207 protein-coding genes (2 of these 207 only partly in view) are annotated in these 230686 nt (G+C 65.2%); 94 read left to right on the top strand and 113 right to left on the bottom strand.

Annotation, left to right across the window (positions count from 1 at the left end):
* Positions 1-328 carry the end of a PEP-CTERM sorting domain-containing protein gene (locus tag ML540_RS12350; RefSeq protein ID WP_243361497.1) on the top strand. 437 nt of this gene lie to the left of the window's left edge, so the window shows 328 of its 765 coding nt (coding positions 438-765); its start codon lies off the left edge, out of view; the stop codon is at positions 326-328.
* A 164-nt stretch (positions 329-492) separates the two neighbouring features.
* Here the strand turns inward: ML540_RS12350 and ML540_RS12345 are convergent, their stop codons facing one another.
* From ML540_RS12345 to ML540_RS12325, 5 genes are all read right to left on the bottom strand, one after another.
* Complete coding sequence (locus ML540_RS12345; protein ID WP_243361495.1) at positions 493-2517, bottom strand: ThiF family adenylyltransferase; 2025 nt, start codon at positions 2515-2517, stop codon at positions 493-495.
* Positions 2518-2520: 3 nt separating this feature from the next.
* A complete protein-coding gene (locus ML540_RS12340; RefSeq protein ID WP_243361493.1) occupies positions 2521-3327 on the bottom strand; it encodes an N-acyl amino acid synthase FeeM domain-containing protein in 807 nt (268 codons plus the stop codon).
* Between the two features lie 189 nt (positions 3328-3516).
* Positions 3517-4887, bottom strand: a complete 1371-nt coding sequence (locus ML540_RS12335; RefSeq protein ID WP_243361491.1) for a sigma-54 interaction domain-containing protein — start codon at positions 4885-4887, stop codon at positions 3517-3519.
* 253 nt (positions 4888-5140) lie between these two features.
* Positions 5141-5629: a PilZ domain-containing protein gene (locus tag ML540_RS17835; protein ID WP_279343427.1), complete on the bottom strand. Its 489-nt coding sequence runs from the start codon at positions 5627-5629 to the stop codon at positions 5141-5143.
* A 168-nt stretch (positions 5630-5797) separates the two neighbouring features.
* Complete coding sequence (locus ML540_RS12325) at positions 5798-6364, bottom strand: hypothetical protein (RefSeq protein WP_243361487.1); 567 nt, start codon at positions 6362-6364, stop codon at positions 5798-5800.
* A 694-nt stretch (positions 6365-7058) separates the two neighbouring features.
* Between ML540_RS12325 and ML540_RS12320 the strand changes: the two genes are divergently transcribed.
* Positions 7059-8111 carry a patatin-like phospholipase family protein gene (locus ML540_RS12320; RefSeq protein WP_243361485.1) on the top strand — a complete coding sequence of 351 codons (1053 nt, stop codon included), beginning with the start codon at positions 7059-7061 and terminating at the stop codon, positions 8109-8111.
* An 85-nt stretch (positions 8112-8196) separates the two neighbouring features.
* Here ML540_RS12320 and ML540_RS12315 read toward each other — a convergent pair whose 3' ends face one another.
* Both ML540_RS12315 and ML540_RS12310 read right to left on the bottom strand, forming a co-directional pair.
* The gene (locus ML540_RS12315; RefSeq protein WP_341482657.1) at positions 8197-9039 is read right to left on the bottom strand and encodes a response regulator; all 843 of its coding nucleotides are present in this window, start codon (positions 9037-9039) and stop codon (positions 8197-8199) included.
* A gap of 249 nt (positions 9040-9288) precedes the next feature.
* Positions 9289-10470, bottom strand: a complete 1182-nt coding sequence (locus ML540_RS12310; protein ID WP_243361480.1) for a TOBE domain-containing protein — start codon at positions 10468-10470, stop codon at positions 9289-9291.
* A 158-nt stretch (positions 10471-10628) separates the two neighbouring features.
* Here ML540_RS12310 and ML540_RS12305 point away from each other — a divergent pair, with 158 nt between their 5' ends.
* The 3 genes from ML540_RS12305 (at position 10629) to ML540_RS12295 (ending at position 12755) form a co-directional block, all read left to right on the top strand.
* Entirely contained in the window at positions 10629-10907 is a 279-nt protein-coding gene (locus tag ML540_RS12305) for a hypothetical protein (protein ID WP_243361478.1), read from the top strand.
* A gap of 85 nt (positions 10908-10992) precedes the next feature.
* Positions 10993-11763 (top strand): molybdate ABC transporter substrate-binding protein, encoded by a 771-nt coding sequence (gene modA, locus ML540_RS12300; RefSeq protein WP_243361477.1) that lies wholly within the window; start codon positions 10993-10995, stop codon positions 11761-11763.
* Between the two features lie 545 nt (positions 11764-12308).
* Complete coding sequence (locus ML540_RS12295) at positions 12309-12755, top strand: hypothetical protein (protein WP_243361474.1); 447 nt, start codon at positions 12309-12311, stop codon at positions 12753-12755.
* Between the two features lie 205 nt (positions 12756-12960).
* On the opposite strand, the gene pruA is transcribed toward ML540_RS12295, so the two are convergent.
* The 18 genes from pruA to ML540_RS12205 form a co-directional block, all read right to left on the bottom strand.
* On the bottom strand, positions 12961-15975 hold the full coding sequence (gene pruA, locus ML540_RS12290; RefSeq protein ID WP_423747892.1) for an L-glutamate gamma-semialdehyde dehydrogenase: 3015 nt from the start codon (positions 15973-15975) through the stop codon (positions 12961-12963).
* A gap of 1 nt (position 15976) precedes the next feature.
* The gene (locus tag ML540_RS12285) at positions 15977-16447 is read right to left on the bottom strand and encodes an Lrp/AsnC family transcriptional regulator (protein ID WP_243361473.1); all 471 of its coding nucleotides are present in this window, start codon (positions 16445-16447) and stop codon (positions 15977-15979) included.
* Positions 16448-16844: 397 nt separating this feature from the next.
* Positions 16845-17825: an iron-sulfur cluster assembly scaffold protein gene (locus tag ML540_RS12280; RefSeq protein WP_243361471.1), complete on the bottom strand. Its 981-nt coding sequence runs from the start codon at positions 17823-17825 to the stop codon at positions 16845-16847.
* 120 nt (positions 17826-17945) lie between these two features.
* A complete protein-coding gene (locus ML540_RS12275; RefSeq protein WP_243361469.1) occupies positions 17946-18545 on the bottom strand; it encodes a 4Fe-4S dicluster domain-containing protein in 600 nt (199 codons plus the stop codon).
* A complete protein-coding gene (gene hypA / locus ML540_RS12270) occupies positions 18529-18906 on the bottom strand; it encodes a hydrogenase maturation nickel metallochaperone HypA (RefSeq protein WP_243361466.1) in 378 nt (125 codons plus the stop codon). Before hypA ends, ML540_RS12275 begins: the two co-directional genes overlap by 17 nt.
* A gap of 178 nt (positions 18907-19084) precedes the next feature.
* On the bottom strand, positions 19085-20170 hold the full coding sequence (locus ML540_RS12265) for a hydrogenase large subunit (protein WP_243361464.1): 1086 nt from the start codon (positions 20168-20170) through the stop codon (positions 19085-19087).
* Positions 20170-20724 carry an NADH-quinone oxidoreductase subunit C gene (locus ML540_RS12260; RefSeq protein WP_243361462.1) on the bottom strand — a complete coding sequence of 185 codons (555 nt, stop codon included), beginning with the start codon at positions 20722-20724 and terminating at the stop codon, positions 20170-20172. Before ML540_RS12260 ends, ML540_RS12265 begins: the two co-directional genes overlap by 1 nt.
* Positions 20721-21248, bottom strand: coding sequence for a 4Fe-4S binding protein (locus ML540_RS12255; protein ID WP_243361460.1), 528 nt, complete (start codon positions 21246-21248; stop codon positions 20721-20723). Before ML540_RS12255 ends, ML540_RS12260 begins: the two co-directional genes overlap by 4 nt.
* The gene (locus ML540_RS12250) at positions 21233-21688 is read right to left on the bottom strand and encodes an NADH-quinone oxidoreductase subunit B family protein (protein WP_243361458.1); all 456 of its coding nucleotides are present in this window, start codon (positions 21686-21688) and stop codon (positions 21233-21235) included. The genes ML540_RS12255 and ML540_RS12250 overlap by 16 nt, the downstream gene beginning before the upstream one ends.
* Before the next feature lie 10 nt (positions 21689-21698).
* Positions 21699-22658, bottom strand: coding sequence for a respiratory chain complex I subunit 1 family protein (locus tag ML540_RS12245; protein WP_243361457.1), 960 nt, complete (start codon positions 22656-22658; stop codon positions 21699-21701).
* A complete protein-coding gene (locus ML540_RS12240; protein WP_243361455.1) occupies positions 22651-26352 on the bottom strand; it encodes a proton-conducting transporter transmembrane domain-containing protein in 3702 nt (1233 codons plus the stop codon). Before ML540_RS12240 ends, ML540_RS12245 begins: the two co-directional genes overlap by 8 nt.
* Positions 26353-26451: 99 nt before the next feature.
* Entirely contained in the window at positions 26452-27123 is a 672-nt protein-coding gene (locus ML540_RS12235) for a Crp/Fnr family transcriptional regulator (protein ID WP_279343400.1), read from the bottom strand.
* Positions 27124-27667: 544 nt separating this feature from the next.
* The gene (locus ML540_RS12230; RefSeq protein WP_243361451.1) at positions 27668-28144 is read right to left on the bottom strand and encodes an acyl-CoA thioesterase; all 477 of its coding nucleotides are present in this window, start codon (positions 28142-28144) and stop codon (positions 27668-27670) included.
* 141 nt (positions 28145-28285) lie between these two features.
* A complete protein-coding gene (locus tag ML540_RS12225; protein WP_243361449.1) occupies positions 28286-28831 on the bottom strand; it encodes a 2-oxoacid:acceptor oxidoreductase family protein in 546 nt (181 codons plus the stop codon).
* Between the two features lie 13 nt (positions 28832-28844).
* A complete protein-coding gene (locus tag ML540_RS12220) occupies positions 28845-29666 on the bottom strand; it encodes a 2-oxoacid:ferredoxin oxidoreductase subunit beta (RefSeq protein ID WP_243361448.1) in 822 nt (273 codons plus the stop codon).
* 2 nt (positions 29667-29668) lie between these two features.
* Positions 29669-30817 carry a 2-oxoacid:acceptor oxidoreductase subunit alpha gene (locus ML540_RS12215; protein ID WP_243361446.1) on the bottom strand — a complete coding sequence of 383 codons (1149 nt, stop codon included), beginning with the start codon at positions 30815-30817 and terminating at the stop codon, positions 29669-29671.
* Between the two features lie 55 nt (positions 30818-30872).
* Complete coding sequence (locus ML540_RS12210) at positions 30873-31166, bottom strand: 4Fe-4S dicluster domain-containing protein (RefSeq protein ID WP_243361443.1); 294 nt, start codon at positions 31164-31166, stop codon at positions 30873-30875.
* Positions 31167-31196: 30 nt separating this feature from the next.
* On the bottom strand, positions 31197-32681 hold the full coding sequence (locus ML540_RS12205) for a DASS family sodium-coupled anion symporter (RefSeq protein ID WP_243361441.1): 1485 nt from the start codon (positions 32679-32681) through the stop codon (positions 31197-31199).
* A gap of 192 nt (positions 32682-32873) precedes the next feature.
* Here ML540_RS12205 and ML540_RS12200 point away from each other — a divergent pair, with 192 nt between their 5' ends.
* A complete protein-coding gene (locus ML540_RS12200; RefSeq protein WP_243361439.1) occupies positions 32874-35348 on the top strand; it encodes a glycogen/starch/alpha-glucan phosphorylase in 2475 nt (824 codons plus the stop codon).
* A gap of 102 nt (positions 35349-35450) precedes the next feature.
* Here the strand turns inward: ML540_RS12200 and ML540_RS12195 are convergent, their stop codons facing one another.
* The 12 genes from ML540_RS12195 to ML540_RS12140 all read right to left on the bottom strand — a co-directional run bounded on the left by ML540_RS12195 (position 35451) and on the right by ML540_RS12140 (position 49891).
* Positions 35451-36866: an NADH-quinone oxidoreductase subunit N gene (locus ML540_RS12195; RefSeq protein ID WP_243361437.1), complete on the bottom strand. Its 1416-nt coding sequence runs from the start codon at positions 36864-36866 to the stop codon at positions 35451-35453.
* A 10-nt stretch (positions 36867-36876) separates the two neighbouring features.
* The gene (locus ML540_RS12190) at positions 36877-38322 is read right to left on the bottom strand and encodes a complex I subunit 4 family protein (RefSeq protein WP_243361436.1); all 1446 of its coding nucleotides are present in this window, start codon (positions 38320-38322) and stop codon (positions 36877-36879) included.
* 4 nt (positions 38323-38326) lie between these two features.
* Positions 38327-40210: an NADH-quinone oxidoreductase subunit L gene (nuoL, locus tag ML540_RS12185; RefSeq protein WP_243361433.1), complete on the bottom strand. Its 1884-nt coding sequence runs from the start codon at positions 40208-40210 to the stop codon at positions 38327-38329.
* A gap of 3 nt (positions 40211-40213) precedes the next feature.
* A complete protein-coding gene (gene nuoK / locus ML540_RS12180) occupies positions 40214-40519 on the bottom strand; it encodes an NADH-quinone oxidoreductase subunit NuoK (RefSeq protein ID WP_243361431.1) in 306 nt (101 codons plus the stop codon).
* On the bottom strand, positions 40516-41052 hold the full coding sequence (locus tag ML540_RS12175) for an NADH-quinone oxidoreductase subunit J family protein (protein ID WP_243361428.1): 537 nt from the start codon (positions 41050-41052) through the stop codon (positions 40516-40518). Before ML540_RS12175 ends, nuoK begins: the two co-directional genes overlap by 4 nt.
* Before the next feature lie 109 nt (positions 41053-41161).
* Entirely contained in the window at positions 41162-41716 is a 555-nt protein-coding gene (gene nuoI, locus ML540_RS12170) for an NADH-quinone oxidoreductase subunit NuoI (protein WP_243361426.1), read from the bottom strand.
* 13 nt (positions 41717-41729) lie between these two features.
* Entirely contained in the window at positions 41730-42725 is a 996-nt protein-coding gene (gene nuoH, locus ML540_RS12165; protein ID WP_243361424.1) for an NADH-quinone oxidoreductase subunit NuoH, read from the bottom strand.
* Positions 42722-45214, bottom strand: coding sequence for an NADH-quinone oxidoreductase subunit NuoG (gene nuoG / locus ML540_RS12160; RefSeq protein ID WP_243361421.1), 2493 nt, complete (start codon positions 45212-45214; stop codon positions 42722-42724). The genes nuoH and nuoG overlap by 4 nt, the downstream gene beginning before the upstream one ends.
* A complete protein-coding gene (locus tag ML540_RS12155) occupies positions 45202-46596 on the bottom strand; it encodes a complex I 51 kDa subunit family protein (RefSeq protein ID WP_243361420.1) in 1395 nt (464 codons plus the stop codon). Before ML540_RS12155 ends, nuoG begins: the two co-directional genes overlap by 13 nt.
* A 3-nt stretch (positions 46597-46599) precedes the next feature.
* Positions 46600-47094, bottom strand: coding sequence for an NADH-quinone oxidoreductase subunit NuoE (nuoE, locus tag ML540_RS12150; RefSeq protein ID WP_243361417.1), 495 nt, complete (start codon positions 47092-47094; stop codon positions 46600-46602).
* A gap of 14 nt (positions 47095-47108) precedes the next feature.
* On the bottom strand, positions 47109-49502 hold the full coding sequence (locus tag ML540_RS12145; protein WP_341482656.1) for an NADH-quinone oxidoreductase subunit B/C/D: 2394 nt from the start codon (positions 49500-49502) through the stop codon (positions 47109-47111).
* On the bottom strand, positions 49478-49891 hold the full coding sequence (locus tag ML540_RS12140; protein WP_243361415.1) for an NADH-quinone oxidoreductase subunit A: 414 nt from the start codon (positions 49889-49891) through the stop codon (positions 49478-49480). Before ML540_RS12140 ends, ML540_RS12145 begins: the two co-directional genes overlap by 25 nt.
* 473 nt (positions 49892-50364) lie before the next feature.
* Here ML540_RS12140 and sqr point away from each other — a divergent pair, with 473 nt between their 5' ends.
* The 5 genes from sqr (at position 50365) to ML540_RS12115 (ending at position 57072) form a co-directional block, all read left to right on the top strand.
* Positions 50365-51603, top strand: a complete 1239-nt coding sequence (gene sqr / locus ML540_RS12135; protein WP_243361412.1) for a type III sulfide quinone reductase, selenoprotein subtype — start codon at positions 50365-50367, stop codon at positions 51601-51603.
* An 11-nt stretch (positions 51604-51614) separates the two neighbouring features.
* Positions 51615-52262, top strand: a complete 648-nt coding sequence (locus tag ML540_RS12130) for a helical membrane plugin domain-containing protein (RefSeq protein ID WP_243361411.1) — start codon at positions 51615-51617, stop codon at positions 52260-52262.
* 38 nt (positions 52263-52300) lie between these two features.
* A complete protein-coding gene (locus tag ML540_RS12125) occupies positions 52301-52657 on the top strand; it encodes a response regulator (RefSeq protein WP_243361409.1) in 357 nt (118 codons plus the stop codon).
* A 186-nt stretch (positions 52658-52843) separates the two neighbouring features.
* Positions 52844-54760, top strand: a complete 1917-nt coding sequence (locus tag ML540_RS12120; protein WP_243361406.1) for a hybrid sensor histidine kinase/response regulator — start codon at positions 52844-52846, stop codon at positions 54758-54760.
* A complete protein-coding gene (locus ML540_RS12115; RefSeq protein ID WP_243361404.1) occupies positions 54757-57072 on the top strand; it encodes a PAS domain S-box protein in 2316 nt (771 codons plus the stop codon). Before ML540_RS12120 ends, ML540_RS12115 begins: the two co-directional genes overlap by 4 nt.
* A 124-nt stretch (positions 57073-57196) precedes the next feature.
* Here ML540_RS12115 and ML540_RS12110 read toward each other — a convergent pair whose 3' ends face one another.
* The 4 genes from ML540_RS12110 to ML540_RS12095 all read right to left on the bottom strand — a co-directional run bounded on the left by ML540_RS12110 (position 57197) and on the right by ML540_RS12095 (position 62878).
* Positions 57197-57604, bottom strand: a complete 408-nt coding sequence (locus tag ML540_RS12110; protein WP_243361402.1) for a VOC family protein — start codon at positions 57602-57604, stop codon at positions 57197-57199.
* 287 nt (positions 57605-57891) lie between these two features.
* Positions 57892-59862 (bottom strand): ATP-binding protein, encoded by a 1971-nt coding sequence (locus ML540_RS12105; RefSeq protein WP_243361400.1) that lies wholly within the window; start codon positions 59860-59862, stop codon positions 57892-57894.
* Between the two features lie 65 nt (positions 59863-59927).
* A complete protein-coding gene (locus ML540_RS12100; protein ID WP_243361398.1) occupies positions 59928-61343 on the bottom strand; it encodes a sigma-54-dependent transcriptional regulator in 1416 nt (471 codons plus the stop codon).
* The gene (locus ML540_RS12095) at positions 61340-62878 is read right to left on the bottom strand and encodes a PAS domain-containing sensor histidine kinase (RefSeq protein WP_243361396.1); all 1539 of its coding nucleotides are present in this window, start codon (positions 62876-62878) and stop codon (positions 61340-61342) included. Before ML540_RS12095 ends, ML540_RS12100 begins: the two co-directional genes overlap by 4 nt.
* Before the next feature lie 216 nt (positions 62879-63094).
* On the opposite strand from ML540_RS12095, the gene ML540_RS12090 reads away from it, so the two are divergent.
* From ML540_RS12090 to ML540_RS12075, 4 genes are all read left to right on the top strand, one after another.
* Complete coding sequence (locus ML540_RS12090; protein ID WP_243361393.1) at positions 63095-63766, top strand: DUF47 domain-containing protein; 672 nt, start codon at positions 63095-63097, stop codon at positions 63764-63766.
* 309 nt (positions 63767-64075) lie between these two features.
* A complete protein-coding gene (locus ML540_RS12085) occupies positions 64076-65302 on the top strand; it encodes an efflux RND transporter periplasmic adaptor subunit (RefSeq protein WP_243361390.1) in 1227 nt (408 codons plus the stop codon).
* 15 nt (positions 65303-65317) lie between these two features.
* Complete coding sequence (locus ML540_RS12080) at positions 65318-68443, top strand: efflux RND transporter permease subunit (RefSeq protein WP_243361388.1); 3126 nt, start codon at positions 65318-65320, stop codon at positions 68441-68443.
* Positions 68440-68901 carry a MarR family winged helix-turn-helix transcriptional regulator gene (locus ML540_RS12075; protein ID WP_243361386.1) on the top strand — a complete coding sequence of 154 codons (462 nt, stop codon included), beginning with the start codon at positions 68440-68442 and terminating at the stop codon, positions 68899-68901. Before ML540_RS12080 ends, ML540_RS12075 begins: the two co-directional genes overlap by 4 nt.
* An 84-nt stretch (positions 68902-68985) precedes the next feature.
* On the opposite strand, the gene ML540_RS12070 is transcribed toward ML540_RS12075, so the two are convergent.
* From ML540_RS12070 to ML540_RS12060, 3 genes are read right to left on the bottom strand one after another with little or no spacing between them, the layout of a single operon-like run.
* A complete protein-coding gene (locus tag ML540_RS12070; RefSeq protein ID WP_243361383.1) occupies positions 68986-69996 on the bottom strand; it encodes an inorganic phosphate transporter in 1011 nt (336 codons plus the stop codon).
* Positions 69989-70627, bottom strand: a complete 639-nt coding sequence (locus tag ML540_RS12065) for a DUF47 domain-containing protein (RefSeq protein WP_243361382.1) — start codon at positions 70625-70627, stop codon at positions 69989-69991. Before ML540_RS12065 ends, ML540_RS12070 begins: the two co-directional genes overlap by 8 nt.
* Positions 70628-70661: 34 nt before the next feature.
* Entirely contained in the window at positions 70662-71984 is a 1323-nt protein-coding gene (locus tag ML540_RS12060) for a histidine kinase dimerization/phospho-acceptor domain-containing protein (RefSeq protein WP_243361380.1), read from the bottom strand.
* 378 nt (positions 71985-72362) lie between these two features.
* On the opposite strand from ML540_RS12060, the gene ML540_RS12055 reads away from it, so the two are divergent.
* Positions 72363-73796: a putative sulfate exporter family transporter gene (locus ML540_RS12055; RefSeq protein ID WP_243361378.1), complete on the top strand. Its 1434-nt coding sequence runs from the start codon at positions 72363-72365 to the stop codon at positions 73794-73796.
* Between the two features lie 36 nt (positions 73797-73832).
* Complete coding sequence (locus ML540_RS12050; protein ID WP_243361376.1) at positions 73833-74003, top strand: hypothetical protein; 171 nt, start codon at positions 73833-73835, stop codon at positions 74001-74003.
* A 52-nt stretch (positions 74004-74055) separates the two neighbouring features.
* On the opposite strand, the gene ML540_RS12045 is transcribed toward ML540_RS12050, so the two are convergent.
* Positions 74056-75471, bottom strand: a complete 1416-nt coding sequence (locus ML540_RS12045) for a lipopolysaccharide biosynthesis protein (protein ID WP_243361374.1) — start codon at positions 75469-75471, stop codon at positions 74056-74058.
* 77 nt (positions 75472-75548) lie between these two features.
* Between ML540_RS12045 and ML540_RS12040 the strand changes: the two genes are divergently transcribed.
* A complete protein-coding gene (locus tag ML540_RS12040; protein WP_243361372.1) occupies positions 75549-76634 on the top strand; it encodes a glycosyltransferase in 1086 nt (361 codons plus the stop codon).
* Positions 76635-76845: 211 nt separating this feature from the next.
* Here ML540_RS12040 and ML540_RS12035 read toward each other — a convergent pair whose 3' ends face one another.
* Complete coding sequence (locus ML540_RS12035) at positions 76846-78063, bottom strand: glycosyltransferase family 4 protein (protein WP_243361370.1); 1218 nt, start codon at positions 78061-78063, stop codon at positions 76846-76848.
* Between the two features lie 102 nt (positions 78064-78165).
* Between ML540_RS12035 and ML540_RS12030 the strand changes: the two genes are divergently transcribed.
* A complete protein-coding gene (locus ML540_RS12030; protein ID WP_243361368.1) occupies positions 78166-79023 on the top strand; it encodes a deoxyribonuclease IV in 858 nt (285 codons plus the stop codon).
* Between the two features lie 66 nt (positions 79024-79089).
* On the opposite strand, the gene ML540_RS12025 is transcribed toward ML540_RS12030, so the two are convergent.
* Entirely contained in the window at positions 79090-80283 is a 1194-nt protein-coding gene (locus ML540_RS12025) for a glycosyltransferase family 4 protein (protein ID WP_243361366.1), read from the bottom strand.
* Complete coding sequence (murJ, locus tag ML540_RS12020) at positions 80280-81878, bottom strand: murein biosynthesis integral membrane protein MurJ (protein WP_243361364.1); 1599 nt, start codon at positions 81876-81878, stop codon at positions 80280-80282. The genes ML540_RS12025 and murJ (ML540_RS12020) overlap by 4 nt, the downstream gene beginning before the upstream one ends.
* Positions 81879-81930: 52 nt before the next feature.
* On the opposite strand from murJ (ML540_RS12020), the gene ML540_RS12015 reads away from it, so the two are divergent.
* The 12 genes from ML540_RS12015 (at position 81931) to ML540_RS11960 (ending at position 95491) form a co-directional block, all read left to right on the top strand.
* Positions 81931-82227, top strand: coding sequence for a hypothetical protein (locus ML540_RS12015; protein WP_243361361.1), 297 nt, complete (start codon positions 81931-81933; stop codon positions 82225-82227).
* Positions 82228-82334: 107 nt separating this feature from the next.
* On the top strand, positions 82335-83075 hold the full coding sequence (locus ML540_RS12010) for a polysaccharide biosynthesis/export family protein (protein WP_243361747.1): 741 nt from the start codon (positions 82335-82337) through the stop codon (positions 83073-83075).
* Between the two features lie 3 nt (positions 83076-83078).
* Positions 83079-85406 (top strand): GumC family protein, encoded by a 2328-nt coding sequence (locus ML540_RS12005; protein ID WP_243361358.1) that lies wholly within the window; start codon positions 83079-83081, stop codon positions 85404-85406.
* Positions 85407-85445: 39 nt separating this feature from the next.
* Positions 85446-86888, top strand: a complete 1443-nt coding sequence (locus tag ML540_RS12000; RefSeq protein ID WP_243361356.1) for a sugar transferase — start codon at positions 85446-85448, stop codon at positions 86886-86888.
* A gap of 3 nt (positions 86889-86891) precedes the next feature.
* Positions 86892-87773 (top strand): glycosyltransferase family 2 protein, encoded by an 882-nt coding sequence (locus tag ML540_RS11995; protein ID WP_243361354.1) that lies wholly within the window; start codon positions 86892-86894, stop codon positions 87771-87773.
* Positions 87774-87812: 39 nt separating this feature from the next.
* On the top strand, positions 87813-89240 hold the full coding sequence (locus ML540_RS11990; protein ID WP_243361352.1) for an O-antigen ligase family protein: 1428 nt from the start codon (positions 87813-87815) through the stop codon (positions 89238-89240).
* Positions 89237-90346, top strand: a complete 1110-nt coding sequence (locus ML540_RS11985) for an NAD-dependent epimerase/dehydratase family protein (protein ID WP_243361350.1) — start codon at positions 89237-89239, stop codon at positions 90344-90346. Before ML540_RS11990 ends, ML540_RS11985 begins: the two co-directional genes overlap by 4 nt.
* A gap of 66 nt (positions 90347-90412) precedes the next feature.
* A complete protein-coding gene (locus tag ML540_RS11980) occupies positions 90413-91300 on the top strand; it encodes a glycosyltransferase family 2 protein (RefSeq protein WP_243361348.1) in 888 nt (295 codons plus the stop codon).
* A gap of 8 nt (positions 91301-91308) precedes the next feature.
* Complete coding sequence (locus ML540_RS11975) at positions 91309-92472, top strand: glycosyltransferase (RefSeq protein WP_243361346.1); 1164 nt, start codon at positions 91309-91311, stop codon at positions 92470-92472.
* Positions 92463-93404 carry a glycosyltransferase gene (locus ML540_RS11970; RefSeq protein ID WP_243361344.1) on the top strand — a complete coding sequence of 314 codons (942 nt, stop codon included), beginning with the start codon at positions 92463-92465 and terminating at the stop codon, positions 93402-93404. Before ML540_RS11975 ends, ML540_RS11970 begins: the two co-directional genes overlap by 10 nt.
* Complete coding sequence (locus ML540_RS11965; protein ID WP_243361342.1) at positions 93401-94426, top strand: GH39 family glycosyl hydrolase; 1026 nt, start codon at positions 93401-93403, stop codon at positions 94424-94426. The genes ML540_RS11970 and ML540_RS11965 overlap by 4 nt, the downstream gene beginning before the upstream one ends.
* Before the next feature lie 6 nt (positions 94427-94432).
* The gene (locus tag ML540_RS11960; RefSeq protein WP_243361340.1) at positions 94433-95491 is read left to right on the top strand and encodes an AMIN domain-containing protein; all 1059 of its coding nucleotides are present in this window, start codon (positions 94433-94435) and stop codon (positions 95489-95491) included.
* 134 nt (positions 95492-95625) lie between these two features.
* Here the strand turns inward: ML540_RS11960 and ML540_RS11955 are convergent, their stop codons facing one another.
* From ML540_RS11955 to rpmH, 7 genes are all read right to left on the bottom strand, one after another.
* Entirely contained in the window at positions 95626-96096 is a 471-nt protein-coding gene (locus ML540_RS11955) for a hypothetical protein (RefSeq protein WP_243361338.1), read from the bottom strand.
* A gap of 155 nt (positions 96097-96251) precedes the next feature.
* Entirely contained in the window at positions 96252-96569 is a 318-nt protein-coding gene (locus ML540_RS11950; protein WP_243361335.1) for a DMT family transporter, read from the bottom strand.
* A gap of 229 nt (positions 96570-96798) precedes the next feature.
* The gene (locus tag ML540_RS11945) at positions 96799-97986 is read right to left on the bottom strand and encodes a Jag family protein (protein WP_243361334.1); all 1188 of its coding nucleotides are present in this window, start codon (positions 97984-97986) and stop codon (positions 96799-96801) included.
* A 9-nt stretch (positions 97987-97995) separates the two neighbouring features.
* Positions 97996-99609: a membrane protein insertase YidC gene (gene yidC / locus ML540_RS11940; RefSeq protein WP_243361331.1), complete on the bottom strand. Its 1614-nt coding sequence runs from the start codon at positions 99607-99609 to the stop codon at positions 97996-97998.
* A gap of 10 nt (positions 99610-99619) precedes the next feature.
* Positions 99620-99886 carry a membrane protein insertion efficiency factor YidD gene (yidD, locus tag ML540_RS11935; protein ID WP_243361744.1) on the bottom strand — a complete coding sequence of 89 codons (267 nt, stop codon included), beginning with the start codon at positions 99884-99886 and terminating at the stop codon, positions 99620-99622.
* 73 nt (positions 99887-99959) lie between these two features.
* On the bottom strand, positions 99960-100316 hold the full coding sequence (rnpA, locus tag ML540_RS11930; RefSeq protein ID WP_243361742.1) for a ribonuclease P protein component: 357 nt from the start codon (positions 100314-100316) through the stop codon (positions 99960-99962).
* Between the two features lie 20 nt (positions 100317-100336).
* Positions 100337-100471: a 50S ribosomal protein L34 gene (gene rpmH / locus ML540_RS11925; RefSeq protein ID WP_243361329.1), complete on the bottom strand. Its 135-nt coding sequence runs from the start codon at positions 100469-100471 to the stop codon at positions 100337-100339.
* A 169-nt stretch (positions 100472-100640) separates the two neighbouring features.
* Here rpmH and ML540_RS11920 point away from each other — a divergent pair, with 169 nt between their 5' ends.
* Together ML540_RS11920 and ML540_RS11915 are read left to right on the top strand one after the other, a co-directional pair.
* The gene (locus ML540_RS11920; RefSeq protein WP_243361327.1) at positions 100641-101294 is read left to right on the top strand and encodes a lactate utilization protein; all 654 of its coding nucleotides are present in this window, start codon (positions 100641-100643) and stop codon (positions 101292-101294) included.
* Positions 101295-101355: 61 nt separating this feature from the next.
* On the top strand, positions 101356-101931 hold the full coding sequence (locus ML540_RS11915) for a flavodoxin family protein (RefSeq protein ID WP_243361325.1): 576 nt from the start codon (positions 101356-101358) through the stop codon (positions 101929-101931).
* Positions 101932-102132: 201 nt separating this feature from the next.
* Here ML540_RS11915 and ML540_RS11910 read toward each other — a convergent pair whose 3' ends face one another.
* The 7 genes from ML540_RS11910 to ML540_RS11880 all read right to left on the bottom strand — a co-directional run bounded on the left by ML540_RS11910 (position 102133) and on the right by ML540_RS11880 (position 108390).
* Positions 102133-103110, bottom strand: a complete 978-nt coding sequence (locus ML540_RS11910; RefSeq protein ID WP_243361322.1) for an alpha/beta hydrolase — start codon at positions 103108-103110, stop codon at positions 102133-102135.
* A gap of 104 nt (positions 103111-103214) precedes the next feature.
* On the bottom strand, positions 103215-103721 hold the full coding sequence (gene pal, locus ML540_RS11905) for a peptidoglycan-associated lipoprotein Pal (RefSeq protein ID WP_243361320.1): 507 nt from the start codon (positions 103719-103721) through the stop codon (positions 103215-103217).
* 179 nt (positions 103722-103900) lie between these two features.
* On the bottom strand, positions 103901-105226 hold the full coding sequence (locus ML540_RS11900) for a TolB family protein (RefSeq protein ID WP_243361318.1): 1326 nt from the start codon (positions 105224-105226) through the stop codon (positions 103901-103903).
* Positions 105227-105228: 2 nt separating this feature from the next.
* The gene (gene tolA / locus ML540_RS11895) at positions 105229-106380 is read right to left on the bottom strand and encodes a cell envelope integrity protein TolA (RefSeq protein WP_243361315.1); all 1152 of its coding nucleotides are present in this window, start codon (positions 106378-106380) and stop codon (positions 105229-105231) included.
* A 37-nt stretch (positions 106381-106417) separates the two neighbouring features.
* A complete protein-coding gene (gene tolR, locus ML540_RS11890; protein WP_243361313.1) occupies positions 106418-106864 on the bottom strand; it encodes a protein TolR in 447 nt (148 codons plus the stop codon).
* A 1-nt stretch (position 106865) separates the two neighbouring features.
* A complete protein-coding gene (locus tag ML540_RS11885; RefSeq protein ID WP_243361311.1) occupies positions 106866-107618 on the bottom strand; it encodes a MotA/TolQ/ExbB proton channel family protein in 753 nt (250 codons plus the stop codon).
* A 19-nt stretch (positions 107619-107637) separates the two neighbouring features.
* On the bottom strand, positions 107638-108390 hold the full coding sequence (locus tag ML540_RS11880) for an SIR2 family NAD-dependent protein deacylase (protein ID WP_243361309.1): 753 nt from the start codon (positions 108388-108390) through the stop codon (positions 107638-107640).
* Between the two features lie 227 nt (positions 108391-108617).
* Between ML540_RS11880 and ML540_RS11875 the strand changes: the two genes are divergently transcribed.
* The gene (locus ML540_RS11875) at positions 108618-109055 is read left to right on the top strand and encodes an arsenate reductase ArsC (RefSeq protein WP_243361307.1); all 438 of its coding nucleotides are present in this window, start codon (positions 108618-108620) and stop codon (positions 109053-109055) included.
* A gap of 79 nt (positions 109056-109134) precedes the next feature.
* Here ML540_RS11875 and ML540_RS11870 read toward each other — a convergent pair whose 3' ends face one another.
* Positions 109135-110040, bottom strand: a complete 906-nt coding sequence (locus ML540_RS11870) for a tRNA (adenine-N1)-methyltransferase (protein ID WP_243361304.1) — start codon at positions 110038-110040, stop codon at positions 109135-109137.
* 83 nt (positions 110041-110123) lie between these two features.
* On the opposite strand from ML540_RS11870, the gene ML540_RS11865 reads away from it, so the two are divergent.
* From ML540_RS11865 to ML540_RS11830, 8 genes are all read left to right on the top strand, one after another.
* Positions 110124-111110, top strand: a complete 987-nt coding sequence (locus ML540_RS11865; protein ID WP_243361302.1) for a radical SAM protein — start codon at positions 110124-110126, stop codon at positions 111108-111110.
* 175 nt (positions 111111-111285) lie between these two features.
* Positions 111286-112743: an Rne/Rng family ribonuclease gene (locus ML540_RS11860; RefSeq protein WP_243361300.1), complete on the top strand. Its 1458-nt coding sequence runs from the start codon at positions 111286-111288 to the stop codon at positions 112741-112743.
* A 58-nt stretch (positions 112744-112801) separates the two neighbouring features.
* Positions 112802-113359 (top strand): epoxyqueuosine reductase QueH, encoded by a 558-nt coding sequence (locus ML540_RS11855; protein ID WP_243361299.1) that lies wholly within the window; start codon positions 112802-112804, stop codon positions 113357-113359.
* 123 nt (positions 113360-113482) lie between these two features.
* Positions 113483-115273, top strand: a complete 1791-nt coding sequence (locus tag ML540_RS11850; protein ID WP_243361297.1) for a GGDEF domain-containing protein — start codon at positions 113483-113485, stop codon at positions 115271-115273.
* A gap of 132 nt (positions 115274-115405) precedes the next feature.
* A complete protein-coding gene (gene hemW / locus ML540_RS11845; RefSeq protein WP_243361738.1) occupies positions 115406-116545 on the top strand; it encodes a radical SAM family heme chaperone HemW in 1140 nt (379 codons plus the stop codon).
* Positions 116546-116668: 123 nt separating this feature from the next.
* Positions 116669-117130, top strand: a complete 462-nt coding sequence (locus tag ML540_RS11840) for a hypothetical protein (RefSeq protein WP_243361295.1) — start codon at positions 116669-116671, stop codon at positions 117128-117130.
* Between the two features lie 227 nt (positions 117131-117357).
* Positions 117358-117849: a hypothetical protein gene (locus ML540_RS11835; RefSeq protein ID WP_243361294.1), complete on the top strand. Its 492-nt coding sequence runs from the start codon at positions 117358-117360 to the stop codon at positions 117847-117849.
* 105 nt (positions 117850-117954) lie between these two features.
* Positions 117955-120171, top strand: coding sequence for an ATP-binding protein (locus ML540_RS11830; RefSeq protein WP_243361292.1), 2217 nt, complete (start codon positions 117955-117957; stop codon positions 120169-120171).
* A 29-nt stretch (positions 120172-120200) separates the two neighbouring features.
* On the opposite strand, the gene ML540_RS11825 is transcribed toward ML540_RS11830, so the two are convergent.
* Both ML540_RS11825 and ML540_RS11820 read right to left on the bottom strand, forming a co-directional pair.
* Positions 120201-120485, bottom strand: a complete 285-nt coding sequence (locus ML540_RS11825; protein ID WP_243361290.1) for a sll1863 family stress response protein — start codon at positions 120483-120485, stop codon at positions 120201-120203.
* A 95-nt stretch (positions 120486-120580) separates the two neighbouring features.
* The gene (locus tag ML540_RS11820) at positions 120581-121975 is read right to left on the bottom strand and encodes a sigma-54 interaction domain-containing protein (protein WP_243361288.1); all 1395 of its coding nucleotides are present in this window, start codon (positions 121973-121975) and stop codon (positions 120581-120583) included.
* A gap of 92 nt (positions 121976-122067) precedes the next feature.
* Here ML540_RS11820 and ML540_RS11815 point away from each other — a divergent pair, with 92 nt between their 5' ends.
* From ML540_RS11815 to ML540_RS11805, 3 genes are read left to right on the top strand one after another with little or no spacing between them, the layout of a single operon-like run.
* Entirely contained in the window at positions 122068-123078 is a 1011-nt protein-coding gene (locus ML540_RS11815) for a 4Fe-4S dicluster domain-containing protein (RefSeq protein WP_341482654.1), read from the top strand.
* Positions 123065-123493, top strand: a complete 429-nt coding sequence (locus ML540_RS11810; RefSeq protein WP_243361285.1) for a hypothetical protein — start codon at positions 123065-123067, stop codon at positions 123491-123493. The genes ML540_RS11815 and ML540_RS11810 overlap by 14 nt, the downstream gene beginning before the upstream one ends.
* Positions 123494-123525: 32 nt before the next feature.
* The gene (locus ML540_RS11805; protein WP_243361283.1) at positions 123526-123984 is read left to right on the top strand and encodes a DsrE/DsrF/DrsH-like family protein; all 459 of its coding nucleotides are present in this window, start codon (positions 123526-123528) and stop codon (positions 123982-123984) included.
* A gap of 66 nt (positions 123985-124050) precedes the next feature.
* Here the strand turns inward: ML540_RS11805 and cfa are convergent, their stop codons facing one another.
* From cfa to ML540_RS11790, 3 genes are all read right to left on the bottom strand, one after another.
* Complete coding sequence (gene cfa / locus ML540_RS11800) at positions 124051-125208, bottom strand: cyclopropane fatty acyl phospholipid synthase (protein WP_279343399.1); 1158 nt, start codon at positions 125206-125208, stop codon at positions 124051-124053.
* A 320-nt stretch (positions 125209-125528) separates the two neighbouring features.
* Positions 125529-126053, bottom strand: coding sequence for a hypothetical protein (locus tag ML540_RS11795; RefSeq protein WP_243361280.1), 525 nt, complete (start codon positions 126051-126053; stop codon positions 125529-125531).
* Between the two features lie 12 nt (positions 126054-126065).
* A complete protein-coding gene (locus ML540_RS11790; protein ID WP_243361278.1) occupies positions 126066-126686 on the bottom strand; it encodes a recombination-associated protein RdgC in 621 nt (206 codons plus the stop codon).
* 161 nt (positions 126687-126847) lie between these two features.
* On the opposite strand from ML540_RS11790, the gene ML540_RS11785 reads away from it, so the two are divergent.
* Together ML540_RS11785 and ML540_RS11780 are read left to right on the top strand one after the other, a co-directional pair.
* Complete coding sequence (locus ML540_RS11785) at positions 126848-127051, top strand: hypothetical protein (RefSeq protein WP_243361276.1); 204 nt, start codon at positions 126848-126850, stop codon at positions 127049-127051.
* A gap of 168 nt (positions 127052-127219) precedes the next feature.
* The gene (locus ML540_RS11780) at positions 127220-128557 is read left to right on the top strand and encodes an ATP-dependent 6-phosphofructokinase (protein ID WP_243361274.1); all 1338 of its coding nucleotides are present in this window, start codon (positions 127220-127222) and stop codon (positions 128555-128557) included.
* 68 nt (positions 128558-128625) lie between these two features.
* Here the strand turns inward: ML540_RS11780 and ML540_RS11775 are convergent, their stop codons facing one another.
* Positions 128626-130494, bottom strand: coding sequence for a glycosyltransferase family 39 protein (locus ML540_RS11775; protein ID WP_243361272.1), 1869 nt, complete (start codon positions 130492-130494; stop codon positions 128626-128628).
* Between ML540_RS11775 and ML540_RS11770 the strand changes: the two genes are divergently transcribed.
* Positions 130475-130984 carry a hypothetical protein gene (locus tag ML540_RS11770; RefSeq protein WP_243361271.1) on the top strand — a complete coding sequence of 170 codons (510 nt, stop codon included), beginning with the start codon at positions 130475-130477 and terminating at the stop codon, positions 130982-130984. The genes ML540_RS11775 and ML540_RS11770 overlap by 20 nt on opposite strands.
* On the opposite strand, the gene aroL is transcribed toward ML540_RS11770, so the two are convergent.
* The gene (aroL, locus tag ML540_RS11765) at positions 130965-131495 is read right to left on the bottom strand and encodes a shikimate kinase AroL (RefSeq protein WP_243361268.1); all 531 of its coding nucleotides are present in this window, start codon (positions 131493-131495) and stop codon (positions 130965-130967) included. The two genes, ML540_RS11770 and aroL, sit on opposite strands and share 20 nt — an antisense overlap.
* Positions 131496-131608: 113 nt before the next feature.
* On the opposite strand from aroL, the gene ML540_RS11760 reads away from it, so the two are divergent.
* The gene (locus ML540_RS11760) at positions 131609-132508 is read left to right on the top strand and encodes an RNA methyltransferase (RefSeq protein ID WP_243361266.1); all 900 of its coding nucleotides are present in this window, start codon (positions 131609-131611) and stop codon (positions 132506-132508) included.
* Positions 132509-132583: 75 nt separating this feature from the next.
* Here ML540_RS11760 and ML540_RS11755 read toward each other — a convergent pair whose 3' ends face one another.
* Positions 132584-133762, bottom strand: coding sequence for a class II aldolase/adducin family protein (locus ML540_RS11755; protein WP_243361264.1), 1179 nt, complete (start codon positions 133760-133762; stop codon positions 132584-132586).
* Positions 133759-135531: an aldehyde ferredoxin oxidoreductase family protein gene (locus ML540_RS11750; RefSeq protein ID WP_243361262.1), complete on the bottom strand. Its 1773-nt coding sequence runs from the start codon at positions 135529-135531 to the stop codon at positions 133759-133761. The genes ML540_RS11755 and ML540_RS11750 overlap by 4 nt, the downstream gene beginning before the upstream one ends.
* A gap of 85 nt (positions 135532-135616) precedes the next feature.
* On the opposite strand from ML540_RS11750, the gene ML540_RS11745 reads away from it, so the two are divergent.
* Entirely contained in the window at positions 135617-136429 is an 813-nt protein-coding gene (locus ML540_RS11745) for a hypothetical protein (RefSeq protein WP_243361260.1), read from the top strand.
* A gap of 199 nt (positions 136430-136628) precedes the next feature.
* On the top strand, positions 136629-137807 hold the full coding sequence (locus ML540_RS11740; RefSeq protein ID WP_243361257.1) for a response regulator: 1179 nt from the start codon (positions 136629-136631) through the stop codon (positions 137805-137807).
* Positions 137808-138004: 197 nt separating this feature from the next.
* Here ML540_RS11740 and ML540_RS11735 read toward each other — a convergent pair whose 3' ends face one another.
* Positions 138005-139297 (bottom strand): efflux RND transporter periplasmic adaptor subunit, encoded by a 1293-nt coding sequence (locus ML540_RS11735; RefSeq protein ID WP_243361255.1) that lies wholly within the window; start codon positions 139295-139297, stop codon positions 138005-138007.
* 2 nt (positions 139298-139299) lie between these two features.
* Entirely contained in the window at positions 139300-140667 is a 1368-nt protein-coding gene (locus ML540_RS11730; protein ID WP_243361253.1) for a phosphomannomutase/phosphoglucomutase, read from the bottom strand.
* Positions 140668-140700: 33 nt separating this feature from the next.
* Between ML540_RS11730 and hflK the strand changes: the two genes are divergently transcribed.
* The 7 genes from hflK (at position 140701) to ML540_RS11695 (ending at position 147754) form a co-directional block, all read left to right on the top strand.
* Positions 140701-141771: an FtsH protease activity modulator HflK gene (hflK, locus tag ML540_RS11725; protein WP_243361250.1), complete on the top strand. Its 1071-nt coding sequence runs from the start codon at positions 140701-140703 to the stop codon at positions 141769-141771.
* Between the two features lie 2 nt (positions 141772-141773).
* Positions 141774-142619 (top strand): protease modulator HflC, encoded by an 846-nt coding sequence (gene hflC / locus ML540_RS11720; protein WP_423747891.1) that lies wholly within the window; start codon positions 141774-141776, stop codon positions 142617-142619.
* Between the two features lie 357 nt (positions 142620-142976).
* Positions 142977-143300: a hypothetical protein gene (locus tag ML540_RS11715; RefSeq protein WP_243361249.1), complete on the top strand. Its 324-nt coding sequence runs from the start codon at positions 142977-142979 to the stop codon at positions 143298-143300.
* A gap of 134 nt (positions 143301-143434) precedes the next feature.
* A complete protein-coding gene (secF, locus tag ML540_RS11710; RefSeq protein ID WP_243361247.1) occupies positions 143435-144523 on the top strand; it encodes a protein translocase subunit SecF in 1089 nt (362 codons plus the stop codon).
* The gene (gene tatC, locus ML540_RS11705; protein ID WP_243361245.1) at positions 144520-145704 is read left to right on the top strand and encodes a twin-arginine translocase subunit TatC; all 1185 of its coding nucleotides are present in this window, start codon (positions 144520-144522) and stop codon (positions 145702-145704) included. The genes secF and tatC overlap by 4 nt, the downstream gene beginning before the upstream one ends.
* 129 nt (positions 145705-145833) lie before the next feature.
* Positions 145834-146508 (top strand): ABC transporter ATP-binding protein, encoded by a 675-nt coding sequence (locus tag ML540_RS11700; RefSeq protein WP_279343398.1) that lies wholly within the window; start codon positions 145834-145836, stop codon positions 146506-146508.
* Entirely contained in the window at positions 146465-147754 is a 1290-nt protein-coding gene (locus ML540_RS11695) for an ABC transporter permease (RefSeq protein ID WP_423747890.1), read from the top strand. The genes ML540_RS11700 and ML540_RS11695 overlap by 44 nt, the downstream gene beginning before the upstream one ends.
* A 58-nt stretch (positions 147755-147812) precedes the next feature.
* On the opposite strand, the gene ML540_RS11690 is transcribed toward ML540_RS11695, so the two are convergent.
* From ML540_RS11690 to ML540_RS11680, 3 genes are all read right to left on the bottom strand, one after another.
* Positions 147813-148448, bottom strand: a complete 636-nt coding sequence (locus ML540_RS11690; RefSeq protein WP_243361243.1) for a class I SAM-dependent methyltransferase — start codon at positions 148446-148448, stop codon at positions 147813-147815.
* Between the two features lie 3 nt (positions 148449-148451).
* Positions 148452-149678, bottom strand: a complete 1227-nt coding sequence (locus ML540_RS11685) for a BtaA family protein (protein ID WP_243361240.1) — start codon at positions 149676-149678, stop codon at positions 148452-148454.
* Between the two features lie 143 nt (positions 149679-149821).
* On the bottom strand, positions 149822-150193 hold the full coding sequence (locus ML540_RS11680) for a hypothetical protein (RefSeq protein ID WP_243361238.1): 372 nt from the start codon (positions 150191-150193) through the stop codon (positions 149822-149824).
* A gap of 106 nt (positions 150194-150299) precedes the next feature.
* On the opposite strand from ML540_RS11680, the gene ML540_RS11675 reads away from it, so the two are divergent.
* The 4 genes from ML540_RS11675 (at position 150300) to ML540_RS11660 (ending at position 156178) form a co-directional block, all read left to right on the top strand.
* Positions 150300-151790 carry a DUF1800 domain-containing protein gene (locus ML540_RS11675; RefSeq protein WP_243361236.1) on the top strand — a complete coding sequence of 497 codons (1491 nt, stop codon included), beginning with the start codon at positions 150300-150302 and terminating at the stop codon, positions 151788-151790.
* Positions 151791-151927: 137 nt separating this feature from the next.
* Entirely contained in the window at positions 151928-154417 is a 2490-nt protein-coding gene (locus tag ML540_RS11670) for a PAS domain-containing protein (protein ID WP_243361233.1), read from the top strand.
* 8 nt (positions 154418-154425) lie between these two features.
* The gene (locus ML540_RS11665; protein ID WP_243361231.1) at positions 154426-155643 is read left to right on the top strand and encodes a DUF1501 domain-containing protein; all 1218 of its coding nucleotides are present in this window, start codon (positions 154426-154428) and stop codon (positions 155641-155643) included.
* A 103-nt stretch (positions 155644-155746) separates the two neighbouring features.
* Positions 155747-156178: a hypothetical protein gene (locus tag ML540_RS11660; protein WP_243361229.1), complete on the top strand. Its 432-nt coding sequence runs from the start codon at positions 155747-155749 to the stop codon at positions 156176-156178.
* 260 nt (positions 156179-156438) lie between these two features.
* Here ML540_RS11660 and ML540_RS11655 read toward each other — a convergent pair whose 3' ends face one another.
* The 3 genes from ML540_RS11655 to ML540_RS11645 are packed head-to-tail and all read right to left on the bottom strand — an operon-like array spanning position 156439 to position 160281.
* A complete protein-coding gene (locus tag ML540_RS11655) occupies positions 156439-157209 on the bottom strand; it encodes a tRNA1(Val) (adenine(37)-N6)-methyltransferase (protein WP_243361226.1) in 771 nt (256 codons plus the stop codon).
* A 7-nt stretch (positions 157210-157216) separates the two neighbouring features.
* Positions 157217-158758 (bottom strand): murein biosynthesis integral membrane protein MurJ, encoded by a 1542-nt coding sequence (gene murJ, locus ML540_RS11650; protein ID WP_243361728.1) that lies wholly within the window; start codon positions 158756-158758, stop codon positions 157217-157219.
* 50 nt (positions 158759-158808) lie between these two features.
* Positions 158809-160281 carry a mechanosensitive ion channel family protein gene (locus ML540_RS11645; protein WP_243361224.1) on the bottom strand — a complete coding sequence of 491 codons (1473 nt, stop codon included), beginning with the start codon at positions 160279-160281 and terminating at the stop codon, positions 158809-158811.
* An 80-nt stretch (positions 160282-160361) separates the two neighbouring features.
* Between ML540_RS11645 and ML540_RS11640 the strand changes: the two genes are divergently transcribed.
* From ML540_RS11640 to ML540_RS11630, 3 genes are all read left to right on the top strand, one after another.
* Complete coding sequence (locus ML540_RS11640) at positions 160362-161204, top strand: TatD family hydrolase (protein ID WP_243361222.1); 843 nt, start codon at positions 160362-160364, stop codon at positions 161202-161204.
* A gap of 135 nt (positions 161205-161339) precedes the next feature.
* Complete coding sequence (locus ML540_RS11635) at positions 161340-162293, top strand: metallophosphoesterase family protein (RefSeq protein ID WP_243361219.1); 954 nt, start codon at positions 161340-161342, stop codon at positions 162291-162293.
* A 47-nt stretch (positions 162294-162340) separates the two neighbouring features.
* Positions 162341-162814: an EVE domain-containing protein gene (locus tag ML540_RS11630; protein WP_243361726.1), complete on the top strand. Its 474-nt coding sequence runs from the start codon at positions 162341-162343 to the stop codon at positions 162812-162814.
* Between the two features lie 13 nt (positions 162815-162827).
* On the opposite strand, the gene ML540_RS17965 is transcribed toward ML540_RS11630, so the two are convergent.
* From ML540_RS17965 to ML540_RS11545, 17 genes are all read right to left on the bottom strand, one after another.
* A complete protein-coding gene (locus tag ML540_RS17965) occupies positions 162828-163139 on the bottom strand; it encodes a DUF4911 domain-containing protein (protein WP_243361217.1) in 312 nt (103 codons plus the stop codon).
* A gap of 52 nt (positions 163140-163191) precedes the next feature.
* Entirely contained in the window at positions 163192-164292 is a 1101-nt protein-coding gene (locus tag ML540_RS11620) for a M24 family metallopeptidase (RefSeq protein ID WP_341482653.1), read from the bottom strand.
* 8 nt (positions 164293-164300) lie between these two features.
* Positions 164301-165671 (bottom strand): protoporphyrinogen/coproporphyrinogen oxidase, encoded by a 1371-nt coding sequence (locus tag ML540_RS11615; RefSeq protein WP_243361215.1) that lies wholly within the window; start codon positions 165669-165671, stop codon positions 164301-164303.
* A 123-nt stretch (positions 165672-165794) separates the two neighbouring features.
* A complete protein-coding gene (locus tag ML540_RS11610; RefSeq protein ID WP_243361213.1) occupies positions 165795-166598 on the bottom strand; it encodes a response regulator in 804 nt (267 codons plus the stop codon).
* 132 nt (positions 166599-166730) lie between these two features.
* Positions 166731-168017 (bottom strand): Nramp family divalent metal transporter, encoded by a 1287-nt coding sequence (locus ML540_RS11605; protein ID WP_243361212.1) that lies wholly within the window; start codon positions 168015-168017, stop codon positions 166731-166733.
* Between the two features lie 9 nt (positions 168018-168026).
* A complete protein-coding gene (locus tag ML540_RS11600) occupies positions 168027-169307 on the bottom strand; it encodes a magnesium transporter (protein ID WP_243361211.1) in 1281 nt (426 codons plus the stop codon).
* Positions 169308-169438: 131 nt separating this feature from the next.
* Complete coding sequence (locus ML540_RS11595; protein WP_243361210.1) at positions 169439-170152, bottom strand: NUDIX hydrolase; 714 nt, start codon at positions 170150-170152, stop codon at positions 169439-169441.
* Positions 170143-171000, bottom strand: a complete 858-nt coding sequence (locus ML540_RS11590; protein ID WP_243361209.1) for a DMT family transporter — start codon at positions 170998-171000, stop codon at positions 170143-170145. Before ML540_RS11590 ends, ML540_RS11595 begins: the two co-directional genes overlap by 10 nt.
* Positions 171001-171151: 151 nt before the next feature.
* Positions 171152-171736, bottom strand: coding sequence for a hypothetical protein (locus ML540_RS11585; RefSeq protein ID WP_243361208.1), 585 nt, complete (start codon positions 171734-171736; stop codon positions 171152-171154).
* Between the two features lie 68 nt (positions 171737-171804).
* Complete coding sequence (locus ML540_RS11580) at positions 171805-172689, bottom strand: DMT family transporter (RefSeq protein ID WP_243361207.1); 885 nt, start codon at positions 172687-172689, stop codon at positions 171805-171807.
* A 78-nt stretch (positions 172690-172767) separates the two neighbouring features.
* On the bottom strand, positions 172768-173607 hold the full coding sequence (locus tag ML540_RS11575; RefSeq protein WP_243361206.1) for a DMT family transporter: 840 nt from the start codon (positions 173605-173607) through the stop codon (positions 172768-172770).
* A 132-nt stretch (positions 173608-173739) separates the two neighbouring features.
* Positions 173740-174459: an ABC transporter ATP-binding protein gene (locus ML540_RS11570; RefSeq protein ID WP_243361205.1), complete on the bottom strand. Its 720-nt coding sequence runs from the start codon at positions 174457-174459 to the stop codon at positions 173740-173742.
* Entirely contained in the window at positions 174456-175664 is a 1209-nt protein-coding gene (locus ML540_RS11565) for an ABC transporter permease subunit (protein WP_243361204.1), read from the bottom strand. Before ML540_RS11565 ends, ML540_RS11570 begins: the two co-directional genes overlap by 4 nt.
* Complete coding sequence (locus ML540_RS11560; protein WP_243361203.1) at positions 175648-176559, bottom strand: branched-chain amino acid ABC transporter permease; 912 nt, start codon at positions 176557-176559, stop codon at positions 175648-175650. The genes ML540_RS11565 and ML540_RS11560 overlap by 17 nt, the downstream gene beginning before the upstream one ends.
* Before the next feature lie 144 nt (positions 176560-176703).
* Positions 176704-177051, bottom strand: a complete 348-nt coding sequence (locus ML540_RS11555) for a DMT family protein (RefSeq protein ID WP_243361202.1) — start codon at positions 177049-177051, stop codon at positions 176704-176706.
* A gap of 144 nt (positions 177052-177195) precedes the next feature.
* Positions 177196-178323, bottom strand: coding sequence for a branched-chain amino acid ABC transporter substrate-binding protein (locus tag ML540_RS11550; RefSeq protein WP_243361201.1), 1128 nt, complete (start codon positions 178321-178323; stop codon positions 177196-177198).
* A 67-nt stretch (positions 178324-178390) separates the two neighbouring features.
* Complete coding sequence (locus tag ML540_RS11545; protein WP_243361200.1) at positions 178391-179152, bottom strand: ABC transporter ATP-binding protein; 762 nt, start codon at positions 179150-179152, stop codon at positions 178391-178393.
* Between the two features lie 423 nt (positions 179153-179575).
* Here ML540_RS11545 and ML540_RS11540 point away from each other — a divergent pair, with 423 nt between their 5' ends.
* Entirely contained in the window at positions 179576-180226 is a 651-nt protein-coding gene (locus ML540_RS11540; protein WP_243361199.1) for a hypothetical protein, read from the top strand.
* 94 nt (positions 180227-180320) lie between these two features.
* On the opposite strand, the gene ML540_RS11535 is transcribed toward ML540_RS11540, so the two are convergent.
* From ML540_RS11535 to ML540_RS11515, 5 genes are all read right to left on the bottom strand, one after another.
* Complete coding sequence (locus tag ML540_RS11535; RefSeq protein ID WP_243361198.1) at positions 180321-181421, bottom strand: glycosyltransferase family 4 protein; 1101 nt, start codon at positions 181419-181421, stop codon at positions 180321-180323.
* A gap of 6 nt (positions 181422-181427) precedes the next feature.
* Positions 181428-181928, bottom strand: a complete 501-nt coding sequence (locus ML540_RS11530) for a GNAT family N-acetyltransferase (RefSeq protein WP_341482652.1) — start codon at positions 181926-181928, stop codon at positions 181428-181430.
* Between the two features lie 106 nt (positions 181929-182034).
* Positions 182035-182607: a hypothetical protein gene (locus ML540_RS11525; RefSeq protein WP_243361196.1), complete on the bottom strand. Its 573-nt coding sequence runs from the start codon at positions 182605-182607 to the stop codon at positions 182035-182037.
* 13 nt (positions 182608-182620) lie between these two features.
* The gene (locus ML540_RS11520) at positions 182621-183475 is read right to left on the bottom strand and encodes a glycosyltransferase family 2 protein (protein WP_243361195.1); all 855 of its coding nucleotides are present in this window, start codon (positions 183473-183475) and stop codon (positions 182621-182623) included.
* Between the two features lie 4 nt (positions 183476-183479).
* Entirely contained in the window at positions 183480-184628 is a 1149-nt protein-coding gene (locus ML540_RS11515) for a glycosyltransferase family 4 protein (RefSeq protein ID WP_243361194.1), read from the bottom strand.
* A 57-nt stretch (positions 184629-184685) separates the two neighbouring features.
* Here ML540_RS11515 and ML540_RS11510 point away from each other — a divergent pair, with 57 nt between their 5' ends.
* The 8 genes from ML540_RS11510 (at position 184686) to ML540_RS11475 (ending at position 194354) form a co-directional block, all read left to right on the top strand.
* A complete protein-coding gene (locus tag ML540_RS11510) occupies positions 184686-185561 on the top strand; it encodes an ABC transporter permease (protein ID WP_243361193.1) in 876 nt (291 codons plus the stop codon).
* Positions 185551-186984, top strand: a complete 1434-nt coding sequence (locus tag ML540_RS11505) for an ABC transporter ATP-binding protein (RefSeq protein ID WP_243361190.1) — start codon at positions 185551-185553, stop codon at positions 186982-186984. The genes ML540_RS11510 and ML540_RS11505 overlap by 11 nt, the downstream gene beginning before the upstream one ends.
* Positions 186981-188645 carry a glycosyltransferase family 4 protein gene (locus tag ML540_RS11500; protein ID WP_243361188.1) on the top strand — a complete coding sequence of 555 codons (1665 nt, stop codon included), beginning with the start codon at positions 186981-186983 and terminating at the stop codon, positions 188643-188645. Before ML540_RS11505 ends, ML540_RS11500 begins: the two co-directional genes overlap by 4 nt.
* Positions 188639-189490, top strand: coding sequence for a glycosyltransferase family 2 protein (locus tag ML540_RS11495; protein ID WP_243361186.1), 852 nt, complete (start codon positions 188639-188641; stop codon positions 189488-189490). The genes ML540_RS11500 and ML540_RS11495 overlap by 7 nt, the downstream gene beginning before the upstream one ends.
* 3 nt (positions 189491-189493) lie before the next feature.
* Positions 189494-190636, top strand: a complete 1143-nt coding sequence (locus tag ML540_RS11490) for a glycosyltransferase family 4 protein (protein ID WP_243361184.1) — start codon at positions 189494-189496, stop codon at positions 190634-190636.
* A gap of 130 nt (positions 190637-190766) precedes the next feature.
* Positions 190767-191114 (top strand): hypothetical protein, encoded by a 348-nt coding sequence (locus ML540_RS11485; protein WP_243361181.1) that lies wholly within the window; start codon positions 190767-190769, stop codon positions 191112-191114.
* A 115-nt stretch (positions 191115-191229) separates the two neighbouring features.
* On the top strand, positions 191230-193878 hold the full coding sequence (locus tag ML540_RS11480) for a TIGR03960 family B12-binding radical SAM protein (protein ID WP_243361179.1): 2649 nt from the start codon (positions 191230-191232) through the stop codon (positions 193876-193878).
* A gap of 212 nt (positions 193879-194090) precedes the next feature.
* Positions 194091-194354 (top strand): hypothetical protein, encoded by a 264-nt coding sequence (locus ML540_RS11475; RefSeq protein WP_243361177.1) that lies wholly within the window; start codon positions 194091-194093, stop codon positions 194352-194354.
* A 32-nt stretch (positions 194355-194386) separates the two neighbouring features.
* Here the strand turns inward: ML540_RS11475 and ML540_RS11470 are convergent, their stop codons facing one another.
* Both ML540_RS11470 and ML540_RS11465 read right to left on the bottom strand, forming a co-directional pair.
* The gene (locus tag ML540_RS11470; RefSeq protein WP_243361175.1) at positions 194387-195133 is read right to left on the bottom strand and encodes a substrate-binding periplasmic protein; all 747 of its coding nucleotides are present in this window, start codon (positions 195131-195133) and stop codon (positions 194387-194389) included.
* Between the two features lie 4 nt (positions 195134-195137).
* The gene (locus tag ML540_RS11465; protein WP_243361173.1) at positions 195138-197291 is read right to left on the bottom strand and encodes a PAS domain-containing sensor histidine kinase; all 2154 of its coding nucleotides are present in this window, start codon (positions 197289-197291) and stop codon (positions 195138-195140) included.
* 15 nt (positions 197292-197306) lie between these two features.
* On the opposite strand from ML540_RS11465, the gene ML540_RS11460 reads away from it, so the two are divergent.
* From ML540_RS11460 to ML540_RS11450, 3 genes are all read left to right on the top strand, one after another.
* Positions 197307-197510, top strand: a complete 204-nt coding sequence (locus ML540_RS11460) for a hypothetical protein (RefSeq protein ID WP_243361171.1) — start codon at positions 197307-197309, stop codon at positions 197508-197510.
* A gap of 255 nt (positions 197511-197765) precedes the next feature.
* Positions 197766-199115, top strand: a complete 1350-nt coding sequence (locus ML540_RS11455) for an ABC transporter substrate-binding protein (protein WP_243361169.1) — start codon at positions 197766-197768, stop codon at positions 199113-199115.
* Positions 199116-199307: 192 nt separating this feature from the next.
* Positions 199308-202112 (top strand): M16 family metallopeptidase, encoded by a 2805-nt coding sequence (locus tag ML540_RS11450; RefSeq protein WP_243361167.1) that lies wholly within the window; start codon positions 199308-199310, stop codon positions 202110-202112.
* Between the two features lie 54 nt (positions 202113-202166).
* On the opposite strand, the gene ML540_RS11445 is transcribed toward ML540_RS11450, so the two are convergent.
* Positions 202167-203168: a YbgA family protein gene (locus ML540_RS11445; RefSeq protein ID WP_243361165.1), complete on the bottom strand. Its 1002-nt coding sequence runs from the start codon at positions 203166-203168 to the stop codon at positions 202167-202169.
* A 490-nt stretch (positions 203169-203658) separates the two neighbouring features.
* Between ML540_RS11445 and ML540_RS11440 the strand changes: the two genes are divergently transcribed.
* Positions 203659-204114 carry a hypothetical protein gene (locus ML540_RS11440; RefSeq protein WP_243361163.1) on the top strand — a complete coding sequence of 152 codons (456 nt, stop codon included), beginning with the start codon at positions 203659-203661 and terminating at the stop codon, positions 204112-204114.
* Positions 204115-204128: 14 nt separating this feature from the next.
* Positions 204129-204449, top strand: a complete 321-nt coding sequence (locus ML540_RS11435; protein ID WP_243361160.1) for a hypothetical protein — start codon at positions 204129-204131, stop codon at positions 204447-204449.
* A 69-nt stretch (positions 204450-204518) separates the two neighbouring features.
* Here the strand turns inward: ML540_RS11435 and ML540_RS11430 are convergent, their stop codons facing one another.
* Positions 204519-205676: an ATP-binding protein gene (locus ML540_RS11430; RefSeq protein ID WP_243361158.1), complete on the bottom strand. Its 1158-nt coding sequence runs from the start codon at positions 205674-205676 to the stop codon at positions 204519-204521.
* A gap of 66 nt (positions 205677-205742) precedes the next feature.
* Here ML540_RS11430 and ML540_RS11425 point away from each other — a divergent pair, with 66 nt between their 5' ends.
* From ML540_RS11425 to leuB, 7 genes are all read left to right on the top strand, one after another.
* Positions 205743-206375 carry an HAD family hydrolase gene (locus tag ML540_RS11425; RefSeq protein WP_243361155.1) on the top strand — a complete coding sequence of 211 codons (633 nt, stop codon included), beginning with the start codon at positions 205743-205745 and terminating at the stop codon, positions 206373-206375.
* Positions 206376-206400: 25 nt separating this feature from the next.
* On the top strand, positions 206401-207042 hold the full coding sequence (locus tag ML540_RS11420; RefSeq protein ID WP_243361154.1) for a phosphatidylserine decarboxylase family protein: 642 nt from the start codon (positions 206401-206403) through the stop codon (positions 207040-207042).
* A 132-nt stretch (positions 207043-207174) separates the two neighbouring features.
* Positions 207175-207936, top strand: a complete 762-nt coding sequence (gene pssA, locus ML540_RS11415; RefSeq protein ID WP_243361151.1) for a CDP-diacylglycerol--serine O-phosphatidyltransferase — start codon at positions 207175-207177, stop codon at positions 207934-207936.
* A 112-nt stretch (positions 207937-208048) separates the two neighbouring features.
* On the top strand, positions 208049-209584 hold the full coding sequence (locus ML540_RS11410) for a 2-isopropylmalate synthase (RefSeq protein ID WP_243361149.1): 1536 nt from the start codon (positions 208049-208051) through the stop codon (positions 209582-209584).
* Positions 209569-210828 (top strand): 3-isopropylmalate dehydratase large subunit, encoded by a 1260-nt coding sequence (gene leuC / locus ML540_RS11405; RefSeq protein WP_243361147.1) that lies wholly within the window; start codon positions 209569-209571, stop codon positions 210826-210828. Before ML540_RS11410 ends, leuC begins: the two co-directional genes overlap by 16 nt.
* A 13-nt stretch (positions 210829-210841) precedes the next feature.
* Positions 210842-211339 carry a 3-isopropylmalate dehydratase small subunit gene (locus tag ML540_RS11400; RefSeq protein ID WP_279343397.1) on the top strand — a complete coding sequence of 166 codons (498 nt, stop codon included), beginning with the start codon at positions 210842-210844 and terminating at the stop codon, positions 211337-211339.
* Positions 211340-211398: 59 nt separating this feature from the next.
* Complete coding sequence (gene leuB, locus ML540_RS11395) at positions 211399-212472, top strand: 3-isopropylmalate dehydrogenase (protein WP_243361144.1); 1074 nt, start codon at positions 211399-211401, stop codon at positions 212470-212472.
* A 112-nt stretch (positions 212473-212584) separates the two neighbouring features.
* On the opposite strand, the gene ML540_RS11390 is transcribed toward leuB, so the two are convergent.
* Positions 212585-213457 carry a hypothetical protein gene (locus tag ML540_RS11390; protein ID WP_243361142.1) on the bottom strand — a complete coding sequence of 291 codons (873 nt, stop codon included), beginning with the start codon at positions 213455-213457 and terminating at the stop codon, positions 212585-212587.
* A gap of 366 nt (positions 213458-213823) precedes the next feature.
* Between ML540_RS11390 and ML540_RS11385 the strand changes: the two genes are divergently transcribed.
* The gene (locus tag ML540_RS11385) at positions 213824-214390 is read left to right on the top strand and encodes a GAF domain-containing protein (protein WP_243361140.1); all 567 of its coding nucleotides are present in this window, start codon (positions 213824-213826) and stop codon (positions 214388-214390) included.
* Between the two features lie 11 nt (positions 214391-214401).
* Positions 214402-215418 carry a type I glyceraldehyde-3-phosphate dehydrogenase gene (gene gap, locus ML540_RS11380; RefSeq protein ID WP_243361139.1) on the top strand — a complete coding sequence of 339 codons (1017 nt, stop codon included), beginning with the start codon at positions 214402-214404 and terminating at the stop codon, positions 215416-215418.
* Between the two features lie 195 nt (positions 215419-215613).
* On the opposite strand, the gene ML540_RS11375 is transcribed toward gap, so the two are convergent.
* Together ML540_RS11375 and ML540_RS11370 are read right to left on the bottom strand one after the other, a co-directional pair.
* On the bottom strand, positions 215614-216312 hold the full coding sequence (locus tag ML540_RS11375; protein ID WP_243361136.1) for an acid phosphatase: 699 nt from the start codon (positions 216310-216312) through the stop codon (positions 215614-215616).
* Between the two features lie 99 nt (positions 216313-216411).
* Positions 216412-217497 carry a DUF2325 domain-containing protein gene (locus tag ML540_RS11370; protein WP_243361133.1) on the bottom strand — a complete coding sequence of 362 codons (1086 nt, stop codon included), beginning with the start codon at positions 217495-217497 and terminating at the stop codon, positions 216412-216414.
* Positions 217498-217679: 182 nt separating this feature from the next.
* Between ML540_RS11370 and ML540_RS11365 the strand changes: the two genes are divergently transcribed.
* The 6 genes from ML540_RS11365 to ML540_RS11340 all read left to right on the top strand — a co-directional run bounded on the left by ML540_RS11365 (position 217680) and on the right by ML540_RS11340 (position 224388).
* On the top strand, positions 217680-218696 hold the full coding sequence (locus ML540_RS11365) for an aldo/keto reductase (RefSeq protein WP_243361131.1): 1017 nt from the start codon (positions 217680-217682) through the stop codon (positions 218694-218696).
* Between the two features lie 184 nt (positions 218697-218880).
* A complete protein-coding gene (locus ML540_RS11360; protein WP_243361128.1) occupies positions 218881-220845 on the top strand; it encodes an ABC-F family ATP-binding cassette domain-containing protein in 1965 nt (654 codons plus the stop codon).
* An 85-nt stretch (positions 220846-220930) separates the two neighbouring features.
* Positions 220931-221320, top strand: a complete 390-nt coding sequence (locus ML540_RS11355) for a (deoxy)nucleoside triphosphate pyrophosphohydrolase (RefSeq protein WP_243361126.1) — start codon at positions 220931-220933, stop codon at positions 221318-221320.
* A 30-nt stretch (positions 221321-221350) separates the two neighbouring features.
* Entirely contained in the window at positions 221351-222226 is an 876-nt protein-coding gene (gene metF, locus ML540_RS11350) for a methylenetetrahydrofolate reductase [NAD(P)H] (RefSeq protein WP_243361124.1), read from the top strand.
* A gap of 58 nt (positions 222227-222284) precedes the next feature.
* Positions 222285-223304: an aspartate-semialdehyde dehydrogenase gene (locus ML540_RS11345; protein WP_243361121.1), complete on the top strand. Its 1020-nt coding sequence runs from the start codon at positions 222285-222287 to the stop codon at positions 223302-223304.
* 181 nt (positions 223305-223485) lie between these two features.
* Positions 223486-224388: an aminotransferase class IV gene (locus ML540_RS11340; protein ID WP_243361720.1), complete on the top strand. Its 903-nt coding sequence runs from the start codon at positions 223486-223488 to the stop codon at positions 224386-224388.
* 89 nt (positions 224389-224477) lie between these two features.
* Here the strand turns inward: ML540_RS11340 and ML540_RS11335 are convergent, their stop codons facing one another.
* The 4 genes from ML540_RS11335 to ML540_RS11320 all read right to left on the bottom strand — a co-directional run.
* Entirely contained in the window at positions 224478-226826 is a 2349-nt protein-coding gene (locus tag ML540_RS11335) for a 3-keto-alpha-glucoside-1,2-lyase-like domain-containing protein (RefSeq protein WP_243361118.1), read from the bottom strand.
* A gap of 347 nt (positions 226827-227173) precedes the next feature.
* Positions 227174-229318 (bottom strand): nitric-oxide reductase large subunit, encoded by a 2145-nt coding sequence (locus ML540_RS11330; RefSeq protein ID WP_243361116.1) that lies wholly within the window; start codon positions 229316-229318, stop codon positions 227174-227176.
* Between the two features lie 308 nt (positions 229319-229626).
* Complete coding sequence (locus ML540_RS11325; RefSeq protein ID WP_243361114.1) at positions 229627-230343, bottom strand: Tim44 domain-containing protein; 717 nt, start codon at positions 230341-230343, stop codon at positions 229627-229629.
* A protein-coding gene (locus ML540_RS11320) for a response regulator (RefSeq protein WP_243361112.1) crosses the window boundary here: on the bottom strand, positions 230343-230686 show its 3' portion. Its footprint extends 55 nt past the window's final position; 344 of the gene's 399 nt are visible here — the last part of the coding sequence; its start codon lies off the right edge, out of view — the gene reads right to left on this strand; its stop codon occupies positions 230343-230345. Before ML540_RS11320 ends, ML540_RS11325 begins: the two co-directional genes overlap by 1 nt.

Genomic DNA, 230686 nt, shown 5'->3' with positions numbered 1-230686 from the left:
TGGTAACCTGAACGACAACGTGTTGGGCAACGTGAGCACCGGCACGTACACGATCACCTCCCCTCTGGCGGACATTCTCCCCGGCGTCATCTTCCTGAGCGGTAAGGATGTCTCTACCTTCAGCTTCCCAGTGATCGCCCTGACGACCGGTCACCTGAGCTTCCTTGATGCCGGCATAAGCGGCACCAACCCGGTGTTCATCAGCAAGGGCGACATTGATGGCGAATTGAAGGTCACCGCCACCCCCGAGCCCACCACCATGCTGATCATGGGCTCCGGCCTGCTGGGCATGTTCGCCGCCCGCCGCCGCAGCAAGAAGAACAGCTAATCCGCGCAAAGCCCGCGCAGCTTAAGAATCCGGGGGAGCCAGTCTCCCCCGGATTTTCTTATTGTAAGCTCGCAATGAAAAACCGGCCAGCTATGCTGGCCGGTTTGCGGGCGTTGGAAAGGGGGCTGGCGTCATCAGGGACGCCGGCAGTTGGCTTCAGGCCTTTAGCGGATGAGCGCGGCGTCCACCGCCCTTCTCGGCGTGCCGTAGCCCACGGGCCTGGCGTATCCGGCCCGGAAGAGCAGCATGGGCCAGTATTTCTCGCCAAGCCCCGGGAAGCAGGCTTCGAAGTCCGGCCACACCTGCTTGAGCAGGCCTTGGTGCTGGCGTGAGAATGCGTCCGGTCCGTCCAGCTTCCAGCGCAGCCAGAAGAGGGTGATGGCCGTCATGGGCTGGATGGCCAGCCCCAGGCGGGTTGCCGTGAGCCACACCCGCTCCAGGGCCATTCCGCCCCTGACGATGTCCTCACGCGCGGTTGATTCCACGCACACAAGGCCGGCCAGGGGGCTTTTGGCGATGCTCTGCTTGGAGTGCAGCGCAACCAGCCGCCCGATCCCCAGCACGTTGGCCGCGCGCATGTGGTTCCAGGGGCGGGTGAGCCGCAGGAACGATTCACCGGCGGCCCCGGCATAGAGGTTCTTGAGCGGAAGGCCGTCGGGCGAGTCGCCTCCGTCGGGCGGGTCGAAGCGGGTCATGCCCATGAAATGCTCATGCAGGTCGCGGCGTTCCACGCGGATGCGGTCCGCGAGGTAGACCAGGCGGGCCAGCCCGCGCATGGGCCTCTGGTGCTGCACGAAGAACAGGTGGGCCGGGGCGGCCGCTTCCCGCAGGCTCTCCTGGCTGAACGGGTCCACTTCCCGGCGCGCAGCGCAGGGCCTGCGGTTGGTGCAGCGCAGCCAGACCGAGTCGGCCAGGGGGTCGGGGGCGGCGGGGACCCGCGAGAAGTCTATGTCCGCGAGGAGATCCTCCCGTCCAGCGTCGGGCAGGAGGGATTCCCGGGCAGCCCAGCCGATTCCCGGTGCGGCGGTCAGCACGTTCTGCACGGCCGCTCCGCAGGCGACAAGGGAGGCCATCTGGCGGAAATTGAAGAAGCTCTGGTCTTCCTGCGGGTTCAGGTGCACCTGCAGGCGCCCGGATTCGATCCCGAACCGCCATGGCTGGCAGTTGTCACCGGACGGGGCCTGAGCCGCGGCCTGGGCCAGCCAGAGCAGGTGCTCACGGGGGATGGCCGCCGTGTCCCCGGCCGGGGCCGGTTCGGGCGGCACCGGCCGCAGATGGGGAGGCTCCCGGTCCAGGATCACGTTGCGCACGAACCAGAGCTTGGCGCGCTGCGACAGGGACGCGTTTCCCTTGCGGGGGCGGGGGCGGCGGCAGCGTCCGCTGAGGGGGTCGAACTGGAGCGAATGCGGCACGACCGCGCCTCCCGGACGCCCGAGGACCAGCCGGACCGCCTCGGTGGCGGCCAGGGCGGCGCACAGCAGGCAGGCCGTGACGAGCGACGGCCCGCGCCCGGCGTCCAGGCTCACGCGGGAGGCGTCGATCTGGCCCAGGTGCAGGCCGCCCGGGGCCAGGCCCACCGCAAAGCGGAGCAGGCGTTCGCGCTCGCTCAACCCCTCGCGGATGTCGAAATAGTCGTCGAAGGACATCGACTGGGGGGTGAAGACCAGCACGGAGGACGTAAAGCCCAGGGGGGCGGCCGTCACCACGGGAATCCCCCGCTCGCGCGCCCTGTTGAAGAGCGCGCGCCGCACGTCGAAGGCGAAGAAGTCGAGCCCGTCCACCACCACGGAGACCCCGTCGAGGAATTCGTCCAGGTTCGCGGGGGTGACGCCCTGGGGGAAGCTCCTGATGTCCAGGTGAGGATTGATCTGCCTGGCTTCCTCGATCATGGCCGCAAGCTTGGGGTGGCCCAGGTGGCGCATGGTGGCCCCGAACTGGCGGTTGAAGTTGACCGCCTCGAAGGAGTCCGGATCGGCCAGGTTGAAAGCCCCGACCCCCAGGCGCGCCAGCGCGGCGCAATGCATTCCGCCGACTCCGCCGAGTCCGGGGATGGCGATGCGGGCGCGGCGCAACGCCTCCTGCTCCCCGGGAGTGAGGATTCCCAGGTTTCGGGCAAAGGCCAGGTCGGCGAACCGCCGCGCTTCGAGGCTGGGCGAATCGTGGTCGAACGGGGGGGTGTCCTGGGGCATGGATCAGGCCGGGTAACGCTGCCCGGCGTACAGCGCCTTGTGGTAGATGCGTTCGAGATAGGTCCGCTGCTCGTCCGTGACTTTATCCAGCAGATCCGGGCGGTTCAGGATGAGGTGGCGGGCGATTTCGGACTCGAGGGGCATGTTTTTCTCCGCGCTGGCGATGTCCATCTCGCCGTCGATGACGTGGGAGTTGATCTTCACGAAAAAGCTGTGGAGATCGGTGTCGAAGTCCGACCCCTGGTAGGCGTTGCGCAGGTCCGGTTCGATGCTGTGCATGTCCACGCGCATGGCCACGGCCGGGGCGCCCACCGTTTCGTAGTGGCGCTCCTCCCCGAACGGCTGGAAGAGGAAGATGGATTCGTAGAAGCGCACGTGCTTGGGGTTCACCATGATGCACAGATCGTCCGTGCCGGTGGCCAGGGCGTATTGGAAAACGGCCTTGGATAGGAAGACCATGAGGTTCTGCCAGCAGCGGTGCCGCGTGGTGGCCAGGGAACCCAGCTCCACCACCTTGCGTCCGGCGTTGCGCAGGCCGTCCAGCTCCTGCCGGTACAGCGAGTCCATGGGCAGGCCGAACCTGGGCGTGTCCGGAATGAAGCTCATGGTGGAGAGCACGGTCAGATAGGTCTTGAAGACGAAGACGCAGGTCTTCGGCAGGAGATGGTGCACGCTGTAATGCATGCCCGAAGGGTGGCTTTGCCGGAGATACCCGGAGGCGAGGTAGACGTCGTGAAGCACCTTGAACGCCTGGGCGTACTCGTCGAGTGTCTCGGCGATCTTGATGCTCGGTCTGTCCAGCAGTTCCATCTTGGCGTCAAGCAGAGCTGAACGCCGAATGCGGATGGTTCTCCGCCGTTCGGTCCCGTCGGGGGCGGGGGGCGGAGGAGGTGGTGGTGGCGACATGGAATGTATGGTTGTGGCTTGAGGCATCACTTCACCCATTATCTGTGGTGAGTTAAAAGCCTAGCCAAAAGCATGCCATGAGGACACGTCCGGTCAGTCGTCCCTGTTGTTGCCCCTGGTAAGCTTGTATTTCTTGTAGAATTCGTAGAGCCGGGCGCGGGACAAATTGGCCATGGACATGGCCTTGGCCACGTCTCCCTGGCTGGCCCGGTGGAGTTCGCGAAAATACTGTTTTTCGATCGTGTCGAGGGCCTCGTTGCGGAAGGTCTTGTACGAGGGCATGGGGGTTCGCGCCGTCCAGGTCTGGGGCGCTTCGGCGGATGCCTGGTCGGTGGCGGCGGCCGGACGGGGCTGCTCGCTGCCCATGGAGCGTTTCGCCGCCTTCACCCGGATGTAGAACGGCAACTGCTCGGGATAGATGATGGGGTAGTTGTGGGAGACGGCCACCACGGAGTCGATGACGTTTTCGAGTTCGCGGACGTTGCCGGGCCAGTCGTGGCGACTCAGTATCTCGAGGAACTCGTTGGAGAACGTCTTGGAGTCAATCCTGTTTTTCTCGCAGGATTTCTGGAGCAGGTGGTTGGCCAGGATGGACAGGTCCTCGCGACGCTCGGACAGGGCGGGAAGATTGAGCTTGAGCGACTGCAGCCGGTAGAGCAGGTCGTCGCGGAACAGGCCCTCCTTGACCATCTGGCCGAGATCCTTGTTGGTGGCGGCCACGAGGCGGAAATCGCTCTCAACTTCCCGTTTCGCTCCCACCGGGCGGAAGCGCCTCTCCTGGAGCACCCGCAGGAACTTCTTCTGCAACTCCATGGGGAGTTCGGAAACCTCGTCCAGGAACAGGGTGCCATTGTGGGCGCGCGCCACCAAGCCTTCGGTCTTGGCCGAGGCGCCGGTGAACGCTCCCTTGGAGTAGCCGAAGAGGATCGATTCCACCAGGTTGGCGGGCAGGGAGGCGCAATCGACCACGATGAGGTTTTCGTTCTTGCGCCTGCTCAGGCCGTGAATGGCGCGCGCGAAGAGTTCCTTGCCCGTGCCGGTGTCGCCGTGGATCAGCACGGAGACATCGCTCTGGCTGGCCTTGGCCACGGTCTTCAGGCATTTGCGGATCTGCGGGCAGGAGCCGTGGATGTTGAAGCGCTCGCCGACCTCGGACCAGGAGAGTTCCTCCTCGGAGAGCACGGTGTCGAGCCTGCCGAGAAATCCCTGGAGGTGCTCGATGGCGTTGTCGCGCTGGATGTAGTCCAGCACGCCCTCGCGCAAGGCGAATTCAAGCTCCACGATGTCGGGCTTGTCCACGATGACCAGCACCTTGGGCGGGGAGTGCAGGCTCGTGATGCGCGGCAGCAGCCTGGAGAGCTGCGTGTTCCCGGTCTTGTGGAGCACCAGGAGGTCAGTCTTTACCGCGTGGCTGTCCTCGATGATCTCGTTGAAGTTCCCGATCCGGGAAATGGAATGCGGCAACCCCCGAGATAAACTCAATATTTCTCGGAAGATGTCCGGTTCTTTTTCAAACACGACAACGTTGGCCATTTTCAAGTCCCGTTTGAGGCATGAGGAACAGGAATCAACTGTTTTCAGGGTGTCGAGCCGGTTCGACACGGTTTTCTGATGCTTCTATGATTATTGTAATAAAGACAGAGCAATGATCTGGTCAATGCTAGAAACCCGAAATTCCGGTCGGGTTTTTTGCTCTTCGTGGCAGAGGGGGGCGGCTTCATCTGAACTGTTGCTGCAGGGTCTCTCTCAGGGATAACGGTATGTTCTGGAATGATGTTCCGATCTCAATCACAGTGCTAATTGTAGAATATATCGGCTTGCATAGTATCTGGACTATCTGCGAAAGCGATGCGACACAGAAAGTCATGGTGAACGGTGTCTGTTTTCTGAAGTTGTCCATTATTCTTGATGCCTTACCGTCAACTCGAATGCGTGCTCCACCTGCTGAGATGTTTATTATCGTTACGGGCTTGTATTGTGTTTCGTTGTCGGACATGTTTATTTCGATTATAGCGGGGATTGAGACGTCTACACGTTGATACTGCCTGAATTCTTTGTCTGAAATTTGCGGATTCTTGATGTCGTTGCTGTTGATGTATTCCTGTATAAGCTGGTTTATAAGCGATTCTTCGGATGTGTTGTCCCGCCTTGAAATCTGCCGGAGGCGGAATGCCAAGTCGGAATTGATGTCAAAACAAATCGTCATTTTACTGGGACAGTGTTTCGTGTCTCGCTGCATGGTAAGTTGAGGAGGGAGTTTGTGGGCAACGTGTAACATTGACATGCTTATTCAAGGAGCATGCCAAAGAGTTGAACGGCGCCCGTTCCGAACTACGGAACCTTTGGCCATGGCCGAAGCGGGTGTGCGGGCGGCCTAATGGCCGTCGGATTCAAGCAGGATTCCCCCCACCGTGTGCACCACGTCACGGTCCGGGTGGGCTTCGGGCTTGGGGGCGGCCATCCAGTTCCAGTAACGCTCGGGCGGGGGAAGCGGAGTGCCGTGAAGGGGATTGGCGGCGCGGGTTTCATTCCTGCCCGCGCTGATCCAGCTGAGGTCGGTGAGCAGGCAGCGCAGACCTGGCAACGCTCGCAGCCAGGCCAGATGGACCTCGACCAGCCGCCTGGCGTAATCCTCCAGGTCGCTGTCGGTGTAGCGTCCCGTGAGCCAGAGCCGTTCCATGGGGATAAGCGGCAGCGTGGAGAGGGTATTGGCGGAAACAGTGAGGTCCGGTTGGAGATCGTCAAGGAAATCGGGAGGCTGGGAGGGGACAGCGAGCGGCGCTCCCGTATCGAGAGAGCGCTGGAGACCGGCCAGGGCTCCGGTGAGATCGTGCTCCAGCAATCGTATGTTGCTCAGTTCACGGGCCATAAGCACCGCTTCCCGGGGATGGACTAGGTCGATGAGCAGGACGTTGCGGAACGTACTGGCCAGTTTCTTCAAAGGGACATCAAGGCAGAGTCCCGATCCGGCGATGACGGCCAGGTCTTTTTTGGGCGTATTGTCGGCCGCGTGAAGGATGAAGCTCCTGCTGCGATCAAGGTGCGGTTGCCACGCCTCTTTGTTTCGTTTCCACCTGGCTTTGTAGCGGGCGAAATCACGTACATAGCCGAGCTGTCTGGCGGTACGGGAAGCTGTCGCCGTTACGGACCAAAGCCATTCCTGGATCATTGCCTCGCCTTTCGTTGTATTGGTCGCTCAGGTATGAATCGAATATCAAAAGAGATATATGTTCGTCCAGGGGGGAGATTCTTTATTGGACCAAAGAGAGTTCGCGGACGGAACAAGTGTAAAATTTTTCATTATTTGTCGGAAAAATTTACAAGCTGCAGGATGACAGAGCAAATCCCAACCACTTTGGATGACGAAATTTTTATGTACGCCTAAGCATGACTGGAAGCATGGCCGGATGTACATGGGCATGGCGCTGGCCGGATTAATATCGGCGACTGGAAGACTGGGGCGCTCCCGGTCGAGCGGACCGGCGGGGCTCTCCGGAGGTGGCGGACAATTTGCTAGGCTTTTGCGTCGCCGGTGGCGTCGCGGCCTCCGCCAATCTCCATCGTAGGGGCCTGCGCCGCGAGGGCGTACCACCGGCACGCACGGCCTTGACCAACGGGGCCATGAGGACGCGGTAATGAAACAACAGGCCATGTCGCAATTTAGGAACCTCGTCTTCAAGGGAGGAGGGGTCAAGGGGCTCGCCTACCTGGGCGCACTCTCGGTGTTGGAGGAGGAGGGGGTCACCGACGGGGTGCGCCGCCTGTGCGGTACGTCCTCCGGCGCGGTGGTGGCGGCCCATGTGGCATTGGGCGGCAAGGCCGGGCAGCTGCGCTCCGAAATGTCGCGCGAGCTTTTGAGCGGCATGCTGGACGGTTCCGCCTGGCCGGTGCGGGATTTTACCCGGCTGATCCGCGACTTCGGCTGGTTCCGGGGCAAGCGGCTGTCGATCTGGCTGAAGCGGCATTTCGAGGAGCTGTCCGGCGTCCATAACCTGACCTTCGCGAAACTGGGACAGCTGGCGCGGGAAAATCCGGAGCGCTTCAAGGACCTAGCCATCATCGCCACCAACGTGACCCACCAGTGCCCCCACGTGTTCAGCCCCGCCAACACGCCTGACGCGCTGGTGGCCGAGGCAATCAGGGCGTCGATAAGCATCCCCTTCCTGTTCAGCGCCACGCGCCTGCGGTCGGGAGAACTCTGCGTGGACGGCGGCCTGACCTGGAACTACCCGATCAATTTCTACGACGACAGCAGCTGGTTGTCCCGCAAGGACGACGCCGGGCTGTACGCCGTGCTCGACCACCCCGCGGAAAAGAACAAGGTGCGCTTCTACAACAAGGAAACCCTCGGCCTCATGGTGGAAACGCGCTCGACTGTGAAGAGCAGAACGGAGAACCTGGGAGGGCGGCACGGAGACATCGAGTCGTTTCCGAGCTACCTGAAGGCCATGCTGGGGCTCATGACGGATGTGACCACCAGCAATTTCCTGAACCTCCCCGACTGGCAGCGCACGATTTTCATCGAGGCGCACGGGGTCCGGGCCACGGACTTCAATCTTTCGGAAGACGTTCTCGAGAGGCTTATCAAGTCGGGAGAACAAGCCACCCGCCAATACATCGCGTGGTTCAGGAGCCGTGACAGCAGGCCCCTGAACAGGATCGACGCCTCGGAGCCCTCCCAGGGCTGAGCGCTTCCCCCCTCCGGCCGGAACGCGGCCCCGCCTGCCATTCGGCGCAAGCTCCATGTCAGCGCATGGCCCTGGAAAAGAGACGCTACCCGATCTGCCCGCGGATATCGAAGGAGAGCATATGGATTTGTCCGGCCGCGTCGAGGGGCGTGGCCCTGAGCGTAGCCGGGAAAGGTTTCCCGCCGCGCATGAGGCACATGGCCTCGACCTCGCCGGCGCTGACGAGGATGTCCGTCATGGCGGTCCCGCCGGAGTTGGCCAGCACATCGATCCCGGCGGCCCGGCAGGGCCTGCCGAGCATTTCGTCCCTGTCTATCCCCGACAGGCTGGAGAAGGCGTCGTTGGCGTCGATCACCATCTGTCCGTCGCCCTGAATGATCAGGGCCGGAATGATGGAGCTCCGGAACGCCTTCGCGTGGAGGCCCTGCGCGCCGGCCGGCGCGTCGCCCGCGGATTTCTGATTGGCCATGACTTTGTCCAGCTGCTCGGAGCGCATCTTGGCCAGATTCTCCAGGAAGACCTTGTATTCCTTTTTTGCCTTGATCGCGACGTATCTTTCGATGTTTCGCTCGATGATGATGTGCAGCAGCTCTTGGCTCTCGATGGGTTTGTTGACGAAATCCCATGCTCCGAGCCTGATGGCCTCGATGGCTTTCTCCAGGATGCCCACCCCGGAGATGACGACGATGGGGATGTCCGGAAAAATGTCTCTCGTATTTGCGATGAATGCGAACCCATCCATGACCGGCATGGACAAATCCACGAGCGCAAGATCGATATCCGGATTTTTCTTGAGCAGTTGCAAGCCTGTCAGGCCGTTGTCTGCGGGGATTACGGTGTATCCCATGTCTTCCAGGAAGCAAACGACGGAATCGCGGAACACCTGATCGTCATCAATCAGGAGGATTTTGTTCGAGTATGCATCCACAGGTTCTGCCTCGCGAAGTATACGACCCCCCTACCTTTTCGAGGGCTTATGTGTGATCCATTTCCAGTGCAAGCAATAATTGCCGGAACCTAAAACCCATGCATAAGTCGTGCAACAGAAGGGCGGAGCGCCAGCTCGTCATGGAATGAGATGCCGCAGACACCGGGTGGGTTACGCCAGGAGGCGCGAGGGGGGAGCATCCCGCGCAGGGCGCTCGCGAGAGGAGCCCCGTGCGGGAGGGGGACGGGGCTATTCCACGTTGAGGATCACCGAGAACGCCTTGATGAGCGCGCAGATCTCGTCGCCGACCTTGAGGTCGAGCTGCTTGACGGATTCATCCGTCACCAGCGAGCAGACCTTGGTTCCGTCGGGCAGCTCGACCACCACCTCGGCGGAAATCTCGCCCGTGTTCACCTTCACGATCTTGCCGCAGAACTTGTTGCGGGCGCTGGTCTTAAGCTTCATGTCCTCCTTGACCAGGATGACCCAGGGAGCCTTCACCGTGGCCGTGACCAGAAGGCCAGCCTTGATGCCCAGACTGGCCATGCTGTCGTGGGTGATGACCGAGATGATCTTCAGGCCGCTCGGGGTGGTCACCTCCACCTCGGCCAGGATGTTGCCGGTGCGGATGGCCGTGACCTTGCCGGTGAACGAATTGCGGGCGCTGGTCTTCATCTCGGTCTCCTTGAGGATGTAATAGTTGACGATGCGCGAGATGTCCTGTTCGGTGAAGTTCATGTACTGCGCGGTGAGGCTCACGTTCTGGTGGCCCAGGATGGATTGCACCACGGCCAGCGGCATGCCCTCGCGCAGGAGCTCGATGGCCCGGGAATGGCGGATGACCCGCGGATTGATGAGCTCCCTGGGGATGCCGCAGGCGTCTGCGCGCTCGTAGAATTTGCGGCGCACGAAGCCTTGGTCCAGCTTGAATATCTCGCCGCGCAGGGAGGCGTTCATGGGGTCTTCGAGCAGGCGTCGGATCTCCTTGAAGACCTCCTTGGGCAGGCTGACCTCGCGCGCGTGCTCTCCCCGGACTAGCACGGCGGATTTGGCGAATTCGAAATCCTCACGGTCGTCCACTGCCAGGGCCTCCCCGAGCTTGATCGCGCCGTAGCGGATGAGCAGGTACAGAAGCCAGATGCGGCCTCGGGCCCGCTTGTGGGGCAGGCTCTTGGTGGAGGTGAACCATGTCCGGAAACTCTCGGTGATCGCGTGCAGCTGCATCTGGTCCAGGTGCTTGACGTCGGCGGGCACCTCGAAGGTCTTGGCCGGGCAGGGGGCCTTGGACCCGCGCCGTTTTCCCGAGGAAGGGCCAAGGCCGCCGCAGGGGCGGGCCGTTTCCGGACGCTCGTCCCCCACCTTTTCCAGGATGAATTTCAGGTCCTCGCTGCCGAGCGAATTCAGGAATGCCACGAGATTGTCTCGGATCATGCGGCTCTCTCCTTGCTGTGATGCCCCGGAAATATAACATCAAAACGAAGGCTTGTCTCAAAGTCACGAAAGCAGGTGAAGGCGTGTCGCGGTTGGCCCGGCCCGCGGCGGCGGGTATGAGGGCATCTCCGGACAAGGATTCAATCCGGGAGGTGCTTATGGAACTTGTACTCATACTCGTTTGCTGCTTCGCCCTGCTCTTCGTGGTGGAAGTATTCCTCGGGGGGGCTCTTCCCGGCGAATCCTCAATCCAGGCCGGTTGCCACGGCCTGAAGATGGGCCGCATGGGCATGGGGCAGTTTTTCGGCCAGGCTTTGCCGCTGGCCATGGCCGGGATCGGACTTCCCATGTCCTTGCAGCATCATTGGGCCATCCTGCTGGTCGTTCTCGCGGGCGTGTCGCATCTTGTGGTCTGCAGGATCATGAAGGCCTGCTGAATCCGAAACGCGCCGCCTGCCCTGGCAGGCGGCGTGCAACCCAGGCCCGACGCCGACAATCCGGGCCATATCCCCAGGAGGTCCCATGCATTCCGGAGTTCTCAAACGCCTGGCGGGTCTCGTCCTGCTGGCCTTCGTGCTCGTGGGCGCGGCCGCGCCGCTTCGGGCCGCAGACCTTACCGTGTCCGCCGCGGCCAGCCTGACCAACGCCTTCCAGGAGCTCAAGCCCTTGTTCGAGAAGGCCAATCCCGGCGTGAACGTTCTCTTCAATTTCGCCGCCTCCGGCCCTCTGCTCAAGCAGATCGAGGCAGGGGCGCCCGTTGACGTCTTCGCTTCCGCCGACCAGGAAACCATGGACCAGGCCGCATCCAAGAAGCTCATGGCCGAGGGCACGCGCAAGGATTTTGTGGCCAACTCCCTGGTGATGATCACTCCCTCCGACTCGAAACTCGGGCTCAAGCAGGTCAAGGATCTGACCGGGGCTCCGGTGGCGCGCATCGCGGTGGGCAATCCCGATTCCGTCCCCGTGGGGCGCTACACCCGTGACAGCCTGACCAAGGACGGCCTGTACGAGACGCTCAAGCCCAAGTTCGTGCAGGGCGAGAGCGTGCGCCAAGTGCTCGACTACGTGAGCCGGGGCGAGGTGCAGGCCGGGTTCGTGTACATGACCGACGCCATGATCGCCAAGGACAAGGTCTCCGTGGCCGCCACCATGGGCGGGCACGCCCCCATCACCTATCCCATCGCCGTGGTGGCTGCCTCGGCCAACAAGGACATGGCCGCCAAGTTCACGGCTTTCGTCCTTTCCGCCGAAGGCCAGGCCGTGCTGGCCAAGTACGGCTTCAAGAAGCCGTAGCCTGCTTTTCCTGAAGTCGGGGAGGGCGGCCTGCGTCCTCCCCGTCCCTCCTCTCGCCCGCTCCGGGGCGGGACTTCCCCCTTTTCGTAGGGATGTTTCCCGTATGTGCTGAAAAGAAGCATGTCGTCGGGCCACGTCATGCCGGTCTGCGCGCAAGGAAATATGGCGAACCGGGAAGGGCGGGCTTCTGCCTCTTCGGCTTCGCTGCGAATTTTCATACAATTGATTTATATTGTTTGAACGGAAGCTATTTTACCGGAAATAGTTTTCGCGTCAGTGCGCATTGGTAACTGGATCAGGATATATTTCCGGAGAGGTGCATCTCTTGTGAAAATGGTGTTGCGTAGATGCTGGCGTGCGTTTATGGGGGGCGATGATGTCTCCTGTTGTCATCAGAGTGGAGAACGGCTGGCTGGGATGACTCTGGTTGTTGTGGTGAACCGGCTGACGAGTCATTGCAGTGGCTGTCCTTTGGCAGGCGTGCGCGGGGCGATCTCCGGCGCTGGAGAGCAGCGCAAGAAAACAAGCAAACACGTGAGGATGTTATGAAGCGTACGATCTTCGTTGTCTTGGCCGTGTCGGCGTTCTTGCTTTCAACCTGCCTCATGACCATGACCCCGGCAGGATCTCGCGCTCTGGCCCAACCCGGGACCACCCACGGGTCAGGCATGAATGAGGGCGGCCCGGGCAGCCAGGGCGGCATCTCGGGCAAATCCGGCAAGAGCGACACCACCAGCCAGGAGGGCGCCTACAGCGGGACCAACGTCATGCCGGACAAAAAGCAGGCCCCCGCTTACAAGAAAGAAACGGGCACCATGCCGGACAGCAAGCAGACCCGCACTAAGAAGGGGGCCAAGGGAACCAAGAGCAAGAAGATCGAGGGCAAGCAGAAAGGCTCGGGCAAGTCAGGAACCAAGCAGGGTTCCGGCATGGACAGCGGCTCCGGCAGCCAGACCGGAAGCCAGCCCTCCGGGCAGAACATGAACCAGTAGGAAGAGGCCACTAAATCCGCGGGCAATCCCGGCTCTGGGGCCCCGCATGAACAAGGCCTGCATGCCGGGAGCCCATTACCATGGTTCCGGTGTCGCGGGAGGCGCAGGCTGGGGCCGGACGTGCAGTCCGGCCCCAGGGCCGCCGTGAACCCCTCCGGTCAAGTCCGGAAGGGGCTCCTAATTTTCAGGCCCGGCAGTACCGGTCCTAGTCGACCCACTCGTCATCATCCTCGATGGGCGTGAATCCCCGCCTGAGCGTATTCTCGCTCACCACGCGCGGGTCCACGAACTGGAGCAGGTAGTCAGGCCCGCCCGCCTTGGAGCCCACGCCGGACATCCTGGCCCCGCCGAAGGGCTGGCGGTGCACCAGTGCGCCGGTGATGTTGCGGTTCAGGTACAGGTTGCCCACGCGGAACTCGCGCCTGGCCTTCTCCAGATTTTTCGGGCTTCTCGAGAACACGCCGCCGGTCAGGGCGAAGCGCGAGTCGTTGGCCATGGCCAGGGCCTCGTCGAAGTGTTTGGCCTTCATCACTGCCAGGATTGGCCCGAAGACCTCCTCCTGGGCGATGCGGTGCTCGGGGCGAATGCCCTCGACCACCACCATGGGGGCGTAGTAGCCGGGGCCTTCGGCCAGGCGCTCCACCACGATGCGGCCTTCCTTGCGGGCGATCTCGGTGAACTCCTTCACCTTGGCCTGCTGCCCGGGGTCCACCACGGGCCCCATGGAATAGCGCGGGTCCTCGGCGGGACCGATCTTCATGGACTCGCAGGCCTTGACCAGCCGCTCCAGGAAACGGCCGTAGTTCTCCTCCAGTACGATCACCCGCGAGCAGGCCGAGCACTTCTGGCCCTGGAAGCCGAAGGCCGAGTAGGCCACGGCCAGCACGGCCTCGTCCAGGTCGGCGTCGTCGTCCACGATGATGGCGTTCTTTCCGCCCATCTCGGCGATGACCCGCTTGCAGTTGACCTGTCCGGGCTGAACCTTGGCGGCCTTCTCCATGATGCGAAGGCCCACTTCCATGGAACCGGTGAAGGCCACGCAGCTTACGTCCGGGTGTTCCACCAGGTAGTCGCCCATGACCGAGCCACGCCCGGGGCAGAAGTTGAACACGCCGTCCGGCAGCCCGGCCTCCTTGAAGATGTCCGCAAGGCCACGCCCAACCAGCGACGACAGGCCTGAAGGCTTGTAGACCACACAGTTGCCGGTGACGATGGCCGCGGCGGACATGCCGCAGGAGATGGCCAGGGGGAAGTTCCAGGGCGCGATGACGGCGCACAGGCCCTTGGGTTCATAGAACAGGTGGTTCTTCTCGCCCGGCTCGCGCCCCATGCGCCTGGGAGCGCCCATGCGCACGGCCTCGCGCGCGTAGTATTCCAGGAAGTCGATGGCCTCGGCCACGTCGTTATAGGCCTGGTCCCACTGCTTGCCCACCTCCAGCACCTGCATGGCGGAGAGCGCAACGGCCCTCTCGCGCATGAGGGCGGCTGCGCGCATCATGACGGCGGCGCGGTCCTTGGGGCTTACGTCGCGCCAGGCCGGGAAGGCAGCCTTGGCAGCCGCCACGGCCGCGCCGGTTTCGGTGACGCCCGCCTGGCAGACCCGGCCCAGCACCTCGGCGGGGTTGGCGGGATTCACCGAGTCGATGAGGTCCGCCGTGGTCACGTCCTTGCCGCCGATAACCAGCGGGCAGATGCCCCCGGCCGCGCGGCGCACGTCCGCGATGGCGGCAGGGAAGGCCTCGCGCAGGGCCTTCTCGGTGAAGTCGGCCAGGGGGAAGTTGGCGAAGGGCGAAAGCCCCTCAGGACCGGCTTCCGTTTCCCTGGGCTTCCTGGCCTGGGCCTTTTCGCGCTCCAGGGTTTCTTCGGGGTTCTCCAGCAGCCGGTCCTCGGCCTCGCCTTCAGCGAAGGACAAGCGCAGGAAGGATTCGTTGGCCGTGTTCTCCAGAAGCCTGCGCACCAGATAGGCCATGCCGGGCAGGAGCTCGCCGTAGGGGCAGTACAGGCGCACCCGCCCGGCCACCTTGAGCAGGCCCTTGCGCACCGGCTCGGCCATTCCGTAGAGCGCCTGGAACTCGTAGCGCGCCTCGGGAACGCCCAACGCCTTGGCCTTCTCCATCACGAAGCTGATGGTGCGGATGTTGTGCGAGGCGCACTGGAAGTAGATCATCTCGTGGTTCTCAAGGATGAGCTTCGCGCAGCGCTCGAAGGCCATGTCCGACTCGGGCTTGCGGGTCCACACAGGGATGGGCCAGCCCATCTGCTTGCAGACCACGGTTTCGTAGTCCCAGTACGCGCCCTTCACCAGCCGGATGCCCATGGGCAGGTTGCGCGCCTTGGACCATCCGATGATCTCCTCGATGTCGCGCTCGGTTTCCTTCAAGTAACACTGGAACACGATGGACAGGTGCGGATAGCTTGCGAACTCCGGATCCTGGCGCAGGCGCTTGAACAGCTCGATGGTGGCGTCCTTATACTTGAGCTGCTCCATGTCGATGCACAGCGCGCCGCCCATGGCCTTCACCGCCCGGTAGATGGGGCGCATCTTCTCCAGGATGCCTTCGACCGTGCCCTCGAAGTCCACAGGCTTGGACTGGGAATAGAGGGCCGAAGGCTTGATGGAGACGTTCACCTTGGGGGCGTATCCCCAATCCAGGTCGCCGCCCGCGCCACCCAAGGGTTTCCACGAGCCCTGCTCGCGGGCGATGGCCTCCAGCACCTCCAGGTAGCCGTCGCGGTAGGCTTGTGCCTCCTCCTCGGAGACGGTGGCCTCGCCCAAGAGGTCCACGGTGAAGGCGAAGCCGTCCTTGCGGATCTTCACCAGGTTCTTCACGGCCTCCTTGGTGGTCTCGCCCACGATGAACTGCCGGGCCATGCCCTCGATGTTGGAGCGGATGGCCTTGCCCATGACCTTGGCCGCGAGGCCGCCCAGGATGCCCGATTTCTCCGCGCCCCATTTGAGCACGGGGGGGATGTCCCCGGCCTGGCCGCCGGTGAAGTACTCCTCGATATGGCGCTGCAGCGCGTCGGCCGAACTCAGGTAGGGCAGCACGTCCACGAAGCGGAACAGCTGGACCTTGAAGTCCTCGTTCTGCATGGCCCAGTCCATGACCTTGCCGGTCCAGAAACCCTTGTTGAAGATGGACGGGGCCTCGCCGCGGATGCTTGCGAAGAACGCCTTGCCGCGCGCGTTGATGGCCTGCTCGATGTTCATGTCCGACATGCTACGCCTCCTCAGCGGTGTTGCGGGATATGGGCATGATTCCTGTTTCCTTCACCGTCTGGAGCACCACCGTGGAGTTGGTGTCGCGCACGGTGGGCAGGCGGCCGATCTCCTTGAGCAGGTCGGCCAGGGCCTTGGGGCCGGACACGCGGACCTTGATGAGGTACGCCGCCGACCCGGCCGCGTAGTGCACCTCCATGACGCCCGGGATGGCCGAAAGAGCCTCGCCGGTGTCGGTGGCACCGACGGGTTCCTCGGTCTTGACGAACGTGAAGGCGGTAAGGCCAAGGCCGATGGCCTCGGGGTTCAGACGCGCCTCGTAGCCGGTGATGACCCCCCGGCGTTCCAGCTTGCGCACGCGCTCCAGCACGGCGGATGGGGCCATGCCCACGTCGCGGGCGATGTCCGCGTTGGATGTGCGGGCGTTTGACTGAAGAATCGTCAAAATTTGAGTGTCTATTTCGTCGATCATTCTGTTTACTCGCTGTTTTTGGGATAAAATTCGAAACGGGGAGATTTGTCAAGGCGGTGAGTAGGGGAAAGGAAAGAGCGGGGCTCCGCCCCGGCCCCCGGCAGGGCTCTGCCCTGCACCCGCCAGGGGGATCATCCCCCTGGACCCTCTAATAAGCTCGCGGGCGTAACCGGCATGCTGGTTGCGCCCGCGAAGCTATTTGGGGATTCCAAAGGGATTGGTCCCTTTGGCCGTCGGAGGCATCTTAAAAAAGAACCCCGGGCGGATGGGCCGCCCGGGGTCAACGTGAGGAGCCTCCGGTGAGGGTGGATGGGGGGGGTGACCCGCCGGAGGCTTGGACAGCGGATGGGTTTTAGCTCTTGGTCCCGGCCGTCTTGTACTCCTCGTCAGGCGGCGGTCAGGCCGCCGCTTTCTCCCAGTTGCGCAGCGCAAGTTTCAGCGCGCCAACGGTGAAATAGTCGCAGTCGAGCTTGGGCATCACCCGCGTGAGGTGCTCGTGCAGGTCCTCGTTGGTGATGGGGTAGCAGTCGTAGATGGACTTGCCGATGACCATGCGGGCAAGCGCGGCCAGGCATTCCTTGCTGTAGTCGCAGCCCTCGGCCATGCCGCCGGCGTCCACGATCACCTCGTTTTCGATGCGCAGCTCGACGCGGATGGAATCCTTGCACACGGTGCAGCTGCGCTCTCCCACGGCGTTGGCGTGGGCCACCGGGCGGACGTACGGACCCTTGCCCGCTATAAACGGGGTGGCCTTGGCGCTGGGGGCCAGGGGCAATTCCTCGGGAGATTCGGCGGAGGCGTCCGCGCCGTGCGCGGCGGCCACGGTCTCGATGCCCATTTCGCGGCGCACCACGTCCAGGTCGATGATCCTGGGGTCCACCAGGGAGAAGCCGCAGCTGCCGCCCCAGTCCTGCTCGTCGGCGAAGGAGCCGTTGTAGCGGACGTCGTCCACGATGAGGAAATCCTGCTCGCCGAGCACGCGGTCCCAGCGGTGCACGAAGAAGTCGAACCGGGCGGGGTCGAAGCTGGTCACGTTGCGCCATATCCAGTGCATGGTGCAGTGCTCGTCGTCGTATCCCAGGAGGGCCAGGTAGCGGGCCTTGCTCTCCAGGTAGTGGCGGCGGCGCAGCAGCACGGCGGAATCGGGGATGGCCGAGGCGTCGAAGTCGACGGGCTGGCCGCCCAGGCTGACCTGCACGGCGCAGTCGTCGCCGTACTTCATGCCGCAGGTGCTGGTGTTCCCGTTGCGCCACCAGTGGATGTATTTCTTGGCGTAAAATTTGCGCCCGAGGGTGCCTATGCGCTCGACCGTCTTGGGAGAGACCGGATGGAGGGAGAGGTCGCAGCGTTGGCCGGAGAGTTTGAGTATGAGGTCCATGGGGTATTTTTCCGGGATAACTCGGCGGAGGACCGGCCCCCGCAGGCAGCGGACGGGGGCCGGTCCGGGGCGGACCGGGCGCGAGGCCCCGTCCGTCCGCCGGTATGGTTTTTACGCGGACTAGGATACGCTCCCGCCGCAAAGGTTGTCGTCTTGAGCCTGCATGAGCTGCTGGCTGGCCTGGACCAGTTCGGTCACGCGCGCCTTGGCCTGGGCCTGGCGATAGGTGCCCATCTCGACGAACTGCAGGGCCTGCTTGGGGCAGGCTTCCACGCAGGCGCAGACTTCCTTGCCGTTGCTGGCGCGCCAGGCCTGGCACAGGTCGCACTTCTTGGCGGAGCCGCTGTTGGTGCGGCCGCTGAAGGAGGTCTCGCCTTCCACGCCCACTTCGATGGCGCCGAAGGGGCAGGCCATCACGCACATCTTGCAGCCGACGCAGAGGTTTTCGTTGACGCTGACCAGCCCGTCGAGCTGCTGGATGGCGCCGAAGGGGCAGGCGTGGGCGCAGGGGGCGTCCTCGCAGTGGCGGCACTGGATGGGGAACTTCAGATTGTCGACCTTCACCACCTTGATGCGGGAGATGACGGGCAGGCCGCGCTTCTTGGCTTCCTTGAAGGACAGGCCGATGTGCGCGCCGGCGCAGGCCATCTCGCATTTCTTGCACCCGATGCACTTCTCGGGATTGGCGAAAACAATAGGATTTTCACAAGCATTGGGCATGATCATGCCTCCGGGTAGGTTGTTCGACTTCTATGCTTTTGACGTAGAGCTCACGCCCGGTGGCGAGCGTGACCGTCGAGCGTTCGCAATGAGGGCAACGCAGGAGCCGTCCGATTCTGCGGGCGGGAGCGCCGCAGGCGTCGCATGCGCCAGTGGCGGCGATCTTCTCGATCATCAGCTCGGCTCCGTCAGCCACCGTGCCCAGGGCCATCATCTCGAAGCAGGCCGCCAGGGTGGAATCCTCAACGCCCGCGTACTCGCCGATGCACAGGTCCACGCGGCGCACCGCGCCGGTATGGGCCTCGCGGGCCTTGTCCCGCACGATGCCGAGTATGCTCATTGCCAGGGAGGATTCATGCATGGCGTTCCACCATTTATTCGCGTGCGCACGTTATCCGCGCGCGAGACCACTCAATCACTCCGGAGAGCTTTTGACTGTCAGCCACGCGACAAATTGAAAAAAATGAAAAAGATTTCGGAGAAAAGGTGAGGCCGCGCCCGACGGCCTCACCTGATGTGACGGGTACTCCGGCGGGTTCTCAGCGCTCCGTGCAGGAGATGCAAGGGTCGATGCTGTTGACGATGAGCGGGATGTCCGCCACCTGGCAGCCGGCCATCATCACCTGGAGGGCCTCCCAGTTCATGTAGGTGGGCACGCGCCACTTCACGCGCTGGGGGGTGTCCGATCCGTCGGAGCGCAGGAAGTAGACCAGCTCGCCGCGCGGGGCCTCGCTGCGGGCCACGGATTCTCCCGCGGGCACGGCGGCCATGCCTTCGATCTTCACCGGCCCTTCGGGCATCTGCTTCAGGCACTGCTCGATGATGGAGACGGACTCCACGGCCTCGCGCAGCCTGAGCATGGCCCTGGAGTGGACGTCGCCAGCCGTGTCGGACTGCACCTCGAACGTGAGGTCCTCGTAGGTGGCGTAGGGGGCCTTGCGGCGCACGTCGTAGGCCACGCCGGAGGCTCTCGCCACGGGGCCCACCACGGCGTAGCGCCGGGCTTCGGCCTCGGGCAGAACGCCGATGCCCCTGGTGCGGGTGCGGATGAGCGGGTCCTTCTCGAACACGCCGTAGAGCTCGTGCAGCTGGGGCTTGAGGGCCTCGATCTGGCCGCGCAGGAAACGGGCGGTCTCCTTGTCGATGTCGGTGCGGGTGCCGCCGATGGTGCACTGGCCCAGGTTCATGCGGTTTCCGTACACGCCTTCCTTGGCGTCCTGCATGAGCTCGCGCACTTCCATGGCGTGCATGAACAGCGAATCGAAGCCCACCAGGTGGGCCATGATGCCCACGTTGAACAGATGGGAGGCCACGCGCTTGATCTCGTCGGCGATGACGCGCAGGTACTGGCCTCGCTCGGGCACGGTGATCCCGGCCAGGGTCTCCACGGCCATGCAGTAAGTGGCCGGGTGGCTGTTGGAGCACAGCGAGCAGACGCGCTCGGTCAGGGTGACGTTCTGGAAGTAGTTGCGGTGCATGGCCAGGGCTTCCATGCCCCGGTGGACGTGTCCGGCGGTGAGGTCCAGGCCGCGCACGGTTTCGCCTTCGACCTTGATGTCAAAGTACATGGGCTCTTCGAGCGCCACGTGCAGCGGTCCGACCGGAAGGGTATATGTCTCGGCCATTAGTTCTTGGCTCCCTTGGTGGCCCATTCGGGCATCTGCTTGCCGGCGAACACCTTCTCCCAAAGGGTGGTGGTGGATGCGCCGTTCATCATGGTGGAGAGCGGCACCAGCCTGTCCAGGATGTCGCCGTCGAGCTCCTTGTCCAGGAAGAGGCGGCGCGGGTTGGGATGGCCTTCCACCTCGATGTTGTAGAGCTCGGTGAACTCGCGCTCGTTCCAGTCGGCGTTCTGGAACCACGGAGTGATGGAGGGCACCCTGGGCGGCTCGGAGTCCACGCAGGCGGTCACGGTGATGACCACGCCGTCCAGGTCGAAGTGGTAGGCGATCTCGCGGCCTTCGATGCGCGAGAACTTGTCGTTGCGGTATGCGGTGACGGTCATGAGCCGCGCCCCGGCCTGGGCCAGGTGGGGAGCCACCAGCTTGAGGGCGTCGGGGTCGCACAGCTTGACCCATCCGAATGCGTTCTTGTTGGCGTCGGTCGACCAGTAGACGGCCCCGGGGCCCAGGGCCTTGCCTACGGCGTTCTCGAGCGCCTGCTTGGCTATCTCGTTCATTGCTGCTCCCGCAGTTGGATCAGATTCTTATCGGTGGCGTGCTTGACCTGGCTTTCGCGCTTGCACTTGGGGCAGAGCAGGAAGCGGTCGGGGGAACGCGTGCCCAGTTGATCGACGATGACCTGGGGCCTGGGCTGGATGCGCGCACCGCACTGGGAGCACTCGCCGAAGGCCACGAAGCTGGTCTCGCAGAAGGTGTACTTCTCCTCCGCAAGGTGGGAGAGGTGCCAGTTGTCGGTCATGGTCACCGCGCCGGTGGGGCAGTAGTGGGCGCACATGCCGCAGAAAACGCAGGAGTTGTGCCAGAGCACGTATTCCACGCCCGAGCCGTCCTCGGCCGCACGCATCTGGATGGCCCCTGCGGCGCAGACGTGCTTGCAGATGCCGCACAGGATGCACTTGGACTCGTCATGCGAGGCGCATCCCCGGAAACGCTTGGGGGTCTTGGCCGGAGCGAAGGGGAAAGGGTCGGTGGAAGGACCTTTGAGCAGGTTCTTCACCATGATTTTCAGGAACGGCAGCATGTGGCCTCCGTAAGCCTAACGCGCCAGACGTCCAGGGCCTTGACGATGCCCTCGATGATGGCCTGGGGCCTGGGCGGGCAGCCCGGGACGATGACGTCCAGGGGGATGTAGTGGTCGGTGGGGGCGCCGGTGGAGTATCCGTCGCGGAAGCATCCGCCGGAGACCGGGCACACGCCCACGCCCACCGTGACCTTGGGATGGGGGATCTCGTCGAAGACGCGCAGCACCTTGTCGCGAACGCGCACGGTGAGCGGGCCCGAGATGAGAACGATGTCGGCATGCCTTGGGCTGCCGCAGTATTTGCACCCGATGCGCTCCACGTCGTAGCGCGGGATGAGCGCGGCGGTGGCCATCTCCACGTCGCAGCCGTTGCAGCTGCCGGCGTTGAGCCGGTAGATCCAGGGCGAGCGCGGGGCGAGCTTGTTGATCAGATTGCGCATGATGTCCTCGTTAACGAAGGATATAGGCCAGCCCGAGGCTCATGAGCGCCAGGGGCGAAGTGTACTTGACGAAGAAGGCGAAGCCCTGGTCCAGGCGCAGGCGTCCGGTGGCCGCCCGGAAGCAGGTCACGGAAACCATGAGCAGCGCAAGGCACTTGAAGACGTGCCAGGCCAGGTTCACCAGCACGTTGCCGCCAAGGCCGTTGGGCCACAGGAGGGCCACCGCCAGCTCCAGCACCACCACCAGCTTCACCGCGCTCATGAGGTTGAACGTGGCCAGAAGCGGCCCGGAGTATTCCAGCAGCGGACCTTCGATCACCTCGGGCTCGGCCTCGGGGATGTCGAACAGGCCGCTGCCCATGGTGCCGGGGATGAAGATGAGAAGCGCCAGGGCCGCGGGCATCATGACCGGGTCCAGCAGCAGGGGGCCGTTTGCGAACTGGTAGGCCATGATGGCGTCCAGGGAGAAGAGCGAGCCGCCCGCACCGCCCACGCGCACCGCCACCGCCAGGAAAGAGGCGATGAGCGGCATCTCGTAGGCGAACATGATGGCCATCTCGCGCGAGAACCCAAGCGCCCCGTAGGGCGAGCTGGATGCGGAACCGGCCAGCATCAGCGCCATGGCCGGGATGGGCAAGAGGTACAGAAGCACCAGGATGTCGCCCAGGCCGGACACGCCGGACCACACGCCGCCAACGGGCATGACCGCGGCGGTCACCAGCACGCCGGTCAGGCCCAGCACCGGGGCCAGCCGGAAGGCCAACTCGTTGGCAGTGGTGGGGATGAGGGTTTCCTTGGTGGTGAGCTTGAGCACGTCCAAGAGCGGCTGGATGAGCGGGGGGCCGACGCGGCGTTGCAGCCGGGCCAGCACCTTGCGGTCCATGCCCTTGAGGAAGAGCCCCAAGGCCAGGGCGAACGCGCCGCCCGGGAAGATCAGGATGGCGAACGTCGCCTCCAGGATATTACTCATGATGGCCTCCGAAACGCTTGAGAGCGAAGTGGCCCTTGGTCATGCGGGCCAGTATCTGCAGGGGGGCGGCGTAGAGGTCGCCCGCGCCCACGTGGGTGAAGCGGTGGTCCACGCTGGTCTCGCCGCAGGTGTGGATGGCGGTGCGGCGCACCCGGCCGGTGAGGCGGGAAACACCCAACCACACGCCGCCTCCGACCACGATGATCATGAAGGAGAGCAGCGTCATGTCGAACGCGCCGTAGCCTGAGGTGATGCCGGACAGGGCCACCTGGGGGGCCTGGATGTTCAGCGCCTGCTCGATGCCCGCGATGGGGATGAGCGCCAGGCCCGGGAAGATGCCCGTCAGCAGGCACAACACGGACAGGATCACGATGGGGATGCGCATGGCCGGGCCGACTTCATGGGCGCGCTCGGCGGCGGCCGACATCTGGCCGAAGAACGCGCCGTGCATGAACTTCAGGAAGTAGGCCAGGGTGATGACGCTGGACAGGATGGCGATGATGGCCAGCACCATCTCGCCGCGCTCGATGAGCGCGTAGTAGATGACCAGCTTGGAGTTGAAGCCGTTGAAGGGGGGCATGCCCGCGATGGAGAAGAGCGCCGCGCAGAAGCACAGGAGCGTCACCGGCATCTTGCGGCCGACGCCGCCAAGCTCCTCCAGGTTGTGGGCGTGGGTGGCGAACATGAGCGCGCCCGCGCAGAGGAACGCCAGGTCCTTGAACAGCATGTGGTTGAACAGGTGCAGCAGGCCGCCGGTGACGCCGAGCGTGGTGCCCAGGCACACGCCCACCACGATGTAACCCAGCTGGCTCACCGTGGAGTAGATGAGCATCTCCTTGATGCCGGTCTGCACCAGGGCCTTGACCGCCGCGTACAGGATGGTGATGCCGCCGATCCAGACGCCGATGTGCATGGCGGTGTTCAGCGCTGCGGCCGAGTCGCCGCTGACGCCTCCGGCCCACACGAACCGGGCCAGCATCAGGCCGAAGGGGGCGCTTTTTAAGAGCATGGCCGAGATGTAGCCGCTCACCGGGGTGGGTGCGGTGGCCGGGTGCATCTGGTAGTCGATGCGCACGGGCAGCATGGCCGCCTTCATGAGCATGCCGATGCCCGCCAGGCACAGGCCGGGCAGCCAGGTGGTCGCGGGCAGGGTGGTGACGGCGTGGTTCACGGCGTCGAACCCGAAGCCTCCGGCCACGTGGCCCAGGCACAGGATGCCCAGGAACAGGAAGGACGCGCCGGCGATGTTGAACAGGAAGTACTTGGTGCCTTCCTTCAGGGCCGAGGGGCTCTCCTCGTGGATGATGGCGAAGAAGAGCGGCCAGCTGCTCATGATCTCCCAGAAGCAGAAGAAGGCGATGAGCGAGCTTGTGGAGCACAGGCCCACCAGGCCGGCCACCATCACCGAGAACACGGCGAAGAAGCGCCAGCCGGTGTGGCTGTGGGTCATGTAGCCGGTGGAGTAGGCCATGTTGCACACGCCTAGGCCCAGAACCAGGAGGGCGAAGGTCCACTGCAGGCTGCCCCAGTCGCCCATGTGGACCATGAGCGCGATGAGGCCCAGGGCCAGGCCCACGGTGGCGGCCTTGCCGGAGAGCCTCATATCCTTGCGCAGGAAGATCGCGGCGGCGGCGCCGGCAAGCGGCAGCACCACCGGCAGGGTCCAGTTGATGGAGATATCGGGCAGCGCGCCCACGGACGCCGGGAAGAGCGCGGTGGCGGCCGGGATCACCAGGGAGGTCCACTGGGAGGGGATGAGGCCGCTCACCAGGGCCAGGGCGGCCAGGCCGCCGACGGCCAGGCGCATGGTCAGGGGCATTTCTTCGACGGGCTGGCCCTCGTAGGGCGAGAAGAAGAGCACCTTGATCAGGCGTCCGTAGTACACGCAGCCAATCAGGCTGCCGATGAGCACCAGGGCGGCGATCCAGGTTTGCCCGGCCGCCATGGCGGCCTGGAGCATCAGGAACTTGCTGAAGAACCCGCCCATGGGGGGCAGGCCCATGATGGAGACCAGGCCCACGGCCATGCACGCGCCGGTTACGGGCATGGCCTTGCCCAGGCCCTTGAGCCCGTCGATGCGCTGGGTGCCCGCGCGCATGATGAGACCGCCCGCCGCGAGGAACAGCAGGTCCTTCATGACGGCGTGGTTCACCACGTGGGACAGCGCGCCAACTGTGGCGGCCCAGGTGCCCAGGCAGAGCACCAGGCCGATCTCGCCGATCTGGGCCAGGGTGGAGTAGGCCAGCATGCGCTTCACGTCGGACTGGGTCAGGGCCATGAGCTCGCCCAGGATGAAGGTCACGGCGGCCATGAGCGTGACCAGGGTCAGGATCCAGTGCCCTCCGGCTTGTCCGGCCAGCACCGGCACGATGAGGGCCACGCCCAGCACGCCCGCCTTGGTCAGCAGGCCGGACAGGGGCGCGGAGATGGACGACGGGGCCACCGGGTGGGCGGCGGGCAGCCAGGCGTGCAGGGGGAAGAAGCCCGCCTTGACCGCGAAGCCCGCAAGCAGCAGCAGGGCGAGCCCGGACACGGGGCCGAAGGCCTGCAGGGCCGCGCCCATCTGCCCGATGCCGGCGTGGGGGGCGGCTGCATGCAAGGCCAGGAGGCCGATCTGCATGAAATAGGCGCCGCCCGCGCACATGACGAAGTACTTGGCGCCCGCCTTCAGGGCCTCATGAGTGGGCTTGTGCACCACCAGCATGTAGGACGAGAAGGTCATGAGCTCCCAGAAGCCGTAGAAGCCTCCGAAATCTTCCGCCGATGCCAGTCCGATCAGGGTGGCGATCATGACGAACAGGAAGAAGAAGTAGCGGTCCGAGCCCTTTTTGCGGCCCATGTAGCCGATGGAATACAGGGCCACCACGCCTCCGCCCAGGGCGTAGAGCATGGTGAAGACGTGCTGGATGGGGGCCGCCCCGGCCTGGGGCCAGGCGGCGGCGACGGTGGCGGTGGTCACGATGCCGATCAGGATGTTCCGCACGGACGGGACGTAGCATCCGGCCAGGAAGACCGCGAAGGCTCCCACGTAGGGAATCAGCGCGGCGGCGGGCCAGGCGCCCTCGAGTTCCGGCAGCGAGGCTCCGCCGATCAGGTGCAGCAGGGGGGCGGGGAACAGGCTGGCCAGGGCCAGCGCACCGGCCAGCAGCATGGGCAGGATGCCCGCGCTCACATGAGCGGGCTCGGCCTTGGACGTCTCCATGCACACGGCGTGGACCACGCGGATGGTGTAGAGCGCGGCCATGACCGAAGCGAAGGCCAGGGCCAGGGCGGTGAGCCAGTGGCCCCCGGCCACGGCGGCGTAGATGATGAGGGTCTTGCCGGGCAGGGCGCCCAGGGGGGTGACGCCGATGGCCGCGAACAGGGCGAAGCCCAGCAGGGCGGCGTTGGCCGGGCTGGCGGAGCCCATGCCCCGCAGGCCGTTCAGGCTCCAGTCGCCCTTGGAGTCGGCGAAGGAGCGCAGGGTTAGGTACCACACTGCGCGGGCCGCGGCCTGGTAAAGCAGATGCGTCAGCGCCCCCGCGCTGCCGCCTCCGGCTCCGAGGCTCAAACCCACGAGAATATAGCCCGCCTGGGCCAGAGCCGAGAACGCCATGAGGCGCTTGAGCTCTCCCAGGGAGCGCAATGCACGGAGCTCGCCCACTACGGCGAGCGCTGCTCCGGCAAGAAGTCCGAGTTGGGTGGAAAGTTCCATGAATTCCTCCTTTCGACAAACCACTAGATCACCACCGGACCTGAATCTGTCCGGTGGACGACGTTTCACGAATTTATTTTGGGGAACGAACGACGGGGCTTATTCGGGGCAGGAGTTGGCGATCACCTGCAATTCAGCCATATCCTTGATCAAATACTCTCCACGGGCCACTTTTTTGAGGACGCCGTCTTTTTCGAGATTCGAGATGAGGGTGGAAACAGTCTGGCGCGAGGAGCCGACGATCTTGGCGATGTTGTCCACGGTCAGGCCGATGTCCAGGTAGGTTCCGGCGGCGTTGGGCTCCCCGTTGAGTAAGGCCTGCTCGTAGAAGAAGGCCGCAACGCGCTTGTCGGTGCAGTTGAAATAGAGGTTTTCGATGGTGGCGATGGTGCCGGACATCATGGCCCCCATGGACGAGATGAGGGCTAGGTTGAGCGACTGCTGCTCGCCCGCGAGCTTGAAGAACTTGAAGGCGTGGCAGGTCAGGATGGTGGTGTCTTCCAGGGCTTCGACATAGGCCCTGGTGTGGGTGCTGTAGACGTCTCCGGGGCCCAGGATGGCCACGGAAAGCTCCTTGCCGTCAAGGCCCAGGTAGACCCTGAGCTTGCCCTCCTTCACTATGAAGACGAGGTCTTCCTTGTGATACGGCATGAAGAGCAGATGCCGTTTGCGATAGCTGCGTTCGTTGAGCTCCGCGAGTATGGTTTTGTTTTCTTCCTTCGACAATATATCAAGCAAATTGAGCTTTGCTTTATGATGTCTGCCCGACATGGACGTCTCCCATTATCGGCATGGTACAGTGGGGTGGTGGAGTGAGTCGGTGAAGTCATAATGTTCGAAAGCAAGTGTAGAGCGTACTTGCACGAATTCCGAACGGCACACGTCCTCGTCAAGACGTTGTTTTTAACTCTCGCACCTTTCACTCGGGAGGAAACCGTAGGCAGGGGCCGAGGGGGCGTCGCGCCGGGGCGTCCTTCTCCATGATTGGAGCAATAGCCCATCCGGCGGAGCAGTCAAGGGAACGTGCGCGGTCGGAAATGCGTCGGGCAGGCACGTAGTCCATCTTGGGTTTCGGGTCAACTCAAGAATGGCTCTTGATTGACTTGCAGAGGCAAGGCCACGCCTGGATTCTAGGAGGTGATCACCTCCTAAACGAGTGTCTTAATAATCGGAAATTCATGGAGAATTTTGTAAAAAAATGCCCGGGACGCCCCGGGCGGAGGAGATTTTTCAGGATGTTTGAAAATAGACCAAAAGAGGAGGGATGAAAATTTTCATGGCCCGGCCAAGCCCGCTCAGGCCCGATCAGATTCGGTCAGGAGCGTTCCCGGCGGCGCTCCTCCCGGCGGGTGTGGCGGCGGGCTTCGGCCTCGCTGAAGCGGCGTTGGTCCTCGGGGGTTTCACGCTCGAGCGCGGGGAGCGCGCGCGGCTTGCCGTCCTGTCCCATGGCCACGAAAGTCATGTAAGCGGTGGCCGCGTGGCGCGTTTCACCGCTCAGCATGTCCTCGGCCTCCACGCGCACGCCCACCTCCATGGAGGTCGAGCCCACGTAGTTGACCTGGGCCTTAAGCACCATGACCTCGCCAACCTTCACGGGCTCCAGGAAGTCCACCCGGTCGATGGAGGCCGTGACCACCCTCGAGCGGGCGTAGCGGGTGGCCGCGATGCCGCCCACCAGGTCGATCTGGCGGAGGATCACCCCGCCGTGGACGTTGCCCGCCGGGTTGGCGTCCTGGGGGAGCATGCGCACGGGCATGACCACGGCCGTATCCGAAACTTTCCTCGCGTCCATCGCTCTCCCCAAGCCCCGATATGGGATTCCAAAGGGAGTTCCTCCCTTTGGCCGCCGGAGGCTTCTTCTCCTGCCGTGCCTTCGCCCGATCCACCACGATCAGCGAAAACCATTGATTTTGTTTTTCAAAAACGGGGCGTTTCAGAACGCCGCGCTTTCGCCAAGCTCCATGCCGATGTCCAGGGCCTTGCGGTTCACGTCCAAGAACGACGGCGGGATGCGCGATTCCAGCACCTTCATGATCGATTCCGGCTTCACCAGTCCCGTCAGGCCGATGAGCGCCCCCAGCATGCAGATGTTGAGCACGATGGGCTGGGCGAGCTTTTCGAGCACCGTCGCGTACAGGGGCAGTTCGATGTGCAGGGCGTCCACTCCGCGCTGGATGGTGACGTGGCGGGTGTCCGTCATCAAGAGGCCACCCGGGCGGATGATGGGCGAGTACTTGTTGTAGGCCACCTGGGTCAGGCACACCAGCACGTTGGGCTGCTGCACCTTGGGGTAGTGGATGGGGGTGCTGGATATGATCACGTCCGAGCGCGTGGCGCCGCCCCTGGCCTCGGGGCCGTAGGACTGGGACTGCACGGCCACCAGGCCCTCGTGCAGCACGGCCGCCTCGGCCAGGATGATGGCGGCGGTGATGACGCCCTGGCCGCCGGAGCCGGAAAACACCAATTTGCCGTAGTCCATGTGCAGCTCCTCGCTACGCCTTGGCCCGGGCCTGGGCTTTGGCCTTGGCCTTCTCGATGACCTTGCCGTACTCGTCGCAGTATTCCGGGGCCTCTCGCTGGACGAAGACGCCGCGCTCGATGAGGGCCGGGTTCTCCTGCTTGGCCTTGGAGCCCACCGGGGTCGTGCCCGCCTTGTACCCTTCCATCATGGCCACGGCGTCGCCCTGCTTGTTTTTGCGGCCGAAGTACGTGGGGCACTGGCTGAGCACCTCCACCACGGAGAACCCCTTGTGCTCGATGGCCTGCATGAGCACCTTGGAGAGTTCCTTGACGTGGTAGGTGGTGGAGCGGGCCACGAAGGTGGCTCCGGCGGCCTGGGCCAGGGCGGCCACGTCGAAGCCCCGGTCGATGCTTCCCAGCGGCGCGGTGGTGGCCGTGACGCCCTCGCCGGAGAGCGGGGAGTACTGCCCTCCGGTCATGCCGTAGACCCGGTTGTTCATGACGATGGCGGTGATGTCGATGTTGCGCCTGGCGGCGTGGATGAAGTGGTTGCCGCCGATGGCCAGGGCGTCGCCGTCGCCCATGGGCACGATGAGCCGAAGCTCGGGGCGCGAGAGCTTGACGCCGGTGGCAAAGGCCAGGGCGCGTCCGTGCAGGGTGTGCAGGGTGTGGAAGTCCACGTAGCCGGAGATGCGCGACGAGCAGCCGATGCCCGACACCATGACCACGTTGTTCTTGTTGATGTTGAGGGCGTCCATGGCCCGCAAAAGGCCGTTCAATACCGTGCCGTGGCCGCAGCCGGGGCACCAGATGTGCGGGAAGAACCTGGAGCGGATGTACTTGCGGATGGACATGCCTACACCCCCTTGCCCTGGATGAGCCGCAGGGTGTTCATGATGTCGCCCGGGGTGATGAGCACGCCGTCGTAGCGGTTCACCAGGTACACCCGGTCCGGCTTTTCCACGGCCAGCTTCACCTGCTGCATGATCTGCCCCATGTTCATCTCCACCACCACCACGTGCTTGGCCCTGGCGCACTTCTCGCGCACGGCGGCCTCGGGGAAGGGCCACAGGGTCTGCAGTTCCAGCAGGCCGTAGCGGTCGCCCATGGCCCGGCGCTCCTCCACCAGGTGCAGGGCGGAGCGCGCCGAGGAGCCGTAGGACACCAGGATGCACTCGGCGTCCTCCAGGAAGTATTCCCGGTAGCGGCAGATCTGCGTAGCGTTGTTCTCGATCTTGTCCACCAGGTGGCGCAGGAGGTCGCGCACCACGGTGGGGTTGTCGGTGGGGAAGCCCCACATGTCGTGGAAGAGGCCGGTGACGTTGTAGCGGTGCACCCCGCCGAAATCGGACATGGGCAGGCGGCCGTCCTCGCGGGGCAGGTAGGGGTGGTAGTTGACCCCTTCCTTCACGGCGGTGCGGAGCCTGCCCACCAGGGGCAGTTCGCCGGGTTCGGGCATGACCAGCTTCTCGCGCATGTGCCCGACAACCTCATCGAGCAGGAGCACCACCGGCGTACGGTAGGTTTCGGCCAGGTTGAAGGCCTCCACGGTGAGGGCGAAGACGTCCTGATGGTTGGAGGCGGTCATGCAGATGATGGAGTGGTCGCCGTGGGTGCCCCAGCGGGCCTGGTTCACGTCCCCCTGGCTCACGTGGGTGGGGATGCCCGTGGAGGGCCCGCCGCGCATGACGCTGACCACCACGCAGGGAATCTCGGCCATGACCGCGTAGCCCAGGGCTTCCTGCTTGAGGGAGAAGCCCGGGCCGCTGGTGGCAGTCATGACCTTGCAGCCGGTGAGCGAGGCCCCGATGATGGCGCACATGGAGGCGATCTCGTCCTCCATCTGGATGAACCTGCCGCCCGCGGCGGGCAGGCGGGCGGCCAGATGCTCGGCGATCTCGGTGGAGGGCGTGATGGGGTAGCCCGCGAAGAACTCCAGGCCCGCGTAGAGCGCGCCCTCCACGCAGGCTTCGTTGCCTTGAATGAACGTGACTTTGGAACTCATGAGCTTCTCCGGTGGGAAAGGCGTGTGCGGGCGGATGGGCAGGCCGGCGCGGGCATCATTTCCCGTTCTCCGGCGCCTGCGTCAGGTCCTGTTCCTGGTCCGGCCGCTGCCCGGGCTCCCGCTCCCGGTCTTCCTGGCCGGGAGCGTCCTGGGTGACCACGGTGATGGCCAGGTCGGGGCAGCGCAGCTCGCACATGCCGCAGGCCACGCAGTCCCAAGGGCGCGAGGCCACGGCCTTGTCCTCCCCGTCCACGTCCAGGACCTTCTGTGGGCAGAACTGCACGCAGATGCGGCAGCCCTTGCACCAGTTGCGGTCGATGATGAGTTCCTTGAGCACTTTTTTCGCCACGAGGTCCTTCCTGTGTATGGGGTGGCGGCGCTAGCGCACCAGTCCGATCCAGTTCCAGTAGGTCATGCTCATCAGGATGATCCCGGCGTATGCCGCCAGGGTGATGGGGATGCCGGTGCGGATGAAGTCCTTGGCCTCGAAGGTCTCGGTGCTGTAGGCCACCATGTTCTGCGGCGCGTTCACCGGCAGGATGAAGCCGAAGCAGATGACGTACTGGATGATCATGGTCATGCCCACGATGTTGAGTCCCGGGGCCTTGAGAGCCTGGAACACCGAGATGACGATGGGGATCATGGCCGCGGACAGCCCGGTGGCGCTGGCGAACCCCAGGTGGATCACGATGAGGAAGGCCGCCAGCACCGCGATGATGCCCAGCGACGACATGGCCTGCAGCCCGAAGGCGGAGACGATGTACTGGGCCAGCCAGTCCGCGGCCTTGGTGGTGAGCAGCACCTGGCCCAGGCTTATGCCCACGCCGAAGAGCACGATGGTGCCCCAGGCCACCTTGGCCTGGGCCTGCTTCCAGCACATGACCCCAACCCCCGGCATGAGCATCAGTGCGATGGCCGCCAGGGTGGTGGTGGAGGTGTCCAGGTCGTGCAACACCTTCTCGGTGGACCAGAAAAAGAGAAGCCCCATGGAGATGAGCATGAGCTTCTTCTCGCTGGCGCTCATGGGGCCGAGCTTGTTGAGCTCCCGCTCGATGGCCTCGTGTCCGCCGGGAATCTCCTTCACCTCGGGGGGCAGCATCTTGAGGAGGATGAAATAGAGCACCACGGACATCACCAGTGCGAAGGGCGCGGCGGCCAGGAACCACTCCAGCCAGGTGATGGAGTGGCCGAGCTGCTTCTCGATGAAGTTCACGGCGATCATGTTCTGGGCGGCGGCGGTCTTGATGCCCACGTTCCAGATGGAGTCGGCCTGGGCCGTGGCGATCATGAGCACGGCGGCGAAGCGGCTCTTCACGCTCACGCCGAAGGCCACGATAATGCCCATGACGATGGGCACCATGCAGGAGACGCGGGCCGTGGTGGAGGGCACGAAGAAGCTCAATATGAAGCCCACCAGGATGACCCCGGCCAGTATCCGGTTGGTCTTGGCCCCCACCTTGGAGAGGATCAAAAGGGCCAGGCGCTTGTCCAGGCCCGTGAGCATCATGGCGGCGGAGATGAACATGGCCCCGCCCACCAGGGCGAAGGCGGTGTTGGAGAAGCCGGAGAGGGCCATGCCCAGGGCCTTGTTGGTGCCCATGAGGATCTTGGGGTTGGCGAGATCAGGCGCGAATCCCAGCCCGATGGCCACCAGCACCATGATGAGGGCGGAACTGATCGAGTAGTTCACGGCCTCGCTCATCCAGACGATGACGGCGAAGGCCAGGATGGCGAGCATGCGCTGCCCGGCCACGGGCAGCCCGGCGGGCTGGGGCATGAACATGACGGCCGCCATGGCCATCACGGCGGCGGACAGGCCCAGGAACTTCCCCCGGGTCATGGGTTCGAGGACGGTGGCGGACATGGGCTCTCCCTGGAGGCATGCCAAGCGGGCATGGTTTCGGGAGAGGTAAAGGGTTTCGCGGGGAAAATCCAGCGGTTGCCGCCACGCCGGGCGGTGGGATTGTGTTTGGGATGGATTCAAGTTGTGCGGGCTCTGGTCTCGCGGTACATGTGGTAGGAGTCCATCCCGGACAACCGCGAAAAGGAGACGCCCATGGTGGATCGGAATGCGAACGAGTCCCAGGTCGACGTCCGGACCGACTGCACGAGGCAGGGCCTCAAACAGGCCGTCACCGACAACCTGTACTATATTCTCGGGCATATTCCTGAAATGGCCGAACCGCACGACTGGTACTTGGCCGCGTCCTACACGGTACGGGACCGCATGCTCAAGGCCTGGAACGAGGGTATCCATCAGCTGTTCACGAGCAAGGAGTTGCGCGCGGTGGCCTACCTTTCCGCCGAATTCCTCCTCGGGCCGCAACTCGGGGCCAACGTGCTGTCGCTCGGACTCGAGGCTCCTCTGCGCGAAGCCCTGGGGGATCTGGGCCAGGACTTTGAATTCATCGCCAACCACGAAGTCGAGCCGGGTCTGGGAAATGGCGGTCTGGGAAGGCTGGCGGCCTGCTACCTGGACTCCATGGCCACCCTCGGCGTGCCCGCCATCGGCTACGGCATCCATTACGAGTTCGGCATGTTCACCCAGAAGATCGAGGGCGGCGCGCAGGTGGAACTGGCAGACAAATGGCTGCGCCTGGGATTTCCCTGGGAGATCACCCATCCGGAGCACTCGCACGTGGTCGGATTTCGCGGGCACACGGAACGATGGACCGACGACAAGGGCCGGCTCAGGGTGCGGTGGAAGCCGGAAAAGACCGTGATGGCGGTGGCCCACGACATCGCGATCATCGGCCACGGAGCCAAGAACTGCAACGTGCTCAGGTTGTGGGGGGCCGAGGCCGTGCAGGCCCTGGACTTCGAGGCGTTCAACTCCGGCGCGTACTTCAAGGCCGTGCATGACAAGATGTTCTCCGAGACCATCTCAAAGGTGCTCTATCCCAACGACGACCGCTACCAGGGCAAGCAGCTGCGGCTCGGCCAGCAGTATTTTTTCGTGGCAAGCTCCCTCAAGGACATGATCCAGATCCACTTGAAGCTGGGCAAGCCCCTGGGCACGTTCCACGAGACCTTCGCCATCCAGTTGAACGACACCCACCCGGCGGTGGCCGTGGCCGAACTGATGCGCCTGCTCGTGGACGAACACGCCATGGACTGGGACGAGGCCTGGGGCATCGTCACGAAGACGTTTGCTTACACCAATCATACGCTCCTGCCCGAAGCGCTGGAAAAATGGCCGTTGTCCCTGTTCGCGGAAGTGCTCCCGAGGCACCTGGAAATCGTGTTCGAAATCAACCACCGGTTCCTGGACGGCGTCCGGGCGGAGCATCCCGGGGACGAGGATCTCGTCAGACGTCTGTCCATCATCGACGAGACCGGCCCCCGCTACGTGCGTATGGCCCATCTGGCGGCAGTGGGCTCGATGGCCGTGAACGGGGTGGCCGCCCTGCACACCGAACTGCTCAAAAGCGACGTCATGCGCGACTTCGCAACCATCACCCCGGGCAAGTTCCACAACGTGACCAACGGGGTCACGCCGCGCCGTTGGCTGGCCCTGTGCAACCCGGGGCTGGCGGAGCTCATCACCTCGCGCATCGGCACGGGCTGGATCGACCGTTTCGAGGACGAGATAGCACGGATCGAGCAGTTCGCGTCCGATCCGGATTTCTGTCGGGATTGGAACGCGGTGAAAACGGCGAACAAGACGCGCCTGGCGGCGTTGGCCAAACAATTCCATGGAATCAGCCTCGATCCCGAAGCCCTTTTCGACGTGCAGGTCAAGCGCATCCACGAGTACAAGCGCCAGCACCTCAACATCCTGCGGGTGATAGCCCTGTACAACCGGCTCAAGCGCGACCCCGGCCAGCACTTCGCCAAGCGGGCCTTCATTTTCGGCGGCAAGGCCGCCCCCGGCTATTTCATGGCCAAGCGCATCATCAAGCTCATCAATTCAGTGGGCGACACCATCAACGCGGACAAGGACGTAGCAGGGCGCATCACCGTCGTCTTCGTGCCCAACTTCAGCGTGCGCGCGGGCCAGGTCATCTACCCGGCGGCGGACATCTCCCAGCAGATATCCCTGGCGGGCAAGGAGGCCTCGGGGACCGGCAACATGAAGTTCGGAATCAACGGAGCCGTGACCATGGGAACTCTCGACGGCGCCAACGTGGAGATGCGCGCGTGCGTGGGAGAGGAGAACTTCTTCCTGTTCGGGCTCACCACCCCGGAGGTTCAAGAGAGAAAGCGCGCGGGGTACAATCCCAGGCAGTATGCCGAATCGGACCCCGTGCTACGGGAAGCCCTGGATCAGATAGGCTCCGGTGCGTTCTCGATGGGGGACAGGGATCTGTTCGCCCCCATCGTGGATGATCTGCTCGGCCGCGACGAATATATGCTCCTGGCAGATTTCGCTTCCTACATGGAGTGCCAGGACCGGGCCGTGGCGGCCTATGAGGACCGCCAGCGCTGGACGCGCCTGTCCATCCTGAACGTGGCCAGGCTCGGCAAGTTCTCCTCGGACAGGGCCATCAGGGAGTATTGTTCGAAGATCTGGAACATCTCCGTCAGGTAGGGCCGGAGTCCTCACGTGCGGAGGCCGCCAAACGACGAGGGGCCGGGGTGTTCCCGGCCCCTCGTTCTTGGAAAAACATGGCTCTGGAAGGGAAGGATCGCGTCAGGGGATGGTCTTGAAGGCCAGGGCGGCCGCGTCCAGCACGGGCATGGGCGCGACGCCCAGGCCGATCATGAGGAGGGCCGAGATGGCCACGGCCAGCCAGCCGGACGCGCCGGGGGCCGCCAGCACCGGGAGCGGTGCGTTCTCGTCCGGTTCGGCGTAGAGCGCGGCCAGCACCCGCAAGATGTAGAACACGCCAACGATTGCCATGGCGACGGCGATGACCGAAAGCCACAGGTAGCCGGCGGCGAGCGCCGCCTTGAACACCACCAGCTTGCTCATGAAGCCGATGGTGGGGGGCAGGCCGCCAAGGGTCAGGAGCGACAGGGCCAGCACCCCGGCAACGCCGGGCTGCGAGCGCCCCAGGCCGCGCAGGCCGTCCACCAGGTCGGCGTCCTGGTCGATGGGCGAAAGAAGCCCCAGGCAGCCGAACACGGCCACGTCCATCACCGCCAGGGCCGCGGCCGCGAACATGGCCGGTCCCGGCCCGGCCGTTCCCACGGCCAGCAGCGCCAGCACCATGAATCCCACGTGGGTGACGGAAGAGTAGGCCAGCATGCGCTTGGCGCTGGGCTGGGTCAGCGCGCCCAGCGTCCCGCCGACCAGCGACAGGGCCGTGAGCGCCCACAGGGCTGGCTCGACGGCCGTCCACACGGGAGATTGGGTCATGGCCAGGCGTAAGAGCGCCGCGAAGGCCGCCACCTTGGCCCCGCCGGAGAGGAAGGCCGCCACTGGGGCGGGCGCGCCCTGGTAGACGTCGGGGGTCCACAGGTGCATGGGGGCCAGCGAGAGCTTGAAGCCAAGCCCGATCAGGATGAAGGCCATGCCCAGAAGGCCCGTGCCCTGGGTGCCTGATTTGACCAGGCTCGCGGCCAGGTCCATGGAGCCCGAGGCCGCGTAGACAAGGGCGATGCCGAAGAAGACCATGGAGCTGGCCACCGCGCCCAGCACGAAATACTTGATGGCCGCCTCCAGGGGCAGGGACTTCTCCCGGCGGGAGGCGATGAGCACGTAGAGCGAGAGCGACAATATCTCCAGGGCGATGGCGAACATGATCCAGTCGGTGGATACGGCCAGCATCACCATGCCCAGCGTGGCCAGGAGGATCAGGGCGTGGAACTCGTCTCGCTCGAAGCCTCGCAGGCGCGCGTATTCCCCCGCGAACAACAGGCATACGAAGGCCACGCCGCACAGAAGGGCGGTGAAGAAGCGGGCGTAAGGCCCGGCGTCCACCAAGGTCTGGGTGGCGTCCGGAACCATGGCCAGGGCCGAGAGGCAGGCCGCGCCCGAGGCCAACAGGGCGATTGATCGGAACAGCGTCCCCCGCGTGGGCGAAAGCGCCCCGCACACGAAGACCGCCAGGGCTCCGAGCCCCAGGATCAGCATGGGAAGATAGCTGGTGAGCAGTGCGTTCATGGTCGTGTCCTTACGCCAGCAGCGCCTTGAGGGGGCCTCGTATCAGGTCCAGGATCATCCACGGGGCCACGCCCAGGACCACCACGCAGGCGGCCAGGGGAGCCAGGATCAACGCCTCGCGGGGAGTCAGGTCCCGGTAGGCGTGATCCGTGGCGCTTTCGCCGAACAGCATGGCCTGCACGAGCCTGAGCACGTAGGCCAGGGTGAGCACCAGCCCGCCGAAGGCCAGGGCAGCGCCCAGCGGGGCGGTCCCGTAGGAACCCAGCAGGATGAGCATTTCGCTCACGAAGTTGCCCAGGCCCGGAAGACCCGCAGAAGCCATGGCGAACAAGAGGAAGAATCCGCTGAATGTGGGCATGCTCTTCCACAGCCCGCCGAACCGGGCCATCTCGCGGGTGTGGGCGCGTTCGCCGAGCATGCCGACCATCACGAACAGCGCGCCCGTGGTCAGGGCGTGGTTCACCATGAGCAGCACCGCGCCCTCCAGCGTGGCGGTCTTCCACACGGCCAACCCCAGCACGACGAGCCCCATGTGGCCAACCGAAGAGTAGGCCACCAGCCGCTTGGCGTCGGTCTGGGCGAAGGCCACCCAGGAGGCGTAGACCAGCCCGCCAGCGCCCAGGGCCGCCAGCACCCACCAGTACTGCGCGGATGCCTGCGGGAAGAGCGGGATGGCCCATCTGGCCAGGGCGTAGGAGCCGGTCTTGAGGAGCACCCCGGCCAGCAGCAGGCTGCCCGCCGTGGGGGCCTGGGTGTGGGCGTCGGGCAGCCATGTGTGCAGGGGCACGATGGGGGTCTTGATGGCGAAGGCCAGAAGGAACGCGGCCAGAAGCCAGCCCTGCGCTGCCGGAGCCACTGGCGAGGCCATGAGCGCGGCCAGCGAGAAAGTGTACGTGCCGGTCATGGCGCCGTGGGCGAGATACAGCCACACGGCTGCCAGCAGCATGAACAGCCCGCCCGCGATGGAGAACAGGAAGAACTTGAAGGCGGCGCGGCGCTTCTCCTCGTGGCCCCACACGGCGATGATGAAGAACATGGGCACCAGCTGGGCTTCCCAGAACACCAGGAAAAGAAGCAGGTCCCGGGCCAGGAACACGCCCAGAGCCGTGGTGGCCACGCCGAAGATCAGGGCGTGGTAGGCCCCGACCTTCTCGCCGATCTCCTTCCAGGACACCAGCACCGCAATCACGGTGAGGAACGAGGTCATGAGCGAGAGGACGCCGCTCACGCCGTCCATTTCCAGGGCGTAGCGCGCGCCGAGCGCCGGTATCCAGGCCGCGTCTTCGATGAGCGGCAGGGGCAGGGCCATGGCCCAGGCCGTGAACCCCAGGTGGAACAGGGCGGCCGCAAGGCTGAACTTGCGGCAGGCGTCCGGGCGCTTGCCAAGGAGCAGGGCTCCCAGGGCGAACGCCAGGGGCAGGAAGGTGACGGCAGAGAGCAGGGGGCAGGCGTTCATGCGTTCACTTTCCTCCTGCCAGGACGGCCGCCAGCACGGCCAGGCCGGCCACGAGCATGGTCAGGTAGAGGGTGAGCTTGCCGTTGGACAGCGGCCGCACACGCTCCGAGGCCCAGGCGAACACCCGGCCAGATCCCATGGCCGCTCCGTCCACCACGCCCCAGTCCACGCCCTTCCAGATGACGGTGGCCAGCGCCTGATAGGGCCTGGCGAACACGGCCCGGTACAGGGCGTCCAGCCCGAGCCCGCCCCGGAACACGCTCAGGGGGCCGTCCTCGCGGGCGATGAGCGCGGCGGGGGCGGGCCTGCGCGAGGGCGCGTAGAGGAGCCACGCCAGGCCGAACCCGAGAAGCCCCGCGGCCAAGTCCACCAGTTCGGCGGTGGAGCCGTGCGCGACGTGGTGCGCGGGGACCACCCCGGGCACCGAGGCCAGGGCTCGCTCCAGCCATCCTCCGCCAACCCAGGGCGGCAGGTTGATGGCTCCGGCGACCAGCGCCAGCGCGGCCAGGGGCCAGAGCACCCGGGCCATGCCGGTTGGCAGCACGGCGGGATGGTGGGTGAAAGGCTTGGCCGGTTCGCCCGAGAAGGCCAGCAGCACCAGCCTGAAGGTGTAGAAGGAGGTGATCACCGCCCCGGCCGCGGCCAGGAGGAAGAGCGCGTGGTAGACCTGCCCCGGCTGGGCCAGCACGGATTCGAGTACCCGGCCTTTGCTGAAGAATCCGGCCGTGGGCGGTATGGACGCCAGGTCCAGCGCGCCGATCAGGAGCAGCCAGAAGATCTCGGGCCGTGCCTTGCGCAGAAAGCCGCCCATGTGGAGCACGTCCTGCTCCTCGTGCAGCACCTGGATCACGCACCCGGCGGCCAGGAACAGGAGCGACTTGAAGAAGGCGTGGCAGAGCAGGTGGAACATGGAGCCCGTGACGTCGCCCGCTCCCAGGGCCAGGAGCATGTAGCCCACCTGGCTGATGGTGGACCAGGCCAAAATGCGCTTGATGTCGCGTTGGCTTAACGCCGCCAGGCACCCCCAGAAGGCGGTGAGCCCGCCCACGCAGGCCACGGCCAGCATGGCGTCCGGCGAGATGGCGATGAGCGGGAACAGGCGCATGAGCAGGTACACCCCGGCCGTGACCATGGTGGCCGCGTGGATGAGCGCGGACACCGGCGTGGGGCCGGCCATGGCGTCGGGCAGCCAAACCAGAAGCGGCAGCTGGGCGGACTTGCCCGTGGCCGCGAACAAAAACAGAAGCCCCAGCACCAGCGCCCCGTTGGCGGACAGGGTGATGACCCGCTCGTCGATGACGCTTATGGAGAGGGTGCCCATGTTGGTCACCAACAGGGCCATGGCGGCAACGAAGGCCACGTCGCCGATGCGGGTGAGGATGAAGGCCTTCTGGCCCGCCAGCCCCCGGAAGCTCTCCCGGTACCAGTGGCCGATGAGCGCGAAGGAGCAGAATCCCACTCCCTCCCAGCCGAGGAAGAGGAACAGCAGGTTGTCGGCCAGCACGATGGTGAGCATGCTGAACACGAACAGGTTCATGTAGCAGAAGAAGCGCACGTAGCCTTCCTCGCCGCGCATGTACCACACCGAGTGCACGTGGATGATGCCCGAGACGAAGGTGACCATGACGGCCATGATGAGGGCCAGCGGGTCGACGAGCACGGAAAGCGACGCCGTGACCGGCCCGGCCGAGAACCACGGGGCCAGGGTGATGACCTCGCGACCGCCGGGGAAGGAAAGCCAGGCCGAAAGCGCCGCCGCGAAGGAGGCCCAGATGGCCAGGCAGGCCACGGCCTCGCAGGTGCGCCTGGGGAGGTTGCGCCCGGCCACCATGAGCGTGAGCCCGCCCAGGAGGGGCGCGGCCAGTATGAGAAATGCAAGGGTCTTCACGGGCTATCCCTTCATGCTGGAGTAGCCGCCGGAATCAAGCGTCCCGGCGCGTTTGCGGGCGTGGACGAAGAGCGCCAGCCCGACCGAGGCCTCCGCCGCCGTAAGGGCCATGAGAAAGAGGGTGAAGGCCTGTCCCTCCATGGCCTGCCACTTGAGCGAGGCCCCCACCAGGGCGATGGAGCAGGCGTTCAGCATGATCTCGACGCCGAGCAGGATCATGATCAGGTTGCGCCTGGCCAGGGCGCAGAAGGCTCCCATGGCGAAAAGGAGCACTGCCAGGGCCAGGACGTGTTCGAGGGGAGCGGTCACGGCTGGGCCTCCTCATTGCCGGGCTTCTCGGCGCCCCGGGCCTTGAAGTCGCGCACCAGGAACATGGCCCCGGCCAAGGCCACGAAGAAGAGCACGGACACGGCCTCCACGGCGGGCCAGTAGTTCTGATACACGAAGCGCCCGAGCTCCTTGGCCGACGCCTTGGCCATGGCCATGGGGACGGCCTCGTGGACGGGTAGGGACAGCAGCACCGCCCCGGCCACGGCCGCTACGGCCGCCAGGGCGGCCGGGCCGATCCAGCGCATGGTGGCCAGGTCGCGGGGCTTGGGCTCCTCGCGGCCAAGCAGCATGATGATGAAGAGAAACAGCACCATCACCGCCCCGGCGGGCACCATGATCTGCAGGATGGCGGGAAGCGGCGCGCCGAAGAGCCCGAAGAGCACCGCCGTGGCGAAGAAGGACACCACCAGGTAGACCACGGCGTGCACCGGCTGGCGCTGGAACACGGCCAGCCCGGTGGACGCGGCGATGACTCCTGCCAGCACATAAAAAAGTATTTGTGTTACGCTCATATCATCACCCCAAGCGCGCCTGCCACGACGCGAAGCGATACGGGATTCCAAAGGGCGCAGCCCTTTGGCCGCCGGAGGCTTTCTCCCCGTCCGACCAGACGATCCGCCCTCATGGGTAGTTGCTCTTGATGTTGACGGCGGGCAGCTCGTCCTCGTGGGTGCCTGGCCCGCGCCCAACGGCCACGCCCGCGTGCCTGTAGAAATCGTAGTCCGGGTCTTTGCCGCCGTGGTCCACCAACAGGTCGTCCTTCTCGTAGACGAGCTTCAGGGGATCGTCCGCGCTCATCTCGAAGTCGGGCGTGAGCTGGATGGCCAGGGTGGGGCAGGCCTCCTCGCAAAGGCCGCAGAAGATGCAGCGCCCGAAGTTGATGCGGAACCACTCGGCGTATCGGCGACCGTCCTCACGCACGGCGGACTGCATGGAGATGCAGCTCACCGGGCAGGCGGCCGAGCACAACTGGCAGGCCACGCAGCGCTCCTCGTTGTCGGGGCTGCGGGTGAGCACGATGCGCCCACGCGTCCTTTCCGGCAGCTCGCGCTTGAACTCGGGGTACTCCTCGGTGATGGGCTTGCGGAAGAGGTGCTTGAACACCACCTGGAAGGGTTCCAGCAGGCCCGTGGTGCCCTCGATGGCGCTTTTGAGAAATCCGTTCTTCTGGTACATGCCGTTATCCCCATCATCCCTTGATAAAGAGCATGACCGCTCCGGTGGCCAGAATGTTCACAAGCGCCAGCGGCGCAAGCCACACCCAGCACAGGCGCATGAGCTGGTCGGGCCGAAGCCTCGGCAGCGTGGCGCGAATCCAGATGAGCAGCACCGGCATGATGAAGGCCTTGAGCAGCAGCCACACCACCGGCGGCAGCACCGGCCCGCGCCATCCGCCCAGGAAGAATACGGCCGCCAGGGCCCCCAGGAAGATCATGTTCATGTATTCGCCGAGAAAGAACAGGGCGAAGCGCATGCCGCTGTATTCCATGTGGAACCCGGCCTGGAGCTCGTTTTCGGCCTCGGCTAGGTCGAAGGGGGTGCGCTTGATCTCGGCCAGGGCGCTTATGAGGAAGAGCACGAAGGCCACGGGCTGGTACACGATGAAGGGCATGTCCGCCTGGGCGTCCACGATGTCCACGAGGCTCATGGACCCGGCCATCATGACGATGGGCACCAGCGTGAGCCCGAGCGGCAGCTCGTAGCTGATCATCTGGCCGACACCCCGCACGGCTCCGAGCACGCTGTACTTGCTGTTGGAGGCCCAGCCGCCGAGCGCCAGGGAGTAGACGCCAACCGACGACAGGGCCAGCACGAAGAGCACCCCCACGTCCAGGTCGGAGATGACCATGGGCACCTTCTGGCCCATGACGGTGATGTCGGTGCCGAAGGGCACCACGGCGAAGGCCAGGAGCGTGGCCGCGGGCAGCACGGCGGGCACGATCATGAACAGGAAGCGGTCCGCCCCGGCCGGGATGAGGTCTTCCTTGAGGAGCATCTTGGCCCCGTCGGCCAGGGGCTGCAAAAGCCCGAAGGGACCCACGCGGTTGGGGCCGAAGCGCTGCTGGAAGCGCCCCAAGAGCTTTCGTTCCAGGAGCACCAGGTAGGCGGCGATGGCCAGCACCACCACCAGCACCAGGGCCAGCTTCACCAACAGCAGGGCCAGTCCCGTCAGCCAGAGGGTCATGGCAGTTCCTCCTCGGGGCCGGCGGGGTGCTTTCGCAGAAGCTCGAGCTGCACGGTGTAGCCGCTGGCCACGGCGTGGCGCCAGCCGCTGTCGTGCCGCCGTGGCAGAACCACGGTGGAACGGGCCATGTTGTCCACCATGCGCAGGTAGCAGTTGACCGGCCCGGTGCCGCAGGAGAGCAGCACGAAGTCCTCCTCGCGCAGCTCGATGGTGTTGGCGTCCAGGGTGTGCAGCACCACCTGGGGCGTGGGGGCCAGGCTTTTCAGGATGGTTCCGTAGCTGGAGAGCTCTTCCGTTCCGAAGGCCTGCTCGGTGATGATGAGGTCGGCGGCCAGGTCGGGCGGGATGGGCGAGGGCCTGGCGTCAAGGGACGCTCCGGGGGCAACGTCCGGCAACACCAGCGCGCCGTCGTGGGGCCACCTCTCGGGAGCGAGTCCGGCCAGGGCGGGCGAGGCGTCGGCCACGGCCCGCCAGGGATGGAATCCCGCATCGAAGCTGCATCCCAGGGCGTCGGCCAGCCCGGCCAGCAAATCCCATCCGGGCAGGGGCTGCGATCCGGGCACGCCCTTGGCGTAGGTCCTGGGCGGGTGTCCGTTTTTCAGGGTCAGGGCCATGGGCGTACCGCCAGCGAAGGCCGGGCTTGCGTACTGCACGCGCCCTTCCTGGTTGATGAAGCTGCCGCCGGACTCGAACACCGTTTCGCAGGGCAAAAATACGTGCGACTGCCAGCGCGTGGCCGAGGGTAGGAAGTCCACGCACAGGAGCAGGTCGATTTTGTGGATGGCCGCCTGGATGCGGGCGTGGTCGGCGAAGCGGGCCACGGGGTCGGACTCCATGCAGATGAGCGCCTTGATGCGCCCGTCGTCGATGCCCGCGAGCACGTCGTCGAAGCTGGTGGCCGTGTCCGGGTTCATGAGCGCCGCGCCGTGGGCGTTGGCCCCGGCCAGCACCGGGAAGAATCCGGCCCGGCCCCGGCGCTTGGCCAGGAGCTTCGCCCCCGCCGCGGCCAGGGCCGGGGTGGAGAGCCGGACGATGTCCGAGCCGCACACGATGACCGGGAAGGCGCTTTCGGCCAGTCTCGCCGCGAACTCCTCCCAGCCGGGAGGGGCGGCGTTTTCGGGCATATCCGGCGAAAGCGCCGCCAGGAACCCGGCGTCCTCGGGGGTGGCCTCCGGAAAGGCCCGGCGCAGGATCGCCCCGAGGGCGGCCTCCATATCGTGCCTGCGGGCGGGGAAGTGCGTAAAGTCGAGCGGCATCTCCACGGGCCTGGGGTCGATCACGGCCACGGCCGCGCCCTTGCGGGCGGCCTGGCGGATGGCCAGGGCCAGCATGGGGGCTTCGGAGAGCGGTCCGGCCCCCACCACCAGGATGCAATCCGACGTGGGGATGGCGTTCATGGACACGTGCAGGTCGCGCCCGAGCCCGGCCACGGCGGCGAGCATGTTCAGCTTGCGGTGGCTGCCCGAGGTGAACTCGGGGGCGGTCCACCCGGCTTTCTGGGCCAGCATCTTGAGCGCCGCCTGGCTCTCGAGCGATTGGCGCGCCGAGCCCAGGCAGGCCACGGAGCCCGGCCCGTGCTCGGCCACGATGGCCTTCAGGCGCTTGGCGGCCTCGGACATGGCGGCCTGCATGGAGACGTCCTGTCCGTCCACCTGGGCCGAGCGCGGCCTGTCGGCCAGGTTGGCGTATTCGTAGCCGTGGCGGCCCCGGTCGCACAGGAAATGCCCGTTGACCTCGGGGTTGTGCCGGGCCTCGATCTTGATGATGGAGCGGTAACGGGCCGAGGCGGTGGTGTTGCAGCCCAGGCTGCAGCTCAGGCACACCGAGGGGCTTCGCTCCAGGTCCCAGTGGCGGGCTTTGTGGCGCGAGGGCTTGTCGGTGAACACCCCCGTGGGGCAGACCTCCACCAGATTCCCCGCGAAGGGGCTCTCCAGGGGGCCCTCGGCGTAGCGGCCGTAGGCCACGTCCCCGGCGATGCGCACGGGGCCGAAGTCGCGGCCGCCCGCGAACTCCTGGTAGTAGCGCGCGCAGCGGTAGCAGTGGATGCAGCGGTTCATCTCCTGGATGACCAGCGGCCCCAGCTCCTGGTTGCGGTAGGTGCGCTTTTTGCCCTTGAATTCCCGGATGCCGTGTCCGCAGGAGATGGTGGTGTCCTGGAGCAGGCAGTGCCCGCCCTCGTCGCACACCGGGCAGTCGTGGGGGTGGTGCAGCATGAGCAGCTCCGCGATGTGCCTGCGGAACTCCAGGGCCTCGGGGTGTCCGGTGTCCACCACCATCCTGTTCTTGGCCGTGACCATGCAGCTCATCTGCAGGCCCTTCACGGGGCCGTCGGTGAACATCACCGCGCACATGCGGCAGGAGCCCGCGGGCCCGAGCGCCGGATGGAAGCAGAAGCGCGGGATCATGATCCCCACCTGCTCGGCCGCTTCGAGGACCGTGGTGCCCTCAGGCACGGAGACGGAAAGTCCGTCGATGATCAGATCGGGCATGAGACGATCCGCCTCGGTTTGGGCCTGGGCCGCGCGCCTGGGCAACTGCCCTCGGGCGCTCCGGGCCAGGTGGTGATGACGGCGTAGCGGTCGCCTTGCCAGGGCAGGGCCGGCTGCGAGCCGAACGGGCACTCCTTGCCCTCGATGTGGGCCATGACCTCGTCCATGAAATAGTCCAGCAGGCCGAGTACCGGCGCGGCCGCCCCGGGGGCGAAGGCGCAGTTGGCGTAATCCATGTGCTGAGCGGTGCGCCGAAGGGCCGCCACGTCCTCCGCGGTGCCCGTGCCGTTCTCGATGCGCGTGAGCAGATCCAGCACCAGCGGCAGGCCGTCGCGGCAGGGGGTGCACCAGCCGCAGGACTCTCGGGCGAAATAGTGCGACATGTTGAGCGTGGCCGCCACCAGGCACGTGTCCTGGTCGAAGACGATCACCGCGCCGGTGCCCAGGCGGAATCCGTTGTCGCGCAAGGTCTGGAAGTCCAGCGGAAGGTCCAGGTACTTCTCGGACATGAACGTGGTGGAGGTGCCGCCGGGCAGCGCGGCCTTGAACTTCTTGCCCGGAAGCATCCCCCCGGCGTGGGTGAAGACGATCTCGCGCAGGGTGGTGCCCGAGGGCAGCTCGAAGCAGTCGGGGTTGGCCACCATGCCGCTCACGGCGTAGAGCTTGGCCCCGTCTCCGCCGGGGGTGGCGGAGAGGTCCTTGAACCACTGCGCGCCGTTTCGGATGATGCCGGGGACGCTGGCCAGGGTTTCCACGTTGTTGACGATTGTGGGCTTGTCCCACAGGCCGCGCACGGCGGAACGGTAGCCGGTCTCGATGGGATTGGGGCGCACGCCCATGACCGCGCGCTGCTGGGCTCCGGATTCGCCGCAGATGTAGCGGCCGCCGCTTCGGTGCACGATGATGTCGAAGCTGAAGTCCGTGCCCAGGATGTTCTTGCCCAGAAGATTGGCCGCGCGCGCCTCCTCGATCTCGATGGTCATGAGTTCCGCTTCGAGCTCGTAGGAGGGGCGGATGAAGATCACGCCCTTGTCCCCGCCGATGGCGTAGGCGGCCAGGGCCATGCCTTCGATGATGAGGTGCGGGTCGGCGTTGATGATGATGCGGTCCTTGAAGGTGCCGGGCTCCATTTCGTCGGCGTTGCACAGGATGTAGCGCGGGTGCGGGCTGTCCAGGGACACGCCGCCCCACTTGCGCCCGGCAGGGAAACCCGCGCCGCCGCGCCCGCGCAGGCCGGAGTCCAGCACTTCCTTGATGACCTCTGCCGGGGCCATGGAGGTCACGGCCTTGGTCAGTCCCTCGTAGCCGCCGTTGGCGCGGTATTCGTCCAGGTGGACGTGGCGGCGCTTGCCGCGGTTCCTGAAGAGTACGAGTTCAGACATGGCCTACCTGCACACCACGATCTCCTCGCCGTGTTCGCGCAGCCGGGCGAGGATCTCGTCGATCTTTTCGTTGGTGAGTCTGCCGTAGTACTTGCCGTTGACCAGCATGCCGGGCGCGTTCTGGCAGTCGCCGATGCAGGCCGTGGGCAGGATGGAGAACATGCCGTCGGGCGTGGTCTGGCCCACTTCGATGCCGAGAACGTCCTGCAGGTGGCGGAACACGCCGTCCACCCGGTGCATCCAGCAGACCACGCCGTCGCACACGTGGATGACGTAGCGGCCTACCGGTTCGCGGTAGAGAAAGTCGTAGAAGGTGGCCAGCCCGTCCACTTCCAGGGGGCTCATGCCCAGGCGCTTGGCCGCCTCTTCGATGGCCTCGTCGCACAGGTAGCCGTAGTGGTTCTGCAGCGCGTAGAGCACGTCCACGGCCATCTCCCTGGGCTGGTCCGTGTGGGCCACCATGTCGCGCAGAGTTTGCTCCAGTTCCTCGGGCAGCATGCGGGCGCGTCTCCTTACCTGTCGATGTCCGGCAGAATGTAGTCGATGGAAGCCACGGTGGCGACCAGGTCCGGGATGGTGTGTCCCGGCACGTAGTGCCTGAGGGCCTGCACGTTGGCGTATCCCGGCGAGCGGATGTGCAGCCGGTAGGGGCAAGTGAGCCCGTCGCTGACCACGTAGTAGCCCTGCTCCCCGCGCGGCGATTCGGTGGCGTGGTAAGCCTCGCCCCGGGGCAAGGTGGGCCCGCGCGACGAATTCACGAAGTGGTGGATCAGGCTCTCGATGTCCTTGAGCGCATCCTTCTTGTCGGGCAGCACGTAGCGGTAGTCGTCGGTCATGATGCGCCCCGGGGGCATGTCCCGGGCGGCCTGCTCGATGATGCGAAGGCTCTGGCGCATCTCTTCCATGCGCACCACATAGCGGGCGTAGCAGTCGCCGGTGTGGGCGGTGGGCACCTCGAAATCGAAGGCCGGATAGGCCCCGTAGGGGATCTTCTTGCGCAGGTCCCAGGCCGGGCCGCAGGCGCGCAGGTTGGGGCCGGTGATGCCCCACTGCACGGCGTCCTCGGCCGACACCGGGGTCACGCCCTTGGTGCGGGCGGTGAAGATGGGATTCTTGCTGAAGAGCGCCTCGTACTCCTTGATGCGCGAGGGGAATATCTTCACGAACCGGTCCACCTGGTCGCGCCAGCCGTCGGGCAGGTCCTGGGGCACGCCGCCGATGCGCAGCCACGAGGGATGCAGCCGCCCGCCGGTGACGGTCTCGATGAAGTCCAGCACCATCTCGCGCTCGCGGAAGGTGTAGAACACCGCGCTCATCATGCCCAGGTCCTGCACGAAGGTGCCGAACCAGAGCAGGTGGTTCGACAGGCGGAAGAACTCGCAGAGCATCACCCGGATGTACTCGGCCCTGTCGGGCACCTTGATCCCGGCCAGCTTCTCCACCGCCGTGACGTAGGAGAGGTTGTTGGCCAGCCCCGCCAGGTAGTCCACGCGGTCGGTGTATGGGATGAACTGGTGCCAGGACTGGTGCTCGGCGATCTTCTCCACGCCCCGGTGGTGGTAGCCGATCTCGATGTCCATGTCCCTTATGGTCTCGCCGTGCAGGGCCAGCACGTAGCGCATGACGCCGTGGGTGCCATAGTGGTGCGGCCCGAAGTTGAGGAACATCTCCTCTTCGCCGGCTGCGCGCCCCAGCAGTTCGGTGGCGTCCACGGGCTCCAGGGAGGGCAGGTCCTCCCGGGTGAAGGGGGCCATTTCCGTGGAGCGGCGCGGATGGGACTTGCGCAGCGGATGCCCGGGCCAGTTGGGCGGCAGGATCAGCGGCTTCAGGGGCGCGCGCCCGGTGAAGCCGATGCCGAACATGTCGCGCACCTCGCGCTCGTACCAGTCCGCCGTGGGCCAGACGTCGGTGACGCTGGCGGCGTCCGGCGCCTCTCCCTCGAGGGGCACCTTGATGCGAAGCCGCGACGCCTTGCGGAAATTGAGCAGGGTGTAGACCAGGTGGTAGTCAGGGTAGCCCTGCTTGGCCTGCCGGGCGGACTCGTCGATGGCGGTCAGGTCTTCCAGGCGGGGGTAGGGCGAGGCCGGTCGGGTCTTCAGGTAGGCCAGCACGTCGTGGGCCGTCTCGGGGGCCACGCGCAGGGTGAGCATGTCCGAGACGGGCTCCAGGCTCTCGACGCCTTCGCCGAAGCGTTCGGAGAGTTCATCGGCCAGTGACCGGTCCGGCCCGGAAACCTCAATGCGCGCGGCGGGCGGCGTCCACATGAGCCGGGAGCGGCTGCCTGAGAAACCGGGCGGCGTGGCCGAGGTTCCCCGCACGGCCGTGCCCGTAAAGCCGGGGCCGCGCGTGTCCATGGCCTTGGTGACGCCTTCGAACAGCTCGCTCGTCCTCCCGCCCTGGACGCCGCCGGAGAGCCCCACGATGGATCGCGACGGGCGCTCCAGCTTCACCTTCTTCTGCAACTCCATCAGGCCGTGCAAGAGGGCCTCGGGCCTGGGAGGGCAGCCGGGCACGTAGATGTCCACGGGCAAAATCTGGTCCACGCCCTGCACCACGGAATAGACGTCGTACATGCCGCCGGTGTTGGAGCACGAGCCCATGGAGATCACCCAGCGGGGCTCGGCCATCTGCTCGTAGAGCCGAAGCACGATGGGAGCCACCTTCTTGAATATCGTGCCCGACACGATGAGCACGTCGGACTGCCTGGGCGATCCCCGGAACACCTCGGAGCCGAAGCGGGCGATGTCGTAGCGGGAGGTGAAGGCCGTGGCCTCCTCCACGAAGCAGCAGGAAAGCCCGAAGAAGAACGGCCAGAGGCTGTTGGCCCGGCACCAGTCCACGGCGAGGTCCACCGCGTTTTGCGGCGCCGAGCCGGGCGCGGTCATCGTCTGCTGGCCATGCCCCATTGGAGCCCTCCCTTGAGCCAGAGATACCAGAGGCTTAAAAGCAGCACGCCGATGAATACGGCGATCCCCATGAAGCTCGCGGCGGTTATGGCGTCGAAGGAAACGGCCCAGGTGTAGATGAAGGCGGTTTCCACATCGAAGATCAGAAAGACCATGGCCACCAGCGAGAACGGGGCCGGATAGCGGAAGGCGGGCTCGTCGGTGGGGATGATCCCGCACTCGTAGGGCCGGTCCTTCTCGGGGCTCCTCCTGGGCGGATTCACCAGCCGGGTCAGCACCAGCAGGGTGGCGATGAGCCCCCCCACCAGCACGGCGAACACGAAGAGGCTTAAGCCCCCCGGCTCCCATGGGGAGAGGGCGGCGGCGATGGATGTGTCCATGGGCGTCATGCGGCGTGTCCTCGTCTGGTGATCGCCCCGCGCCGGGGCTGAAGGTCCGAACGGAGTACGAACATGCCATTCCCATAGTCCATTTCGGACGCCGGAGTAAAGAAAAACTAAAATTCCGAGCCGGTTCCGGCTGTTTATTCCTCCTTAGCGGCTCGCGCGCGCCTGGCCGCAGCGAAACGTACCGCAACAAATGCTGACGTGACAACGAATGTTGCCGTTTCAGGCGGTCCGCGCCTTTTCTTGGTTTTGCGGGTGTCCCCATGGTCGTTGTCAACCGATGTTGCTGTCCGGCGGGTATTCCTGGGGTGGTCTTTAGGATTTATATTACTGATATAATTATACTATTTTTGATCGCGCCCCCTGGCCCGAGCCTTGCTTTAGGGCCTTCGTACGCGGAAATTGGGGACTCCCCAGGGACGCTTGGGGGTTATCGGAAAACCTAGGTTTCAAACCACCAGAGGAGCCGTTAGGACATGAAAAAGCTTGTTATTCTTGGTGCCGGCGCCGGCGGTTGCATAATCGCCAACAAGATGCGCCAGAAGCTGGACGAGAAAGAGTGGAGCATCACCGTCATCGACCGCAACACGGTCAACCACTACCAGCCCGGCTGGCTCTTCGTGCCTTTCGGTATCTATGACATCAAGGACTGCATCCGTCCTCTGTCCGGCTTCATCCCGGCCGGCGTGAACTTCGTCAACGAAGAGATCAGCAACGTCGATCCCGTTGGAAAGGTCGTCACCACCACCAACGGCAAGTACGAGTACGACTGGATCGTCGTGTCCACCGGCTGCCGCATCATGCCCGACGAGATCGAAGGCATGATGGACGGCTGGAAGAAGAACATCCACGATTTCTACACCCCCAACGGCGCGGTGGACCTGGCCCACAAGCTGGCCCGGTTCGAAAAGGGCAAGCTGGTCCTGAACATCGCCGAGATGCCCATCAAGTGCCCCGTCGCGCCCCTGGAGTTCCTGTTCCTGGCCGACTGGTTCTTCATGACCGAAGGCACCCGCCACAACATCGAGATCGAGCTGGTCACCCCGCTCACCGGCGCCTTCACCAAGCCGGTTGCCGCCGCCGCCCTGGGCAAGATCTGCGAAGAGAAGAACATCAAGATCACCCCCAACTTCGAGATCGCGGCCGTCGACGCCGAGCGCGGCGTGATGGAATCCATGAAGGGCGACGAGGTCGAGTACGACCTGCTGGTGGCCATCCCGCCCAACTTCGGTTCCCAGGTGATCATCGACTCCGACATCGGCGATCCCATGGGCTACATGAAGACCCACCACAACACCCTGAAGTCGGTGGATTACGAGAACATGTACATCCTGGGCGACGCCACCAACGTGCCCACTTCCAAGGCCGGTTCCGTGACCCACTTCGAGGCCGACGTGCTGGTGGAAAACCTGCACCGCGACATCGAGGGCCTGGAGCCCCGCCCCGAGTTCGACGGCCACTCCAACTGCTTCATCGTCACCGGCTACGAGAAGGCCGCCCTCATCGACTTCAACTACAAGGTCGAGCCTCTGCCGGGCAAATATCCGTTCCCCGGAATCGGACCCTTCGCCTTGCTGGAAGAGTCCTACATGAACTACTGGGGCAAGATGATGTTCAAATGGGTGTACTTCAACCTCATGCTCAAGGGTAAGGATTTGCCCCTCGAACCCCAGATGTTCATGGCCGGCAAGAAGCGGCCTGGCAAAGGCTTCTAGGAGAAGAGATCATGAGCAAAGAGGATCTCATTCTCGAAAAACTCGGCAAGATAGAGGCCGAACTGGCTGTCATGCGGGAAGCCAGGGAGCCCATGGACGATCTCGTCCGGGATCTCAACCCCATCATGAAGCAAGCTCTCTACGTCATGATCAACGAGCTCAAGGACGTGGAGGACAGCTTCCAGCTGGAAGACCTCATGCCCCTGGTCAAGAAGTTCCTCACCAACGTGAAGAACCTGACCTGGGCCATGGAGGCGCTCGAGACCATCATCGACATGTGGCACACCATGGAGCCGATGATGAAGTCCGCCCTGCACAACACGGTGCGCTACCTGGGCACCCTGGAGCAGAAGGGCGTGTTCCGCACCTACGAGGCGATGCTGGAAGTCCGCGGCAAGATCGCGCAGCATTACGGCCCCGAGGACATCGAGGCCATGGGCGACAGCTTCGTCGTCCTCATCGGCCTGCTCAAGAAGATGAGCGACCCCAAGATGCTCGAACTCCTGGAGAAGCTCACCGACATGCCCGCCAACATCGACCTGGCCAACGCCAAGCCGGTGGGCATGTTCGGCGTGGTGGGCGCTCTGTCCGATTCCGAGGTCAAGAACGGCATCGGCGTGGCCATGGAAATGGTCAAGGCCCTGGGCAAGCTGAAATAACCAATAAAGCGGCCTAGCCGCGAAAACGCGAGGTTACTATGGCCAAGAAGATCCTCATCATCGACGACGATCCCGAGATCATCTCGTACCTCAAGGACGTCTTTGAAGAGGCCGGCTATGAGACCGTGGGCGCCAAGAACGGCGTCGAGGGCCTGGAAATGGCCCAGGTCCACGTCCCCGATCTCATCACCCTGGACATGGACATGCCCGCCCGCGGCGGCACCCTGTTCTACGTCAAGCTCCGCCAGGAACCCCAGCTGGCCGAGATCCCCGTCATCGTGATCAGCGGCGTGGGCCCCCGCCCGCCGGTGCTCACCAAGAACGTCCCCGTGCTGACCAAGCCCGTGGACACCGAGAAGACCCTGAAAATGGTCGCGGAGATGATCGGCGCCTAGTTTCAAGGGCCAAGGCCGGCAGTTTCGCGGCCAGACGATATCGCAAGGCGCGGGTTTCCCACAGGAAGCCCGCGCCTTCGCCGTTTCCTCCCTCCCAGGTCCCCTATTCGAAAGCATGGTTGCCGCTTCTTGCCCCTCGCGGTATGGTCCGTCAGCGTGGGGGGCACGCACCGAAAGGAGTGAGCAATGAGCGAGAAGGTGTTGTTGGTCGACGACGAGGACGCCATCCGGGAGATACTCGGGCTCTCCATCGCCGACCTGGGCTACGAGGTCCAGACGGCGGGCAGCGGCGAGGAGGCCCTGGAAACCCTCGAGCTGTTCTCGCCCACTATCGTCCTCACCGACATCAAGATGCCCGGCATGGACGGCATCGAGCTCCTGAAACGCGTCAAGGCGGAGAATCCGGACATCGAGGTCATCATGATCTCCGGCCACGGGGACATGGACCTGGTCGTCAAAAGCCTCCAGCAGGAGGCCCTGGACTTCATCACCAAGCCCATCCGCGACGAGCTTCTGGTGAGCGCGCTGAGGCGCGCCGCCGACAAGATTTCCATGCGCCGCCAGCTGCGCGAACACACCCTGAACCTGGAGCGCATCGTCAAGGAAAAGTCCGCCCGGCTGGTGGAGCTCGAGCGCCAGCTGGCCGTGGGCCAGGTGGTGGAGGGGCTGTCCTCGGCCATGCGCTGCTTGGTGGAGACCTGCGACGAGGGCATGGGCTACTTCAACGAGCTGCCCTGCTTCATCTCCATCCACAACCGGTACCTCGAGGTGGTGGCCGTCAACCAGCTCTACCGGGACCGCCTGGGCGACAAGACCGGCCAGCAGTCCTGGGAGGTCTACGCCCAGCGCCAGGGCAGCGGCAACGCCTGCCCCGTGGCCATGACCATCGAGCACGGCACGTCCCAGCGCAGCCGCGAAACCCTGATGGACTTGGAGGGCAGGGAGGTGCCGGTCATCGTGCACACCGCGCCCATCATGAGCAAGGAAGGGCAGGTTGAGCTGGTCATCGAGCTCTCCGTGGACGTGACCGAGGTGGGCAGGCTCCAGGAGGAGCTGCGCTCCGCCCGCGAGAAGTACCACCGCCTCTTCGACTCCGCGCCCTGCTACATCGAGGTGGTGGACCGCGACTTCAACATCGTGGAGGCCAACCGCCGCTTCCGGCAGGACTTCGGCGAGATACGCGCCGCCAAATGCCACGACGTCTTCAAGCACCGCGAGGACCCCTGCCAGGAATGCCCCATCATCCAGACCTTCGACGACGGCGAATCCCACCAGTGGGAGACCGTGGTCACCACCAGGGACGGCGCCCAGCGCATCGTGCTCATCCAGACGGCCCCGGTGCACGACGAGCAAGGGAACATCGAGCAGGTGATGGAAATTTCCACCGACATCACCCAGATTCGCGAACTGCAGGATCATCTGGCCTCGCTGGGGCTTATGCTCGGGTCCATGTCCCACGGCGTGAAGGGATTGCTCACGTCGCTGGACGGCGGGGTGTACAAGGTGGAGGCCGGGTTCAAGCGTGACGACCCAGGCCGCCTGCGCGAGGGCTGGGCCATCGTCAAGGACAAGATCGGGCGCATCCGCAAGATGGTGCTGGACATCCTCTATTACGCCAAGTCCCGCGAGGCCGAGACCGCGCCGGTGGATCTGGCGGGCTTCGCCTCGGACCTGGCCGCCATCATCGAGCCCAAGGCGGCCCTGCGCAGGGTGGCGTTCCAGCTCGAGGCCGCTCCCGACCTGGGGTCCATGGATCTGGACGAGACGGCCATGTCCGCCGCCCTGGTGAATTTCCTTGAGAACGCCGTGGACGCATGCGCCGAGGACGACACCCGGCCCGAGCACCATGTCGTGCTCAAAGTGGCGGCCGACGCCCGGAACGTGCGTTTCGAGGTCGCGGACGACGGCATGGGCATGGACCAAGAGACCCGCGAGAAGATGTTCACCCTGTTCTTCTCGTCCAAGGGGTCGCGCGGCACGGGCCTGGGGCTCTTCATCTCCAACCAGGTCATCGAGCGCCACGGCGGGACCATCGACGTGCGTTCCGAGCCCGGAGAGGGCACCTCCATCATCGTCACCGTGCCGAGGACCAGATCCGCATGAATCCGCAACCGGGCCTGGTGCGCGAGTTTCTCGATTCGCTGCGCAACAAGCTGATCCTGAAGATCATCTTTCCCATCGCCTTCATCCTGTTCGCCAGCATCTTCCTGTGGTCCTGGTACCACGTGGAGAACCAGAGGGAGGCCACCATCGAGAGCCTCACCCTGGGCGCGGACCGCGTGGCCAGCACGGTGAAGCTCGGCCTGCACTACGCCATGATGCTCAACTCCCGCGAGGACATCCAGCAGATCGTCGGAAACTACAGCAAACTGAAGGAGATACGCGGGGTTCGCATCATCAACAAGGGCGGCGAGGTGATGTTCGCCAGCGCCGGCGAGCAGCCCCATGTCTTCATCTCCCGCAAGGACCCTCTTTGCCAGGCGTGCCACCAGGGGCTGGTGCCCAAGCTCCAGCCCACGCTCACGGAGGCCATCTACAAGGATTCCGAGGAGCACGGCGAGCGCGTGCTGCGGCTGGTGAGCCCGATCCTCAACGAGCAGGGATGCTCCGACCCCTCCGGCTGCCATTTCCACCGGGCCGAGGACAAGATCCTGGGCGTTCTGGACCTGGCCTTCTCCCTGGCCGACTCGGACACCATCATCAGCGAGAGCAGGCAGCACACGCTCTACCTGGCCTTCGCCCAGTTCGTGATCACCTTCGCCACCCTGGCCGGGCTTTTCTTCGCGCTCATCAAGCGCCCCATCACCCGGATCATCCGCGACGCCCGGCTCATCGCCCAAGGCAAGACGCTGCGGCGCAGAAGCGTGGTGGCCCACGATGAAATAGGGCAGCTGGCCGAGGCCATCTACCAGATGGGGGCCGACCTGGTGGCCAAGAACGAGCAGCTCTCCCTGCAGAAGAACCTCTACCAGGACCTCTTCGAGGGCGTGCCCTGCATCATCACCGTGCAGGACCGCAACTTCCGGCTGCTGCGCTTCAACAAGACCTTCGAGGAGCGCTTCAACGCCAAGCTGGGGGAGCACTGCTACAAAGCCTACAAGAACCGCGACTCCAAATGCCCGGACTGCCCCGTGGAGAAGACCTTCAAATCCGGCAGGTTCCACACCACGGAGGAGTCCGGCTGCTACCGCGACGGGTCCATGGCCCACTGGATCGTGAACACGGCCCCCATCTACGACGGGCAGGGAAACCTGGTGGCGGCCATGGAGATGTGCCTGGACATCACCGAACGCAAGGAGCTCGAGGGCGAGCTCAAGCGCTCCGAAAAGAAGTACATGGACATCTTCAACAACATCCCCAGCGCGGTGTTCGTGCTGGACCAGGCGGACTTCTCCATCCGCGACTGCAACCGGGGGGCCGTGCACCTCTACGGGTTCGAAAAGAGCGAGCTGGCCAAGATGAGCTTCCTGGACCTTTTCGCGGACGTGGAAAAGGCGGCCTTCGTCAAGGCCATGAAGAAGGGCCAGGACATCGACCAGACCAAGCACATCACCAAGGACGGGCGGGAGTTCTTCGTCTCCATCAACTCTTCGCCCTCGGAATTCAACAAGAACAAGGTCTATCTGGTGACCGTGTCGGACATCTCCAACAGGCTCGAGACCGAACAACAGCTCATCCAGGCCAGCAAGATGGCCACCCTGGGCGAGATGGCCACCGGCGTGGCCCACGAGATCAATCAGCCCCTGTCCGTGATCCAGACCAGCGTGGACCTCATCAAGCGCAGCCTGTCGCGCGGCGAGCCCCCGGCCGAGGCGTTGCTCAAGCGCGTGACCGAGCTGGTGGCCGAGCAGGTGGAGCGGTCCACGAAAATCATCAACCACATGCGCGAGTTTGGGAGAAAATCGGAGATCCACCTGGAGGCGGTGGCCTTAAACGACGTGCTGCGCCGGTCCTTCGACTTCTTCAGCCAGCAGCTCTCGCTGCGAAGCATCGAGGTGGCCTGGGAGCTGGACGAGAAGCTGCCCCTGGTGCGCTGCGAGGCCAACCGCATGGAGCAGGTGTTCATCAATTTCCTGATTAACGCCCGCGACGCCATCGAGGAGCGCGCCGCCAAGACCGGCGACCCCCAGTCGCCCCGGCGCATCGGCATCAAGACCATGCACAACAACGGCTTCGTCAGCGTGCGCATCTCGGACACCGGCACGGGCATCCCCGAAGCCATGATGGCCCGCATCTTCGAGCCCTTCTTCACCACCAAGCAGGTGGGCAAGGGCACTGGGCTTGGGCTCTCCATCAGCTACGGCATCATCAAGGACTACGGCGGGTCCATCAATGTGGTGAACAACGAGGACGGCGGGGCGAGCTTCTTCATCCGTCTGCCCGTGGCGGGGGAGCGGGCCGGAGGCGGGGAGTAGGGGGAGGCTGACGCCTGAATGCCGGCCGGTCAGTGGATATGGCGTTTAAAACCGCTGGAGGCAACAGCATGAGCGCCGTATGGCCGCCTGACGGTCGTGCTGCGCATGCGGGCATCCGGAGAAGTCAGGCTTGAAGGGCCGCATTTATATCCATGTAGAGAATTTCCCATTGATGGCCGTCAAGGTCTGCAAAGCCGTGTCCGTACATCCAGCCGTGATCCTCGGGATCCATGCAGATCGATCCGCCGGCTTCGACAGCTTTTTGTATCAGCTCGCCGACTTTTTCTCTCGTATCCACATTTATAGCGATCAATACTTCGGTGCTCTTGCTTGCGTCACTGATTTCTTTCTTTGTGAACGTTTTGAAAAAATGTTCCAGCAAGAGCATTACAAAGGTGTTCTCTCCGAGTATCAGACAGGCTGCCTTGGCGGCCGTGAACCGAGGGTCGAATGAAAATCCAAGCTTGGTGAAGAATTCCATGGATTTATCGAGATCTTTCACCGGCAGGTTCACGAAGATCTGTGACGCCATGTTTCGTTCCTCGCGTTTAATGGCGGGGCGTTTGCCCCCCTGTGGACCCGGAAGGAGAATCCATTTCTTGTGGCCCGCGAGAGATGGGGGTCCAGGCTTATGCTTCGTAGGCTGTGTGGTGGTGGCTGTCAAGGACGCATGAATGCCTGTTGCCTTGTGGTCCACGGGAGGGACGGGGGCTTGCGGGCGGCCGCGAAACCTGAAGCAGCCGGGCTGTGCGGTTCTCGATGCGGGGGGGGCCGCGAGAGGCGCGACGGCAATCCTGAGGACGCGAAAAGCGTCCGTTCTTATGCGGGCAGTTCCACCACGAACCTGGCCCCGGAGCCGGGGGGAGACTCCACGCCCATGCGACCGCCGTGGTGGGCGGTGACGATGTAGTAGGACACCGAAAGCCCCAGTCCTGTGCCCTGGCCGGGCTCCTTGGTGGTGAAGAACGGCTCGAACACGTGCTTGAGCGCCTCGGGGGGGATGCCCGGCCCGTTGTCCTCCACCTCGACGACCGCCACCTCCTGCCTTCGGCCGGTGCGCAGGCGAATGGCCGGTTCCGGCGCGGGCTGCTTCGCGGTCGCCAACGCCTGTGCCGCGTTCTTGAGCAGGTTGAAGAACACCTGCTGCAACTCCGCCGGGTCGCAGTTCACGAAGACCGGTTCGGGCGCGTAGTCCTTGACGATCCGGATCGACTTGAAATCGTATTTCTTGTTCAGGTCGAAATCGCTGGCGGCCAGATTGACGGCCTTGTCCACGACTTCATTCAGGTCGCACCGGGCGAAAGCCTGGTCGCTCTTGCGGCTGAATTCGAGCATGTTGGCCACGATCCTGGACGCCCGCTGGCCCGACTGTTCGATGCCGTCGAGGAAATCCGGTATCTGGCGATTCTTGAGATAGGCGTTGACCGCGTCCAGCGAGCAGCCGCACTCACTGGACTCCGACCGGTTGCCCTCGAGTCCCGGGTCCAGCCTCCGCCTGATCACCTGCACCCCCTGCAGGATGCCCGCCAGGGGGTTGTTGATCTCATGGGCCATGCCCGCGGCCAGGCCTCCGACGCTCATGAGCTTTTCCGTCTGGACCAGCACCTCCTGCATGCGCTTGCGCTCGGTGATGTCGCGCCAGGTGTTGTGCAGCAGGCGCTCTCCCCTGAGCATGATGGGCACCAGCGACACCTCGATGAGTAGCGGCTTCCCGTCGTAGCGTTTGCACATCCATTCGAAACGGCTGTTGCCCTCGGTGAAGGCCCGTCCGATGAACCCCGGCGCGGCATCGGCCGAAAGCCTGCCGTCCGGCTGGCTTTCGGGAGAGATGTCCAGGGGGGTGGAGTTGAGGAACGTCTCCTTGTTGGGGGCTCCCAGCAGCCGGAGCGCGGCCTCGTTGCACTCGATGAACCGTCCGCTCCGCATGAGCAGGATGGGATCGGACGACTCGTCGAAGAGCTTCTTGAAAGTCTCCTCGCTTTCCCGCAAGGCCTCGTCGGCCCTTTTCCGGTCGGTGATGTCGCTGTTGCTGCCGCGCGCGCCCAGGTAGGCGCCGCCCGAGTCGAACACGGGCTGGCAGAAGTGCTCGATCCACCGAATGTCCCCGTCCGGGCGGATGATGCGGAAGTGTAATTCGCCCGCGACCTGATCGCCCACCACCCCGTGGCGGTGGGCCTTGAAGGCGGGGAGATCTTCCGCATGCACCAGGCGCTCCAGCAGGCCGGGATCGGCCTCGAACTCGGCCGCGCTGTGGCCGGTGATGCGCTTGCAGGAAGGAGACTGGTAGAGGGACTTGCCTGCGGGGTCGAGCCAGAATTCCCAGTCGTAGGTGTTGTCCGCCACCGCGCGGTAGCGTTCGTACTCGGTTTCGATCCGTCGCTTTGTGCGGTGCAGGGCTTCGACGATGACGCTGATCACCAGGCCGGTTGCGACCATGGTGGCCCAGTTGACGAGGTCATGGACGGATGCGATGGCGAAGGAGTCGGAGGGGGTCAGCAGGAAGTAGGACGCGAACAGGGCCGCCAGGCAGGTGCAGAAGAGCCCGGCTCCCACCCCGCCCACCGAGGCGGAGATGATCACCGGGATCATGTACAGGATGAGCATCGGCGGGGTGCCGTTGCTGTTTCCCAGGCTCAGGCGCAGCACCAGGGTGGCCACGCACAGAACGAAGGCGAGGGCGTACCCGGTCCATGCCCGCCTGAGGTGCTGCGACGGAGCCTTGTGCGTCTCCCCTCCAGGTTGCCAGGAGGGAGGACCGCCGTTCGGGGAAGTGTACGTGCGCCTTTCCACGCTCCGATTCTTGTTTCAAGTAGGCGGAAATAGCAAGCGCAGCAGGGGGTATCTATGGGAAAGCGTCAGATATCTTCGGAAGTTGCCTTGCGCTTCTTGGTCAGGAGCCGCCTGTTCAATGCCTGGCGGGTGATGCCGAGCATCTTGGCGGCCACGCTCTGGTTGCCCCCGGCCTTGCGCAGGGCGTCGCTGATGGTGCGCTCCTCGATCTGCTTGAGGGTCGGCACCGCGGCCGCCCCTTCCTCCAGCACGGCGGGAAAGAGTTCCGCGCCGGAGCGTCCGCGAACCGAGCCGATCCATTCCCGGATGGGTTCCAGGGGCAGGACGCCGCCCTCGCAGAGGGCCACGGCGTTGAAGATCATGGCCTCCAGTTCGCGCACGTTTCCGGGGAAGGCATGCCCTCCGAGCAGCCCGGCGAGCTGGGTGGGCGTCTTGGGAGGCTCCTTGCCCAGGCGTTCGGCGGCCTTTTCCAGGAAGTGCCTCGTGAGAGGCCCCAGGTCGTCCATGCGGCTGCGCAGGGGAGGGATGCGCACGTAGTGGGTGCGCAGTCTGAAAAAGAGGTCGCGCCGGAACGTCCCCTGTTCGATGGCGTCTTCCAGGGCCACGTTGGTGGCCACGATGATCCGGGCCTCCATGGGCTTCACGGCGTCGGAGCCCAGGGGGTAGTATTCGCGCTCCTGGATGAGGCGCAGGAGCTTCAGCTGCGAATTCTTGGGCAGGTCGCCGATCTCGTCCAGGAAGAGGGTGCCTCCGGCCGCCTCCTCGATGAGCCCCCGGCGGCCGATGTTGGCCCCGGTGAAGGCTCCCTTCTTGTGGCCGAAGAGGGTGTCGGAGAACATGGCGTCGTCGAGCCCGGCCACGTTCACGGCCACGAACTTGCCCCGCAGGCCGCTTGCGCCGTGGATGGCCCGGGCCACCAGTTCCTTGCCCACGCCGGTCTCGCCCGCCACCAGCACGGGCTCGTCCGAGGCGGCCACGGCCTGCACGTAGGCCAGCATGGACTTCATGCCCGGGTTGACGGTGACGATGGACGCCAGGGGGTCATCGGTCCCGGCGGGGGCGTCCTGCTTGGCCTGGGCGGGCGCGGCGGGAGCCTGCCTGGCTTCCAGAGCGTGGCGCACGGCGGAGAGCAGGTGGGCGCGGTCCACGGGCTTGACCAGGTAGTCGGCCGATCCGGCGCGCATGCAGCGCACGGCGGTCTCCACCTCGTCGAAGCCGGTGACGATGATCACCGGCACGTGCGGATATTCGCTCTTGATGAAGGAGAGCACGTCCTCGCCGCGCATCTGGGGCATGGACAGATCCAGCATGACCAGCGAGACCTCGCGCGAGCGCAGGATGTCCTTGACCTCGCGGGGGTCGGAGCAGCGGATGGTGTTGGTGAGGCCGGAATAGCGCAGGTTGAGGTCGTAGCTGCGAAGGGCCTGCTCCTCGTCGTCTACCAGCAGGATCGGGTTCAGGGGGGTCGGGGACGCGCTCATGTCAGGGCCATGTCCGCAGAAGCGGCGGGCAGGTCCACCACGGCGGTGGTGCCCTGGCCCGGAACGGAATCGATGAGCAGGCGTCCGCCGTGCTCGCGGGCGATGGCCAGGGAGATGGAAAGCCCGAGCCCCGTGCCGCCCTGGTCGCGCTTGGTGGAGTAGAACGGCTCGGTGACCCGGGGCAGGTCGTCCGGGCGGATGCCCACGCCCTCGTCGCGCACCACGATGCGCACGCTGCCGGTGGGCTCGTGGTGTAGGGTTTCGATCTCGATGCCGTGGCTTGCGCCGGGCAGGGCGTGGCAGGCGTTCTGGACGAGGTTGACCACGATCTGCTCCAGGCGCTGCCTGCGCCCGCGCACCAGGGGCAGCCCCGCGCCGTAGCGCACCGAGAAGCGGCTGGTGTGCATGCCGATGGTCTTGCTCATGAGCAGCACCGCGGACTGGACCACGTCGTTGACCGGCAGCATCTCGAAGCCGCTTTCGAAGTCCTGGCGGGCGAAGTTCTTGAGCTCGCGCACGAAGTCGCGGATGCGCTCCGAGCCTTCGACGATGCCGGTCAGAAGCTGGGGCACGTCGCGCGACACCTCGGAGAAGGGAATGCCCCCCAGGAGCCCGCCGCCCTCGGCGGCAAGCTTCTCCAGGCCGGGGGAAACCGCCCGCCAGAGGTCCAGCACCAGGGGGGCGTTAAGCATTATGAAATTGTTGGGGTTGCTGATCTCGTGGGCCACCTCGGAGACGAGCGTGCCCAGGGAAACCAGCCGGTCGGCGTGCATGAACTGCGATTCCGTCACCTTCTGGCCGGTCACGTCCATGCCCGCGGCCTGGTAGTCCTTGATGTGGCCGGTCTTGTAGAAGAACCCCTGGATGATCCAGCGCATCCACAAGGGCGGGGCGTCGGGGTCGGGCTGGGCGGCCTTGTACTCGAGCTCCGCGATGGGATTGTCCTGGGTGATGCTCGTGACGGCCTGGCTCAGGCGGTCACGCAGGTCCGGCTCCACGAGCATGAGGAAGTCCTCGCCCACGATGTCCTCGCGATGCTTGCCGAAAAAGCGGGCGCTGGCCGAGTTGGCGTAGGTGAGGCTCCAGTCCGGCAGGAAGCAGCAGATGAGGTCCGGGCGGGTCTCCACGATGGACTGGTAGAGGTTCTTGCGGTTCAAGAGTCCTTCCATGGCCACCTTGTAGCGGGTGACGTCGTCCACCAGGAGCCTGCGGGCCTCGCCGCCGTCCCGCAGGGGAGCATGGTCCACGCGGATGCGCACCCAGGCCAGCCTGCCGTCGGATCGGGCAATGGGCTTGTCCATGTCCAGCCAGACGCCTTCGGTCACGTCGTCGCGGATGGAGGGGCTGAACACGCCGACAAGGTCGTCGAAGCCCATGATCTCGAGGTCGGCGGATGTGCATTCCGTCAGTGCGAAGAATTCGGGATTGGCGAAGAGTATCCGGCCGTCGGGCCCGGCCAGGACGGTAGCCATGGGAAGGCCCCCGTACAGGGATTCGAGGTCGGCCGTCTGGCTTGCTTGGGGTGTCCGGTGCATGTCGGGTCCGAGCGCAAGGGCCGAAGCCACTTCTGGATGGGCTTTCCCTTCTCGCGTCTGTGTCTGGCTCCTATATCCTCCCGATACGCTTTGCAAGGCGTCGTGACACAATTCACAACCATGCGGCGATCGCGTGACCCGCACCTTGCCAAGGTGCGGGATTTTTCTTACCCCTAGACGGACATCCTTCGTGAAATCGAACCCAGGAGCCGCCGCATGTTTGTTTCGAGACTCATTTCGAGCCTGACCGGCCGCAAATGCCTTCCGGGCCTGCTCGAACACTACGAGCCGGTGGCCAAGGGCGTCATGGTGGTGGAGGCGGCTCTCAAGGAATACTTGAACAATGGCCACGGGGCCGGCTTCCAGGCCCTCACGGTGGAGATCGACACCCTGGAGGGGCAGGCCGACAAGATCAAGCGGCGCATAAGGAACCGACTGCCCCGCGACATCTTCATGGAAGTGGACAAGACCCTGTTCCTCAACTTCACCCGCAGCCAGGACAACATCCTGGATTCCGCCCAGGACGCCCTGAACTGGCTGGGCATGCGCAGGCTGGACCTCTCCAAGGACCTGACCGCCTCGGCCCGGTCGCTGGCCCGGGAAGCCTGCCGCACGGTGGAACTCCTGAAGCCGGCCATCGTGGGCACCATGGACCTGGTCTACGGGGCCACCAAGGACCGTTCCGGTGTGAAGGAGACCTACCACGAGGTGCGGCTGCAGCATCACCGGGCCGCGAAAGCGTCGCGCAAGCTGCAGCGAGAGTCCTTCGCGGCGGACGCCGACTTCCGGGAAATATATCGCTTCGTGAAGTTCATCGAATACACGCACGACATGAGCCACAACGCCGAGGGCGCGGCCGACGTGCTGCGGGCCATGATCGCCAGATAGTCTCACCCGGCTGGTGCGAACCCGCATCGAGCGACGCGAGAGCTACAGGGGATTCCAAAGGGTCTGCCAATTCCGCAGGATGGCGGAATTGGGCGCTGCTTGCAGCGCCCGCAGGGCGAGGGCCAGGACGTCCCGAGTCAACCCTTTGGCCGCCGGAGGCATCTTCTCCTGCTCTTGCTCTTGTTCTTTCCGCAGGCTTTCCCGCTTGACACTTCTCCCGCACAAAATTAGATAGCTAACTAATTAACCGCTATCGATTCCGGACCTCGCCTATCCGCGTCGTTCGCCACGTTCCAAGGAGTATCCCCCATGCCAGTGTCTCGTCCGCAACGCGCACCGCGCGTGAACGCCGTTCTTCTCCTCCTGTGGTGCCTGCTGGCGCTTTCCGGCTGCGGCAAGGAAAGCTCGGGGCAATCCGCGCCCGCCGGGGGCATGCCCGCCCCGGAGGTGGTGGTGAAGACCATCAGCCGCGGGGACCTTCCCCTGAACATCGAATACATGGGCCAGGTGACTGGCTCGCGCGAGGTGGAGGTGCGCGCCCGCGTGGGAGGCATCCTGCTGAAAAGGGCCTATGTCGAGGGCACCCAGGTGCGCCAGGGCGACCTGATGTTTTTGATCGACCCCGAGCCGTTCAAGGCCGCCCTGGAGCAGGCCCAGGGGGCGCTGGAGCAGGCCGAGGCCAGGCTCGCGCAGACCAAGCGCGACCTGGAGCGCATGCGCAAGCTGCGCCAGGCCGACGTGGTCAGCCAGAAGGACGCCGACGACGCCCAGACCAATTACGAGTCCGCCACGGCCGAGGTCCGCGCCGCCCAGGGCAAAGTGCGCGAGGCGCGCATCAACCTGGGCTACACCCGGGTGGAGGCGCCCATCACCGGGGTCACCAGCAAGGAGACCCGCTCCGAGGGGAGCCTGGTGGGCACGAGCGCGGATTCGAGCCTGCTCACCGTGGTCAACCGCATCGACCCGGTGTACGTGAACTTCTCCATCCCCAGCGCCCAGGCCATGAAGTTCCGCGCCAACCGCGCCTCGGGCAGGATGGCCTTCGAGAACGGGCAGGACTTCGAGGTACGCCTCGTGCTGGCCGACGGAAGCGTGTACCCCCTCCCCGGAAAGGTCAACTTCACCGACACCCAGGTGGACGCCCAGACGGGCGTGGTCAAGGCCCGGGCCGAGGTGCCCAACCCCGACGGCGCGCTCATGCCCGGGCAGTTCGTCCGAGCCAAGCTTGCCGGGGCGGTGCTCAAGCAGGCCATGACCATCCCCCAGGGCGCGGTGCTCCAGACCCAGCAGGGGGCCATGGTCTGGGTGGTGAACGCCCAGAACATGGTGGAGCCCCGCATCGTGACCCTGGGCGAGACCCAGGGCAACGCCTACCTGATCGAGTCCGGGCTGGAGTCCGGCGAGCGCATCGTGGTGGAGGGCGTCATCAAGGTGCACCCCGGCGCTCCGGTGAACCCCAGGGAAGCCGGGGCGGAGCCCACCGCCAAGAGCCCCGCAGAGGCTCCCGCCAAGAGCCCCGACGGCCAGGCCGGGTAGGGTGGAGGATCAGGCATGCTGTCGCGTTTTTTCCTGAGCCGCCCCATCTTCTCCACGGTCATTTCGCTGGTCATCGTCATGGCGGGCCTCGTGGCCATGAACGCCCTGCCCATCGCCCAGTACCCCAACATCATCCCGCCCGAGGTGCAGGTCCAGGCGTACTATCCGGGGGCGAGCCCCGAGGTGATCGCCCAGACCGTGGCCGCGCCGCTTGAGCAGCAGATCAACGGCGTGGACAGGATGCTCTACATGCGCTCAACCAGCGCGGGCGACGGGTCCATCAGCATCTCGGTGGTCTTCGCCGTGGGCACCGATCCTGACCAGGCCACCATCAACGTCAACAACCGGGTGCAGTCGGGGCTTACCTCGCTGCCCGAGGAGGTCCGCAGGCAGGGCGTCACGGTGAGCAAGAAGTCCTCGAACTTCCTGCAGGTCCTGACCATGGACTCCCCTGACGGCCGCTACGACACGGTGTTCATCAGCAACTACGCCCTGGTGAACGTGCTTGACGAGCTCAGGCGCCTGCCGGGCGTGGGCGACGCCGTGATCTTCGGCAGCCAGGACTATTCCATGCGCGTGTGGCTGCGCCCGGACAAGCTGGCGCAGCTCAAGCTCACGCCGGGCGACGTGGCCCAGGCCATCAACCAGCAAAACGCCCAGTACGCGGCCGGACGCATCGGCCAGGAGCCCACGGCCCAGCGCGTGGACATCAACTACATGGTCACCACCAAGGGTCGCCTCACCACGCCCGAGGAGTTCGGGAACATCATCCTGCGCTCCGAGGCGGACGGCTCGTCGCTTCGCCTGAAGGACGTGGCTCGGGTGGAGCTCGGCGCGAAAGACTACAACTTCTCTGGCAAGCACAACGGCAAGCCCACCGTGCCCATGGGCGTGTTCCTGGCTCCCGGGGCCAACGCCCTGCAGACCTCGGACGCGGTCAAGGCCAAGATGGCCGAGCTCTCGGCGCGCTTCCCGGCTGGCATCACCCACTCGGTGGTGTACGACACTACGGAGTTCGTGCGCGTGTCCATCCACGAGGTGGTCAAGACCCTGGGCGAGGCCATGCTCCTGGTGTTTCTCGTGGTGTACCTCTTCCTGCAGAACTTCCGGGCCACGCTCATTCCCTTCCTGGCCGTGCCCGTGTCCATCGTGGGCGCGTTCGCGGGCATGTACGCCCTCGGATTCTCCATCAACACCCTGACGCTCTTCGGCATGGTGCTGGCCATCGGCATCGTGGTGGACGACGCCATCGTGGTGCTGGAGAACGTGGAGCGCATCATGCGCTCGGAGGGGTTGCGCGCGCCGCTGGCCACGGCCAGGGCCATGGAGGAGGTGACCGGGCCCATCATCGCCATCGTGCTGGTGCTGTGCTCGGTGTTCGTGCCCGTGGCCTTCATGGGCGGGCTGACGGGCGAACTGTACAAGCAGTTCGCCATCACCATCGCGGTGTCCGTGGTGATCTCCGGCATCGTGGCCCTGACCCTGACCCCGGCCCTGTGCTCGCTTTTGCTGCCCGACCTGCACCACGCCCCGCGCGGGTTCTTCAGGACCTTCAACGCAGGCTTTGAGAAGTTCACTGACGGCTACGTGGGCGGCGTGCGCTTCCTGCTCGGCAGGCCTGTGCTGGCAGTGGCCCTGTTCGCGGGATTGTGCGCGGTCTCGTGGGGGCTTTTCAAGCTGGTGCCCGGGGCCATGCTCCCCGACGAGGACCAGGGGTTCGTCATCGCGGCCACCATCCTGCCCGACGGCGCGTCGCTTGTGCGCAGCCGCGAAATCTGCGCCGTTCTGGACGACATGACCAGCAAGGACCCCACCGTGGCCGAGACCGCGACCTTCGCGGGCTACGACGCGCTCACCGGGGCCAACCGCTCCAACTACGGCACGTCGTTTATCACCTTGAAGCCCTGGGAACAGCGCCACGCGCCGGGCCAGAGCTCCTTTGACCTGGTCAAGCGCATCTTCGGCCTGGGCATGGGCATCCCAAGCGGCATGGTGCTGGCCTTCAACCCGCCGCCCATCACCGGCATGAGCACCACCGGCGGCTTCGAGGCCTACATCCAGAGCCGCGGCGAGGGCGACAGCAAGGCCCTGGCGGCCATGACCGAAAAGGTCATCGCGGCGGCGGGCAAGCGGCCGGAGCTGGCCCGGGTGTCCACGACCTTCGGGGCCAACGTGCCCCAGCTGCACGTGGAACTGGACCGCGACAAGGCCCTGGCCCAGGGCGTCGCCGTGGGCAGCGTGTTCGAGGTGATGCAGGCCACCTTCGGGGCCTATTACGTCAACGACTTCAACAAGTACGGCCGCACCTTCCGGGTGACGCTGCAGTCCGAGGCGGACTTCCGCGACCGGCCCGAGGCCCTGCGGGACGTGTTCGTGCGCACGGCCAAGGGCGAGATGATCCCCCTGCCGTCGCTGGTGAATGTCAGCCAGTCCAGCGGCCCCGAGGTGATGGAGCGCTTCAATGTGTTCCCGGCGGCCAAGCTCATGGGCTCGCCCGCGCCGGGCTTCAGCTCGGGCCAGGCCATGGCGGCCATGGAGGCCGTGGCGAAAGAGGTGCTGCCCGCCGAGTACAGCCTGGCCTGGTCCGGCTCCTCCTACCAGGAGAAGGCGGCCAGCGGCTCCTCGGCCCTGGTGTTCCTGCTCGGCATCATCATGGTGTTCCTCATCCTGGCGGCCCAGTACGAGCGCTGGACCCTGCCCCTGGCCGTGGTGCTGGCCGTGCCCTTCGCCGTGTTCGGGGCCATCCTGGCCACCTGGGCCCGGGGGCTCTCAAACGACATCTACTTCCAGGTGGCGTTGGTGACGCTCATCGGCCTTGCGGCCAAGAACGCCATCCTGATCGTGGAATTCGCGGTCTTGAGCTACAAGCAGGGACGCACCCTGGCCGAGGCGGCCATGGAGGCCGCGCGCCTGCGCTTCCGACCCATCATCATGACCTCGCTCGCGTTCGTTTTGGGCTGCGTTCCCCTCGCCCTGAGCTCGGGCGCGGGCGCCAACAGCAGGCACGCCATCGGAACGGGCGTGATCGGCGGGATGCTCGGAGCGACCTTCCTGGCTCCCCTGTTCATCCCGGTCTTCTTCAAGCTCATCATGAGCCTCGGAAACATCGGGCGCAAATGGCGCAAGGGGGACGAGTCATGAAGCTCAAGCCGTGCTCGGCCGTGCCGAGGGAGGGCATCGAGGGGTTCTTTGTCACGCTGAAGGAAGTGAGCCGGGCGTTCCGGTCCAGGATCGACGAGCGGCTGCGTCGCCACGGGCTCTCCAAGGCCATGTGGAACGTGGTTGGCACGCTTCTGTGCAGTGGAGGCCCGATCTCCCAGCGGGAGCTTGCCGACGCGCTCTTCGTGGAGGGCCCCTCGCTGGTGAGGCTCCTGGACCGGCTGGAGGGCATGGGCTGGGTGAAGCGGGACGCCGTGCCCGGCGACCGGCGGGTGAAGCACGTGAGCCTCACGGACAAGGCCGAGCCCTTCCTGGACGAACTGGTGCAGGCGGCGCAGAGCGTGGAGCGCGAGATCGCCCGGGGCATCCCCGAGGGCGACGTGCGCCTGGCCCACACCGTGCTGCTGGCCATGCGCGACAATCTGCTGGCTGCCGGATAGCCCGGCCGCACCGATCCTGGCGCATCAAAAAAGGCCGCCCCGTGAGGGGCGGCCTTTTTTTGCATGTGACGGCGCCGGAGCGGTCTACCCGCCCAGCCCCATCAGTTCCAGCGCCCAGAAGCAAAGCGCCCCCACGCACGCCGAAGCCGGAATCGTCAACACCCAGGCGATCACGAGGTTGCCCGCCACCCCCCAGCGCACGGCCGAGAAGCGCTTGGAGGCTCCCACGCCGATGACCGTGGTGGAGATGGTGTGGGTGGTGCTGATGGGCGCGCCCATGGCCGAGGCGCTCATGATGACCGCCGCAGCGGCGGTTTCGGCGGCGAAGCCGTGCACGGGTTCGAGCTTGAATATCTTGTGGCCCATGGTCTTCACGATCTTCCAGCCACCGCTCGCGGTGCCGAGCGCCATGGCCGTGGCGCACGCGATCTTGACCCAGACGGGGATGCTCACGTCGGGCTGGATCTTGAATATGACCAGGGCCAGGGTGATGACGCCCATGGTCTTCTGGGCGTCATTGAGGCCATGGCTGGTGGCCATGACGGCCGAGGAGAGGATCTGGAGCTTCTTGAAGGCGGTGTTGACTGTCCTGGGATGAGCCTTCACGAACAGCCAGGACAGCAGGACCATGAGAAAATACCCCATCAGGAAACCGGCCACTGGCGACGCCAAGAGCGGCACGACGACCTTCTTGATGATGGAGGCATAGCTCGGGGCGTCCCAGCCCTTGTAGGCGATGGTCGCGCCGACCAGGCCCCCGATCAGGGCGTGGGAAGAGGAGGACGGTATTCCCAGATACCAGGTGAGGACGTTCCAGCAGATGGCCCCGAACAGGGCCGCCAGGACCAGGATCTTGCAGCCTGCGACAACGTCCGGCCCCACGATGCCGCTGCCCACGGTCTGGGCCACTTCGGTGCCCAGGAAGGCCCCGAACAGGTCCAGCGCGGCAGCCATGAGCACGGCCGTCCTGGGGGAGAGCACCTTGGTGGACACGACCGTGGCGATGGCGTTGGCCGAGTCGTGGGCGCCGTTGGTGAAATCGAACACCAGGGCGACGACCACGATCACAATGAGGAGAAGAGGTATCTCAGGCATGTTTAAGCAGGACCCCTTCGAGCACGTCGCTTAAGCGTTCGGCGCGTTCCACGGCCTGCTCGATACGGCCGTAGATGTGGTTCCACTTGACGATGTGGATGATGGAGGCCGCGTCGTCCTTCTTCTGGTCCTTTGTTTCGTAGAGCTCGCCGAGCCCCACCAGCAGGAGCATCTCGCACTCGTACTTGTGGGCCTTGATGATCTCGATGTGTTCCTTGGCGGGCTTGTTCTGGGAGAGCTTGCCCAGGAGGTGCCCGGCCTCCTCGATCATGATCTTGAGCGAACGCACCAGCCTGCGCGAGGGGTAGAGGACCTCGCCGCAGTCCAGGAGCCCGATGCGCGTGGCCGTGGCCTTGACGATGTTGATCAGGGCTTCCTGGGTGATGTTGATCTGGTGGATGTCCTCACGGTCGATGGGAGTGATGAAGGTAGAGGACAACTCCGTGGAGATGCGCCGCGAGATGGTGTTGGCTTCGGCCTCGATGATGTTGATGCGCGTGCAGCGGTCTTCGACATCCTCGAAGCTGTGGAATATCTCGTCCAGGATGGTCACGGCCTTGAGCAGTTTCCGGTTCTGGTCCTTGAAGAGGTCGAAGAACTTGACGTCCTTCGGGAAGAGGGAAAATCCCATGGGGGCTCCTTGGGCGTATGCGGTTTGTCTTTATTTATGACTGCCGGCGTGCGCTTTCGGCCTGGGGCGCGGCAGTGTCCAGGAGCTCCGTGACCACGGCGCTCATGTCCTGGCTTTTTCTGAGAATGGTCGAGAGCATGCCCTGGGCCTGCTCCATGTCCTCGGGAGGCGATTCCAGCAAGGTGGCGGCGTAGCCTTGGATGCTGGTGAGCGGGGTGCGCAGCTGGTGCGAGGCGTTGATGACGAACTCGCGCAGGATGAGCTCCGCGTTCTTCATGGCGGTGATGTCGTGCAGCACCAGGATCAGGCGGGGCTTGCCCTTGGCCGTGGCGTAGGGGACCAGGTCCACGTCGGCGATCTTTCCGCCGAGCAGGGTGGTCACGAAGCGGCGTGGGCCGGAGGAATCCTGGCCGTAAGCTTCGCGCACGGCGTTGTGCACCGCGAGCCCAAGCCCGGCCTCTAGGACGTTCCGCCCGACCGGGGGCAGGGCTGGGTTGTCCAGAAGCGACTCCAGGGCGGCGTTGTGGGCCAGGATGACCCCGTCCTGGTCCAGCACGGCCACGGCGTCGGTCATCTTGCCGAGCACGGCCTCGTACTGGCAGCGGGTTTCGTGCAGGTGGCGCATGCTCTTGCGGGCCTGCTTGGCCAGCACGTTGATGGAATCCACCAGGGGCTTGAACTCCGTTCCGGGATAGACGCGAATCTTGTCCGGGGCCGCTTCGCGCCCCAGGTCTCCCACCACCTGGCCGAAGGAGCGCAGCATGGCCTGGGTGCGCCGCACCAAAAACACCACCAGGACCACCGAACACAGCACCATGGCGGCCACCACGGCCAGGAAGCGCGAGCGCGACTCCGAGAGCGACTTCTGCACGGCGGAGAACGGCACGGCGATGCGCAGCACGCCGTCGGGCAGTCCGGCGGTGCCCTTCATGCTGGTGGCCACGTAGAGCATCTCGGTCTGGAGCGTGTTGCTGTAACGGTTGGATTGCCCGAATCCGGTCTTCACGGCCTCCACCACCTCGGGCCTGGTGGAGTGGTCTTCCATCTTGTCCGCCTCGGCGGGAGGCAGGTCGGATTCGGCCAGCACCTTGCCGTCCTCGATGTAGGTGATGCGGATGCCGAAACGCTTGGAGAGTTCGCCGATCTGGCCGCGCAGCGACTCCGCCCCGGAATAGGGGGCCTTGGAGGCCAGCAGCCATTCCACCACGCGCAGGGTGTTGGCCTCGCGCTCCTCGAATTCCTTCAGCTGCACGGCCTGGGCGTTGAAGCTGGTCTCGTAGAAGATGAACACCGCCGCGCCGAAAAGAAGCGCGAGGGATATGGCGAGCAGGCGTGTGAAATAAGGACGGGGTTGCATGGCGCACCTCCTGGCGAATCCGGCTCCCCGCACTCGTAGCAGAAACATAACCGAACCGCAAAACGGTGGCGCTGCATACCAGGAAGGACCTTGCCTGAAAAGCCCCGGCGACGGCGGATTCCGGACGACAAGACGCGTTGGATCACGCCCCGGGCGCGGGCTTTGGCCGGCAAACCGTTTCAAAAATGTAATGCTCGATCGGGCCGCCCCGGAAGGAACGGATCCGCCGTGCGGCCAGACAGGCCGCTTCATGACCCTTCACCCAACATGATTCAACAATGATGAACCTTTACAATGGCGAAACCGGGTTGTAGGTATTTATAACTAGTGTCTGGTGCGGGTTCATGCGTTCCTGATTCCTAACTCGAGGAGAACCGTATGGCTCAAAAAAACTGGCTGACGGAAGACAAGCTTGCCCTGATCCTGGGCATGATCCTCTTCGGGCTCGGCGCGTTCAACTTCGCCGGGGTCGATCTCTTGGGCTGGAGCCTGAAAACCAACGTGTGGACGGACGCGTCGAAAATATTCTCCCCCGCGTCCGGAGTCTTCAAGATCAGCGGCTGGATGTCGCTGCTGTACATGTACCTGTTCGTGACCGGCTTCCTGGCCGTGGGCGTGACCATGCTGGGCGGAGACACCCTGAAGTTCATCAAGGGCTTCACTGTGGTGTTCCTGGTCTGCTACGGCTGCTTCGCGCTGGGCAACCACGCCGTCATCGCCGCCACTCCCAACGAGCTGGCCAAGTACAAGCTGACATGGTCCATGGGCCTGACCGGCGAGGCGGGATTCATCATCGCCCTGGTGGCGGGCATCATCGTGGGCAACTTCTTCCCCGGCGTGGCCGACTCCCTCAAGGAGGCCCTGCGGCCGGAAATGTACGTGAAGATCGCCATCGTCATCCTGGGCGCGGAACTGGGCGTGAAGGCCGTGGACGCCCTGGGCCTGGCCTCCTCGGTGATTTTCCGGGGCCTGTGCGCCATCGTTGAAGCCTATCTGATCTACTGGGCCCTGGTGTATTTCGTGGCCCGCAAATACTTCAAGTTCTCCCGCGAATGGGCCGCGCCCCTGGCGTCGGGCATCTCCATCTGCGGCGTGTCCGCCGCCATCGCCACCGGCGGGGCCATCCGCGCCCGTCCCGTGGTGCCCATCATGGTTTCCTCGCTGGTGGTCGTGTTCACCTGCGTCGAGATGCTCATCCTGCCTTTCGTGGCCCAGTGGGGCCTTTCCACCGAACCCCTGGTGGCCGGCGCCTGGATGGGCCTGGCCGTGAAGAGCGACGGCGGCGCCATCGCCTCCGGCGCCATCGCCGATGCCCTCATCCGCGCCCACGCTCTGGCCACGGAAGGCATCAAGTACCAGGAAGGCTGGGTCACCATGACCGCCACCACGGTGAAGATTTTCATCGACGTGTTCATCGGTGTGTGGTCCTTCGTGCTGGCCTGGGTCTGGTGCGCCAAGATCGAATGCAAGGAAGGCCGGGCCATGAAGTTCTCCGACATCCTGGACCGCTTCCCTCGCTTCGTGCTGGGCTACGTCATCACCTTCCTGATCATGCTGGTGCTGTGCGCCAAGGGGCCGGACCTGCTCAAGGTGGGCAAGGGCCTCATCGGCGAGACCAGTACCTTCCGGGTGCTGTTCTTCATCCTGACCTTCTTCACCATCGGCGTGGTGTCCAACTTCCGCAAGCTCTGGGAAGAGGGCATCGGCAGGCTGGCCATGGTGTACGTGGTCTGCCTCTTCGGCTTCATCATCTGGATCGGCCTGTTCATCTCCTGGCTGTTCTTCCATGGCGTGAAGCCGCCTCTGGCGTAACAGACCAGACCGGACACCTTCCAAAAGGAGACGCTCATGCAGTTGGACAACAACGTGAAGATAGCGGAAGAAATAAAGAAGATGGAGTGGGAGCCGCTCATGCCCATTGAGAAGCAGCTCATCACCTGGAGCATTTCGCTCGGCGTGGTGCTGCTCTTCGTGCTCTACTGGGTGAGTTCGGTGTTCTTCCCTGGCGCGCACGGATAGAAGATCGCGACAGGTACGAAAACACAGAAGGGCGGCCTCGGGGCCGCCCTTTCTATTTGGGTGCAGGCGCGGCCTTGCGGGGACGCCAGCGCCACAAAAGCCACAGAAGAGGGGCCAGGGCGCAGGCTTCGGCCGCTTCGCGCGGGCCGATGCGGGAGACTCCCCACCACAGCCCGGCGGCCAGGGCGGCGCAAGCCCCTGCCAAGGCCAGTTGGCCCGCGTCCATGAAGCCCACGCGCCGCTGGCAGTAGCCCACCGTGCACGCCCCCACCAGGGCTTTGGTGGCCACGATGGCCACGGCCGAGCCCCACAACGGCGAACCCGGGATGAGCATCCAGCACAGGGCCAGCCCGGCCAGCAGGCCACCGGTGTAGATGGCCAGCAGCAGGCGCTCGCGCATGAAGGCCAGCATCATGTACGCCGCCAGGTTGTGCAGGAAGGCGATGAGGATGGAGGGCGCGAGCCAGGCCACCACCCAGGCGCTCGGCGCATAGGCCTGCCCGAAGATGAGCGGAAGCAGCCGGTCGCACTCCATGGCCAGCACGGCCATCACCGGCAGGCTCGCTGCCGTGAGCGTCCGGGCGCAGTTGCGGGCCAGGGCCGCGAACGCCTGTTTGTCGGTGCGCCACAGCTTCACCAGCAGCGGATAGATTACCCCCGAGAGCAGGAGCGAGGCCGCCAGGTTGGACACCCCGTCCACCAGTTCCCAGGCCGTGCCGTAGGCCCCCACGGCCTCGGAACCGCCGTGGCGCTGCAGAAAGAACACATTGGCCTTGTTGTAGCCGATGGCCGCCAGGGCCATGGCCACGAACACGAGCCCCCCGACGGCGGTGCGCCAGGCCCGGGCTACACCCCGGCGCCCGAGCGACAGCCCCGAGACCTCGTCCCAGCGCATGCACAGCCAGGCCGAGCCGCACAGGTTGCACAGGTTCTCCACCACCTTGAACAGGCCGAAGCTCCAGGCGGGCCAGCCCAGGTACAGCGCGGTCAGGGCGTAGCCGTACCCCAGCATGGCCGAGGCCGAGCGTACGTACGCTTCCTGGTCCTGCCTGTGCTGCACCCGAAGGGCCACAAAGAACGATCCTGCCAGGGGCTCCAGCCCGCACCCGGCGCAGATGCCCAGCGACATCCACAAAAGTCCGTTCGAATAGCCCTGGATGAGGCAGAACGCCGTCACCCCGATCATCCCGGCTCCGAGCAACGCGATTTTGATGAGCCCGTACTGGGCCAGCACCTGCCCCTTGTCGCCCCATTTGCGGCTCAGAGCCATGACCATGGGCTGGTTCAGGCCGAATTCGCCCAGGAACAGGATGAACTGGGCCAGGGAAAAGGCCAGCACGAATTCGCCGTAGGTTGCGGCGCTGGCCCGCGCCAGGGTGACGATGAGCGCCGTGTGCAGCCCGTCGCGCACCCACTGGGCCGTGGCCAGGTGCAGGAATTTGCGGATGATTGAGTGCTGGGAGCTCATGGATGGTTTTTCGTGGCGGGCCGGGGGGATTTGCCGTAAACGAGGCCAGCCGGAAGACGGAGTCATTTCATACAACCATGCGTCCTATCAAGACCGTCCTGCTGCTGCAGGACCTCGAACTCGGCGGCACCCAGCGCCACGCCCTGGAACTGGCCCGGCGCCTGGACCCCTCCCGCTTCGAAACGGAAATCTGGACCCTCATGGGCGGCGGGGATTTCCTGCCCAGGGCCCGGCAGTACGGGCTGGCCGTACGCCAGCTCTCGCTCGCCCGCGCCGTCGGACCGGGAGGCTTGTGGGGCCTGTGGCGCGGTCTTTCGCGCTTTCGGCCCCAGGTCCTCATGGCGCTCACCGTGGTGCCCAATATCTGGGGCCGGGTGCTCGGCCGTCTGTCCCGCGTGCCCGTCGTCGTGGCCAACTGCCGGGGCGGGGACGACCTGTGGCGGCAGCACGAGGCCCTGCTGAAGCACCTGGCCCACTTCCACATCTGCAACGCGCGGGCCTTGAAGCAGGCCCTGATGACGCGCTACCGGCTGCCGGAAGGGCGCATCGAGGTGATCCCCACCGGCGTGGACACCGAATATTTCGCTCCGGTGGCCGGAACACCCGTCGCTCCCCGGACCTGCGTGATCCTGTGCCTGGCGCGCCTGGCCCCCATCAAGGACCACGAGACCCTCATCCGGGCCTTCGAAATCGTTCACCGCGAGCATCCCCACGCCCGCCTGCGGCTGGTGGGCGACGGCGAACTGCGCGAGCGCCTGGCCGCGCGCCTGTGCGCGAGCCCTGCCCGCGAGGCCATGGAGCTTCTGCCTGGAGTGCCGGACCCCAGGCCGCATTTCGCCGCCGCCGACGTGGTGGCGCTCAGCTCGGAAAACGAAGGCATGCCCAACGTGCTCCTGGAGGCCATGGCCATGGGGCTGCCCTGCGTGGGAACGGCGGTGGGCGGAGTGCCCGAGGTGATCCGTAGCGGCCGCACCGGTTTCGTCGTATCCAAGAAGGAGCCGGAAGCCTTGGCCCAGGCGCTGGGCGAGCTGGTCGCCAACGAGGAGCTGCGCAGGTGCTTCGGCGAGGCCGGACGCAGGATCGCGCAGGCCGAGCACTCGCTTACGAGCGTCGCGGGGCGGCATGCGGATATTCTGGAGAGGCTGGTGGAGAGGAAGAAGTAGGATGCCTCCGGCGGCCAGAGAGGAAACTTTTTGAAAAAAGTTTCCTCTCTGGACTCTCCTTCGAAAACTTTCAATGAGCTTCGCGTTCACCAGCGTTATTACGCTGGTGAACGCGAAGCTCATTGAGGGTCCAGGGGGATGATCCCCCTGGCGGGAGAGTCCAGAGAGGGCAGCGCCCTCTCTGGCCGCCGGAGGCATCTTTATATTTCGTTCAGGCGGGCTCTTCGCCGCTAATGAACTTGTAGAAGGTCCGGGCGTTGCGCGCGGTGTCGTAGAAGTCGATGACGATCCGCTTGCCGTTTTCGGCCATGCGCAGGGCGTTCCCGCGGTCGCGGCCGAGCTTCAGGATGGCGTCCGCGATGGCTTCGGGGTTGCGCTGCGGGATGAGAAGCCCGGTCTCGCCGTCGCGGATCACCTCCCGGATGCCCCCGACGTCGGTGGCCACCACCGGGATGCGCCCCAAAAGCGCCTCCATGATCACCGTGGGCAGGCCGTCGCGGTCACCGGTGGAGCCGATCTTGCTCGGCATCACGAAGATATCGTGGGCCCGGATCAGGTCAGGGACGTCGCGGTGCAGCACGAAGCCCGGGAAATCGACTTTGTCCTCGATGCCCAGGCGCTTGGCCTGGGCGCGCAGGGCGTTTTCGATGCGGCCGGACCCGGCCAGGGTCAGCCGGAAGTCCACCCCGCGCTCATTGAGCAGCGCGCAGGCGTCCAGAAGCACGTCCAGCCCCTTGGTCTTGACGAAACGCGCGATGGCCAGCAGCCTGTATGGCTCGCGCATGGGGACCTCGCCCGGCTCGGGCACCTCCCAGGAGAGCATGTTGCGCACAAGGTGTATGTCGTCGCGCTTTTCCCAGGTGAACTGGCGCAGGTATTCCAGGTTGAACGCCGCGTCGGTGCGCACGAAGGCGGCCGCCGCGATCTTCTCCTCAAGGGCGCCGTCGGGCGGGTAGATGTCGCCCGCGCGGCCGGTGAAGCTGAACGGGATGCCGGTCAGCAGCGAGGCCGTCCAGGCCGCCGTGGCCGGGCCGTTGGCCCAGCCCGCATGGATATGGGTGATCCCTTCCTCCTGGAAATGCCGGGCCAGCAGGCAGCCGGTGAGGAAGGCCCAGGAGTTCTCGCCGGTCTGCTCCAGATCGCGCCAGAAGCGGCCCAGCACGGTCTTGGCCGTGCGCCTGAAGAGTTCCGGATGGTTCTTCCACCACCAGCGCAGCGCCGCCAGGCAGCGGAAGACGCTCACGGTGCCCAGGCGCTCAACGGGCGAGCAGCTGGCTTCCATGTCCTTGCTGATGTGCTTGGAAAGCTTGCCATAAAGAGTGTAGACCTTCACGGGCATGCCGAGGGCGCGCAGGGCGGCCACTTCTCCGACTACGAAGGTTTCCGAAGGCTTGGGGTACCAGAGAGTTACGTATGCGGTATTGGTCATAAAGATACGGATGTTTCGCTCCGCGGGGATGTTTCGTGCGGAGAAAAATAAATAGCATTCCAAACTGATCTCCACAATCTCATTTTGGTCAGGAAATTATTAATGAACAGTAATAAACGACTCCTTGGGGCTCATGAATCCGTCTCGGGCGGCCTCCATACGGCCTTCGAGCGCATCATCAAGGTAGGCGGCACGGCTTTGCAGATTTTCACGCGCAACCAGCGCCAGTGGGAGGCAGCCCCGGTGAGCGCCGAAGAAGCGGACGCCTTCGCCAGGGCCTGGGAACAGTGGGGTGGCTACCCGGTGGCCAGCCACGCCTCCTACCTGCTCAACATCGCCTCGCCGGACGAGGCGGCCAGACGGCGCTCGGCCGGGGCCCTGGCCGAGGAACTCGAGCGCTGCCGAGCGCTGTCCATCCCCTGGGTGGTGCTGCACCCGGGCTCGCGCACCGGAGCCGGGCTCGAGGAATCCCTGGAGCGGGCGGCCCGGACCCTCGACCTAGCCCTGGAAAAGGGCGGGGACGGCCCTATGATCCTCCTGGAGAACACCGCCGGACAGGGTACGGGACTGGGGGCCGACCTGGAGGAACTGGCCGGGATCATCGCCCGCTCGAAGCATCCCTGCCGCCTGGGACTGTGCCTGGACACCTGCCACGCCTTCGCGGCAGGATACGATGTGGCGACGCGCCAGGGCCTGGACGCGGCGCTTGCGCTTCTGGACCCGGAGAGGCTCAAGCTCGTGCACGTCAACGATTCCAAGGGAGGGCTCGGGTCCAGGCTCGACCGGCACGAGCACATCGGAGAGGGCGCCATCGGGCTGGAGGGCTTCCGGGTGGTCATGAACCATCCGGCGCTGATTGGGCTGCCCATGGTGCTTGAGACGCACAAGGAGAAGGAACTGCTGGAAGACGTGAAGAATCTGAAGGCGCTTCAAAAGCTGATCGGGAAATCGCCGGTCTAGGGTGCGAAGCAAAAAGGGTGTCCGGATGGCGCAGCCCGTTGGCCGCCGGAGGCTCCTCCTCCCTCCTCATTGCCTCGCGTCCCAAAGCTCCTCGTAAACACGGGCGATCTCCGCCGCGATGACCGGCCAGTCGTAGTATTTCCGGGCGATCTCGCGCGGGCAGGGGCCGGCTTCCAGGGCGAGCCCCTGCCGTACGGCCTGGGCCAGGTCGTCGCGGCCGGGGCGGTACCATATCCCCAGCCTGTCGCGCTCGGCGGCCGGTCCGGGGAATTCCCCCAGGGCGCTGGAGAGAACGGGCACGTCCATGGCCATGGCCTCCACGGCGGCCATGCCGATGCCCAGGAGCCCCGGTTCGGCCACGTTGATGATGCACAAGTCGCTGGCAGCGATGTAGTCCGGCAGGTCGGCGTGGGGCACGCGGGGCATCCCCCGGTCGGCCCTGGCCATCACCTGTTCGAAAAGTTCGTCCTGGGGGAATCCCCCGGCCATCAGGAGACAAGCCTCGGGGAGCGAGGAGCGCACGGCGTCCATGGCGTCCAGGATCTTGTCCACGCCTTTGAGCCGGAAGTAGCGCCCGATGTAGAAGGCGATCTTGGCCTTGGCGGGCAATCCGAGGCGTTGCCTGGCCAGGGCCTTGTCCCGGGGGGTGAAGGCTTGGAAGTCCACCCCCATGGTGAGCTTGGAGGCGGGCACGCGGCGTCCGCGCAGGTAGGACAGCTCCCGGTCGGAGATGGCGAAGACGTGGCCGTAGCGGGCAAGGGACGCGTTCTCCAGGGGCAGCGCGGCCGTGAGCGCCAGGCGCTTGGCGGGGGGGCGGCCCTCGGCCAGGCGCAGGCCCAGGGGCGGGGTGCCGTGGTTGTGAGCGGTCTTGATGGCGTTTCGCGGCAGCAGTCCGGCCAGGACGCCGAAGGCCGAGTGCACCTCGTGCATGTGCAGGATGAAGCGTTCCCGCCGGGCCTTGCCCCAGAGGGCGCGGAGCATGGGCAGGCTCGTTTCGTAGCTGAACTTTCCCAGCGGGGCGGGGCGGGACGGGAAGATGCGGCAGGCGAGGCCGTTCACGTCGACGGTCTTTTCCCGGGGTTCGCGCCAGTCCGGCCGCCAGCATTCCAGGGCGAACCGGCCGGGGAAGGCGCGGTGCAGGGCCGTGGCGGTGCGCACATGCCAGTCGTCCGTCATGGACTGCGCGTCCATGGGCCGGGTCGGGTCCCGGAAGTACCAGGGCGAATGGTTGAGCACGTGCAGGACGCGGATTTTGCTCATGGCTTCCCTCTGCGGCGCACGGCTGCCGCGATGAGCCCCTGCTCGGGGCAGCGCAGGAGCGCCTGGACGCCCACGTAGACGGCCAACGCGACGGATCCGGCCAGGACCAGGGCGGCGAGCCTGCTTGCGAAGCCGCGCCCGTCGATGATCCCGACGATTGCGGGCCTGAGCCACCAACAGGCCGCCGCCATGGCCAGGCCAGCCAGCGTGGCCCGGCCGAACGCGGCCAGCAGCGCCCGCTGGTCCAGGCCTTCGAGCCTTGCGCGCAAGGCCAGGTACAGCATGGCGCAGTGCAGTACGGCGGTGAGGGAGAAGCCCAGGCTCAGTCCCGGCGTGCCGAGCGTTTTTGCGAGCCATACGTCCAGGGCCACGTTGACGGGGATCATGGCTGCGGCCGCCTTGAGGATCAGGCCCGGAGTCTTGAGGGCGAAGCAGGCGTCCACCAGGAGGTTGCGCGCGCACACGGCGAAGAGCCCGCCCGAGTAGGCAGCCAGGGTGAGTCCGGTCCCGGCTACGGCGGCATCGTCGAAGGAGCCCCAGCCCAGGAACACCCGGACGAATTCGTGGCTGTACACGACGAGGAACATCCCCAGCGGCAGCATCAGGTAGAGGCTCAGGCGCATCCCGGCCGCCAGCTTGCCGGCCATGGCCCCGTTGTCGCCGAGGCTGGCGTCGCGGGCCAGGAAGGGGAAGAGCATGGCGGAGAGGGCCAGGACAAAGATCTGTTCGGGCAGGGAGAACAGCCGGTAGGCGTAGCTCAGGTAGGAGATGGCCCCGGTGGAGACCTCCGAGGCCAGGTGCACCTCCACCAGGGGCACCACGTTGCCCAGGGCGAAGGTGGCCAGCGAGGGAAGCATGAGCGCCCCCATGCGCTTGAGGCCCGGATCGGATACGTCCACGGCCGGGGCCGGGACCGCTCCGTCGCGCCTCAGGGGGACGAGCAGCATGAGCGCCTGGAGGACCGAGGAGAGGAGCAGTGCCTGGGCCATGACCTCCACGCCGTAGGTGCCGGTCAGGGTAAGGAGCATGACGATGACGCAGACGTTCTGCACCACAGGGAGAAACGCCGGGGCGATGAACTGCCGGTGCGCGTGCAGGAGGCTCCGGAACAGGCCGGTGATCCCTCCGGCCAGCACCACGGGCGCGAGCATCCGGGCCATTCTGGTGGCCAGCTGGTGGGCCTGCGGGTCGAGGCCCGGGGCGAGAAATTCCATGATGGCCGGGGCGAAGAGGGCGTAGGCCGCCCCCAGCACGGCAAGCACGGCAAGCACCGCTCCCGAGGCGGCGCGGGCGAATCGCCGGGCGGCCTCTTCGCCGTGCTTCTGGGTGAGTTCGTAATAGACGGGGATGAAGGTGTTGGCGATGAGCACGCCGAGCAGGCTGTTGAACAGAACGTCGGGAAGCCTCCAGGCGGTGAAGAAGGCGTCGGTGGCCTCGCGCGCGCCGAAGCTGCCCGCGACCAAAGCCTCCCTGGCCACGCCGAGCACCTTGCTCAGGATGTTTATGGATACCACGAACAGCGAAGTGCGGAAGAAAGACGTATTGATGCTTTTATGGTCCATGGAGTTGTCCGGCGTCTTGGCGCGGCTGTTCAAGACTGGCTACGGAACGCAGGAGGCGAAGTCAACGCGGGAAGCGGCGTCATGAATGCATCTCGATGCGCAGGAGATCCTTCGCCGCAGGCAGGTGTTCGTGCGGTTGAAAAACTGGTCGAATGCATTTTTGATCCGGTCCCGTTTCGCAGAGAGGAACGGGAGGTTTTTTGATTTGATTGTGCCGTTGTTGGGTTCTTTCGGCATTGCGTTTTTCAATAATTTCATTGCGACATTTTTTGATGTACGCCCTCAGATCCGGTGGCTGGAGCGGGAGAACAATCTCCAAAAAGTGTTGCTTCCGGTGGACAATCGCGCTGATCGTATTGACTCTTTCTTGCCTTGCACGTAGTTTGCATGCGGCAGGGAATGTACATCGTTGCGCCCCCGGGACTCTCGTTGCAGAAGGGCCGGTGAAAGGCCCGGATGGTCCATACTGCGTAGAGGTGCGTGCGAATCATGAATGTCTGGCACATGACTCCGCTACGGGCGGCCGCATTGATCCTGACGGTCGTCCTGTGCGTGGCCGGGTGCGCCAAACCGGCCAAGAAATCGTCCGAGATGGCCTTGGAGCCGGTCGATCCAGTGACGATCGCCGCGGGCGACGTGCTGGAGTTCCGCTTCACCTACGCCACGCAGTTCAACGATTCCCAGGCCGTTCGCTCCGACGGCAAGATCGACCTGCCCATGGTCGGCGAGGTGCAGGCCGAGGGCAAGAGCCTGGCCCAGCTGCGCCGCGAGCTGTCCGAGATGTACTCGGGCAAGCTCAATTATCCCGACCTCACGGTGATCATGCGCTCCCAGTCCAACCTGCAGGTCTACGTAGGCGGAGAGGTGCGCTCCCCCGGGCTCATACGGGTGCGAAACCGCATGACCGCCCTGGAGGCCGTGATGCGCGCGGGCGGGCAGGACCCCAAGACGGCGGCTATGTCCAGCATCATCGTGGTGCGCCACAAGGGCGACGAGCGCTACGGCTGCAAGGTGGATCTCACCGACGAGCTCGACGGCAAGGCGGGCAAGGTGTTCTGGCTGCAGCCCGGGGACATCGTCTGGGTGCCCAGGACCGTCATCACCCAGGTCAACGACTTCGTCGAGCAGTACATCAACAAGATGGTTCCCCGGACCGGCATGGCCGCCTCGATCACCGACTCCGGAGCCGGGCCGGTGGTCAAGTCCCTTGGCGTGCAGACCAATTTCTAGCGCATGAACTTCACCTCCATAGGCTCTCCCATCACGCACTCGGTCCTGGGGTCGAAAGTGGCGCCCAAGACCATGCGCGACGTCTATCACGTGCTCTTCCGGCACCAGGCCAACGTGCTGCTGTTCTTCTTTTCCGTGCTTCTGGCCGTGGTGACGGGCACGTTCCTGGCCCCCCGGATATACAAGTCCGACGCGGAGATCCTCATCAAGCTCGGCCGCCAGTCGGCGGTCATCGACCCCACCGTGGCCGCGTCGGGGCAGGTGGTGAGCGTCCAGCAGAACCGCGAGACAGAGGTCAACTCCGAGATGATCATCCTGCAGAGCCAGGAGATGGCCGAGCGGGTGGTCACGTCCGTGGGGGCGGACCGCATCCTCGAAAAGGATGACGAGCCGGTAAAACCCATGGCCGGGGACGCCCTGCTGCGCGCGACCATACGCGAACGCGACCAGGCCGTGCGCACAGTCATGCAGTCCGTCAAGATCGAGGCCCTGCCGCGCTCCAACATCATCGCGCTGTCCTACGAATCCCAGGACCCGAAGCTGTCGCAGCAGGTGCTCAACACCCTGATCGAGGCGTACCAGGACAAGCACATTTCCGCGCACTGGACTCCCGGCTCCTACGAATTCTTCCTGCAGCAGACCGAGCAGGTGCGACAGGCCCTGCTCAGGACGGAGAACCAGCTGCTGGAGCTCAAGAATCGCCTGGGCATCTCCTCGGTGGAAGACCAGCAGCGCACCCTGCGCGACCAATACTCCTACCTGCGCCAACAAGTGGAGGGCACCGACTCGAGCGTTGCCGCCTCCAAGGCCAAGGTGGACTCGGTGCGCGCGCAGCTGGCCAAATTCCCCGAGACCATGACCCGCGAGGTGCAGAAGAACGTGGCCAACCAGGCCTACGACTACATGCGCCAGGACCTCTTCCGGCTCCAGCTGAAGCAGCAGGAGATTCTCTCCATCTACAAGCCCGACACCGCCCAGGCCAAGGAGATCGCCCGCCAGGTGGCCGAGGCCGAGAAGATGCTCAAGGAGCAGGCCAGCAACCGTACCCAGACCGTGGTGGGCACCAACCCCATCTTCATGGAGCTCACAAGCTCCCTGGTGGCCGAGGAGACCGTCCATTCCGCGCTCGTGGCCAAGCGCACCGTGCTCGGCACGCAGATGGACAAGCTCATGAACGATTTCCGCGACCTGAACGAGTTCGAGTATTCCGTGAAGAATCTCGAACGCGAAAAGGACGTCCTCTCCGCCAACTACTCGAAGTACAAGAACAGTCTGGAGGAGGCCCGCATCGACGAGGCCCTCAAGACCCAGCGCATTTCGAGCATCAGCATCGTGCAGGAGCCTTCCCTTCCCGTGCGCCACGTCAAGCCCAGGATGCTGCGCAATCTGGCCGCCGGCCTGGTGCTGGCCGTCATCGGCTCGCTGGCCCTGGCCTTCATCCTGGAATATCTGGACCACACCGTGAACCGGCCCGAGGATGTGGAATACTCCATCATGTTGCCGGTGCTGCTGGACGTGCCCGCCAGGTTCTTCAAGGCCGAATCCTGCGAGGCGCCGGGGGCACCGCCCGGAGAAGGGGGCGGGGCTGGGAGAATGTTCCGTGACGCGGCGGTGAAGCTCGGGACCAGCATCAAGGAGCAGTTCGCGGGCAAGCCAGAGCCTCCCAGGACTCCGGAGTCCCGCGCCTACGCCCGGGTTCATACCGAGCGTTTCTACGACAACATGTGGGACAGACTGTTTCTGAAGCGCTCCGAGCTCTCCAAGCCTCCCCGCAGCATCGCCGTCACCGCAAGCTACGACGGCGAGGGCGTGAGCACCGTGGCCGCCAACTTGGCCATTTCCCTGGCCAAGAACAGCCGCGAGAAGGTGCTCCTGATCGACGCCAACCTGGGGAGCCCGTGCATGCAGGAGGTCTTCTGCACCCTGGGCGATTCCCACGGCCTTTCCGATCTGATCGCCGGGCGCACCGACTATGTGGAGCCGGTGGCCCAACCCGACTATCCCCGCCTGTGGCTCTTGCCCGCGGGCGGGGCGCTCACCGGCGACGACGCCTGCATCGACCCCCGGTACATGGAAGCCGTGGTGGGCAAATACCGCGACGGCTTCGGCTACATCGTCATCGACTGTCCGGCCGTATGGCGCTCCAACGTCCCCACCCGCATCGCCACGGTGGCGGATGGCGTGATCCTGGTGGTGGAAGCCGAGCGGGTGCGCGTGCAGATCGTCGAGCGCACCAAGGAGCGGCTGGAAGAGGTCAACGCCCGCATTCTGGGGGTCGTGCTCAACAAGCGCCGGTTCTACATACCAAGCTGGCTCTACCGCCAGATATGATTCCGGGCCCGCCGTCCGGCCGGTCTTAAGAGGACGAGCATGCACATCCCGAGCCTCTGGGAGCGCTTCAAAGTCTACCGAACGTGGGACCTCGCCGCGGTCTGTCTGGCCATGATGGCCAGCTTCTGGCTGGCCGGGTCCATCCATCTTATCGACCGGCCCGACACCATACGGGCCGCGCTGGACTATCGCGTGCGCGTGGGCAGCGTGATCCTGGTGGCGGGCTCGCTGGTCATGTGGCGGGTGCTTTTCTGGGGCTTCGGCCTTTACGACCCGTGGCGGCGCGGCAAATGGCGCATCAAGGCCCAGCGGCTCGTGGGAGCTTGCCTTACGGGCGTGGTCATCATGGGGTGCATGGGGGTGGTCACCGGACGTCCCGTGGACCCCGGCTATCTTCTGGTGCTGTGGCCCGCGACCTTCTTCCTGGTGGCGGCGGAGCGCTTCCTGATCAGCCGGATCATGAGCCGTGACTGGCGGTTCGGCTCCTTCACCCCTCAGGTCATCCTGGTGGGCTCGGGGCCGCGCATGGCCGAGTTCCTCGCGGAGCACCGCGAGAAGCGCGAGACCGGGCAGATAGACGTCCTGGGCTTCGTGGACGACGACTGGGCCGGCTCCTCGGCCCTGCAGGAGCTCGGCATCCGCAGGCTCGGGGCCATCGCCAGCCTGCCCAAGCTCCTGGATGGCAGGGTGGTCGATTCACTGGTGGTGGGGCTGCCGGTGCGCAAGTTCTACGAAGAGACCGAATGGATCATCGACCTCGCGGCCACCCGGGGCGTGGACATCAAGCTCATGCTGGCCACGGACCGGCTGCGCTCCAAGCGCTTCTGGCTGGAGGGGGAGGGAGCCCAGCTTTTGTCCCTGGGCCTTGCCGGAATGAGCGGTTTCGAGGGCTTCCTCAAGCGCCTGCTGGACGTGTGCGGGGCCCTGGCCGCCATGCTGGTCCTGTCGCCGCTCTTTTTCGCGGCCGCCCTGTCGGTCAAGCTGTCCACCCCGGGTCCGGTGATCTTTTCCCAGTGGCGCGCGGGGCTCGGCATGCGCCCCTTCCGGATGCTCAAGTTCCGCTCCATGGTGGCCGACGCCGAGGCGCGCCTCAAGGACGTGGCAGCGCTCAACTACGAGACCGGGCCTGCCTTCAAGATCAAGGACGATCCGCGCGTCACCCGCGTGGGCGCGTTCCTGCGCAAGTACAGCATCGACGAGCTGCCGCAGTTCTTCAACGTCCTGCGCGGGGAGATGAGCCTGGTCGGGCCGCGCCCGCTCTTCGCCTACGAGATCGAGCGCATCGACGATCCGTCCGTGAAGCGCCGCTTCTCCGTGAAGCCCGGCATCACCGGGCTGTGGCAGATCGGAGACCGTGGCCGGGTCACTTTCGACGAGCGCCTCCGCCAGGACCTGGACTACATCGACAACTGGAGCATCTGGCTGGACATCAAGATCCTTTTGAAAACACCCTTCGCGGTGTTCAGGGCGAAGACGAGCTGAGCCGTGCCTAAAGACCTGACCGTCGCCATCGTCAGCTACAACTGCCGCGAAGTCCTGCTGGGATGCCTGGATTCCCTTGAGCGCAGCGTCCAGGACGTCTCCTATGAGGTCCATCTGGTGGACAATGCCTCCACGGACTCGACGGTGGAGGCTGTGCGCGCCCGCCATCCCTTGGTGCGGCTCACGGCCAGCCCGGAAAATCTGGGATTCTCCAAGGCCAACAACCTGGCCCTGCGCGAGGCGGACACTCCCTTCGTGCTGCTCCTCAACCCGGATACGGTGGTGGGCGACCACTGCTTCGACCATTCCATCGGCTTTCTGAACGCGCATCCCCGCGCGGGCATGGTCAGTTGCCGCCTGGTGACCGGGGACGGCTCCCTGGACTTGGCCTGCCGCCGCAGTTTCCCCTCGGCCTGGGACGGATTCTGCCGCGCCTCCGGGCTTTCCCGGTGGTTCCCCAAAAGCCCGCTGCTGGCCCGCTACAACCTCACGTATCTGGACGAGGGGCATCCCGCCCGGGTGGACGCGGTCAACGGGGCCTACATGATGGTCACACGCAAGGCCCTCGATCGCGTGGGGCTTTTGGACGAGGACTACTTCATGTACATGGAGGACATGGACTGGTGCTGGCGGTTCGCCCGGGCTGGCTTCGAGGTCCATTACAACCCGGGGTGCACGGTGGTGCACCTCAAGGGACAGAGTTCGCGCGCCCAGAGCACCCGGATGATCCATGCCTTTTACGATTCCATGGAACTCTTCTGCGTCAAGAACACCCATCCTGAACACGGCTTGGCGCGCACGCTCACCCTGGCCGGGATCCGGGCCTGGAAATGGCTCACGCTTGTCCGCAACGCCCTGCGCGCGAACAAGCGGGTGAGGCCCTGACCCGTGGCCGCAGGACAAGCCCGGCAGGGGCGGCGGGCCATGGATCGCCGCGTTCCCACCCTGGCCTCCAGGCTGTTCTCCGTCCATGCGGCCGTGATCGCCACCGGGCTTGCGCTTGGCTGGCTGGTCTCGGCCGCCGGCGCAGGGATCGGCGTGGGAGTGCTGGGGGGAATCTTCTTTCTGATCCTGAGCCTCAAGAGTCTGCGCCCGGCCATTATACTGTCTGTGTCCATCATGATGGTTTTCGGGCGCGGGGAGCTCTACCAGTACGACATCCCCTTCGCGGGCGGCGGGCTCAAGCCCTCGGACCTTCTTCTGGCCGTGGTGCTCATATCCTGGGCGGTGCGGGTGCTGGTGTTCAAGCGCGTGGTGCTGCGGCTTCCCAAGGTGTTCTGCTCCCTGGTGCTCGTGTATATGGCCGTGGCCACGGCGTCGGCCTTGGGGTCGCTCACCTCGGGCATCTACTTCAAGGACGCCCTGCTGGAGCTTCGCCCGCTGCTGCAATACCTGCTGGTCATCCCCCTGATCGCCGAATTCGACTCCGCCGCTCTGCGCCAGAGCGTCTGGATTCTGCTCGGCGTGTCGGTGTTCTCGTCGGTGCGCATCCTGGTGAACTACTGGATGGGCGTGGGCGAGGTGCTGCTCTACGGCGAGGGCATCCGGGTGGTGCTCCTGGAGCTGGGCGCGTACCTGCCCCCGGTCATCCTGGGGTTCACCTTCTACCTGTTCGGGCTTCGTCCCGTGCTGTCGCTTTCCGTCGGCCTGCTCAACCTGACCGCGCTGGCCGTGACCTTCTTCCGCAGCGCCTACCTGGGCCTGACCTCGGGCCTGGCCTTCATGTTCCTGGTGGCCGAACCGGCCATCAAGCGACTCATGCTCAAGCTTGCGGTCTTCGTGGCGGTGGGAGGGTGCATCATCTGGGTGGCCCACAGCGTGATTTCGCCCAAGGCCGTCAACCCCATCGAGTCGGTGGTGACGCGGGTTCTGTCCCTGCGCGAGTTCAAGGAGGACATATCCTCCCTGCACCGCCTGCGCGAGTGGGAGGCCGCCAGCGCCCTGATCGCCCGCAGCCCGATCTGGGGCAACGGCCTGGGCACGCGGGTGGTCTTCGAAAGCCCCATGTACGACGCCGAGTCGGAACAGCTGGGCTACCTGAGCCACGACATCTACATGCACAACAGCTACATGTGGCTGCTGGTGAAGATGGGGGCCGTCGGACTGGCCAGTTTCATGTTCCTGCCGCTGACGGCCATGTGGACGGCGGTGCGGTCGCTGCGCTTCCTGGCCGACCCGGCGGTGCGGGCCACCCAGCTGGCCATGTGCGGCGTCTTGGCCGGGAACTTGGTGATTTCCATGTTCGGTCCCATGTTCAACATCGACAACATGACCCCCATCAATGCGTTCATCCTCGGCAGTGTGTTCATCCTGGCCCGAGAGGCCCAAAATCCCTGGGAAAACGAAATATGAGAGCTTTGGTCACAGGCGGGCTCGGATTCATCGGCTCGCACCTGACGGACGCCCTGATCGAAAAGGGCCTGGACGTGGCGGTTCTGGACAACCTGGAGTATCAGGTCCACCGGGGCAGCTACCCCGCCTACGCCAACCCCAAGGCCGTCACCATCATCGGCGACGTGCGCAACCAGGGGCTTCTGGCCAACGCCCTGGACGGCGTGGAGGTGATCTTCCACCAGGCCGCCCGAGTGGGGGTGGGCCAGTCCATGTACGAGCCCGTGCGCTACGTGGAGTCCAACTGCCTGGGCACGGCCGCCATCCTGGACCATCTGGCCAACCGCAGGCACTGCGTGCGCAAGGTGGTGGTGGCCAGCTCCATGAGCTGTTACGGCGAGGGCAGCTACCTCTGCCCCGGCTGCGGCGGCTCCAAGGTGGCGGCGCGCACCCAGACCCAGCTTGAGGCCAAGAACTACGAGATGGTCTGCGCGGCCTGCGGCCAGGCGGCCCGCCCGGTGCCCACCCGGGAGGACCACCCCATGCGCCCGGATTCGGTCTACGCCGTCACCAAGCGCGACCAGGAGGAGATGTGCCTGAGTTTCGGGCGGCATTCCCCGGTGCCCGCCGTGGCCCTGCGCTACTTCAACGGCTACGGCACGCGCCAGTCGCTCTCCAATCCCTACACCGGGGTGTGCGCCATCTTCTGCTCCAGGCTCAAAAACGGCCAGCCGCCGCTCATCTTCGAGGACGGCCTGCAGATGCGCGACTTCGTGCACGTGTCCGACATCGTCCAGGCCAACATCCTGGCCATGGAGAATCCGGACATGGACAACAGGGCCTTCAACGTGGGGTCGGGGAATCCCCTCACCGTGCTGGACCTGGCCCGGACCATCGGCCGGGTCATCGGCTCCGACGTTGAGCCTCAGGTCACGGGCCAGTTCCGGGCGGGCGACATCCGCCACTGCTTCGGCGACTGCTCGGCCATCACGGCCATGGGCTACAAGCCCGCCATGAGCCTGGAGGAGGGCATCGCCCGGCTCACCAGCTGGGCCGAGGGCGAGAATGCCCACGACATGGTGGACAAGGCCTGGGACGAGCTGCGCAAGCACAGGCTGGTGCGGTGATGCGGGCTCTTTCGACTCGTTTTGTCCTGGGGGCGAAAACGTCCATCCGCCAAGGCTGGTGCCACGATGCGTAAGCCTTCCGTGGCCATCGTCCTGGTGAACTGGAACAACCTCCAGGACACCCTGGACTGCCTTCAGTCCCTGGCGGGCATGGACTATCCCGACTACGGGGTCATCCTGGTGGACAACGGCTCCACGGACGGCTCCCTCGAAGTGTTCCGCTCCCGGCCCGACGTGGACTTCATCGAGAACGGCGAAAACCTGGGTATCGCCCGGGCCAACAACGTGGGCATCGCCCGGGCGCGCGAGCGCGGCTTCGACTGCATCATGCTCCTGAACAACGACACCGTGGTGGCCCCGGACATGCTCTCCATCCTGGTGGACGTGCTGGAATCCGACCCGCGCATGGGCATCGTCGGGCCTAAGATGTACTACCACTCCGAGCCGGACGTGATCTGGTTCGCCGGGGGCACCGTCATGCCCTGGCGCGGCGACTGCGCCCACGTGGGCTACGAGGAGAAGGACCGGGGACAGCACGACGTGGAGGAGGAGACGGACTACATCACCAGCTGCTGCCTGTTGGCCCGGACCTCGCTTTATACGGAGCTTGATGGCATCGACCCGTATTATTTCATCTATTTCGACGAGGTGGACTTCTGCCTGCGCGCATCCCAGCGCGGGCACCGGGTGGTCTATGTGCCCCGGGCCAAGCTGTGGCACAAGGTCAGCCGCTCCATGGGCGGGGTGGGCAGCGCCCGCTACTGGCACCACTACATGCGCAGCCGGGCCTACTTCCTGGCCAAGTTCTATCCCTGGCCCAACCGGCTCGCGGCCTACCTGTGGATATTCCTGCATGACCTGCCCCGCTGCATGCTGCGTTTCCTGCGCCGCGGAGCCTTCGACCGCATCCCCGCTTATGTGAGCGGGCTGACGCGCGGCTTGTCCGGACGGTAGGCGTCGTCATGCGTATCCTGTTCTACTCACCCGTATGCCCCTGGCCCCCGGACGAGGGGGGCAAGCTCAGGATCATGGGCGTGCTTGCCGAACTGGCCAAGCGCCACGACGTGTCCCTGCTGACCACCATCCGCAGGCCCGGCGACCGTGAGGGTGTGGCGCACCTGCGCACCCGGTTCGCCAGGGTGGATGCCGTGGAGCTTCCCTGGAGCAGGTGGGGCAAGCTGTGGCACATGTTCCTGGGCTATCTGTGCGCCGCGCCCTTCCTGGCCGTGATCTACCGGGACGCGCGCCTGCGCCGGGCCGTTGCCGAAGCGGCCCGGGTCCACGACGCGGTCCACGCCGTGTACCCTTACGGGGCGCAGCTCATCCAGGATCTTTCCTGCCTCAAGGTCATGGACACCCAGAACGTGGAGACCGACGTCCTCGCGGGCAACTCCCGCCGATGCCGCAATCCGTTGCGCAAGCTGCACCACCGGCTCCAGTCCGTGTTCATGCGCCGCTTCGAGCTGGGCGTGGCCGCGCGCATGGACGCGGTGCTGGCCTGCTCGGATGCGGACCGGGACTTCTTCCTCGCGGCCAACAGGAACACGGTCACCGTGCCCAACGCTGTGGAATCCTTGCAGGAACGAGAATTTCCCACGGGAAAGGATGTGGTGTTCACCGGGCTCATGAGCTATCTGGCCAACGTGGATGGCATCCGCTGGTTCTGCGCGGAGGTCTGGCCGCTGGTGGCGGCCCGGGAGCCCGAGGCCCGGCTGTGGATCGTGGGCAAGGACCCGGGCCCAGGAGTTACCGCCCTGGCAGGGCCCGGCGTGACCGTCACCGGACGCGTGGACGACGTCTCCGGATACTACCGGCGGGCCCGGGTGTTCGTGTGTCCGCTTCGCGTGGGCAGCGGCACGCGGCTCAAGATTTTGCAGGCCTTGTCCTTCGGCGTGGCCGTGGTCAGCACCGGGCTTGGCTGCTCTGGCCTGGAGGTGTCCCCCGGCGAGCACCTGCTGGTGGCCGATACCGCCCGCGACTTCGCCGAGGCGCTGCTTGCGGCGCTCGGCGACGAGGACCTGGCCCGGCGGCTGGGCCTTGCGGGGCGCGAACTGATCGCCCGGCGCTACACCTGGGCTGCTGCGGTCGAAACCTTAAGCGAGAAAGTGTACCGCCAATGCGCGTAAGCCTCATCGTCACCGTGAAGAACGAGGCCTCCAGCATGGGGGCCTTCCTGGATTCCGTGGCCGCCCAGACCCGCCTCCCTGACGAGCTGGTCATCGTGGATGGCGGCTCCACCGACGGCACGCTTGAGATCATCCGGGCGCATCCCTTGGACGTGCTGCTGGAATCGACCCCCTGCAACATCGCGGGCGGGCGCAACCGGGCCATATCCCTGGCCTCGGGCGAGGTCATCGCCGTCACCGACGCAGGCTGCCTGCTCGATCCGGGGTGGCTCGAGCGCATCAGCGACCTGCGCGGGGCGGACGTGGTGGTGGGCGGCTACGAGCCGGTGGTGGAACGTCTTTTCGACGCCTGCCAGTACGCCATGCACAACCTCTTCCGGTCTTCCAAGAGTATCGACCGCTTCGCCATCTCCAGCCGTTCCCTGGCCTTCCGCAAGGTCGTCTGGGAAGAGCTGGGCGGCTATCCGGAATGGCTCGACTTCTCCGAGGACACCTGGTTCCACAACAAGATCCGCGCCAGCCGCTTCGCCATGCGCATGGAGCCATCGGCCGTGGTGCGCTGGCACATGCGACCCGGCTACCGGGCCATCTACCGGCAGTTCTTCCTGTACATGCAGGGCGACGGCAAGGCCCGCCAGCACACCAGGCGGCATATGATCCGGCTCGCGGCCTACGGGGGGGGCGTGCTCATGTTCTGCCTGAGCCTGTCCAGGCCGCTGTGGCTGCTGCCCCTGTCCGCCGGCTTCTGCGCCTACCTGTGGCAGCCGGTGCGCAACTTCCGCCGCCTGGGTCTGTATCCGCTGTCGGCAAAGGCCATGGCCACCATGCTGGCCATGCTCGTGACCATGGATTGCGGCAAGATTTTCGGCTACATTTCGGGCCTCAACAGTTCCGTCTCACATCCAGCGGACCAACCCCGGCCAGAGAAATGAAAAGAACACTCCTTCTCGCGCTCCTGGTTCTCCTCGCGTACGTGTGTCCGGCCCAGGCCCTGCAGCTCGGGCTGCACATGGACATGACCTTCTCCGACGACCAGGGGGTCAACGCCCGCGCCGTGACACTGGCCAAGACGGTCTACGCCAAGGTCTCGCGCAACAGTTTTCTCTGGCACAGGGTAGAGCCGGAAAAAGGCAAGCGGGACTGGTCGCAGTTCGACCAGATCGTGGACATGCTCGTCCATGCGGGCATCGAGCCGCTCATGTGCGTGTACGGATCGCCCGCCTGGGCCAGCGGGGCCACCGGCTCCGAGGACCAGTACTGGCTCCACGTGCCCACGGACCCCGCGAAGTTCGAGGCGTGGCTCGCCCAGTACAAGGATTTCATGCGTGAGGCCGCGCAGCGCTACAAGGGCAAGGTGCGCAAGTGGGAACTCTGGAACGAGGAGAACATCAGCGACGCCTGGCGCCCCAAGCCCAATCTCGACCAGTACGTGGCCTGGTACACGGCCATGCGCGAGGTGATCCGCTCCGTGGACAAGGACGCCGAGATCGCCCTGGGGGGCCTGGGCAACCTGACCTTCGTGGGCGAGGGCAGCATGCCCGGCTACCTGTTCCTGGAGACCCTCTACGAGAAGGGGATCCATCCGGACGTGGTGGCCATCCACCCCTACACCAAGGTGGCCCCGGACCAGTTCAAGCAGTGGGACAACAACTTCGACGACATAAGCCTCATCCACCGCATCATGGAAAGCCACGGCCAGTCCGGCCGTCCGCTGTGGATCACCGAATGGGGCTGGTCATCCGGGGAAATAGGGGAGCAGCGCCAGGCCATGTACCTCAAGAAGTCCCTGGAGATGCTCGAGACGCGCTTCAAGTACGTCTCCATGGCCCTGTACTTCATCGATTGGGACCGGCCGCCGCAATACTATTTCGGTCTCTACACAACGGAGTTCGTCTCCAAACCGGCCGCGTTCGTCTTTGCCGAGCAGGCCAAACTACTGGGGCAGGGCAGGTAGCGCACCATGGCAGACCGCAAGAATCCGGTTTATCTGAGACTGATGATCATCGTGGTGGCCCTTTTCCTCGGGCTTTCACTGAACATGTTCCAGTTCCGCAATCCCTTCAGGAATCTCGGGATGGAACCGCCCAAGTCCTCGCAGCCCTCCGAGCCGACCAAGTTCGTGGCCGGGCAGGAGCCGCAGCCTCAGGGGCCAACCGAGTCGCAGACCCTGCCTTCCGCCAGCGAGGAGGGCGCCGCCCCCAAGACTGCCCAACAGGCCGCTCCGGGCGACGGGGCAACGCCCAAGCCGGAGCCCGCGAGGGAATCCGGCCAGGCCTCCAAATCCGGCGGGGAATCTCCGGCGGACCAGACGGCCTCTCCGGCCTTGTCCGCTCCGGACGACAAGGCCCAGGCCGCCGCTCCGCAGGCCGTGCAGCCCGCAGTGGAGACTGCGCGGGACAACGGGCTTACACAGCCCGCCGTCACCAGCGACGAGAAGAAGGTTCGCTCGGCCAAGCTGGGACGACAGGTTCCGGCCGACGCCAAGGGCGGGGACGCCGCCGAGACGGCCAACGCCCAGGCGGAGGCTCCTGCCGCAGCCCAGCCCCAGCCCAAGGAAACCGCCAAGTCCGCGGCCAAGGTCGAGCAGGCATCAGGGCAATCCGTCCAGGCGCAGTTCACCGCGCCAAAGCAGGCCGACCAGCCCGCAGGCGGGGGGGAGAAATCCGCCGTGTCCGCAGGGGGCAAGGTGCTCGACATCAAGGTCCAGGATAATCCGAGCGAATTCGTGCTCACCATCGTCACCGACGCGCCGTTGGAGCGGGTCACCTCGTTCCATGCCAAGGCTCCGGCCCGGCTTGCGGTGGACCTCTGGGGACCGTGGCAGACCAGCGGCGGGGGGGCTGTGACCGTGCAGAACGGCCTGATGGAAAAGGTCCGCCTGGGCGCGCATCCGGACAAGCTGCGCGTGGTGATCGATTACCGCGACAAGGATCTGGCCACGTTCTCGGAACCGGTCATCGAGAAGCAGCCCAAGGGCGTGGTGGTCAGGGTGCCCAAGCCCAAGACCGCGGCGCAGTAAGGCGCATCAAATCGTGAACGAAAGGCCGGGCCAGTCCCGGCCTTTTTCGTGTGGGTGGAAATGTCGAGCGGCGAAGGCCTCCGGCGGCCAAAGGGAGTGCCTCCCTTTGGAATCCCCTATGAGGCTCGTGCCCGTTAGGCCTTGCGAGATCCCAGGCCGGAGAGGCTCCCGGCCGAGGATAAGAGCGCCGAGCTGCCGCCCGATCCTGACGATTTGGCCGTCAGCTGCGCGAGCTGCTGCGTAAGCGACGCCATCTCGGTCTCCAGGCCCTTCACGGCGGACTGCTTGGCCTCGGCGGGCATGTCGCTCTGCTCCACCTTGGCGATCTTCTCCTGGAGCTCCTTGATCTTCTTCTTGATCCTGGTCGCGGGATCGCCCTGCGAACCGTCCGTGTCCTCCTCGTCGATCTTGCCCTGGTACTTCCCAATGAGCTTGGAGAGCGCCTTGGCGGCCTCGGAGAAGGAAACCTTGTCCTTGGAGGATGCCGTCGTCGAGGACGACCTGGATGCACTCCCTTGGGCCTCGGTCGCGGAAGCCACGGCGTCGGCCCTGGCTGCGGCCTGGGCCGATTGGGAATATCCCTGGGCTGCGACGGATTCGATCATGAGGAGCTCCTTGCCGGAGTTGGAGTGGGAAAATGATTCCGCCTCCTGCTGGAAAGCAAGGAGCGTTCCCGAGCGCTGTCCGGATGGTGAGAAGCCCGGCTCATCGGGCCGCAAGGCTGCCAGGGGAACCGCACAAGCGGTGTGGGGGCAGCGAATCAGCGTGAGAAGAACTTGAGCCCCATGACTCCAAGCGCAATGAGGGCGATGCAGCCGAGCCTGGGCAGGGTCGCGGGCTCCCCGTAGAGCGCGATGCCGATGACGGCCGTGCCCAGCGCCCCCACGCCCGTCCAGACCGCGTAGGCCGTGCCCATGGGCAGGTGCTTGGCGGCAAGCCCCAAAAGAACCATGCTGGCGATCATGCATGCGGCGACCACGACCGTGGCCAGCGGGCGCGTGAACCCCTGCGTGGCCTTGAGTCCGGACGCCCAGGCGATTTCGAATGCGGCGGCGAGGAAAAGAATGCCCCAGGCCATGGATATGCTCCCTTTGGCTTGCGGGGTCGTCCCCGAGTGAGGATGGACATGGGGCGGGGCGGGTCGTCCCGTCCGCCCGGAATCGTCGTCGAAGCGGGCACTCAGCTACCCGTTTCGGCCCGGATGTCAAGAAAAGCGGGGGCCGAAGCTCTCGCTTCGGCCCCCGGAACGTCAAGGCATGTTCGCTGCTCCGTCCCGAAGCGGGCAGGAACGCGGCGGATGAGCGCGCCTATTGCGCCTGCTGCGGTTCCTGCGCCCCCGGGGCTTCCAGGGCGTCCTGCACATCCGCCATCTGCGGAGCTTCAGGGGCCTGCTGGGCCTCGGGCCTGGGGCGTTTGGGCACGATGATCACCCGCTTCATGGGGCCGTCACCCTTGCTGCGGGTCTGGATGGTGTCGTCGCCTTGCAGGGCAAGGTGGATCACCCGGCGGTGGTAGGAGCTGAGCGGCTTGGTGCTCTGCGGGCGGCCCAGGTTCTTGGCTTTGTCGGCCAGGAAGAAGGCCATCTTGCGCAGGTTGTCGTCCTGCTTCTCGCGGTATTCGCCGGTGTTGATCTGCACGCGCACCGGGCTTTCCCAGCGCCGGGCCATGATGCGGTTGGCCAGGTACTGCAGGGCGGCCAGGGTCTGGCCTTCGCGCCCGATGAGCAGCCCCGAGTGCTCCTCGTCCTGGATGAGCACGCTTATGCGGCTGGCCGTGCCCTCGATCTCCATTTTGGGCTCCTGCTCCAGGATGGGGGTGAGCAGGCGGTTCATGACCTCGGCGGCCAGGGCCAGCAACTCCGCGGAGGCGGGGGACTGGTCGTGGCCTTCGGGCAGGTCGTCGTCCAGGGATTCGGTGCGGGAATCGGGCCTGGGCCTGGGTTCGGCCTTGGGAGCCCGTTCGCGCCGGGGGCGCTCCTGCCTGGGCTCACGCGGCTCCCTGGGTTCCCGTGCTTCCTTGGGCTGGCGGGGCTCACGCGGTTCCCTGGGCTCACGGGCTTCGCGCGGTTCACGGCCTTCCCGGGGCTCACGGGATTTCTGGGGCTTGTCCCGGCGCGGCTCGCGCGGCTTCTGGGGGGCTTCCTGCGCTGCCTCGCGTGCGGGCTGGGCGCCACGCTCCGGCTTCTGCCGGGGGACCTCCGGAGCTTCCGGCTCGCCCTGAGCCTGGCCGGAAGGAGCGGCGGCGGCCACCTCGGCGGCCTTGGCGGCGGCCTTGGCCTGGCGCTCCTCCTCACGGATCATGGCGGCCACGGCCGGGTCCTGGCGGCGCCGCGCCCTGATCTGGGCCTTCTTCTTGCCCACCAGGCCGAAGATTCCCGTGGAACCTCCGGTTATGATCTCGACTTCCAGCCTGTCGCGCTCGGTGGAGAAGAAGCGGCAGGCTTCGCTGATGGCGTCGTCCACGGTTTTGCCGGTGAACGTGTTGAAATCGCTCATGACTGCTCCTTAGGCCTTCTTCGCGGTCTGGACCGCGCTTCCCTTCATGAGCAGACCCTGCTGGGCGATGGAGAGCACGTTGTTGACCAGCCAGTAGACGACCAGGCCCGAGGGGAAGTTCAGGAACATGAAGGTGAAGATCACCGGCATGAACAGCATCACCTTGGCCTGGGTGGGGTCGCCCGGGGGCGGGGACATCTTCTGCTGCAGGAACATGGTCGCGCCCATGATGAGCGGCGTGATGTAGTAGGGGTCCTTAGCGGAGAGGTCGGCCAGCCAGGTCATGTTGGTGAAGGGCAGGTGCGTGATGAACGAGGCGTGGCGCAGTTCGATGGAGTTGAGCAGGGCCTGGTAGAGGCCGAAGAACACGGGAATCTGCACCACGATGGGCAGGCAGCCACCGGCCGGATTGACCTTGTAGGTCTTGTAGAGCTGCATGAGTTCCGCGTTCATCTTCTCGCGGTCGTCGCCGTGCTTCTCGCGGATGGCGGCCATCATGGGCTGGAGCTTGCGCATCTTCTCCATGGACTTGTAGCTCTTCTGGGACAGGGGCCAGAAGCACAGCTTGATGAACACGGTGAGGAGAATGATGGAGACGCCGTAGTTGTGCACGTAGCCGTAGAGGAAGTGCAGCAGCCACAGGCAGGCCTCGGCCAGGATGTGGAACATGCCGTAGTTCAGGGCGGCCTTGAGGTCGTTGGGCGCGGTGGCCAGGGTGGCGCGCTCCTTGGGGCCCAGATAGTAGCTGTTCTCCACCTTCACGGGCTGTCCGGCCGCAAGCGAGATGCCGTCCTTTTCGGCGGCCAGGCGGGTGACGTCCTCCACGTGCTGCAGCTTGAGCACGGCCGTGCCCGAGGGCACCAGGGCGGAAATGAAGTAGTTGCTCTCCACGGCGGCCCACTTGCCGCCAGCGTCGACCACCTTGCCGTCCTTGATCTTGTCGAGGCTGGTGATCTCCTCCAGGCTCTTGTCCATGTAGGCGGCGCGGGTGGGGTTGTAGTTGGCTTCGCCGCCGGTCAGGCTGCCCGCCGCCAGGGTGAAGGCCACGCGCGAGACCTGCGCGGTCTGGGAGACCAGGGTCACGGCCTCGTCGATCTCGTACTTGTCGGCGTGGAAGGTCAGCTCGCGCTTGATGGTCAGGCCGCCCAGGGTGCCGGTGAAGGTCAGGGTGGTGGACTTGCCGGGCTCGAGGGAGGTGTCCTTGGCGTCGGTGGTCCACTTGGCGTCGCGCCAGGTGGCCTGGCCGTTGACGATGAGGCCCATGGGGGCCTTGGACGCGGCCTGGCCGGAAACGAGGTCCATGTTGGGGGAGTCTTTATCCAACGAAAGCTTGTACTTGCTCAGGCTAAAATGCTGGAGCACGCCGCCGGTGTTGAGCAGGGTGGCGGTATAGAGGGGGGTGGTGATGGTGATGGGCGTTCCGGCCAGGGGCTCGGCCGAGGCCATGGTGGCGTCGGGCTTGGCCGTGGGCTTGGCGGCGTTTTGGGCGTCGGCCTGCTGGGTCTGCTGCTGTCCGGGCTGGGCCTTCTGGATCAAGGCGTTTTTAGGGAAAAAGTACTGCCAGGCGATGAGCACGCCCAGGCACAAGACGATGGCGAGCAAAACGCGCTTGTTGTTTTCCATGGGAAACGTCCTATTTCGCGGCAAGCCGCGCGCGGCGTCGCGGGATGTACGCGTGCCAGCTCAGGGTTGTGGGAACGGGGTCGTAGCCGGGCTTGCAAAGGGGATGGCAGCGCAGGAGCCGCCAGGCGGCGAGAAGGGAGCCGCGAAAGGGACCGAACCGGAGGACGGCTTCGCGCGCGTACTCCGAACAGGAAGGGGTGAACCGGCAATGCCCCGGAATCAAAGGGGAAATGCAATACCGGTACAAGGCGATGAGCGCGAGTAAAAGCCTTTGCATAGTATCCCGAACCGGGCCTCGCGGCCTGGATTGTGGGTCCATGCGGACCCGTCCGGCAAGCCCCCAGGTAGTCCTAGGTTTCTTTCCGGCGGGAGTGGGGTTCCTGGTTGGCCTTCAGCTTTTCGAGTACCGGCTCGATGTCTCGTGTGAGCGCATCGAGCGTCAGGCCGCTTACGTCCAGGTGTTTCTTCGGAACCGCCACGATGTCGATCCCGCCAGGGATCACGGGGCCGTGGAGCCGGAAAAATTCCCTCAAAAGCCTCTTCACCCGGTTGCGAAGCGCGGCGTGGCCGGTCTTCTTGCTCACCGCCAGCCCGAGCCTCCAGTGCGGAGGCTCGGCTGGCCGGACAAGCACGAAAAGGATGAAGCCCTTGGAATGGAAGCGCCGTCCCCGCTCGTAACAATCGAGGAATTGCTGGCGCTTGACCAGGTGAAAGGCCCGAGGAAACCCTAGATGCCCAGGCGTTTGCGGCCCTTGGCCCGGCGGCGGCGAATGATCGCCCTGCCGTTCTTGGTACGGGAGCGCACCAAAAATCCGTGGGTGCGTTTGCGTCTGGTGTTGGACGGCTGGTATGTTCTCTTCATGAGTCATCTCCGTGATCTTGGTGAAAAATGGAACTCGGTTTCATAGCCGTAAGCGGGCCGGCCGTCAAGAGCTGCGCCGGAGTTATCACCCCTGGACTTGACCGCCCCCCGGCGCTACATGCGAACGTGTCGTAAGACCCGCTCAACCTTCTGTCAACAAGGACTCGCCATGCACCCGAAACTGATTGAATTCCATAAAGCCCGCCTGGAAGAAACCGCCACGGCCCTGCGCAAGAACAATTTCGCCGCCCATGTGGTCGAAACCGCCCTGGACGCCAAGAAACTCGTGCTCGAAACCCTTTTCCCCGAGATCAAGCCCGGCTCTGTCTCCTTCGGCGGCTCCATGACCATCGTGGACTCCGGCATCTACGAGGCCGTCAAGGCCATGCCCGATCTCAAGATCTTCGACACATACAACTACTCCCTGCCCCCGGCCGAAATGATCGAGCTGCGCCGCCAGGCCCTGCTGGCCGACCTCTTCATCACCAGCACCAACGCCGTCACCGCCCAGGGCGCCCTGGTGAACCTGGACGGCTCCGGTAACCGCGTGGCCTCCCTGACCTTCGGGCCCAAGAAAGTCATCGTCCTGGCCGGGCGCAACAAGCTCTGCTCCGACGAATACACCGCCATGGAGCGCATCCGCGACCTGGCCGCGCCCGTCAACGCCGCCCGGCTCTCCAGGAAGACCCCCTGCGTGGCCACCCACCACTGCGAGGACTGCCCTTCGCCCGAGCGCATCTGCAACACCTGGACGATCACCGTGAAGTCCGCCCCCAAGGAGCGCACCACCGTAATCCTCATCAACGAAGACCTCGGCTTCTAACTTCCCCGGCGCGCCCGGCCCTTCAGGGCGCGCCTCCCCCATCCCGCAAGGAGCAGCGACGATGAAGGTCCTGGCCATCAACGGCAGCGCCCGCAAGGACGGTAACACCGCCATCATGGTGCGTGCCGTATTCGCCGAACTGGAAAAGGAAGGCATCGAAACCCGCCTGGAACAACTCCACGGCACGAAGTTCACCGGTTGCACCGCCTGCTACGAATGCTTCAAGCGCAAGGACAAGCGCTGCGCCGTCAAGAAAGACAAGATCAACGACTTGATCGAGCTGATGGTGGACGCCGACGGCATCATCCTGGCCTCGCCCACCTACTTCGCCGACGTCACCGCCGGACTGCGCGCGGTCATCGAACGCTCCGGCATGGTCGCCCGCGCTTGCGACGACATGTTCGCCCGCAAAGTGGGGGCGGCCGTGGTGACGATGCGTCGGGGCGGCGGCATGCAGACCTTCAACTCGCTCAACTCCTTCTTCTTCATCGGGCAGATGATCGTGCCCGGCTCCAGCTATTGGAACATGGGCTTCGGCCGCGAGATCGGCCAGGTCGAAGGCGACCAGGAGGGGCTCAAGACCATGGCCGACCTGGGACGCAACATGGCTTGGCTTATGAAGAAGCTGCAGGGATAAGAGCTGGGGAGCCGCCCCAGGCCCAGCCGGGCTCCGCCCGGACCCGGCTGGGCGCTGCCCTGCACCCGCCAGGGGGATGATCCCCCGGACCCTCGATAATATGCTCGCGGGCCTGACTGGCATGCCGGTCAGGCCCGCGAAGCTCAAGGGGATTCCAAAGGGACTCGTCCCTTTGGCCGCCGGAGGCATCTTTCTCTTCTCTTACGCTCTCAAATGCGCTTTCAGCGCCGCTCCCACCTGGGCGATGGCCGCCCGGGTCGCCGGTGTTCCGGCCAGGGTGTTGTTGGCGCAGAAGCCGTGGATGGTCCCCAGGTAACGGGTGGCCGTGACTGGGACGCCCGCCTTGAGCATGTTTCGGGCGTAGGCTTCGCCTTCGTCGCGCAGCACATCGAATTCCGCAGTGATGACCAGCGCCGGGGGCAGGCCCGTCAGGCTGTCCCGGGAGGCGTTCAGCACCGAGGCGGTATCCTGGGCCTTGGAGTCGGCGTCCGGGGCATATTGGTCCCAGTACCACTGCATGGCCCTGCGGGTGAGGTTGGGGCCGTCCTCGAAATCCAGGTACGACTGGAGCGAGCAGGAGGCGTCGGTGACGGGGTAGATGAGCGTCTGGTGCCGGATGCGCGGTCCCTGGCGGCGTTTGGCCAGGATGGCCACGCCCGCGGCCAGGGATGCCCCGGCGCTGTCCCCGGCCACGGCCAAGCGCGAGCTGTCCAGGCCCAGGGCTTCGCCGTTCTCGGCGATCCAGGCGGTGGCGGCGTATGCCTGTTCCAGGGCCACTGGGTAGCGGGCCTCGGGGGCTCGGTCGTAGCGCACCATGACCAGGGCCACGCCCGAGGTGGCCACGATGTCGCGGGCGAGGCGGTCGTGGGTGTCGGGGCTGCCGAGCACCCAGCCTCCGCCGTGCAGGTAGACCGCGGCCGGGAGCTTGCCGGGCGCGCCCGAGGGGCGCAGCAGCCTGATGCCCAGTGTGCCGGTGGGGCCGACGGGAAGGGTGAGGTCGTCGGAGAGGGCTTTGGGCTTGTCCTTGAACTGCGCCTGGGCGATCTCCAGGGCCTTGCGGGCGATGTCCACGGGGATGTCGTAGATGGGCGGCTGGTTCAGGGCGATGCGCGCCTTGATGCATTCCAGGGTGGTGGCTTCGAGGCCGAGGTCGTCGAGGGAGAGCGGAGTCGTGTTCATGGGAGTCAGGGCTGTCAGATCGGGCCGGGCTTGTCAAACCCTTGGATGCAATGAAAAAGGCCGCGGGTTTCCCCACGGCCTTTCGGGATCGGGCTGATAGAGGCTTAGTAGCTGGGCTTGAACTCGTCGCGACGGTTCTTGGACCAGGCGGCCTCGTTGTGGCCGGGATCGATGGGGCGCTCCTTGCCGTAGCTCACGATGGAGAGCTTGGCGGCGGGGACGCCCAGGTTCACCAGGTAGTCGGCGGCGGCGCGGGCGCGGCGTTCGCCCAGGGCCAGGTTGTACTCGGCGGTTCCGCGCTCGTCGCAGTTGCCTTCGACGACCAGCTTGATCTCGGGGTACTGCTTCATGATCTCAGCCTTGCGGGTCAGGACCTGACGGGCTTCGGGCTTGAGGTCGTAGCGGTCCAGATCGAAGTAGATCATGGAGCCCAGCTCACCGGCGACGCGGCCGAGCTTCTCGCGCAGTTCGCGCTCCTTGGCCAGGCGCTCGCGCTCCTGCTCTTCCCAGTTGTCCTTGTCGGGGCCGGCCACCTTCTTGCTGGCGCAACCGAAGCTCATCAGGGAAAGGCACAGAAGCGCCATGACAGCCAACAACAGTCTGCTCTTCATTTTGTTTTCCTCCTCTTGCGTAACATGACGCGGCCACCCGTAACCGCGTTACATCGGACGGATGATTGTATTCCGCCGACGGCCGAAACCAATACTCTCTTGCATGAAAAAGGCAAGCCTTGCGCAAGGGGGGCGCAAGGCTTGCCTGACACATTACACGATCGTAATTGCTCAGCGCATCAGTCCTTGGCGGCCACGGGGCTGAAGGCGGGCATGAGGGCCTCGCCGTCGCCTGTGGGAATCTGGACAGCACCGTCTCCGTTGCGCGTGGTAAGATACAGTTTGCGTCCGCCCGCCCGGCTGGAGGAGAAGGCGATGAAGTAGCTGTCCGGGGCGAAGGTGGGGTTCTCGTCGGAGCCGGGCCCGAAGCTGACCTGCTTCTCGGTGTCCGTGGCCAATTCGTAGACGTAGATGCGGTGTCCGCCGCCGGCCTGCTTGGAGTAGGTCACGTACTTGCCGTCGGGGCTCATGGACGGGTTGGTGTTGTAGCCGGACTTGGTGGCGCGGCGAACCGACCCGGACGAGAGGTCCTTGATGAAGACGTTGGGGTTGCCGAGGCGGTCGGAAACGAAGGCCATCAGGTTGCCGGACTGGTCGAAGCTGGGGGACACGTCGATGGACGGGTCGGATACCAGGGCGGTGGCGGTGTTCTTGTAGGAACCGTCCAGGGTGAAGATGTCGGTGTTGCCCCGGATGTTCAGGGCCACGGCCACGGTGCCGTTCGGCATGAAGTGCGGGCTGATGACCGTGGACGAGGGCAGGGTGTAGACGTTGGCCTTGCCGCCGCTGGAGATGCCCAGGTAGTGCGAGGTGGAGCCGATGAGCGTGAAGCAGATGCGTCCGCCGTCCCAGGACCAGGCCGGGGAGATGGCCATGCCCAAGTCGCCGTAGCGGGTCACCTGGGCGAGATCGCGGCCCATGGCCCCGACCATCCAGATGTCCTTGCCCTTGCCCGAGGGCTTAACGAACGCCAGCTTGGCCTTGAAGATGGTGCCCTGGCCGGTGAGCAGGGCCATGAGCTCCATGCAGAAGCGGTCGGCCACCTCGGGCAGTTGGTCGCGGGTGACGCTGCCGTACACCTTGCCCAGCAGAAGTTTCTGCGAATAGACCTCGAAGGCGCGCAGCTCCACGTCGCCCAGGCCTTTGCCCGGCTTCCAGACGGCAGTGACCAGAAGGTCCACCTTGGCCAGGGAGAAGGGCTTGAAGTCGATCTGTTCGGCCTTGGGGCCAGGCAGGGTCGCGCCGCCCAGGATGTCGGTGTCGCTCATGACCTTGAGGAAGGGCATGAAGGCCAGGTTCTTGCGGATGAGCTCGTTCAGGTACTGTGCGTCGGCGGGCATGTTGCCGTCGGCGAAAGGCTTGGACTGGACGATGTTCATCCGCGCCTGTCCCGGCCCCTGGATTTCGACCGCGAGGGTGTCCTGGGCGAGGGCGTTGGCGGAGAGCACCATGGTGGCGAGCGCGGCGAGCGCGCAGCGGACGAAGCTCGTGCGGAGTGTCGTCATAGCTAACGTTTTTCCTGTGAGTTGAAGGTCAATTCCAGCCGGCTCAGGTTCGGCGACGGGGGCTGGGGCAGGTTTTCGGTCTCCTGCACCGCCCGAAGCGCCGAGTTGTCGAAGTCGGACCGCCCCGAAGACTGGACCAGACGGGTCGATTGAATACGCCCTTCACGGGTGATTTGCAATTCCACCACGCAAATGAGCTTCAGGTTGGCGAATTGGGGGAAACGCCAGTTCTGCTTGATGAGCTTCTCGACAATAGCCCCGTAGACGGCCTCGGACGCACCCGCGCCGCCGCCACCGCCTCCTCCTCCGCCACCGCCCTGTCCGGCCTGCTGGCGCAGCTTGGCCAGTTCCTGGGACACGGCGTTGGAGGACGACGAGTTGTTGCCGGACTTGGCCTTGGCGTCCTTGAGAGCTTGGCTGAGCACGTCCTGGCGTTCCTTGGCGGCCCGGTCGGCGGCGTCCTTGGCGGCTTTCTCCTTGGCCGCTTTGTCCGCCGCGTCCTTGGCTGCCTTGTCGGCCGCTTCCTTGGCGGCCTTCTCCTTGGCTTCCTTCTCGGCCTTCTCTTTGTCGGCCTTTTCCTTGGCCGCCTTGTCCGCCGCGTCCTTGGCGGCTTTTTCGGCTGCGGCTTTCTTGGCCGCTTCCTCGGCCGCCTTCTTGGCGTTCTCGGCGGCGATGCGCGCGGCTTCGTCGGCCGCGGCCTTCTCCTTGGCGGCTTTTTCGGCTGCGGCCTTTTCAGCCACGGCTTTCTCGGCGGCCGCCTTCTTGGTCGCCTCTTCAACCGCTGCCTTTTCGGCTGCGGCTTTCTTGGCCGCTTCTTCAGCGGCTTTCTCAACCGCCTTCTTGGCGGCCTCGGCGGCCGGATCAGGCTTGGGCGGCTCGGGGATGTTCTTGGCCTCGGGAGGTCCAGGGGGCTGGTCGGGCTTGGGGCCGGGCGGCTCGGGGATGTTGGGCTGACCGGGCTGTCCGGGGCCTTCCCAGCCGGGGGCAGCGTCGGGCTTGAGGTTGGGGCCGGGCGTGCGCAGGTCCACGATTTCCACCTCGTAGACCGGAACGTCCAGGCGGATCGTGCGGAACTCCATGTTGGCCAGGAGGATGCTCCCCAGGACCACCGTCAGGTGCAGAAACAGCGAAAAGAGCCAGCTGAGGTAGCGCATGGCGATTATCTGAGAGCGGCCTTGAGCCTGTCTGCGGTCATTTCTTGGCGCGTCCCTGGGACTTGTCGTCCTTGGCGGGCTCGGGCTCGGCCACGACGCCCAGCTTGTCCACCCCGGCTCCCTTGAGCAGGCCCATCACCTGCACCACGACGCCGTAAGGCACCTCGCGGTCGGCGCGCAGAAAGAGCATCTTCTTCTGGTCCGTGACCAGGCGCTTCACGTGGTCCTGCAGTCCGTCCATGGGCACTTCGTACTCGGCCAGGTGCAGGGAGCCATCCTTTTTGATGGTGAGCACCAGGTTTTCCGAGTCCTTGGGCAGGGTAGTGACGGTCTTGGTCTGGGGCAGGTCCACTTCGAGCCCCTGGGTCATCATGGGGGCCGTGACCATGAAGATGATGAGCAGCACCAGCATCACGTCCACGAAGGGCGTGACGTTGATGTCGGCGAGGAATCCGTCCCCGCCGCCTCCGGTGGACATGCCCATTCTAGTAGTCCTCCCTCACGCGGGGGGCGGGACGGGGGGCATCCGTACGTGCGGGCTGCTTGGGCGCCCAGCTCACTTCGCGCTGGATGCGGTTCAGGAACGCGCCGGAGAAGCCGATGAGCTCGCGCTCGATGTGGCGGATGTAGCCCAGGAAGAAGTTGTAGGCCAGGGTGGCCGGGATGGCCACGCCCAGGCCGATGGCGGTGGCCACCAGGGCTTCGGAAATGCCCGGGGCCACTGAGGCCAGCGCGGCGGACTGCTGCAGGCCGATGGCGTGGAAGGAGTTCATGATGCCCCACACCGTGCCGAACAGGCCGATGAACGGGGTGGCGTTGGCGCAGGTGGCCAAGAACGAGAGCGACTTGGTGAGCATTCCGAGTTCGGAGGCCACGGCCTGGCGCAGGGTGCGGCGGATGTTGTCCATGGCCACGCGGGACTTCTCGGCCGGGTCCAGGTCGGCCTCCTCCATGCGCATGAGCTCCTCGAACGCCTGCAGGCCCACGGCGTAGCAGGGGGAGTTCTTGTTCTGGCTCACGGTGCGCATGGCCATCTTGAGGTTTTCGGATTCCTGGAACAGCTTGGAGTCGTGAGCCGCGTCCTTTCGGGCGGAGCTCAAGGTGAAGAGCTTGAGGAAGATGATGCTCCAGCTCGCCAGGGACATGCACACCAGGATGGCCAGCACGAATTTGACGGTGAGGGTGGCGTTCAGGAGCATGTCAAGCATGCCGCCATGCGGCGTCAGGGTATCAAGCATGTCGTTACCTCGAATCGATTCAATTGCGTCGTTCTAAAAGCATGTCCGCCAGGGCGGGCAGGGCGTCCTCGGCCTTGGCCGTAAGGCTCGCGTCGCACATGTGGGCCAGCCGGCCCGGGATCAGGTTGATCTCAGCCACCTTGCCGCCATACTGTTTGGTGAGCAAGGGCAGCGAGCTTGCCGGGGCCACTTCGCAGGCCGTGCCCACGATAAGCGTGAGTCCTGCGCCGCAGGCCAATTGACCGCTTTTGTTCAGTGCGTCAAGGGGAATGGGTTCGCCGAAGAAGACGATGTCCGGGCGGACAACGCCTCCGCAGGCGCAGCGCCAGGGGGCGGTGGCGGCGGTTATGGCCTTGGCGGCCTCGGCATCGTGGGGGGCCGAGCAGGCGTTGCAGCGGTAGCTGGCCATTGATCCGTGGAATTCCACCACGTTTTTCGATCCGGCCCGCTGGTGCAGTCCGTCGATGTTCTGGGTGACGATGGCCTGCACGAGCCCGGCCTGTTCCAGCCTTGCCAGGGCCTTGTGGGCCGGGTTGGGCGCAGCGCTCGACATCACCCGCACCGCGTCCATCAGAAAACGCCAGACCTCGGCGGGATTGTTCTCAAGGGCGTCGGTGGTGGCCACCTGCATGGGATCGTAGCGGGACCACAACCCGCCGGGGCTGCGGAAGTCGGGGATGCCGCTGGCCACGGAAATGCCCGCGCCGGTCAGGACGACCACCTCGCCCGAGGCGGGCCACAATTGCGCTATGCGTTCCAGTGCGTCCGTCATGAAAGGGAAAACTCCGTATCCGTGGCGTGCACGCCTTGGCCGGTGCATCGCGCCTTGGCGGCGGTAGCAGATTACCCGGGAGCTGCAAAGGGCCAATGCGGGTCACTACTAGCGGAAGATGCCCCCGCTGTGAAGGGTGTATCTATAAGTGCGGAATATGCTTCTATATTCAAAATGTAACAATCGTGAATTACAAAGTGTTCATCCGGATGGAGGAAATATTCCCAATGAAAAAACGCATTCTCTTTCTGTGCACGGGCAACTCGTGCCGTTCCCAGATGGCCGAAGGCTGGGCCAGGGCGCTCAAGGGCGACGTGATCGAACCGTATTCCGCCGGGGTGGTCCGCCATGGAATGAATCCGAACGCGGTGAAGGTGATGGCCGAGGCCGGGGTGGACATCTCGGGGCAGTCCTCCAAGGCCGTGGACGATCTGCCCCCGGTCGAATTCGACCACGTGATCACCCTGTGCGGGCACGCGGCCGAGACCTGCCCGCTGTACCTGGGATCGGCCAGGCGCATGCACCGGGGCTTCGATGATCCGCCGTCGCTGGCCAAAGACGCCGCAACCGAGGAGCAGGCCCTGGAGCACTACCGCCGGGTGCGCGACGAGATCAGGGCTTTCGTGGCCGGGATGCCCGGGAATCTGGACGGGGCTCAGGAATGAAAAACGGCCCGGGATGCTCCCGGGCCGCGTGATTCGTGGTGTTCGCACAGGCGTCTGGGCCGCTTGCGCCCGCGGCAGTCTATTCGGATGCTTCCCCGGCCTCGCCGCAATGCTCCGGCCCCAGGGCCAGGGCGTCCTGCGACGGCTGGGCCTGTACGGCCTCGAGTTCCTGGCCTCCGGCGGCCTCCGCCCTTGGAGCGGATTCCTCCTCGTACTCGATGCCCTTGTGCCGGGCGAAGACCAAAAAGCCCGTGTGGGCCACCATGCGGTCCTCGGGGCGCAGGCGGTCGGCCACGGGCTTGTAGCGCCTGAGCATGATCTCCAGCACCTCCACGTCCTCGAAGCGCGAGGTTTCGAGCCCGCGCAGCAGGTCAGAGATCTGGTTCACCGTGGGCAGCAGGAAGCCGATGGGCGCGCCCGGGCAGACGATGTCCGCGGCCTGGTCCAGGTAGTCCCAGGGCGTGCGCACGTCCAGGAACAGGGCGTCGGCGCCGCGCGCCTCCTCGGGGAAGCCCTCGGCGATGTCGCGGTGGAAGAACTCCACCCGATGGTCCAGGCCCCCGCGCACCAGGTTTTCCCTGGCGCCCTTGGAGAATTCCTCGCGCCGCTCGCAGGTGTAGACCTTGCCCGTGTCCCCGACCATCCAGGCCAGGGCGGTGGTGAGTCCGCCGGAGCCGCTCCCGGCCTCCACGATGCGCCTGCCCGGGCCCACGCCCAGCTTGAGCAGGATGTACCCTATTTCCTTGGGGTACATGATGGTGGTGGTGCGGCGCACACCCTTGATGCAGTCGTAGAGGGTGGGGCGCATTACCCGGTAGGGCTGGCCCTTGTGGGTGCGGATCACCGCGCCGAATCCCGCCTGAGCCGCGTCACCCATCTTGATGATGCCGTCCTGGGTGTGGAAGGTGTGCTCGGGGGTCAGGGCGCGAAGATAGCGCTTGCCCTCGGGGCTTATGAGAAGTACCAACTCACCGGTTTGGATCATGCCGGAACGATTCCTTTTTATGCGTGATATGAAGCGCGCCACTCTGGCCTCACCGGCCACGCCTGTCAAGCAGAGGCCCGATCATGCAAGCTGACGGCCATGGGCTGATCTTCGGCCCCGTCCGCTCCGGACGCCTCGGGGCGTCCCTGGGCCTCGACCTCCTCGGGGCCAAAATCTGCTCCTTCGACTGCCTCTACTGCGAAGTGGGGCATACCCGCGCTCTGACCCGGACCCGCAAGCCCTACGTCCCGGCGGACAGGCTCCTGGGCGAGCTGGCCGGCTGGCTTTTCTCCCCCCATCCCGACTTCGAGGTCGTCACCCTGGGCGGCATGGGCGAACCCACGCTCAACAGCGACATGGGGCGCATCATCGAGGGCGTGCGCGAGCTGGTCCCGGGCGTACCCGTGGCCGTGCTGACCAATTCGAGCCTCATAAACGACCCCCAGGTGCGCACGGAGCTGGCCCTGGCGGACATCGTGCTGCCCTCCATGGACTCCCTGGTGCCCACGGAGTTCGCGGCCATCAACAAACCGCTCTCCGGGATGAGCTTGGTGGACATCCGGCGGGGGCTCCTGGAATTTCGCAAGTGCTTCACCGGCAAGCTCTGCCTGGAAGTGCTGGTGCTGGCCGGGGTGAACGATTCGCTGGAGAACCTGCAACGGCTGCGCGCCTTCGTGGCCGAACTCGCTCCCGACCGGGTGGATGTGGTCACCATGACCCGTCCCGGAGCGTATCCCCAGGCCCTGCCTGCCCCGCCCGAGACCCTGGAACGCTTCCGCGAGGGCTTGTGCCTCGCAACGGAAAGCGTCGCGCCGGAGCCGGAAAAGGCCAAGCATTTCGGCCTCGCTCTGGACAATCCGGCACAAGAGGAGCTACAGGCCCTGAGCATGAGGGTGCTCGATTCGCTGGCCAGGCGGCCGCAGTCGGCCCAGGGCCTCGCCCAGGCATTGGGAGTGGCCCAGGAACCCTTGCTGAATTTATTGGACGATCTCGCCCGGCGCGGCCTTGTGAAGCCCACGCGCCTGGGCGGCGAGACGTTCTACCTGCGTGGGGACGGCTCACGCGCGTAAGCGCGGTGCTTTCCCGGGAATTTCGAGTTTTCAACGCGCGCCGCGCGCCCCGGGGCGATCCCCAGGAGGCCGCGCCGCGCCAGCCGGACGCCCGGCCTTCCTCGTCGAGGAAGGCGAAACCGAAGCACAGCGCCCCATGACCGGCGCAAGCGGACGTCCAGGAAGGAGATTTTTCATGGCGGCCAAGAAGCGCAAACGTAAGATGTTCATCTCGGTGCTTCCCGGAGAGGAAGTCGAGGTGGCGGTAACCGAAGACGGGGTTCTCCAGGAATACTACGTGGAGATGACCCACCAGGCCAAGACCCGCGGCAACATCTACAAAGGCAAGATACACAACGTCGACCCCTCCCTGCAGGCGGCCTTCATCAACTACGGGGCCGAAAGAAACGGCTTCCTCCAGATCGACGAGGTCCACCCCGAATACTACCTGGAAGACTCCAATACCGAGCGCAAGGGCAAGTATCCGCCCATCCAGAAGGTGCTCAAGAAGGGCCAGGAGATCCTCATCCAGGTCGTGAAGGAGCCCACCGGCAACAAGGGCGCGTTCGTCACCAGCTACCTGTCCCTGCCGGGGCGCTACTTCGTGCTCACCCCCGGGCGCGAGCAGAAGGGCATCTCCCGCAAGGTGGAGGACGACGAGGAACGCAAGCGCCTGAAGGAGATCGCCGCCGGGGTGAAGCTGGACGAGGGCATCGGCGTCATCGTGCGCACCGCCTCCATCGGACAGTCCAAGGCGGCGCTCGAGCGCGACATCAGTTACCTCAAGCGTCTCTGGAAGGACGTGCGCGGGCGCGGCACCAGCGTCCCCACCCCCAGCATGATCTACCAGGAGCCGGACCTGGCCGCCCGCGCCGTGCGCGACTACCTCACCGATGACGTGAACGAGGTCTGGGTGGACGACAAGGCGACCGCCGAGCGCGTCACCGAGATGGCCGCGCTGGTGTTCCCGCGCCGCCAGGGGCTGGTGCGCCATCACACCGACGCCGAGCACTCCATGTGGGAGCGCTTCAGCCTGCGCAAGCAGATCGAGCAGCTGCACGGCCGGGAAGTGACCCTGCCCTCGGGCGGGCGTCTGGTCATCGACCACACCGAGGCCCTCACCGCCGTGGACGTGAACTCCGGGAAGATCGGCGGCGAGACCAATTTCAAGGAAATGGCCCTCAAGACCAACCTGGAGGCCGCCGCCGAGGTAGCCAACCAACTGCGGTTGCGGGACATCGGCGGACAGGTGGTGGTGGACTTCATCGAGCTCAAGGACCGCAAGCACGTGGCCGAAGTGGAAAAGGCCATGAAGTCGTCCATGAAGATCGACCGCGCCCGCCACGACGTAGGCAAGATCTCGCGCTTCGGGCTCATGGAGATCGTGCGCCAGCGCATGGGCTCCTCGGCCATGTCCGTCTCCACCGAGACCTGCCCCTGCTGCCAGGGCACGGGCACCCGGCGCAACCTGGAGTGGCAGTCCCTCATGGCCCTGCGCGAGCTCTACCGCCTGCTGCGCCGCGCCGGAGCGGGCGAGGCCGTGACCTTCAGGGCCGGGCCCGAGCTGTCCTTCTACCTGCTCAACCAGAAGCGCCAGCGCTTGCAGGCCCTGGAGGAGCAGTACCAGAAGGCCATCCACATCCTGCCGGAGTAGCCGCCGTGGCGATGCCGCACTGCCTTGGGGCCGTCCGCCGGACCAGGGGACGGCTCCCGTGAGCGCGGGACCGATTCTGGTGCACGCCTGCTGCGGCCCCTGCGCCATCACGGTCTTCCAGGCCTTGGCCGCCGGGGGGAGGGATTTTCGCGGGTTCTATTACAACCCAAACATCCACCCCCTCATGGAATACCTGCGCCGCCGTGACGCCCTGGCCGAGGTTGCGCGCCGCCTGGGCGTGGAGATGACCTTCTCCGACGCCGAATACGACCCGGCCCTGTTCCTGCGCCAGGCGGCTTTCCGCGAGAAGGACCGCTGCCGCTTCTGCTACGAACTCCGGCTGGACCGGGCCGCGCGCGAGGCCCGCGCCACTGGCTGCGCGGCCTTCTCCACCACGCTCCTCTACAGCAAATACCAGGACCACGCGGCCATCCGCGCGGCCGGGGAGGCTGCCGCCAGGACGCATGACGTGGAATTCGCCTACGCCGACTACCGGCCGGGCTGGGAGGAGGGCATACGCCTCTCGAAAGAATGGGAACTCTACAGGCAACCGTACTGCGGCTGCATCTTCTCCGAGTTCGACCGCTACAGGAAGAAGCTGGGGCGGCCCGGCTAGGCCCCCCGGAGAGTGCTCCGGATCGTTCCATCGAAACTGTCCCCCGCGCCGGAGTGTGCACGGTTGCAGGGCGGTATCCCCGACGGATGCCGCGTGGCGGGGGGAAGACAAAGGCAATACGGGATGTTCAAACGATTGCCCCGCGGTGGCCGCAAACCGGTGCTGGCGCGCCTGGCCCGGCTTCTTTCCGTGCTCCTGCTGGCGGCGCTGTGCCTGTCCGGCTTCGCATCCGCCTCCCCGGCCCCGGGCCTTGCTTCTGGACAGGACGACAAGAACGTCCTGATCCTCTTCCCCTTCACCCAGGACTACCCCGTCCATGCCCAACTGGTGAAAGGGTTTCGCGAACGGCTGCTGCAATCGAGGCGCACCATCCGCATTTCCTACGAATATCTCGACCTGGCGCGCTTCACCGACGAGGAAGCCTACCTGGCCGACGTGGCCCGCTTCTTCCAGGAGAAATATTCCCGCTTAAGACCCGACATCGTGGTGTCCGGTGGCCCGCTACGGCAGTTTTTCGACACGTACGGGGAGAGGATGTTCCCGGGCGTGCCCGTTGTGTTTCCCCGGGACGAGAACGCCGCGCTGGAGGCCCAGCCCGAGGACGATTTCACTGCGTCCAAACAGTCCGATTTCATGAAAAGCGTGGACATCATCTTCCGTGCGCGCCCTGCGACGAAGACGGTGTACGTGGTGCTCGGTGATTCCGACGAGGAACGCAACATACGAAGAAAGATGGAGCATGTGGCCCAGTCGTATCAGGGCCGCGCGCGGTTCGTCTTCACGGGTGGCCTCTCCCTCGCGCGGATGCTGGAGACCGTCGGCGGGGCGGGCGCGGACGGCGCGGTGCTGTTCATGCGCTGGCTCAGGGACGCCCGTGGCGACTCCTTCATTCCCGAGGACGTCCTGAAGAGCGTGTGCCAGGTGTCCACGGCCCCGGTGTTTACGGTGGTGGAGCCCTCCCTGGGCGGCGGGGCGGTGGGCGGCTACCTCTTCAGCTTCGAGCTTTTCGGGCGCAGGCTGGCCGAGGAGACCCTCGCCAGACTGGATGCCCGTCACGAGCCCGAGCGGCTGCCGTATCCGGCTGCCAGCGAATACGTGTTCGACTGGCGCCAACTTGAGCGCTGGAAGATCAGCGAGACGACCCTGCCCAAGGGCTCCAGGATCGAATTCCGGGAGCCGTCGGCTTGGAGCTTGCACAAATGGTACATCCTCGGCGGGGTCGCCGTGCTGTTTTTCGAGACCGCCCTAGTCGTTGGGCTGGCCGTGAACCGGTCCCGACGCAGGAAAGTGGAGCTGGAGCTTAAGCGGCTGAACGCCTCCCTGGAGGAGATCGTGGCCAGCCGCACGCGCCAACTTCAGGAGGCCAACGAGCAGCTGGAGCTGGCCAAGTCCTCCCTCGAGAAGATGAACTCCCGCCTTGAGCTGGTTTCCCGGACCGACAGCCTCACCGGCCTGTACAACCGCAGGCACGTGGAGGAGGCGGCCGCCAGGGAGCATGAGCGCTCCCTGCGGACCGGAGACGTTTTTTCCGTGGTCCTGTGCGACATAGATTTCTTCAAGCAGGTCAACGACTTGTACGGGCACGAGGCGGGTGACCTGCTGCTTCGGCTGGTGGCCGAAGACCTCTCCCGCGAGGTTCGGCCCTACGACATCCTCTCCCGGTGGGGCGGGGAGGAGTTCCTGCTGTTCCTGCCCGCGACCGGCCAGGAGGTGGCCTCCGGCATCGCGGAGCGCATCCGCAGGAGCATCAGGGAGCGCGCGTACTCTTATGACGGGCGCACGCTTCGCCTCACGGCCACGTTCGGCGTCTCCACGGTGCGTGGCGGCGAATCCGTGACCGAGGTGATCCGCCGTGCCGACGAGGCCTTGTACGAAGGCAAGCGCTCCGGCCGCAACCGGGTGGTGGCCGTGTGAAGCCGGATCGTCGTGCAAGCGGTGATCGACGCGAAGCGATAAAGGATTCCAAAGGAACGGAGTTCCTTTGGCCGCCGGAGACTTTCCCCCCGTCCCTTTCCCCCGCCCATCGTTTGGTATAACCCCTTGCCCATGCTCCTCTACGTCCACGTCCCCTTCTGCGTGTCCAAGTGCCGCTACTGCGCCTTCGCCTCCGAGGTCATGTCCATGGACGCCCTGGAGGACTGGGACGCCGCGTTCTCCTTGGAAGCCGCCCATTACGGCAGGCTCCTGAACAAGCCCGCCGTCGAGACCGTCTACATCGGCGGCGGCACCCCGAGCCTGCTTCCCGCCTGGGCCTTCGAGCGCCTGGTGAAAAACCTGAGGCGCAACTTCACCATCCCCGGCGACGCCGAATTCACCATGGAGGCCAACCCGGACTCGGCCACGGACATGGATCTCATGCGCCTGTGGCGTTCCTCCGGGGTGAACCGCGTCTCACTTGGGGTGCAGTCCCTGGACGAGGCCATGCTCCGGGTGCTGGGGCGCCCCCACGGCGTGGCCGACGTGCACACGGCCGTGCAGCGCCTGCGCGCAGCCGGTTTCGCCAACCTGTCCGTGGACCTCATCTGGGGGCTGCCGGGGCAGCGCCTGAAGAACTGGATGGACACCGTGAAGGCCGCTGTGCGTCTGGGACCCGAGCACATCTCAGCCTACGGCCTCACCCTGGAGCCGGGCACCCCCCTGTCCCAGATTGTAGAGGAGGGGACGCTGGCCCTGCCCAACGAGGACGAGGCCGCCAAGATGTACTTGAAGGGCGGCGATTTCCTGGAGGAAGAGGGCTATCTGCACTACGAGATCAGCAACTTCGCCCGCATGGGCTTCGCCTCCAAGCACAACCAGGGCTACTGGGAGGGCAAGGACTACCTGGGGCTCGGCCCCTCGGCGGTTTCCACGCTCTCGGGCAGGCGCTGGGAAAATCCCAAGGACGTCGCTCGGTACACGGCCCTCTCCAGGAAAAAAGCCTGGGGGGAGGGGGGCCAGGAACTCACGCCCGAAGTGCGCGCCAGGGAGCTTCTCATGCTTGCCCTGCGCACCTCCAAAGGCATGCGCCTGGCCGAGTACAAGCGGCTCACGGGGCGCGACCTCGTGGCCGCCGAGGGAAAGCTCTTGGGGGCGCTTCGCCAGAAGGACCTCATCCGCATCAAGGACGGCAACCTGCGCCTGACCCGCCAGGGCATGCTCGTCTCCAACCTGATCATCGGCAGGTTCCTGTTCCCGGACGAGCGTTGACGCCGGTGCGGCTTCATGCTTGAGTCCTGCCGAATTTCCGGTGGCCGCGTCCGGAAGGCCCGGCTTTCCCGGCGTGCTGGCCGGGTTTGTCTCACGCCTAGCGAACCCAAGAAAGGCTTCATCATGAAAACACAGTCCATTCCAGTTCTTATTCTGTCGGCGTTTCTGGCCGTATTCTCCACCCCGTCTTCCTCCCTGGCCCAGGAGGGCGCGCCCACGGACGCCTCAGGCCATGTGACCATGACCATGGGGCGCGGGGCGTTTCTCATCAGCGCCACCGGCGGCGACGGCGAACTCTCCTTCCAGGGGCGGACTTACCGCTTCAAGCTTGGCGGCATGGGGCTCGGCCTGCTCGGCTTCACCAGGGTCGAAGCCGAGGGGGAGATATACAATCTCTCGAACATCGAGGATTTCCCCGGCACCTACTTCCAGGGCAGCTACGACTGGGCCGCCGGAAGCGGAGAGGGCGTCCTGTGGCTCAAGAACACCAAAGGCGTGTTCATGAAGCTGCGCTCCAAGAGCAAGGGCGTCTCCCTGGCCGTGGGCGGCGAGGGAATCCTGGTGCAGATGGCCGGGGAGAAATAGCCCCCGGAGCCGCCTCTCTTCCGGTCGCAGGCCGGACCGGCTCGGGCCGTAACGAAACGGACGGCCGACGATGTTCCGGGCCTGCTCATGCCCCCGCGGGCGAACCGCGCGGAGAGCCGTCTCGATATCAATACGTATTTGCTAAATCTTCCGGGAAATGGCAGAGATGGAACTGGTCCCTTTCTTTCCCTTCATGGGGGCCGAACCCGTTTCCCGGAGGTCCGCCCATGCCCGTGCGCCCGCTTGCCTGGGTTCTCGCCGCGTTCATCCTCTGCTCCGTCCAGCTCTTTCCCCTTCCGGCCGCGGCCCAGGACCAGCCGTCCGGCAAGGCCGAGCCCGCCCCGGACAAGCCCGTGGGCAAAGTGACCATGGAGTTCGGACAGGGCGGCTTCATCGTAAGCGCCAGCGGCGGGCAGGGCGCGCTCCTTTTCAAAGGGCGCAAGTACCCCTTCAAGCTGGGCAGTCTGGGCGTGGGAGGCTTTGGGGTTTCCAAGGTCAAGGCCACGGGCGAGGTGTTCAATCTCAAACGCATCGAGGACTTCCCCGGGGGCTATTTCCAGGCCAGGGCCGGATACGCCGCCGGTGAGGGCAAGGGCGTCCTGCGGCTTGAAAACGCAAACGGCGTCGTGCTCAAGCTGCGCGTCATCGCCAAGGGCCTGGCCCTGCAACTGGGCGCGGACGGCCTCAAGATCGAGATGGGCAAGGGCAGCAAGAAGTAGGCGGACGGCTTTGCCTTTCCCTGTGTCCGTGCGGCTGCGGACAGCGTGTCCAGGCCGCTCTTTCCGCCTGCCCTTCCGGGGCCGCGTCAACGGTCCGCGAAGAGGATGGTGCCCGCGATGATGAGCCCGGCTCCGCTCATAAACCGCCTGTGGGCAGGCGTGCTGCTGGTCAATCTGCTCATGGCCGCCGTGGTGGGCGTGACCCTGAAGCAGAGCTTGGACCAATACGGGGAGAAGGCCCGGGCCGCTCGGGACAACTACGCGCTGATTCTGGCCGGGAACCTGTCCAGCGTCATGAGCAAGGTGGACCTGACCCTGCTGGCGGCCACCGAGGAGGCGTCGCGGATGCTCTCCAGGAGCGTCTTGGACGGGCCTCGTCTCAACGCCTATCTGGAAAAGCGTTACAAGATCATCCCCGAACTCGACTCCCTGCGATACGCAAACGCCCTGGGCGTCGTGGAGTATGGGGCGGGCACGGTCCCGACCGCGAAAATATCCATCGCAGACAGGGATTATTTCGTCCGCCTGCAAACCGACCCGGGCGCGGGCCTGGCCGTGTCCAAGGCAACGATCGGACGCACCACCAACACCTGGGTGGTCATGTTCGCCCGCAGGGTGAACAACGCCGACGGCTCCTTCGGCGGCCTGATCTATGCCGCCGTCACACTTGAGTACATTTCCCAGAAGGTGTTCTCCCAGGTGAACATCGGCTCGAAAGGGCTGATCACGCTCTGGGACGGCGAGTACACCATCGTGGTGCGTTACCCGGACACGGGCAGCTTCGGCGCGGCCATCGGCCAGAAGGCCCTGATGCCCGCATTCCTCGCCCTGCAACGCTCGGGAGCGGATACCGGGCATTTCGAAGGAATCAACCTCCGGGACAAAATCGTCCGGGAATACTCCTTCCGCAAGATTCCCGGCTATCCCTTCTCCATCACCGTGGGGCTGGCTCCGGACGACTACCTGGCCGACTGGCGGCGGGACGCGTTGTTCCTGGCGGGCATGGCCTCTCTTTTCGTGGCGATCACCCTGGTTTCCGCCGTGGCCATCCACCGCAGCTGGAGGCGCAGGGACGTGGCCGTCCAGGCGTTGACCCAACAGGAGGAGAAGTTCCGGTCCCTGGTGGAGTCCACGGACGACATGATCTGGGAGACTGACCAGTCCGGACGCTTCACCTACGTCAGCCCCAGGTCCCTGGATCTCCTCGGCTACGAACCCGAGGAGATGCTCGGCCGGTCCGTGCCGGATTTCGCCGCCTCGTCCGAGAAGGGCAGGCTGCTGGCGCTCTTCGAGCAGGCCTCGGGCGGCATGGCCAGTGTCCGTAGCGCCGAGACGGTCATGAGGAGGAAGGATGGCGCGGCGGTGTTGTTCGAGACCAGTTGGGTCCCCTTTTTCGATCCGGAAGGGCGCTTCAAGGGGGTCAGGGGCATCGACCGTGACGTCACCGAGCGGACCCGCCTGCAGGAGATGCTGGTCCAGTCGGAGAAGATGGTGTCCGTGGGCGGCCTGGCCGCCGGGATGGCCCATGAGATAAACAATCCCCTGAGCGGCATCCTGCAGAGCGTCCAGGTGATACAGCGCAGGATCGAGCAGGACTCGGCGGCCAATGAACAGGCCGCCGCCCAGGCGGCCTGCCCGTTCGACGCGGTGCGGCATTTCCTGGAGATACGCGAGGTGCCCATGCTGCTCGCGGCCATACGGGAGTCGGCCTCCCGGGCTGCGCACATCGTGTCCGACATGCTGGAGTTCAGCAGAAAGAGCACGTCGGCGCGTCAGCCGGCGGATCTCTCGGGGATAATGGAGAAGGCCCTGGCACTGTGCCTGAACGATTACGACCTGAACAAGAAATACGACTTCAAATCCATCCGCATCGAGCGGCGGTACGCCCCCGGAGTTCCGCCCGTGGCCTGCGTGCCCACCCAGATCGAACAGGTGGTCATGAACCTTCTGCGCAATACCGCCCAGGCCATGGCCGGGGCGGCGGGCGGCGATACGGAGCCCGTGATCACGCTCAGAACGAGCCTCGAAGGGGAAAACGTCAGGATGGAGGTGGAGGACAACGGACCGGGCATGGACGAGGAGACCAGGCGGCGCATTTTCGAGCCGTTCTTCACCACCAAGTCCCCCGGCAAGGGGACGGGACTGGGGCTTTCCGTCTCCTACTTCATCATCACCAAGAACCACGGCGGCACCATACAGGTGGAGTCCGAGCCCGGGCGCGGCACGAAGTTCATCATCCGTCTGCCCCTGAACGCCCCGGACTCGGCCGATCCGGCGGTACCTCCCGGGGAGCCCTGGGCCGCTACGGATCCGGCGGGCTGAACATCCCGCCGGACAGGGTCCGAGCGGCGCTAGAATTTATCCTTGGCCTTGGATACGGCGTCCTTGAGGTCGTGCATGGCCTTGTCCAGTCCGTCCTTGAGTTCTCCCCAGGCCGACTGCCCACCCTTGCGAAGGAGCGAAAGCTTGTAGCGGGCCAGGTCGTACTTGGATTCCAGATTGGCCAGATCCGATTCGTATTTCTTGATGAAATCCTGTCCTCTCGCCTCGGCCTTCGTCTTGGTGGCGTCGATCTTCTCCTTGAGGTGACCGAGCTGCTCCTCCACTTGTGCTCTGAATTTCTCTTGGTCGGACATGGCGTCGCTCCTTTCCGGGCAGGATTGATTCCCGGATTGTCTTTCCACTAGCGCCGCGTCGGCCGCACGGTCAAGAGCTGCCTCAGGGAGATGCTTCAGGCTCCATCCGTGACGCGCCGCTCCAGATCGATGCCGTGCTTGCGCATGCGGTTTTGCACCGTGAGCCTGCTCACGCCCAGGATGCGGGCTGCCTGGCTCTTGTTTCCGCCCGAGCTGCGCAGGGCCTCGACCAGCTCGGCCCGCTCCCGCCCGGCCTCCGCCCGGCCCTCCCGGTCAGGCTTGAGCGGAGAGGGGGCCTGGGCAGTCTCCCGCCCCGAGCCGATGCCCGGCGGCAGGTGCCAGGGCTCGATGCGCCCTCCCTCGGCCAACACGCAGGCGTACTCCAGGGCGCTTCTGAGTTCGCGCACGTTGCCGGGCCAGCGGTGCTCCATGAACAGGCGCATGGCCTCGGGCGAGATGGACGCGGCGTCCGCGCCGGACCTGGCCGCGATGGCGCGCAGGAAATGCGCGGCCAGGGGAGCCAGATCCTCCATGCGGCTGCGCAGGGGGGGCAGCTCGATGGGGATGACGTTTATGCGGAAGAAGAAATCCTCACGGAACCGCCCGGCGGCCATGAGCGCGCGCAGGTCCTGGTGGGTGGCGGCGATGAGCCGGGCGTCCACGGGCACGGGCCTGTTCTCGCCCACGCGCTCGATCGACTTGGTCTCGAGCACCCGCAGGAGCTTCACCTGGATGGACAAGGGAGCGTCGCCGATCTCGTCCAGGAAGATGTCTCCTCCGTGGGCCTCCTCGAAGCGCCCCCTGCGGGCGCGCACGGCCCCGGTGAAGGCTCCCCTGGCGTGGCCGAACAGTTCGCTCTCGAGGAGCGACTCGGAGAGCGCCGCGCAGTTGAGCTGCACGAACGGACCCGCCGAACGTCCGCCCAGCTCGTGGATTGCCCGCGCGGCCAGCTCCTTGCCCGTTCCCGACTCGCCCAGGAGCAGCACCGGGGCTTCGGAACGGGCCGCCTTTTCCAGGATGTCGCGCAGCCGGGCCATGGCCGGGGAGGTCCCCACCATGCCGTGGAACGATCCGGGTTCGTCCAGAAGCCTTGAGAGCTCCTCCACTTTGCGGTCCAGCCGGTCCAGTTCGGTCAGGTCCAGGATGCTCTCCACCGCCCCGATCACCTGGCCGGACTTGTCCCGGATGAGGGACTGGTTCTTGAACACGGGCAGGCGCGAGCCGTCCTTGCACCGCACGGTGCAGCGCTTGGCCGCGCTTTCGCGGCCCGCGAAGAGCGGGCACCAGGCTCCCTGCACCCCTTTGCGGCCGAGCGCGCAGGTGTCGCAGCCCAGCACCGTGCAGGGCCGGCCCTGCAGCTCCTCGACGGAATAGCCGGTGAGGCGGGACATGGCGTCGTTGGCCATGACCAGCCTGCCTTCGGGGTTCACGATGAAGACGCCTTCCTGGATGGCGTGGCAGATGTCCTGCCAGTGTCTGCTGATGTCCATGGTATGCATGTGTATAAGCACATGGGTGTATACTTGTATAGTATTATGTGGTGAGCAGGAGCCATGCTGCTGTAATTCCAAGGTGTTGTCTTGTGGCATGCAATCTGCTCATCCGGGGCATGCTCAACACCCTTAAGCCTCAGTCGCGGATCACCCGGCGCGCCCTGTTCAAGGCCCTGGGGATCGGCGGCGCGGCGGCGCTCCTGCCGGAGCGGGCCAGGGCGGCGGCCCTGCCTGACACCGGCGGGGAACAGGCCACCTTACTGGACCTCACCCGGTGCGTGGGCTGCGAAGCCTGCGCTGACGCCTGCCGCGAGGCCAACGCCGCGCGCTTCCCCGAGCCCCGCAAGCCCTTCCCGCAAATGTTGCCCTCCGGAACCAAGCCGGAGGACTTCTCGGACAGGCGCGCGGACACCTCCCGCCTCACCCCCTACAACTGGCTCTTCATCCAGCGGGCGCAGGCGCAAGGGCGCGAGGTGTTCATTCCCAGACGCTGCATGCACTGCCAGAATCCTCCGTGCGCCGCCCTGTGTCCCTGGGGAGCGGCCTCCAAATACCCCGGCGGGACCGTGGCCATCGACGCGGACATCTGCCTGGGCGGGGCCAAGTGCCGCGACGCCTGCCCCTGGGCCATACCCCAGCGCCAGTCCGGAGTGGGGCTCTACCTGGACCTCGCGCCCAGGCTGGGCGGCAACGGGGTCATGTTCAAGTGCGACCGTTGCAAGGACAGGGTGGCGGCGGGCGGGACTCCGGCCTGCGTCGAGGCGTGTCCCAACGGCGTGCAGGTGATCGGCCCGCGCCCGGAGATCGAGGCCCTGGCCAGGGAGAAGGCGCGCACGACAGGCGGCCATCTCTACGGCCTGGACGAGAACGGCGGCACCAACACCATCTATCTCTCGCCGGTGCCCTTCGAGCTGCTGGACGCCGGCATCGAGAAAGGCCCCGGGAAACCCCATCTGGCGTCGGTAGCCGACTCCATGGCCCCTTCCAACCGGCTGGCCTGGGCTGTGCTGCTGGCTCCGCTGGCCGGGGCTGCGTCGGTGTTTCTCAGAGGAGCGCGCGCCGTGGTCCGGCGCAAGGAGGGCGGCGATGAACGGGTTTAGCCTCTACCGGATCGTCATGGCCGTGCTGGCGGTGTCGGGCATGGCCCAGATGCCGGTCTTCAAGCGCTACCACATCGCGGATGTCCCGGGCCTCGCCTGGACCGCTGACTCCTTCCTCACCTTCCGGCTGCACTACGCGGCGGCGGCAGCGCTGCTCTTCTGGCTGGGCCACCGGCTGGTCCGGCGGGGGGCGGCGTCGCTCGGCGCGGCCCGGGTGGCCCTTCTCGGGATGCTCTTCGCCACGGGCGCGGCCCGGGTGATCGAAAACCTGCCTCGGGTGGCCTTTCCCCCCATGGCGGGGAGGTTTCTCGATTGGACGCATCTGGGCGCGGCCATGGCCATCGGGATCTGGGCGTTGACGTCCGTGGTCCGGAAAAATGTGAAGACCCCGTCCCCGGACAGGGATATCGTTTGAACACTCACCACCCTCGGGAAAAGGAAAACACCATGAGTATCGAAACGTCGACCCAGGAGGCGCAACGCTACGCCTTCATCTGCTCCAGGGGCACCCTGGACGGGGCCTATCCGGCCCTGATCCTCGCCATCAACGCCCGCAGGCTCGGTCACGAGGCCTTCGTGTTCCACACTTTCATGGGCATAAACGCCGTGCGCAAGGGGAAGCTCGAGAAGTTCCAGTTCTACCCGCCGGGATTCCTCGGGGCCATTCCCGGCATGTCGCAGGTGGCGACCATGATGATGAAGAAGCAGATAGACGGCGCGGGCATCCCCGACCTGCCGGAGCTTCAGGAGACAGCCCAGCTGGAAGGCGTCAGGCTCATCGCCTGCCGCATGACCCTGGACATGATGAAGCTCGGCAAGGACGATTTGATCGACGGCGTGGAGATCATGAACGCGGAGCAGTACCTGAAGCTGGCGGGCACCTGCTCCATCAACATGTTTACCTAGCCGGGGATGCCTCCAACGGGCAGAGAGGGCGCTGCCCTCTCTGCCCGCTGGCGTCCCCCGTGCTGATCACGTCAGGCGGCACTCCGGCTGGGGCGTCCCCATCGGCGTCATGACGATCTGCCACACTTGCAGGGCCCGCGCCCGGAAGGCCCCGGCGCAGGAGAGCAGGTAATACTCCCACATCCGGCGGAACATCTCCGGATAGTCCTTTTTCAGGCGCGGCCACGCCGCCTCAAAGCGCTCGTGCCAGGCCATGAGGGTCCTGTCGTAGTGCGGGCCGAAGTTGTGCACGTCCTCCACCACGAAGATGCCCTCGGCGGCACGGGCGATCTGGGCCAGGGAAGGCACGTCGCCGTTGGGGAAGATGTATTTGCGTATCCAGGCGTCGCATCCGGTGGCGGTGACGTTGGTGCCGATGGTGTGCAGCAGGAACATCCCCCCCGCGCGCAGGCAGTTTCCGATGGAGCGCATGAAGGTCTTGTGGTTCTTGCTCCCCACGTGCTCGAACATGCCGATGGACACGATCTTGTCGAAGGTGCCGGAGAGCTCGCGGTAGTCCCGCCGGAGAATGGCCACGTCCAGCCCCGTGTCCGTGCACGCCTCGCGGGCGTGTTCCACCTGCTCGCGTGCGATGTTCACTCCCGTTACCCGGCAGCCGTAGCGCTCGGCCGCGAAGGAGCAGAAGCCGCCCCAGCCGCACCCCACGTCCAGCACCTCGTCCCCCGGGGAGAGGCTGAGCTTGCGGCAGATCAGGTCCAGCTTGCGCTCCTGCGCCTCGTCCAGGTCGTCCGTGCCCGCGAAGTAGCCGCAGCTGTACTGGGTGTGCCTGTCCAGCCAGGAGAGGAACATGCGGTTGTCCAGGTCGTAGTGCTTCTCGGCCACTTCCCCGGCGCGGCTGCGCGACTGGCGGTTCTGCAGGTGCTCCAGGAGCGCGTCCAGGAACTTGGGGATGGGGCGCCGCGCCGCGGTCTCGTCCAGCCTGGCGGCGCAGAGGCGGGCGAAGAGCTGGTCCAGGCGGTCGCAGTCCCACCAGCCTTCCATGTAGGATTCGCCCAGGCCCAGGCTGCGGTCCCTGAGGACCCGTCCGTAGAAGCGCTGGTCATGGACGCGGATGTCCCAGGGTGAATCGCCGTTCACGCCGATGCCGGCCTGGCCCAGGAATCCCTTCACAATGCGTTCGGTTCTGCGCATGGCTGCCTCCGTCGAAGACCGAGATGACGACATGCGGGATGCTTTTTCGGGTATGCCCAGCTAACGCCGGTATTGGAAAGATTTCAAGCGGGGAGAGGGAAGAAGGGCGAAATTGGGGGAGACTGGAAGGGGAGGGGAAGATGCCTCCGGCGGGCAGAGAGGGCGCTGGCCAGAACTCCGCCGGGCTCCGCCCGGACCCGGCAGGGCTCTGCCCTGCACCCGCCAGGGGGATGATCCCCCTGGACCCTCAAATAAGCATCGCGGGTCTGAGCGGCTTGCCGCTCAGACCCGCGATGCGAAAGGGGATTCCAAAGGGACGAAATCCCTTTGGCTGCCGGAGGCGTCCTTAAACCCTACTGCTCTCCCAGCCAGCTCCGAAACGCCCGCAGTTCGTCTGTCCAGTTGGTGGAGAGACGCACTTCCAGAAACTGCCGGTACAGCTCGTCCACGAACTCCACGCACTGTTCCACGAGCATCATTTTTTCGAGGAAGGGCGCGTCGGGGTCGTCGCCTTCCTCCAGGCGCGTCTCGATCTTGGGGGTCTTGAGCCCGGAGAGGGAAAAATCGTCCGCTCCCAGGAGCACCATCCAGGTGGCTCCGTCGCGTTCCAGGCGCAGCACGGCCTTGTCCACCAGCTTGCCGTTTCTGAGCCCCAGCTTGGCTTCGGTGAATTCGGCGTGGGGGCCCGTGACCACGGCCTTCTCCACGTTGTCGCCGGAACCGCCGCGCACGGACAGGCGCTGCTCCAGGTAGACGTTGAACTCCACGCCGTCGGGCGTCTTGAAGAGCCAACCGTTCTTTTCCGAGCGGAACCACAGCCATGTCAGGAAGTCCTGACCGAGCACCACATCCTGCATTGCGGCCTTGATGAGATCCATGCGAGCGTTCCTCTACTGGGCCGCGAAGGGGCTTTGTTCCAGGTCGTCGAGCAGGGTGATCCGGGACTTGTCCACGGTGCGCCGGGCCAGGAAATAGGGGGTCATGGGCTCCAGGGTGAGGCCGAAGCTCATGGTGAAGTGCTCCTCGAAGAGCACGCGCACCTTGGCGTTGGTGGTGGCCAGCCAGATCCTGTTGGAGCGCAGGTTCCACACGGCGTCGAACACCGCCGGGATGGGCAGGAAGCGCGTGCGCAGCTTGAGCATCACCTGGTCCTTGAGCTCCTGCTTGCGGTCCTTGGTGATGAAGGTCTTGCCGGACTCCTTCATGGCCTCCTTCTCGTGCTTGACGGCCAGCAGGAAGTGCTTCTTGAACACGGCGGGGGGCACGCGGCGAGTGTCCAGGCGAAGCGAGAAGGCCATGTAATGGGCCTTTTCCGGGGGGGCGGCGCGCCAGAAGCTGTCCAGCCAGTCCTCAAGGCAGACCCAGCCGAAGCTTCTTTCGTCGGCGGTGTCGTCGATGTCGCGGAAGGAGAAACGGGCCAGGCGTTCGGGCAGTTCCGACGCCAGCTGGCCGGTGAGCTCCTCCACCACGGCGTAGCGGGTGAAGCTGCCGCTTGCTGATAAGATGCCCACGGAGACCTCCGGAATGGGTGATGGATGCGCGGGCTTCGAGCGCCCCGGGGAGCGGAAGCGCCCGCGCGTGGACCCACCTATCCTCTTTTTTCCCCGCGCGCCAGCGCCGGGGAATGGCCCGCGTTATGCATCAATTCCTCCCGTAAACGGAGGATATGGCCATGGCACTCTGGACGGTATCATCGGGAAGCGGCAACATCCGGTTCGGTTCCAAGTCCCGCAGAATGCTCACGGCGCGAGGGTGCAACGAGCCTTTCAAGGGCTCGTACTGGTGCCCTGGCCGCAAGTGGTTCTCCAAGGAGCCCTGTCCATTCACCTGCAAGGCCGAGTGCGACAACTACAAGCGCATGTGCGGCGCGTTGTGACCGGCGGAAGGGTGCTACAATTTTGTGAGCCAGGCGACAAATATGGTCGGTAAGTGTTCAAAATTGTAGCTTGCCGACAGCTGTGGCGGCGGGGGCTGGGCATCCTTTGATTTTTCCGGGCGTTGGGCTATAGAGGAGATCGAAAAGACCCCACGTCCCGGAGGAGCCATGTCCACCCGCGCCCGGAAGAAGAGCCTCGACACCCGCATCGCCACGCTGGGACCGGCCAGGATTCCCTCGCCGCTCACCTACTGCCATTTCGTGCCCGACGACCAGCTGGTGCCCATCCGGGTTTCCACCGAAGACCTGGACGACGGCGAGCAGGAGAACGACGTCCTGTTCGAGCCAGCCGGTCCGCGCGCGGACATCTTCTTCGACTCTTCCAAGGTCAAGGCGGCCATCGTCACCTGCGGCGGCCTGTGCCCCGGCATCAACGACGTCATCCGGGCCATCGTCATGGAGGCCCACCACAACTACAACATGGCCGCCACCCTGGGCATCCGCTACGGACTGCAGGGGTTCATCCCCAAGTACGGCCACGAGATCGTCGAACTCAACCCCGGCAACGTGGCCAACATCCACGAATTCGGCGGCACGGTGCTGGGCTCGTCGCGCGGGCCGCAGCAGCCCGAGGACATCGTGGACGCGCTGGAGCGCTCCAACATCGGCGTGCTCTTCGTCATCGGCGGCGACGGCACCTTGAAGGCCGCCCAGAAGATACACGAGGAGGTCAGCCGGCGCGGGGCCAGGATTTCGGTCATCGGCGTGCCCAAGACCATCGACAACGACATCAACCTGGTCACGCAGTCCTTCGGGTTCGACACTGCCGTGGAGAAGGCCACCGAGGCCATCCGCTGCGCCCACACCGAGGCCATTGGGGCGCAGGGCGGCGTGGGGCTGGTGAAGCTCATGGGCCGGGAATCCGGGTTCATCGCCGCGCAGGCCACGCTTGCGCTCAAGGAGGTGAACTACGTGCTGGTGCCCGAGGACCCGTTCCAGCTGCAGGGCGAGAACGGTCTGCTGCCCTCGCTCGAGAAGCGCCTGGCCTCGCGCAGGCACGCGGTGATCGTTGTGGCCGAGGGGGCGGGGCAGCACTTGCTGGAGCAGTCCGGCAAGACGGACGCCTCGGGCAACCTGGTGCTTGGAGACATCGCCTCGCTTCTTTCCCTGGAGATCGCCACCCACTTCAAGTCTCGCGACCTGCCCATCACGCTCAAGTACATCGACCCCAGCTATATGATCCGCTCGGTGCCGGCCAACTCCAACGACCGCGTCTACTGCGGCTTCCTGGGGCAGTTCGCGGTGCACGCGGCCATGGCGGGCAAGACGGGCATGGTGGTGAGCAAGGTCTACGGCCGGTTTGTGCACCTGCCCCTGGAGCTGGTGACGCGCAAGCGCAAGAAGCTGGATCTGGCGTCGGATTACTGGCGCGCGGTGCTGGAATCCACCGGCCAGTTCGAAGTGTCACCCATGCGGGGCGAAGGCGGCGCGCCGCACTGCATCTAGTGTCGCGATAAATATCGATTTGTTTCGTAAACGCCACACGAGCGCGGCGCGGGCGCTCCCGGAAGGTTTCAGAACGCGGGCGCGATCTCGACCAGCAAATCCTTGAGCCGCATCGACCCCAGGTTGCCGCCCGGATACTGGGCCGTGAGCATGGGGCAAAGCATCTCCACCCGAAGCGTCAGGCGCGAAAAGGGCTTGAGGCGCGTGAGGACCGCCCTGCGGTAGAAGTGGGGGTCCGGCCCGTCGCTGGCCAGGGCTTCCTGCCAGGGCTCGTCGTCGAAGCGCGCCAGCACGCGCAGGGTGTTCCCCCGGCCTTCATTGACGTAGGTGCAGGATATCCTGACGCGCGCGTCATCCGCACCGGACTTGTTTTCCACCACGTAATCCACGTGTCCGGGCACGCCGTTCAACGTCGGGTGCAGTTCGTCGCCCCAGTACGGGCTCACTTCCAGGCCATCCAGTTCCGCGCAGGCGCCGATGAAATCCTTGAGGCCGGCGAAGCGACGCTCCCACGGCAACGCATTCGCCTCGTGCACGGGGGTGTGGGGGATGACCGCCTTGAAGAAGGTCAGCTTGTCCACCGTACCCACTTCCACCAAACCGGGGTAGAGTTCCGCCAGCTCCTGCTTGCTCTTGGCCATGTGCCCCATCTGGCCGAACCACAGGAAATTGACGATGGTTTCGCTGTCCGAGGGAGCGATCCTGGCCAGGCGCAAGGGGTTGGGGCCGCCTTCGCGCTGGACGTACCAGTCGAGGGCGTTGCGCAGGCCGTCTTCCGAGACCACCACCGGCTCCCCGGGCTTGACCAGATGGGGGACGCCCTTGGCGGCGGTCTTGTAGCTGATCCAGTCGAGCCCCAGGAGGGAACGCTCGCCGTAGAACGAAGCGGACTGGGCCGCCACTCCCGCGCCCAGGGCGGCCGCGAGGGCCAGGGCGGCCAGCATCCCTCCCGATTTCCGGTCCGGGCCGGTGAACAGAGCCGTGCCGAATCCCGCGGCCAGCAGGACAAGGGGCATGATGAACAGGAAGTAGCGCGGCTCCTGGGTCCAGGACAGTTTCCCGGCCATGACCACGGCCACGGGCAGGCAGGCCAGGCAGAGAGCGGCGGCCAGGGCTCCCCGGTGGTCCTTTATGGCGCGAAGGACGCCCATGGCGGCCAGGGCGAGCACCCCCCAGGCGATGGGGCCCTTGAAGAACCAGGCCAGCTTCAGCGTGCTTTCACCGACACCGATCAGGATCTCCCAGGGGCCGCCCGCGCCGAGCCAGTGCGGTCTGTCGAAGTTCTGCAGGAAAAACGGTATGATGGTGGCGAAAGAGGCCACGCTGGCGATGCTGTAGGCCGCAAACGTCCGCACCCTCGGCCAGGACCCGGCCAGAACCGCCAGGGCGAAGGCCGGGGCCAGGATCACCATCATGTAGTGGGTCCAGAACAGGATCAGGTTGCAGACCACCACGCCCCACGGGACCGTCCGCCCTCCCGCGCGGGCCCATCTGGCCAGGAACCAGAGCGACAGAAGCAAGACCAGCAGGAACAGGCTGTAGGGCCTGACGATGCGCGAGAGCCAGATGGCGTAGGGATTGGCCGCCAGGAAAGCGGCGGCGGCAAGCCCGGGGACCGGACCGAAAAGGTCTTTGCCGATCCGGTGGATGACGTATATGGACAACACGCCCGGCACGGCGGACCACAGTCTGAGCGCCGCGTCCGAGGCGTCCACGGACATGACCGCCTTGGTCAGCAGGTAATACAGCGGCGGGTGCACCTCGATGGTGCGCAGCCACTCCAATATCGACGCGGAGGGAAATCTGCAGATGAGCGGAACCAGGACCTCGTCCCACCACATGGACGGCGCGCCCAGGTTGTGGAAGCGCAAGCCCGCCCCGATGGCCAATATGCACACGAGGACCAGGCGTTCGACGATGGTGTCGTTTCTGATCATCGTGTTGTCCACTATGTTCATGCTCACGTGCTGCTCCAAAAGAAGGGACGTCGCCACGGCCTTGCCCGTGGACCTCATGGCCCTGGATCCGCCGTCCGTGCCCGTGACGGGATTTCGGCCGGTGGAAAGGGCCGCCGGAATCGATTTCAGATGGGTGACCGGGCCTCAGGCGACCCTCACCCTCACCCTGGACGCTCCCAGGCGCCTCAAGCTCGCCTTCACCGCGTCCAACCCCCTCGCGGGCCAAACCATCACCGTGCTGCTTCAGGGCAGGCCAGTGGCCTCATTCGAGGCGATCCCCGGGGCGGACAGGCTCACCGGATTCACGCGATACGAAGCCGACCTGGACCTCCAGGCCGGGGTGAACACGGTCGCTCTCGCATTCGAGCGATACAACCGGCGCACCCCCGAGGAGACCTTCGCCCCAGAGGACAAGGAAGGCTTGGCGATCATGATCTCGGGGCTGGAAATCACTCCTGCCAGTTTGTGAGCTCCTGGGTGAGCCGTGCTGTCAGCTCCTCCAGGGGGGCGTCCGGGGCTACGAGCTGGGCCACGGCCATGTAGTAGGGCTCGCGCTCGAGGACGGTCTTGCGCACCTCGTCCTCAAGCGAAAGGTCGGTCAGCGCCGGGCGCTGTTCAGGCATGAGTTCCGCCATGAGGCGGGCCACCACCTTGTCCGGGTCGGCCTGAAGGTAGACGACCACGCCGCCGCCCAGAAGCTCTCGGTTGCGGGCCTTGAGCACCACGCCGCCGCCCGTGGCGACCACGTTGCCCGGCGTTTCGGCCACGGCGGCCAGCACGGCCGTCTCGAGCTCCCGGAAACCTTCCCAGCCCTCGGTTTCCACCACGTCGGCGATGGTGCGCCCCGTGGTCTCGACGAATTCCTCGTCCAGGTCCATGAAGGGGCGGCCGAGCGCCTGGGCCAGCTTCCGGCCGATGGTGGTCTTGCCGCAGGCCCTGGGACCCACGAGGTAGATGTTCTTGTCCGGCGATACCGCCATGCTTCCTCCAGGATTGGAAATTCCGCCCGCGCGAGAGCGGAAACGGACCTCTAGCACCGTCGGCCTTGCAAGCCAAGCCGGGGAAAGCTACACGGCCCGCCAACGGAGGACGTATGCTGCGCAACCTGGCCGTCGTTTTGTTCCGGCCGAAATTTTCCGAGAACGTGGGTTCCACGGCCAGGGCCATGGCCAACATGGGATGTTCGGACCTCGTGGTGGTCGCTCCCCAGGAGTGGGACGAAGGCCGCGCCCGCGCCTTGGCTACGGCCAAGGGCCAGGACATCCTGGACCGCATGACCGTGGTGGACGACCTCGCCGCCGCCCTGGCCCCCTTCGAGGCCGTCTACGGCACCACCGCCCGCACGGGCGGATGGCGCAAGGGGCTGCTCTCGCCCGAGACCGCCGCGCTTCGGGCCGTGGAAGGCCTTCGCGCCGGGTCCAGGGTGGCCGTGCTCTTCGGCCCCGAGGACAAGGGGCTCACCAACGACGAGACGAAAGTCTGCTCGCGCCTGCTCACCATCCCCACATCGGAGGAGGCCAGCTCGCTCAACCTGGCCCAGGCCGTGCTCATCATCCTGTACGAGTGCATGAAGGCCGCCACGGCCAAACCGGCGCGGGCGCACGTGCCCGGTGTGCAGGACGAGGGTGGTGCTCACGCCGCGCACGCGCCGGGTGAGAGAGGAGCGAACGACCTGCCGTGCCCGCCGGAGCAGGGTGTGAATGATGGCGCTCAGGCCACGGGACCCGGGACGAATGCCCCGGACGGAGGCACCCGGCCGCCTTGGTCTGGCGAGTCGCGCCAGACCACGCACCAGGAGCGCGAGGCCCTGTTCGCCAACCTCCAGGAGACGCTTACGGCCATCGATTTCCTCAAGGAAGACAATCCCGACTACTGGATGCTGCCCGTACGCGGCTTCGTGGACCGCATCAGGCTCAAGAGAAGCGAGTTCAACCTGCTCATGGGCATCTGCCGCCAGGTGAAATGGGCGGTTGGCAAGGGCGGGAAGAAGTAATCCCCGGCAGGCCGGGCTGCAAAACGGAAAAGCCGTGAACTCCAAACCTGCCGTAGGGAGTTCCGAAGCGTTTCATCAGGAACCGAGCATCTCCACCCGCCTGAAGTACTCCTCGCGGCAGTAGTTCTCCACTTCCAGAAGCGTTGCGAAGGGCTCGCGGAAATCCTCGCGACCGATCGCGAAGAGCCCGTGTCCGTACACGATCACCCCGCGCCTGCCGATCATGGCCGGGGGCAGGGTGTTCACGAGCCCCCTCGGCCCCGTGCCCACCTCGCCCGGCACCACCGGCACGTCCCACACGAAACGCGGCTCGGTGCACTCGATGTGGCAGCGCCCGATCTTGTCGCAACCTTTCTTGTCGCAATCCATGGACATGATCACCGCGAAGCGCGGATGCCCGTGCAGGATGGCCTTGGCCCCGGTCTTGAGAACAATGCCCTGGTGGGCCATGAGCTCGCTGGACGCCGTGAGCCCCGCGCAGGACGATCCGTCCAGGTGGCAGGGGTCGATGCAGTCGGGCAGCTCGTCCAGCGACGAGCCGGTCTGGCTGATGTAGAGGACGTCGTCCAGGCAGTAGGAAATGTTGCCGAAGAACGAATCCACCAGCCCGTAGCCCACGGTGGCCTTGCCGGTGAGGTCCATGGCCTGGATGACGGCTTCGCGGTCGGCGAACGGCCCGGCGGGCAGGTCCGGGGCGCGGTGGTGCATGGGGGGCAGGAAGGTTTTCGCCCGCTCGAAGGCCGCCTGGTATTCGGCGTCGGGTTTGCCGCAACGCAGCTGGGCCAGGTAATCCGCAAAGAACTTCACGAAGCAGGCGAAGCACACGGAACTGGCGCTGACGAAGGCCTGCTCCGGGCTCACGGTGCCGTGGGCCACCACGCCCTTGCCCGGCACGATGACGCTCTTGCGGCGCTTGAGCGCCGAGGCTAGGGCGTCCGGAGTGAACTCGGCCACCACGGGCAGGTCGTGCAGGAAGGTGCGGGTCTCGCAGTCGCTCGGCGCGATGGAGGCTTCCCCACCCTCGGCCGAGCGCGCGGCCAAAAAGTCGATGATGGTGGCGTAGGGCTCGGCGGGCGGCAGAAAGAGCAGCGAATTGATGCTCATGCGGTCAAACACCCCGGCCAGCACGGAGGACTCCTGCGCTTCGCGGTTGAACACCAGGGCGTCGTCCAGCCCGGCCAGGAGAGGCGCCCCGGGAGCGGAGAGCCGGGCGGCCGCGATCTTGTCGGCGTATTTGGCGAGCAGTCTGATCATCGCATTTCCTGCCGGTAGCTCTCTTCAAGTCCGAGTTCTTTCGCCTTCTCCTGCGTGGGCATGCCGTCCTCGGTGAGCCCTCGGATGGCGTAGTACTTGGCCCGCGCCTCCAGGAAGTCGACCCTGGGCACGGGGCGGATGTCCCCGGCCAGGCTGTGCTCGCCCGGAGCCTCGAAGAACCGGGCCGGGATGTCGTCGTCGGCGCTGGTAAAGCCCAGGCGTGCGTTCATGATGCGCTCGCGGTAGTAGATGCGTTCGCCCAGGCGCAGCAGGTCCTGGGCCGAGGAGGGCTCTCCAGTCACGGCCTGGTAGGCGGCCGCGTACTCCTCAAGGGAGGCCCCGAAAAAGATGAACTTGCAGGCCGTGAGCGAATCCACCACGGCGTTGGCGTCCTCGGCGATCTTGATGATGCGCGCCTTGCCCAGGAAGCTGAACCGGTCCGTGGCCACGGGCTTGCGCAGGATCTCGTGGCTCACAGGGTAGGCCCTCAGGTGGCAGCCGCCGCGCGTGGACAGGGCGTAGGCCAAGCTCATGCCGTAGGCCCCGCGCGGGTCGTAGGCGGGCAGTTCCATGCCCTTGACGGTCATGGCCGCTTCCGGATGTCCCTTCAGGGCGGCGTATCCGGCCGCGCCCAGGCCGAGTTCGGGCAGGCGTCCCCGGCCCATGTCCTCGAGAAGTTCCAGGACGCGGGCGGGCGTCAGGCGCTCGCCGGTAATTTCTGCGTGGCAGGCCAGGGTCACGGCGCTGGAGATGGTGTCCATGCCCAGGTCGTTGCACAGGGCGTTGGCCGCGACCACCAACTCGATGTCGGTCAGGCCGATGAGCGCCGTGAAGTGCGACATGGTCTCGAATTCGGGCATGGAGCGCCCGTCCGCCGCCACCTTCTTGCACTGGATGTGGCAGCCTTTGCAGCCGTGCTTGGATGTCTGGTAGGCTTCCTTGTAGCGCACGGCGTTCAGCTCCCCGGCGGGGGCGAAGTGGGAGGCCCGGAAGTTGTCCGTGGGCATCATGCGCCGCGAGTCCATGAGGTCGTAGAGCGCGCCCGTGCCGAAGCAGGAGAACCCGTGCCCGCCCGAGAGCACCGGCGAGGCAGACACCAGCCGGAAGATGTCCTCGCGGGCCTTTTTCAGCCCCTCGGGATCGGCCACGCGCACCTTCTCCGATCCCTTGACGCTGAGGTACTTGAGATTTTTCGCCGCCCAGGAAAGCCCCATGCCGCCGCGCCCGAAGGCGTGGTGCGTATCCACCATGATGGAGGAGAAGCGCACGCCGCATTCGGCCGCCGGGCCCACCACGGCAAGCGACCCGGAGCAGTCCAGGGCCGCGCGGACCCGGTCGCGGGTCATGCCCGCCAGATGCGAGGCGTCGCGCACGGAGGTTTCGCCGTTCTCGATGACGATCCCCACTGGGCGCGGAGCCCGGCCGGTGACGATCAGTCCGTCCAATCCGGCCTTCTTGAGCTGGGTACCCAGGCTTCCGCCCACCGAGGCGTCGCAGAAGGCTCCGGTGAGGGGAGAGCGGGTGGCCAGGCAGGCCCGCCCGGAAGTGGGCGCGATGGTGGCCACCAGGGGGCCGGTGAACAGGCACAGGGGCATGTCCGGGTGGTCCCAGGGCAGGTGGACGCACGGATCGAGGAAATGCCCGGCCAGCCCCTTGCCGCCGATGTTCAGGCGCAGCGCGGCGGGGTCGAGAGGCTCACGGGAGGCCGTGCCCGTTGTGAGGTCCACCCGGAGCACCCATCCCATCCATCCGTTTAAGCGGGCGTTCATGCGGCCGGTGTTTACTCGCGCGCAGTCCGCCGGGCAACCCTAAACTTTCGCCGCGCCCGTGACGATGAGACAGGTGGAGAACCGCATGCGCATAGATGCCACGCAATCGACCCTTCTCGCCGGGATGTTCGCCCGGCCTTCCCTGACCCTGGATTCCCAGACGGTGCAGGGCTTCGCCCACGAGATGACCCGGCGCGCGGCCCAGACCCCGGCGGGAGAGGGGGCCAAGCGCACAGTGGACGACGCGGGGTTCGAGAAGGCCCTGACCAACGCCGTGGGGTTCGTGAAGGACAACTTCGATGGCGACGCGGCCCGCGCGGTCATGGGCATCGTCACCAGCCGGGCCGGGAGCGGACAGCTCACCGAGGATACGCTCGGCCAGGGGTTCGTGGACGCCTTGGAATTCGTGGACCGCAACTTCGGCACGGCCTCGGGCGACAAGGCTTTGGCCTTCTTCAACGGCGAGCTCAACCAGGCCCTCAACGGCTACTTCCAGAACGGCAAGGACGAGAGCTTCCTGGTGAAGGACACCCAGCAGGCCCTGAGCGACCTGAACGGGGCCATGGGCACGGCCCTGTCGTCCCTGGCGAACAAGTTCCAGGCCGGTTCCGCCGACGCCGGGGCATCGCTCATGGACCAGGCGGACAAGGACCTCAAGGACATGCTGGACGAGGCCGCGTCCGGGTCCAAGGCCTTGGTGGACGAGAACGGCCGGATGGTCACGGAGTATTCCGGTACGGCTGATGCGTCCTCATCCGGGAAGAGTTCCGGGGCCGCCGACGCCACGAAGAATACCTCGCGCGCCCGAAGCCGGCTCGCCCGCAGGCGCACGGACTCGGCCAACGGCTACAGCCGTTCCGGCCTGACGCCTGGGTTGGTTCTGAACGCCTCGGCCTAGCGTTTCCTCGCGCGTCTTCCCGCATCCTCAAGCACCCGGGCGAATCCGCCCGACCCCCCTAAAGCATTTCCGGAAACCTCCGATACCCTTGGCAAGGGAGAGGAGATTGCGGTGCGGTTGTCCAAGCCTTTTGGTGGGGACCGCGCCGCAATCGGAGGACGAAGTGCGTCCTCCGCATCCAGACGAAGCGAGGTCCAGCATGAACGCTGTCAGGAAATCCGCTCTCCAGTCGCCCCTGCGCTCCGCACTGGTGGTCTCGGCAAACGAAGGCCACGCCCGGGTTGACCGTTTAAGCCTCAAGAACGCCAAGGTGGTCGTGTCGCGCGCCGTGACCAGCGCCAAGGCCGCCCGGGAACACCTCCGCAAGCTCGGGGCCGACGTGGTCCTCGTGGACGATACCCTGGAAGACTGCACCGGCTGGGATTTCGTGCGCTCCATGCGGGCCGATCCGCGCCTGCGGTCGATTCCCGTCATCCTGATCAGCTCCTCCGGCGACCGCGAGCGGGTGGTGGAAGCCATCCGCGTGGGCTGCGTGGGCTATCTGGTGCGCCCCTACACCCTGGATACTTTCTTCAAGCATCTGTCCCTGGCCAGCCAGGCCCGGTGCTATATGGGCGAAGAGCTGGGCCAGGTGGCCGCCGGGCTGGACATGGTGGAGGAGGACAAGCCCGAGAAGGCCATGCCCAAGCTGGAGAAGGTGTTGGAGACCCCGGACGACGCCCGCCACTACTACGAGACGGGGCTGCGCCTGCTGGCCCGCGAGGACTACACCAAGGCCGTGGACGCGTTCACCCGCGCCGCGCGCATAAGCGCTGTCATGGCCGAGGCGCACCTTGGGCTGGCCCGCTGCTGGCTGGCCCTGGGCGACGAGGTGCGCTACCGCAAGGCCCTGACCCAGGCCGCGGACATCTGCGCCAGGACCGAGCGCTTCGAGCACTACAAGAACGAATTTCTCGCGATCCTGCGCGAGGACCCGCGCGGCTTCAACCCCTTCGTGTGCCTGGGCATGCGCCTGGCCCGCGAGATGGACTGGGACGGCGCGCTCATGGCCTTCAAGAACGCGGTATGGATGACCCCCGAGGACGCCAAGGCCCACCTGGAGCTGGCCAAGGTCTACCATTTCAAGCGCGAGCCGGAGATGGCCAAGCGAAGCGTGAACCAGGCGCTCATGCTTGCGGAGCACGACCGCGAGGCCAATTGGCTCTATGAGCGCTGGACCGGACAGGTCTGGGGGCTCGAGGATGACGCGCCTGAAGAAGAGGCCGCCGAGCGCGGGAAGATCATCCCGGACATGATCCCGGCGGTGCTCAACGGAGTGTTGTATCTGGCCGGTATGGTCACGGAAGGCCTGCACCGGTTCAGACGCGACTACGCGTAGGGGAGAAGCCCGCTGGCGGCGGTCCTCCGGGACCGGCGGCTCGCAACAAGGCACGAGACCCCGGCGCGTGGCGCGCCGCCCGTACGGCAGGCAGGGAAGCACAAGCCGCAGGGGCAACAAACGACCGGCGGGTAGGGCCCATCATGAGGCCCGCCCGCCGGTTTGATTTTTCGGGATGGAGTTGACGCGGGGCGTTCTTACCGCTTCATGGGCGGTTGCGGCGGCCCCGACGGCTTGGCTCCGGCCTGCTGGGCCGTGTCAGGCTTCTTGCCCGTGGTGGGGGGCAGGACGATCTGCGTGGCCACCATCTGGCCTGCGGACAGGCCCGAGAGCACTTCGGTTTCGTGCAGGCCCGGCAGGCCGAGCTCCGGCTGCACCCGCGTCGCCTTGCCGTCCTCCACCAAAAACACCGCCTGCTGGTTGTCCACCCACTTCAGGGCCGAGTTGGGGATCACCAGCACGTCCTTCTTCTCCTGCACCACGATCTGGCACTGGGTGGTCATCTCGGGACGCAGCTTCTCGGCCTCCTGGGCGGAGAGGCGCACCAGGGCCTGATAGTACACGATGTTGTCGCGTATTTCGGGCTGTGGGTAGATGGTGTCCACCTCGCCCTTGAAGGCTACGTCCGGATAGGCGTCCACGCGAAATTCCACGGGCATATCCGGCTTGACCTGCCCCACGTCGGTCTCGTCCACGTATATCCACATTTCCAGGCGCGTGGGGTCGAGCACGGTGATGAGGTTGGCCACCTGCAACCCGGCCACCACGGTCTCGCCCTGCTGGGTGGACACCAGGCTGACCACGCCGTTTATGGGCGAGACGATCTTGGTGTAGGTGATGCGGGTCTCGATGGTGGCCAGCGCCGCCTCGGCCTCTTCCACGGCCTTGGCCGCCTTGACCTTCTCTTTGGCGAACTCGGTCTTGTTGAGCTCCAGGGTGGCCTTGCGGGCGCGCACGGTGCTCTGGGTGACCAACTCCTCGCGCATGGCGGCTTCCTGGGTGTCCTTGGAGACGAGATTCTGCCGCAAAAGCTGGGTCTGGCGGGTGGAGTTGGCCTTGGCGTAATCGTACTGCGCCTCGGAGAGCTTCAACTGGGCGTCTGATTCAGCGATCTTGCGCGGATAGACGTCCTCCACGCGCAACTTCTCGGCCTTGGCCTTTTCCAGTGTTGCTTCGGCCTGGTCACGCTGGGCCACCAGCTCCCGGTCGTCGATGAGGGCGATGGTCTGCCCGGCTTCCACCGGGTCGCCCACGCGCACGCGCATCTCCTTGATAGTGCCGGTGGCGCGCGCGCCGATGCGCACGATGGCCCCCACCTGGGCCTTCACGATGCCCGTGGCCTGGAGCACCTTGCGCACGTCGCCCATCTTGACCTCGGCCGTGGCCATCACCTTGGGCGCCTTGTCCTTGGACCCTTGCCCGGCGAAAAACGCCACCGCGGCCGCGGCCAGGACAACGGCCAGTACCCATTTCCAGCGTGCGCGCAGCATGTTCAACTCATTTCCGCGATCCAGGCGCGAAGGGGCGTTTCGATGATGGAGCGGATCTCCTCAAGCCGTTCGGGGCTTTCAGCCTCGAAACGCAGCACCAGCACCGGCTGGGTGTTGGAGGCCCGGATGAGCCCCCAGCCATCCTGCAGCACGATGCGCGCTCCGTCCACGTCGATCATGTCGTAGAGGCCCCGGAAGTGCTCCTGGGCGCGCTTGACCACCGTGAACTTGATCTCTTCGGGGCAGTCGAAGCGGATTTCGGGCGTGTTGTAGGTCTTGGGCCAGTCGGAGAGCAGCGTTCCGGCGGTCTTGCCCGGGTTGCGGTCCAGGACCTCCAGGAAGCGCTGGGCCGCGTAGGTGGCGTCATCGAAGCCGAAATAGCGGTCGGCGAAGAACATGTGCCCGCTCATTTCACCGGCCAGCTTGGCTCCGGTTTCCTGCATGCGCGCCTTGATGAGCGAGTGCCCCGTGGCCCCCATCACGGCGTTGCCGCCGTGGGCCGCGATGTCCTTGTAGGTGAGGTGCGAGCACTTCACCTCGCCGATGACCGTGGCTCCGGGGAAGTCCTTCAGCGTTTCGCGGGCGTAGATGGCCAGCAGCTGGTCGCCGAACATGAGCCTGCCGTTCTCGTCCACCACGCCCAGGCGGTCGCCGTCGCCGTCCAGCCCGATGCCGCAGTCCGCGCCCTCGGCTTTGACGCGCGCGATGAGCTGGGCCATGTACTTCTCCACCACCGGGTCGGGATGGTGGTTGGGGAAGGTGCCGTCCGGCTCGCAGAAGATGGGGACCACCTCGGCCCCGATTCCCCGCAGCACCTCCACGGTGACCGGTCCGCCCGCGCCGTTGCCGCCGTCCAGCACCACCTTGATGGGGCGCGACAGCTTCGTCTGGGAGACGAGGGCCTCCACATAGGCGGGCACGATGTCGTGCACGGAGACGATGCCCTTGCCCGTGGGGAAGTCCCCGGCGGCCATCATGCGGTAGAGCGCCTGGATTTCCTCGCCGTATATGGTGGAAGGGCCGGCGATGACCTTGAATCCGTTGAACTCCGGCGGGTTGTGGCTGGCCGTGACCATGACCCCGGCATCGACCTTCAGGTGCTTGGCCGCGAAATAGCACACGGGCGTCGAGACCATGCCGACGAGGATGACGTCCACCCCGGTTTCGGCCATTCCTTTGGCCAGCCTCTCCTGATACAGGGGGGATGACAGGCGGGCGTCGTGGCCCACCACGGCGCGCCGGTAGCCGTTTTTCAGGAAGTAGGCCCCGCAGGCGCGGCCGAAAACCTCCACCCAGTCGGGGTCAAAGTCCTTGTCCACGATGCCCCGTATGTCGTATGCTCTGAAAATGTCTGGAACGATTGGTTTCATGATGGAATCTTTCCGTTTGCGAGGGAGAGTTGCATGAACTGGGATTGGGAAAAATTGCAGGACAAACGGCAGCGACAATTCGGCACTGGGCCTGATTTCAAGAACCTGGGTGACGAATTCAAGCGCATGACCGATTTCAATTTCCGCATCCCCGGCGGGCCGAAGGTGGTCGCGATCCTCGTGGCCGTCTTGTGGCTGGCCTCGGGGATCTACATCGTGGAGCCCGGCGAAGTGGGCGTGGTCAAGCGCTTCGGCGCCTACGACCGCACCACCGGCCCAGGACCGCACTACCACATCCCCTTCCCGGTGGAAAGCGTGCAGACGCCCAACATATCGCAAATCCGCAACGAACTCATCGGCTTCAGGTCCATGGGGGGCAAGGACAGCGCTGCCTATCAGTACAAGCCCGTGCCCGAGGAAGCCCTTATGCTCACGGGCGACGACAACATCGTGGACGTGCAGTTCGTGGTGCAGTACCAGATCGGCGATCCCGTGGAATGGCTCTTCCGCGTCCAGCAGCCCGTGACCACGGTCAAGGCCGCCGCCGAGGCGGCCATGCGCGAGGTCATCGGCAACAAGACCATCGACACCGTGCTGACCACGGGCAAGCTGGAAATCCAAAATACCACCAAGGAACTCCTGCAGTCCATCCTGGACCGCTACAACTCCGGCGTCACCGTGGTTGCCGTGCAGCTTCAGGACGTGCACGCGCCCAAGGACGTCATGGAGGCCTTCAAGGACGTGGCCAGCGCCATGGAGGACAAGAACCGGGTGATCAACGAGGCCGAGGCCTACCAGAACGACATCCTGCCCAAGGCTCGCGGCCAGGCCGCGACCATGATCAACGACGCCCAGGCCTACAAGGAATCCGTGGTGCGCAAGGCCAAGGGCGAGGCGTCGCGTTTCCTGGCCGTCCTGGCCGAATACAACAAGGCCAAGGACGTCACACGCGAGCGCATATTCATCGAGACCATGGAGGAAGTTTTCTCCAATCCCGATCTCGAGAAGATCATCCTCTCGGACGACGCCCTCAAGCAGGCAGTGCCCTACCTGCCCCTGGACCGCCAGGGCCGGGTCAAAACGGGCGACAAGGGAGGGAAATAGCCGTGCGCAGAGTAGTCATCCTCGCCCTGTCGGCCCTGGTGGCGGCCATCGTGGTCATGCAGTGCGTCTTCACCGTGGACGAAACCCAGCAGGCCCTGGTGCTGCAGCTGGGCAAGCCGGTCTCGGATTCGCTGGGACCCGGTCTGCACTTCAAGCTGCCCTTCGTACAGAATGTGGTCTACATCGACTCCCGGGTGCTGCACTACGAGGCCAACCCGGCCGAGGTGCTCACCAAGGAAAAGAAAACGCTGGTGGTGGACAACTACGCCAAGTGGCGCATTGTTGACCCGCTGCAGTTCTACCGCAGCCTGGGCACCGTGGAGCGCGCCAAGTCCCGCCTGGACGACCTGGTCTACGCCGAGGTGCGCGTGGCCATAGGCAGCTATTCCATGGAGGAGGTGGTCTCCTCGCGCAGGGCCGAAATCATGGCCATCGTCACCAGCAACGTCAACGACACGGTCAAGAACTTCGGCCTGCAGATCATGGACGTGCGGGTCAAGCGCACGGACCTTCCGGCCCAGAACGAGAAGGCCATCTTCGGGCGCATGAAGGCCGAGCGCGAGCGCACGGCCAAGCTGTACCGCTCCGAGGGCCAGGAGGAGTCGGCCAAGATCAAGTCCGGCGCGGAACGGGAGCGCACGGTCATCGTGGCCGAAGCCAACAAGCAGTCCGAGGTCATCCGTGGCGAAGGCGACGCCGTGGCCACCAAGACCTATGCCGAGTCCCTGGGCCAGTCGCCGGAGTTCTACAGCTTCATGCGCAGCATGGATGCCTACAAGAAATCCTTGCGGGAGAACGGCCGGGTGGTCATGACCCCGGGTTCTGGCTTCATGAAGTACCTGAAATAACGCCATAACATCCGGAAACGAACGAAAACGGGGCCGCGAGGCCCCGTTTCGTTTTTCATGGGAGCGACGCCGTGCAAAACCATCGCCTGGCCCGCGTCGCGAACCATACGGGATTCCAACGGGACGAAGTCCCTTTGGCCGCCAAGGGCTTCCCCTCATGCCGCAACATCACCCGGGATTGTTGGCGCATAGCCTTCTGGAATTGCACAGCAAAATATATTTCGTCCTCTCGCGCCGCTCCCCGGCACGATCCGGTAACTTTTCTCCGGTACCCCTGCTTGCAAATGGCAACGGCGGGGTGTATCCGGTGGCGACCTTCCGGACGAATCTCCAGCCGTCCGCGACCCGAGGAGTGCCATGCGGGGTTTCGACTTCTTCAAGCTGCTTCTGCTGATCGGACTTTTCGCCGCCTTGGTGATCAAGGGCGGCGAGTTGTGTTCCGCTGGCGGAGTCCAGGCCATGACGCGCCTTGTGGAGCGCGACCGCCCCGCCCCCGTGGAGGCCATGCCGCTTAAGCCCATCGAAGAGGAGTTCCGGGGGGTGAGCCCCGTCCCGGCCCTGAGCGACCTGGGCACGCCGGTCAGGAAGATCGACAAGCCGGGGGCCAAATCCTCCCGCAAGGCCGCCAAGCCCCAGGTCACTTCCAAGGACGCTTCCAAGAAGCTCGCCAAGAAAAGCTGACGCGCCTTCCCCGGCCGGCTCCTCCGCCTTCCCGGCTACGGGACGGTGGCGGCAAGGCTTGACAACGCACCCGAAAAGGCCGATTTCACTCCACTTGCGCCGCTTCCGGCGCCACATTCGCTATGGGGGAATCCATGGGACTTGAGTTCATCAAGCCGGACATCAATTTCAATTTCCTTGGCTACCGCAAGTACGCCTACATCCTTTCCGCCCTGCTGGTGCTGGCCGGGGTAGTCTCCCTGGTGACCAAAGGCGGCCCCCGCTACGGCGTGGACTTCGCGGGCGGCATGACCATCCAGCTCAAGTTCACCAAGCACGTCACCCCGGACGACATCAAAAAGCCTCTGGACGCCGCCGGGCTGCCGCACCTCACCGTGCAGCGCCTGGGCCAGGACAAGGACAACTCCTTCCTGATCAGCGCGTCCGAGAAGGGCGAGCCCCTGGAGCAGGTGCGCGTGAAGGTCGACCAGGCCCTCAAGGCGGAGCTGGGCGAGGGGGCCTTCGAGGTGCAGCGCCTGGAAGTGGTCGGCCCCAAGGTGGGCGCCGACCTGCGCGCCGGAGCGCTCAACGCCATCTTCTACGCGGTTCTCATCATCGCCATCTACATCTCTGGGCGCTTCGAGCAGCGCTGGCTGGCCGCCGGGGCCATGGCCGGCGGCCTGGCCGTGGGCATCTGGGCGCTGCGCGAACTTGGCGCATCCACGGGCTGGCTCATCGTCGGGGCCATCCTCATCACCCTGGTGCTGTGCTGGGTGCTCAAGCTCAAGTTCGCCCTGGGCGCGCTGGTGGCGGACATCCACGACATCATGCTCACCATCGGCTTCTTCTCGCTTTTCAACCTGGAGTTCGACCTCACCGTGGTGGCGGCGCTGCTGACCATCCTGGGCTATTCGCTGAACGACACCATCATCGTCTACGACCGTATCCGCGAACGCCTCCACCATGCCAAGGACGAGCCCCTGGAGAAGGTCATCAACACCGCCGTGAACCAGACCCTTTCGCGGACGCTCCTGACCTCGCTCATCACCCTGTTCACCGTGACCGCCCTGTACATCTTCGGCGGCAGCGCGCTCAAGGATTTCGCCCTGGCAATGATCATCGGCGTGGTCACCGGCACGTACTCCTCGGTGTTCGTGGCCAGCCCCATTCTGGTGGACATGGGCTCCGGCCTTGATTCCCTGAGCCAGGACGACGCCCAGGCCGTGCAGGGCGGAAAGGCGTGAGCCCGATTCCCGACGCTTCCGGGCCTGGGCACGAGATGAGCCTGCTGCAGCACCTGGAGGAACTCCGGGTGCGCCTGACGCGCGTCATCATCGCGGCCGTCATCGGCTTCGGGATATGCTTCGCCTTCGCGGAGCGCATCCTTGAGGTGATGCTCCGCCCGCTGAAGCAGGTTTTGCCCCAGAGCAGCGTCATCCAGACCACGGCCCTAACAGAAGGGTTCTTCGTCTCCATGAAGGCCGCCTTCGTGGCCGGCATCTTCCTGGCGAGCCCCTTCATCTTCCACCAGATATGGAGCTTCATCGCCCCGGGCCTTTATGAGGAAGAACGCAAGCTGGCCATCCCGGTGGCCTTCTTCACCGCGCTGTGCTTCGTTTCCGGAGCCTGCTTCGGCTACTTCATCGTCTTCCCCTTCGGCTTCACCTTCCTGGCCAACTACGCCTCGGACATCGTCACCCTGAACCCCAAGCTCTCGGAATACTACTCGATGGCTCTGGGGCTTCTGTTCGCCTTCGGCATCATCTTCGAGATGCCGGTGTTCATCTTCTTCCTGGCCCGCTTCGGCGTGGTGGACCACAAGTGGCTGCGCGCCAAGCGCCGCTGGGCCATCGTGATCATCTTCATCGTGGCCGCCATCGTGACCCCCACCCCGGACGTGGTGAACCAGCTGCTCATGGCCGCGCCCATGGTCATCCTCTACGAGGTGGGCATCTGGGTGGCCTACTTCTTCGGCAAGAAGCCCAAGCCCGCCGAGGGCGACGAGACCCTGCCCGCCGTCCAGGGCGAGGGCGGTCCCGAGGGGGCCCCTGCTGCCGCGTCGGACGCGGCCCTGGAAGAGGCCCAGGCTTCCGAAAGCCACGGCGCGCAGACTCCGGTCCTGCCCGAAGGCGGCCCTTCCGTGGAGCAGACCCCCGGCACTCCGGAGCTTCCCACTCCGGGCGAGTCCGAAGCCTCCTCCGGCGCTCCCGTCCCGGCCCCGGCCGTCGACGCCCAGGCCGCCGAGCGCGAGGCCCACGACGTGGCCGCCCTTGGCCATGACGAGGCCGCTCCCCTCTCTGCCGGTCAGGCTGCCGCGAAGCCGGATGCGCCCGCCGAGGCCGCTTCAGGCGGACAACCCGCCGTGGTGAAGGCCCCTGCGGATGAGGCCCCGAAGGCCAAGCCCGGCGGCGAGAACAAGAGCTAGCCGCAGGCCAGCCGCAATCGACCACCAGGGCGGACGCCCCGGAAACATCCGGAGCGTCCGCCCTTTGCTTTTCCTTCTTCATCAATCCCCTCGACCCGCGCCCGGCAATCTGGCATCCTGCGCCGCGACATGGACGCCACCCCCCTCATCAGCCTGCGGGACATCACCAAGCATTACGTCCAGGGCGACATGCGCACCGACGTGCTGCGCGGCGTTACCCTGGACATCGGCTCGGGCGAGTTCGTGGCCCTGCAAGGGCCTTCCGGCTCGGGAAAGTCCACGCTCCTGCACATCATCGGCCTTCTGGACCGGGCCAGCTCGGGCAGCTACCTCCTGGGGGGGCGCGACGTCTCCCGACTGGACGACGATGCCCTGTCGGAGCTTCGCAACCAGGTCATTGGCTTCGTGTTCCAGAGCTTTTATCTCATCCCCTACGCCTCGGCCCTGGACAACGTGATGCTGCCCGGGCTCTACAGCGGCAAGCCCCAGGCCGAGCTGCGCGACCGGGCGCGCTTTCTGCTCGAGCAGGTGGGCCTGGCCGACCGCATGCGCCACAAGCCTCCCCAGCTCTCGGGCGGCCAGCAGCAGCGCGTGGCCCTGGCCCGGGCCATGCTGAGCGCCCCGGACCTCATTCTGGCCGACGAGCCTACCGGCCAGCTCGATTCCAAGACCTCGGCCGAGATCATGAGCCTCTTCGCCCAGGTCAACGCCCTGGGCACAACCGTCATCGTCGTCACCCACGACGAGGAGACCGCCAGCCATGCCAAACGCCGCATCCTGGTCCTGGACGGAGTGGCCGCGTAAGGCGGTCCGCCGGGCGGTCCTGATCCGGCGCATCCTGGGCATGTCGATCGGGGCCTTGTGGGCCTTCAAGCTGCGCTCGTTCTTCGTGGTGTTGGCCGTGGCCCTGGGCATCGCCGCCCTGACCATCATCATCGCCTCCGTGGACGGAGCGCGGCGCAAGGCCCTGGAGATAGTGGAGTGGTTCGGCCCGGACGCCGTGCTGGTGTTCGGCGGCAACATCGAGACACGAGCAGTGGGCCAGCGCGTGATGACGCTCAGCTGGCAGGACGCCCAGAGCATCGAAGGATCCCTGCCCGGCGCGTACCTCGTGGTGCCCATGCGCTCAAAATTTTCGATCACGCTCAGGTTCGAGAACCGCAACACGGTCACGCCCGTCGTTGTGGGAGCCACGGCCGATTACGCCGAGGCCTGGAACTGGCCGCTGGCCGAAGGGCGAGACATCTCCGAGGATGACGTGAAGCACTCGGCCAAGGTGGGACTCATCGGGGATTATCCGGCCAAGGAGCTCTTCGGCGACGAATCCCCCATCGGGCAGGTAATCCTGGTTCAGGACCTGCCCGTGCAGATCATCGGCCGCCTGGCCTACCGGGGATTCACCCCGGGAGGGGGCGGCACCTCCGTGGACGACCGCATCATCATCCCCATCTCCACGCTCACCCAGCGCTTCAACCTGGAGCGCAAGTACTTCCGGGCGCTGCGGGTGAAATTCTTGGACCCGGAACTCATGGACTCCCACATCGAGAACCTGCGCTCGCTTCTGCGCCACAACCATAACCTCAGGCCCGAAGACCCAGACGATTTTTCCATCCTGTCCGCCAGCGAAATCCTCAAGTTCCTGACCATGATCACCGGCGGCATCATGGTGTTTCTGGGCATTACCGCCGGGGCGGCCATCGTGGTGGGCGGCTTCGTGCTGGCGAACCTGCTGTTTCTCTCGGTGAGCGAGCGGCGGGAGGAGATAGGGCTCAAGAAGGCCCTGGGGGCCACCTCGGCGGCCATCACCATCCAGTTTTTGACCGAGGCCGTGCTCCTGACCCTCGTCGGCGCATTGATCGGCATGGGCATCGGCATCGGCATGGGGCAGCTCCTGGCCGCCTTGGGGCTACTCGAGATCAAGCTTTCGGTGAAGCTCTTCGTGCTGGCCCTGGCGTCGGCCTTGGCCATCGCCCTGGTGGCCGGACTCAAGCCCGCGCGCCGGGCGGCGGCCATGGACCCCATCGAGGCGCTACGGGGCGGAGAAGAATAGGAGGCCTCCGGCGGCCAAAGGAACTTCGTTCCTATGGAATCCTTTGTAGTTTCGCGTCCTAACCCAGCTTTCTTGCCCAGGCGAGATACGCGTACCCGCTCTTGACCGACTCCAGCTCCAGAAGCGCCCGGTCCTGGCGTTCCATGTCCCGCATGTAGGTCAGCAGCTCCGGCCTGAAGCTCACGCCGAACAGGGCGAGCCAGCGCCGGTGCGCCCATTCCAGCCAGGATGGCAATCCGCCGTGGCCCCAGAAATCCACCACTGCAAGCGTCCCCCCTGGCTTGAGCGTCGCGAAGCCCGCTTCCAGGGCCGCACGCCAGTCGGGGATCATGGACAGGCTGTATGAAAAGAACACCGCATCGAAGGCGGCGTCCAGCCGGAAGTGGGCCTGCGGGTCCAACTCCTCGGCGCGGCAGCAGGCCAGGGTCACGTCCAGCCCCTGGAGCTTGGCCCGGGCGGTCTCGAGCATCATGGTGGAGACGTCCAGGCCGCACAGCGTCAGGTCCGGGCGCATCTTCCTGAGCGCGGCCAGGTTGCGCCCCGTGCCGCATCCCACCTCCAGCACCGCGCCCCCCATGGGCACCGGCAGCCCACGCAGCAGCCTGTCGCGCCCCAGCAGGTAGTAGTGTCGCGTCGCATCGTAGATGTGGCGTTGCAGGCGGTAGATGTCGTCCATGCGCGTGGCCTGCGTCATGGCTCAGCCCTCGTGGATGTAGAGGTGGAACGCCCCGTAGATGCAGGACCGGTCGGTTTCGGAAAGTCTTCGCGACTGGGCCTCATCGTAGCGGAAAGCGCCCCTTGCCGGGCCGGGCAAGGCTTCCTCGACCGGCGAGAGCCGGCCGCCCGTGCGGAAGATCACCCGCGCGCCGGGACGGGCTGTGCGTTCGATTTCCCCCCAAAGCCGGGAGATGGCTTCGCGGGTCATCCAGTCCTGCGAGTCGAGGAGCACGTAGCGGTCCAGGCTGCGGGCGGGCTGCTTGGCCAGGTATCCGTCCAGAGAGCCGTGCAGGATGTCCGCTCGGGGTGTCGCGGCCTTGAGGGCCTGGAAGTTTTCCGGTCGCAGGTATTCCGGCACGGCCTTGCGCCCGCGCCGGTCGTAGCAGCGTCCGAATGCCTGCCAGGCGAAGGGGTTGTCCTGAAGGGGGAAGCGGCAGGCCAGCTTCTCCACCCGTTTGCGATACTCCTCCAGCACGCCGCCGGGGCATTCGCGCTCCAGGGCCTTGAACTGCTGGGGCGGGATGCCCAGGCTGAAGACGGCCATGGCCGAGCGGGAGAGGAGCCCGGCAAGCCTGCCGGTGAGCAGGGGCTCGAGTTCCCGGCGGTAAGCGTCGCGCTGCTCCTCCAAGGTCCTGGCCTCGAGGATGCGCTGGGGATCACGCCCGGTCAGGCGGCACAGGCTGCGCAGAAGGCGCAGGAACTGTCCCATACGGGCGTGTTCGTAGAGGTTCTCAGCGAAGATTCCAATGCGCGGCCCGCCGAGGAAAGAACGGCGCGACGCCCAGTAGGAAGCGGTGTCGCGGGGGAGGTGCGCCTCCACATGACGGGTGTAGGCCCAGATGTTGGCGTTGTCCTCGGCCTGCCCGAAGAAGCGGAAAAAGGTCTCGTGGGTGGGCAGGCGGCGTGCGGCTTCCAGCTTGAGGCGGCTCAGGTGCACGTGGTGGATGTTGAGGTCCACTGCCGTGACCGATTTCACGCCCTCGAGCAGGTAGTGGCAGATGTTGCACCCGCCCGAGGCGATGGTCAGGACGCGATGGCGCGGCGAAAGCTCCATGGCCTCGATGTCGGTGCGCGGATCTTCCCATATCTGATTGTAGACGAAACCCGAAAAACACCAGCAGAAGAGTTGTTCGAGCAGGCCCTGCCTGGAAAGGGCCGGGCTCTGGCGCACGGCGGCTTTGAGCAGGCCAGCGCAGGATTGCGGCATGATACCCCCGTGAGGCGCGTTTTCATCCTGCCTATGCGGGGGCGATGACGGTTTCGCGTCGCGGGAGAGTCTTTCCGGCGGCGGCCGGGCCCGTGAGAGGCGGACCCGGCGCTCAAACGGGGATCGGACCTGTCCGAGGCCGATTACTTTTTAGGCGGGTAGGACTTCCACGGCTCGTCGGCGTATCCGTCGAACTCGTGGTATTTCCCGAGCGTCTGCGGCGCAACGCCCGCGGGCAGGCCTCCTCTGCTCCAGAGTCCTCCGCGGAAGCTGAAGTACACGCCGGTGGCCGGGTCCTGGTAGATGTTGTAGGCCGGATAATAACGGTAGCGCTGCTTGGCCCGGTAGCCGTGGGCCGGGGCCCAGGGCGGAGGCCCATGGGGCTTGGCCTGGCCCGGCGGGACGAAACCCTCGTCGTCGTATGCGGGCGGGCCGTCCTTCTTCTTGGACCAGGAAGTCTCGGCGGACAGCGAGCAGAGCGCCAGCGCTAGGAGAACCACATATATCCGCTTCATGATTTATCTCCTTCCCTGAGTATTCAAAATTTCTATCCTGTGGCCGCACCGGGGTAAAGAGCAAAAGGAAATTGAATTTTCGCGTCTCCCGGAGTAACGGTGGCGCATGCCCGTAAGACTTTTGGTCCTGTGCAGCTTGCTGTGCGGCTTGTGTTTCTCTGCGCCGGTCCGGGCCCAGTCGCTTGCGCCCGAGGCCATGGCCGCCCACGCCGTGAACCGCCTGTCCTTCGGAGCCGTTCCCGGCGAGGTGGACCGGGTCCGGGCCATGGGCGTCGCCGCCTACGTGGAGGAGCAGCTGGCCCCCGAGAAACTGCCCGAGCCCCAGGCCCTGGCGGAGCGGCTCGCCGCGCTCAAGACCGTATCCATGGACACGGTACAGCTTTTCAGGACCTACGGTCCCAAGGCCCCGGGCGGACCGCGCAAGAATCCCACCATGGACGAGATCACCGCGGCCAGGGAGAAGGCCTCCATCATCCACACGGAGGCGTCCGAAGCCAAGCTGTGGCGGATACTCCTGTCCCCGCGCCAGCTCGAAGAACTCATGTGCGAGTTCTGGTACAACCACTTCAACGTCCCCGCCTCGAAGGGGCTTGCGCACCTCTGGGTGGGCAGCTACGAGCGCGAAGCCATCCGCCCCCATGCTCTCGGCCGCTTCGAGGACCTCCTGCTGGCCGTCACGCACCATCCGGCCATGCTCATCAACCTGGAGAACTGGCAGAGCGCCTCCCCGGACAGCCCCCAGGGCAAGGGCAAGCCGCGTCCCCTCGTGGAGGTGCACGCCCGGGAACTCATGACCGCGCACACCATGGGCGCGGACGCCAAGATCAAGATCCAGGACGTAAACTCCCTGGCGCTCATCCTGGCCGGGTGGAGCATCGGCGCGCCGCGCACCCCCCAGGACAAGCTCGGTTTCGTGTTCGACGAGCAGCGCCACGACATCAAGGACAAGGTCTTCCTGGGCAAGACCATCAAGGCGTCGGGAGTGAACGAGGGGGTGGAGGCCCTGCGCCTGCTGGCCGCCCAGCCCGAGACCGCCCGCAACATCTGCGCGAAGCTCATCCGCTTCTTCCTGACCGAGGACGTGCCCAAACCCCTCGAGGAGAGCCTGTCCAAGGTCTTCCTGGATTCCAAGGGCGACATCAAGGCCGTGCTGCGGGCGCTTTTTTCCAGCCCCGAATTCGCCGACCGGAAGTACGCCGGAGCCAAGTTCAAGAATCCGTTGCGCTTCGTGGCCGCCGTGGTCAGGGCCAGCGGCAGGCCCGTTCAGGAGGTGCGCTCCCTGGCCGAGAACCTGGACTGGCTGGGCATGCCGCTCTACGACGCTCCCGGATCGTCCGGCTTCAAGGATTCGCGCGACGTCTGGCTGGCAGCCGACCTGATGCTGAGTCGCTTGAACCTGGCCTGGCAGGCCGGTGAAGGGAGGTTGCCATGCTGGTCGCCGGGCAGTTTCAGGCCCGTGGAAGCTCTGGACGCCATGGCATTGGCCAGGACCATGGGGCTCACGCTCTCCCAGGCCACCAGCCATGCCGTGGAAGGAGCCGCCCCCGGCCTCAAGGCGGGGGTGCTGCTGGGCAGCCCGGAAGGGCAACAGTTCTAGTCGGTGGTGTTTCCAGGGAGCACCCTTCAAAAGAGATGTGCTGATGCAGTTTTCGCTATAAATGGGGTGTGTTGAATTGCCTATGCACGCCGCGGACGCCTGTTTCGGCGCGCGCATGGACACACCGGGAGAGTGGCGTGAAGAAGTGGCGGATAACGAAGTATACCGGAGGCGGGGAGACGACACGCCGGGCCGTCCTGCTGTTGTTGCTTCTCGTTACGGCTCCCGTGGCGGCCTTGGGGCAGGCCGTGCCGGTGGATCGGCCGGCAGTCGTCACGGTCGTCATGGACGACAACTATCCTCCGTACATCTTCCGAACCCAGGACGGGCAGCTTCAGGGGCTGCTGGTGGACGAGTGGCGGCTGTGGTCCCGGGCCACGAGCGTGGACGTCAACCTCGTGGCCACGGACTGGGGCAAAGCCCAGCAGATCATGGCTGATGGCCATGCGGACGTTATCGACACCATTTTTTTCAACGAGCAGCGGGCAAAAATCTACGACTTCACTCCCCCCTACGCCCGGCTTGACGTTCCGGTCTACTTTCACAAGAGTCTGGGCGGCATAACCGGCGTGGAGTCCCTGCGCGGCTTCACCATCGGGGTGAAGGCCGGGGACGCGTGCATCGACGTGCTGCGCAAGCACGGCATAACCACCATCCGGGAATTCGACAGCTACGAGGACGTGATCAAGGCCGCCGGGGAGGGAGCCATCAAGGTTTTCTGCGTGGATCAACCCCCGGCGCTGTATTACCTCTACAAGTTCAACCTGGACGACGAGTTCCGTTACGGGTTCACCCTGTATTCAGGCGAATTTCATCGCGCCGTTAAAAAGGGACGCGCGGATATCTTGCGTTTGGTTGTGGAGGGGTTCGGCAAAATAGATTCCAAGGAAATAGGAGCAATAGAGCGCAAATGGCTGGGGACGCCGATTTACAACGCCGAATTCAGGCACATGCTGGTGTACGCCCTTTTCGTCGTGGCGGGATTCCTGGTCGTTCTGTCGGGATTCAACATCACTTTAAGGCGCAAGGTAAGGGCCAAGACAGGCGAACTGCGCGAGCTGCTCGAGGCTCTGCGCAAGAGCGACGAACGCTGGCAGTTCGCCCTGGAGGGTGCCGGGGCTGGCGTCTGGGACTGGAACGTGGCGACGGGCGCGGTCTTTTTCTCCGATCGCTGGAAGGCCATGCTGGGCTATGAGCCCAGTGAACTGAGGGACTCCTTCGACCAGTGGAGGGACCTCCTGTACCCTGGCGACTCCGAGCGCGCCATGCGGACCATAGACAATTATTTCACGGGAAAGACGCAGGAATACATTCTGGAACACCGCCTGCGCTGCAAGGATGGGCGCTACAAGTGGGTATTGGCCATGGGAAAGGTCGTTGCCCGCGGTGAAGACGGCTCTCCCCTGCGCATGATCGGCACCCACAACGACATTTCCGGCCGGAAGGACGCCGAGGATTCCCTGCGCAGGGCGTTGACGTTCAACGCCATGATCCTCGAGCATTCCCCGGTGGGCATTCTGGTCTACGACGGGACCGACGGCGCGTGCGTCATGGCCAACCACGTGGCCGCAGATCTTCTGGGCGTGAAACTGGGCGACCTGTTGCGCGGCAACCTCAAGACGGCCGAGGTTTGGGACGCGGCGTCGCCGTCCTCGCCGGCGGCCCTGGCCCTGGCCGGGCACGGCATCCAGCGGGACGACCTGCGGCTCAAACCCGGCTCAGGCGGGGAAGGCATGGCCGACTGCACCTTCGCCCGCATTGAGTTGGACGGCGCGTCGTTCTTGCTGGTCATCGCAGTGGACATCTCCGAGCGGGTGCGCATGTACGAAATCATGGCCGAGACCGAGAAGATGATGTCCGTGGGGGGGCTCGCCGCAGGCATGGCCCATGAGATCAACAATCCCCTGGCGGGCATCCTCCAGAGCGTGCAGAGCGTGCAGCGAAGGCTGGAGTCGGACCTCCCCGCCAACGAGAAGGCCGCGGAGACGGCCGGATGCTCCCTGGAATCCATCAGGGAATATTGCCGGGTCAGGGACGTGAACCATCTTCTCGATGCTGTGCGCGATTCCGGCCAGCGGGCGGCCCGGATCGTGTCGAACATGCTCGAGTTCAGCCGGAGGCCCGACACGGCCAGAATTCCGGTCGACATCCACGCACTGTTGGACAAGGCCCTGGAGTTGTGCGCCAACGACTACGACCTGAAGAAAAAATACGATTTCCGAAAGGTTGAGGTCGTGCGGGATTACGCTTCGGACATCCCCTTCGTGCCCTGCGCCGAGGGCCAGATCGAACAGGTGGCGGTGAACATCCTGCGAAACGCCGCCCAGGTCCTGGCCCAGCGGCCTCCCGGCAGCCCCGCGCCCAGGATCGTCTTGCGTACGCGCCTGGAGGCGGACATGGCCCGCATAGAGATCGAGGACAACGGGCTGGGAATGGACGAGAGCGTCAGCCGAAAGGTGTTCGAGCCGTTCTTCACCACCAAGGTTCCGGGCGAGGGGACCGGGCTTGGGCTGTCGGTCTCCTATTTCATCATCGCCTCCAACCACAAGGGAACCCTCGGAGTCGCGTCGCGCCCCGGCTTGGGGACGACCTTCACCATCCGGCTGCCGCTTAAGCAGCAGCAATAGGACAGCCCATGAAACGCCGCGAATTTCTTTCCACCATGGGCGTGGCCGCCCTGGGCGCGGCCGCATCCCCCGCCCTGGCCTGGGCTCAGGCCGCGCCATCCGCGTCCAAGCGGCTTATTGTGATCTTCCTGCGGGGGGGACTGGACGGCCTTTCCGCCGTGGCTCCCATTGAGGACCGCTGGTACTACCAGGCCCGGCCTTCCATCGCCCTGCCGCCACCGGGTCAGGAAGGCGGAACCATCCCCCTGGCCCCCGGCTTCGGGCTGCACCCAGCCCTCGAACCGCTGATGGAGTTCTGGCACGCCGGGAGCCTGGCCATGGTCCCGGCCTGCGGCCTGCCCAAGCCCCTGCGCAGCCATGCCGAGGCCCAGAAAGCCATGGAGAGCGCCCAGCCGGCGGAGGTGCACGTGCGAGACGGCTGGCTGGCCAGGCTCCTGCCGCTTCTGGGCAAGGAAGCCCGGGCCCTGACTCTGGCCTCCACGCCGCCCCTGATCGGGCAGGGCAAGCCCGGGGTGCAGAACGTGCGCCCTACGGGCTATCCTCCGTCCCTGTGGCGGCTGGAGCGTCCGGCCATCTTCGGGTCCTTCGACCAGGTTTACGCGGGCAACGACCCGCTCGGCCGAGCCTACCGGCAAACCCAGATTGTGCTGCGCAACAAGCTCACCGAGCTGGACCGGGAGATCACCGTGTCCGCCTCGGGCGCACCTTCCGTGCATGCGCTGCCCCAACTGGGCGGTCAGATCGTGTCGTTCGTTGAGAGGAACCCGGCCACCAGGCTGGTGTACGCCGCCCTGGGCGGGCTGGACGCCCACTTCGAGCAGGGAGCGGGCAAGGGCAAGCTGGCCGAGGCGTTCGTTTCACTGGGCAAAGGGTTGGCCGGTCTGGCCAAGGCGCTGGGTCCGGGACTGTCGGACACGGCTGTGCTGGTGATGAGCGAATTCGGGCGCGGCCTGCGCGAGAACGAGTTCGCGGGCACGGACAACGGCCACGGCACGCTGTTCATGCTGCTGGGCGGCAACGCGGCCGGGGGGGCGCTGCACGGCGCCTGGCCCGGGCTTTCTCTGGACAAGCTTTCGGACGGGCTGGACCTGGCGGTGACGGTGGACTTCCGCGACGTGATCGCCCAGGTGGTCACGGGGTATTTCGGCCTGGGCAAGGAGGCCCTGGCCCAGGTGCTGCCGGGGTACATGCCGACAAGCCCGCTCCAGGGACTCTTCAAGGCTTAGGGACCTTAAGTTTTCATTCGCGTATCCGACAAGACTACTTGGGAAGGGACCGCGCCACGCGGCGCGGCCGACACGGATGTCCTGCTTGCCCAAGGAGTCGCCCATGTCCAAGATCATTTCGATGCGCGAGTATGTTCGCGACAAAGTGTCGATCATGCCGACGCCGCCTGCGTCGGAAACCGGTGAACCCTACATCAACGACAGCCAGGTCTGGTCCAAGGACTACAGCAAACTTGAGAGCGTGGTTTTCGGGGTGCTCAAGATACGGGAAGTCCTCAACTATTATCTGTATTACGAGGACGTCTGGGCGTACCTGCTGCTCAATCTGCTCGACGCGGCTGCCCACGCCACTCCGGAGGATCATTCGGAACTGGCCGAAGCGGCGGCCCATGTGCGCAATTACATGGTCCAGGCCGTGGACGCCGGGAACAGGAAGAACATGCAGGCTGCCCTGCTCATCCTGGACCTGATCGAGAAGGCCCCGGGATTTCGGGCGCAGGTGTTGGGGCTGCCGCAGGAGAAAGCGGCGGACTGAGAGAAGCCTAAGATTTTTCGGGTGAAGGCGGCCGGATGAGGCGTGCGCCGCACGCGCCCCGGCCCGGGGACACGGATCGATTTGAAGACGATCCGCGTCTACGGGCCGTAACGCATGCGTCTCACACTCCGTCCGGCCGCTTTTCCACGCCTCCCCGCCATTCACATCGAACGACGTGAAGCTATGCAGGATTCCAAAGGAACTTGGTTCCTTTGGCCGCCGAAGGTATCATTTTCTTCCACCTCCCGGCTTCTCTTCCTCTACGGATTCCTCGCCAGGAACGGGCAATAGGCCAGCGCGGCTTCTGTCATGCGCGTGTTTTCCCCGTAGCCCTCGTACAGCACCAGGGGCGGCTCCACGGCGAGTTCGGCCCCGGCGTTCTTGACCGCTTCCAAGAGCACCAGCCGTGCGGGTTCCTCCAGGCGCGAGTGGACCATGCGTAGCCGCTTGGGCGAGAGCCTGGCCGCCACGCAGCCGCAGAGCAGCTCCGGGAGGCGGGCGGCCGGGAAGACGATCGCCAGCGCGCCACGGTTGGCCAGGAGCCACGCGGCCGCGGCCAGGAAGTCCTCAAGCCCGGCTCCGGTTTCGAACCGGGCCCGGTTGCGCTCCTCGCCGGGGCAGGGCTGGCCGGTGCCGAGCCTGCGGTAGGGGGGATTGGCCAGTACCAGCCCGAAGCTCTCGGGCTCGAGGTCGGGCCTTGCATCCCGAACGCAGCGGATATCCAGGTTCAGGGCGGCGAAGCGGTCCGAGATGCCAAGGCTCGCTGCGTTGGACGTAGCGGCCCGGGCCATGGCCGGGGCCACGTCCAGCCCCAAGGCGGTGGAGGCGGCGGGATGGGCGAGCAGGGCGGCCAGGGCGGCCACGCCGCAGCCCGTGCCCAGGTCGGCCATGCGGGCGTTTTTCTTGGGCCGGGCGAACACGGCCAGGAGCAGCGGATCCAGGGAAAACCGGTATCCGCCCTCGGGCTGGAGGAGGCCGGTGGGGAAGGCCGCGCGCGCGGCCGCTACCTCTTGATCGCTTGGCGGCGCCATGGCGGCGTCAGGCGGCCTTGCCGCGCTTGAGGAGCCTTTTGCGGGCGTAATCCAGCAGCAGGGACGCTTCCTCCACCTTGAAGAGCGCGGCCAGGGCCATGTAGACCACGGCCCACACGGCGATCATGGCCAGGGCGGCGTAGTTGTTCAGGGGCGCAAGCCAGGCCCCGATCCCGATCAACAGGCTTAGGCCGATGCTCACCGGGGTGGTGCGTCCGAACCGCGCCCATGCGCCCGCCCGGACGTGGAGCGCTCTCCCCAGCAGCCAGACGTTCAGCCAGGAGGAGAGCGAGGTGGCCAGGGCCAGCCCCACGTGCTTGAGCGGGAACATGAGCGCCGCGCCCAGGGCGATGTTCACCAGCACGCTGATGAAACCGGCCCGCACCGGTGTCCTGGTGTCGTGCATGGCGTAGAAGGCCGAGACCAGCGGGCGCACGCAGGCGAAGGCCGGAAGGCCCACGGCGTAGGCCACCAGGGCCGCCGAGGTGGCATGCTGGGCCTCCGGGGTGAAGGCCCCGCGTCCGAAGAGCACGGCCACCATGGGCGCGGCCAGGGCCATGAGACCGGCCGTGGCCGGAAGGCAGATGAAGAGCGTCAGGCGAAGCGAGGCCGCCAGGGTGTGGCGAAATTCATCCATCTGTCCGGCCGAGGCCAGCCGCGCCAGGCTCGGCAGGGCCACGGTGCCCACGGCCGCGCCGAACACGCCCAGGGGGAATTGCACCAGCCTGTCAGCGTAGTAGAGCGAAGAGATGGACCCCGAGGCCAGAAACGAGGCCAAGAGCGTGCCGACCACGATGTTCAGCTGGTAGACGGCCGCGCCGAACACGGTTGGCAGCATGAGCTTGGCCATGCGGATCACGCCCTCGTCCTTGAGCTTCCAGGGGCCGAACCAGGAAAAGCCGAAGCGCTTCATGGCCGGGTGCTGCATGTACATCTGGCCAAGTCCGCCGACGAGAACCGACCATGCCAGGGCGTGCGGCACGTCCAGGCCGAAAAGCCAGGCCACGCCGCAACCGGCGATGAGGATGGTGTTGAGCTCGCTGGTGGCCAGGGCCGGGGTCAGGAAGTGCCCCATGGAGTTGAGCGCCCCCATGCACAGGGCCACGATGGATATTTCGATGATGTAGGGGAACACGATGCGCACGAGCTTCACCGTGAGGTCCATCTGGTCCGGGTTGCCCGCGAAGCCCGGCGCGATGAGCAGGGTGATGGGCCGCGCGAAGAGGATGGCCAGCACCGTGACCGCGCCCAGGATCATCACCAGCCAGACCAGCGCGGAGCGGGTCATGGCGAAGGCGGCCTCGTCCCCCTTTTTCTCGCGCAGGTCCGAGAACACAGGCACGAAGGCCATGGTCATGGACCCTTCGGCGAACAGTCGGCGTAGCGTGTTGGGCAGGCGGTAGGCCACGTAGAAAGCGTCGGCGGCCGGGCCCGCGCCAAGTACGGAAGCGACGATCACGTCCCGGAAGAATCCCAGCACGCGAGACAACAGGGTGGCCGCCCCCACGATGGAGGCGTCCTTGGCGATCTTTTTGACGTGGGCGCTCATGGCGGCGGGAGAGTAGAGCAAACCCCCCGGCGAGTCCAGAAAAGCCGGGGCTACCAGAAAATGCGGCGGAAGCGCTCGAAGAGCCCTTGGGCCGAGTCGTCTTCCGCGGATGGCGCCGCGCCCCTGAATTTTTCCTCACGCTCCTTGAACACGCGGGTGACGTTGGCCACCAGCGCCGGGTTCTTGTCCAGCACGCCCCGGAAGGCCTCTCGGTCAACCTCCAGGCAGGAGGTGGGCTCCAGGGCCACCACGTCCGCCGTACGGGGCTCGCCGGTGAGCAGGGCCATCTCGCCGAACACGTCGCCCGGCCCCAGGCGGGAGAGTTCCTTCTCGCCTATGCGCACCGAGACGAGGCCGGAGGCGATGACGAACATGGTGGTCCCGCCCTGGCCGCGCTCCACGATGCGCGCTTCGGGCGGGAAAGTGCGCACGGCCGCGCACTGCACCAGAAGGTCCAGTTCGTCCGCGTGCATGCCCGAAAAGAGCCCCACGCCCTTCACCAGGTTGGCCACGTCCAGCGAAACGGCGCACGGTCCCTTGCTCCGCCCGGGGAGAAGCATCTGTCGGCTTACGGGGAAGTCGATGCCCTGCTTGCGGAACTCGTACCACACCGCCGAGAGCACATCGCTTTTCGCGGCCACGGTGTCCTCGAAATCCTCCACGGAAAAGGACAGGCGGTAGGTGATCTGGTCCTGTCCGATTTCGTGCAGGCGCACGCGCGGCTCGGGCCGCGGGGCCACCAGGGGAGCCCGGCGCAGCACGTCCTCCAGGGCGCTCTTGACCTTCACCGGCGGCGTGCCCAGCGGCGCGGGCACGGGCACGCTGACGCTCACCTGCCGGATGGGCTCGGACTTGTTGACCAGGCGGTCCTTGACGATGGCATTGTTGGGGATGAGCACCTGATCGCTCGAGAAGGTCGTCAGCTTGGTGTAACGCCAGGTGATCTCGTCCACCTGGCCCTCGATGTCGCCCACCTTGATCCAATCGCCGATCTTGAAGGGCTTTTCGGTCTGGATGAGCAGCCCCGAGAACAGGCTGCCGATGGTGTCCTGCATGGAGAAGCCCACCACGGCGGTGATGATGGCCGACGAGGTGAGGATGGAGCCCACGTCCACGTTGAGCGCCTGGCGCAGCCCGTAACCCGCCAGGGCCAGGGCCGCCGCGAAGGAGCACAGGTTCAAAAGGATCTTGTTGACCGGCAGGTTCTTGAGCCGCGTCAGGTACAGGTCGGCGTAGATGTCGTGCAGGATGGTGCGCAACGCCATCCAGATGACGAGCCCGTGCAGGACGAGCGAGGGCGTCGCCAGCGCGTCCTTCAGCACCCGGATGTCCAGCACGCGAAGCGCAGCCAGCACCGTGAGCCATTTGGCCAGGGCCACGGGACCGAGCGCCCCCTTGCCCTTGAGCCTGGCCTGCAGCGCCTGCAGGCAAACGGCCAGCCCTGCCAGGGCGGCTATGATGACAAGGTCGGATGGCTTGGCCGCTTCCAGGGCGTTCACGAGATCTGCGACGGGAGTGGTCATGGCCCTGAATGTACCGGGACGCCCCCGCAAGGCAACGGTTTTTTCTTGCTCCTCCGGGCGCGGTGCGTTACCCGCCCGGCGTGTCCACCAAGAAAAAAGAACGCCCCCTGCCCGAGTCCCTCGGCCTGCCCCTTGTCGGCGTGGAGACCCACGCCCATTTGGACTATAAACGCCCGAACGCTCAGGAATTCCCCCAGGAACTCCCCCTGGTGCTCGACCGGGCCGCCAAGGCCGGAATCGCGGCCCTGGGCAACGTGTTCCTGGGCGCCGGGGCCTACCGGGCGAACTCGCCCGTGCTGCGGCAATACCCCCAGGTGTTCTTCCTGTTGGGAATACACCCCAACGATGCCTCCGGCTTGGACTCGCGCGAGGTCGCGGACATGGCCGCGCTCTTCGCGGCCGACCCCAACCTCAAGGCCGTGGGCGAGATCGGGCTCGATTTCTACTGGGACGACACCCCGCGCGACGTGCAGGAGCGTTTCTTCCGGGAGCAGCTGGCCCTGGCGCGCGAGCTTGAGAAGCCCGTGGCCGTTCACAGCCGCGAAGCCGCCGCCGAGACGCTGAAAATCCTGGACGAATCGGGCATCCCCGGCGAACGGGTGTTGTGGCACTGCTTCGGGCAGGGGCCCGACCTGGCGGTGGAGCTCATTCACCGTGGCTACACCGTGTCCATCCCCGGCCCCGTCACCTACTCCAAGAACGAGGACCTGCGCCGGGCCGTGGCCATCCTGGAGATGGAGCGGGTGGTGATCGAGTCCGACGCGCCGTTCTTGACCCCGGAACCCTACCGGGGACGCCCCAACGAACCGGCCTACAACGTGTTCACGGCACAGGCCGTGGCCCGGGTGAAGGGGATGGAAACGGCGGACGTATGGCGCATCACCGGCGAGAACGCGCGGCGGTTCTTCGGACTGGGGAGCTGAGACGGGCAGGGGGAAGCCTCCGGCGGGCAGAGAGGGCGCTGCCCTCTCTGCACTCTCCCGCCAGGGAACTTCGTTCCCTGGACCCGTTATAGCTTCGCGGACATGAGCGGGAATTTGCCGTGAGGAGGGTAAGACGTGCTCAGACGGTCGTTTCTTCGATTCCTGCTGGGCGCGCTCGTGGCCGGGTGCACGAAGCCCGTCAGGTGGAAAAGCCCCGGGGAGCAGGGCGGCTGCCACCGCATCGTGGTGCTCTCCGACGCCCACTACGCGCGCGGCACAACGCCCGAAGCAAGGGCCCAGGCCGCGCGCAAGCTTGCCGTCGTCCAGGACGTCAACGCCTGGGATGACGTGGAGCTGGTCGCCCTGCCCGGCGATATCGTGGCCAAGCACGGTACGCAGCAGGAATACGACGAGGCGCTGGAATTCGTCTCAGCCATCCGCAAGCCCGTGGCGGTGACGGCCGGCAACCACGAATACGTCTACGCCGATCCGGGCGGCCCCGGCGGGGAATTCAAGCACGCCTCACCGGAAGTCCAGCGCGAGAAGCTCGACCGGTTCCGCAAGACATTGCGCCAGCCCGACCTCTGGTACACCCGCGAACTGGGCGGCTACCTGCTGGTTTTCCTCTCGGCCGACGTGACCGGCGGCAGCTTCCTCACGGAAATATCGAACACGCAGCTCGACTGGCTCCAGACCACGCTGGCCTCCAACTTCGCCAAGCCGACGCTCATCTTCTTCCACGCCCCTCTCAAGGGCACCCTGGTAACATACAGCCCCAAGATAAACGGCGACCAGCGCGTGGCCCAGCCCGTGGCGCGCATCGGTGAAATCCTGGCGGCCAACCCGCAGGTGGTCCTGTGGGTGTCCGGCCACACCCACACCCCGGCCACCAACTTAAGCTACGCCTCGCCAGTGAATCTCTACGACGGCCACGTGTGGGGCATCCACAACGCCGACCTCGGCCGCGAGACCATCTGGTCGAATTCGATCTATCTCTGCCCGGGAAAGATCGTGGTGAAAACCTGGGATCACAAGGCCGGTGGCTGGATCGACGGGCTGGAACGCGCTATCGACGTGCACCACGGATGAAACATGGACGGTCGTGACGCGCGACCGCCAGGAGAGAGGTCATGGGAATGAACTATTGGCTTCTGAAGTCGGAACCGGAAAGCTACTCCATCGACGATCTGGCCGCCGAGCCGGGCCAGACAACCTGCTGGAGCGGCGTGCGGAATTTTCAGGCTCGAAATTTCCTGCGCGACCAGATGGCCGAGGGCGACATGGCCGTCTTTTACCACAGCGGGACCGGCCCCTCGGCGGTGGGCACCGCGCGTGTCGTCAGGGCCGGATATCCCGACGAGACCGCCTGGGACCCTGCCGACAACCACTTCGACCCCAAATCCACCCCGGAAAGGCCCCTCTGGTTCGCGGTGGACGTGCGGTTCGTGAGCAAGTTCGCCGCCCCCGTGCCGCTTGGGGCCATGCGCCATGTCACGGCGCTGAACGGCATGGAGCTGCTGCGCAAGGGTTCACGGCTTTCGGTGATGCCCATCACCAAGGAAGAGTTCGACATCGTCTGCGCGATGGGGGCGCAGGGCGGCCAGCAATGACTGGACGCGGCCTTCAAAAATCAATCACTTCGAAGGCCACACTCGTCTCGGCCTCTTCCAGAAACGCCCGCATCTCCCGTTCGCAGTCGGGCGAATAGCTCAGTTTCGCCACGGCGGCGTGCCTGTCCATGACGGTCATGATGCCCAGGTGGCCGTGGGCCTCCAAGAGAAACTTGAACAGGGCGAAGTCCGCGGATGCGAGCTTCACGTAAAGCCGCGAGGACCGCTGCGGGGCCCGGTAGGGGGTCTTGCGCTTGCGCGGCGCGGGCTCGAAAGCCGGGGCGTCCCCATGGGGTGAGCCCCGGCGTCGTTTCGCTTGACGCACGGAAGGAGGGTTCGCGGCGGGAGCGCGTTCGTCGGCAGGCGTCACGGCGTTTCTACTCGCCGCCCTGGCCCAGGATGCGGCAGCCGTCCTCGGTGACGGCCACCATGTGCTCCCAGCGAATGCCGCCCCATTCGGGGTAGTACAGGCCGGGCTCCACGGTGATGACCATGCCGGGTTCCAGCAGGCCGTCGGCGATGGGGGAGAGGCTTGGGGCCTCGTGGGTCTCCAGGCCGATGCCGTGTCCCAGGGCGTGGGTGAAGGCGTCGGCCACGCCGAACTCCTCGAAGTAGGCCCGCGCGGTGCGGTAGGTCTCGGAGATTGGCAGCCCCGGCCGGATGGCGGCGATGGCCTTGGCCTGGGCCATCTGGGTCAGTTCCAGGGCCTTGCGGAAGTGGTCGGGGGCGCGGCTCCCCACCCAGAAGGTGCGGGTCTGGTCGGAGTTGTAGTCGCCGAAGCGCCCGCCCATGTCGATGAGCACCATGCTTTCTTCCTTCACCTGGTCGCGTCCGGGCTCGGCATGGGGCAGGGCGGCATTGCCGTCCACAGCCACGATGGGAGCGAAGGCCAGTTCGGAAGCGCCGAAATCACGGAAGAGCTGCTCGAGCCTCCAGGCGATCTCGCCCTCGGTGCGTCCGGGCACGAGGATGTCCGGGGCGGCGCGCATGACCCGTTCGTTCACGGCGCAGGAGCGGTCCAGAAGTTCGATCTCGGCGGGTTCCTTGATGCGGCGCAGGTCCTCAACGAGGCCCTGGGTGGGGGTGAGCGTCAGGTGCTCGCGCAGGCGCTCGCAGGTGTCCACGCTCATGGCCCGGCTCTCGAAGGCCAGCGGCCCGCCGTGCGCCTTGGAGATGAACTCGCCCATCTGGACGTAGCGGTGGCCGGAGTAGATGAAGATGTCCTCCTCGGGCCACAGGCGCCTGGCGGCGTCCAGGAAGCGCGGGTCGGTGAGCAGCTTGTCGCGCCCGGTGGACGTGACGAGGAGCATCCCGGAGGACTCGTTGCACTGGGAGTCGTGGAGCTCGAAGCCGCTCAGGTAGTAGCGGTTGGCGGCGTGGGAGACCAGGAGGGCCGAATATCCCGCATCGCGCATGCGCGCGCGCAGCTTTTCGCGCCGGGCGGCGAAGACCTCCGGCGTAAAGATGGCGTCTGACACTGAAAACCTCAGAGGGCGTACGTGGTTTCGGCCTTGCCGGTCACCATGCGCTCGGCCCACTCCACGCCCTGCATGACGGAGTGGTCCATGTTGCTCACCTCGTACTTCCAGCCGCCGAAGCGGCCCCGGCCGTAGATGCCCTGGGTTTCCAGCCACGGCTGGATGGCCGTGAGCGCCGCGTCGCGGCCCAGGGTGGGGATGGGGTAGGAGTAGTCGAGGCGCATCTCCCAGGTGGAGACGACGGCGTCCCGTTCCTTCTCGGACATGAGCGACACGTTTACAAGACCGTCCACCACGCTGTCCAGGTGCGAATGGGGCTCGGGCTTGTGCTCGGAGAAGCTCACCTCGGTCATGTAGGCGCGCTTGCGTGTGATCATGCCGTCGGGGTCGGGCGTGTTGTTGGGGGAGTAGTGGTGGAAGTTGGTCACCCGGTAGAAGGGGTTGTCGGACTCGGGGAAGTACATCCAGCAGCGCGAATCGGTCTTTGCGCCCTCCACGCCCACGCCGCCGATGTAGCCGCCGCTGTGCACGAGGCCGGAGGCGGCCCGGCGCACCCCGTCCGGTACGCTGGTCAGGAGCTTGCGGGCCAGGATGTCCAGGGGGCCGGTGAAGAGCAGGTTGTCGTAGGTGAAGCGCTCGCCGGTCTGGCAGAGGACTTCCTTTTTGACCGGATCGACGGACACGACGCTTCGGCCGTAGCGGATGCGATCGGAAAATTTGGATGCCACGCGGCGGTAGATTTCACCCGTGCCGCCGTAGAGCGGGAACTTGAAGAGGTTGTTGGGCCCCCAGGACACGTCGTCCAGGGACAAGAGCATGTTCTCGAGCACCTTTTCCAGGTTCACCACGCTCACGCGCTCGCCGATCCACTTGTAGCTCATGAGTTCCGGGGGGGTGGCCCACACCTTGAAGTTGTAGGGCAGCATGAACACGTCGGCGATGCCCGTGCCGAAGACGTGCCTGATCCATTCATCGAAGTTGGCGGGCTTGTAGCCGTTGTCCCCGAAGGGGCGCTTGCCGGGCAGGAGCCCCTGCACGCACCGCCAGGCGAGTTCCTGGGGCAGGTAGCGTATGTTGTTCTGGAAGGGGTAGGGAACCCAGGTCTTGGCCAGGCGCACCCAGGCTTCGCGCTGGTGCTCCAGGTAGCGGCCGTCCAGGGCCTCGTCGAGCATGCGGTCGAAGTATTCGTAGTGGGAGAAGACCACGTGTCCACCCACGTCCCAGGTGAAGCCCTCGGCGTCCTGGAAGCTGGCGGCCAGGCCGCCGGGGTAGTCGTTGGCCTCGAGGACCAGAAAATTGTCGATGCCGAGCTCGCCCAGGCGGCGCGCGGCGCCGAGCCCGGTGGGGCCTGCGCCGATGATGATGTAGGGGTGGTGCACGATTCTTCCTCCCTGAAGACTCGCGCGGTTTGAAGCAAAATTCAGGCCGTATTTCGCAACCGGCTGTAAATACTGAAGGCTGTCGGTCGGCCAAGTCCGGAAAGGCAAAAAAATGGCGGGCGGTTATTGCGGGTCGTCGTTTTCTTCCAGCCCTTTGGCCAGGTCGTGCACGGCGTCCGGCAGGCGCGAGTGCAGCCACTTGATGAGCTGGCCGAGCTTTTCCTGGACGTTGCCGGGGGTGTGGGTGGGGCTGAAATACAGGGCCATGTTACACAGCCTCGAAGTGGGGTGCAGGCTGTCCGAGGCCTCCAGGCGCACCACCATGGCCGCGATGGGGCCGATGGCCAGCTTCTTGCCCACCCCGGGAAGCTCTATGGCGATCTTGGCCGTGCAGCCCTTGAACAGGGTGATTTCTTCGTTGTAGTTGAGTTCCACCAACGCCCCCACCCGGCTGATGTCCACAAGGGAGGCCTCCACTACGGCGTTCTTGAAGGCGGCCGTGAACACGTGCCGGGGCAGGTCGGCGTAGCGTCGCCCCTTGCGCTTGGAGGCGGCGTTCCAGCATTGGAGGATCTTCTGCTCCATCTCCTCGGGAGTGAAGGGCTTGACGATGTACTGGCTCACTCCATTCTGGATGGCCGTGACCAGGAAGTCCTTCTCGTCGTGGCTGGTGACCATGAGGAAGGGGACGTCCCGGTTGCCGGACTCGTTGCGCACCTTGTAGAGGAACTCCTCGCCGCTCATGACGGGCATGTCCCAGTCGGAGATGACGAAGTCGATCTTTTCGCGCTCGAAGATGTCGAAGGCCTCCTGGCCGTTCTTGGCCAGGTGGATGATGTCCGCGCCGAACTGGGACTTGACGATGTGGCTGATGAGGTTGCGGACAGTCAGGCTGTCGTCGGCTACCAGGAACTTGATATGGCGCATCCGGATGCCCTCTCGTTTGTGGCGTGCCTGGACAACCTCCGGCGAAGCGGGGGTGTCCAATAATCACAATGAATCTTATGCACGCGCAGGTCAAGGGAGCGCGGCGGAGAAGGTCGTTCGGGCAATTTCCGGTCAGCCGCCGATCAGCCTGTCCATGACGCCCGGCGAGACGATGTCCGCGGTCATGAGGAGCGTCAGGAGAGTCACCACGACCACCGTGAACCAGGCAACGGCGTTGAACACGGGGCCGTTGACGAAGCTGCCCATGATGCGCCGGTCGTTGATGATGACGAGCATCAGCACCAGCACCGCCGGGAGCACTGCGCCGTTGACCACCTGGGAGACGTACATGATGGCCAGGAGCGGTGCGCCCGGGATCATGATGCACACGGCGGAGAGGATGATGCTTACGGTGAAGAGCCAGAAGAACTGCGGAGCCTGGGTGAAGTCCTTGTCCACGCCCAGTTCCCAGCCCATGCCCTCGCAGATGTAGTAGGCCGTGGACAGCGGCAGCACGCAGGCCGCGAACAGCGAGGCGTTGAAGAGCCCCAGGGCGAAGAGGGTGGTGGCGTAGGGCCCGGCCACGGGAGCCAGGGCCTGGGCCGCGTCGGCTGCGGTCTCGATGGAGAGCCCCTGCTGGTGGATGGCCGCCGCGCAGGAGGCCACGATGAAGAAGGCCACGGCGATGGCCAGGGCGCACCCCACGATCACGTCCAGGCGGGCGAAGGCGTAGTGCTCCTTGGTGATGCCCTTCTCCACCACGGACGCCTGCTGGTAGAACTGCATCCAGGGGGCGATGGTGGTGCCCACCACGGCGATCATCATGGTGACGTACTCGCCCTTCCAATGGATCTCCGGCACCACTGCGGCCCTTAGCACCACGCCCCAGTCCGGGCCGGACATGAACGCTGCGATGGGGTAGGCCACGTAGATCAGGCAAGCCCCCAGGAAGACCTTCTCGACGATCTTGTAGGAACCCTTGACGATGAGCAGCCACACCACAAGCGAGGACAGGGGCACGGACACGTAGCGGCTCACCCCGAATATCTCCAGGCTGGCCGCGATGCCCGCGAATTCCGAGACGGTGTTGCCCAGGTTGGTCAGGTACAGGGCGATCATCACGTAGAAGGTGACGGCCACGCCGAAGCGCTCGCGGATGAGGTCGGAAAGCCCCTTGCCCGTCACCGCGCCCATGCGCGAGCACATCTCCTGCACCACCACCAGGGCGGCCATGGTGGGGCCCATCATCCACAGCAGGCTGTAGCCGAAGTTGGCCCCGGCCAGGGAATAGGTGGTGATGCCGCCCGCGTCGTTGTCCACGTTGGCGGTGATGATGCCCGGCCCCAGGATGGAGAGGAACAGCAGCAGGTTGCGGCGGTTGACCTTGCGCCAGGCGGTTGCGAGGAAGCGAAACGGCATGGGAAAAGCCTAGAAGCGCCGCTTGGCCCGGAAACGCTTCCAGCGCAGGGCGAAGCGCAGCGAATGGGTGAGCACGTCGTCGGCCGTGACCACTCCGGCCATGGTGCCGTCCTTGTCCAGCACGGGCACTGCCCACAGGCCGTATTTTTCCACCACCTCCAGCACGTCGTCGGCCGGGGTGTCCACGTTCACGGTCTTGAAATTTTCCGACATGATCTGCTGCAGCGACTCAAGCGGCTTGGCCCCGAGAATCTCGCGCAGGCTGGTCACGCCCTGGAGCTTGCCGGAGTCGTCCAGCACGTAGACGTAGTAGATCATCTCCAGGTCCAGGGCCTTGGCGCGCACCTGCCCCAGGGCGGCCTCGGCGGACATGGACGGGGGCAGGGCGATGAACTCGTTAATCATGAGGCCGCCGGCGGTGTCCTCCTCGTGCTCCAGGAGTTCCTGGACCTTCTCGGCGTCCTCGGTGTCCATGAGGCCGAGCAGTTCCTGGGCGGTGTCGTCCGGCAGGTCGGCCAGCACGTCGGCGGCCTCGTCCGGGGCCATCTCCTCCAGGATGTCCGAGGCGTGCTCCTTCTCCATGCGGCTCAAAAGGCGGCAGCCCACCTCGGGCTCCATCTCGGCCAGGGCCTCGCCCGCGGTCTCGGTGTTGAGGGACAGCAGCATCTTCTCGGCCTCTTCGTGGGGCAGCTGGGCGATGATCTCGGCCAGGTCGGCCGGGTGCATGTCGCCCAGCTTGTCGCGGGTCACGGTGAGGGCCAGGGTGGTCATCTTGTCGTCGATGGGCTGCACGAACTGCCAGCTGATCTCCTTGTGGGGCAGCTGACGGTGGAAGAGCCCGGTCAGAAAACTCCAGACGCGTTCCTGGCGGAGCCTGCGGGCCAGGCCGCGCACGCCGGTGTCCACGGCGGTGACGCACAGGGCGTCCAGGCAGCCCTCGATCTTGAGGTCGTTGACCCGCACCAGGCGCGCGCCCTCCACGTCCACGATCTGCTTGTCCAGGATGTCGCGGCGCACCAGAATCTGGCCTTGCTCCTCGGGATCGTAGGGCTCGGCGTCCACGCGGTCCAGGTCCACGGCGATGACGAAGACGTTGAACAGGTCCACCCCGGCCCAGGGGATGCTGGTCATGCCCTTGCCCTGTTTGACGATGAGGCTCGAGATGTGGGGCAGACGCTCGCCCTTGGACATGGCCAGGTCGTGCAGGGTGCCCAGGGGCTTGCCGGCCTTGTCGATGACGGTTTTGCCCAGGAAGTTGCTGGCGAAATACGACGCGTTGGATGAACTCATGGCGTGTCCCCCGCCTGAGGCGGCCGTGGTTGGGCGTGAGGCCCAAGGCGTAGCGCAACCGGGACCGTCCGGCAATAGTTTCAACGGGTTGTCACGCGATTGTCTCAGGGACTCGCGCACAGCGGGGAGCGTCAGGCGGGGATCAACCCGTAGGCGCGCAGGAGCGGTCCGCACGCGCCCACCATGTGGGCTTTGCGCAACGTGTGGAAGCGCGGGACGTCGTCCAGGGGCACGGCGGCCATCTCGGAATGCTCCGAGCGCGCCAGGCTGGCCCAGGCGGCCAGGACCTCGCGGTGGTCGAGCTTGAGCTCCACGGCCACGCCCAGCTCCCAGATGTGGGTGTCGGTGTCCTCCACCAGGACGAAGGCCCTGGCCTCGGATGCGGGGGCGTCGATGCCCAGCTCCTCGCGCAGCTCTTCGCGGAAGACGTCCCGCCAGGAGAGGGAGCCGTCCTTGTCGCGCAGGTCTCCGTGGATGGTGCCGGAGGGGGCCAGCTCCCACAAGCCGCCCTCGACGGCCAGGCCCGGCTTGCGCAGCCCGAAGAGCACGTGTCCGCCAGCCACCACCAGGCCGCTCACGGCCAGGGAGCGCACCCGCAGGTGCTCGTACAGGTGCGGGGCGCGCAGCTGGGCCACGTACCACATGTATTCGGCCATGAAGCCCCGGGCTTCCTGGCCCTCGATGGAGCCCAAGCTGAAGATGCGCCCGTTGAAGAGACCCGGGCGCGTCGCCAGTTCGGCCTCCCACAGATTCCGGGCCTCGGCCAGGGCGTGCTCCGGCGGGGCGGGCGCGGGAAGGATGTCCACGATGCGAAGTCCGTCAGGAACCTGATGGGTCACGTACATGCGCGTCTGCCTCCCAGGATGGTCATGAGCACGGCGGCCAGGATGAGCCCCGATCCGGCGTAGCCGAGCGGCGTGAAGCTCTCCCCGAAGAAGCTGAAGGCCAGCAGCGCCGCCACCACGGGTTCGATGGTGGCGATGACGGCGGCCCGGCTGGCCTCGATGCGCCTCAGTCCCGCGTAGTAGAGCGAATAGGCTCCGTAGGTGGAGCAGGCGGCCAGGACCGCGCAGGATATCCAGGCCGAGGGCGGGCGCGGGCCGAAGTCGAAGAAGGGCAGCATGCAGGCCGCCCCCACGGGCAGGGCGTAGAGGAACACCGTGGGGGTGGCGTGGCGGGCGAGCACCGCTTTGCCGAAGATGTAGTAAAGGGCGTAGGTGACGCCCGAAAGCAGGCCGAAGAAAACTGCCCCTGTGCTTAAATCCCCGCCCGCGCCGCCTCCCAGGCTGATCCCGGCCACTCCCAGAATGGTGGCGGCCACGGCCGCGAGTTTGGAGGCCGTAAGACGCTCGTCGAGGATTTTCCAGGCCATGAGGGCCACCCAGGCCGGGGCCGTGTAGAGGAGCACCGAGGCCAGGGCGGCCCCTCCCTCCTGCACGGCCAGCACGTAGCTGCCGAAGAGCCCGAAGATGCACACCACGCCGAACACGGCCACCAGGGCCAGGTCGCGCCCGCCGATGACCACCCGGCGAAGCGCCACGGCGTGCCCGGCGTAGAGCACCCAGGCCAGCATGGCGCGCCAGAAGGCCACCTCCACCGGCGGCATCCCGGCCTGGAAGGCGTACTTGGAGAGCGGCCCGATCATGCCCCACAGGAGGGCTGCCAGGACCACGAGGGCGTAACCGGTGAACATGGGGTTTCCCTACTAGCCGCAATGGGGCAGGAAGGGAAGCACTATCGAATACTTAGCGGAGTGGGGGGGTCGGGTTTGGAGCGCGGTGGCGAGGTGGCAGGGGAGGCCTCCGGCGGCCAAAGGGCTGCGCCTTTGGAGTCCCGTATCGGCGCTAGAAGCTCTTCTTGAGCATGACGCCGCCGGACGCGGCGGACTTGGCCCCGCCCTCGGGCTGGCCGTATGGCCGCATGGACCCCACCTTTGCCTCGGGAAGATTGAAGACGCCCTGTATTTCGGTGTCCTTGCCGGGGTGGATGATGGCGGAGATGCCGGGCGTCAACCGGTCGTAGGTCTTGGGCTCGCGGGCGATGGAATCGGAAGGTGTCAACGTGTCCACGGCGGGACGGAACTCCGGGGCCAGGCGCGCGGAGCCGGACCTCTGCGTGCTGCCCTGGCCCGCTCCGGGCGCGATTTCCTTGATTCCGTTGCCGGGCTTCTGGCGCTCAAGCAAAGCCACGTCGGAGGTCTGTTCGGTCAGGAGCGGCTGCGCGGCGATGGCCTTGCGCTTGCGGTCCTTCGACGGGGCCGGGGACTGGGCCGCGCGTTCGGTCTTGGAGGCCGGTTTGGCCGCGGGTGCGTCGGCGTTGCTCTGGGCAAGGGCCTGGCCGCAGGCAAGACCTGCCAGAAGCCCCAAAACACAAGTGGAGGCGATAAGCCTCGCGGTCGTTTTCTGGATCGTTCGTTTGAGCCGGCGCATGATCGCTCCTTAACTGTTCGCAGGAGGATATAAGTATCGCATGGGGAACGGGCAAGTCCCCCCCCGGTTCAGGGACGGCGGGCAGGGCGGTTGGTCAGGGCCACGCCGGCGAGCACCAGGGCTCCTCCGGCCAGGATGGAGGCGTCCACGGGTTCGCCAAGCATGAGCGCCCCCATGGCGGCGGCGGACACGGGCACGAAGTTGATGAACACCGCGGCCTTGGACGCACCGATGGTCTTGATCCCCTGGTAAAACCAGAGGAATCCCACCGCCGTGCCCAGCACTCCCAGGTAGACGATGGCCGACCATCCCGAGAAGGTGAGCCGCGCCGCCTGGACGCTCATCCCCTCCGAGACGGCGGGCGGAAGCAGCATGAACATTCCGGCCAGGCAGGAGAAAGTCACTGCGGCCAGGGGAGAAATCCTGCCCATGACCTGCTTGCCCAGAAGCGAATAGGCCACCCAGGAGAACATGGCCCCGGTGATGGCCATGTCGCCCAGGCTCAAATGTCCGGCGAACAGGCCAAGGGGATTGCCCCGGCCGATAACCACGGCCGCGCCGGTGAGGCACAGGGCCACGCCGATGACCTTGGTGCGGGTCAGGGGTTCCTTGAAGATGAGGCGCGAGAGCAGGGCGATGAACACCGGGTTTCCGGCCACGATGATGGCCGCGCGCCCGGCCGGGACGGACTTGAGCCCCCACAGGAAGAAGGCGTTGTAGGCGAAGACCCCGGTGGCCCCGAGCCCGGCCACCAGCAGAAGCGTGCGGCCGTCCAGCCTGGAGGGCCTCCCCTCGGTCATGAGGAAGTAGGGAACGAGCACGGCGCTTGCGGCCACGAAGCGCAGGAAGGCCGCCGTGAACGGCGAGCACTCGGGGCCCAGCATGCGTCCGGCGATGAACGTTCCGCCCCAGATGACGGCCGTGACGAAGAGCTTGACCGTGGTCAGGGACATGGCCTCACCCGGCCTTCGGGAGTTGTTTCGGAAGCGGCGCCCGCAGACACTCCTCAAGCGAACCGGTCAATTCCTCGTTCATCTGGACCTCGCGGCCATGAGGCCCTGCATGGTGGCCGCGCCCAGCACGATGGCCCCGCCGAGGATGGCGTGGCTGGATGGGCGTTCGCCGATGAACAGGAACACCCAGACCGGGTTCAGGATGGGCTCGATCACCGGGATGAGCATGGCCGGAAGGGCGCGCACGTGGCGCACGGCCTTGGTGTAGATGTAATAGGCCAGCCCGGTCTGGATGACTCCCAGGATGAGCAGCGCCCCCACGCCCTTCAAGTCCGGATAACCGCCCTGCCCGGCCTGGAAGTAGAAGGGAGAGCACACCACGGCCAGCAGGGCGTTGCCCAGGAGCACGGCCTCGGTCTGGCCGCCCTGGTCGCCGAGCTTGCGCAGGCACAGGGGAATGCCCGCGAAGGCGAGACTCGATCCCAGGGCCAGAAATATGCCCAACTGCCCGTCCGGCGAAACCTCGTCCCAGAAAAAGAGCGTCATCCCGCCCAGGGCCAGGGCCAGGGCCAGCCAGTCGCGGCCCTTGGTGGGCTCGCCCAGGAACTTCGGGGCCAGGATGGCCACGTGCAGCGGGGCCAGGTATTGGAGCACCACGGCGTTGGCGGCGGTGGTCAGACAGGTGGCGCTGACGAAGAGGAGCATGCAGGAGGCCGTGGACACGGCCGCGCCGATGAGCGGCCAACTGAAGCGTATCTTCGGCTTGCCGAGCACCAGCAGCAGAAACACCGCCGCGATGCCGGATCGAGTTCCCGCAATCGCCAATGGATTCCACTCCACGCTCTTGATGAAGACGCCGCCGATGGACCAGAGGGTTGCGGTGATGGCCAGGGCCATTGCCGCGCTTTTGCGTGTCATGCCGTAACGCTCGCAATGCGGGACGCGAAGCGAAAGGGGATTCCAAAGGGACTGGGCCCTTTGGCCGCCGGAGGCATTCCTCCCGGCCTTTCCCTCTTCCTCGCTCTTTGCCTTCGCTTTTCTTGGATCGGGCTATTCGCCCAGGTAAGCCTTCCGGATCTCGGGATTCTCCAGGAGTTCCTGCCCCGCGCCGGACATGGCGATGCGTCCCGTCTCCATGACGTAGCCCCGGTGCGCCAGCTTGAGCGCCAGGTTGGCGTTCTGCTCCACCAGCAGCACGGTCATGCCTTCCTCTTCGTTCACCCGTTTGATGATGGCGAAGATGTGCTCCACGATGAGCGGGGCCAAGCCCAGGGACGGCTCGTCCAGGAGCAGCAGCTTGGGCCTGCCCATGAGCGCCCGGCCGATGGCCAGCATCTGCTGCTCGCCGCCGGAAAGGGTGCCGCCGTGCTGGGAGGCGCGTTCGGAAAGACGGGGGAAGAGGCTGTAGATGTGGTCCAGGTCCCGGCGCACGGCGTCGCTGTCACGCCGGAAATAAGCCCCCATATCCAGGTTCTCGGCCACCGTCAGCCGGGGAAATATCCTGCGTCCTTCGGGCACCTGGCACAGTCCCATGGCGGGAAGCTTCTCGGCGGAGATGGCCGCGATGTCCTGGCCCTGGTAGAACACCTGCCCGGACATGGGGCGCAGGATGCCGCTGACGGCCATGAGCGTGGTGGACTTGCCCGCGCCGTTGGCCCCGATGATGGTGACGATCTCGCCGGGCATGACGGTGAGGCAGACCTCGCGGATGGCCGGGGCGCGTCCCCACCCGGCGGAAAGCTCGCGCAGTTCGAGTACGGGAGTGCTCACGAGTGGGCCTCCTCGCTGCGTCGTCCCACCCGCTTGGCCGGGATGAGCCCGGCGGGGCGGAAGAGCATCATGATGGCCATGGCCGCGCCGAAGACCAGCATGCGGTAGTGCTCGAAGTCGCGGAAGACCTCGGGCAGGGCGATGAGCGCGATGGCTCCCAGCACGATGCCCGGGATGGAGCCCATGCCGCCCAGCACCACCATGGCCAGCACCATGGCCGACTCGATGAAGGTGAAGGAGCCGGGGGAGACGAAGCGCATCTTGGCTGAGAAGAACGCTCCGGCCAGGCCGCCGAATACGGCGCCCATGGCGTAGGCCAGGAGTTTCAGGGCGAAGGTGTTCACACCCATGATGGATGCGGCCGTCTCGTCCTCGCGGATGGCCTCCCAGGCGCGGCCGATGCGCGAATCGGCCAGGCGGCGCACGGCAAGCACGGTGAAGGCGGCGATGGCCAGGATCAGGAAGTACTGGGCCGTCGGGCTCTTGAGCAGGGTCCGGGTGAGTTCCCAGCCCTTCTCGGGGTCGGGCAGGTAGATCACGGGGGCCTTGATGCCGAGCAGGCCGTTGGGGCCGCCGGTCAGGTCCATCCAGTTGTTGAGCACCAGGCGCAGGATCTCTCCGAATCCCAGGGTGACGATGGCCAGGTAGTCGCCGCGCATGCGAAGCGTCGGGTAGCCGATGATGCACCCGGCCGTGGCCGCGAAGAGCGCGCACAGCGGCAGGGCCAGCCAGAAGGACATCTGGAAGTGGATGGAGAGCAATGCGTAGGTGTAGGCCCCCACGCCGTAGAAGGCGATGTAGCCCAGGTCCAGAAGCCCGGCCAGGCCCACCACGATGTTCAGGCCCAGGCCCAGGGCCACGTACACCAGCACGTTGATGGCCACGTCCTGCCCGTAGCGCGAGGATACGAAGGGGAAGGCCGCCAGCGCAACGACGAGCCCCCACTTCCACAGCCAGCCGGGCGTGCGCGAAAGCGACGATGTGACGGACGAAACCGCGCGTCCCACTCCCAGATTCATGGATTTATTGAGTTTCAAGGCTCCCAGGCACAGAAGCGTGCCCGCCATGGCAGCGCCCACGATGCGCAGGGCCTTGGCGAATTCGAGCCCCTGGGGCGTGATGCCGGTCAAGGGCCAGACCAGCACGAACAGCCACAGGGCCGCCAGCAGAAGCTTGGAGATGAGCGACTTAGACGCGGGTGTCATTGATGTTCTCACCCATGAGCCCGGTGGGCATGAAGTAGAGCACCGCGATGAGGATCACGAAGGCGAACACGTCCTTGTATTCGCCCGAGATGTAGGCGGCGGTGAAGATCTCGGTGATGCCGATGATGAGCCCGCCGAGCATGGCCCCGGTGATGGAGCCGATGCCGCCGAGCACCGCGGCGGCGAAGGCTTTTATGCCCGGCACGAAGCCCATGTCGTAGCGCACGGAGCCGTAGTAGAGGCCCACGAGGATGCCCGATGCGGCTGCCAGGGCGGCCCCGATGGCGAAGGTGACGGAGATGATGCGGTCGGAGCTTATGCCCACCAGGGTGGCCATGACGCGGTCCTGGGCGGTGGCGCGCATGGCCTTGCCCAGGCGGGTCTTGTAGACCAGCCTGTTGAGCCCCACCATGAGCAGCGCCGTGGTGGCGATGGCGATGAGCTGCAGGTAGGTGAAGGTGAAGCCGCCGAGCTCCAGGGCCCCCTTGGCGTACACGCCGGGGTAGGTCTTGTCGTAGACGCCCTGGGTGAGCATGAGGCCGTTCTGCAAAAAGATCGACATGCCCAGAGCCGAGAGCAGCACCGAGAGCTTGGAGGCCCGGCGCAGGGGTTTGTAGGCCACCTTTTCCACGCCCATGGCCAGCACGGCGCAGTAGGCCATGGCCAGCACGAAAGCGATGCCCAGGCACAGCCAGGGGTGGGAGTCCATGTAGCCCTGGCTGTTCATCCAGGCCAGGAGGATGACCCCCATGTAGCCGCCGGCGGCGAAGAACTCACCGTGGGCGAAGTTGATGAGCTGGATGATGCCGTAGACCATGGTGTAGCCCAGGGCGATCAGGGCGTAAAAGCCCCCCAGTGTGACGGCGTTGATGAGCTGCTGGAGGAAAAAGTCCATGATCCAGGGGTGTTCCGTCTCGTTGCTGCAATGTTGAGGGAAAAGACCCCCTCTCTCGTTCGGGGACCTGCTGTTTGAGCAGACGAAAGCCGTTTTCGTCAAGGCTGCGAACCCTTTGGGCAGGATTATTTTTCTCTCGCGTTCCTATGAGCGGAATATGAAGTACACCGCCCCCACCAGGCACAGTCCGGCCCAGAGGTGGTCGAGCTTCAGGGGCTGGTTCATGTACCAGATGGAGAAGGGGGCGAACACCGACAGGGTGATCACCTCCTGCATGATCTTGAGCTGGGGGAGGGTGAGCGTGCCGTAGCCGATGCGGTTGGCGGGCACCTGGAGCATGTATTCGAACAGGGCGATGCCCCAGGAGAACAGGGCAGCGATCCACCAGGGGCGCGAGTGCAGGTTTTTTAAGTGCGCGTACCAGGCGAAGGTCATGAACACGTTGGAGAAGGTGAGCAGGCCGACGGTCGTGAGGATGGTTCTGTTAAACATTGCGGTCACATATGGCGTTGGGGTTTCGTGCAAAAGGACGAGGGGAAACATGCCCTGGGCATGTTTCCCCTCGCTCAAAGTGCATCTCGCGGCGTCCGGCGTCAAGCCCGTGCTTATCGCGCGCCCCGGACGCTAACCCAATGGCTAGAACAGCTTGTTGGTCTCGGGGTTGTAGTACTCCTTGAAGGCTTCGCCGGTGACCTTGTAGATCACGTAGTTGGAGCCGGAGTCGCCGTTCTCCTGGAACTTGATGACCTTGGAGGCGCCGGGCAGGTTCATCTTCATCAGTTCGGCGCGGATCTTGTCGGCGTCGGTGGACTTGGCGGCCTTGATGGCGGTCATGAGGGCGTAGGCCGAGTCGAAGGAGTAGGCCGAGTAGGCGCCGGGCTCGCCGTTCAGGGCGGTGTATTTCTCAAGGAACTTCTTGTACACGGGGGCGTTCTTGTCCGCGTAGCCGAAGGTGAAGAACACGCCCTGGGCCTGCTCGGGGGCTTCCTTGATGAAGTTCGGATGGTACACGGCGTCCTGGGACAGCACGGCGGACTTGATGCCCATCTGGCGCAGCTGCTTGATCATGCGGATGCCGGCGGAGGAGTTCTGCAGGCTCATGTAGAACACGTCGGCGTTGGAGTCCTTGAGCTTGGTGAGCACCGCGGAGTAGTCCATGTCGCCTTCGTTGACGTGCTCCACGGCCACGATGTTCAGGCCGGCCTTCTTGGCCTCGTCGGCCACGTAGTTGGCCAGGCCCTGGGAGTAGGTGGTCTTGTCGTCAAGGATGAAGACGGACTTGGCCTTGAGCTGGTCCTTCATGAACTTCACGGCGGCGATGGCCTGCTGGCTGTCCAGGCCGCACATGCGGTACATGTACTTGAAGCCGCGCTCGGTCACCTTGGGGTTGGTGGAGGCGGGGGTGATCATGGTGATCTTCTCTTCGTTGAGCACCTCGGAGGCCGGGATGGTGGCGGAGGAGCAGTACGCGCCCACCACGCCGGCCACCTTGGAGTTGGCCAGCTTGTTGGCGCCGGCCACGGCCTGGCGGGGATCGCAGGCGTCATCCTGCACGTCCACCTCGATGGAGTCGAAGCCGGGGATGCCGCCCTCGGCCTTGACGACTTCGACGGCGGTCTTCACGCCTTTGACGATGTCGTTGCCGTCGGCGGCGGAAGAGCCGGAGATGGGAGCCAGCACGCCGATCTTGAGCGGGGCGGCCTGGACCGCGCCGGCGCACAGGGTGAGAGCCAGGGCCAGAAGCCCGATGATCCGTTTCGCCATGTCGTCCTCCGTTTTGGGTGTCGTGTTGTGGGCCGTTTCCTCTTGAATATGTCGTCCGGGCGCGCCCCTAATGGGACGTTCCCAGGTACGCCTCAATGACCCGCTGGTTGGACCGAATCTCGGCCGGGGTACCCTCGGCTATCTTCTCGCCGTGCTCCAGCACCACGATGCGCGTGCACAGCCCCATGACCACCTTCATGTCGTGCTCCACCATGAGCACGTTGACGCCGTGCTCGCGGATGCGCTGGATGTCGCCCATGAGCGCCGCTGATTCGGTGGGGTTCAGCCCGGCGGCGGGCTCGTCCAGCAGGATGGTGCTCGGCTCGCTGGCCAGGGCGCGCGATATCTCCAGGCGGCGCTGCAACCCGTAGGGCAGGTTGCGGGCCTCTTCGCCCTCCAGGTCCAGAAGCCCCATGAAATCGAGGGCCCAGCGGGATTTCTCCCGGATGCGGGCCTCCTCGGCCTTCTGGGAGGGCAGGCGCAGCACCGCGCCGAACACGCCCGCGCGGGTGCGCCCGTGCTGGGCGATCATGACGTTTTCCAGGGCGGTCATGTTCTGGAAGAGGCGGATGTTCTGGAAGGTGCGCGCCAAGCCCATGCGCAAAATGCGGTGGGGCGGGGTGCCCGCCAGCGGCTTGCCGTCGTAGGCGGCGCGGCCGGCGCTCACACGGTAGACGCCGGTGATGACGTTGAAGACCGTGGTCTTGCCCGCGCCGTTGGGGCCGATGAGGCCCAGAATCTCTCCGTCGCGAAGGTCGAAGCTGACCTCGCTGAGTGCCTGCAGCCCGCCGAAGCTGACTGAAACGTCGTCGAACACCAGGTGGGCCATTGCGGTGGACTGCGCTCCTTTTAGGGGGGTGAGCCGCTATCCTTACCCGCATGCATCTGAATTGGCAAGATTGTCAGAACCTCCACCTCTGCATCCCTTGATATCCTGGCGGATTGGCTCCGGCAAATACCCGTAGGGCATAGCCTGCTGTTAATGAATGTTTGATGCTCCGGCAGGGGGTTGTTGAATTCCTGAACGCTTTCGAAAGATATTTGCAACATTATAGTGTTCAATGAGTCGTATGTGTGCAACAATGGTATTGTTCTTGATCGTGATAGTAAATATGCATAATTTGTATCATTTTGATTTCGTTGTTATTCTTTCGTAGGCGTATCAACGCGAATTGGAGCGCTTATGACCTACTCCCGTCATGGGGTTCCATTGTTATGATGGTTCAACTTGGGAGACTGGAGGGTGCTGAACATGTCGGCAATGAAAACAATGAACTACGAATCAATCAGAAAAGAAATGCTTCCTGGAGACGTGCTCGCCTTCAGCGGCAAGGGAAATGCTTCGGAAATCATCAAGAATGTCACCCGTTCTAGCGTATCCCATATTGGGATAGTGCTCCAGACAACCGAGCGATTTGACGAAACAGACAGATTCTTCAATCAGATAATTGAATCGACTTCACTGGATGGTTTCAGTGGGGTCATCATTTCCCGACTGAGCCAGCGCCTTCGCGCATACGATGGCGAAGTGTGGTGGTTGCCGCTCAATCGTAACTCCCGTCAGGCAACGTTCAATGCAGAGAAGTTTCACAATTTTTTGATGCAGCAGGAAGGAAAGCTTTACGACACTATTCAGGCTGTCAAGTCGGCCATAGACATTTTCGATAAGATCCATGGTCCGGGATATAATTATGAAGACTTCAGCCGGTTCTTCTGTTCCGAACTCGCGGCGGGAGGGTTGGAAGCTTCGGGATTCGTGCCCAAGGTCAACGCATCGGAGGTCACGCCGATCGACCTTTGCCGTTGGAAAATATACGAAGATTCCTATGTTCTTCTGCAAGGTGACGGCAGCAAGGGCATCCGCGGTTTCAACACAATGAATCCCAGCGATTGGAACATATAGCCGCTATCATGTATCAGGACGCAAAGTATTCGGGAGGCCGGCAAGGCCTCCCTTGCCCGGACTCCGACTGGGCCGGCGCGCTTTCCGTTCCTGCTCAAGAGGCTCCCACCCGCTCGAAGACCTCCAGGGTCTTTCGCGCGGTCTCGCTCCAGGAGAAGCGCCGCACGTTCTCCCGTCCCTTGGCGGAAAGCGCCGCGTGCAGGTCCGGATCGTTGGCCGTCTCCTCCAGAGCCCTGGCCAGTCCGGCCACGTCGTGGGGATCGATCATGTAGGCGCTTTCCCCGGCCACCTCGGGCAGGCTGGTGGCGTTGGAGCAGATCACCGGCGTGCCTACGGCCTGGGCCTCCAGCACCGGCAAGCCGAAGCCCTCGAAGAGCGAGGGGAACACGTAGGCCAAGGCCGAGGCGTAGAGCGCGGGCATGTCCGAGCGCTCCACGAACCCCAGGCGGCGCACCCGGTAGGAGAGGCCCAGCGACTCCACCCAGGCGGTCCAGGAGTCGCTCCAGGAGAGCCCCCCCGTGACCACCAGGTCGGCGTCCACGCGATCCTTCACCCGGGAAAAAGCCTCAAGCAGCGCTTGAAGGTTTTTGCGCGGAGAGATGTTGCCCGTGTACAAGAAGAACGGGCGGGAAAGCCCATGGCCCGCCTTGAAGCGCGCCACGTCCTCGTCCGGGACCGGCCGGAGGTAGATGTCGTCGGCGGCCAGGTGCGTCACGGTGATCTTTCTTTCAGGCACCCCGAGAATCCGCGTCAGATCGCTCTTGGTGTGCTCGGAGATGGCCAACAGGGCTCCCGCATGGCGGGCGGTTTTGGCAATGGCCGTCTTCATGTAGAGGGTGTCCGCGAAGCGGTACATGCGCAGGTCGCCGTAGAAATACCCCAGGTCCATCATGGCGGCCACGGACCGGCAGGGCACGCGCGGGGGCATGTTGGAGGACGGGAAGAAGGCCACGTCGATGGCGTGCTTTTTCAGCGCCGAAGGAAGCTTGATCCAGTCGAAGACGAGCCGGTTGGAGCAGCCGAGCGAAACGTCCCGCGCGCCGGGAAACATGCCCGCGAAGCGCGGCTGGGAATGGAACAGCACATACTCGTTGCGGGTGTCCTGCCTGAGAAGCTCGGTGAGCAGGCTGACCAGGTATTCCTTCACGCCGCCCGAAGGGTACTCCAGGCTGCGGCAGCTGATGGCGATGCGCATGGCTGCCTACAGCTCCTTCAAAAAGAGGACCCTGTCTTCTCTCGGGCCGTCGTAGTCCGTATGAATCAGGACGCCGTTCGCTTCGGCATTGCCTTTCTCTATCATAAATCCCATCTTTGCGTGGTATGCGATAGAGTTTGTATTGTCTGGCGACGTGACAAGATGCACTGTTTTGCATCCGTGATTTTTTACAGTGTCGAAAAATTTTTTGTAGAGGCCTTTCCCCATGCCGCCCTTGCGATGATCCGGGTGTATGCCGACGAAATGGATATATGCCTGATCAGGATGCGATTGCGAGATGAAGCCAACAAGGAATCCCTGGATCACCCCATTCTCTTCTGCAATGAAACTTGTCTGCTGAAAGTGCTTGAAGAACAGGCGGGGTAGCATGTCCGACATCCGTCTCCCCCCCCACCAGTCGTTCAGGACGGAAATAACGGGCGGATAGTCCTGCTCGGTTATTGGCCTTATTGTCACGATTCTTCCTGTTCTTCTGGTGAGCGTCATGAGGCGTGTGGGGTGCCGGTCCAAGGACGGCGGACTCGCGCGCTTGGGGAGGGTTATAGCCGCGCCGGGCCTCGGGGGGAAGGGGAGAGGGGCGGCTTCGTCGATTTCACCCGGCGTGTCCGGCGCAAGCAACCCCGCAGACCGCCGTGACGGTCTTTTCGGGGATGAAGAGAAAACTCGGCAGGAGGGTGAGGCCGGGCAGGGAGTCGCCCATCAGGCGCTGGAAATGGCCCTGCGCTTCCAGGGAAAAGTCCCCATAGCCAGGGCTGTAGCGTCGGGTGACGCGCTCGCCCGTTGCCGCGTGGCGCGCCCGCACCCTGGCGTGCAACCCCCGCATGGCCGCCTCCGCCAGGAAACTCCCCATGCGGTCCAGCATGAATCCAGCGAACGGCCTGCCCCCGCTGAAATACTCCCGTCCGCGCGCCTCCAGGGCTTCGCCGATGGTGGCCGCCAGGAGCTCCACCCGGTCGCATCCTGAGAGGGTCCTTGTGAGGTCCGCGCTTTGCTCCGCCTGGGGCGCGAAGGCTTGATAAAATTCCCGGACGGGCAGCGTCGCCTGCCAGGTGCGCGTCTGGGCCAGCGTCTGCGCCTCCTCCCACAGGGGAAGGGCTTCCTGCCAGGCGTTGCTGCCGGGTTCGACGCGCAGGTAGCGCAGAACTTTTACCGGGATGTCGCGCATACCACCGATATGCTTAGAACTGCAGGCCGAATTTCCTGCGCGCGAAGGCTCGGCAGGGCTCAAGGCGGGCGTTGGCATAGCAGGGGAGCTCTCGGCCGGTGAGGATCGCCGAGAGTTCGGCCCAGGCGGCGCCCAGGCGGATTTCCATGGTCACGGCCTTGACCTTGAGTCGATGGGACAAGCCCGATCCGTAGCGGGTCTGGCAGATGGCCACCTCGCGGCGGAACACGTCCCCCCAAGTGGCCGTCTTGGAGGCGGGCTGGAGCCGAAACGCCGCGAGAATGTGAGGAATCCTGATTATTTCGCGCCCCTGGCTCATGCGCTGGAACAGGTCAAAGTCCATGCAGTACTTGAAGTTTTGATCGATGCCGCCCACGGCCCGGTAGGCGTCCGCCCGCCAGAACGTGGACTGCTGCGGCACGGCCATATTGCAGCGCATCTGCCGCGCGCTCGGGCGCCAAACCATGTCCACCATCACCGGGGTCTCGTCGTCGGCCGTGAGCACCGTGTCGCCCGTGACCATGGCCGCGCCGGGGTTGTCCCGGAAGGCCTCGGCCACGCGGAGCAGTGCGTACTCGTTCCAGAAATAGTCGTCGGAGTTGAGCCAGCAGAGTACCTGCCCCGTGGCCCGTTCGAACCCCTCGATGAGAGCCGCAGTCTGCCCCGCGTCCTTTTCGCTTCGCCAGTAGGCCAAGTGCGAACCAAAGCGGCGCACTACGTCCACGGTGTCGTCGGTGGAGCCGCCGTCCAGCAGGATGTGCTCCACCTCCACACCCTTCTGACCGGACACGCTGGTCAGGTTGCGCTCCAGATACCGGGCCTGGTTGAAGGAGGGCGTGACAACCGTGATCTTGGGCATGGCGCTCATGATCCTACCGCTCCGCCGTTTCGCGCAGCACGCGCCACAGGGTTTCTCCCGCGCGGTCCCAGCGGTATTTGGACGACTGCACGAAGCCCTTGGCCACCATCTGCTTGCGCAGGTCCGGGTCGTCCAGCACGGAGGCGATCTTCACGGCCAGATCCTCGGCGGACTCGGGATCGAAGGCGATGCCCGCGTCGCCCGCCACTTCGGGCAGGCTGGTGGCGGCCGCGTAGATCACCGGCGCGCCGCTGGACTGGGCCTCCACCACGGGCAGGCCGAACCCCTCGTAGAGGGACGGAAACACGTAGGCCAGGGCCAGCCGGTAGGCCTGGCAGAGGTCGGCCTCGGGGAGATACCCAAGGCAGCGGACCTTTTCGGGCGGAAACTCGGGCGGCAGGGATTTGCGCAGGGCCTCCTGGTCGCCGAACCCGGCCACGGCCAGCACCGGGATGTCGCGGCCCTGCCTGGCCAGTATGGCCAGGGCGCGGGGCACCACGGAGAGGTTCTTGTGGGGCTGGAGGTTCCCCGCCGTCAGCAGGAAGGGTTCCGTGAGGCCAAACCTTGCGCGGAAATCCTCGCCCAAGTGCGCCTCGTCCTCGCGCGGGGGGCGGAAATGGGCCATGTCCACCCCGTAGCTCGGCAATACCTCGAGCTTTTCCGCTACTTTGCCGAATACCTTGAGCATCTCGCGCTTGGATGACTGGGTGCCGGTGATGGCCCGGTCGGCCCTTTTCAGCCCGGCCTTGTGGCGCAGGGTGAACACCGTGCGGATGTGGAAGGCCAAAGTCTCGGGGTGGGCGTGCCAGAGCACGTCGTGGTACATGCCCACGCATTTCCCGGGGATCAGCGGCGGAAAAAGGCCGTCGGGCGAAAAAAAGACGTCTTGCGGGGAGAACAGGCGTTGCAGGAGCATGCCGGTCTGCTGCCAGGCGTAGAGCGAGGGAACCTTGGCCGTGACCGCCCGGGCCGCGCCGCTCTCGATAAGCCGCAGGGCTACGGGGTTGACCAGGGGCCTGCCCGCGAACAAGGTGAACTGAGCCTGGCCCTCCGAGGCTTCCACCAGATGGGGAAGGATGCACTCCAGGTAACGGCCGATGCCGGTGCGAAATGGATAGGCCAGGGGGCTGGCGTCGATGCCGACGCGGAAAACCTTTGGCATTCAGGGGGCTCCGGCGCGTTGACATGCGTTAAATTTCTGGAATAGGCAAGTCTGTTCATGCGCAAGACCATCCTGGCCCAGCCGCACGCGGGGCTCACCACCACTCTGCGCCAGAGCCTCGCCCTGGCATCCCCTCTTGGGGTCTTCGTCCATTTCCTGCGCTGCCGGGAGCTTCTGCGCGAGTTCACCCGCCTGGAGTTCTCGGGCCGCTACCAGGGCACCATGCTCGGCCCCCTGTGGAGCCTCATCACCCCGCTGGTCACGCTGGGCGTCTACACCTTTGTGTTCTCGGCCGTGTTCAAGACCTCCTGGAGTGGAGCCGGGCAGGGCGGGGTGATGGAGTTCGCCCTGTCGCTTTTGACCGGACTGGCCTGCTTCGAGGTGGTCTCCGGCGCGGCTTCGCGTGGGGCGCTGGTCATGAGCGAGAACGTGAACTTCGTGAAAAAGGTGGTCTTTCCGCTGGAGGTGCTGCCGGTGAGCGTGGCCCTGGCCCTGACCGTCCAGTCGCTTTTGTCCTTGGGCCTTGTGTGCGCCGCGCGCCTGGCAACCGGGGCTGGCCTGCCCGAGACCGCGCTTTTGGCTCCCCTGGGCTACGTGCCCCTGGCCCTGCTCGCCGCCGGGCTCGGGCTGTGGCTGGCCCCCGTGGGCGTGGCCGCCAAGGACGTGGGGCACATGATCACCGCCTTCATGCAGCTCTATTTCTTCCTGACCCCGATCGTCTATCCGCTCTCGGCCGTCCCCGATCGCTACAGGCCGCTTCTGGCGCTCAATCCCCTGCATGTGGTCATCGAGCATTTCCGGCGCACGCTCCTGTGGGGCCTTGAGCCGGACTGGACGGCGCTGGGGCTCACGACGGCTTTCTCCGCCGTGTTCCTGCTGGCCGGGTTCGCCTGGTTCATGCAGCTCAAGAAGGTGTTCGCCGATGTCCTCTAGCCCCCTCGTCACCGTCGAGGGGGTGAGCAAGGTCTACCACCTCTACAAGCGCCCCCAGGACCGCCTGCGCCAGCTTCTGGCCGTGGGCGGGCGCACCTACTACAAGGAGCACTGGGCGCTCAAGGATGTGTCCTTCACCATCGAGCCCGGCGAGGCCTTCGGCATCATCGGCCGCAACGGCGCGGGCAAGTCCACGCTCTTGCAGGTCATGGCCGGGGTGCTCGCGCCCACGGCCGGGCGCATCGAGACCCCGGAGCGCGTGGCCGCGCTTCTGGAGCTGGGCAGCGGCTTCAAGCCGGACTTTACCGGCCGCCAGAACGTGTTCATCAACGCGGCGGTCCTGGGCGTTCCACGCAGGGTGGCCGAGGAGCGCATGGACGACATTTTGTCCTTCGCCGACATCGGTGCGCACATCGACCAGCCTGTGCGCACCTATTCCTCGGGCATGTTCCTGCGCCTGGCCTTCGCCGTGACCATCTGCCTCGAGCCCGAAGTGCTCATCGTGGACGAGGCCCTGGCCGTGGGCGACGTGTTCTTCCGCCAGAAATGCTACGCCCGCCTGCAAAGCCTCATGGATACGGGCGTGGCCGTGATCCTGGTGTCCCACGCCATGAACGACGTGGCCCAGTTCTGCTCCAGGACGCTGTATCTCGAGCGTGGCCGGGTGAAGTTCCTCGGCCCCTCCATGGACGGCGTGAAGCTCTACATGCTGGCCGCCTCGCCCGGGGCCTCCGCCACGTGTTCACTGGCCGCCCGTCCTGCAGAGGTCGAAGGTTTCGGCCAGGAGGACTTCTGGCCCCAGGACGACGCCTTCATCGATCTTACGAACGCGGGCCGTGCCGAATCGGGCATGGCCGAGTGCGCCCGCGTGGCCGTGCTCGATTGCCAGAACCTCCCGGCGAGAGCCTTCGAGCAGGGCGACACGGCCCGGTTCTTCGTGGAGTATCGCGCCCACGCCGATATGGAGGTGCCCGTGGCCGGGGTGGAACTCATAAGCGAGAAGGGCGTCATCGTCTTCGGCAAGAACACCTTGCAGTTCGACTGCAGGGTGCCCGAGCACGTCCCCGCCGGGTCTGTGCTGCGCTTCGCTTACGAGCTCAAGCTCGATCTGGGCATCGGGGAGTACACCTTCGGCGTGGGGCTCACCACCATGGCTGCCCGGGACTTCGCCCGCCGCGCCGAGATGACCCACCCGGAGCTCGATTCCAGGAACACCGTGCTCTCCACCCTCTCGAACGTGGGGAGCCTGGCCGTCACCTTTCGCACCGCCGACACCACCCCGGTGCAGCTCACCCACCACGGTGTGGCCAACCTGCCGGGCACGGCGCGCGCGGCATTCCTGCCCGGCACCTGCGCGCCGGACGAACCAAATCCCCAGACGCAAGCGGAAGCCCGCCCCGCATCGGACAAACAGAGCGCATGAAAAACGACGATTTCAAGGCGGTCATCCGCGACATCTCCACGGGCTTTCGCGCCGAGGCCCCCTTGCCCGCCCTGTTCGACCGGGCGCTGATGCTGAACCAGAAGCTCTGGCGCTGGTGGGACCTGGGCTGGCGCGCGCTCAGGCGCCTGGCTCCGGCCCTGGCCGTCGAGCGCCGCCCGGGAGAGAAGCCGCTCATCGCCGTGGACCTCTTGCCGCTTCTGCCCGGGGGGGCCAACGGCGGGGCCAAGGTGTTCACCCTGAATTTGCTCGAAACCATGGCCGCCATGGCCCCGGACTGGACCTTCGTGCTGGCCGCCAACCCGGAAACCCTGCCGGAGCTCAAGTCTCTGGAATGCGCCAACTTGGCCGTGGTTCCTGCCGGGCGCAAGTGGCAGGTGCAGCCGCCGCGAAAGCTCCTGGGCCGTCCCATCGACGCCTGGTTCTGCCCTTTCACCCGGCCCTATTTCCAGCATCAGGACATCCCGCTGGTCTCCATCATCTACGATCTGCAGTACCACTACTATCCGCAGTTCTTCTCCGACGCCGAGGCGCGCGGCCGCGACCAGACCTTCCAACTGGCCGCCAGGCGCTCGGCCCGGCTGGCCTGCATCTCGGACTACGTGCGCAAGACCGTGCTCGAATACGGCAACCTGCCCCCCGAGAAAGTGCGTACCGTACACATCTGCCTGCCCGAACGCCTGAGCGTGCCGTCGGACGCCGAGATCGACGCGGTTCTCTCGCGCTTGGAACTCACCCGTCGGGGGTATCTCATCTTCCCGGCCAACTTCTGGCCCCACAAGAACCACGCCGTTCTGCTCACGGCCTTCGGGCTCTTCGCCAAGGCCAATCCCGAGTCCGGGCTCAAGCTGGTGCTGACCGGAGCCGACACCGGCCTTGCCCGGGAGCTCAAGCAGGCCGCCGCCTCCATGGGGCTGGCCGGCCGGGTGGCCTTCACCGGCTACGTCTCCGACGACGACCTCGCCGCCCTCACCGCCGGAGCCCTGGCGCTCATTTTCCCCTCGCTCTTCGAGGGCTACGGCATGCCCGTGGCCGAGGCCATGTCCATGGGCGTGCCGGTACTGTGCTCAGACGTCACAAGCCTGCCCGAAGTGGGCGGCGACGCCGTGCTCTATTTCGACCCGCGAAAGCCCGAGGACGTGGCCGCATCCATCGCCCGCATCGCCACCGAGCCGGGGCTGGCCGCCGAGCTTGCCGACAAGGGCCGTGTCCGCGCCGCGACCCTGGGCGGGCCGCAGGTCATGGCCCAGGGCTACCTGGAACTACTGGACGAGGCCATGCGCGGGCTCGGCTCCCAGAGCGTCGCCTGCGAAGGCGTGAGCCGCGACGCAGTCAGCGGGCGGGTGTTCGTCGCCTTCGGCCCGGCTTCGGGCAGGCAGTGGGTCGAAGCCCGCTTCCGCAACGAGGGCGACGCCCCGGTGGCTTACGAGGCCTTCCTCAACGGCAAGCTCCTGGCCCCGCGCGCCGCACTTGCCCCCGGAGCCACCCTGGACATCACACGCCTGGCCAGCCCCTACGGCGGCTGCCTGGAAATCCTCTTCGATCTTCCTGCCGGGCATGACTCCGTACCCGGCCTTCGCTGCCTCACGCTCGCGCTCACGGGCGCGCACGAAACCGATCTCCTCGGGAGCACCCCATGCTGACCCTCTCCGTCGTCACCCCCTCGTTCAACCAGGGCCGTTTCATCCAGCGCACCATCGAATCCGTGCTCTCCCAGGGCGTGCCCGTGGAGTACGTGGTCATGGACGGCGGCAGCTGCGACGACACCGCCGACGTGGTCAAGCCCTACGAGGGCAGGCTGCACTTCGTGTCCGAGAGCGACAAGGGCCAGACCGACGCCCTCAACAAGGGCATCGCCGTGTCCCAGGGGGACGTGATCGGCTGGCTCAACTCCGACGACGTGTATTATCCCGGGGCGCTTAAGGCGGTCATGGAGCACTTCGAGGCCCATCCCGAGTGCGACGTGGTCTACGGCATGGCCGACCACATCGACGTGGACGACAACTTCATCGAGGACTATCCCACCGCGCCCTTCAACATGGACCGGCTGGAGGAATACTGCTTCATCTGCCAGCCCGCGCTGTTCTTCCGCCGCCGGGTGATCGGGCGCTGGGGGCTGCCGGACGTGAACCTGCGCTACTGCATGGACTACGAATTCTGGCTGCGCCTGGGATTGGCCGGGGCACGCTTCGACTACCTGGAGAAGAAGCTGGCTGGATCGCGCTTCTACCCGGACACCAAGACGCTGGGCCAGCGTTTGCAGGTGCACACTGAGATCAACTCCATGATGGCGGACACCCTGGGCTACGTGCCGGACAAGTGGCTGTGCAACTGGGCGCATACGCTGCTGCGCGACAAGATGGGGTTCGACCCGGCCAAGAGGTACACCACGGTGATGATCGCGGCCGCGGCGCTGGGCGCGAGCCTGAAGTGGAACCACGGAGTCTCGCGCGGGCTGTGGAAGACCGTGAAGAGCTGGGTGCGTTAGACCGTGCTCGTAGGCTTCGACGTCAGCCAGACCGGCGCGGGCAAGGCCGGGTGCGGCTACCTGGCCTACGGGCTGGTCAACGCCCTGGCCGCGCGCGGCACGGACTTCGTCTTCTACCCCCACTTCGGCGACCTCTACTGGGAGCCGAACCCCAAGGCCTGCTCCTGCCCCGGTTCCGGGTGCAAACTGGGGCCGACCTTCCGCTGGTTCGAGAAAAGCAAGACGTTCTGGCGAAATCCCCCGGCGGATTTCGAATCCCGCCTGGGCAGCCCGGACATCGTCCACTCCAACAACTTCTTCTGTCCCACAGGGCTTGCGAAGGCCCGGCTGGTCTACACGCTCTACGACCTCTCCTTCATGGAGAACCCCCAGTGGACCACCGAGCAGAACCGCGTCGGGTGCCTTACGGGAGTGTTCGGGGCGAGCCTGCGCGCGGATTTCATTCTTTCAATATCTCAAGCGACGCTTGAACATTTTCTGCGCGTCTACCCGCACTATCCGCGCGAACGCACGGCGGTGATGCACCTGGCCAGCCGGTTCGGCGCCCAGAGCCCCCAGACGCCCCCCAAGCGCCTGCGCGGCGTCGCTCCGGGGCAGTACTGGCTGTGCGTGGGCACCATCGAGCCGCGCAAGAACCAGGAGCGCCTGTTCGAGGCCCTGTCCAAGCTTCCGGGCAACAGGCAGCTCGTGCTGGCTGGCGGGCGCGGCTGGCTCATGGAGGACGTGGCCCGCAGGTTGGCCGACCTCGGTCTCACGGGCCGGGTGAAGCTCACGGGCTACGTGGACGACGCGGAGCTGGCCTGGCTCTACGCCAACTGCTTCGGGTTCGTGTATCCGTCGCTGTTCGAGGGCTTCGGCCTGCCGGTGCTGGAGGCCATGAGCCTGGGCGCGCCGGTGATCACGTCCAATGTGTCCAGCCTGCCGGAAGTGGCCGGCGACGCGGCGCTTCTCGTCGACCCGCTGGACGGTTCCGCCATCGCGGCGGCCATGGCTCGCCTGGAGGGCGACGCGTCGCTTCGTGCGCAGCTTTCGCAGGCCGGGCTTTCCCGGGCCGCGACCTTCAGCTGGGCCGCCGCCGCCCAGGTGGCCATGCAGGGCTACGAGCGGGCGCTGGCGCTTCCCCGGTTCGCTTCTCAGGCGCGGTAAGTGTTTCGGCGATTCCGATGCGGAGGCCGCACGGTCCGCCCAATCCCGGCTCACGCCTTGACACGCATGCTCCGCGAACATAACTAGTCCCGTCTTAACACACGAAACGATCCCCGAAAGGAGCCCCGATATGGCTTACGACATCCGCCTGGTGAAGATCATCAACGGCGAGACCGTTCTCGGCAAATACGACGAGGAGACCAAGGGCCTCAAGGAAGTGGCCATCCTGCAGACCGTGCCCACCCAGCAGGGCGTGCAGATGGTGCTCCTGCCCTTCGGCTACCCCTTCGAGACCGAGATCAGCGGCGAGATCAAGGCCGAGCACATCCTCTACACCTTCAAGAGCTTCCCCGAGGAACTCAAGAACAAGTATATCGAGGCCACCTCGAACCTGACCATCTCCTCGGCCCGCGACTTAAGCGCCCTGAACAGGATGGCTCCCGCCGGCAAGAGCGGTTCGGGCCTGATCCTGAAATAGCTCCGGTTCAAAACTTCTTTCCCGACCGGCCGCGCCGGGAGCCCGGCCGCTGACGGCGCATCCAATCCGTCGCCAGCGTCCGCGCCCCCGCGCGGCCGGTCCCTTTTCGAGACCTATGCGCCACATCCTGCGTCTTCTTCCCAAGCCCAGCCACTACGCCGGGGCCGAGTGGGGCGCGGTCCGCAAGGACCCCGCCACTGTGTCCGTCCGTATCGCCCTGGCTTTCCCCGACCTTTACGAGGTCGGCATGAGCTATCTGGGCCAGAAGATCCTGTCCGAGGCCGTGAACCGCCGCGAGGAGTTCTGGGCCGAACGGGTCTACGCCCCCACGAAAGAGGCCGCGGAGGTGATGCGCGAGCACGGCGCGCCGCTGTGCACACTGGAGTCCGATACGCCCCTTGGCGAGATGGACGCGGTGGCCTTCCACCTGACCCACGAGCTCTGCTACACCAACGTGCTCTTCATGCTGGACCTGGCCGGACTGCCCCTCTACGCGGCGGACCGCGACGCGTCGCACCCGTTGGTGCTGGCCGGGGGAGGGTGCTGCTTCAACGCCGAGCCCCTGGCTCCGTTCATGGATGTGATGATTTTGGGCGACGGCGAGGAGGCCCTGCCCGCGCTTCTGGACGAACTGAAGCGCGTCAAGGCCGAAAAGCTGTCCCGGAGCGAGACGCTTCTCAGGCTCAAGGACCTGCCGGGCGTGTACGTGCCCGCGTTCTTCGGGGAGGCCGTCCAGGCGTCCGCCCAGGACGCCGCTCCCGGTGGACTTCCCCTGGTCCCGCTGGTTCCCGGCTACGAACGCGTGGAAAAGGCCCTGGTGGCCGATCTGGACACCGCCCCCTTCCCGCTGCTTCCGGCCGTCTCCTGCGGCCAGGCCGTGCACGACCGCATGAGCCTGGAGATCGCGCGCGGCTGCACGCGCGGCTGCCGCTTCTGCCAGGCGGGCATGATCTACCGCCCGGTGCGCGAGCGCAGCCTGCACAAGCTGGCCGAGCTCACCGGCGAGGGCCTTTCCGCTTCGGGCTATGAGGAATTGTCCTTCCTGTCGCTTTCGACGGGCGACTTCTCGGCCCTGGAGAGCCTCTTCGAGCAGTCCGCCGCGCGCTGCCTGTCCGACCAGGTGGCCGTGAGCCTGCCCTCGCTTCGCGCCGGCACGCTCACCCCGCGCATGCTCGGGCTCATGGCCAAGCTCCGGCGCACCGGAGCCACCGTGGCCCCGGAGGCCGGAAGCGCAAGGCTCCGCGCTGTCATCAACAAGGGCATCACCGAAGAGGACATCCTGGCCCACGCCACCAGGCTCTTCGCCTCGGGCTGGCAGTCCATCAAGCTCTACTTCATGATGGGCCTGCCCACCGAGACCGACGAGGACCTGGAGGCCATCGCCGACCTGGCCGTGAAGGTGCTCCAGTGCGCCCCCCGGGGGGCCAAGCGCCTCCAGGTGACGGTGTCGGTCTCCACCTTCGTGCCCAAGCCGCACACGCCCTTCCAGTGGGACGCCCAGATTTCGCGCGAGGAGACCGAGCGCCGCCTGGGGCTCATTAAGTCGCTTTTGGCCTCGTACAAGAAGATCACCATCCGCTGGCACGAGCCGCGCATGAGCTGGCTGGAAGGAGTGTTCTCTCGCGGCGGGCGCGAACTGGCCCCGGCGGTGGAGCGGGCCTACCGCCTGGGCGGGCTCTTCGCCAGCTGGGTGGACATGCTGGAGCTTCCCCCCTACGAGCAGGCGTTCGAGGAGTGCGGGATCGACACGGAAGCGTACTTCCGCGAACGCGACACGGTCGCGCCCTTGCCTTGGGACCACCTGAGCTGCGGCGTGTCCAGGGCGTATCTTCTCAAGGAGCGCGAGCGCGCCCTGGAAGGCAAGAGCACCCCGGATTGCCGTTTCGGGGCCTGTGTGCAGTGCGGGGCCTGCTCCGAGCTGTGCAAGGAGCCCGAGATCCATGCGCCCGGCATCCGGCCCCGGGTGAACCTGTCCGTGCCCGAGTGGAAGGCGGCCATGGACGCCGCGACCTTGGACGAAAGCTCCGCGCCTGAAGCGGGCGCCGACCGCCCTGGCGATGCCCAGGCGTCCGGCCCGTCCGGGAAACCCCTCAACACGCCCCCCCAGGCCCGCGAAGAGCTGACGCTTCGCGCCGGACACTATCGGGTGTGGTTCTCCAAGACCGGCCCGGCGGCCTACCTGAGCCAGCTGGAGCTGGGCAACGTGCTGGAGCGGGCCCTTCGCCGCTCCGGGCTCAAGCCCTCGTTCTCGGCCGGGTTCCACCCCATGCCCATGATTTCCTTCGGCTGGGCCCTGCCGGTCGGCGTGGAGAGCCTGGAAGAGTGGTTCGCGCTCTTTTTGCGCGTCCCCGCTCCTCTCAAGGAGATCGCCGAACGCCTGGATGCGGCCCTGCCCGAGGGGCTGCGGGTTCTCAAGGTGGACGAGCTCGGCCCCGGCAAGAAGGTGGCCCAGCCCGTGGCCGAAGAGTTCCTGCTGACCTACCTGCTGCCCGGCGACGATGCCGCCGCCCGCATGGCCCAGTGGCGCGAGTTCATGTCCGCCGAGCACTTCCCCTGGTTTTCCGTGACCAAGCGCGGCTCGCGCACCGTGGACATCCGCCCATTGGTGGTGAGCATAAGCGAGCGCTCGCCCGTGGAGATCGCCGTGACCTTCTCCTGGAGGGACAACCAGTACGCCAGCCCCCTCAAGCTGGTGGGCGCGGTGAACGAGGGCCTTTCCTTCAAGGATTTCACCCTGACCAAGCTCCGGCAGATGTTCGAATAAAACGGCCCTGCGGCCGATTTTGAAAGCCCTCGCTGCGGTTCGTAAGCGAGGGCTTTCTTGTTGAGAGCTTCAGCCGTGGCCAGGCGGGGAAAGACTTGTTGGGGACGCGGGGGCGTACAGGCGGCTTGGCCGCCGGGAATTCCGGGACGCGTGTTGTCACGGCCGCGCCGCCATGGTATCAAACGGCAAATCCCTTCTCCCGGAGGTGTCGCATGGCAACGAGCCCAGACGTTCTGTCCGAAAGGATCAAGGCTTTCTATCCCGAGATAGCCAAGCACGATCTGTCCATGCAGGTTACGGACGATACGTCCAGAAAGGCCTGGGCGGTGGAGATCTCCAAGGGCGGGCACAAGCTCAAGACGTACGTCGATTACGCCGACGCCGAGGGCTGTGTGGAAGGCAAGGAGTGCGTGCACCTCTCGACCCAGATCGGCCAGTTCATCCGGATATACTGCAAGGGGAGCTGCCCGCCCTAGCGCAACGCCGGCGTCCGGACGGCGATCCCCGTTCAGTGCTGATAGCTGGCGATGATCTGACGAGCCTTTCCCGACATCTTGAGCTTGTCCAGCGAGCGCTGCAGGCGGTCTACGAGTTCGTCCGGCATGTCCTTGCTGCAGGCGAAGTAGATCGCCCCTTCACGCAGCACGAAGACCGTTTCGAAATCCTCCGGGCGCAGGCCGCATTGGGGCAGAATCCAGGCGAAAGCATGTTCGCTGCCGGCCAGCAGGTCTATGCGCCCGGCGTTGAGCTTGAGCGCGTTGGACCGCATGTCCGCCGCGTACTCCAGGTTCCGCTCCGGGTAGCCGTGAAGCAACAGCAGTTGCGTGGACGCGAACTCGCGGACCGTTCCGGTCTTGAATCCTTCCGCGTCGGAAAGAGCGCCTACGCGGATACGCCTGTCCCTGCGCGCGATCAGGGAAATCCGGTTGTCAAGGATCGGGCCGATCCACTTGAACCAGTCTTCCCGTTCCGGCGTGCGGGTAACGGAGTAGAGAATCGCGCCGGATTGCTTCCTGGCGACGGCCAGCGCCCTGGGCCAGGGCATCACCTGCGTATCCTCGACCCGGGCGTCGACGCCGCAGTCCTCCAGCATGAGCCTGAGCAAGTCCGTGGAGATGCCTTTCACGTCGCCTTTCTCCACGAAGTTGAAGGGAGGCAGGTCCTCGGTCAGGATGGTGTAGCCTTGCTTCTCGGCCCGGGAGGGGGCGGCCAGGGCCAGCATGAGCGCGAGCGCGACGAGCGGAAGCGCTTTCACGGCCTCACGTCTCGAGATTGCCCCGGCAGGCGGACGGCGGGGATGCTTGCGAGAATATGGGCAGCTGCACGACGAATTTCGCGCCGTGCCCCGGTTCCGATTCCACGTGGATCGTGCCGCCGTGGTTGCGGGTGATGATGAAGAACGAGACCGACAAGCCGAGCCCGGTGCCTTCGCCCGGCTTCTTGGTGGTGTAGAACGGCTCGAAGACCTTGCGGATGTCCTTCTCGCCGATTCCGGGGCCGTTGTCCTCGATCTCTATGACCGCCATTTTCCCTTTGAGCTTGAGTCGCAGGAAAATGCTGGGCTCCTGGCCGGGGCGGGGGTGCGAGGCCATGGCCTGGGCGGCGTTGCGCAGCAGGTTGATGATGACCTGTTCGATCTCCATGGGCACGCAGGGAACCGGGGGAACATCGGGTGAATACTCCCTGGTGATTTGTATCTGTTTGAAATCGTATTTTTTCTTGAGGTCGTAGTCGGTGGAGGCAAGATTGATGCTGCGGTCGAGCAGCTCGTCGAGCCTGGTTGCCACGGCCTTCACCGACGCCCGCCTGGTGAAGCTCAACATGTTGCTGACGATCTTGGCCGCGCGTTCCCCGGACTCGCGGATGTTGGAGAGAAATTCCATGATGCCCCGCTTCTCCAGGTAGGCGGACACGTCCTCGATGTTGCAGCCGCACTCCGAGGCGACCTGCGAGTTGGCGTCCAGTCCGGGTGAGACGCGGCGCAGGATGTTCTGGACGCTCTGGAGTATGCCGGCCAGGGGATTGTTGATCTCATGGGCCATGCCCGCGGCGAGGCCGCCAAGCGACATCATCTTTTCGGTCTGGAGCAGCAGCTGTTCCAGCCTCGCCTGGTCGGTCACGTCGTCGATGCGGATGACCGCGCCATTCTCCGCGCCGCGCTGGACGGGAAAGACCAGGATGTTCTCCTGGCGGATCTGGTCGTCGACCATGTGGGCCTGGTTGGAGAGCGAGTCCGGCTTGCCCTCGCGCAGGGCCCGTTCGATCATTTCCGTGTGCGCGGCCAGCCGGGGGAGCACCTCGGTCAGGGGCATGCCCAGGAGGTGGTGTTCGTCGATGCTGGTGGCGGTCAGGGTGGTCCGGTTGAAGTGGGTGACGCGCTGGGCCGCGTCGATGCCGATGACCACGGAGGGCATGGAATCCAGGATGTTCTGGATGAATTCGTGGGCCTCGATCAGCTGTTCTTCGGCCCGGGTCCGGTCGGTGATGTCCTCGAGCATGCCGTCGATGTGTAGGCGCGCGCCCCGCTCGTCGCGGGTGATCCTGGCGTGCAGGGTGCCGATGCGGATCTCGCCGTCCGGCTTGGCGAAGCGTACCCGGAACCGGGAGACCTCGTCGTGGAAATCCAGGAGGAAGCGCAGCTCCTGCCTGTCCGCTGCGTCGATGAGCATTTGGGAGTATATGTCGCCGACCTTGTCGAGGAGTTCGAAAGGCGAGGAGAACCCCAGTAGCCGGGCCATGGCGGAGTTTGCGGAGAGCAGCCGCCCCCCCGGCGTGCAGCGGAAGATGCCCGCCAGGGCGTTCTCGTAGAGGTTCCGGTAGCGCGCCTCGGCCTTTGCCAGTCCCGTCTGGGACTGCTTGAGCTCCTCGTAGCGCAGCCGCAGCTTCTCCACCATGATCACGATGGAGTCCCTGAGGTTTTCGATCTCGCGCAACAAGAACCCCTTGGGGACCATGGCGTCGGCCTGTTCTTCCGAACTGACCGTGAGGGCGTAGGTTTCCACGGCCTTGAGGGGGCGGATGACGGTGCGGTTCAGGATGAGGGAAAGCAGGGCCACCAGGGCCGCGTTGACCAGGGCGATGCTCAGGACAAGGCGGGTGAGGGATTCCTTGAGGGCCTCGCGTGCGTACTCGGGCGTCCCCCAGACCTCGATCTGGCCGATGTTGCGCGTGTTGAAGGTGATGGTGCTCTGCTTGAAGATCAGGTTTTCCGCAGCTGGAGCTTCGCTGGCCGGGGCCAGCGAACCGTCGGAGAGCCTCGTGCGGCCGACCACGATGCGTTGCGTGATGGTGTCGCGCGCAATGACAGCGACGATGAAGTTGTCGCGCATGGCGTTTTCGACAATCTTTGTGGCCTGGTCATCCTGGAAGTTCCACAATGGCAAGGCCAGACTCGAACCGAGCTGATCGGCCATGGTGGAGATACTGGCGTGGAGTTCCTGGTAGAGCTTGTCGCGCTGCGAGGTAAAGTCAAAAAAACCGAACGCGACGAGAACGGCAGTGATAACCGCAATGAGGCTGAGGTTGATTATGATCGGAACGGACGGTTTTCTTGCTGGCATTGCGCGAAACGTGTGCGATACAATGTGATGAAGTCCGTTGACGGCCAACAAAGAACGCTTATTGAAATTTAGAGTCAAAAATTCAAAATATCAAGTGTAAATGGGCTTTCGAGCCGTAACGCTCTTCATCCCGAGGCAGCCTCATGTGCCGTCTGCGGGGTCATATTTGCATTCGGCTTCGGCTGTGCTATAGGTGCGCGCGCAGACATCCTGCGGTCCGTGCCATCGTCTTGTCGCTTCACCTCAGACGGACCGCGTGGCGAACGGCGACCGCATTTGGTGATATCTCCGGTATGTGCCCTCCGGAATCTCAACGAGAGGACGACATTGGACAGCCGAATCCCTTCGAAGCGCTCGGGCGTCCTGGCGCGTTTCCGCGTGGCCCTGCTGGCGGCCGCGGCCTTGGTGGTCGCCGTGGCGCACGGGCACGGCCACGCGCGGGTGGAGGCGACGAGGGTAAGCCTGTTGCACTACTGGACCGGCGCTTTCAGCGGAGGCATAAGCGAACTCGTGGAGGCGTTCAACGAGGGGAACGCCTCCATGCGCGTGGACGCTTCGGGCCTGGAGCACGAATCGTTCAAGGTCGGCATCAAGGGGATGCTGCACGAAGGCAGGGCTCCGGACATCTTCTCCTATTGGGCCGGGGCCAGGGTCAACTCGTTGGTCGAGGCCGGATATCTGGCGCCCATCGACGACGTCTGGGCCGAGTCCGGGCTCAACGGTCTGTTCACCAAGACAGTGGCCCAGGCGTGCACCTACGGCGGCAGGAAATACGCCGTTCCCGTCACGCAGCACTACGTGGCCTTCTTTTACAACAAGAAGGTGTTCGACGGCCTGGGACTGGCCCCCCCGAGAACCTGGCGAGAGTTCCTGGACGTGTGCGCCCGCCTCAAAATGGCCGGGGTCACGCCCTTGGCCCTGGGGACGCGCGAACTGTGGCCGGCCCAGTTCTGGTTCGACTTTCTCCTGTTGCGCACGGCGGGGCCCGAGTACCGGGGGCGCCTGATGGAAGGAGCGGCGTCCTTTACCGACCCGCAGGTGGAGCGGACCTTCGCGCTCTGGAAGGCCCTCCTGGATGAGGGATACTTCAACCGCGCCCCCGAAAAGTCCGACTGGGCGGACGCCGCCCGGATGGTGCGCGAAGGCGAGGCGGCCATGACTCTCATGGGCTCGTGGATCATCGGACTCTACACGGGCCAGATGGGCTGGGAAGAGCAATCCGGATTCGACTTTTTCCCGTTCCCAACCATCGACGCTGGCGTGCCCCAATCGGCTCTGGGCCCCATCGACGTCTTCGTGGCCACAAACGGCGGCAAAGCCGAGGACAGCAAGAAGGCCCTGGCCTTTTTCGCGCAGCTCGGCCCCCAGATGAAAATGAGCGAAGGGTCCGGGGCCATCGCGCCCAACATCCGCGTTCCCCGGAAATTCTACAGCCCCCTCAGGCAGCGCATCCGCCAGGCCATCCTCGACGCGCCGCATTGGGCCTTCGCCTTCGACCTGGCCACCCCGCCGGCGGTGGCCGATATCGGGCTCGGAACCTTTTCCGCCTTCCTGCGCAACCCTGACAATGCGCGCCAGATTCTGCTGAACACCCAGAAACGCGTGGAAAGCTTCTCTACGCCGCAGCCTTCAGAGACTCCTGCGGATCCGAAACTCGATTCCGACAGGCGGAGGTAGGGCTCCCGCGCGGAGCGTCCCTGCGAAGGCGGGCCACACGGCGCCTGTCTGCCTCCGTCGCCCCGGGCGCACCACCCCGCTTGCGGGGACTCCTGGCGCAAGCCCGGAAAATGCGCTATCGGCATCGAGCGTCCCGGTCCGCGCCCGCAGCGCCCAGGCCCGGAACGCCAATCCTCCCAAGGCTGGAAACTGATGACCCGCAAGCTCTTCGGATACCTCCTCGTGGCCGCGGCCCTGATCGCCGGGTATATCTCCCATGACCGTATCTCCAGGAACGCGACCGGGCCGGATCGGAGTCCGACCGTGGTCCAGGCCCCGGCTCAAGTGAGCCCGGACGCGCCGGGCAGCCCCGCGCCTGATGCCGCCGCTCCCGCGACACCCGCCGCGCCCATCGGGAGCCAGGCCCCTGTCCCGGCCGGGAACGTCCCCGTGGAGAACGGGCGGCTGCTGGCCAAGCTCCCCAACGGGCTCACCGTTCTGGTGGTCGAGGACAAGCGCTTCCCCCTGGTGGCCGAGCGCCTCTACGTGCGGGCCGGGTCCGCCTACGAGGCCAAGGGCCAGGAGGGCTTGAGCCACCTGCTGGAGCACATGGTGTTCAACAGTACCGCCAAGCGGCCCAAGGGGGGCGTGGCCGGGGACATCGAAAGCGCCGGCGGCGACACCAACGCCTCCACCAGCTTCGACTACACCAAGTACATGGCCGACCTGCCCCGCGCCCATTGGAAACTCGGCCTGGACGTGCTCCAGGACATGATCTTCGGGGCCAAGTTCGACGCATCCGAACTCGAGCAGGAGAAAAAGGTGGTCATCTCGGAGCTTGAGCGCGGCCTGGACGAACCAGGCCAGCGCCTTTTCCAGATGAGCCAGGGACAGGTGTGGGCCGGGCTGCCCTACAGCCACCCGGTCATCGGCTACCGGGAGACCGTGGGCGCCGCCACTTCCGAGGACCTCAGGGCCTACGTGAAGCGCCTCTACCAGCCCCAGTCCATGCTGCTGGTGGTGGTGGGGGACGTGAACGCCCGCGAGGTTTTCAACGAGGCCCAAAATGTCTTCGGCTCGCTCACGAACGACCGGTCCGTGGTTCCCCCGGAGGTCAAGGACATCCTCCCCAATACCGGCGGCCCCACGGCCAGGGCGGCCGGGGGCAACTGGAACAAGTGCTACCTGCGCCTGAATTTCGCCGTGCCCGGGATGCACTCGGCCAAGGATTCCCCCCTGGAGGTGCTGGCGGACCTTCTGGGCGGCCTGAAGACTTCCAGGTTGTACCGCTCGCTGGTCTATGAGAAGCAGCTGGCCGATAGTCTGGATGTCTCCACTGTCGGCCTGGAGCGCGGCGGAGTGCTGAGCCTCGAGGCAACCGTGGACCCGGCCAAGCTGGACGCCTTCTGGGCCGCCCTGGCGCACGAGCTGGCCGCGTTCAAGGCCGGGGATCTCTCCGACGCGGAGCTGGAGCGCACAAAGCTCGGCATCGAGGACGCGGTCTACCGCTCCCGCGAGACCCTGAGCGGCGTGGCCACGTCGCTGGCCTACTACCAGTTCTTCGGGTTCGGCCTGGAAGGCGTGGACAATGCGGTCTACGAGGTCAGGAACACCGACCGGACCCAGATTCAGGAACTTCTGGACACCTACCTCCAGCCGGGCAACGCCAGCCTTTCCCTGCTCCTCCCCGGCGCGGACCAGGCCGGGGCCGAGGCCAAGGCCCGGGCCATGACCGGAGAGCTCTCGCGCCTGTGGCCCGCCAAGGCTTCCGTCGCGGCGGCCGGGCAGGGCGGCGGCGCGGTGTCCGGACCCGAGGTGCTGGACCTGGGCGGCGGGCGCACGGTGGTTCTGCTGCCCGATTCCACCATGCCCTACGCCGCGGTGACGCTGACCTACCGGGGCGGCGACGCCCTGTTGTCCCCGGGCGAGCAGGGCCTGGCCGAACTCGCAGCCAAGGCCCTCACGCGCTCCACGCGCGCTCGCGACGCAGTGGCCATGCAGGATTTCCTGGCTGACCGGGCCTCGTCCGTGGGCGCGTCCTCGGGCCGGGACACCTTCACCGTGAGCGCCCGCTATCCCGCGCGCTTCGCCGGGGACATGGACGCTCTGATGGCCGAGATCGTGGGCGAACCGGCGTTTTCGCCCCAGGAAGTGGAGCGGGCCAAGAAAAGCCAGCTGGCCCAGATCGCCGAGGCGGAGGACAGGCCCAGCAGCCTGGCTTTCAGGAATCTCTTTCCCTTCCTCTATCCGGGCGGTCACTATGGCTATTTCCGGGCCGGTCAGCCGGACGGGGTGAAGCGTTTCGAGCCGGACCAAGCCGCGGCCTTCTGGGAGAAACAGCGCGCCATGCCCTGGGTGCTGGCCGTGTGCGGCCAGTTCGGACGCGAAGAGGTGCTCGCCCTGGCCAGGAAGCTGGCCGCATGGACCGGCGGCGCCCCCCCGGCCTTCTCCAGTCCGTCCTGGTCCTCGGAACACGCCTTGAGCCTCAAGCTGGCCGAGCGCAACCAGACGCATCTGTTCTGGGTATTTCCCGTGGAAGGCAGGCGCAGCCCGGATACCCCGGGCCTGGAGGTGCTCCGTACGGCCCTGGCAGGGCAGGGCGGGCTTCTGTTCCAGGACCTGCGCGACAAGCAGGGCCTGGGATATTCGGTCTCGGCCATGCTTTGGCAGGCCCCGGAGACGGGATTCCTGGTCTTGTACATCGGGACCACGCCGGACAAGGAAAAACAGGCCCTGGACGGATTCAGGCGCATCGCGTCGGAGGTCGCGGCCAAAGGACTGGACATGGACTCCGTGGAACGGGCCAAGAGTTCCCTCGAGGGCGATTACTATCAGGATCGCCAGAGCCTGGGCAGCCGCAGCCAGGAAGCCGCGCTGAACCTGTCCATGGGCTACCCGCTGGACTACGAGCGAGAGCTCCTGACGAAGGTGGCCGCGCTCGGAGGGGAACAGGTGGCCGCCGTGGCGAAGAAGTATCTGGACCCGGCCAAGGCGTACCTGCTCAAGGTCGAGCCGTAACGGGACCCTTCTGCAAAATGGAAAAGGCCCGGAGCGTTCGCGTTCCGGACCTTTTCAGTAGTAGTTCCTCAGTTTGAGCTCCAGCGGGTGCGGGTTCAGGTAGACCTGCCCGGCCAGATACTCCACGCCGTGCTTGCGCACGTGGTGCTTCACCAGAGTCACCGGCACGATGAGCGGGACGAGCCCGGCCCGGTACGCCTCGATCACCTCGGCCAGTTCGGCCCGCTCGTCCTGGGTGGCGAGCTTGCGAAAGTAACCCGCCATGTGCTGCAGCACGTTCACGTTGCGGGCCGTGGTGGCGAGTCTTCCCAATGCCTCCAGGAGAAGCTTCTCGTATGCGTCCAAGAGTTCCTTCGGAGCCTTCCCCTTGGCGTCGGCCGCCAGTGCGCCCATGAGCCGGGCGTGGGAGGGGCTGTGGGCCATGATGAGGAGCTTGTGGCGGGCGTGGAAACGCGTGAGTTCCCTGGACAAGCCGGCTGCGTCCTCGCCTGGTATCGCGTCCAGCATATCCCGCCAGGCACGCAACACGAAGATGCGCTCGATGAAATTTTCCCGCAACCGCGCATCGCAGAGCCTACCTTCCTCCTCCACCGGCAGCAGCGGAAAGCGCTCCATGAACGCCTTGGCGAAAAGCCCCACTCCCGTGTGCGCGGGCATGCCCCCTTCCTCGGGGTAGACCTTCACCCGGGCCATGCCCGAGGACGGGGATTTGTTTTTGAAGATGAACCCGCACAGGTCTTCCCCGGCCAGTTCCTCTACCCGGCGGGCCGCACATTGCGTCATGGCGGTGGTCATGTCCCGCTTCGTGTTCACGGTGACGAGCCGTGGCGCGGCAGGGTCCCCGACCAGGCGCATGGCCTCGCGCGGCACCCCGAGTCCGGCCTCCACCTCGGGGCAAACCGGGACGAACTCCACGTATCGGCCGAGTTCTCCGGTGATCCAGCGATCGTGCTTGTGGCCTCCGTCGTAACGCACAGGCTGTCCCAGCAGGCAGGCGCTCACGCCTATGCGCAGGGGCGGCTCCGGGGCAGAGCCGTTTCCTTGGTGGATATTCATGCTTGTCCGGATAGCGCCGTTGGCGCCGGAAGTCGATTCCCTTTGCGTCCGACAGTATTTGCCGGAGTCGCGAGTGGTGCGGGATATAACAAGCCGGTGTGATGGGTTGGCGACCATGCACGTGGGCGTGGGGGCGCACCCACAGGCTGGATGGCGGAAATTATTTCGCTTTCGGACCCTTACTTTTTGGGGGCTCGACGCGGGAACGAGGCGTTATGCAGTGAAACATGCCTCTGAGATTACGATGTACATTTGTCATGTCGTTGCACACGTGCTTCGCATAGGGATCGTTAAACGTCTAAGCATTGTGGTGAAGATCATTCGTCATTCTTAATTTCCGTTGTTTTGGTTCTTTGGAAATGTGCCGTGTAATCGTTGACAATAATGATTGTGTGCGTATTATTTAGTCTGATGGCAAACAGTAGGAATATCTAGTATCTCGGATGAAGACGAGATAACACCCAGCAGCTCCAAAGGAGGTTTGTGAATCATGTCACATTTGGTTCTCATGCTACACCCAATGCTTGGGATGCTGGCCATCTTGGCGGCCGGTTGGGCGTTCGTAGAGACTCGTCATACCGAAGCGGCAAATGAACAACGAATCAGAACCTTGTCAAACGCGACAGCTGTCCTTGTGTGGATATCTTACCTTGTGGCTGGTTATTGGTATGTTGTGTATTATGCCCCTGACAAGGCAGTGATATTGAAGGGGCCATGGAAGTTCTCTCACAGTTATTTCATGGAAACAAAAGAACATGTGTTTTTTGTTTTGCTTCTCCTGGCGACATTTCTCCCCATCGTCGCGCGTGACGACATCAAGGGAAAGACGCCGGCCCGCACTCTCGTGGGCTGGGTGGCGGGACTCGTCATGTTGTTGGGCATAATGATGGAAGGCTATGGGGCTTTCATCAGCATGGGTGTCAAGCTTGGCGCGTTGCCGCACTAGCCGGGAGGTGGATCATGAACGGAAAGCAATTGTCAGCAACTACTGTCGGATTCGGATTGTCGGCCGTCATCACCAGTATTTTAAGCGTTCTTCTGGTGATTATAAAGGAAACCCACGAGGATACCCTGATGGCCTGGATGAAGGGGGCCACCTCGCATCATTGGATCACGCACGGGATCTTTGACGTCGTGATTTTCGTCGTGCTCGGAATGGCGCTGAGCAAGATGAACAGCGGCAAGGGTGTCGAGATGAAGCTGAACGCCCTGGTGGGCCTTCTGGTGGCGGCTGTTGTGTTGAGTTTTGTCGGTGTGTCGGGGTTTTATCTCTTGGACTGACCCGCGCCCGTCCGGAAATCAAACGAAAGAGACCGGGGAATCCCCGGTCTCTTTCGTTTGTCCGGGTAATCAGTCCTTCTGGGCGTACAGCGGCAGCGTGACCACGCAGCGGGTGCCGCGCCCGTCCATGGGGGCCAGGGTGATGTTGCCGAAGTACTTGCTGGCGATGACCCGGGCCATGGGCAGCCCGAAGCCGGTGGCCGTGGGCTGCGAGGAATGGAAGGGGCTGAACGCCTGGCCGGTCTTGTCCGGGTCGAAGCTGACGCCGTTGTTGATGATGGTGATCATGGCGAAACCGTCCCGGGTGGGGCTGGGCACCGAGGTGACGCTGACGTTGGGTTCGTTGGGGTCGGCGTACTGGAAGGCGTTCTCCAACAGGCAGGCGAAGAGGATGCACAGCTCCATGGGGTCGCCCGAGAGCACGTCGGCTTCAGGCGAAAGATAGATGCGGAAAGCCTCCGGGGGCACGGAGCTTGCCGACTGGACCTTCTCGGCGGCGCGTTCGATGACAGCCGCCAGTTCCGTCCTGTGGAAGGTTGCCTGCTGCTGGGTGATGTCCATGTAGGCGTTGACGTTCTTGGCCATGCGCTCCAGGCGTACGGCCTCGGACAGGATCATCTCGGCGGCCTCGTGGGTGGGCTCGTCGTCGGGGTGCAGGCGCATGAGCTTGCGGGCGTTGCCGCCGATGATGGCCACGGGGTTTCGCACCTGGTGCGATATTCCCTGGATGACCTCCAGTTCGCACTGGGTGGCGTAGGTCACGAAAGCGTCGGTTTCCACCAGTAGGGAGAAATCCACCGCCCGGTCGATGGCCGTGATGGCTCGGGCCTGTTCGGCCACGGGCAGGCCGGTGACGGCGGCCTCGTGCAGGAAGGCCCGGGCCAGGTTGTAGGCCAGGCTGACGTAACGGTGGTCCACATTGTGGATCACGTGGGCCTGGCCGCTCATCCAGACGTGGTTCATGAACTCGTCGCCGATCCCCGCGGTGAAGATGAGGGTGTGCCATCCGCGCCAGTTCCTGTTGAGCTTGCCCGGCGGCTGGTTCTCAAGGATGATGCGCAGCTGCGGGCGGGAGCGCACGAAATCCTCCACCTTGTTGGCCAGCTCGGCGGCGCGGGGCAGAAAGACCGGGGCGAGCTTGGCCAGGGAACTCTCGTGGCTGGTGCTCAGGCCCAGCAGTTCCTTGAACTGGAGCAGGCGGTCGTGGGGCACGGGAAGAAAGGCCATGCGGTCTCCTTGCTTTGGCTGATGGAAGACGGTACTGACCCCTTCCTTACGCCAATTCGGAAGAATGTGGAACAGCTTATGAGCAAGTGCCGGATAGACGCCGTGATTCTCGACTTCGGCGGAGTCGTCGCCGAGGAGGGTTTCGCCCAGGGGATCAAGGCCATCGCCCGCGCCCACAGCCGCGACGAGCAGGCCGTCTGGAAGGCCGGGCTCGAGGCAGTCTGGGAAAGCGGTTACGTGTACGGCCGGGGCGGCGAAGCCGACTTCTGGCGGCTCTTCAAGGAGCGCACCGGCATTTCCGGCGACGAGGCGGGCTGGCGCAGCGAGGTGCTGTCGCTCTTCGCGGTGCGTCCCTTCATGCGGGATCTGGTGGAGCGGTTGCGGGGCATGGGAGTGGTGACGGCCATTCTCTCCGACCAGACCGACTGGCTGGCCGTGCTCGACGAGCGCCAGGAGTTCTTCCGGCACTTCGACAAGGTGTTCAACAGCTACCACCACGGCATGACCAAGAAGGAGCCGGAATTCTTCCTGCTGGCCTTGCGCGAGCTCGGCGTCGAACCCGGCCGCGCGGTCTTCGTGGACGACAATCCCGGCAACGTGGACCGCGCCCGGGAGTTGGGCATGCACGCCATCCTGTATTGCGACCGCGACGATTTTGAACAACAGCTCGGGCGGCTCTGCCCCGGCGTTTTCGAGTAGAACCTCTCAAGGATACTGCAACACGATGCGCAAACCGTACGTCTCGCTTACTCCCGAGGGCTGGCCCTCCATCATCCTGGCCGGTTCCGCCACCCTGGTCTTCTCGCTTCTTAACTGGGCGATCCCGGCCGTTCTGGGCCTTGTGGTCCTGGCCCTGCTGCTCAATTTCTTCCGCGACCCCGAACGGTTCACCCCGGTTGAGCCGGGCCTGGCCGTGGCTCCGGCGGACGGCAAGGTCATCAAGGTGGCGCGCGCCGTCGATCCCATGACCGGCGAGGAGCGCGTGGTTGTGTGCATCTTCATGAACGTCTTCAACGTGCACGTGAACCGGGCCTGCGTGGCTGGCGCGGTGAGCGCCATGCGCTACTGGGCGGGCAAGTTCATCAACGCCAGCTTCGACAAGGCCAGCGAGCACAACGAGCGCCTGGCCGTACAGCTCACCGATGAGGACGGCAAAACCTGGACCATGGTGCAGATCGCCGGGCTCGTGGCCCGGCGCATCATCCCCTGGGCCGAGATGGGTGACCGGCTCGAGCGCGGCCAGCGCTACGGCATGATCAAGTTCGGATCGCGCGTGGACGTGTACCTGCCCGAAGGCTGGACCCCGGCCGTGAACGTGGGGCAGAGGACCGCCGCGGCCCAGACCGTGATCGCCAGGAAGGAGTAGAGGAGCAGGGAGGGGCAGGGCGATCCGTCGTCCTATCGTGTTTCGTGTAGCGCCCTGGCGTCACTTGTCACTTGACCTTCTCCCAAAATGGCCTAGCATCGGGTCACCGGCTCGGACGTGCCGATAACGAACATGGAACAACCCGCCCGTAAGCCACCCGCCCGGGGAGTCTACATCCTCCCCAACCTGCTCACCACGGCGAGCCTCTTTTCCGGCTTCCTGGGCATCCTCTATGCCATATCCGGCCAGTTCGAGAACTGCTCCATCGCCATCCTGGTGAGCTGCGTGTTCGACGGCCTCGACGGCAAGGTGGCCCGCCTCACCGGCACCAGCTCCGATTTCGGCGTGCAGTTCGACTCCCTGGCCGACCTGGTTGCCTTCGGCGTCACCCCGGCCATCATGGTCTACCAGTGGGAGCTGGCCCAGTTCGGCCACCTGGGGCTCATGGCCTCGTTCCTGCTCGTGGCCTGCGGAGCGCTCCGCCTGGCGCGCTTCAACGTGATCACCAAGACCGCCAACAAGAAGTTCTTCCTGGGCCTGCCCATCCCGGCCCAGGCCTGCACCGTGGCCACCTTCTACCTGTTCGCCCAGTTCCTTCCGACCGGGTGGCAGTCGTTCATGCCCAAGGCGTGCCTGGGCCTGGTCTACGTGCTGTCGTTCCTCATGGTCAGCCGGGTGCGTTACGCCTCCTTCAAGGAATACGGGCTTATCAAGGCCCATCCCTTCTCCATGATGGTCACGGCCATCCTGCTTTTCGTGCTGGTGGCCTCGCAGCCCAAGCTTCTGGGCTTCGTCGTCTTCGCGGGGTACGTGCTCTCCGGCATCGTTTACACCTATTTGATTCTACCCCGCCGGTCCGCGCTACGAGAGCCCTCCGAAGAGCTCTCATCATAACCGTACCCCCTCTTTTTTGCGATTTAGGCAATTGTCATCCGGAAGCGTCTCGGCTAACTAGGCGTCTCCGGCCCTTGCCCTCACCTCGTTTCATCCCAAGCGGAGGAACACCATGTCAGAGCGTGTCGTCATATTCGACACTACCCTGCGCGACGGCGAACAATCCCCCGGCGCCACCATGAACCAGGAAGAGAAGATCCGCCTGGCCCAGCAGCTGGAAAAGCTCGGGGTTGACGTGATCGAGGCGGGATTTCCCGCCGCCAGCGAAGGCGACTTCCAGGCGGTCAAGGCCATTGCCGCCACGGTCAAGAACGCCCAGGTCGCGGGCCTGTGCCGCGCGCTGGAATCGGACATCACCCGGGCCTTCGACGCCATAAAGGGCGCGGTTAACCCCCGCATCCACACCTTCCTGGCCACCTCGCCGCTCCACATGAAGCACAAGCTGAACAAGGAGCCCGCCCAGGTCCTGGATATGATCGAGAAGGCCGTGCGTTTCGCCGTGAATCTCACCCCCAACGTGGAGTTCTCCTGCGAGGACGCCTCGCGCTCCGAGCGCGACTTCCTGGCCGTCGCCGTGGAAAAGGCCATCGCCTGCGGGGCCACCACCATCAACATCCCGGACACCGTGGGCTACGCCCAGCCCCAGGAATTTTACGATCTCATCAAATTCCTGCTGGAAAAGGTGCCTAACGCCAAGAAGGCCATCTTCAGCGTCCACTGCCACAACGACCTGGGACTGGCCGCCGCCAACACCCTGGCGGCGCTCTCCGCCGGGGCGCGCCAGGCCGAGGTGACCCTGTGCGGCATCGGCGAGCGCGCGGGCAACGCCTCTCTCGAAGAGGTGGTCATGGCGCTCAAGACCCGCGCCCACTACTACAACCTGGAGACGGGCGTCAGCAGCACGCAGATATTCCCGTCCTCGCGCCTGCTCTCCATGATCATCGGCCAGCCCATTCCGCCGTACAAGCCCATCATCGGCGGCAACGCCTTCGCCCACGAGTCCGGCATCCACCAGGCCGGCGTGCTCAAGTGCGCCGAGACCTACGAGATCATGACCCCGCAGTCGGTGGGTCGCGCGGGAAACGAGATGGTGCTCGGCAAGCATTCCGGCCGCAACGCGGTCAAGGCGCGCCTGGAGGAGCTCGGCTTCAACCTCTCCGAGGACCAGGTCACCCAGATGACCGACGCCGTGAAGAACCTGGCCGACAAGAAGAAGCACATCTATTCCGAGGACGTGGAAGCCCTCGTCCTCGAAGAGATATACCGCCTGCCGGACAAGTACCGGTTCAGGCGGCTCTCCGTGGTGTCCGGCAACACCGCCATGCAGCCCGTGGCGGCCATCGTCATGGACATCGACGGGGAGGAGAAGCAGCTGTCCAGCTTCGGCGTCGGCCCCATCGACGCCGTGTTCAACACTATCAGCCAACTCACGGGCCGTAGTCCCGTGCTCAAGCAGTACGCGGTCAACGCCGTCACCGGCGGCACCGACGCCCAAGGCGAAGTGACCGTGCGCCTGGAAGAGGGCGGACACAAGTCCGTTGGCCGAGGCTCCGACGGCGACGTCATCGTTGCCAGCGCCAAGGCTTTCATCAACGCCCTCAACCGGTTGGCCAAAAAGGAGGAGGAAAGGGAATGCGCCAGACTTTAGCCCAGAAAATCCTGCAGGGCCGCACCGACGAGACCATCACCCAGGACGGACAGATCGTCCGCTGCCGGGTGGACCTGGTGCTGGCCAACGATATCACCGCGCCGCTCGCCATCAAGAGCTTCACCAAGATGGGCGCCACCAAGGTCTTCGACAAGGACAAGATCGCCCTCGTTTGCGACCACTTCACCCCCAACAAGGACATCGACTCCGCCGAGCAGGTGAAGGTGGTGCGCGAGTTCGCCAAGCTCATGAACATCACCCACTATTACGAGGGCGGCGACTGCGGCGTGGAGCACGCCCTGCTGCCGGAACTCGGCCTGGTGGGCCCCGGTGACGTGGTGATCGGCGCTGACTCCCACACCTGCACCTACGGCGGCCTGGGCGCGTTCGCCACGGGCATGGGCTCCACGGACATCGCCGGGGCCATGGTGCTCGGCGAGACCTGGTTCAAGGTGCCCTCCACCATCCGCGTGGTGCTTGACGGCAAGCTGCCCGAATGGGTCGTGGGCAAGGACCTGATCCTTGAGCTCATCGGCCGCATCGGCGTGGCCGGAGCCCTGTACAAGGCCCTTGAGTTCACCGGCCCCGTGGTGGAGCAGCTCTCCATCGAGCAGCGCCTGTCCATGTCCAACATGGCCATCGAGGCGGGCGGCAAGGCGGGCATCTTCCCGGTGGACGCCAAGACCCTGGCCTACGCCAAGGCCGCGGGCCGCACGGGCGACAAGGAACTCTTCGCCGACGAGGGCGCGCACTACGAGTCCGAGGTGGTCATCGACTGCTCAAAGCTCACCCCGCGCGTGGCTTGCCCGCACCTGCCCGACAACGTCAAGCCCGTCGCCGACTGCGCAGGAATCCGGATAGACCAGTCCATCATCGGCTCCTGCACCAACGGCCGCATCGAGGACATGCGCGAGGCCGCCGCGGTGCTCAAGGGCCGCAAGGTCTCCAAGGATGTGCGCTGCATCGTGCTGCCTGCCACTCCCAAGATCTGGAAGCAGGCCCTGAAAGAAGGGCTCCTGGAGATCTTCATGGACTCCGGCTGCGTGGTCGGCCCTCCGACCTGCGGCCCCTGCCTGGGCGGCCACATGGGCATCCTGGCCGCCGGGGAGCGCTCCATCGCCACCACCAATCGCAACTTCAAGGGCCGCATGGGCTCGCTGGAGTCCGAGGTGTACCTGTCCAACCCGGCCGTGGCCGCCGCGTCGGCCATTGCGGGCACGATCACCCACCCCGGCAAGCTGTAAGAGGATATTCGTCATGTACAAAGGAAAAGCACACAAGGTCGGCGCGCATATCGATACGGACGCCATCATCCCGGCCCGTTTCCTGGTGACCACGGACACCGAGGTGCTGGGAAGCAACTGCATGGAAGGCCTCGAGGCCGGCTGGGTCAAGCGCGTGCAGAAGGGCGACATCATGGTGGCCGGAGAGAACTTCGGCTGCGGCAGCTCGCGCGAGCACGCCCCCCTGGCCATCATCGGAGCCGGAATCCCGGTGGTGGTGGCCCACAGCTTCGCCCGCATCTTCTACCGCAACGGCTTCAACATGGGGCTCATTCTGCTGGAAGTGGGCGACGACGCCGCCAAGATAAGCGACGGCGACCAGCTGGAAGTGGACGCCGAGAATGGCGTGATCAAGAACCTGACCACGGGCGAGACCATCAACACCGCCCCGGTGCCTCCCTTCATGCAGGAAATCCTGGATAAGGGCGGGTTGGTCAACTACGTGAAGGACCGCCTGCAGACGCTGGCGTAGACTTTGGAAAGGCCGCCCTTCGGGGCGGCCTTTTTCCCATACAAGGAGAGCATCAGGCGATGATCAAGAATATCGTCATCCTGCCCGGCGACGGCATCGGACCGGAAATCATGGCCCAGGCCGAGAAAGTCCTGGCCAAGATCGGGCAGAAGTTCGGCCACGAGTTCAAGACCAGCTACCATCTGATCGGCGGCGCGGCCATCGACGCCGAGAACAACCCCCTCCCCAAGGCCACCGTGGACGCCTGCAAGGCCGCCGACGCGGTGCTGCTGGGCGCGGTGGGCGGCCCCAAGTGGGACACCATCGAGAAGTCCATCCGCCCCGAGCGCGGGTTGCTCGGCATCCGCAAGGAGCTGGGCCTGTTCGCCAACCTGCGTCCGGCCAAGCTCTTCGACGAGCTTAAAAGCGCCTGCTGCCTGCGCCCGGACATCATCGGCGGCGGGCTCGACGTCATGGTTATCCGCGAGCTCACCGGCGGGGCCTACTTCGGCACCCCCCGGGGCCAGGAGGTCAAGGACGGCGAGCGCGTGGCCTACAACAACATGATCTACTCCGAGTCCGAGATCAGGCGCATCGCCAAGGTGGGCTTCGAGACCGCCCGCAAGCGCGGCAAGAAGCTGTGCTCGGTGGACAAGGCCAACGTGCTGGACGTGTCCCAGCTGTGGCGCGAGGTTGTTCTGGAAGTGGCCAAGGACTACCCCGACGTGGAACTGACCCACATGTACGTGGACAACGCCGCCATGCAGCTGGTGCGCAACCCCGGCCAGTTCGACACCATCGTCACCGAGAACCTCTTCGGCGACATCCTCTCCGACGAGGCCGCGGTGATCACCGGTTCCATCGGCATGCTGCCCTCGGCGTCGCTGGGCGCTTCGGGCCCCGGCCTGTACGAGCCCATCCACGGCTCGGCCCCGGACATCGCGGGCCAGGACAAGGCCAACCCGTTGGCCACCATCCTGTCCGTGGCAATGATGCTGCGCTACCAGTTCGCCATGGCCGCCGAGGCCGACGCCATCGAGGCCGCCGTGTCCTCGATCCTCAAGGCCGGCTACCGCACCGGCGACATCATGGAGCCTGGCAAGACCCTGGTGGGCTGCGCCAAGATGGGCGACCTGGTGCTCGAGCGCCTGTAGGCTTTTCTCCCGCAGAAACGAAAAAGGAGGGCTTCGCGGCCCTCCTTTTTTTGCTTTCGTGCCATCCGGCTCGTCAGGATATTCCTGCCTCGGACTGGAATCCCGGAGCGGATCAGTTGATTGTTTTCCAATCCTTTACCTGTTCCGGAATGAATCCGGATTCCCTGAAAACCCTGGTGAAGGTCCCGTTCTCCCGGAGAACCTCGAGCCCTCTGGCGAGGGCCTCGTAAACACGACGTCCGTCAGGATGGACCTTGGAGATCATCAGGCACCGAGAGCCCGGCAAGGTCACTTTCACGCGAGGAATGGGAACCAGGGTCACCCCGGAATGCGACACCGAGAGGTCCGGAGCCGAGGAAAACTCCAGGAGTGTGAAATCGGCCCTGCCGAGCTTGAGAAACAGGAAGAGGTTCTCGTCGTTGTAGGTGTAAACCAGGTCACGGAGATTCATGGCCTTGAGCGTAGCGATGTCGCCCCTCCAGCCATTCAGGGTCACGGCCGAATACGGTTGCAGGTGTTGCTTGTCCCTGACGGCGAGGATGCTCTTGTTCGTGGGCAGCACGTAGATTCCTTTCACGAATTGGCCTTCATCCACCACGGGCAGGGACATGAAAACGGAGTCGTCGAAGTCGTCGCTCCAGTAGTCCTGGCCTCCGACCACTGCGTGGCCGCTCTTCACCTCGGCCCGTTCTCTGGCAGAATTGGGCGCTTCAACGAATGTTATCCCGACTTCCCCCATCCCGCCGATTTTCAAGGCCTGCAGCATCATGATCATGACGACGACCGACCGGGAGGCGTGCGGGGTTGAAGGTGACGATGCGAAAGATGTTATTCCATACGGAGATCGTTCCCGCAGGAAGTCTCTGTAGCTGTCGATCATGGACCTGGTCGCGGCAACTGTGACCGTATCGAGGGCGGCGGCGGACCCGGGCCTCCCCAGCAGGAGAACTGCAAGACATAGAATCGTCAGGATCAGTTTGGGCACAGCAGGTCCTCTCCTCAATCAACCAATGCATTTTCCGACAGACGTCCGGTTGCGTGAAACATGCTGCATTCCCGGCCCGAGCTCAATGCGTTTCGGAAAAATAAGGCAGGGCGCGGACGGCGGTGTTTCTCTCCGCCATTTTTCAGTTTACGGGGTGACGCGTGCCGTGTCAAAAAAGGCATAATATTGTTGGGTACGAATTGCGCGGTCCGAGTCCCACGGAGGAGCGCTCCTTGTCGGCTGTTTACGTATGTGTTCCGGCGCGCCTGCGCGAAGACAGCGTGACATCTGGTGATCTCCGTGGACAGAAGCGTGCATTTGGGCCATGTGATCCCTGAAAGCTCAAACACATCAAGGAGAGCCGACATGTTGGATTGCGAAAGAAACTATTTCAAAACGCTCTACGAGGCTATCCGGGTCATCAACTCCAGTCTGGAGCCCATGGACCTTCTGAGCAAGATAGCCGAACAGACCGCCAAGGCCCTGGAAGTGAAGGCCTGTTCGCTGCGCCTGCTGGACCGTTCCGGCGCGAACCTCCTGCCGGGTGCGTCCTACGGCCTGTCCAAGGGCTATTTGCGCAAGGGGAAGGTGGAAGTGGCCAAGAGCAAGCTCGACAAGCACGCCCTGGCCGGCGAGACCGTGCACGTCAAGGACGCCGCCACCGACGAGCGCTTCCAGTACCAGGAGGCCGCCAAGGCCGAGGGCATCAAGTCGGTGCTGGTGGTGCCGCTCAAGCTCGAGGACAAGAAGACCATCGGGGTCATGCGCGTCTACTCCGACACGGAGCGCGAGTTCTGCCAGTCCGAGGTGGAATTTCTGATCATCATGGCCAACCTTTCGGCCATCGCCATCGAGAACGCCCGGCTGCACCAGGCCCTCAAGTCGGACTACGAACTGCTCACGGCCTTTCAGTATCAAACCTTCGAGGACTAGCGAGGTCGCTCATGCGCAAGGTCAAGGTCGGCATCAATGGATTCGGCCGCATCGGGCGGCAGGTTTTGAAGGCCCTCTACGAGCATCACGGCGAGGCCGCCGAAGTGGTGGCCATCAACGATCTTTTCGATACGCACACCAACGCCCACCTGCTGGGCTACGACACCAACTACGGCCGCTTCCAGGTGGACATCCGTACCGAGGGCGACGATATGGCCGTGGGCTCCTGGAAGGTGCGCTGCTTCAAGGAGCGCGACCCCAAGAACATCCCCTGGGCCGAGGCCGGGGTGGACGTGGTGGTGGAATCCACCGGCATCTTCAGGACTGGTCCCCAGGCGGCCATGCACATCGAGTCCGGGGCCAGGAAGGTCATCATTTCCGCCCCGGCCAAGGACGAGGACATCACCATCGTCATGGGCGTGAACGATTCGGCCTATGACCCCGCCTCGCACCATATCGTCTCCAACGCCTCCTGCACCACCAACTGCCTGGCCCCCATCGCCAAGGTGGTGCACGAGGCGTTCGGCATCAAGTCCGGGGTGATGTGCACCATCCACTCCTACACCAACGACCAGCGCATCCTGGACCTCCCCCATAAGGACCTGCGCCGGGCCAGGGCCGCCGCCTGCAACATCATCCCCACCTCCACGGGCGCGGCCAAGGCCGTGGCCCTGGTGATTCCGGAGCTCAAGGGGCGCTTCAGCGGCTATTCGCTGCGCGTGCCCACCCCTGCGGTGTCCGTGGTGGATTTCGCGGCCATTTTGGAAAAACCCACGGACACCCAGACCATGCAGGCCACCCTGAAGGCGGCGGCCGATGGCCCGCTCAAGGGCATCATGGGGTACACGGAGGAGCCGCTGGTCTCCTCTGACTTCAAGGGCGACCCGCGCTCGGGCATCGTGGAGTCCGAGTTCACCTCGGTGCAGGATGGCGTGCTGGCCAAGATCGTGGCCTGGTACGACAACGAATGGGGGTATTCCTGCCGCGTGGGGGACCTCATCAGCTTCATGGCCCAGAAGGGCATCTAGCCTCGCCTCTCCACTCAAAATAGCGGCCGCCTCCGTACGGAGGCGGCCGCTATTTTGCTCGTTTCCGGCCACCACGCTACCCTGGCGCGTCATCCGGACGCCAGGACCGGCGCATCCCCGGCTCCTATACGGGATTCCAAAGGGACTTGTCCCTTTGGCCGCCGGAGGCTTCCAACCCTCAATACCTGTCCGGGATCAATTCAGTCCCAGCACCTGCCTCACTTCAGCCCTGGCCTTGGCGAATTCCTCCTGGAACGCGGGGCTCTGGAGCATGAACGCCGCGATGACCGTGCCGCAGATGCGCCCGGCCAGCACGTCGCTCGGGTAGTGGGCGCCGCCGATCTCGCGGTTGTGCCCGAAGACCACGCCGCGCTCGAATATCTGCGCCTGTTTTTCCGGAACCATGTTGGCCAGCACGATGGCCGTGACCGTCCCGAACGTGGAGTGCCCGCTGGGGTAGGAGGCGTTGTCCGGCTTCTTCACGCAGGGGTGCAGCGCGGGGTTGGTGGCGTAGGGCCTGGGCCGGTCCCAATGCTTCTTGGCCGGAGCCAGCAGGAGATCGGCATTCTTCCTGACCTTCTCGAAGAACTCCCTGGCCAGAGGTAGCTTCTCGGCGGTGAAGTCCTGGCCCACCACGTCGGCGAAGCGGAAGACCGTGCGCTCCATGTCGGCCTGGGCGAACGCTTCCTGGGCCGAGGTGCGGTTCTTCTGGAGGGTCATGAGCACGGCCATCTCCCGGCGCTCTTCGGGCGATCCCACGGCGGGCGGGGGAGCCAGGAGCCTTGCGAAATCGATCTGGGAGCCGGTGACGAAATACGTTTCCTCGGCCCAGCCGTATTGGGGCAGGAGCAGGAGAAAGAGAAGAAGATAAACGCGATTCGACGGACGCATCATGGGACCTCCCGGTGTTTCCCGGTCCCATAGCGCACGGCGGAGCCAAATGTAAGGGAGGGACGGGCTCCCCTGGTGTGAGGGGAGCCCGCCGCTTAAGCGTCAGTTAACGACTTGCCCCAGCTGGTCCAGGGACCGGGCCAGGGCCGAGAGCCCGGAGCTCCTGAGCATGACGAACGGCTTCATGCGGTGCTTGCAGGCCTTCTTCACGGTCAGGCAGGCTTCGTGGCTCACGCAGTCCACGGGGCAGATGACCACGTCGGCCGTGGCCAGCTTGCCGTGCAGTTCGGCGGGAGAGCTTTCCATGCCGCCGTCGTGGTGGTTGAAGCGCAAGCCCTGGCGCTCGACCATCTCGCGGTAGTGGCGCACCAGGTTGCAGCGCCCGCCCACGTAGAGCACGCTCTTTCCGGCAAGGGCCGGGCAGGGGCAGCCGTCGCCGCCTTCGCACAGGGCGGCGTTTTCCGAGTACCGCTCCTCGATGATTGCGGCCTGGCGGCGCGTCTCGTTGCGTGCGGCCTCGATCTGCTCACGCAGGGTGTCGGCGTTGGGTTGCGCGATAAGGTCCTGGCGGGGCAGGGCGGTCTCGCGCATCTGGCGGGAAAGCTTCAGCCGCTCGGTGCGCTCGGCTTCGAGCTTTTCCTCCAGTTCCCTGACGCGCACGGCTCCTTCGAGCTTCTGGGCGCGCCGTGCTGCCTGCACGCGCGACAAGGCCTGGCTCAGACCATCCACGCGGCGCTCGAGCCTCCCCAGGCGTTTCAGGTCCGCCCGGTTGGCCGCGCCCATGAGATGCGAGAGCATGTGGATTTCTCCGAAAGCCTTGTTGAGAAGCAGGTTCCCGGCGTCCGGGTGCGACATCAGCGCCCAGAACGGTCCCGGGATGTCGCCGGATTGCACGCTGTGGCTCCACAGGGCTGCAAGGGCCGTTTCTTCCGAGGCCTTGGCGAACAAGCGAAGATCTTTGCGGAACTTCTTGTCCAGGTACTTGTTCACGTAGGAGGAGAGCGGCGTCTCCTGCCTGCATTCGCGCACGAAGAAGGCGTGCAACTCGTAGTCGGAGGCCCCGGGCTTCACCACCACGTCCAGCTTGCGGGCCAGTTTTCGCAGCTCACCCATGCTCAGGCAGGTGCCGAGGATCGGACACTGGTAGTCCTGGTGTTCCCAGAGTTTACGGCGTTGGGGAGTGGTCATGAATGCCTCCTGCGGGGACGTTGGGCATGAATTATTGAAAATGATTTTCATTGTCAACATAGGAGGGTGATTTTCTTTCTTCATGCGCGGGGAAACCGGGAAGCGGCGCGGCGCGACTTGATTTGCGGGGTGCTCGGGAATACCGTCGGCGGGAAATCATCCCGCACCTTAAGGAGCGTCGCATGCAGTATAAACTTCTAGGCAAAACCGGCGTGCTGGTCTCGGAACTCTGCTTCGGCACCATGACCTTCGGCAAGGAGGCCGACGAGGCCGAATCGGAACGCATGTTCGGCGTCTGCCGGGACGCAGGAGTGAATTTCTTCGACTGCGCCAACGTCTACAGCGACGGGCTGGCTGAGACGATCCTGGGCAAGCTCCTCAAGGGCTGCCGGGAGGAGATGGTCGTAACCACCAAGGTGGCCCAGGTGGCCGGGCCAGACGTGAACGCCCTGGGCGCTTCCCGACGGCACATCATGCAGCAGGTGGAGCGGAGTCTCGCTCGTCTGGATACCGACCGCATCGACATCTATTTCATCCACCACTTCGATCCGCTCACGCCCATGGAGGAGAGCCTGCACGCCCTGGACGACCTGGTGCGCCAGGGCAAGGTGCTCTACCTGGGGGCCAGCAACTGGGCGGCATGGCAGGTGGCCAAGGCGCTGGGCATCTCGGCAGCCAGGGGGCTGGCCCGTTTCGAGTGCCTGGAGCCCATGTACAACCTGGTCAAGCGCCAGGCCGAGGTGGAGATACTGCCCCTGGCCCTTTCCGAGAAGCTCGGGGTCATCCCCTACAACCCGCTGGCGGCGGGGCTGCTCACGGGCAAATACAGCGGCGGGGGCGCGCCCGAGCAGGGTCGCATCAAGGACAACAAGATGTACAACACCCGCTACTCCGACCCGGTGTACTACGAGGTTGCCGAACGCTTCATTGCGTACGCCCGAAAGATCGGCGTGCATCCCGTGAGCCTGGCCGTGCGCTGGGTGGCGTCGCATCCGGGAGTCACCGCGCCCATCATCGGCGCGCGCAGCGTGGAACAGCTCAAGGCGTCGCTTAATTCCGTCGAACTCGATCTGTCCCTGGAGCAGCTTGAGGAGGTCACCAGGCTTTCCATCCAGCCGCCCACGGCCACGGACCGGCTCGAGGAAGTGATCGATCCCAAATACAAGACCCGCAACCGGCAGGCCACCGCGCCCAAGTAGCGGCGACTCGACTCCTGGCGCCGGGGAAGTACCGGCGTGGCCGGGCATCGGGCAGGCAGGGGACGGGTCGCATCGACGCGGACTCCTGGCATGCCCGATCGCTCAGCATCCGCATTGGCGCGGCCGGGGATCGGGGTTTGACAGAGCGCTGGGGAGGGCGCATATTCCCCCGCGCACTTTTCTTATGTCAAAAATCACCATTCAGAATCTTTCCAAGTCGTTGGGCGGCCGCGACCTCCTTGCCAATTTCAGCCTCGAGGCGGTGGCAGGGACACGCCTTGCCGTAGTTGGCCCAAATGGCTGCGGCAAATCCACCTTCTTGCGCCTGTTGGCGGGAGAGGCCGAGCCGGATTCCGGCCGCGTCATCCTGCCCGCCGGGGCGCGCCTGGGCTACGTGGCCCAGGAGCTGGCCTCCTCCGACCTGGAGGAACCGCTCCTGGCCTGGGTCATGAGCGCGCTTCCCTCCTGGAAGGAGTTCTGGCGCGAGTGGGAACACGCCAACCTGGCCCACGACGAGCACGCCCTCACGGAGCTCACGGCCCGCCAGGCCGAGATGGAGCACTCCCTCGGCTACAACCCGGAACACCGGGCAAAGGCCATCCTCTCGGGCCTTGGGTTCACCGAGGATGCCTGGCCGGGTCCGGTGAAGCTCCTCTCCGGCGGCTGGCGGGAGCGGGCCAAGCTCGCCCGCGTCCTGGTGGCCGGTGCCGACGTGCTGCTTTTGGACGAACCCACCAACCACCTGGACCTGGAAGCGGTCGAGTGGCTGGAGGAATACCTCCTGTGCTTCCCGGGAGTGCTGGTGTTCGTGGCCCACGACCGCATCTTCCTGGACCGCGTGGGCACGCAGGTGCTGTTTTTGGGCGGCGACAAGCCGTTGGTCAGGCCCGGCAGCTTCAGCGACTTCGTCGAGTGGCGCGCCCAGACCCAGCAGCAGGTGCAGGCCCAGGCCGCGCAGCTGGCCGGGGCCATCGGCCGCCAGATGGCCTTCGTGAACCGCTTCGGGGCCAAGGCCACCAAGGCGCGCCAGGCCCAGAGCAAATTGAAGGCCGTGGACAAGCTCCAGAAAGAGCTTGCCCAAGTCGCCGCCAACATCGAGCGCAAGCAGAAGGTGCTGGACTTCAAGCTGCCCACGCCCGCCCGCGCCGACAAGAACATCCTCTCCGCGGCGGACCTTGAGTTCTCCTTCCCCGGCGGCAAATCGCTCTGGCCCAAGCTCACCTTCAATCTCTACCGGGGACAGAAGGTGGCCCTGGCCGGTCCCAACGGCGCGGGCAAGACCACTCTTCTCAAGTGCATCACCGGCGAGCTCAAGCCCTCGGGCGGATCGGTGAAGATGGGCTCCATGGTGCGCATGGGCTATTTCAGCCAGCATCAGACCGAGATTCTCAGGCCCAACGAGACCGTCATGTCCGAGATACGCCGCCTCTCGGACCCCAAGTCCTCCACCGAGGAGCTGTGCTCGGTGCTGGGGCTCTTCATGCTGGGGGAAAACTATTTCGAGCGCTTCGTGCGCGACCTCTCCGGCGGCGAGAAGTCACGGCTGGTGCTGGCCAGCCTCTTCCTGGCCCGGGCCAACTTCCTGGTGCTGGACGAACCCACCAACCATCTGGACCTGGAGACCCGCGAGGCTCTGGTCAACGCCCTCTCCGACTATGAGGGCACCATCCTCTTCGTGGCCCACGACCGCTACCTGCTCTCCGAGGCGGCCGAGGTGATCTGGACCGTGGGACCGGACGGCCTGTCGGAGTTCCTGGGCGGCTACGAAGCCTACGAGCGCCACCTGAAGGACCAGGCCAAGGCCGCGTGCGGGATGTCCTCCACGCCCAAGGTCAAGGCCGAAACCCGCGAGAGCAGGCAGGCCGAGAAGCGCCGCCAGGCCGAGGAGCGAAACGCCATCAGCCGCGAGCTCAAGCCCAAGAAGGACCGCTACGCCACGCTCGAGGCCGAGCTGGAGGATGTGCTCACCCGCCAGACCGGAGTGGAGCAGGTCATGGCCGACCCGGCCACCTATGCCGATGCCGCCAAGTTCTCCGAGCTCTCCAAGGAGTACCACGTCCTCAAGGAAAAGAGCGACGAGCTGGTGCTGGAACTGGCGGCCCTGGAAGAGGACATCGCCGCCCTGGAAGCCCGACGGGAGGCGGTGTGATCCACCCGCGCCCGGAATGTTCTCTCCGGCAGATAGGGCCGGTGGTTGCCCGCCGGAGCGTCTTCTCCGCCACGGGGGAGGGCGCATGATCCACGTGGTGGCGGGCATCATCTGGAGCGACGGGCGCTATCTCGGCGTTAAGCGTCCCGAGGGCAAGTCCCACGCGGGCCTGTGGGAATTCCCCGGCGGCAAGGTGGAGCCCGGCGAGGACGCTCCCCGCGCCATGGTCCGCGAGCTGCGCGAGGAGCTGGACATCGAGGTTTCGTCCGTGGAGTTCTGGCGGGAAAAAATTCACGAGTACCCCGGCTTCACCGTACGCTTGTCTTTTTTTCATATCCGTGATTTCAAAGGGGTTCCCCGTCCCATGGAAGGCCAGGGGCTTCGCTGGGTGACACCGGCCGAAGCCGAGCACCTGCCTTTTCTCGAAGCGGACCGGGACATCGTCACGGAGCTGTTGGCGCACCCCCGCGCATAAACCGGACTCCCATCTCCCACGGAGCCTTTCTTGCGTATCAGCGATCTTCTGGCCCAGGGAAAGCGTTTCATCTCCCTGGAGTTCTTTCCTCCCAAGGACAAGGAAGCCTGGCCCGCCTTCTTCTACGAGGTCGGCAAGCTCTCCATTCTCGACCCGCTGTTCGTGTCCGTGACCTACGGCGCGGGCGGCTCCACCCAGGCCAACACCCTGGAGCTGGTGTCGCGCTTCTCTCGCGACTTCGGCCTGAACCCCATGGCCCACCTCACCTGCGTGGGAGCCTCGGAGGAGTATCTGCGCTCCTTCCTGGACGGGCTCAAAGCCGCCGGGGTGGATAACGTCCTGGCGCTTCGCGGCGACCCGCCCCAGGGACAAGCCGACTTCAAGCCCGAGAACGCCGCCTTCCAGCACGCCTCGGACCTGGCCGGGTTCATCCACAAGGCCTACCCCGAGCTGTGCATCGGCGTGGCCGGATACCCCGAGAAGCACCCCCAGGCCGAAAGCCTGGAGCAGGACATCGACTATCTCAAGCTCAAGGTCGAGAAGGGCGGCAAGTTCGCCATCACCCAGCTCTTCTTCGACAACGACCATTATTTCCGTTTCGTGGAGAGGTGCCGGGCCAAGGGAATCGACGTGCCCATCCTACCGGGCGTGCTGCCGATTCTGAACTTGGCCTCCATCAAACGCATCCTCTCCCTGTGCGGGGCCACACTTCCGGCGGACTACCTCGCCCGCCTGGAGGCCGCCAACGACCAAGGCGGGGCCGACGCAGTTCGGGAGCTGGGCGTGGCATACGCCCGCGAGCAGTGCCGGGACCTTATCGCGCGCGGAGCGCCGGGCGTGCACCTCTATACGCTCAACAAGGCCCAGGCCTGCCTCGATATCGTGAGGGGTTTGAAATTCGACTAGGACAGATGTTCCTGGTTTGACAGGATATTTTAACGGATACAGTGAGGAGAAGCCTGCCATGTCCAAGCTCGTCGTTGCCGTTGCCGGAGCCACCGGGGCCGTTGGCCGCGAGATGCTCAAGACCCTTGAAGACCGTAATTTCCCCGCCGACGAGGTGATCGCCCTGGCGTCCTCGCGTTCGGCCGGAACCACCGTCCCGTTCAAGGGCGGCGAGCTCACCGTGCGCGAGATGACCGAAGACAGCTTCAAGGGCGTGAACCTGGCCCTGTTCTCGGCCGGAGGCTCCACCTCCAAGAAGTTCGCCCCCTACGCCGTGAAGAGCGGCTGCGTGGTGGTGGACAACTCCTCGGCCTGGCGCATGGACCCCAAGTGCCCCCTGGTCGTTCCCGAGGTGAACCCCGACGACGTGGACTGGCACAACGGCATCATCGCCAACCCCAACTGCTCCACCATCCAGATGGTCGTTGCCTTGAAGCCCCTGCACGACGCCTTCACCATCAAGCGCGTGGTGGTCTCCACCTACCAGGCCGTGTCCGGCACGGGCCAAAAGGCCATCACCGAGCTCGAGACCCAGGTGCGCCAGATGTTCAACGGCATCGACCCCGAAGTGAAGGTCTATCCGCACCAGATCGCCTTCAACTGCCTGCCCCAGATCGACGTGTTCTCCGAGGGTGATTACACCTTCGAAGAGATCAAGATGATCAAGGAAACGGCCAAGATCATGGGCGACGAGTCCATCAAGGTCACCGCCACCACCGTGCGCGTGCCGGTGTTCTACGGCCACTCCGAGTCGGTGAACCTGGAATTCGAGAAGCCCGTCACGGCCAAGGCGGCCCGGGCCATCCTCGCCCAGGCTCCCGGCGTGCAGGTGTACGACAATCCCGCCGAGAAAATGTACCCCATGCCCATCATGGCCGCGGGCGAGGACGAGGTGTTCGTGGGACGCATCCGCCAGGACGACACCGTGGAGTCGGGCCTGAACATGTGGATCGTGGCCGACAACATCCGCAAGGGCGCGGCGCTGAACGCCGTGCAGATCGCCGAGCTGCTCATGAAGAAGGGCAAACTGAAGGTGTAGCGCCCGGCTCTTAGGGCCGTTCTGACGACCCTGCTTTACAAGCGTGTCCCCGCGCGTATGATGCATACGCGCGGGGCTCGATTTTTCCCCGCCGATTGCCTTTCTTTCCCATTCGCAAACCGCAATCACTCAAACGGAAACCAACGTGGAAATACTTAGTAGCACCGAATATCTGGCAAGGATGCTGGCCGCGCCCCGCCCGGGTTCCGGGCAGGTGCTGGCCTTCTATGAACACCGCATCGGCGCCGTCTGCAAAGACCCGGCGCTCATGCTCATGCCCTGGGACGACCACCTGGTACACCGGGGCGACGGCGTGTTCGAGACGGTCAAATGGGTGGACGGCCGCGTCTACCTGCTGGATGAACATCTGGCACGCATGGGGCGCTCCGGCGACGCCATCGGGCTCAAACCGCCGTGTCCGTGGGACGAAGTGCGTGAGATCGTGCTGGAAGTCGGCCGCGCGGCCGGGACCTCGTCCGGCCTGTACAGGATGCTTCTGGGGCGCGGCCCGGGCGGATTCGGCATCGACCCGTCCGAGTGCCCCGAGCCGAGCATCTACATCGCCGCGTACCAGTACTCGCCCAAGCCCGCGTCCTTCTACGAGAAGGGCGTCACGGCGTTCCGCACGTCCATCCCGGCCAAGCAGAGCTACCTGGCCACCATCAAGAGCATCGACTACCTGCCCAACGTGCTCATGAAGAAGGAGGCCGCCGCCAAGGGCAAGGACTTCCCGGTGTGCTTCGACTCGCGGGGCCTGCTGGCTGAAGGGGCCACGGAGAACATCGCCCTGGTGGACGAGAGCGGCTGCATCACCGTGCCCAAGCTGGACAACGCGCTCTCGGGCACGACGCTTCTGCGCGCGCTGGAACTGGCCCAGGGCGAGATCCCGCACTGCTACAAATCCATCAGCGAAGAGGACATCTACGCCGCCAAGGAAATGCTGGTGCTTGGCACCACGGCGCAGTGCATCTCGGTGGTGGAGTACAATGGCAAGCCCGTGGGCGACGGCAAACCGGGGCCGGTGAGCAGGCGCCTGCTTGAGCTTCTGAAGAAGGACCTGGCGGAGAACGGCGTGAAGCTGTGAGACGCGCGTAGAAGAGAACGGAAAGAACAAAAGGGGGCCGCGCGGCCCCCTTTTTCGTGCGGAGTGCTTCGCCCGGCCTAGGGCCCGGCTTAGGGCAATGTGCGGATCATGACGTTCTGGAACTGCACGTTTCCGGAGTGGCACTGCAATCCGATGTGCCCTTCCCGATTCCGGCCGTCGTTGGCCGGGATCGCGTAGTTGGTGACCAACTGGCCGTTGAGGGTGACCTTGATCGCCGCGGCGGTGGCCTCGATCTCGAAGGTGTTCCACTGTCCGGCCGATTTCGAGGCCAGCGTGGAGGACGGGGCCAGGGCGTAGATGGCGCCCGTTTGATGCAGTGGATCGAAATTCGTCCCCACATTGGGGTTGATCGGGTCGGGCTTGAACCCCATGTCGTCGATCTGGATCTCGTAGCCCTTGTTGGAGGCCAGCATCCAATCGTTCGCGGGGTCGCTGGCGTTCAGCGCCGGGAACCGGATCAGCACGCCCGAGTTGTCCGCCCGGCCGCCCGGGACGCTGGTGGTGGGGTTGAAGGAGAGCCAATCCACCTTCAGCACGAAGTTGCGGAACACCTCGCGGGTATACCAGAGCAGCCCCAAGCCGTTGGGCCTGGCCTCCAGGATCGTGCCGAAGAGGGTGAGGAAATCCCCTCCGCCGGCCATCTGCCAGCCCTGGCGGGAGCCGGTGAAGAGCGGCTTGAAGGCCGGACTCGGGGCGGGGGTGTAGCCGGTCACGATGGCGTCGGCGGTCTTGCGGGCCAGGGTCGTCGCGGTCAGGGACGGGTTCGCCGAGCCTATGACCGGAAACAGCGCCGGGCCGGCCACGTAAGTGTTGGCCAGATGGTGGAATTTCCCGGAGGAGTCGGTCACCGACTGTCCGGGTAAACCCATCCACAGGGTGCCGGCCTCGTGGTGGGTCGTGCCGATGTTGTTCCGGTTTGTTTTCAGGTTCTGGATGTCCGCCGGGTTTGGGGCCATGGCGTTGAGAAGATCCTGGGCCGCTTTTTCCATCTCGGTCCAGGCCGCGTTGTCGGCGTCCGAGGGATCGAGGTTGACCCAGGCTCGCGGACGGTTGGTGGCGGGGTCGTTCTGCCAGGCCAGGTCGATCCAGCTTTTCTTGGCGTCTCCGGGCTGCGCGCCGGGGTGGCCGATCATCTGCCCGATGGCCCGCAAGGTGATGGGAATCCACGCCGGGTCCTGATTGGCCTTGATGGCGTCCAACAGGTCCAGGTCCGGGACCGAGGTGAAGAGATTGACGTCGGAGGCGACGCCGGCGCTGGCCGTGACCTGCATGTGGTATTCGTGGCCGTCGGTGGTGGCGCCGCGCACCAGCAGGGCGGCCGTCTCCAGCGCCGTGGCGAGGGCCGGCAAGCCCGGGATGGCCGTCCGTCGGATGCGCGCCGAGATGTCGCTGCGCAGGTGGGCCATCAGGTTCGACCCCATCCGGCCGCCGATCATCGCCGGAGGCGCCAGGGAGTCCAGGGCGAGCCGGGTGGCCTCGATGGTGCCGTTCGCCAGGATCACCGTGCAGTCGGGGGAGAGCAGGGGCGCACGCAGGAACTGCTGCACCCCACCCACCCGCAGCTCCAGTTCGGTGACCCGGTTGCCCACGGTTTTCAGGCCGATGACCTGCGTGTGCGGCAACAGCATCAATCGTCGCCAGGCGTCGATGTTGTTGCGCCAGCGCTTCCCGATGTCTTCCCTGATGGCATCGAAGAGCAGGAACGCGCTGCTGTACTTGTCGAACGGGAACAGCCCGGATTCCGGGGCCTGGCCCTGCACGGCCAGAGGCGCTTCCTCGAGCGACTGGCCAGAACCGAGCACGGTCTGGAACTGGGCCTTCAATTTGTTGAAGAGGTCCCCGGAAATATAGTCGGTGGTCGGCTGCACCCCCATCTCCGTTTCCACCGCCGCATAGTTGGCGCTCAGGTAGGTGGCGACATCCGCCGGCCAGGAGGCCTCGCCCGCAGGCCGCGCGCCGAGGTCCGCGCTGGTCAGGCGCGGCGACCATCCACCCCAGAAGAGCGATCGTCCGCCCGGGCAATAGGCCAATCCGGGAAAGGCTTGGCTGCTGTGCCAGGGGTGCCCCCACACCAGGTTTTGCGGCCCGGGGTCTTGCGCGTTGGAGGCCACGACCTGCTCGGTGGGGGCGTTCAGCCCCAGGCGGGGAAGGTTCTGGGTGTGGGCTGGAAGCAGAAATGATCCGGCGTCGAGCACCAGCACGCGCAGGCCTAGGTTCTCGGCGCGGCGGTACAGCTTGTCGGCGATGTACCCGCCGAACATGCCCGCCCCGATGACCACGATGTCGAACGGATCACCGCCATTGTTGCTCACCTCGGGCCAGGTGCTGCATATCCACCGCCCGAGGACGTCGAAGGAAAACTCGGTTTGCTGGACATTGAGAAAGACGTTCGGATTTGGGTCAAGCTTGGGCAGCATGGTCATATCCTCTCGGTTGTTCGGCTCAGAAAGCGGCAAACGGATTGGGGCGGAGGGCGGTTCAGAGTGTCCACCCGTAACGCAAGCCATCGCGAAGTACAGAGAGATGTCTGGTAAGACTGGAAGCCGGAACGGAGTACTGAGTACAGGTGGGCGCTAACAGATTGCCAAGCGTGTACGACAATAGGAGGGTATTTCGCGGGTGTCAACACATACCGTGTCACATGCATGGCTCAATGCCATGAGGGCGCGCGGCGGCCTATTGCGCTGGATTGTAGCCGCAAGACATTATCAAGACGAGAAGGGGGCCTTTCGGCCCCCTTCTTCGTTCACTCTCTCAGGCAACTTTAGGCCGCCATGGGCTTGCCCCGCTTCATCTCCAGATACGTCAGCACTGCGGCCACCGCCATGGGAACAGCGCCGAAGGCGATGAACACCACGTCGCCGGGCATGCGGGCCCATTCGATCATCCGAACCAGGTCCTGGTTCAGGTAATCCAGCCCGCGCGCGTGCCAGTATCCGTTTTGCAGCACGTCATAGAGCTGCATGACTCCGCCGGGGAACAAACTCCCGGCCAGCATCAGGGCCAGCCCGACGTTCAGCCCCCAGAAGGATATCCGCACGAATTTCTCCGGCCGCTTCCACTGTTCGTCGTCGAGCACCTGCCGGAAGGCCAGCACCATGAGCGCCATGGCCTCCATGCCGAACACCCCCATGAGCGCTGCGTGGCCGTGGTTGGGCGTCAGGATCGTGCCCACCTCGAAGTAGCTCACGATGGGCAGGTTGATCAGGAACCCGAAAATCCCCGCACCGACGAAGTTCCAGAACCCCACGGCCATCAGGAAAAAGAACGCCCACCTGTGCGGGATGTCCACCCGCTTGCCGCACACTGCGCACTCCGAGTGCGTGAGCTTGACGAAATCCCAGGCGTCCAGGGTCAGAAGCGTCAGCGGCACCACCTCCATGGCCGAGAACAGGGCGGACAGGGCCATGTTCAGGTTGGTCTGGCCGGTCCAGTACCAATGGTGGCCTGTGCCCACGATGCCGCTACCCAGGAAGAGGATGGCGTCCAGATAGATGACCCGCGTGGCGGTGAGCCGTGACACCAGGCCCATCCGGAAGAAGATCACGGACACCATCACGGTCACGAAGAGCTCAAAGAAGCCCTCCACCCAGAGGTGGATGATCCAGAAGCGCCAGTTGTCGGCCACGGTGAAGTTGGTGGTGCTGCCGAAGAAGAAGGCGGGCAGGTAGAACACCGGGATGGCCAGGGCCGCCAGCAAAAAGAGCGAGCTGACTTCGCGGCGCTCCGGGTCCTGCAGGGCCGGTTGCACGGCGCGCAGCAGCATCACCACCCAGCCGATGAGGCCGATGGCCAGGAGCACCTGCCAGAAGCGTCCGAGTTCCAGGTATTCCCAGCCCTGGTGGCCGAACCAGAACCACATGGCCCCGAGCATCTGGTTGATGCCCAGGAGTTCGCCCAGGAAGCTGCCCGCCACCACGACCACCAGCGCCCAGAAGAGCGCGTGTATGCCGATGGTCTGCCCTTTTGGCTCCCCCTCGCCCAACGCCTGCGCCAGCAGCAGGCCGCCGGCTACGAAGGCGGTGGCGATCCAGAAGATGGCCGACTGCAGGTGCCAGGTGCGCAGGATGGTGCTCGGGAATACGGCCGCCAGATCGAACCCGTAGAAGCTGCCGGGTTCGGCGCGGAAGTGGGCGGTGGCGCCGCCCAGCATCACCTGGACCAGGAAGAGCAGGGCCACCACCACGAAGTATTTGATGGTCGCCCGCTGGGTGGCGCTGGCCACGCCTGGGAGCATGTGCGGGTGGATGTGCTCGCCGGTGCCCTTCCAGCCGAGATAGTTGAACTTTCCGAACGAGAACAGCACGATGGCCGTGCCCGCCAGAAGGGTGATCAGGGAGAGGCCGCTCCAGAGAACGGCCGCGCTGGTAGGCTTGTTGCCGAGCATGGGCTCGTAGGGGAAGTTGTTTGTGTAGGAGAAGTCGTCGCCGGGGCGGTTGGCGATGCTCACCCAGGCCGTCCAGGCGAAGAAGGCGGTCAGGGCGCGCAGCTCGCCCTGGTCGCTTATGTATTTCTTCTTGAGCCCGGCGTTGGCCACGGTGTCTGAGAAATAATCGCCCCAGAGGCCGATCTGGTCACGGAAGGAGATCGCTTCCGCGGCGGTGAAGAGGAGGGTGTCCTTCTTCGGGTCGTAGCGGTTCTCTTTCAGAAGCACGGTGGATTCAGCCGAGACGACGTCCTTTTCTTCGGCCGAAAGCGTGTCGAAGTCGCGCTGGAATATCTTTTTCGCCAGCAACCGGTTGGCCGCAAGCCCCAGGGTGTGCAGGTACTGGGCCGAGTAGTCCGGCCCCAGGTAGGCCCCGTGCCCCCAGATCGTCCCGTTCTCCATGAGCGCATACTTCAGGAACACCTGCTGCCCTTCGATCACGTCCTGGCCGGTGAAGACCACCTGCCCGGACGGATCGAGCACTTTTTCCGGAATAGGAGGTGCGTTTTGGTAGGATTTGACTGCAATAAGAATCTGGATGGTGAATCCGATCAGCAACGTGAGGAGGACGCCTTGTTTCCACCATGGAGAAAGAGCTTCCCGGATCTGTGATGTCGCCGCCATTCCAGACCTCCAAGGGCTACAATATTGTGAGTGTTCTTTCCATATTGTAGTATCCGGAGGTAAAGTCAACGCGGTGAGGGAAAAAAAGAGAAAACAAAAGCGGGGCTCAGAGGCCCCGCCGGAAGGATCGTCGGAATCGGGCGCGGCTGCGCCGCGCCCAGGGCCGCCTATTGCGTCGCTTCAATGCTCTCCAGGAGCCACTTGGCGTCCGCCACGGTCTCGTCGCGGCTGAAGCGCCACACCTCGCTGACCCTGCGGGATGCGTTGGTCCTGGGATCGTCGCTTATGGTGGCGTCGTAGGCCACCTCGACCTCGGTGCGTTTGCCGTCGCGCTTGAGGTCCGTCACGCGGGCCTCGACAAGCATCACCACCAGGGTTTCCCGGTCGGGCTTATCATTCGCGATCTGCTCGAACTCGCGCATCATGTCCGGGGCGGCGAACTGGCGCAGGTCGGCCAGATTGCGCATGGCCAGCGACTGGCGGATGCGCCCGTAGATCATCTTGGCCCCGCGCAGGAATTCGCGTTCGTTGAAGGTGCCGGGCTCGTCCGGGGCGTGTTCGGCCTCGGGGTGGAGGTCGGGGCCCTTCTCGCCGGTGAGGTATTCCCAGGCGGCCTGGGCGGTGCGGCTGCGCCGGTCGCCGCCGTCCTGGTCGTCGCGGTCTTCGGGGGGCACATCGTGGGTTTTGTCGTCCTCGTCGCCGCCCGGCTTGCGCCCCGCCACGTGGGAAATGATGCGCCAGACCACGTATCCGGCGATGGCCAGGAAGACGATGTCCAGCATGCCGAACCCCGGCCCGGTCTGGGCCAGGGCCGTATCCGCCGCCAAGGCGTCGCAAGCGGTCCGGGCGAGCGCGAACGCGGCCAGGATAAGGAGCGTTTTCATCAGGAGATCAGGCTCAGGTTCTTGAGCAGGTGCAGGAGCATCTGCTTGTCGATGGGTTTGGGTACGTAGGACGTGGCCCCGCCCTTGTAGTAGGCTTCCACGACGTTCTTGGGGTCGTCCAGGGCGGTGGTCATGATGACCTTGGCTTCCTGGACCGGGGGGATGTCCTTTGACCGCTCGATTTCCCGGATGCGTTTGAGCGCGGCCTGGCCGTCCATCTCCGGCATCATGATGTCCATGCAGATCAGCTCGTAGGGGGCGTTTTCGTCCAGCGCCCTGGAAAAGGCGTCGATGGCCTCCACACCGTTGACCGCGATATCCACCTCTCCGTATGGGGCCAGGA

The sequence above is a fragment of the Fundidesulfovibrio terrae genome, assembly GCF_022808915.1.
GTDB lineage: Bacteria > Desulfobacterota > Desulfovibrionia > Desulfovibrionales > Desulfovibrionaceae > Fundidesulfovibrio > Fundidesulfovibrio terrae.
The sequence above is the reverse complement of the archived record's forward strand: the minus strand, read 5'-3'. Positions and strand labels throughout refer to the sequence as shown.

Coding starts and splice junctions, on each gene's coding strand:
- ML540_RS12345 (WP_243361495.1), bottom strand. CDS start 2,517: ATGCCCCAGGACACCCCCCCGTTCGACCACGATTCGCCCAGCCTCGAA.
- ML540_RS12340 (WP_243361493.1), bottom strand. CDS start 3,327: ATGGAACTGCTGGACAGACCGAGCATCAAGATCGCCGAGACACTCGAC.
- ML540_RS17835 (WP_279343427.1), bottom strand. CDS start 5,629: ATGACGATTTGTTTTGACATCAATTCCGACTTGGCATTCCGCCTCCGG.
- ML540_RS12320 (WP_243361485.1), top strand. CDS start 7,059: ATGAAACAACAGGCCATGTCGCAATTTAGGAACCTCGTCTTCAAGGGA.
- ML540_RS12310 (WP_243361480.1), bottom strand. CDS start 10,470: ATGATCCGAGACAATCTCGTGGCATTCCTGAATTCGCTCGGCAGCGAG.
- ML540_RS12305 (WP_243361478.1), top strand. CDS start 10,629: ATGGAACTTGTACTCATACTCGTTTGCTGCTTCGCCCTGCTCTTCGTG.
- modA (WP_243361477.1), top strand. CDS start 10,993: ATGCATTCCGGAGTTCTCAAACGCCTGGCGGGTCTCGTCCTGCTGGCC.
- ML540_RS12295 (WP_243361474.1), top strand. CDS start 12,309: ATGAAGCGTACGATCTTCGTTGTCTTGGCCGTGTCGGCGTTCTTGCTT.
- pruA (WP_423747892.1), bottom strand. CDS start 15,975: ATGTCGGACATGAACATCGAGCAGGCCATCAACGCGCGCGGCAAGGCG.
- ML540_RS12285 (WP_243361473.1), bottom strand. CDS start 16,447: ATGATCGACGAAATAGACACTCAAATTTTGACGATTCTTCAGTCAAAC.
- ML540_RS12280 (WP_243361471.1), bottom strand. CDS start 17,825: ATGGACCTCATACTCAAACTCTCCGGCCAACGCTGCGACCTCTCCCTC.
- ML540_RS12275 (WP_243361469.1), bottom strand. CDS start 18,545: ATGCCCAATGCTTGTGAAAATCCTATTGTTTTCGCCAATCCCGAGAAG.
- hypA (WP_243361466.1), bottom strand. CDS start 18,906: ATGCATGAATCCTCCCTGGCAATGAGCATACTCGGCATCGTGCGGGAC.
- ML540_RS12265 (WP_243361464.1), bottom strand. CDS start 20,170: ATGGCCGAGACATATACCCTTCCGGTCGGACCGCTGCACGTGGCGCTC.
- ML540_RS12260 (WP_243361462.1), bottom strand. CDS start 20,724: ATGAACGAGATAGCCAAGCAGGCGCTCGAGAACGCCGTAGGCAAGGCC.
- ML540_RS12255 (WP_243361460.1), bottom strand. CDS start 21,248: ATGCTGCCGTTCCTGAAAATCATGGTGAAGAACCTGCTCAAAGGTCCT.
- ML540_RS12250 (WP_243361458.1), bottom strand. CDS start 21,688: ATGCGCAATCTGATCAACAAGCTCGCCCCGCGCTCGCCCTGGATCTAC.
- ML540_RS12245 (WP_243361457.1), bottom strand. CDS start 22,658: ATGAGTAATATCCTGGAGGCGACGTTCGCCATCCTGATCTTCCCGGGC.
- ML540_RS12240 (WP_243361455.1), bottom strand. CDS start 26,352: ATGGAACTTTCCACCCAACTCGGACTTCTTGCCGGAGCAGCGCTCGCC.
- ML540_RS12235 (WP_279343400.1), bottom strand. CDS start 27,123: ATGTCGGGCAGACATCATAAAGCAAAGCTCAATTTGCTTGATATATTG.
- ML540_RS12230 (WP_243361451.1), bottom strand. CDS start 28,144: ATGGACGCGAGGAAAGTTTCGGATACGGCCGTGGTCATGCCCGTGCGC.
- ML540_RS12225 (WP_243361449.1), bottom strand. CDS start 28,831: ATGGACTACGGCAAATTGGTGTTTTCCGGCTCCGGCGGCCAGGGCGTC.
- ML540_RS12220 (WP_243361448.1), bottom strand. CDS start 29,666: ATGTCCATCCGCAAGTACATCCGCTCCAGGTTCTTCCCGCACATCTGG.
- ML540_RS12215 (WP_243361446.1), bottom strand. CDS start 30,817: ATGAGTTCCAAAGTCACGTTCATTCAAGGCAACGAAGCCTGCGTGGAG.
- ML540_RS12205 (WP_243361441.1), bottom strand. CDS start 32,681: ATGTCCGCCACCGTCCTCGAACCCATGACCCGGGGGAAGTTCCTGGGC.
- ML540_RS12200 (WP_243361439.1), top strand. CDS start 32,874: ATGGTGGATCGGAATGCGAACGAGTCCCAGGTCGACGTCCGGACCGAC.
- ML540_RS12195 (WP_243361437.1), bottom strand. CDS start 36,866: ATGAACGCACTGCTCACCAGCTATCTTCCCATGCTGATCCTGGGGCTC.
- ML540_RS12190 (WP_243361436.1), bottom strand. CDS start 38,322: ATGAACGCCTGCCCCCTGCTCTCTGCCGTCACCTTCCTGCCCCTGGCG.
- ML540_RS12175 (WP_243361428.1), bottom strand. CDS start 41,052: ATGAGCGTAACACAAATACTTTTTTATGTGCTGGCAGGAGTCATCGCC.
- nuoI (WP_243361426.1), bottom strand. CDS start 41,716: ATGTACCAGAAGAACGGATTTCTCAAAAGCGCCATCGAGGGCACCACG.
- nuoH (WP_243361424.1), bottom strand. CDS start 42,725: ATGACCCTCTGGCTGACGGGACTGGCCCTGCTGTTGGTGAAGCTGGCC.
- nuoG (WP_243361421.1), bottom strand. CDS start 45,214: ATGCCCGATCTGATCATCGACGGACTTTCCGTCTCCGTGCCTGAGGGC.
- ML540_RS12155 (WP_243361420.1), bottom strand. CDS start 46,596: ATGTCTGAACTCGTACTCTTCAGGAACCGCGGCAAGCGCCGCCACGTC.
- nuoE (WP_243361417.1), bottom strand. CDS start 47,094: ATGCTGCCCGAGGAACTGGAGCAAACTCTGCGCGACATGGTGGCCCAC.
- ML540_RS12145 (WP_341482656.1), bottom strand. CDS start 49,502: ATGGGGCATGGCCAGCAGACGATGACCGCGCCCGGCTCGGCGCCGCAA.
- ML540_RS12140 (WP_243361415.1), bottom strand. CDS start 49,891: ATGACGCCCATGGACACATCCATCGCCGCCGCCCTCTCCCCATGGGAG.
- sqr (WP_243361412.1), top strand. CDS start 50,365: ATGAAAAAGCTTGTTATTCTTGGTGCCGGCGCCGGCGGTTGCATAATC.
- ML540_RS12130 (WP_243361411.1), top strand. CDS start 51,615: ATGAGCAAAGAGGATCTCATTCTCGAAAAACTCGGCAAGATAGAGGCC.
- ML540_RS12125 (WP_243361409.1), top strand. CDS start 52,301: ATGGCCAAGAAGATCCTCATCATCGACGACGATCCCGAGATCATCTCG.
- ML540_RS12120 (WP_243361406.1), top strand. CDS start 52,844: ATGAGCGAGAAGGTGTTGTTGGTCGACGACGAGGACGCCATCCGGGAG.
- ML540_RS12115 (WP_243361404.1), top strand. CDS start 54,757: ATGAATCCGCAACCGGGCCTGGTGCGCGAGTTTCTCGATTCGCTGCGC.
- ML540_RS12110 (WP_243361402.1), bottom strand. CDS start 57,604: ATGGCGTCACAGATCTTCGTGAACCTGCCGGTGAAAGATCTCGATAAA.
- ML540_RS12100 (WP_243361398.1), bottom strand. CDS start 61,343: ATGAGCGCGTCCCCGACCCCCCTGAACCCGATCCTGCTGGTAGACGAC.
- ML540_RS12095 (WP_243361396.1), bottom strand. CDS start 62,878: ATGCACCGGACACCCCAAGCAAGCCAGACGGCCGACCTCGAATCCCTG.
- ML540_RS12090 (WP_243361393.1), top strand. CDS start 63,095: ATGTTTGTTTCGAGACTCATTTCGAGCCTGACCGGCCGCAAATGCCTT.
- ML540_RS12085 (WP_243361390.1), top strand. CDS start 64,076: ATGCCAGTGTCTCGTCCGCAACGCGCACCGCGCGTGAACGCCGTTCTT.
- ML540_RS12080 (WP_243361388.1), top strand. CDS start 65,318: ATGCTGTCGCGTTTTTTCCTGAGCCGCCCCATCTTCTCCACGGTCATT.
- ML540_RS12075 (WP_243361386.1), top strand. CDS start 68,440: ATGAAGCTCAAGCCGTGCTCGGCCGTGCCGAGGGAGGGCATCGAGGGG.
- ML540_RS12070 (WP_243361383.1), bottom strand. CDS start 69,996: ATGCCTGAGATACCTCTTCTCCTCATTGTGATCGTGGTCGTCGCCCTG.
- ML540_RS12065 (WP_243361382.1), bottom strand. CDS start 70,627: ATGGGATTTTCCCTCTTCCCGAAGGACGTCAAGTTCTTCGACCTCTTC.
- ML540_RS12060 (WP_243361380.1), bottom strand. CDS start 71,984: ATGCAACCCCGTCCTTATTTCACACGCCTGCTCGCCATATCCCTCGCG.
- ML540_RS12055 (WP_243361378.1), top strand. CDS start 72,363: ATGGCTCAAAAAAACTGGCTGACGGAAGACAAGCTTGCCCTGATCCTG.
- ML540_RS12050 (WP_243361376.1), top strand. CDS start 73,833: ATGCAGTTGGACAACAACGTGAAGATAGCGGAAGAAATAAAGAAGATG.
- ML540_RS12045 (WP_243361374.1), bottom strand. CDS start 75,471: ATGAGCTCCCAGCACTCAATCATCCGCAAATTCCTGCACCTGGCCACG.
- ML540_RS12040 (WP_243361372.1), top strand. CDS start 75,549: ATGCGTCCTATCAAGACCGTCCTGCTGCTGCAGGACCTCGAACTCGGC.
- ML540_RS12035 (WP_243361370.1), bottom strand. CDS start 78,063: ATGACCAATACCGCATACGTAACTCTCTGGTACCCCAAGCCTTCGGAA.
- ML540_RS12030 (WP_243361368.1), top strand. CDS start 78,166: ATGAACAGTAATAAACGACTCCTTGGGGCTCATGAATCCGTCTCGGGC.
- ML540_RS12025 (WP_243361366.1), bottom strand. CDS start 80,283: ATGAGCAAAATCCGCGTCCTGCACGTGCTCAACCATTCGCCCTGGTAC.
- ML540_RS12015 (WP_243361361.1), top strand. CDS start 81,931: ATGCATCTCGATGCGCAGGAGATCCTTCGCCGCAGGCAGGTGTTCGTG.
- ML540_RS12010 (WP_243361747.1), top strand. CDS start 82,335: ATGAATGTCTGGCACATGACTCCGCTACGGGCGGCCGCATTGATCCTG.
- ML540_RS12005 (WP_243361358.1), top strand. CDS start 83,079: ATGAACTTCACCTCCATAGGCTCTCCCATCACGCACTCGGTCCTGGGG.
- ML540_RS12000 (WP_243361356.1), top strand. CDS start 85,446: ATGCACATCCCGAGCCTCTGGGAGCGCTTCAAAGTCTACCGAACGTGG.
- ML540_RS11990 (WP_243361352.1), top strand. CDS start 87,813: ATGGATCGCCGCGTTCCCACCCTGGCCTCCAGGCTGTTCTCCGTCCAT.
- ML540_RS11985 (WP_243361350.1), top strand. CDS start 89,237: ATGAGAGCTTTGGTCACAGGCGGGCTCGGATTCATCGGCTCGCACCTG.
- ML540_RS11980 (WP_243361348.1), top strand. CDS start 90,413: ATGCGTAAGCCTTCCGTGGCCATCGTCCTGGTGAACTGGAACAACCTC.
- ML540_RS11975 (WP_243361346.1), top strand. CDS start 91,309: ATGCGTATCCTGTTCTACTCACCCGTATGCCCCTGGCCCCCGGACGAG.
- ML540_RS11970 (WP_243361344.1), top strand. CDS start 92,463: ATGCGCGTAAGCCTCATCGTCACCGTGAAGAACGAGGCCTCCAGCATG.
- ML540_RS11965 (WP_243361342.1), top strand. CDS start 93,401: ATGAAAAGAACACTCCTTCTCGCGCTCCTGGTTCTCCTCGCGTACGTG.
- ML540_RS11960 (WP_243361340.1), top strand. CDS start 94,433: ATGGCAGACCGCAAGAATCCGGTTTATCTGAGACTGATGATCATCGTG.
- ML540_RS11955 (WP_243361338.1), bottom strand. CDS start 96,096: ATGATCGAATCCGTCGCAGCCCAGGGATATTCCCAATCGGCCCAGGCC.
- ML540_RS11950 (WP_243361335.1), bottom strand. CDS start 96,569: ATGGCCTGGGGCATTCTTTTCCTCGCCGCCGCATTCGAAATCGCCTGG.
- ML540_RS11945 (WP_243361334.1), bottom strand. CDS start 97,986: ATGAGCGATTTCAACACGTTCACCGGCAAAACCGTGGACGACGCCATC.
- yidC (WP_243361331.1), bottom strand. CDS start 99,609: ATGGAAAACAACAAGCGCGTTTTGCTCGCCATCGTCTTGTGCCTGGGC.
- yidD (WP_243361744.1), bottom strand. CDS start 99,886: ATGCAAAGGCTTTTACTCGCGCTCATCGCCTTGTACCGGTATTGCATT.
- rpmH (WP_243361329.1), bottom strand. CDS start 100,471: ATGAAGAGAACATACCAGCCGTCCAACACCAGACGCAAACGCACCCAC.
- ML540_RS11920 (WP_243361327.1), top strand. CDS start 100,641: ATGCACCCGAAACTGATTGAATTCCATAAAGCCCGCCTGGAAGAAACC.
- ML540_RS11915 (WP_243361325.1), top strand. CDS start 101,356: ATGAAGGTCCTGGCCATCAACGGCAGCGCCCGCAAGGACGGTAACACC.
- ML540_RS11910 (WP_243361322.1), bottom strand. CDS start 103,110: ATGAACACGACTCCGCTCTCCCTCGACGACCTCGGCCTCGAAGCCACC.
- pal (WP_243361320.1), bottom strand. CDS start 103,721: ATGAAGAGCAGACTGTTGTTGGCTGTCATGGCGCTTCTGTGCCTTTCC.
- ML540_RS11900 (WP_243361318.1), bottom strand. CDS start 105,226: ATGACGACACTCCGCACGAGCTTCGTCCGCTGCGCGCTCGCCGCGCTC.
- tolA (WP_243361315.1), bottom strand. CDS start 106,380: ATGCGCTACCTCAGCTGGCTCTTTTCGCTGTTTCTGCACCTGACGGTG.
- tolR (WP_243361313.1), bottom strand. CDS start 106,864: ATGGGCATGTCCACCGGAGGCGGCGGGGACGGATTCCTCGCCGACATC.
- ML540_RS11885 (WP_243361311.1), bottom strand. CDS start 107,618: ATGCTTGATACCCTGACGCCGCATGGCGGCATGCTTGACATGCTCCTG.
- ML540_RS11880 (WP_243361309.1), bottom strand. CDS start 108,390: ATGACGGACGCACTGGAACGCATAGCGCAATTGTGGCCCGCCTCGGGC.
- ML540_RS11875 (WP_243361307.1), top strand. CDS start 108,618: ATGAAAAAACGCATTCTCTTTCTGTGCACGGGCAACTCGTGCCGTTCC.
- ML540_RS11870 (WP_243361304.1), bottom strand. CDS start 110,040: ATGATCCAAACCGGTGAGTTGGTACTTCTCATAAGCCCCGAGGGCAAG.
- ML540_RS11865 (WP_243361302.1), top strand. CDS start 110,124: ATGCAAGCTGACGGCCATGGGCTGATCTTCGGCCCCGTCCGCTCCGGA.
- ML540_RS11860 (WP_243361300.1), top strand. CDS start 111,286: ATGGCGGCCAAGAAGCGCAAACGTAAGATGTTCATCTCGGTGCTTCCC.
- ML540_RS11850 (WP_243361297.1), top strand. CDS start 113,483: ATGTTCAAACGATTGCCCCGCGGTGGCCGCAAACCGGTGCTGGCGCGC.
- hemW (WP_243361738.1), top strand. CDS start 115,406: ATGCTCCTCTACGTCCACGTCCCCTTCTGCGTGTCCAAGTGCCGCTAC.
- ML540_RS11840 (WP_243361295.1), top strand. CDS start 116,669: ATGAAAACACAGTCCATTCCAGTTCTTATTCTGTCGGCGTTTCTGGCC.
- ML540_RS11835 (WP_243361294.1), top strand. CDS start 117,358: ATGCCCGTGCGCCCGCTTGCCTGGGTTCTCGCCGCGTTCATCCTCTGC.
- ML540_RS11830 (WP_243361292.1), top strand. CDS start 117,955: ATGGTGCCCGCGATGATGAGCCCGGCTCCGCTCATAAACCGCCTGTGG.
- ML540_RS11825 (WP_243361290.1), bottom strand. CDS start 120,485: ATGTCCGACCAAGAGAAATTCAGAGCACAAGTGGAGGAGCAGCTCGGT.
- ML540_RS11820 (WP_243361288.1), bottom strand. CDS start 121,975: ATGGACATCAGCAGACACTGGCAGGACATCTGCCACGCCATCCAGGAA.
- ML540_RS11810 (WP_243361285.1), top strand. CDS start 123,065: ATGAACGGGTTTAGCCTCTACCGGATCGTCATGGCCGTGCTGGCGGTG.
- ML540_RS11805 (WP_243361283.1), top strand. CDS start 123,526: ATGAGTATCGAAACGTCGACCCAGGAGGCGCAACGCTACGCCTTCATC.
- cfa (WP_279343399.1), bottom strand. CDS start 125,208: ATGTCGTCATCTCGGTCTTCGACGGAGGCAGCCATGCGCAGAACCGAA.
- ML540_RS11795 (WP_243361280.1), bottom strand. CDS start 126,053: ATGGATCTCATCAAGGCCGCAATGCAGGATGTGGTGCTCGGTCAGGAC.
- ML540_RS11785 (WP_243361276.1), top strand. CDS start 126,848: ATGGCACTCTGGACGGTATCATCGGGAAGCGGCAACATCCGGTTCGGT.
- ML540_RS11780 (WP_243361274.1), top strand. CDS start 127,220: ATGTCCACCCGCGCCCGGAAGAAGAGCCTCGACACCCGCATCGCCACG.
- ML540_RS11770 (WP_243361271.1), top strand. CDS start 130,475: ATGGTGTCGTTTCTGATCATCGTGTTGTCCACTATGTTCATGCTCACG.
- ML540_RS11775 (WP_243361272.1), bottom strand. CDS start 130,494: ATGATCAGAAACGACACCATCGTCGAACGCCTGGTCCTCGTGTGCATA.
- aroL (WP_243361268.1), bottom strand. CDS start 131,495: ATGGCGGTATCGCCGGACAAGAACATCTACCTCGTGGGTCCCAGGGCC.
- ML540_RS11760 (WP_243361266.1), top strand. CDS start 131,609: ATGCTGCGCAACCTGGCCGTCGTTTTGTTCCGGCCGAAATTTTCCGAG.
- ML540_RS11755 (WP_243361264.1), bottom strand. CDS start 133,762: ATGATCAGACTGCTCGCCAAATACGCCGACAAGATCGCGGCCGCCCGG.
- ML540_RS11750 (WP_243361262.1), bottom strand. CDS start 135,531: ATGAACGCCCGCTTAAACGGATGGATGGGATGGGTGCTCCGGGTGGAC.
- ML540_RS11745 (WP_243361260.1), top strand. CDS start 135,617: ATGCGCATAGATGCCACGCAATCGACCCTTCTCGCCGGGATGTTCGCC.
- ML540_RS11740 (WP_243361257.1), top strand. CDS start 136,629: ATGAACGCTGTCAGGAAATCCGCTCTCCAGTCGCCCCTGCGCTCCGCA.
- ML540_RS11735 (WP_243361255.1), bottom strand. CDS start 139,297: ATGCTGCGCGCACGCTGGAAATGGGTACTGGCCGTTGTCCTGGCCGCG.
- ML540_RS11730 (WP_243361253.1), bottom strand. CDS start 140,667: ATGAAACCAATCGTTCCAGACATTTTCAGAGCATACGACATACGGGGC.
- hflK (WP_243361250.1), top strand. CDS start 140,701: ATGAACTGGGATTGGGAAAAATTGCAGGACAAACGGCAGCGACAATTC.
- ML540_RS11715 (WP_243361249.1), top strand. CDS start 142,977: ATGCGGGGTTTCGACTTCTTCAAGCTGCTTCTGCTGATCGGACTTTTC.
- secF (WP_243361247.1), top strand. CDS start 143,435: ATGGGACTTGAGTTCATCAAGCCGGACATCAATTTCAATTTCCTTGGC.
- ML540_RS11700 (WP_279343398.1), top strand. CDS start 145,834: ATGGACGCCACCCCCCTCATCAGCCTGCGGGACATCACCAAGCATTAC.
- ML540_RS11695 (WP_423747890.1), top strand. CDS start 146,465: ATGCCAAACGCCGCATCCTGGTCCTGGACGGAGTGGCCGCGTAAGGCG.
- ML540_RS11690 (WP_243361243.1), bottom strand. CDS start 148,448: ATGACGCAGGCCACGCGCATGGACGACATCTACCGCCTGCAACGCCAC.
- ML540_RS11685 (WP_243361240.1), bottom strand. CDS start 149,678: ATGCCGCAATCCTGCGCTGGCCTGCTCAAAGCCGCCGTGCGCCAGAGC.
- ML540_RS11680 (WP_243361238.1), bottom strand. CDS start 150,193: ATGAAGCGGATATATGTGGTTCTCCTAGCGCTGGCGCTCTGCTCGCTG.
- ML540_RS11675 (WP_243361236.1), top strand. CDS start 150,300: ATGCCCGTAAGACTTTTGGTCCTGTGCAGCTTGCTGTGCGGCTTGTGT.
- ML540_RS11665 (WP_243361231.1), top strand. CDS start 154,426: ATGAAACGCCGCGAATTTCTTTCCACCATGGGCGTGGCCGCCCTGGGC.
- ML540_RS11660 (WP_243361229.1), top strand. CDS start 155,747: ATGTCCAAGATCATTTCGATGCGCGAGTATGTTCGCGACAAAGTGTCG.
- ML540_RS11655 (WP_243361226.1), bottom strand. CDS start 157,209: ATGGCGCCGCCAAGCGATCAAGAGGTAGCGGCCGCGCGCGCGGCCTTC.
- murJ (WP_243361728.1), bottom strand. CDS start 158,758: ATGAGCGCCCACGTCAAAAAGATCGCCAAGGACGCCTCCATCGTGGGG.
- ML540_RS11645 (WP_243361224.1), bottom strand. CDS start 160,281: ATGACCACTCCCGTCGCAGATCTCGTGAACGCCCTGGAAGCGGCCAAG.
- ML540_RS11630 (WP_243361726.1), top strand. CDS start 162,341: ATGAACTATTGGCTTCTGAAGTCGGAACCGGAAAGCTACTCCATCGAC.
- ML540_RS11610 (WP_243361213.1), bottom strand. CDS start 166,598: ATGCGCCATATCAAGTTCCTGGTAGCCGACGACAGCCTGACTGTCCGC.
- ML540_RS11605 (WP_243361212.1), bottom strand. CDS start 168,017: ATGCCGTTTCGCTTCCTCGCAACCGCCTGGCGCAAGGTCAACCGCCGC.
- ML540_RS11600 (WP_243361211.1), bottom strand. CDS start 169,307: ATGAGTTCATCCAACGCGTCGTATTTCGCCAGCAACTTCCTGGGCAAA.
- ML540_RS11595 (WP_243361210.1), bottom strand. CDS start 170,152: ATGTACGTGACCCATCAGGTTCCTGACGGACTTCGCATCGTGGACATC.
- ML540_RS11590 (WP_243361209.1), bottom strand. CDS start 171,000: ATGTTCACCGGTTACGCCCTCGTGGTCCTGGCAGCCCTCCTGTGGGGC.
- ML540_RS11585 (WP_243361208.1), bottom strand. CDS start 171,736: ATGCGCCGGCTCAAACGAACGATCCAGAAAACGACCGCGAGGCTTATC.
- ML540_RS11580 (WP_243361207.1), bottom strand. CDS start 172,689: ATGTCCCTGACCACGGTCAAGCTCTTCGTCACGGCCGTCATCTGGGGC.
- ML540_RS11575 (WP_243361206.1), bottom strand. CDS start 173,607: ATGACACGCAAAAGCGCGGCAATGGCCCTGGCCATCACCGCAACCCTC.
- ML540_RS11565 (WP_243361204.1), bottom strand. CDS start 175,664: ATGACACCCGCGTCTAAGTCGCTCATCTCCAAGCTTCTGCTGGCGGCC.
- ML540_RS11560 (WP_243361203.1), bottom strand. CDS start 176,559: ATGGACTTTTTCCTCCAGCAGCTCATCAACGCCGTCACACTGGGGGGC.
- ML540_RS11555 (WP_243361202.1), bottom strand. CDS start 177,051: ATGTTTAACAGAACCATCCTCACGACCGTCGGCCTGCTCACCTTCTCC.
- ML540_RS11550 (WP_243361201.1), bottom strand. CDS start 178,323: ATGGCGAAACGGATCATCGGGCTTCTGGCCCTGGCTCTCACCCTGTGC.
- ML540_RS11545 (WP_243361200.1), bottom strand. CDS start 179,152: ATGGCCCACCTGGTGTTCGACGACGTTTCAGTCAGCTTCGGCGGGCTG.
- ML540_RS11540 (WP_243361199.1), top strand. CDS start 179,576: ATGTCGGCAATGAAAACAATGAACTACGAATCAATCAGAAAAGAAATG.
- ML540_RS11535 (WP_243361198.1), bottom strand. CDS start 181,421: ATGCGCATCGCCATCAGCTGCCGCAGCCTGGAGTACCCTTCGGGCGGC.
- ML540_RS11530 (WP_341482652.1), bottom strand. CDS start 181,928: ATGACGCTCACCAGAAGAACAGGAAGAATCGTGACAATAAGGCCAATA.
- ML540_RS11525 (WP_243361196.1), bottom strand. CDS start 182,607: ATGCGCGACATCCCGGTAAAAGTTCTGCGCTACCTGCGCGTCGAACCC.
- ML540_RS11520 (WP_243361195.1), bottom strand. CDS start 183,475: ATGAGCGCCATGCCCAAGATCACGGTTGTCACGCCCTCCTTCAACCAG.
- ML540_RS11515 (WP_243361194.1), bottom strand. CDS start 184,628: ATGCCAAAGGTTTTCCGCGTCGGCATCGACGCCAGCCCCCTGGCCTAT.
- ML540_RS11510 (WP_243361193.1), top strand. CDS start 184,686: ATGCGCAAGACCATCCTGGCCCAGCCGCACGCGGGGCTCACCACCACT.
- ML540_RS11505 (WP_243361190.1), top strand. CDS start 185,551: ATGTCCTCTAGCCCCCTCGTCACCGTCGAGGGGGTGAGCAAGGTCTAC.
- ML540_RS11500 (WP_243361188.1), top strand. CDS start 186,981: ATGAAAAACGACGATTTCAAGGCGGTCATCCGCGACATCTCCACGGGC.
- ML540_RS11495 (WP_243361186.1), top strand. CDS start 188,639: ATGCTGACCCTCTCCGTCGTCACCCCCTCGTTCAACCAGGGCCGTTTC.
- ML540_RS11485 (WP_243361181.1), top strand. CDS start 190,767: ATGGCTTACGACATCCGCCTGGTGAAGATCATCAACGGCGAGACCGTT.
- ML540_RS11480 (WP_243361179.1), top strand. CDS start 191,230: ATGCGCCACATCCTGCGTCTTCTTCCCAAGCCCAGCCACTACGCCGGG.
- ML540_RS11475 (WP_243361177.1), top strand. CDS start 194,091: ATGGCAACGAGCCCAGACGTTCTGTCCGAAAGGATCAAGGCTTTCTAT.
- ML540_RS11465 (WP_243361173.1), bottom strand. CDS start 197,291: ATGGCCGATCAGCTCGGTTCGAGTCTGGCCTTGCCATTGTGGAACTTC.
- ML540_RS11450 (WP_243361167.1), top strand. CDS start 199,308: ATGACCCGCAAGCTCTTCGGATACCTCCTCGTGGCCGCGGCCCTGATC.
- ML540_RS11445 (WP_243361165.1), bottom strand. CDS start 203,168: ATGAATATCCACCAAGGAAACGGCTCTGCCCCGGAGCCGCCCCTGCGC.
- ML540_RS11440 (WP_243361163.1), top strand. CDS start 203,659: ATGTCACATTTGGTTCTCATGCTACACCCAATGCTTGGGATGCTGGCC.
- ML540_RS11435 (WP_243361160.1), top strand. CDS start 204,129: ATGAACGGAAAGCAATTGTCAGCAACTACTGTCGGATTCGGATTGTCG.
- ML540_RS11430 (WP_243361158.1), bottom strand. CDS start 205,676: ATGGCCTTTCTTCCCGTGCCCCACGACCGCCTGCTCCAGTTCAAGGAA.
- ML540_RS11420 (WP_243361154.1), top strand. CDS start 206,401: ATGCGCAAACCGTACGTCTCGCTTACTCCCGAGGGCTGGCCCTCCATC.
- pssA (WP_243361151.1), top strand. CDS start 207,175: ATGGAACAACCCGCCCGTAAGCCACCCGCCCGGGGAGTCTACATCCTC.
- ML540_RS11410 (WP_243361149.1), top strand. CDS start 208,049: ATGTCAGAGCGTGTCGTCATATTCGACACTACCCTGCGCGACGGCGAA.
- leuC (WP_243361147.1), top strand. CDS start 209,569: ATGCGCCAGACTTTAGCCCAGAAAATCCTGCAGGGCCGCACCGACGAG.
- ML540_RS11400 (WP_279343397.1), top strand. CDS start 210,842: ATGTACAAAGGAAAAGCACACAAGGTCGGCGCGCATATCGATACGGAC.
- leuB (WP_243361144.1), top strand. CDS start 211,399: ATGATCAAGAATATCGTCATCCTGCCCGGCGACGGCATCGGACCGGAA.
- ML540_RS11385 (WP_243361140.1), top strand. CDS start 213,824: ATGTTGGATTGCGAAAGAAACTATTTCAAAACGCTCTACGAGGCTATC.
- gap (WP_243361139.1), top strand. CDS start 214,402: ATGCGCAAGGTCAAGGTCGGCATCAATGGATTCGGCCGCATCGGGCGG.
- ML540_RS11375 (WP_243361136.1), bottom strand. CDS start 216,312: ATGATGCGTCCGTCGAATCGCGTTTATCTTCTTCTCTTTCTCCTGCTC.
- ML540_RS11370 (WP_243361133.1), bottom strand. CDS start 217,497: ATGACCACTCCCCAACGCCGTAAACTCTGGGAACACCAGGACTACCAG.
- ML540_RS11365 (WP_243361131.1), top strand. CDS start 217,680: ATGCAGTATAAACTTCTAGGCAAAACCGGCGTGCTGGTCTCGGAACTC.
- ML540_RS11360 (WP_243361128.1), top strand. CDS start 218,881: ATGTCAAAAATCACCATTCAGAATCTTTCCAAGTCGTTGGGCGGCCGC.
- ML540_RS11355 (WP_243361126.1), top strand. CDS start 220,931: ATGATCCACGTGGTGGCGGGCATCATCTGGAGCGACGGGCGCTATCTC.
- ML540_RS11345 (WP_243361121.1), top strand. CDS start 222,285: ATGTCCAAGCTCGTCGTTGCCGTTGCCGGAGCCACCGGGGCCGTTGGC.
- ML540_RS11340 (WP_243361720.1), top strand. CDS start 223,486: ATGCTGGCCGCGCCCCGCCCGGGTTCCGGGCAGGTGCTGGCCTTCTAT.
- ML540_RS11335 (WP_243361118.1), bottom strand. CDS start 226,826: ATGCTGCCCAAGCTTGACCCAAATCCGAACGTCTTTCTCAATGTCCAG.
- ML540_RS11325 (WP_243361114.1), bottom strand. CDS start 230,343: ATGAAAACGCTCCTTATCCTGGCCGCGTTCGCGCTCGCCCGGACCGCT.